Below are 228,229 nucleotides of genomic sequence, written 5' to 3'. Positions count from 1 at the left end.
GATATCGGGCGCGCGCAGCTCGATAAGCCGCTTGAGGCGGTTGTTCCGGTTAATCACCCGGCGATAGAGATCGTTGAGGTCCGACGTGGCAAAACGGCCCCCGTCCAGCGGCACCAGCGGGCGCAGTTCTGGCGGAATGACCGGGATCACCGTCATCACCATCCATTCCGGACGGTTGCCGGATTCGATGAAGGACTCAACCACCTTGAGGCGCTTGATGATTTTCTTGGGCTTCAATTCGCCTGTGGCTTCCTTGAGGTCGGCGCGCAGTTGCTCGGCCTCGGCCTCGAGGTCGATATTCTGGAGCATCTCGCGGATCGCCTCGGCGCCGATATTGGCGGTAAAGGCGTCCATGCCGTATGCGTCTTGCGCATCCATGAACTCTTCTTCGGTCAGCATCTGGCCATAGGTCAGATCGGTCAGACCGGGCTCGATCACCACGTAGTTTTCGAAATAGAGCACCCGCTCTAAATCACGCAGCGTCATATCCAACATAAGACCGATGCGCGACGGCAGCGATTTCAGGAACCAGATATGGGCGCAGGGGGCGGCCAGCTCGATATGGCCCATACGCTCGCGACGAACCTTTTGCAGCGTGACTTCAACGCCGCATTTCTCGCAGACAACGCCGCGATATTTCATGCGCTTGTATTTGCCGCAAAGGCATTCGTAATCCTTGATCGGGCCAAAGATCCGCGCGCAGAAGAGACCGTCACGCTCGGGCTTGAACGTGCGGTAGTTGATGGTCTCGGGCTTTTTGATCTCGCCGTAAGACCAGCTCAGGATACGCTCCGGGCTGGCAAGGCTGACCTTGATTTCGTCGAACACCTTGGCAGGGGCCACCGGGTTGAACGGGTTGTTTGTCAGTTCCTGGTTCATTTTCAAATCCTTGAATTCGGGCGAGAGGAGGATGTGTGGCGCAGCAAACGGTGCGTTTTACCCACCCTACGTCGTGCCGTAGGGTGGGTGACAACGCACCATGCGATCCGCTTACTCATCCTCCTCCGCATCCAGGAGTTCCATGTTGAGGCCAAGGCCCCGGACCTCTTTGACGAGAACGTTGAACGATTCCGGGATACCGGCCTCGAAATTGTCCTCGCCTTTGACGATGCTCTCATAGACCTTGGTCCGGCCTGCCACGTCATCCGACTTGACCGTCAGCATCTCTTGCAGGGTATAGGCGGCGCCATAGGCCTCAAGTGCCCAGACCTCCATTTCCCCGAACCGCTGGCCGCCGAACTGGGCTTTACCGCCCAGAGGCTGCTGCGTGACAAGGCTGTAGGGCCCGGTCGAGCGTGCGTGGATCTTGTCATCGACAAGGTGATGCAGCTTGAGCAGATACTTGATGCCCACGGTCACAGGGCGCGAAAACTGCTCGCCCGTGCGCCCGTCGAACAGCACCGACTGACCGCTTGTGTCAAAGCCTGCACGCCGCAGGGCGTCGTTGACATCCGCCTCTTTCGCCCCGTCAAAGACCGGGGTGGCAATCGGCACACCGCTGGTCACGGTGCCTGCAGACTCGATCAGCGTGGTCTCATCCATGCCCTCGATCCCTTCGGCATAGACATCATCGCCATAAGCAATGCGCATAGCCTCGCGCACAGGGGTTAGATCGCCGGAGCGGCGATAGTCCTGCAACGCCTCGTCGATCTTGAGACCGAGCGAGCGCGCGGCCCAGCCCATGTGGGTTTCCAGAATCTGACCCACGTTCATCCGGCTCGGCACGCCGAGCGGATTGAGACAGATATCAACCGGTGTCCCATCCGCAAGGAACGGCATGTCCTCGATCGGGATCACCTTGGAGACCACACCCTTGTTGCCGTGACGACCGGCCATCTTGTCACCAGGCTGCAGTTTGCGCTTCACCGCGATAAAGACTTTGACCATCTTCATGACACCCGGCGGCAGATCATCGCCGCGACGGACTTTTTCGACCTTGTCTTCGAACCGTGCATCCAGCGTGCGCTTTTGCGCCTCATACTGATCATGCAGCGCCTCGACGATTTTGGCGTCGGCCTCGTCCTTGAGGGCAAGCTGCCACCACTGGCCCTTGGTCAGCGTCGAGAGCAACTCTTCGGTGATGTCCGAATTCGCCTTGACGCCCTTGGGGCCTTTGACGGCAACTTTGCCCATGATCAGAGTGCGCAGACGGGCATAGATGTTGCGATCCAGGATCGCCAGCTCGTCGTCGCGGTCGCGCGCCAGACGCTCGACCTCTTCGCGCTCGATCTGAAGCGCGCGCTCGTCCTTTTCCACACCGTGGCGGTTGAACACCCGCACTTCGACGACTGTGCCGTAATCACCCGGCTTGACGCGCAAGGAGGTATCGCGCACGTCGCTGGCCTTTTCGCCAAAGATGGCGCGGAGGAGTTTTTCCTCCGGCGTCATCGGGCTTTCGCCCTTGGGGGTGATCTTGCCCACAAGGATATCGCCCGGCTCAACGTCAGCACCGATATAGACGATGCCCGCTTCGTCGAGGTTGCGCAGAGCTTCCTCGCCGACGTTCGGGATATCGCGCGTGATCTCTTCCGGCCCGAGTTTTGTATCGCGGGCGGCGACCTCGAATTCCTCGATATGGATCGAGGTAAAGACGTCATCGCGCACGATCCGCTCGGAAATCAGAATCGAGTCTTCGTAGTTATAGCCGTTCCACGGCATGAAGGCCGTGATCACGTTCTTGCCAAGCGCCAGTTCGCCCATATCGGTGCAAGGACCATCAGCGATGACCTCGCCCTTCTGGACAGTATCGCCCACCTTGACCAGCGGCTGCTGGTTGATGCAGCTGTTCTGGTTCGAGCGCTGGAACTTGCGCATGCGGTAGATGTCCACGCCCGGATCGCCGATTTCAAGATCAGCGGTGGCACGGATCACGATCCGCTGTGCATCGACCTGGTCGATTACCCCGGCCCGTTTCGCCATGATGGCAGCGCCGGAATCGCGGGCAACGACGCCCTCGATACCGGTGCCGACCAGCGGCGCCTCGGCGCGCAGTGTCGGAACCGCCTGACGCTGCATGTTAGAGCCCATCAATGCGCGGTTGGCGTCGTCATTCTCAAGGAAGGGAATGAGCGAAGCCGCGACCGAGACAAGCTGCTTGGGGCTCACGTCGATCAGGTCCACACTCTCGCGCGGGGCGAGCATGTATTCGCCCGACTGACGGGTCGAGACCAGATCGTTAACGAACCGCCCGCCCTCGTCGAGATTGGCGTTGGCCTGCGCCACAGTGTGGCGCATCTCTTCTGTGGCGGACATGTACTGCACTTCGTCCGTCACCTGACCGTCGATCACCTTGCGATACGGCGTTTCGATAAAGCCATATTTATTGACCCGCGCAAAGGTGGCGAGGCTGTTGATCAGACCGATGTTCGGCCCTTCCGGCGTCTCAATCGGGCACATCCGGCCATAGTGGGTCGGGTGCACGTCGCGTACCTCAAAGCCCGCGCGTTCGCGTGTCAAACCGCCCGGCCCGAGCGCCGAAAGACGGCGCTTGTGGGTGACTTCCGAAAGCGGGTTGGTCTGGTCCATGAACTGCGACAGCTGCGAAGAGCCAAAGAATTCACGTACCGCCGCCGCTGCCGGCTTGGCGTTGATCAGATCCTGCGGCATCACCGTGTCAATCTCGACCGATGACATACGCTCTTTGATCGCACGTTCCATCCGCAGAAGACCAACGCGATACTGGTTCTCCATCAATTCGCCGACCGACCGGACCCGGCGGTTGCCGAGGTGGTCGATATCGTCAATATCGCCCTTGCCGTCACGCAGTTCCACCAGCGCCTTGACGCAGGCGACGATATCATCGCGATCCAAAGTACGCTGAGTATCCGGCTTATCGAGATTCAGACGCATGTTCATCTTGACCCGGCCCACGGCAGACAGGTCATAGCGCTCCGCATCAAAGAACAACGTATCAAAGAGCGCCGCCGAGGCCTCTTCGGTGGGCGGCTCGCCGGGGCGCATGACGCGGTAGATGTCCATGAGCGCGCTCTCGCGGTTCATGTTCTTGTCCGCTGCCATGGTGTTGCGGATGTAAGCGCCGACGTTGATGCCGTCGATATCGAGAACCGGAATGTCCGTGATCCCGGCGTCAAGCAGGTCTTGCAACGTGCCACCCGAAATCTCGCCATCCTTGCCATACTCAAGCGTCAGCTCATCGCCCGCTTCGACATAGATTGCGCCGGTCTCTTCGTCGATGATGTCGCGCGCCACGAACTTGCCAACGATATGCTCGAACGGCACCAAAAGCTCGGTGACATTGCCCTCGTCGATCAGCTGCTTGACCGCGCGCGGCGTGATCTTTTTGCTCGCTTCAAAGATCACTTCGCCGGTATTGGCATCAATCAGGTCATAGGTCGGACGGGTGCCGCGCACGCGCTCGGGGAAGAACTTGGTGACCCAGCCCTTTTTCTTTTTCAGCTTGTAATCAACGGTGTCGTAATAGGCATTCATGATGCCTTCTTGATCGAGACCAAGCGAATACAGCAGCGTTGTCACCGGCAATTTGCGGCGACGGTCGATACGGGCGAACACGATGTCCTTGGCGTCAAACTCAAAGTCCAACCACGACCCGCGATAGGGGATGATCCGGCAGGTAAACAGCAGCTTGCCCGAAGAATGGGTCTTGCCCTTGTCATGGTCAAAGAACACGCCGGGGCTGCGGTGCATCTGGGATACGATCACGCGCTCGGTGCCGTTGACCACGAAGGTGCCATTGGGCGTCATCAGGGGCATATCGCCCATGAACACGTCTTGTTCCTTGATATCCTTGACCGATTTGGCGCCGGTATCTTCGTCGATATCGAACACGATGAGACGCAGCTTGACCTTGAGGGGTGCTGCATAGGTCATGTCGCGCTGCATGCACTCATCGACGTCATACTTGGGCTTTTCCAGCTCATAGCTGACGAATTCCAGCACGCTGGTTTCGTTGAAATCCTTGATCGGAAAGACCGACTGGAAGACGCCCTTGATGCCCTCGCCGTCCTGCGGCTGGGGCTGGTCGCCGGATTTCAGGAACAGGTCATACGAGGATTTCTGAACCTCGATCAGATTCGGCATCTCCAGCACTTCGCGGATTTTGCCGTAATATCTGCGCAAGCGTTTCTGGCCAAGGAAGCTTTGAGCCATGGTCGATGTCACCTTTCATTTCTCACCGGTCGCGCGTGCTGTTGGGGCTCAGCACCGCGTCCATCCGAGACGGCTGGGTTTGATCCATTCATGGCCATCGTCCCAATGACAGCCTCCCGATCATATAAACCTCGCCTTAGAAAAGCCCCGTCTTGTGCAGGGCCTCTCTGAGACAGGTTTGGCCGGAACCGGGAAACCCCGGTTCCAGCCTTAAAATCCTGTGCGGGTTGCCCCGACACGGATTACTTGATTTCGACCTCTGCGCCAGCTGCTTCCAGCTTGGCTTTGATGTCGTCGGCCTCGTCTTTCGAGACTTGCTCTTTGACAGCTTTGCCGCCTGCGTCGACCAGGTCTTTGGCTTCTTTCAGGCCCAGACCGGTGATTGCGCGCACTTCCTTGATCACGTTGATCTTGGAGGCACCAGCCGACTTCAGGATGACGTCGAACTCGGTCTGCTCTTCAGCATCCGACCCGCCAGCATCGCCCGCCGGGCCAGCCATCATGATCGCGCCGCCAGCAGCGGGCTCGATACCATATTCATCCTTGAGGATGGTTTTCAGTTCTTGTGCTTCGAGAAGCGTCAGACCAACGATCTCTTCTGCCAGTTTCTTCAGATCAGCCATTTTTGACTCTTTCCGTTTTCTAGATGTGTTCCAACGTCGGGAAGACAACCCCTACGCGGTGATTACAGTTTGCCTTACGCGGCCTCAGCCTTTTCGATGATCGTCGAAAGGATGCCCGCGATATTCGAAGCAGGCGCGCCAATCGCACCGGCGATGTTCGAAGCAGGTGCGCCGATACAGCCCACGATCGAAGCAATAAGCTCTTCACGCGAGGGCATTTTCGACACGGCTTCGACGCCGGCCCGGTTCAGAGCCGTGCCACCCATGGCCCCACCAAGGATTTCGAACTTTTTGTTCGCCTTGGCAAAGTCCTCGCACACCTTGGCGGCTGCCACGGGGTCCTCGGAGAAGGTAAGCACGGTCATGCCCGTGAGGTAGTTCGCAATGCTTGCGCACGGCTTGCCCTCAAGGGCGATCTTGGCGAGCTTGTTCTTGGCTACACGAACTGATGCCTCTGCCGCACGGGCGCGGGCACGCAGATCCTGCATTTCGGCAACTGTAAGACCCGCGTAGTGGGCGACCACTACAACGCCAGAGCTTTCAAAGATCTGGCCGAGTTCCTCGACCACTTTCTCTTTCTGGGCTCTATCCACAGTTTCACTCCAAATTTGGGGGTCTCCCCCCGGCTCAGTTTTTGCCGCTCCCGAAGGGTCGGCGTTCGGGTCCAAAACACGGGTCCCGAGGCCAAGATCACCCGAGGACGCAAGCCCCGGCTGGAAATCTCATCTCGTTCCCCATCTCAGGAAGGATTTATTCAGGCGGATGCCTGAACCCTCCGTCTCGGACAGGACAAGGCCAAACTCGGCCTTGCCGTTTATCCCCGGATCAGTGATCCGGGAACAAATTCTTACTCGACAACAGCGCTGTTGACGTCGACCGTCACGCCTGCGCCCATGGTGGACGAGAGCGAGATTTTCTTGACGTAAGTGCCCTTGGCACCGGTCGGCTTGGCACGCTGCACAGCAGACACAAAGGCGCGCACGTTCTCGGCCAGTTTGGCCGCATCGAACGACGCCTTGCCAATACCGGCATGCACAACACCGGCTTTTTCGGCCTTGAACTGTACCTGACCGCCCTTGGCATCCTTGACCGCCTGCGCGACATCCATCGTCACCGTGCCAATCTTGGGGTTCGGCATCAGGTTGCGCGGGCCCAGAACCTTGCCCAGACGACCCACGATGGGCATCATGTCGGGGGTGGCGATGCAGCGATCAAAATCGATCTTGCCGCTCTGGATGGTCTCCATCAGATCCTCTGCGCCGACGATATCGGCACCGGCCGCCTGAGCCTCATCAGCCTTGGTGCCGCGTGCAAAGACTGCAACGCGCACGGTCTTGCCGGTGCCATTGGGCAGGCCGACAACGCCGCGCACCATTTGGTCGGCATGGCGGGGATCAACCCCGAGGTTCATCGAGATTTCGACGGTTTCGTCGAATTTAGCGGTCGCATTACCTTTGATCAGGGCAATCGCGTCTTCGACGCTCATGTTGTCCTTGCCGTCAAAGGCTTCACGCAGGGCGCGGGTCCGTTTTCCAAGCTTTGCCATCTTACTTCACCTCGATGCCCATGGACCGCGCGCTGCCCAGAATGATCTGCATAGCGGCGTCGATGTCGTTCGCGTTCAGGTCTTTCCACTTGGCTTCCGCGATTTCGCGCACCTGCGCGATGGTCACGGTGCCAGCGGACGCACGACCCGGGGTCTTGGACCCGGATTGCAGCTTGGCCGCTTTCTTGAGGAAGTAGGACGCAGGCGGCGTCTTGATCGCCAACTCAAAGGACTTGTCCTGATAATAGGAAATCACGACAGGGCACGGTGCGCCCGGCTCGAGATCCGCAGTCTTGGCGTTGAACGCCTTGCAGAATTCCATGATATTGATGCCGCGCTGACCCAATGCAGGGCCTACGGGCGGGCTGGGGTTGGCTTGCCCGGCTTTCACCTGCAGCTTGAGCGTCCCGATAAGTTTCTTGGCCATATGGCCTCTCCTTTTGGTCCAACACCATCGGGGCGCGCCCCTCTGGCTCTCGTGTTGTGTGGTGCGGTTCGGTGGCCGCGGCCACCTTACCTCCCACGGCTATGATCCGGGCCACCGTTAGGTGGCACCGGACAACCCAAATCACATCTGTTTCGTGACCTGAGTGAATTCCAGTTCAACCGGCGTTTCCCGGCCAAAGATCGACACCGAGACCTTGAGGCGCTGGTTGTCCTCGTCCACTTCCTCGACCATGCCGTCGAAATCCTCGAACGGGCCGTCGTTAACCTTAACCTTCTCGCCGATCTCGAAGTGGATCAGGGTGCGCGGGCTTTCTTCACCCTCTTGCACTCGGTTCAGGATCGCGTTCACCTCGGCGTCCCGCATCGGCATCGGGCGGCCCTGCGGCCCCAGAAACCCGGTCACACGGTTAATCGAGCTGATCAGGTGATAGCCACGATCCGACATCTCCATATGCACCAGCACATAACCGGGCATGAAGCGACGCTCGGCGGTCACTTTTTTTCCACGACGGATCTCGATCACCTCTTCGGTGGGAACCAGAACTTCGTCGATTTCATCCTCAAGGCCGTTCTCGGTGACGGACTGTCTGATTTGCTCGGCGATCTTCTTCTCGAAATTCGAGAGAACACTGACCGAGTACCACCGCTTTGCCATCGTCGCCCTATGCCTTTGTTCTTACCGATACAGTGATCGGATTTCCGTATTCTTTCAGACCCTTGAGCCTGCACCACCTAAAACAAAAATCGGCGCGCAACACGAATCGCCGCGCGCCATGTTTCAGAGTGTGGGGTCAACTACCCCTGATTGCCTGCGAATTCAAGAGCCTGAACAAGATTTTCGCCGTCTCAGCCGAACAGGCTCAGCACCCCTTGCAAACCACTACGGATGCCCAAGTCGACCAAAGCAAAGAAGATCGCCGTAATCGTGGCCATGATAAACACCATGACCGTGGTCAGCATCACCTCACGGCGGTTAGGCCAAACGACCTTGGCCACTTCCGAGCGGACCTGCTGAATGAATTGAACCGGGTTCGTGCGTGCCATCTGCGCTGTCTTCTCTGAATTTGATGCTCAGCGCGACATACGCGGGCTGGCCCGCGAATTCAAGGGCAGAAGGCAGCGGCCCCCTGCCCTGCTGTCTCAGCGTGTCTTGGGCGCGATCCGCTCGAACGGATCCGGACGATCGGCAAAAACATCAGGCTCTGGTTCGCGGCGCAGACGCAGTTCGGGCAAAGCGCGACGCTGTTCCAGCAAACGCGCCATCCGCCGCGTCACCCGCGACCGAAGATGCGTCATGCGTTCGGGGCCAAAGAGAGCATATCCGAGAAAGACCATCCAGAACCCGATGAACAAGGCGATCAACACCGGCATGGGCTGCCACAGGACCAAAGCGAAAGCGGCCAGCCATCCAGCATGATGCGGCTTCAGTTTTAAGGCACGAGGGCGCAAATTCGTAAGGCGCGAAAGAACGGCGGCGCGCCGTTTGGGCGTCTGCGCCCGAACCGGCTCCAGATGTTCAACAGGCACATGCGGCGCGAGGTCTGGAAGAACGTGCCGGCGTGTCTTGCGCCGCTCTTCTGTCAGAATTTCGCGAATTGTGGACATCGCATTTTCCACTGCCTGTTCGGTCGAGACAGCATCAGCGGGCGAACGACCCGGCAATTCGGAATTGTGATGTGAAAAATACGTCTTTTGGTTCGGAACCCGCGGCAAATGCGTTTCCATGGCAGCTATCCCCTATTTCTTCCACGCCCCCACGCGGATCGGTCTCAGTCCCCCCGGACGTCGAAACCGATTAATGGTCGTGATGGGGCGCAATTGCGGCAAAAACATGGCAAACCGCCGGCGAAAATGCGGCATGTCCAAATAAAACCGTATTTGAGGCTGATTTTAAGCACTTTTGACGCGCCCTGATCCACCTCAGGTCACGACAAACGGTCAACGCGTGTTGAAAATTGGCAGGGGCAGCAGGGTTCGAACCCGCGACCTACGGTTTTGGAGACCGTCGCTCTACCAGCTGAGCTATACCCCTAAGGCCGAGCGCCGGATTACGCCAGCTTGGACCGGGAATCAAGCGCCCTGAGGCGGATTTCGTCATGAAATCCACAATTTCCTGTTCAGGCGGCCGGACGTGCCCCGAAGCGGGGGCTTTGTACGACGCCAGTATCGAAAAGCTGCGCAATCTCTGTGTCGCTGAGGCCAGCCACATCGCCCAAAACTTCTTCGGTATGCGCGCCAAGTTGCGGCGCGGGTTGGGGTGCTGCTCTTTCATGGGCCGAAAATGCCGCAGGATGTCCGGGCACCGGAAACCGGCCCAAACCCGGCTGCATCAAGAGTTTGAACATAGGATTATCTTCGCTCAGATCCGGATCTTCGGCCAAAGCCTCGCGCACGGTTCGAAAAACCGACCAGGTCAGGCCTGCCGCATCAAACGCCTCGGCAAAACTGCTCAATTCGCGCGTCGCGAACCATGGGCGCAGGATCGCCGTGATCTCGCGGCGCAGGTGCCAGCGATTGCCCTCATCATTCAGATCGCGACCGCTGCGCGCGGCCAAGGCTGCCATCGCGGCCTCGGTGCCCGTGGCCTTGACCAGCCCACGCCATTGGCGATGGGTCAGACCGATCACCATCACCCGCCGCCCGCAAGCACAGACGAAATCCTGGCCATACGCCCCGTATAGCGCATTGCCCGACTTGCCGCGCTCCTTGTCATTGAGGGCGGCATCACCAATCAGCCCCAGATGCCCGATGGTGGCCGCTGCCACATCCTTGAGCGACAGTTCAACCTCTTGCCCCCTGCCCCGGCGCAAACGCTCGCGCTCTGCCGCCAAAAGCGAGGACACCACCAAGTGCCCCGCTGCAATATCCCAAGCGGGCAAGGCATGGGCCACAGGTTCGGGCCAGCCTACAGGCCCCGTCATCTCGGGTATCCCAAGGGCGGGGTTGACAGTGTAATCCACAGCCGGGCGACCGTGACGATCCCCCATGAGCGTGACCATCACCAAATCCGCGCGGTATTGGCTGAGGGTTTCATAATCCATCCAGCCGCGCACCCGCAGGTTGGTCAGGAAAAGGCCGGCATCCTCGCCCGGCGCAGTGATGATCCGCGTCACCAGGTCCTGCCCCTCGGGGCGGGTCATATCCACGGCGATGGATTTCTTGCCCTTGTTCAGCCCCGCCCAAAAGAGGCTTTGCCCAGACGGGGCCAGCGGCCAACGACCCGCATCAAGCCCGCCCCCCATGCGGTCAAACCGGATGACCTCGGCCCCCATCTGTGCCAGCGTCATTCCCGCCAGCGGCACCGCAACAAAGGCTGATCCTTCGACCACGCGCATTCCTTTGAGTATCCCGCCCATGCCGTGCCCTCCCGCGTGCCGGTCCCTGCACCGCGGCAAAAGGGCCGCATGCCGATATCACTTCAGACTGACAGGGATTGAAATAAAGTCAATATTTCAATGTCTTATGTGAATACAACGGTATGCCGCGCGGCCTTTGCTCCTGCAGCAAATCGGGCTGCGCTTGATTTTGATCGAGAATTCAAGGACCGGGGCGCGATCCGGCCTGCTGGTGCTGCACCTGAAAACCGTTTTCCACAGGTTGCAAGAGGCGCGGCAGAATGACCCACCACGCCGCTTTCCCTCAATCCATCAGGAAGCCGCCCGATTGCCGCGCCCAGAGACGGGCATAAAGCCCGTCCTGCGCCAGCAGTTGCGCATGCGTGCCCTGCTCGACGATTCGGCCCTCGTCCATGACGATAAGCCGGTCCATTGCGGCAATCGTCGAGAGGCGATGCGCGATTGCGATCACGGTCTTGCCCTGCATCAGTCGGTAAAGCTGTGTCTGAATGGCGGCCTCTACCTCGGAATCAAGCGCTGACGTTGCCTCGTCCAACACCAACAGCGGCGCATCCTTAAGCGCCGCGCGCGCAATCGCAATCCGCTGACGTTGCCCACCCGAGAGCTTGACGCCGCGCTCGCCCACATGCGCCTCTAGGCCCCTGCGTCCGCGCGCATCCTCCAGCCCGGCTATAAACTCCGTCGCCTCGGCCAGATCGGTGGCGGCGCGAATTTCGGCGTCGGTCGCATCGGGGCGGCCATAGGCGATATTCTCGCGCACGGACCGGTGCAAAAGCGCGGTATCCTGCGTCACCACGCCGATGGCCGCGCGCAGACTGTCTTGGGTCACCTGCGAAACATCCTGACCGTCGATAAGGATGCGCCCGCCGCTCAGGTCATGAAACCGCAGCAAGAGGTTGATGAGCGTCGATTTTCCAGCGCCAGAGCGCCCGACCAGCCCCACCTTTTCCCCCGGTGCCAGCGTCAGATCAAGACCGTCGATCACCGGCACCTTGCGTGTGCTGCTGCTGTCGTAGACAAAGCGCACCGCTTCGCAGCGCACGGCCCCCTTATGCACCATCAACGGCGTCGCCGTCGGGCTATCTTGCACCGTGCGCGGCATGGCAAGCGTGGCCAACCCGTCGCGCGCGGTGCCGACATTTTCGAACAGCGCGGCGAATTCCCACATGATCCAATGCGACATGTTTCCAAGCCGCAAGGCAAGCGGAATGGCCACCGCGAGTGCGCCAAGATCAATCCGCCCCTGCACCCAAAGCCAAAGGCCAAGCCCCGTGACCGCCCCGGTCAGCAGGGCATTGAGCAGGTTGACCGACATATCCTGCACCGCCACAAGACGCATTTGCCGATGCACGGTCTGAAGGAACCCATCCAAACCGGCGCGGGCATACGCCTCTTCGCGTGCAGCATGGCTGAACAGCTTGACCGTGGCGATATTGGTGTAGCTGTCAACAATCCGTCCCGTCATATCAGCCCGGGCATGCGCCTGTTCCTGTGCAACCCGCCCCAGACGTGGCACGATGACGCCCAAAAGAGCACCATAGGCCAGCGCCCAGATGGCAAAGGGTGCGGCAAGGCGGATATCTTGCGTTCCCGCCAGAACGAGCGTTCCGATGAAATAGGCCAGAATATAGACCGCCACATCCATCAGTTTCATCACGGTTTCCCGCACGGCCAAGGATGTCTGCATCAGCCGGGTGGCAATGCGACCGGCAAACTCTTCTTGGAAATAGCCCATCGACTGCCCCAAGAGCCAGCGATGCCCCTGCCAGCGGATGCGCTGCGGGAAATTGCCCATCAGTGTCTGATACATGATCAGCGCGCCCATGACGCTGAGCAGCGGCAGCACGATCAAAAGCAGCACGCCCATGCCGCCAAGGCGCGCGGCCTCTTCGCCCAGAAACCGCTCTGGTCCAAGCTCCGACATGCGATTGACCAGCGTGCCGAGATAGCCGAGCAGAACAATTTCAACAGCCGCAAACACCGCCGAGATCACCGACATTGCGATGAGCCATGGCGCCACAGGGCGCGCGTAATGCCATAGAAACGGCCAAAACCGCGCCGGCGGCTGGCTGGGTTGCAACGCGGGATAGGCGTCGATACGCGCCTCGAAATACTGAAAAATACGCTTCATATCCGACTCCGAAATGCAAAGGGGGCGCGCAGTGACCCGCACGCCCCCTGTCAGTCAGAGCGGATCAGACGTTACTCGATGATCTTCGACACGACGCCGGCGCCGACGGTGCGGCCGCCTTCGCGGATGGCGAAGCGCAGGCCGTCTTCCATGGCGATGGGCGCGATCAGCTCAACCGTGAACTTCAGGTTGTCGCCNGGGCGGAACGTCTGGCGGATCTCTTGTCCGGGCTGCGCGCCTTGCCCGCCACGTTCAATACCGCGATGGAACGCAACGAACAGATCAGAGCCATCGCGCGCCAGCTTGCGACTGCACCTAGTGCGCTGTTTCTCGGGCGTGGATTGATGTATCCACTGGCGCTGGAGGGTGCGCTGAAGCTCAAGGAAATCAGTTATATTCATGCCGAGGCCTATGCCTCGGGCGAGCTGAAGCATGGACCGATTGCGCTGATCGACGAGACGATGCCGGTCGTTGTTATGGCACCGAGCGATGCGCTGTTCGACAAGACCGTTTCCAACATGCAAGAGGTTATGGCGCGCGGCGGTCGTATCCTGCTGGTGTCGGATGCGCGGGGTGTGACGCAGGCAGGCGATTGCGTGTGGCAGACCATTACCCTGCCCGATACCGATCCCATTCTGGCACCCATCCTCTATGCCCTGCCCGCGCAGTTGATCGCCTATCACACCGCCGTGGCCAAAGGGACCGATGTGGATCAGCCTAGAAACTTGGCGAAATCTGTCACAGTCGAGTAAGAGCTAATGCGCTTAATCACATGCTTGAAAGATATCCGAATGGCTTTTAACTGATAACCATTCAAAGTAGATATCCTAGAACATTGGCTCTGGAAACAAAGGCGAGTTACCAAGGGCACTAAACCTTATTGGTTCCTGTTAGGCCTTAACGGTTTGAATATGTTTATATTTGACCACGCTAAACGTCACTTTGTTAGACTTTCGGGACGTAGGCTAACTTATGAGACCCATTACTTAGAGGTATGACTTGTGCGGAATAAACTTTTTGGGACGGACGGGGTTCGGGGGCAGGCGAATAGCTGGCCGATGACGGCGGATGTTGCCCTGCGGCTAGGAGCGGCAGCGGGCAGGTATTTCCGCCGCGACAAGCAAGAGCACCGCGTGGTGATCGGCAAGGATACGCGGTTGTCGGGCTATATGATCGAATATGCGCTGACGGCGGGCTTCACCTCGACGGGTATGAACGTGTTTCTGCTGGGGCCGGTGCCGACGCCGGCGATTGGGTATCTGACGCATAGTTTGCGGGCCGATGTGGGGGTGATGATCTCGGCAAGTCATAATCCGGCTTCTGACAATGGAATTAAGCTGTTTGGGCCGGATGGCTACAAGCTGAGCGATGAGGCGGAAGCGGAGATCGCGCAACTGCTGGAAGGAGGAGCGCGGCTGGCGGCACCAGAAAATATTGGCCGGGCCAAGCGGATCGACGATGCGCGCGGGCGCTATGTGGAATATGCCAAGACCACTTTTCCGCATCGCCGGCGGCTGGAGGGGCTGCGGATCGTGCTTGATTGCGCGAATGGCGCAGCCTATCGCACAGCCCCTGAAGTGCTGTGGGAGTTGGGTGCGGAGGTGATCACGATGGGGGTTGAGCCAGACGGTTTCAACATCAACCTCGATTGCGGATCGACCAAGCCGCAGGCGGCTGCGCGCCGGGTTCTGGAGACGCGGGCCGATCTGGGCATCTGTCTGGATGGCGATGCCGACCGGGTTGTGTTGATTGATGAGCAGGGCCAGATCGCTGACGGGGATCAGTTCATGGGGCTGATTGCCACGCGCTGGGCACGTGAGGGGCGTTTGGCGGGCAATGCGCTGGTGGCGACGGTGATGTCCAATCTGGGGCTAGAACGGCATCTGGAGGCGCAGGGCATTGCCCTCAAGCGCACGGCGGTGGGGGATCGCTACGTGGTTGAAGAGATGCGTGCGGGTGGGCACAATCTGGGAGGAGAGCAATCGGGCCATGTCGTGATGACCGATTATGCCACCACTGGTGACGGTTTGATCGGCGCGCTGCAGTTTCTGGCGGCGATGGTCGAGACGGGCGAGCGCGCCAGCCGTCTGGCGCAGGTGTTCGAGCCCGTGCCACAGAAGCTGATCAATGTGCGCTTTGCCAAGGGCAAGGACCCGATGAAAACCGACGCGGTGCAATCCGCTATAGCGGCGGCTGAGAAGCTCTTGGGCGGCGATGGGCGGCTCTTGGTGCGTCCTTCGGGGACAGAGCCAATGATCCGGGTGATGGTGGAGGCGCTCAATCCGGCGGTGCTGCATCAGGTGATGGACGCGGTCGTGGGCGCGGTGCGGCAGGAGAGTTGAAAGGCAAAAAAACTGACTTCAACAGTCATAAAAATTTATATTTCAATTGGATAACTCGCTTACAAAATACTTACCAGTAACTGATCAACGCGCGTAGAAATCCTCATAGCGGATGATGTCATCCTCGCCCAAGTAAGATCCGGTCTGCACCTCGATCAGCACCATTGGCACCTTGCCGGGGTTCTCCATCCGGTGCACCGCGCCCAAGGGGATATAGACCGATTGGTTCTCGCTCACGAGCTTGACCACTTCATCCACGGTCACTTTGGCGGTGCCTTCCACCACGATCCAGTGTTCAGAGCGGTGGTGATGGCTTTGAAGGCTGAGGGCGGCACCGGGGTGAACATGAATGCGCTTGACCTGAAACCGCTCGCCGATCACCAAGCTCTCGAACCAGCCCCAAGGGCGGTGATCCTTGGGGAAACTCTCGGCCTGTTTGCGCCCCTTGGCCTTGAGCGCGGCGACGGCCTGTTTCACATCCTGCGCCCGGCTGACATGCGCCACCAGAACCGCATCGGACATCGCCACCGTGATGATATCGTCAAGCCCGATCCCCACCACCTCAAGCCCTGCGTCTTCGGACCGCAAAAGCGTGTTGTCGCAATCAATCGCCGTGGCATGGCCAGAGGTCGCAACGCCGCGTTCATCCGGCCCGGTTTCCCGCCAGACCGCATCCCATCCCCCCAGATCCGACCATCCGGCAGCAAAGGGAATGACCGTAAGGTTGCGCGCCTTTTCCATCACCGCATAGTCGATCGAGATATCCTCGGCCGCGCCCCAAGCCTCGGGATCAAGGCGATAAAAGCCCAGATCAGGGGTGGTCTTTTCAACCGCAGCCTCGACCGGTGCCAAGAGCTGCGGCGCATGGGCCCGGAATGCATCAAGGATGGTTGCCGCCTTGAAGAGAAAAATCCCCGCGTTCCACAGATATGTGCCCTCTGCCAGCATCGCCGCTGCTGCCTCGGCATTCGGCTTTTCAACGAACCGCTTGAGGCCGATGGGGCGCGGGGCCAGATCGCCGGGCACGCCGTCAAGTTCCAGATAGCCATAGCCGGTTTCGGCATGCGTGGGCTTGATCCCGAAGGTCACAAGCTGCCCCGCCTGCGCAGGCCCGACACCCGCCGCGACCGCCTGTCGAAACGCCTCGGGATCGGGCACGACATGGTCTGAGGGCGCGACAAGCATCAGCGCCTCCGGGTCTTGGCGTGCCTGCCAGAGCGCCGCTGCCAGAACCGCAGGCGCCGTATTGCGCCCCGAAGGCTCGATCAGAACCGCGCCCGGAGTGATCCCGATATCGTCCAGTTGCTCGCCCACGATAAAGCGGAAATCGGCATTGGTCAGCACCATGGGGGCCGCAAACTCTGGACCAGACAACCGCTGTGCCGAAGCCTGAAACAGCGTGACATCGCCCAAGAGCGCCACAAATTGTTTAGGATAGGATTTGCGAGACAAAGGCCACAGCCGTGTGCCAGAGCCGCCGCAAAGGAGAACCGGAGTAATCATCTGATATCCTTTTCAATCCCGACTTAAATCACCAGAGGTATCCCCAATCCGGCACGGTCTATCAAGGCGAAACTTGGCACTTGGCACGTTGAGCGGACCGAAAGCCGCCCCTGTTTCAGATGCGCCGCGCGCGCGACCTTTCAGGCTGGGATCTTGAAGGGTGAGAAAACACCGCCGGTCACGTGGCCGCTGGCGTCGCCACGCACGGCCCCGCCCCTGCCCCGCCCTTGTCGTTACAAAGCGCGAAAGCGCGCCTCTTGCCGCGCGGTCCAGCGCACGGTCAGATCAAAGCCGTCTTCGGTCTGTGTCTCGGCTTCGACCAGCTCTTTTTCAAAGAGCCATGCGCGTTTGCGCCCTTCGGCAAAGCGCAGATGCACCTCTGTCAGATGCGTTACATCAGACAGCTTGTCCCCAATGGCCGAAATCAGATCACTGAGCCCCTGCCCCGAGATCGCGGAAATCGCGATGACATCCTCTTGCCGGGCCGCTTGGGTCACGGCAGCGGCGCGTGCATCCTCCGGCAAGCGGTCGATCTTGTTCCAGATTTCGATCTGGGGTGTCTTGTCGCTGACCCCGAGACTCTCGAGAATTGTCGCCACGTCGCGCGACTGCGAGACAGTTTCGGGATGCGAAATATCGCGCACATGACAAATGAGATCCGCTGACAGAACCTCTTCCAATGTCGCGCGAAAGGCTGCGACCAATTCGGTGGGCAGATCGCTGATAAAGCCCACGGTATCGGACAGGATCACCTCTGGCCCGCCTTCGGGCAGGTTGACGCGGCGCATGGTCGGATCGAGCGTGGCAAAGAGCATATCCTTGGCCATCACATCCGCCCCCGTGAGGCGATTGAAAAGCGTGGATTTGCCTGCGTTGGTATAGCCGACAAGCGCCACCACCGGAAATGGCACCTTGGCACGCGCGGCGCGGTGCAGGGTGCGGGTCTTGGCCACCTTTTCCAACTGACGCCGCAGGCGCACAAGCTGATCATCAATCGCGCGGCGGTCCGCCTCGATCTGCGTCTCGCCGGGGCCGCCCACGAACCCAAGGCCACCGCGTTGCCGTTCAAGGTGGGTCCAAGCGCGCACAAGGCGCGTGCGCTGATAGCTCAGCGCTGCCATCTCGACTTGCAGCACGCCTTCGCGCGTTGCCGCGCGGTCGCTGAAAATTTCCAAAATCAGCCCGGTGCGATCCAGCAGCTTGACGCCCCAAGCCTTTTCCAGATTGCGCTGTTGCACCGGCGTCACGGGGCCGTCGACCAACACAAGCTCGACCTCAGCGGCCTCCATCGCCTGATGCAGCTCTTCCAACTTGCCCTTGCCAAAGAGACGCCCCGCATCCGGTTTGCGCAGGCGCACCGTATCGGCACCGACCACGTCGATATCCGGCAAAGCATGGGCAAGGGCCACAGCCTCTTCCAACGCCAAGGCGGGATCACGGGCGCGGTTGGCACCGTCAATTTCGGGGTGGATGACCCAAGCCCGGGTTATCGGGCGCGCGTGGTCCATCAATTGGCGTCGTCACCATCGTAGAGGTTGACAGGCTGCGACGGCATGATGGTTGACACCGCGTGCTTGTAAACAAGCTGCGATTGCCCATCCCGGCGCAGCAGGATGCAGAAATTGTCAAACCATGTGATCACGCCCTGCAACTTGACCCCGTTGATCAGAAAGACCGTCACAGGAATCTTGGTCTTGCGGACCTGATTGAGAAATGCGTCCTGTAAATTTTGTCGATCAGAAGCCATGCGTCTTCCTGCCTTTTTTTATTGCGCGCACCGCGAACCGGCGCGAGGGGTCTTGCGTACAATCAGAGTATGTCTTGCCCGTGCAAGAGTTTCCAGCCCAAAAATAAAATCGTTCCAAACTGCGGCGGAGAGTTGCACCCGCGTCAATCCCGCCAGATGGAGGGGTTAAGCAAGGCGATAAGGGCCAATGTTTCAAGCCGTCCAAGCACCATGGCCATAGCATAGATCATCTTGGCGGCATCGCTCAACTCGAGCAGGCGAATGGGCGTGTCGCTTGCGGTCAAGATCAGGGGGCCCGTAGTTGAAAGCCCGGAAATCGCCAGAATCAGCGCCGCGTCAAACCCCTGCCCGGCAAGCGCCAAAAGAGCTGTGACAAAGGTCAGTGACATGGCGAAGAGCATGAAAAAGATCCACGCGATATAGGCCCCCTGCCGGCGGATCCGCCGCCCGACACCGGTTGCCCGCCCGACCGACGAAGGATGCACCAGACGCTCGGTTTCGCGCCGGGCGTGCAAGTAGAGCGCGTAGACCCTGAGAAGTTTGACCCCGCCCGCCGTGGTGGCCACCCCGCCCCCCACCAGCGATAGGCCCAACAGGATCAGGCCGGGCGTGCCAAGACCCGACCAATCCCGCGCCTCCTGCCAATCGGCGCTTTCAAAGCCGGTGGTCGACAGGAAGGACAGCACGGTAAAGACCGCGCCCCACAAGGCCCGGAGCGCCAAGCGCCAATCAGACGTATCCTCGACCCCCAGAGTGGCGATCCAGTGGCGCAGAAACAGGATCAATGGCACCCCAATGAGCAAGACAACTCCCAGCCGAAACTCTGGATCGTTGACCACGCCCGGACGCATCGACGTAATCGTGTCCGAGGAAAACGTGAGCCGTGACAGGGAAAAGAAGAAAAACAGGAAGACCGCGAATTCCCCGGCAAAGCCCGAAGTGCCGTTCTGCAAGCCGCCAATCGAGGAAATTCCGCTTGTTGCCATGGTCGACATCGCGTGCACCGCCGCGACAAAGGCCCGCTCTCCGCCCACCAGAAGACAGATCCAGAGCGCCGCAGTCAGGCCGATATAGACCGGGGCAAGCACCCGTGTGGATTGCGCCAACCGTTTGGCGGGGCTCGCCCGCTCGAACCGGCCCAGAACAGTCTCATCCTGTCCCGGCTCGCCGCGGGCCGTCACCTCGAACCCGCCAAGATTGAGCGGGGCAAGCACCGCCGACGCCGAAATCCAGAGCAACAGCCCCCCACCCCAGCCCACCAGCGCGCGCCACAGATGCAGGCTATCCACCAAACGTCCCGGCGTGCCAAAGAGCGTGGCCCCGGTGGTGGTGAAGCTCGAGACCATCTCGAAATAGGCATTGAGAAAGGTTGTGTTCCGCACGCCGCTGTAAAACGGAATCGCCAGAAATACCGGCAAGAGCACATAGGCCAGCAAGAGCGACATCAGGTTTTGGGTGTCGCTCATCCGCTGATCGGACCGTCCCGACAGCGCCAGCCCTATGGTGATCACCAGTGCAAAGCCGATGGTGCCTGAAAAAGCAAAGGCCTTGCCGACCCCACTAAAGCCACGCATGCCCGCATCTATCGCAGGCAGATACATCATCAATGCGGCAATCCCGGCGAGGATCAGGATGAGCGGGAATGTCAGCAGCCGGGCAATCATCGGATCAGAAAAAGTCGATCGAGACCTGCAACAGCTGCTCGACCGCCGCCACATCCGCCGCCATTGCAAAGATCACGATCACATCGCCCGCCTCAACCCTCAGACCGCCTGCGGGTTTGTGTATTTTGCCGCCCTTGCGCACGGCCCCAACCAGCACACCCTCTGGAAAGTCGATATCACGAATCGCCGCCCCGGCGATGGAGGAGGTCGACATGACTTCGGCCTCGATCACCTCGCCTTCGGCATCCCCGATGGAATAGACGCCGCGCACCTTGCCGTGGCGAATGTGGCGCAGAATCGAGCTGACAGTGGTGGCGCGCGGGTTGATATAGGCGTCAATGCCCAACGACTCGAGCAGCGGCACCATGGTGGGATCGTTGATCAGCGCCACGGCAAAGGGGCAGCCTTCGGATTTGGCACGCACGGCGGCCAGCATATTGGTTTTGTCATCATCGGTCACAACCAGCACCGCATCGGCGCGGGCAATCCCTGCCTCGGCCAATAGCGCGGAATTCAGGCCATCCCCGTTCAGCACGATGGTCCGCTCCAGCGCATCCGCCGCGCGCTCGGCCTGAGGGCGGCTTTTCTCGATCACCTTGGCCCGGACACGCCCGCCGGGCCGCGTTTCCAGCGCTTGGGCCACGGCAAGGCCAATATTGCCGCCGCCGATGATGACCACCCGCTCTTGTTTCTTTTGCGACTTGCCGAACACTTCGAGCGTGCGCGGCACGTCTTCGATGGGGGCAAAAAGATAGCACTCGTCGCCCGCAAAAAGCTGATCCCCCGCTTCCGGCGCGAAAAGCCGCCCCTCGCGGCGCACGGCCAGAACCACCACCCTGAGGGTCGAGAAGAGATCGCTCAATTGCCGCAACGGCGTGTTGAGCACTGGGCAATCTTCTTCCAGCCGAATACCCATAAGCTGCGCCTGCCCGCCCATGAAAAGCTCGGTATCAAAGGAGGCGGGCGAGGCAAGCCGTTGCAGCGCCGCCTGCGCCACCTCGCGCTCGGGGCTGATCACCACGTCGATGGGCATGTGATCGCGGCGGTATAGGTCTGAATAAATCGCATCGAGATAGGATTGGCTGCGAAGGCGCGCGATCTTGCGGCTGATGCCAAAGACCGAATGCGCGACCTGACACGTGACCATATTGACCTCGTCCGAATAGGTCGCGGCAATGATCATGTCGGCGTCGCGAGCGCCTGCACGGTCGAGCACGTCGGGATAAGAGGCAAAGCCCGTTATCCCCTGCACATCGAGCGTATCGGTGGCCCGGCGCACCAGATCGGGATTGTTGTCCACGACCGTGACGTCGTTGCGCTCTCCCGACAGATGCCGCGCAATCTGCCAACCGACCTGACCGGCGCCGCAGATGATGACCTTCATCGTCCTTGCCTCATCGTGACTGAACCTGCTGCATGACAGATGCCCCCCGCCCGGTCAATTGCGTTCTAGGTCAGGCACAGGCCTCGCGTGCTGTCCTGTCGAACCAATCGAGAATATGCACAAGGTCGGGGCTGAGCGCCTCGGCGATCCCGTCGGAAAAGGCAACAAGATGCGGCGCGTTGAGCCGGTTCGCCCCGACCAGAACCGGCACGTTTAGGCTCAGCGCCTCGGCGATGAGCGTGCGAAACCCGCGCCCCTCGGCCTCGTGCTTGCCGAATTTGTTGACGATCAGCAAATCACAGCCCTCTGCCAGCCGCGCCTCGGCGGCAGCCACCGCCAATTCCAGCGCAGATGGATCAAGCCGACAACCCCGCGCGCCCGGCCCCAAACTTTGCGAAATGCGGATCACCGGCCCATCGGGCAGCACCTCGACATCCATGTCGCAGGGGCGATCCGCGCCGCAATTGGTGTTGACCTGCACCGTGCCACACAGGCGCAGGCCCCGCGCGCGGGCCGCACGCGCCACGTCATGCAGCAAGAGATCGGTTTCCCCGCGCCCCTCTGCTATGACATAGCCGATCCGCATCCGCGCGCCGTCCCGTTTACGCCGTGAGGCGGCTGATGACGACCGTCACCTCGGGCCGCTTGCCGATTTCGGTCTGCGTGCTCTGGCGCGCGGTCCGGCGCAGCCCCTCTTCCAGCTTGTCGTCATTGGTCAGCATCTTGGCCCCGGCCCGGCCCATGAACTGCGACAGGTCCTCTTCCAGCACATCGACCAGCGGCGCGTTGGAGCGCCCGGTTTCTGCCAGACCCATGATCTCGACCCAAGGATCACCCAAGGGTTCATCCTCTTCATCCAAGATGACATTGACCATGACATGACCGTTCAGCGCCATGCGAATACGGTCGCGCACCACGCCATCCATCGCGCCGACCTGCACCGAACCATCCAGATAGGTGCGCCCGGTCTCGATATATTCAGCCACCTTTGGCGCATTGCCGCTGAGGTCGATCATCATGCCGTTGACCGCCAGCACCCCCTTGAGCCGGTTGGCATTGGCCAGCTTCACATGCTCGCGCAGATGCCGGTGCTCGCCATGCATGGGGATCACCATCTGCGGCTTGATCAGCTTGTGCATCTCATCCAGATCGGGCCGGTTGGCATGGCCCGACACGTGATAGCGGTCGTCGCCCTCGATCACATCGACGCCCATCTCGGAAAACTGGTTGATGATCCGGATCACGCCGCGCTCATTGCCCGGAATGGTCTTGGAGGAGAACAGAAACGTATCGCCCTCTTTCAGGGTGATGCCGTTGTATTTGCCATTGGCCAGTTGCGCACTGGCGGCGCGCCGCTCGCCCTGAGAGCCGGTGACGATCAGCATCAGGCTGTCACGCGGGACATTCCCCGCCTCTTCCGGGCTGATGGTCTTGGGAAATCCGGTGAGCACGCCGGTTTCCTGCGCCGCCTCGATCATCCGCTGCATGGCGCGCCCCATCAGACAGACGGAGCGCCCCGCCCGCACGCCGGCCTCGGCCAGCGATTTCACGCGTGCGACGTTGCTGGCAAATGTGGTGCACACAAACAGCCCCTTGGAGGCCGCGACCAGATCGGTGATCGGGCCGCCCACGGTGCTCTCAGAGCGGCCTTCGTGATGGCTGAAGACATTGGTGGAATCGCAAACCAGCGCCTTGACCCCCGGCTCGGACAAGCTGGCCCAGAGATCACGATCAAAGGGTTCGCCGACCACCGGGTTGACATCAATCTTGAAGTCGCCGGTATGCACGATCCGCCCACCGGCGCTGTCGATCACCAGACCAGAGCTTTCGGGGATGGAATGCGAAATCGGCACGAAACCCACGGTAAAGGGACCGGCCTTGACGGTGGCAGGCCATGTCGAGGCGATATGGACCGCCTTTTCAGGGTTGCCATGTTCCTGCATCTTGCGGCGCGCGATATTGGCGGTAAAGGCGCGGGCATGGATCGGCGCGCCAAGGCGGGCATAGTAATGCGCGACAGCGCCCACGTGATCCTCATGGGCGTGAGTGATGAAAATCGCCTCTAGCTGCCCTTTGCGCGCCTCAAGCCAAGAGATGTCTGGCAGGATCAGATCGACGCCCGGCGTGCCGTCCATATCCGGAAAGGTCACGCCCAGATCGACAAGGATCAGCCGCTCCTTTCCCGGCTTGCCATAGCCGTAGACATAGGCGTTCATACCGATTTCGCCCGCCCCACCGAGGGGCAGGTAGATTAGTCGTTCACTGCTCATGGGGCGTCAGCCCTCCTTGTTATACGCATGGATGACGGTCAGACCGTGCATCGTCAAATTGTCCTCGAACATGTCGAACACGTCCGTGCCCTGCTGGAAGAGAGGTGCCAGCCCACCCGTTGCGATCACCGTCATGGTGCGGCCACGCTCGGCCTTTATCCGGTCACATAGCCCATTGATCAGCCCGACATAACCCCAGAATACACCCGACTGCATGCAATCCACCGTATTGGTGCCGATCACCCGTTCGGGCCGGGTCACGTCAATATGTGGCAGGGCCGCCGCCGCCTCATGTAGGGCTTGCAGCGAAAGATTCACGCCCGGCGCGATCACCCCGCCGATATAGGCCCCATCGCTGTCGACCACATCAAAGGTGGTCGCGGTGCCAAAATCGACCACGATGAGGTCACCGCCGTAAAGGTCAAACCCCGCCACCGTGTTGACCAGCCGGTCAGGCCCCACCTGCGTGCCCGTATCCACCCGCACATCGACCGGCAGGCGGCACTCGGGCTTGCCCACAACCAATGGGCGGCAATTGAAATAGCGGTCCGAAAAGACCCTCAGGTTGAACACGACCCTTGGCACGGTAGAGGAAATGATCACCCCGCTTATATCGGCTTTTATACCATAGTGATGCAGCAGAGTCTTGAACCAGACGAAATACTGATCAGCCGTGCGCTGATGATCCGTCGCGGTGCGCAGCGTGCACAAAAACGTCTGTCCGTCCCAGATGGAAAACACCGTGTTTGTATTGCCGCAATCAATCGCCAAGAGCATGTGGCCGGTCCCTTTCCGTCAAAAGAACACCTCGGCGGCGGCAATCGCCTGTCGCCCTTGCGCGGTCAATAGAACAAGATTGCCCGCTTCGTCCACCGTCTCGAACTGGCCCTCGTACACCTCGCGCGTGGTGCGGGCGGTGATGACCTCGCCCAAACGCGCTGCCCGTGCCAGCCATGCGGTGCGGATGGGGGCAAACCCATAGGTGACAAACTGCGCCTCGGCCCGCGCATAGGCGGGCGCCAACAGATCCAGAAACGCCTCTGGGTCGATCGCGATGCCGGTCTCGGACAGGAGGGAAACAGGGCGTAGCGCGCCCGGTTCGACCTCGGACACCTCGGGCGCGCTGTGCAGGTTCACCCCGATGCCGATGGCGAAATGGCTAAGGCTGCCGCCTGCCCCGGCGCTTTCAAGCAAAATCCCCGCCAGCTTGCCACCGTTCAAGAGCACATCATTGGGCCATTTGAGGGCAAAAACCTCGGCTTGGCCCGTTGCCGCCACCAACGCATCAAAAAGCGCGAGAGACGCCACGAAAGAGCGGAGCGCCACGCGGTCCGGGCTCTCGGTCGGGCGCATGACCAGCGTCGCCGCGAAATTGCCCGCCGGATTGGCCCAAACGCGGCCGCGCCGCCCGCGTGCGGCTGTTTGCTGATGCGCCAATATCCACTCTGGCCCCGCCAGATGCGGCGCAAGGCGCGCCGCCTCAGCATTGGTGCTGTCCACTGACGCCAGCACACGGCGGCCATAGCCCTGGGGCCAGTCCGATCCCTGATCCATCTTTGCTTGCTCCAATTATCAGAAAAAACCGGGTCGCCCTAATCCCACCAAGGGCCGTGATGCAGACCCGCGCGCCCGAGGCGCTCGAATCCGTGACGCCCGAACATATCGCGCTGCGCCTGAATGATATTGGCGCTGCCATGGCCGAGCCGCATGCTGTCATACCAAGCCAGCCCCGCCGAAAGTACCGGCACCGGGTGGCCACCATGGACCGCACTGCACACGACCTGCCGCAGCGCGGGAAGGCAGCGCGCCAAGGTCTGCGCAATCTCGGGGGCAAGGATCAATTCGCCCTGCGGCAAATCCCGGTCAAACGCATTTGCGATATCATCCAAAAGCGCGGAACGGATGATGCACCCAGCCCGCCAGATGCGGGCAATGGTTGCCAGATCAAGGCCCCAGCCATAGGCATCCGACGCCGCCGAGAGAATGCGAAACCCTTGGGCATAGGTCAGCAGGCGCGCGGCCAGAAACGCCTCGGCCAGAACCTCGGGCGTGTCATCAAACGCGCCAACAGCGCCACCAAGGATCGCCTCGGCCCGCTGCCGTGTGGGTTTTTCCGAGGACCAGCCCCGTGCCCCTACCGCCGCCTCGATCATGCTGGCCGATTGCCCCAGACGCAGCGCCTCGATCACTGTCCAGCGCCCGGTGCCTTTTTGCCCCGCCGCGTCCTTGATCACATCCACCATGGGATGCCCGGTCTCGGGATCGGTATAGGTCAAGAGCCGCGCCGTGATCTCGACCAGATAGGATTTGAGCGGTCCAAGGTCCCAGGCGGCAAAAAGCGCGCCGATCTCAGCAGGCGGCAGGGCCGCGCCATTGCGCAACAGGCTGTAGATTTCGGCAATGACCTGCATATCGGCATATTCGATGCCATTATGCACCGTCTTGACGAAATGCCCCGCCCCGTCCGGCCCCAAATGCGCGACGCAGGGGATACCATCATAGCGGGCAGCGATGGCCGTCAAAATCGGTTCCAGCTGCGCCCAGCTATGATCACTGCCGCCCAGCATCATCGAGGGGCCGTGCCGCGCGCCCGCCTCGCCGCCCGAAACACCCAAACCCACGAAATGCAGATCGCGTTCGGCCAATTGCGCAGCGCGGCGGCGGGTGTCGTGGAAATCGGCATTGCCGCCGTCGATCACGGTATCACCGGGGCTGAGCAGCGGGGTGATCTGCGCCAGCATGGCATCCATCGGCGCGCCCGACGGGATCATGAAGAGGATGACGCGGGGGGTGTTCAACGCCGCCACAAACGCCTCGAGCTGCTCATGCGGGTGCAACCGGACCGCAAGATCGCACGCCTCTGTCATGAAGGGCGCGATCCAGTCCACCTCGCGATTGGTCACGGCGACGTCAAACCCGTGCGCGGCGATGTTCAGCGCCAAGGCGCTGCCCATGGTGCCCAACCCATAGATGCCAATCTGCGCCATGCGTTCCCCTGCTATCGCTAACAGCCTCAAAACAGGCTAAGCGCTTTGGCGCGGCGATTGCAAGCGCGCAGCACTTGGGCGCGGCGCGCTTAGACCCCGAGACACCAGCGCATCACGGCCTTTTGCGCGTGCAGGCGGTTTTCGGCCTCGTCAAAGATCACCGATTGCGGCCCGTCCATCACCTCGGATGTCACCTCTTCGCCGCGATGCGCAGGCAGGCAATGCATGAAAAGCGCATCAGGTTTGGCCGCCGCCATCAGCTTGTCATTGACCTGATAGGGGCGCAGCATGTTGTGACGCCGCTCTTTGGTGGATTGGCTGTCGTGCATGCTGACCCAGGTATCGGTGACAACCAGATCGGCCCCGTCCACCGCCTTGAACGGATCGCGCTCGATGGTGATAGTGCTGCCGGCCTTGCGCGCAAGGCCGATAAACTCGGGCTCGGGATCCAGCTGCATTGGGCCGGTAAAGGTCAGGTCGAAGCCGAATTGCCCGGCGGCATGCAGCATGGAGGCGCAGACATTATTGCCATCCCCCGACCAGACCACCTTTTTGCCTTTGATCGGGCCACGATGTTCTTCATAGGTCAGAATATCGGCCATGATCTGACAGGGATGGGTGCGGTCGGTCAGGCCGTTGATCACCGGCACATCGGCATGTTCCGCCATTTCCAGCAGCACGGATTCGTCAAAGGTGCGGATCATGATCAGATCGACATAGCGGCTCATGACGCGGGCGGTGTCGGCAATGGTCTCGCCATGGCCCAATTGCATATCAGCCCCTGAGAGCACCATGCTCTGCCCGCCCATCTGCCGCACGCCCATGTCAAAGGAAACGCGGGTCCGCGTAGAGGGTTTTTCAAAGATAAGCGCCACCATGCGCCCCGCGAGCGGCTGATCATCATCCGGTGTGCCGCGCGGGCGACCCTGCCGCGCCTCTTTCATCCGGCGGGCTTGGTCAATCATCGCCCGCAGGTCGGTCTCGGTGGTTTTGTGAATATCAAGAAAATGGGTCATGGTCGGATCGCTTTTCGGTGGGAGGTTCGGTGGGGGTCAACCCCCACACCCCCGGAGTATTTCGGGAACGATGAAGTTACGCAGTCTCTAGCGCGGTTACCGCCGCATCAAGGCGCGTCACTGCCTCGGCAATTTCATCATCGGTGATGGTCAGGGGCGGCAGCAGGCGCAGCACATTGTCGGCGGCGGGAACGGTCGCCACAAGGGCCGCATAACCGGCCTGCACCACCTCTGTGTTGGGCACCCGGCACTTGAGACCGAGCATAAGGCCCATGCCGCGCACGGCCTCGAACACCGTCGGATGCGCCGCCACCAGACCTTCGAGCCGCTGGCGCAGGAACGCGGCCTTGCGGTTGACCTCGGCCAGAAATTCAGGCGTCGCAATCTCGGCCATCACGGCACAGCCCACCGCGCAGCCCAGAGGGTTGCCGCCATAGGTCGAGCCATGGGTGCCCGCCGTCATGCCCGATGCGGCATGCTCGGTGGCCAGAACAGCCCCGAGAGGAAAGCCGCCCCCGATGCCTTTGGCCACCATCATGATGTCTGGCGTCACCCCTGCCCATTCATGGGCAAAAAGCCGCCCCGTGCGCCCCACACCACATTGCACCTCGTCGAGGATAAGCAGGATGCCGCGTTCATCACAAAGGGCGCGCAGCCCCTTGAGACATTGGTCCGGCAGCGGGCGGATGCCGCCCTCGCCCTGCACCGGCTCGATCAGGATGGCGGCGGTATGATCGTCAATCGCCGCATGCAACCCGTCGTGATCGCCCCAAGCCACATGTTTAAACCCCGGCAAGAGCGGGCCAAAGCCCTTGGTCATTTTCTCTGACCCCGCCGCCGCAATTCCCGCCGAAGACCGGCCATGGAAGGACCCCTCGAAGGCGATGATATCCGTACGCTCCGGCTGGCCCGCCTCGTAAAAGTGCTTGCGCGCCATTTTGACCGCCAATTCGCACGCCTCGGTGCCGGAATTGGTGAAAAAAACCGTATCGGCAAAGGTGGCGGCGACAAGACGGTCGGCCAGCTCTTGCTGGGCGGGAATCTGGTAAAGGTTCGAAGTATGCCAGAGCGCCTCTGCCTGTTTGGTCAGGGCCGCCACCAGCTTGGGATGCGCATGCCCCAATGCATTGACCGCGATGCCCGCGCCCAGATCGAGAAAACGTCGCCCGTCCGCCTCGATGAGCCAAGCCCCCTCGCCCTTGACGAAAGAGAGCGGCGCACGGTTATAGGTTGGCAGGATCGAAGGGATCATGGCGGTTTCCTTGTCAAACAGGCCCTTTGAGTGCCGCATGGGCGGGGCCGAGTCAATCACTTGGAGATTTGGCATTTGGCAGGTTGGCGCAGCAAAGCGCCGGGATCACGACCGAAAGGGTCGTCAGACGCGGGCGCGTCGACGTCGCAAACAGGAATATGTGGTTTGCGTGATCATGGCCGCGCTCTAGCCGGTTTTGCGTGTCAGGGGAAGTGAAATGTCAAGCTTTGGTCCCGGCTCGATCGCCACACGTGCCGCGCCAAGGCGCGGGTGCAGTTGCCGCGCCAGATGCCAGCACCCCACAAGTGCCACACCCGTGACCGCAAAAATCCCCGGCAACGGCGCCACCAGCAGCACAAGCCACGCCGCCCCCGGCGTAAGAATGCCCGAAACATCGCGAAAACTGGCGTAGATCGCCGACATCTCGGTGCGCTCGGATGGCTTGACCGCCATCAGAAACGGCAATCCCGCAGAGACATCAAGCAACACCAGAAAGACCGAGGCCACGGCAAGGCTTGCCACTGTGACCCATGGCAGACCGCTGAGGATCGCCGCAAAAACAAACAGCAGCCCAGACACAAGAAAGCCCGCCCGCACGGCGTGGCGGATAGACCGCCGCTGCATCCAGCGCAGCATGAAGGGCGTGAGAAAGAGCATGCCGTTCGAGGCTGACAGCAACATGCCGCCCAGATCCTCGCCCAGGCCCTGCTGAACGGCAAAGATCGGCAGATAGACCACATAGGCCCACCACCCGCAGGAGCGGATGACCGCAAATATCCACCCTGCCACCAGCCGGGGCTGGGCAAAGAACCGGGGCATCCATGCCAACGGGTTGGGGGCCGGACGGCGCGCGCGCGTGATCAGTTTGCCATTTCCAAGCCGCAGGTAAAGAAAAAGCGCCATCATGCTCAGCGCCGCCAACGCCGCGATCATGAATGGCAATGGCCGCCAAATCCCCAAGAGTGTGACGCCAAGGAATGGCCCCACCGTCCAGCCCAGCGCGCTGTAAAACATGCGCGAGGTCTCGCAGCGGCCCAGATCGGACTTGGCAATGAAATCGAGCACATAGGCATTGAAGCAGACAAAGACCGTGACTGTGGCCGCCGTGATCATTGCCAGCGCCGCGATCATGCCCAGCGCCCCACCCTGCGCGCCCATCGCAGCCCCGCCCGCGAACATCGCGCAGCCGGTCACATAGATCCAGCGCCGTGGCATGAACCGCGACACAAAGGGCACCATCAGGCCCGTGGCCAGCGACAAAAGGCCGACCATGAAATAGATCTCAGAGACAAGCGCCGCATCGCGGAGCGCGCGATACATCTCAAGCGGCATGACCGAAATCAGGATGCCGCGCGCCATCGCCTCGGTGCCCGCCAAGGTGGCAAAGCCGCGCACAGAGGGCGTGGGGGCGTGGCGGAGCCATTCGGGAATGCGGCGCTGGTGCATGGAGTCGTTCCGATTTTTCGTAAGACTGATCACGGATGCGCAACGCGTGATTGGCAAACGACGACATCCTGTCGTTTTTGTCTCGCCGCTTGAAAACTTTCTTGAGGCGGCCCCCTGAAACGGTGACTTGCGGCCAGCGCAGCAAGCGGGCAATGCTGCGGCGATGTTCATACCCCGCGCCTCGAATCCGGGCCTCGCGGCCCTTCTGACCGTGTTGGCCGCTGCCTTGCTGGCGGGCACCACGCTTTTGGCCAAGGCGCTGGGCACCGACACGCTTGGCCCGCCGCTGCATCCGCTGCAGATCAGCCATGGGCGGTTTCTTTTTGCCTTGCTGGCGATTTCCGTCACGGTCGCGCTGGTGCGGCCACGCTTTACGCGCCCGGACCTGCGCACCCATGTCAAACGCTCGGGCCTGGGCTGGGGCGGTGTGACCCTGATGTTCGCGGCGGCCGCCTATATCCCGCTGTCCGACGCCACGGCGATCAGCTTTCTCAACCCGGTGCTTGGCATGATCCTCGCCATTCCGCTCTTGGGCGAGCGTGTCGGACCGGTGCGATGGGCGGCGGCGGTGATTGCCCTGACGGGGGCCGCAATCCTGATCCGTCCCGGCAGTGGCGTGGTTGAAACCGGCGCATTGCTTGCACTTGGCGCAGCGCTCTGTCTTGGGGCAGAGCTGATTTTCCTCAAGCGCCTCTCGGGGCGCGAAGGGCCTTGGCAGATCTTGCTTGTGAATAACGCGATTGGCCTCAGCATCGCGACGCTGGCGGTGATCTGGGTCTGGGCACCGCCAACCCCCGCCCAATGGGCAGCCCTTGCCGCGCTCGGCGGCCTGATGGCGCTGGCGCAGATGGCCTTCGTCAATGCCATGGCGCGGGGCGATGCCAGCTATGTCGCCCCGTTCTTTTATACTGCGCTGATCTTTGCCGGGCTTTATGACGGGCTGGTGTTCGGGGTTTGGCCCGACATCACCTCGATCACCGGTGCGGCGGTGATCCTCTGCGGGGCGGGGTTGCTGATCTGGCGCGAAGGGCGGCGGCGGCGCGTGCCGGTGACGTAACGCCGCCTTTGACAAATAACCCCCAGCTTGGCCTAGATACCGATCAAGGGAGAGGGCTCATGCCACTGATCATTCTGTTGCCGATGGTCATTTTGGGCATCGCGGGCGTCGCGGTGCTTTTGCATGTTCTGGGCTTGTCGCGTCGGGCTATCCTGGCGGATGATGCGGCGGCACGGGCGGCATGGCTGCGCGAATTTCCCGAAGACACACCCACGCGCATCCGACGGTGCCACACGCACAACGCCGCGCTGATCGAGACAGCCCGCGGCCTTGGCGTGGTCTGGCCAATGGGCGCAGACACCACCGCCCGCTATCTGAAGGGTGCGCGGGTTCGGCAGGGCAAATCCGGCCTTACGCTTGATTTGCCCGACTATACCGCCCCCCGAATTCACCTCAGACTGTCCCCCGATGAAGCCAAGACGTGGCACAGACTATTGGAGTCTTGCGCATGACCGATGCTCTGACCTATCCCGACGTGGTCACCTGGGCTGTGCCGTTCTTTATCGCGGCGATCCTTGCAGAGCTCTTGTGGATCGTGATCCGGGGGCGTGGCGGCCGCTATGAGACGCGCGATGCGCTGACCTCGCTCTTGATGGGGGCGGGCAATGTGGCCGAAGGCATCGTGCTGGGGTTTGTCGCCTATGGGTTTTTCATGGTGCTGTGGCAGATCACGCCGCTTGATCTGGGGCATTCGATCTGGGTGATCCTGCTCTGCTTTGTGCTTGATGATCTGCGGTACTACTGGGTGCATCGGTTCGGGCATCGCATCCGCTGGGTCTGGGCAAGCCACGTCAATCACCACTCGTCGCAGCATTACAACCTGACCACGGCGCTGCGGCAAACATGGACCGGCACCTTTACCTTTATGATGATCGTGCGCGCGCCCCTGATCCTGTTGGGCTTTCACCCGGCCATGGTGCTTTTCGTGGGCGGGCTCAATCTCATCTATCAATTCTGGATCCACACCGAGGCGATCGGCCGCCTGCCCCGCTGGGTCGAGGCGGTGATGAACACGCCCTCGCATCACCGGGTCCATCACGGGCGCAATCCGCGCTACCTTGATTGCAACTATGCCGGGGTGTTCATTATCTGGGACAAGATGTTTGGCACCTTCGTGCCGGAACTTGACCGGGAAAAAGTGGATTACGGCCTAGTCCACAACCTCGGCACGTTCAACCCGCTGCGGGTGGCCCTGCACGAGTGGATCGGCATCTGGCGCGATGCAACGCAGCCGGGGCTGACATGGCGCGAGCGGTTGAACTATTGCCTCATGCCCCCCGGCTGGAGCCATGACAACAGCCGGGGCACATCCCAGACCATCAAGGCGCGCTATCTGGCCACCCATCCCGAAGAGGCGGGCACGCCGGGGCTGCCATCACCGGGAACCCCCATTCGTTAGGCGTGTTCGCCGTCGCCCGGTGGTACGATTCTTGACCGAACGCTCGAAAATCGCGAGGGTACAGTCGCGATTGGCCCGCAAATGCGCCCGCTCTTGGCCTGATCCGCCTACCAGCGCCCCGACAGAGCGCGCACCATCAGGCTCAGGCGCGCGCGCGCCGGTGCCACCGCAAGCCGTCCTTCAGCCACTGCGCGCGGATCACGCGCCGCTTGTCGCAGCAGCGGCCCCGCCAGCCAAAGCGGCAAGAATGCCGCCCCCGCCATGTGGGACACCTGCCCGCGCGCCCTGCGCGCCCGGCGCAGGCGCACCAACCCATCCTTGGCCAAGGCTTGCACCGCCTCGGGGCGACCATCCACCAAAGGCTTGCGGCCTGCCGCCTCGAGCGCCGGAATGGCCCGGAACCAATTGGCAAGGCCCAGCGCATAGCCCGCATCCCGCGCCACCTCGGGCGCAGCAGGGCCAAGCGCCCGTACTGCGGCTTGCATGAGATTGCCCGAGGTGGTCTCGATATACTGCGTGAACTGGGCTGCATCCTCGAAGGGATCACGCGCGATATCCCATCGCCGCGCCTCGACCAGATCCGCCAGTAGCGCGGCACCGGGCGCGTCGAGCACATGCGCCAAGGGTGTCACCACCTCGTGCCGCCGCACCAGACCGCCCGCCGCGATCTCGTCCAAGGCATCGGCCCACCATTGCAGCCGCATCTCGGCGATCATCGGCTCTTGCGTGACCCAAGGCGCGCGCGCCACCTCGAGGTTGAACGCATAGACCGGGAACAGCACCGACCGCGCGGCGACCGGCGCGGCCATTGCGGCCATGAAGCGGTCAGGATCAGCGCGGCGCACCAGATCGGCGCAGGCGGTCAAATCCGCGTCAAACCGTTGGCTCACGCCGCGCCCTGCCCGTGCAAAAGCTTCCAGTTGATCGCATCGAGCAGCGCCTCGAAACTGGCGTCTACGATATTGGGGCTGACCCCCACCGTGGACCAGCGCCGCCCCTGCCCATCCTCGCTGTCGATGATGACGCGCGTTGCGGCCTCGGTGCCGCCTTGGGTGATCCGCACCTTGAAATCCACCAGCCGCATATCGTCGATCTGACCCTGATAGCGGCCCAGATCCTTGGCCAGCGCCTTGGCCAGCGCGTTGACCGGCCCCCGGTCGCAGCCGTGATCATCCATCGACTCGGATACCGACAGTTTCTTGTCGCCGTCCACCTTGACCACAACCACCGCCTCGGACAGGCTGACCATGCGGTCATATTTGTTCTTGCGGCGCTCTACCGTCACCTTGTAGCGCTTGACCTCGAAGAAAGCGGGCATCTGGCCCAGTTCCTTGCGCGCGAGGATCTCGAAACTCGCCTGCGCGCTGTCATAGGTATAGCCCTCTTCCTCGCGCGCCTTGATCGTCTCCAAGAGGCGTGCCAATGCCGGATCGCCCTGCTCCACCACAATCCCCGCCTCGCTCAGACGCTGGCGCAGGTTCGATTGCCCGGCCTGATTGGACATCGGGATGATGCGCTGATTGCCGACGCAGGCCGGATCTACATGCTCATAGGTCGAGGGATCCTTGAGGATGGCACTGGCATGCAGCCCCGCCTTGTGGGCAAAGGCCGAGGCCCCCACATAGGCCGCCTGCCGCAGAGGCACGCGGTTGAGGATTTCATCCAACTGTCGGCTGATCGCGGTGAGGCTGCGCAATCCCTCAAGGCTTACCCCGGTCTCATACCGGCTGGCATATGGCTCTTTGAGCAGCAACGTCGGGATCAGCGTGGTGAGGTTGGCATTGCCGCACCGCTCGCCCAGACCATTGAGCGTGCCTTGTATCTGCCGCACGCCCGCATCCACCGCCGCAAGGCTGCCCGCCACCGCATTGCCGGTGTCGTCATGGGTGTGAATGCCCAGACGGTCGCCGGGAATGCCCGCCGCGATCACCTCAGAGACAATCCGCCCAATCTGCGGCGGCAGCGTGCCACCATTGGTATCGCAGAGCACGATCCAGCGCGCCCCCGCCTCTAGCGCGGCGCGCAGACATTCAAGCGCATAGGCGGGATTGGCGGTATAGCCGTCAAAGAAATGCTCGGCATCAAAGAGCGCCTCGCGCCCCTCAGCGACCAGATGGGCGATGGATTTGGCGATGTTGTCGGTGTTATCCGCAAGGCCGATGCCAAGGGCGGCGGTGACGTGAAAATCATGCGTCTTGCCCACAAGGCAGACGGCAGAGGTGCCCGCGTTCAGCACAGCGGCCAGCACATCATCGTTTTCCGCCGACCGCCCCGCGCGTTTGGTCATGCCAAAGGCGGTCATCGTGGCGCGCGTTTTCGGGGCGTCGTCGAAAAACGCGCTGTCGGTGGGATTGGCCCCCGGCCAGCCGCCCTCGATATAATCCACGCCAAGGCGGTCAAGCGCTTGGGCGATCTGGATTTTCTCCTGCGTGGCAAAGCTCACGCCCTGCGTCTGCTGCCCGTCGCGCAGGGTGGTGTCGTAGAGATAGAGGCGGTCTTTAGTCATAGTGCGCATACCTCTCCACCAGCACCCCGCGCGGAATCAAGGCACCGCAGGTGCCGCCGCGCAGCGCCCGACCGCCCCCCCGGGCGGGCGCTTTTGCAACGTCGCACATTGCGCGACCGTTCAAGTATTTGGCACCATAAAGCGCCGACCACAGCCGTTGCAGCGCCCCCCCGGCGGTCGGGCACCGCGCGGCTTGTAGGTCGTCTGCGGAACGGCGCATCACTTCAACGCCTCCAGCTTGGCGGGGTCGAACCCTGCTACAGGCACGAGTTCTACGTCGTCTTTGCTGATGCGCACTTCGACACCAGCCTCAATCAACGCAGTCTTTAACCGATCCACATCGGAAAAATCTCTTTTCAGCAAAGCAAGCTGCCGAGCTTCGATGAAACGGCTTCTAACGCATTCAACTGTCTCTCGCTCACTCTCTTGAATGAGTGAAAGCACTTCATCGTTGATCGTCCTTATTCCCATCAGCTCCATGCCAGCAATCAGTCCCGGTATGTCACCAATATCCGCGAGCTTTCTAAGCTCGGTAATTGCAAGTGGTGTATTCAAATCATCACCAATTGCGTCCAATATCTGAGGTGGCACGGGTCCCGGCTTGTTATTTCCTTTCATACGATGCCACTTGCCCAGTTCCTTTTGTGCGATTTGCGCCTTCTCCGCCGTCCAATCCATCGGCTTGCGGTAGTGCGTGATCAGGAACACAAACCGGATCACCTCGCCCGGTATCCCCTGATCCAGCAAATCCCGCACGGTAAAGAAATTGCCCAGAGACTTGGACATCTTCTTGCCCTCGACCTGCAACATCTCGTTATGCAGCCAGACCTTCGCAAATTCTCCCTCGGGGTGGGCGCAGCAGCTTTGCGCGATCTCGTTTTCGTGGTGCGGGAACATCAAATCATTGCCGCCGCCGTGAATATCAAAACTCTCGCCCAAAAGCTCATGCGCCATGGCAGAGCATTCGATATGCCAGCCCGGTCGTCCGCGCCCCCAAGGGCTGTCCCATCCCGGCAAATCATCGCTCGACGGCTTCCAGAGAACGAAATCCATCGGGTTGCGCTTATAGGGTGCCACCTCAACCCGTGCGCCCGCGATCATGTCATCAACCGAGCGGCCCGACAGCTTGCCATACCCCTCGCGCCAGCTATCGACGGCGAAAAGAACATGGCCCTCCGCCTCATAGGCATGGCCCTTGGCGATCAACCCTTCGATCATCGCCACCATCTGCGGAATATACTGCGTGGCGCGCGGCATGTGGTCTGGCTCCAGCGCGCCCAAGGCCGCCATATCGTCGAGAAACCATTGCGTTGTTTCCGCCGTGATCTCGCCAATCGAGCGTCCGCTTTCAGCGGCCCGCGCGTTGATCTTGTCGTCCACATCGGTGAAATTGCGCACATAGGTCACATGCTCGGCCCCGTAGACATGGCGCAACAGGCGGTAGAGCACGTCGAACACCACCACGGGGCGCGCATTGCCCAGATGCGCCCGGTCATAGACCGTCGGACCACAGACATACATGCGCACGTTTTTTTCGTCGAGAGGAACGAAAACAGGTTTGTCCTCATCGCGTTTCAGGGTGTTGTGCAGCTTGATCGGTGTCATCTTGTCCTCGCGCGCGGTCCCGCGGCGGGCTTAGCAACTTCGTGATCGCTTGGAAACACAAGACCGGCCCGCCCGAGAAAACTCAGGTGTAAATGCAGCAGATAATACAGGGGGCGGTGCTCATACCCCCTCGTAGCCTCGGCCCTTGCCCCCGTCAAGCGCGACGATCGAGGTCGCATTTGCGACACGCGTCGGATTTGGAACAGACAGGCCAGCCAGAATCATATGCTCTTTGACTATCTGTTGGAGAACATCATGCACCCACGCAGCAAGATCGCGCTCGTTGTCCGCACCATCGGTGCGGAGCGGGGCCGTGCCGCGCGCGGTGGCCCTGTGGCGGCCTGAGCAGAGCAAAACCAGCCCGTTCTTTTCCAGCAGGATACCCAAGACATGACCGATACAATTACGCGCCGCGCCGGTGGCCGCGCTGCCCGCCGTGAGGCCCGTTCCAACCCGCTCGCTGCCAATCTGCGCCCGGTCCATCCGGGCCAAGAGGGCGGCACCTATCACCCGCTGAGCAAGGCGCAGATGGACCGCATCCACCACGCCGTGCTGGATGCGCTGGAACAGATCGGCCTTGCCGATGCGCCCCCCTCAGGCGTGGCCTATCTGACAGGGGCCGGCGCGATCCTTGGATCTGACGGGCGTATCCGGTTCCCACGGGCGCTGATTGAGGACACGATTGCCAAGGCCAACCGCGAGATCACGCTCTTTGGCCGCGATCCGCGCCACGATATGCTGTTGCAGGGCAACCGCGTGCATTACGGCACCGCCGGGGCGGCGGTGCATGTGGTCGAGGTCAACACCCGCACTTACCGCGAAAGCACCGTGCAAGACCTGCATGACGCCGCGCGCATCGCGGACCAACTCGACAATATCCATTTCGTGCAGCGCCCCATGGTTTGCCGCGATATCGTCGACAACCGCGAGATGGACCTCAACACGCTTTATGCCTGCTGTGCAGGCACCACGAAACATGTCGGCACCTCCTTTACCGAACCGGGATTTGTCGCCGATGCAATCGAGATGCTGCATCTGATCGCAGGCGGTGAGGATAAATGGCGCGAGCGGCCTTTTGTCAGCAACTCCAACTGCTTTGTCGTACCGCCGATGAAATTCGCCACAGAATCCTGTCTGGTGATGGAGGAGTGTATCCGCTTGGGCATGCCGGTGCTGCTTCTCTCGGCCGGCCAGGCCGGGGCCACCGCCCCTGCCCCGATTGCCGGGGCGATCGTGCAGGCAACGGCGGAATGTCTGGCGGGCCTCGTCTATGTGAATGCGGTCAAGCCGGGGTTTCCGGCGATTTTCGGTACCTGGCCCTTTGTCAGCGATCTGCGCACGGGTGCGATGTCCGGGGGATCGGGCGAACAGGCGCTGCTGACGGCAGGCTGCGCGCAGATGCACAAGTATTACGGCCTTCCCGGTGGCGCGGCGGCGGGCATCGCCGATGCGAAATTGCCCGACATGCAGGCAGGCTGGGAACAGGCAACCTCGAATGTCATGGCAGGCCTTTCGGGCCTTAACATGGTCTATGAGGCGGCGGGGATGCATGCCTCTTTGCTGGGGTTCTGCCTTGAATCGCTGATCCTTGGCGATGACCTTATTGGTCAGGCGCTGCGCTGCACGCGCGGCATCGAAGTGGATGAGGACACGCTCAGCCTTGAGGTGATCCGCGCCACCTGTATCGGTGGCCCCGGTCATTACCTTGGCGCGGAGCAAACGCTGGGGCGGATGCAGACGGATTATCTTTATCCCTGCATCGCCAACCGCTCGTCGCCCAAGGAGTGGGACGAGTTGGGCAAGCCCGACCTGATCGCCAAAGCCACGGAAAAGAAGCTGAAGATCCTGTCGGAACGGGCGGCTGCCCGGTTTGATCCGGTGACGGACGCGGCCATTCGTGAACGGTTCAAGATCCACCTTCCCGCTTGAGAAGTGCCCTGTAGGCCACTGAATAAACAGCAAAAACGCGCGCATCATCAGAGTGCGCGCGTTTTAACTTTGTGCTGAACCATGGGGGCTGGGCGCGGACATCGCATCAGGCAGCGCGCCGCCCATCACCCTCAAAAGAAGATATCCGCCAATTCGTCTCCGGGGGCTTGCACCGCGATTTCGGATGCGGAGGCAGGTGTTGCCTCACCTTCGAAAATGCGGTCGTGGATCTCGCGCTCGGCATCCATCGTGTAAATCGCGTAAAGCTGGCTTAACCGATCCTGTTCAGAGGGCTGCACGTCATACCGGCTTTGATCCGCATTTTCATTTGAAATCAAACCATTGAAGCCTGTAATGAAAGTGCCGAGCTCTGCCTTGGCCGCGACCAGCGACGACAGCGATGTCTCGCTCGCGTGAAGCGCGATCTTGAGCGCGTCGCCCTTGATGGCACAGCCCTGTTTGGTCGCAAGAACCGCCTGATCCGTGGCATTCAGCCGCTCGGAAATCTCCTGCGCAAACCCCACCGTGCGAGACATTTTGTCATCCGCCGACGACACATCGGGCATGGTCGTGGCAGCAAGCGCGCGCGTCGTTGTGGCGATCTGGTCAAAGATCTCGTTGGATATCTTGGTCAGCGACAAGACCTGACGCGAGAGTTCCTGAAGCGCGCCCGCCTCTGAACCCATGTTGCAACACACAATGAATGTATTGAGGCCAAGCATCCGAATATGATGATCGAGCAGCCCCATTTCAGCCGCGATGGTCTGGATCGACCCGATGTGGTCCTGTGTGGTTCGGCCAATCCGGTGCAGGACATCCAGATTTGACTGGCTGGATTGCAGCGCGCTCGACAGCCGGTTGGCACAGGTGATCATCGCCGAAACCCGCTTTCTCTGGGTGTCATTGGGATCAAGATAGACCTGTTCCGCCGCCCCGAGAACCTGATCGGATTTCCGACGTATGGCAGCAAGCCGCACCAGAACAGACGCGACATCGCGCGCCATTTCATCCCGACTTGCCTCGGCCTGACAAATCGCCAGATAGCCCAGCCCATCGCTTGCCTCTGGCCGCTCTTGGGCCAGAGCAGCCCCAAGAGAGGCGCGGGCGATCACCTCGACATGCTCCAGCCGCTGGCGAACAGAGTCACCTGTCTGAAGTTCACCGACGATGGCAGAGATTTCTGCAAAGATGTCCCGCATCCCGGCTTCGATTACAGCATTGCCAGTGGCCAATTCATGCCGGTCCAGTTGAATTTCGCTGATTTGCGCCTCGAGACCATCAAGCGCCGGCATGACCCTATCCTTCATATCCCGCGAGAGGTTCAAAGAGATCAGATCAAGATCCGCCATCTCGACCTCGATGATCTCGATATGGGCTTGCAGGGATTTGAGTTGCTCGTCAGCAGAGGCCGCGATGCGGGCCAGCTCGATCGAGAATTCGTCAATCTTGGATTCCTGCCTTGTCAGCGATTTCCCCAGTATCCGCGAAATCGGGGCCGAGGCAGACATCGTGCGGATAACCACGGACAGATGGCTGACATTGCTCTGGATTTTGCGGATACCCGCACGCAGGGTTTCGGCCATCTGGACAAAGGCCTGCACATCCCCGCTGATCTCTGCACTGTGCTCGACAGAGTTCAGGCAGAGCATCCGCAGCGTCTGGGTCTCTTCCGGTCCCAGAACCACGCTGAGCCGCGCGAGCACCTCGCGCAGTTGCATAAGGTCCTCCACGCTTGTCCCAAGCCCCTGCCCGGCCCTTAGAAAGATCGCCTCGATAGTGCCCGTCGCCTTGCGGAGACAGTCGATATAGGCGTTAGACAACAGGGTTCGCATGGCAGGATTCATCCGGTCTACCTCGCACGCAACTGGTGGGTATTGGCAAAGGCGGAAATTGCGCCCGGAACCTCGGAGAGAGCGACAACGCGCGTCGCGGCCCCCATGCGGATTGCCTCGCGCGGCATGCCAAAGACGACGCAGGTTTCTTCGTTCTGCGCCAGGGTCGTGGCCCCCGCCTCGCGCATTTCCCGCAACGAGCGCGCGCCGTCATCGCCCATGCCCGTAAGGATGATCCCGAGCGCGTTATGTCCTGCGGTCTGGGCGGCGGATCGAAACAGAATATCGACCGAAGGGCGGTGCCGGCAGATATACGGACCATCCACGATCTTGACACCATACCCGCGCCCCTGCCGGACCAGCATCATGTGGAAATTCCCCGGCGCGATCAGCACCTCGCCGGGATTGCACAGATCGCCATCGGCCGCCTCTTTGACGTTGACACGGCACAGCCCGTTCAGACGCCGCGAGAAGGCCGTCGTGAACCCGGCAGGCATATGCTGAACGATCACGACTGGGGGGCATGTCACCGGCAGGTCCACCAGAACCGAGCGGATGGCCTCTGTGCCCCCGGTAGAGGCCCCGATGCAAACGATGGGCGAGGTATGGGCGATGTTTTTGGGCCGCGCAGGCGGAATCAGAGCATCCGCCAAAAGCTTGGTGCCGGTCTCGCGGGGGGGCGTCACCCTGCGGGCCGCTTTGTGGCCGGATTCCGCAGCCGCGTGGATCGCGTCGCAGATGGCGATAGCGGATTCCTGAAAATCCGCATCCGTTTTTGGTGCCGGTTTCGAGACAACCTCGACCGCGCCACTGGCAAGCGCCGTCAGCGCAAGGTCTGACCCGGCTGCGGCATGGCTGGAACAGATCACCACCGGAATTGGCCGCTGCGCCATGATCTTGCGCAGAAATTCCAGACCGGACATGCGCGGCAATTCCATATCGAGCAGCATGACATCGGGCAGGCCCGATTGCATTTTTGAAACTGCGATGAACGCATCCGCCGCGGTGCCAAACAGTTTAAGGGTCGGATCAGTTTCCACAATCCGCATCAGCATGGCCCGCGCCGAGGCGGAATCGTCAACGATCAAGACCGAAATCTGAGGTTTGCAGGCTATGTCCAGCATCGCGGTCTACTCTTTTTGAAACACAGCCGTGGCAAGCTGCTTAAGATTGGGTTGTTTCACGGTCATGGATTCAGAATGTCCAACCACCAGATACCCTTGCGGTGTCAGGTGGCGGGCCAGCCGGGCGATCACCCTGGCTTGGTCCTCGGGCTCAAAGTAGATGAGCACGTTGCGCAGGAATATGATGTCCACGTCCTGATCCACGGGATATGTGTCATCCATCAAGTTGAGATGAGTAAAGTTAGCCTTGCTTCTCAAGGCTGGCACAATCCGTGCCATCCCGCGCATATCTTCGGAGTGACCTTGCATAACATACCGCTTGCGCAGGGCAGAGGGCACAGGCGCGAGGGCCTCTGTCGTGTAAATCGCGCGCTTGGCGGCCTCGACCATGCGGGTGGAAATATCCGTGCCGAGGATGGCGTATTGAAACCCGGCCCCGTTGCGCACGGCTTCTTCCAGCAGCATAGCCGTCGTATAGGCCTCGGACCCATCCGAACAGGCCGCACTCCAGAACTTGACATCGACAGGTTTGTTGAGCCGCTGCTTGCGCCGCAAAATCTCGGGCAGCATGTCATTCATGAGGCAACGGAAATGGGCCGGTTCCCGAAAGAAATCGGTCTTGTTGGTCGTGATGAGATCAATGACATCATCACGCTCCGCACCGAACCCGCCGTCCTCAAAAAGGTGGCGGTAATAGTCCTCTAGAGAGTTGAAACCAAGGCTCTGCACACGGCGGCGAAGGCGACTTTCGATCATCACCTTTTTACCAGACGGCAGTTTGATCCCGGTTTCGCGGGAAATCACCTCTGCAAAGTGGTCGTGATAGGATTTGGCACGGGACAGGCTCATGTCAGCGTAAACTCTTCTGAAGTCTCGATCGCGCGTTGAGACGCGAATTCTGGGGTCTTGCGCCGGACACCCTCGCTAAACAGCTTTTCGAGGTTGAGAATGCAGACAAAGGTGCCGTTGCGGCGCCCGATGCCCGTCAGCACATTTTCATCCCAAGTGGTGATGCCCGCATCGGCGGGGGATTTGATCCCGCCCGCGTCCAGCTCTGTTACTTCGATCACCCGCTCGGTTTTAAGACCGACGGTCGCGCCATGTTGGCCATTCACAAGGCTGAGGATAAGAATGCGCGTCTCGGATGTGTCCTCGGTCGGCCCTCGGGACAAGAGCTCTGAGAGGTCTGTGACGGCGATGCTCTCGCCGCGCACGTCAATCAGACCCAAAAGTTCTGCCGGGCTATTTGGCAGCGGAGCAATCGGTTGCGTGTCGAGGATCTGCCGCACCCGGTTTACAGGGACAGCAAAGAGCGATCCGCTCGATTGAAAAGTTACGACTTGAGTGTTCTCGTTCATTGCACCAGCCTCACGCTGCATCGCGCGATGCAAAGCCATGATCGAGATCATCCTTGTTCGCACCGTGATTGAAAGAAAAGCCGCCAGAGGTCCGCGAGGATTTGCTCGAGCTGGCTTGGACTGCTCGGGTGGCAGGACGGGCCGGGACAGGGTTTTCCTGCACAGCCGCAGCCTTTTCTGCCAAGACAAAGTAGGACACCGCAACCTGCAACTGTTCGGATTGGGTCGACAGTTCTTCGGCTGTGGCAGATAGCTCCTCAGCCGCCGAGGTGTTCTCTTGTGTCACCTTGTCGAGTTGCTGGATGGCCAGATTAACCTGCGTGGCACCGGCAGCCAGTTCCTGCGAGGCCGAAGAGATTTCACTGACAAGCACCGATGTGCGTTCGATATCGGGCACAAGACCTTGGAGCATTGACCCGGCATTCTCGGCTGACCGAACCGTGGTCGCCGACAGGGCAGAGATTTCAGCCGCTGCTGTCTGACTGCGTTCGGCCAGTTTGCGCACTTCAGCCGCGACAACCGCAAAGCCGCGCCCATGTTCGCCAGCACGCGCCGCCTCGACCGCCGCGTTGAGCGCCAGAAGGTCGGTTTGACGCGCAATCTCTTGCACAACAATGATCCGGTTGGCGATATCCTGCATCGCGGTGACAGCCTCGGCCACGGCCTTGCCACTCTCGCGGGCATCCTGCGCGGATTTGACGGCCATACGCTCGGTTTCAGCGGCGTTTTCCGCACTCTGTTTGATATTGGCCGACATCTGCTCGACCGAGGACGACGCCTCTTCGGTGGACGAGGCCTGCTCGGTGGCCCCTTGCGACAATTCTTCCGATGTGGCGGCCATTTGCTGACTGCCCGAGGCCACGTTGCGGATGGCGGATGTGACATCCCCCACAACATCGCGCAGCTTGGCAACCATCGTATTGACCGACTGAAGAAGATCGCTGACCTCGTCATTGCCGCGAATGGCCACGGTTCTGGTCAAGTCGCCTGCGGCGACCCGACCCGTGATGGCGATAGCGCTTTTAAGCCCCTTGGAGATCGAGAGCGTGACCCAAGCGCCCGCACCGACACCGATCACGATGGAGGCGGACATCAGCAACATCAGGATGTTGCGGGACGTGCTGAATTGCTCGTTGGTTTGCACCACGACCTCTGCCACGCCATCCGTGTTCATCTTGCTGATCTTGTCCAGAACGCCCTGCATCTCGCGCCCTCGTTGCACACCCTCGGATTGGAGGTAGCGGGCGGCCTCTGACTGCTGGTTCATGTCCTTCATGGACATGGCTTTGGCGTAGACACTCAAAAGCTGCGCCTCGACCTTGGTGTAATCGTCCAACAAGGTCCGACCTTCGGGGCTGGCAATCGCAAAGAGCTTGTCGAAAAGCACCACCTTCTTGTCTATGGCAGCCTTGATCGTTTTCTGAAGGTCACGTTTATCAAGGGCAGAGTCGGCCAAGAGATAGGAACGAATATCACGCTGCATTTGAACTTGCTCGGTGATCAGCGCCTCTGATGCCATCACACGAGCGACATTCTCGTTCATGATGTTATTCAGGCTGTGATTGAACTCTGCCATATCCTTCAATGCCAGGATCATGGCACATCCAGCCATGCCCAGAACCAATAGGAATGTCGCGGTCAGTTTTGCCTTTATTGTCAGTCTCATGATGTAACCTTTGAAAAACTAGAGAGCGTTGGCTGTCGCGATATGTGCGGCAAAGATGTTGTTGAGGTCAGGCAGGATGGTGATGCCTTCGGGGCCTTGGACGAGGCCCCGCACATAATCGGCAGGCCAGATCGTGCCCGTGGGTGGCAGGGGTTCGATGCGATCACAGTCGATCGTCACCACTTCGCGCACCTCGTCGGCGGAGACACCGACGGTGATCAGTTCGTTTTCAATCGGCATTTGCAGAACCAGAACGCGCGTGTTTTCATCGACAGGGGGCGTGGGAATGCTGAAGATCACGCGCAGATCGGCCAGAGGCACAACCCCGCCCCGCACATTGATGACCCCCTGCGCGAACGCCCCGCCATGGGGCACGCGGGTAACGGGAATTGGCGAGAGAATTTCCAGTACAGCACTGGTCTCAATCGCGAAAATTCGCTCTCCAAGGCGCAGGGCAACCACTGTCAGGGTCTTGGCCGATCTGTTGAGGTCTTTGGTCATGCTGCTTTCTCGATTTTTCTGAGGTCGGTCCGGGCAAGCTCCACAAGATTGCCAACTTCAAGCACCAGAGCGACCGAGCCATCCCCAAGTATCGTCGCCCCAGAGATGGATTTGACGCCCGCGTGCAAGCGCGACATCTGTTTGACGACGGTTTGATTGGTGCCAAGGATGCGGTCGACCGCCAGCCCGACCCGCAGGCTGGCCGCAGAGACCACGATCACATTCTGCAAGGTGTTGCGTTCCTCGGCACAGTCCAAAAGCGTTCGGAGCCGCAAGAAAGGCACCAGAGAATCGCGTATCTGCAAAAAGCTAGAGATGGTGTCCGCCCCAGCATCGCTTGCGGGAAGTTCCACGATCTCTTGCACCGCCGCCATCGGAATGATGTAGCGATCGCCACCCACCTCGACGAGAAGCCCGTCGATGATCGACAGCGTGAGCGGCAAGCGCAGGGTTAAGGTTGTGCCATGGCCCGGCTCGGACGAAATCACGATCCGGCCTCTCAGACCTTCGACCGTGCGTTTGACCACATCCATGCCAACCCCGCGCCCCGAAAGCTCTGTGACTTTGGCCGCTGTGGAAAATCCCGGCTCGAGGATAAGCGCGAACAGCTCGGCCTCGGACGGCGTGGCGTCCGGCGTGAGCAAGCCTTGATCAATGGCCCGTGCCCGCAGCTTGTTGCGATCCAGACCGCGCCCGTTGTCCTTGACCGAAATCACCACCTCGGCCCCCAGATGTTCGGCGCTAAGCTCGATAGTCCCGCAATCCGGTTTGCCGGCGGCGGCGCGCGCCTCATCGGTTTCTAGCCCATGATCAATCGCGTTGCGGATGATATGCACCAGCGGATCACCCAGCCGTTCGATCACGGTTTTATCAAGTTCGGTATCCGCCCCGGTGACAACAAAATTGACCGTTTTGCCCAAACCTTCGGAAAGGTCATGCACAAGGCGGCGGAACCGGCCGATGATCGAGCTGATGGGAACCATGCGGATGCTCATGGTGGTGTCGCGCATCCGGGCAGAGAGGCGCTGAATATCCTCGGCGGCAGCCATGATCGAAGGATCTTTGCTGCTGTTGGCCAGAGCGCTCAGGCGGGCCTCGGCGATGACCAACTCGCCCACCTGATCCATCAACTCGTCCAGACGCTCGGCGGGCACGCGCATCGTCGCACTTTGCTGGGCAGGTTGAGGGCCGGTTGGCGCAGCCTCGGTAGGTTGCGCAGCAACGGCGACATCCGCCACAGGCGCCGCAAGATTGACGAGGTTGAACTCCATGTTGCCCTCATGGAACATGAAAACGCTCTTGATGTCGTCCTCAGGGGCCGCAGCGGGCAGATCCATGGACCATCCCAATAGGCAGGCCTGCGCCTCGATCCGGTCCAGAGACGGAATGCGACGGATGTCCGCCACAAGGTTGGTGGCCCCCAGCCCGCGCAACTCGTCCAAGAGCACCTCAGGCCGCGCGCCAAGCGCCAGGGCATCCGAGGCCAGCCGAAAATCCAACCGCCATCCGGCGTCAGAAGATGTCTCCGCGAGGGGTTCGCCAAGCGCCTTGTCGGGGCTTACGGCCTGCTCAAGATCGTCCAGGATCGCCTGACGTGCGGGGGTCAAGGCGGCCTCTCCGGCCAAATAGCCCTTGATCTCATCCGCAGCGCGCAGCGCCACGCGGATCAGCGAGGCACTGACCTTGATCTCACCCGAGCGGATCTTTTCAAACGCGGTTTCGAATTTGTGGATGAAGGCGGCAAGGTCCGTAAACCCGAACATCGCACCAGACCCCTTGATCGTATGCAAATCCCGAAAGGCCGCGTTGATCAGGTCCATGTTGTTCGGGTCAGCTTGCAGCCTCAGCAGGCCCTGTTCAAGGCTTTCAATAAGCTCTCTGGCCTCTTCGAGAAAGACCGCAGAAATGTCATTGTCCATCATCCCAGAACCTTCTGAATGACGCTCAGCAGTTGCGCCTGTGAAAAGGGTTTGACCATCCAGCCAAGGGCACCGACCGAGCGCGCCTCTTGCTTCAGCGCATCGGCCGAGTCGGTGGACAAGAAGATGACAGGGATACCCTGACTGCTGGGATGGGCGCGAAAGGCGCGGATAAAGCCCAGACCATCCAAGTTCGGCATGTTCTGATCGGTCAGAACCGCGTCAATCTTGAGCGTGGTGGCCTTTTCCAAAGCGTCCTGCCCATCGACGGCCTCGATGACATTATAGCCAGCCCCGCGCAGGGTCAGGCCAACCATTTGCCGGATAGATGGGGAATCGTCGACTGCCAAAACCGTTTTCATGCCGCCACCTGCACAGTCTGAGCGTCCCTGATCCCGACAAGAACGCCATTCTCGACCACCAGCAAAGGCAAGAGCCCGAGCCGGTCAAACGCGGTTTCCAAAACGCTTTGCGCAGGCATGTCGACGGCAAACCGATGCGCAGCGCCCTGCGCTGTCACAAAGGCCGACACCAATACCTGAATGGTGGCGGCATCAATGCTGACGAGTTTCTTGGTGCATAGGGTGACATCGCCCGAGATCAGGGCGGTGCTCAATTGCTTTGCAAGATCGTCTGCCGCGGCGATCTTCAAATCCCCCGTCAGAGGCAGTTTCTTGGTCATGGGGTCTGTGGTCCGTTCTTGGGGACAGATCCGAAAGGGTCGTCAACGTGACCTTTTCAGAACTGTCGGGTTCAACAGGTGTCTTCGCGTTCAACGGTCGCGCCTTGGCATTGTTTACAAGCGCCAAAGACCGGCTGGGCCCATCGAAAGATCAGCGCTTGTCGCGAAAGTTTGCGGCGCTATCCTACGCGCGCACCAGCGCGGCTTTGCCACCGGTCGCGCGCAAAAATCGCCCGTATAAGGGCCTAGCCCTGAAATAACCCCGCCCCGTTGGCCCACAACATACCCATCAGGATAGCTAATAGCTGTGATGTTGCGGGTCGTTCAAAGCTGTGAGGAGAGCCTCACGCCAGCCCTGCGAAGGGTGATCATCACAGGCGGGACAGACTGAAACATATCTGGGGCCAAACACCCACGGCGCATCCAGCGCCGTCCGGTCCGGGCGCGCACCAGCGAGCCAAGCGTTTCGGTGTTTCGCCCTCTTAATTTCCTCCGCACCCGCAGTCTGTTGCGGCGCGGCCAGACCAAAGGACCGACCATGAGACTGAGTATCAAAGCCAAACTAGCCGCAACCTACATCTTTATCTTTGCCCTGTTTGGCGCCTCGGTCGTTATGGCCCTGAGGGACCTCAGAGCCGCCGATCAGGAACTTCAGGACATCATGCGCCTGGAAGTGGCAGAACTCGGCGTGATCAACGAGATGTTCGAAGCAAAATTGATGGTTCTGACTGGTGTAGCCTCTTACCTGATTGGCCTGCCCAATGCCCCCACGGGTCATCTCGATAAGATAAAGGCAGGCGTCGTGGCGCAGGCCTCTATCGTCGACGACAAGATCGTCGAACTGCGCGGAATGGCAAAAAGCCCCAAGCTGGTGGCCGAGTTGGAAGCCTTCGAAGATCTGCACAAACGCGCCTTTGCGATGAACACCCGCGTGATCTCGCTTGAGGCCGCAGGCAATGGCGATGCGGCCAACACGCTGTTTCACACTGACCTGATGGATATGGGTGTGGAAATTCGCGGCTCGCTGCAACAGATGCGCGAGACGCTCGTCAATAACTTGGGTGCGCGCGCCGTAGAAGCGAGCGGCGCCTATGAAACTGCCAAGTTCAATCTCATTCTGATGCTGATCCTGTCGCTGCTGGTCGGCCTCGCTGCAGCAACGGTGATCACGCTCTCCATCTCGCGGCGGGTGGCAAAGGCCGCAGATCTGGCCCATGGCATTTCCAAGGGCGATCTGCGCCATACGCTCGACGTTCGCGGTCGCGATGAGGTGTCGACCTTGCAGGCGTCGATCAACGACATGGTTCTGCGTCTGCGCGATATCGTGTCCGATGTCACAAACTCGGTACGCAACGTGTCATCTGGCGCGGCGCAACTGGCGGAAACCTCGGAAGAGCTGGCGCGCGGGGCCTCTGATCAGGCTGCGGCAACAGAAGAAGCCTCGTCTGCGGTGGAACAGATGACCGCGAATATCAAGCAAAGCGCCGAGAATTCGCAAACGACCGAAGGCATCGCAATCAAATCCGCCGCGGATGCGCGCACAAGTGGCCGCGCCGTGGCTGACGCGGTCAGTGCAATGCAGACGATTGCGGATCGCATCATGATCGTTCAGGAAATTGCGCGGCAAACCGATCTCTTGGCGCTCAACGCCGCCGTCGAGGCCGCCCGTGCCGGGGAACATGGCCGAGGCTTCGCCGTTGTCGCCGCAGAGGTACGCAAGCTGGCCGAGCGTAGCCAAACCGCCGCAGCCGAGATTTCGTCCCTCTCCGCCACCACCGTAAGCACGGCTGTTGGGGCCGGGACGATGTTGGCGGAATTGGTGCCCAATATCGAGCGCACCTCGGGCCTGGTCACGGAAATCAGCGATGCCTCGCGCGAACTTTCGAGCGGCTCGTCGCAAATTGCTCTGTCAATCCAGCAGCTTGACCTTGTGACCCAAACCAACAACGCAGCCTCAGAGGAACTGTCAAGCAGCGCAACCCAGCTTGCCAGCCTCGCTGATGAGCTGACGGTCGCCATGGGCTTCTTTAAGGTCGTGGAACAGCCCGTCAGCGAGATCAGACGCGAGACCCGCAGCACTGCGACCAACTCGGTCATCCCGCTCAAGCGTGGCAAGGCCACCTCTACGGCGAAACCCACCAAAGCCACGAAATCAGAGGGCGGTTTCGAATTCGATCTGGGTTCTATGGGCGATGATCTTGACGCGCGGTTTGCCCGCAAGGAAAGCGCCTGAGCACTGGCTTGGGGCAGGTTGGGAAACCCACCTGCCCCAAGGTTTCAGACTATTGGTTCCAAGCCTTGTCGACGCCGTTGATCTGCACCCGCGTCGGCAGGCCCAAACGATCCAGCACCGGGAAATAGGGCTTGGGGTCTAGCTCTTCGACATTGCGCATCGCGCCCACGTCCCAGTCCCCTTGCGCGATCAGGATTGCCGCCGCGACCGGCGGCACCCCGGCGGTATAGGAAATCCCTTGGCTGCCAACCTCTTCGAACGCGTCCTTGTGATCGGCCACGTTGTAGACAAAGACCTCAACCGGCGCGCCATCCTTGGTGCCCTTGACCAGATCCCCGATACAGGTCTTGCCGGTATAGTTCGGGGCCAATGAGGCCGGATCAGGCAACACGGCCTTGACCACCTTGAGCGGCACCACCTCTAGCCCTTCGGCGGTCTTTACCGGATGCTCCGACAGCAAGCCAAGGTTCTTCAACACGGTGAAGACATTGATGTAATGCTCGCCAAAGCCCATCCAGAACCGCACATCGGCCTCTGGATAATTGGCCGCCAGCGAATGCACCTCGTCATGGCCCGACAGATAGGCGCGGCAGGTGCCAACCACGGGCAAATCCCAATCGCGCCCAACCTCGAACATGCTGTTCTCTTGCCATGCGCCGTCTTGCCAAGAATAGACCGTGCCGGTGAACTCTCGGAAATTGATCTCGGGATCGAAATTGGTCGCGAAATAGCGCCCATGCGAGCCTGCGTTGATATCCACGATGTCGATGGACGTCACCTTGTCCATGTATTCGTCAGCGGCAAAACGGGCAAAGGCGTTGACGACACCGGGATCAAAGCCGATCCCCAGAATGGCGGTCACGCCGTTTTGCGCGCAAAGATCGCGCTTCTTCCACTCATAATTGCCATACCAAGGGGGCGTTTCGCAGATCTTGGCGGGGTCTTCGTGAATGGCCGTGTCGATATAGGCGGCCCCTGTTTCGAGACAGGCATCAAGCACCGACATATTCACAAAAGGCGAGCCGACGTTGATCACGATCTCTGCCCCGGTTTGACGGATCAGCGCGGCCACGGCGGCGCTGTCCATGGCATCAATCGCATGGCTGGCAAACGTGCCCGGCACCTTCATCGCCGATTTGTCGTGAACCGAGGCGATGATCGCGTCGCATTTGGCCTGCGTCCGCGAGGCGATGTGCAGATCGCCCAGAATATCGTTGTTCTGGGCGCATTTATGGGCGACGACCTGAGCCACGCCACCAGCACCGATGATGAGCACGTTACGTTTCACTTCTGCTGTCTCCTTTTCTTGCAGGACAGGGGAAGGAGGGCGTTCAGCCCCGGAAAAAAGAGCGAGTAGTCCTCATGAGAGCGAGGCGGCAAAGTCCTCGAAGGTAAAGCTGCGGATCACGTCGATGCGCCCATCGGCGCGCCGGATGGCAATGGCGGGCATATTCACGCCATTGAACCAGTTTTTCTTGACCATCGTGTAACCGGCGGCATCACCGATTGAAATCCGATCACCGATGCTCAGCGGCGCGGCAAAGCGCGCCTCGCCGAAAATATCCCCGGCAAGGCAGGATTTGCCGCAGATCTGATAGGTATGCGCGCCGTCTTGTGGCAGCTTTGCGCTTTCGCGGTAGATCAGAAGGTCCAGCATATGCGCCTCGGTGCTGGAATCGACGATGGCCAGATCCTTGCCATTGTCGAGCAGGTCAAGCACCGTCACCTCAAGCGTGGTCGTGCCGGTGATGGCCGCCTCGCCCGGCTCCAGATAGACCTGCACGTCGAACTTCTCGGCAAACTGCTTGAGCCGCGCGGCCAATTCCTCGAGCGGATAATCGTCGCCGGTAAAATGAATCCCGCCCCCAAGCGAGACCCATTGCAACCGCTCCAACACCGGCCCAAATTCGTCTTCAATGCGGGTTAGCTGCTGGTCGAAAAGATCAAAATCGCGGTTCTCGCAATTGTAATGGATCATGACGCCGGAAATCCGGTCGATCACCCCAAGGATCTTGTTCACTTCCCATTCGCCCAAGCGCGAAAAGGGCCGCGCAGGATCGGCGAGATCAAAACTCGATGTCGAAAAGCGGGGGTTGAGGCGCAGACCCCGTTCAATTCCCGCCGATTGGCTATCATAGCGTTGCAGCTGCCCGACGGTGTTGAAGATGATCTTATCCGCGTAGGATACCGCCTCTTCAATCTCGGCATCGGACCAGGCCACCGAATAGGCATGGGTTTCCTGACCGAATTTCTCACGCCCCAGACGCAATTCGAACAGCGACGATGACGTGGTGCCATCCATATAGGGCTTCATCGTTGGAAAGGCCGACCACGTGGCAAAACATTTCAGCGCCAAAAGCGCCTTGGCCCCCGAGAGCGCACGCAGGCGCTCGATCTTGCGCATGTTCTGCAACAGGCGCTCTTCGTCGATCAGGTAATAGGGTGTCGGAATCATCTGGCCCCCCTTTGCTGTCACAGGGTCATACGGTTTGGCGCAGCGCATATCCCCCCCGCACCCGCGATGCAATGGCGCAGGCACAGCATCCACCAAGATCCGCCACACTGATTGACACAAAACGGGAACATGTGTAGAACAAAACAAACTGACCCGTAAGAGGACGCGGCCCATGCTGACCAAGAAACAACTCGATTTGCTGGAGTTTATCCAAAAGCGTGTGCAGCGGGACGGGGTTCCGCCCAGCTTTGACGAAATGAAAGAAGCGCTTGATCTGCGCTCGAAATCCGGCATTCACCGCTTGATCACAGCGTTGGAGGAACGCGGGTTCATCCGGCGTCTGGCACATCGCGCGCGGGCCCTTGAAATTGTGCGCCTGCCTGAAAGCTTGGGCGGCGAAGCGCGGCACAGCTTTTCGCCCCGCGTCATTGACGGTGATCTGTCCGATGCCCCCCGCCCCGCCAATGCCCAACCGGTCGAGGTGGCGCATGCCTTTGAGGTGCCGCTGATGGGGCGCATCGCTGCCGGTGTCCCGATCGAGGCGATTGCCCATGTGCAGCACAATGTTTCCGTTCCCAGCAACATGATCCGGGGTGCCGCCAATCACTATGCGCTTGAGGTGCGTGGCGACTCGATGATCGAGGCCGGGATCAACGATGGCGATGTGGTGATCATCCGTGAAACATCGGTTGCGGATAATGGCGATATCGTTGTGGCCCTGATCGAGGATCAAGAGGCGACGCTCAAACGCTTTTATCGGCGCGGCAATGCTATCGCCCTTGAGGCGGCCAATCCCGCCTATGAAACGCGCCTTTTCCCAGAGGATCAGGTTCGGGTTCAGGGGCGGTTGGTCGGGCTGATCCGCAGCTACTGAGAATTCCAGAGGCGCACACCGTTGGTGTCGCGCGCACTGACAAGCCGCGGTCCCGCCTTATCGAGGTGAAGCGCGAGCGATCCCGTTCTGCGCAGCGTCTCGGGCGTGACAATCTGGCAATCACGGTGTTGCGCCGGGGGCGGATCTGGCGTGACGCTCATCACGACCAGCATGACCCCGGCGCAAAAATCCGGCATATCGGCAGCCGCCTTGCCTGCCATCACCCGCACACCATGGGCCAAGGCCAGATCCTCGGACCAGCGGGCAAAGGCCACCTCACGGCTGGCATCATCGCCGTCATTCTCAAGCCAGTTGTCAGCCACGAACCCACCCCCTGTAGGTTTATTGAGCGCGCGCCCCGCCTCTGTCATGATCCCGATCAGCCCCCCCGTATCCGACACGATCATCACAGGCCGGTCCGCCGCCCCCCAGAGCGCAACGGCGACCATCACCGGCAAGACCCCCAAAATCCGCCCCCGCCCCTGCCAGAGCACGATAAAGAGCGCCCCAAGCGCGAGGAGCGGCAGCACATAGGGGCCGGGGGCCACCACCGGCACACGCGCACCATCCAAGGCCGCAACCCAGTCTGCCACCGTTAAAATCCAGCGCAAGCCAAGCTCCATCACCCGCAGCGCGATCCAATCAAGCCCAACCGGCAACAAAAGCGTGGCCAGAACCGCCGCAGGCATGACCAACACCCCCATCAAGGGCACGCTCACCAGATTGGCCAAGAGGCCGAACTGTGCGTATTGGTTGAAATGCGCGGCGGCGACCGGTGCTGTCGCAGCCCCCGCGACGGCGGAAGAGATCACCACAGCCAACACCGAGCGCAACCAGCGGGGACCACGAGACCACCCCGCATCACGCAGCCAGCCGAACACCGCAACCAAACCCACCGTTGCCGCAAAAGACATCTGAAAGCCGGGACCAAGCAGCGCCTCGGGCTGCAACACCAACACGATGATCGCCGCCACCGCCACCGCGCGCAGGCTAAAGGCGCGCCGCTCGAGGATCACCGCGCCCAGCATCACCGCCACCATGACAAAGGCGCGCTCGGTTGCGACATTCCCGCCAGAAAGACCCAGATACCCGGCCCCCGCAACAAGCGCCAGAAAGGCAGAAAGTTTCTTGACGGGCAGGCGCAGGCCAAGGCGCGGCACAGCGGCAAAGCCAAGGCGAAAGGCGGCAAAGACGAACCCCGCCAATAGCCCCATATGCAACCCGGAAATCGCCAAGAGGTGTGCAAGGTTCGAAACCCGCATCGCCTCGAGCGTGACAAGGCTCAGTCCTGCGCGGTCGCCGGTCATGATCGCCGCGGCAAAGGCACCGGTTTGCCCCGGCAGGCGGCTTTGCACATGCTGCGACAGGGCCATGCGCGCGCGAAAAAGCGGCTGTCCGCCCTGCCCCGCCTCAAGCCGCAGAACCGGCGTGCGGGTATAGCCCACCGCCCCAATCCCCAGAAACCACGCATGGCGTTGGAAATCAAAGCCGCCCGGCTCGACCGGACCGCCCGCCGGGCCCAGATGCGCCGTCATCATCACCCGCTGCCCCGCCAGCGGCATGAAATGGCTCTGATCGCCATGCAGCGAGACCCGCACCCGGCCCGGCATGCGCGCGGGGTCTGTGCGTTCCAGAACCACGCGGTCAAGCGTGAGGCGCAGCGCATCCGAGGCCGAGCGGTCAATGCCCACGATCCGCCCCTCGACAGGCCCGTAATAGCGCCAACCCAGCACCGGCCCCGCCACCAGATGCGCGCGCAAACCCGCAAGAGCAAAGCCCGCCAGCACCAGCGCCACGGCCCAGAGCAGCGGGCCGGACCATTCCCGCCCCCGCGCAGCCAAAAGCGCAAAGAAAAGCGCCGCACCGCCACAGCCCCACAGCGCCGCAACCGACGGCTCGCGCAGCAGTGCGAAATAGGTCCCCACACCGCAGGCCAGACCAACCGGCACCCAAGGAAAAAGCGCGCCGCGTTGTGCGAGCCAGATAGCCTCAAACCGGTGCCAGATGCCCAAGGCTTGTTTCCCCCATGACGGGCCGATAGACAGACGACAACGCTAGCCCCATCATCGTTACCGAAAGGTTAATCTGCCCCATGTCGCAACAGGTCGTGACCCGCTTTGCCCCTTCGCCCACTGGCTATCTGCACATTGGGGGCGCGCGCACGGCGTTGTTCAACTGGCTGTTTGCGCGCGGGCGCGGCGGCAAGTTCCTGCTGCGGATCGAAGACACCGACCGGGCGCGCTCAACCCCCGAGGCGACGCAGGCGATTCTCGATGGGCTGGCCTGGCTTGGGCTGGACCACGATGACGAGGCGATCAGCCAATTTGAACGCGCCGACCGGCACGCCGAGGTGGCACGCAAATTGCTGGCCGAAGGGATGGCCTATAAATGCTTTGCCACACAGGACGAGATCGAAACCTTCCGCGAAACCGCGCGCGCAGAGGGCAGATCCACCCTGTATCAAAGCCCGTGGCGCGACGCGACACCCGATCAGCACCCCACTGACATGCCCCATGTGATCCGAATCAAGGCCCCCCGCGACGGCGTGACCGTGATCCGGGATGAGGTGCAGGGCGATGTGACCATTCGCAACGATCAGCTTGACGATATGGTCCTGCTGCGCGGCGATGGCACGCCGGTCTATATGCTGGCCGTGGCGGTCGATGATCACGACATGGGTGTCACCCATGTCATCCGGGGCGACGATCACCTGAACAATGCCGCGCGGCAGATGATGATCTATCAGGCGATGGGCTGGCCCCTACCGGTTTACGCCCATATCCCGCTCATTCACGGACCGGACGGCAAGAAGCTGAGCAAGCGGCATGGCGCGCTTGGCGTCGAGGAATATCAAAAGATGGGCTATCCCGCGGCAGGGATACGCAACTATCTCGCGCGTCTTGGCTGGAGCCATGGCGATGCGGAATTCTTTGACGACGCACAGGCGCAGGCGTGGTTCGACCTTAAGGGAATCGGCAAATCCCCGGCCCGGCTAGACTTCAAAAAGCTGGAGAATCTCTGCGGTCATCATATCGCCGCCGCTGACGATGCTGCGCTGCTGCATGAATTGCAGGGGTTTTTGGCCGCAACGGGGCAACCCGCGCTTGACGACACGAAATTGACGCTGTTCTCTCGCGGCATGTATTGCCTCAAGGAACGTGCCAAGACCTTTCCGGAACTTCTTGATAAGGCTGCGTTTATTCTTGCAACACGGCCAATTCAGCCCGAAGAGAAGGCGGCAGAGCAGCTTGATACAGTATCCCGTGGTATACTGAAAGAATTGACGCCGCAGTTGCAAACTGCTACGTGGACACGTGAGGATATCGAGGGTCTGGCGACCCAATTCGCCGAAGACCATGGAATGAAATTCGGCAAGCTGGCAGGCCCCCTCCGGGCGGCTCTGGCGGGCCGCAGTGCGACACCAAGCGTGTTCGACATGATGCTGGTCCTTGGGCGGGATGAAACCATCGCCCGGTTGACCGATGCGGCCTGCGGGGGGGATTAATCCCTTGGCAAGGCACTACGTTTATTCAGCTCGATACGCGCATGGCGTAATCGGGCGCTGAGAGGGAGGACCCCTGATGTCAGAAGTCAAGAGAGTGGCAAAGCTGGAAATCGACGGCAAGACCTATGAATTGCCGCTGCATTCCCCGACGGCGGGCCCGGATGTCATCGACATCCGCAAGCTCTATGCCGATGCGGGCGTATTCACCTATGACCCCGGCTATACCTCGACGGCAAGCTGTGACAGCACCATCACCTTTATCGACGGCGACAAGGGTGAACTGCTGCATCGCGGCTATCCGATCGACCAATTGGCCGAGAAATCGCATTACCTCGAAGTGTGCTATCTGCTGCTCTACGGCGAGCTGCCCAGCCCCGCACAGCTTGAGGATTTCGAAAGCCGTGTCACCAACCACACGATGATCCACGAACAGATGCATTTCCTCTTCCGCGGCTTTCGCCGGGATGCGCATCCGATGGCGATCATGGTGGGCGTGGTGGGCGCACTCAGCGCGTTCTATCACGACAGCACGGATATCACCGACCCCTGGCAGCGCGAAGTGGCCTCGATCCGCCTGATCGCCAAGATGCCGACCATCGCTGCGATGGCGTTCAAATACACCATCGGGCAGCCGTTCGAATATCCGCGCAACGAGCTCGATTATGCGTCGAACTTCCTGCGCATGTGTTTTGCCGTTCCGGCCGAGAATTACGTCGTGAACCCGATCCTGAGCCGCGCGATGGACCGGATTTTCACGCTGCATGCCGATCACGAACAGAACGCCTCGACCTCGACCGTGCGTCTGGCGTCGTCTTCCGGGGCCAACCCGTTTGCGTGCGTGGCTGCGGGCATCGCCTGCCTCTGGGGTCCGGCACATGGCGGCGCCAATCAGGCCTGTCTTGAAATGCTGCAGGAAATCGGCACGCCAGACCGCATCCCCGAATTCATCGCGCGCGCCAAGGACAAGGACGATCCGTTCCGCCTGATGGGCTTTGGCCACCGGGTGTACAAGAATTTCGATCCCCGCGCCAAGGTGATGAAACAATCCGCCGATGAGGTTCTGGAATTGCTGGGCGTCGAGAATAACCCGACGCTTCAGGTGGCCAAGGAATTGGAGCGGCAAGCGCTCGCCGATCCCTATTTCGCGGATAAAAAGCTCTTCCCGAATGTGGATTTCTACTCGGGCATCATCCTCGAGGCGATGGGCTTTCCGACATCGATGTTCACGCCGATTTTCGCGGTCAGCCGCACCATTGGCTGGATTTCGCAGTGGAAGGAAATGATCGCCGATCCGCAGCTCAAGATCGGGCGCCCGCGCCAGCTCTACAAAGGGGCGACGATGCGCGACTATGTTGACATCGAAAAGCGCTAAGCGCTGAAATCATCAAAGACGAACCCCGGCTCTAACGGCTGGGGTTTTTCTTGTTTAGAGTACCAATCAGAACAATTCCAATCCCCGTATCGCATTGTTTCCAGCCCCTGTCAGGAGCCCGGGATCAATCGACTTTATACTTGATTTTCAAAGTGTTTGGGGAATATCTGAACGGGTAAGTGCATTCACGGATGCGAATGTTTATTTGATTGGTCTGGGGGGACCCTGAGTAATGGGTGGTTTGCTTTTACTTGGCCTTTTGGCAAGCGTAGGACTTACGGCGTTTGTGATCGACGAAGTCAACGAGGACGACGACGACACCAACACTAACGACATCAACACTGATGATACCATATCCGGCACAACTGGCGATGATATCCTTGATGGAACCGCACGCGCCGACGAAATCACGGCGCGCGGCGGTGACGATATCGTATCGGCAGGCGACGGGGATGATCTTGTTCAGGGCGGCACGGGCGTTGATATCATCCTGGGCGGCAGCGGTGCCGACACGCTCTCTGGCGACGGCGGCGACGACGTTCTGATCGGGGGCCGGGGCGACGACCTGATCGAAGGCGGCGCGGGCGACGACGTGCTCATCGGCATTGACGGTGGCCTGAACAGCCAAACCGGCGATGAATTGAATAGTTTGATCCAAAGCAATCCGACCATTGACGCCTTGCGCCCAAGTATCGGCACGGATCAGCATGGCTCCGACACTCTGATCGGCGGCGACGGAGAAGATGCGCTATTCCTTAGTGGTGGCGATTTTGGCACTGGTGGGGCCGGTGAGGACCGTTTCCAGATCGGGGATTGGATCGAAGCGGGCACTGTGGCCACGATCACTGACTATGTCCCGGCCTCCGACTTCATAGACTATAGCTACGTGTCCAACGGCACCGCTCCGCAAGTCTCTGTTGCGCCGGATGACGATGGCAACGCCTTGCTCAGCGTTGATGGCGTGGTCATTGCGCGCGTTTTGGGGGCCGCCACAACTCTGACTCCTGCAAGTGTCATCCTCTCCGAGAGAGCAGATGACAGCAGCACCGAAAGCGGCCTGAACATCCTGAGGGGCACGAACGGGGCTGACCTCATCGACGGAAGCAACGTTGGCGATGAAATCACAGCCCGCGGCGGCAATGATCTCATCGCCTCTGGCGGAGGGCGTGACGAGGTGTTTGCGGGGGATGGCAATGACGTCGTGTTTGGCGGCAACGCCGCTGACATCCTCTGGGGCGGGGTCGGGAATGACGTGGTTATCGGGGGGGCCGGGGGCGACTCGCTTCAGGGCAATTCCGGCGATGACCTCATTCTAGGGCTCGATATTCCTCTTGGCTCTGGCAGTGCGGCGGCCATCTCGGCCTTCAATCTGAACTCCGCAACACCAGAGGCCCTGCTTGAAGGTCTCATTCGCACCCCGTCAGAGGATCTCAGCGGCGACGATACGCTCTTGGGCGGCAGCGGAAACGACGTGCTCGTGATCGGGGGCGATGATACGGCGACGGGTGGCCTTGGGGCTGATCGTTTCTGGCTGGGTGAATGGGTTGGGGGCACAGACGCGGCCACCATCACCGATTATGAGCCGGCTGTAGATCAGATCGTCTATTACCACAGCCCGGCTGCGCTTGGCGCGGCAACACCGGTCATTACCCTGTCCACCAATGCGGCGGGGGATGCGATCATACTTGCGGATGGCGTACCCGTGGCCGAGGTGACAGGCGCGGGCAGCACGCTGACGGCAGCAGAAATCGTGATCGTCGAACGTGAAACCCCGCTCAACCAGATTACTGGCAGCACCGGCAACGATTTGATCACCGGGCGCTCAATCGGCGATGAAATCACGGCCCTCGAAGGCAACGACGTGGTTGGTGCGCGCGGCGGCGATGATCAGGTGTTCGGCAGGGCTGGCAACGATATTCTGGACGGCGGCAGTGGCTCGGATAGCGTTTGGGGCGAAGCGGGCGATGACGTGTTGATCGGCGGCGCCCTGCGCGATGTCCTGTTCGGTAGCGCGGGCAACGACCTGATCATTGGCATTGATATCCAGCTTGGCTCTGGCAGCGCCGCCGACATTGCGGCACAGGGCCTTGATCCTGCGACCCCGCGTGCCCTGCTTGACGATTTTGCGCGCAGCGCAGCCGAAGAGACAAGCGGCGACGACAACCTGTCAGGGGGCAGCGAGAACGATGTGCTTATTATCGGCGGCGATGATACCGCCACGGGCGGCGTCGGCGAAGATCAGTTCTGGCTTGGCGAATGGGGTCGCGGGGCCGATATCGCGACGATCACCGATTTCGACCGGGCCGACGATCAGATCGCCTATGTCTACACGGCAGCCACCCCAGATGCAGCCCCGCCTGTTGTGACCCTGACCACCAACGCCGCAGGGGATGTTACCGTGCTCGCGGATGGGATCGCCGTGGCCCGAGTGCTGGGCGCAGGCAGCACGCTCACAGCCGCCGATGTCGCGCTCATTGCGCGCCCCCCGGCAGTCGCCGCGTAACCGGTTCAGCGCCCCTCGAACCTCGGGGGGCGTTTTTCCAGAAAAGCCACCACGCCTTCCTTAAAGTCGCGGGTCTGCCCGCAGGCGCCCTGCAATTTGGCCTCAAGGTCCAATTGCCCCTCAAGCGTGTTGTCCCACGTGCTGCGGATCGCCTGTTTGATCGCCCCATAGGTTTGCGTCGGCCCCATGGCCAGCTTTGCCGCCCGCGCCCGCCAGTGGGCGTCAAAACCTGCGTCGTCCACCGCCTCCCAGATCATGCCCCAGTCGCTGGCTTGTCGGGCCGTGATCGGTTCCGCAAAAAGCGCCGCCCCCATCGCCTTGGCCATGCCCATCTGGCGCGGCAGCGCATAGGTTCCGCCCGCGTCGGGAATAAGGCCGATCCGGGCAAAGGCCTGTAGGAAATAGGCACTCTCGGTTGCGATCACCACATCTGCCGACAGCGCCAAATTGGCCCCTGCCCCTGCCGCAGGCCCATTGACCGCACTGATCGTGGGCACCGGGCAATCGGTGATAGCGCGCAGCATCGGCACATATTCCTCGCGCAGCACCCGCTCCAGATCAAGCGTGGTGGCGTTGCCGCCATCGCTTAGATCCTGCCCCGAGCAGAACGCCTTGCCGTTGCCCGTCAGAACCACAACCCGTGCCTCTCGCCCGGCATGGATCACCGCATCGGTGATTTCGGCCCGCATCTGGGTGTTGAGCGCGTTCATCTTATCCGCGCGATTGAGGCTGAGAAGCGCCACGCCGTCGGCGATCTCCAGTGTGATGGTTTGATAGTCTTTCACGGATTCGCGCCTTTCAGTCTGGTTTGCGGCATCAAACCCCAGACCATCCCGCACGCCAAGCGAAACCGCGCGTCACTCCTTGAGGATTTCGCGCAGACGGTTTTCCTCGGCTTCGCTAAGCCGGGCAACCTCTGTCTCGGGCGTGCGCGCCCGGCCCCGCAGATAGGCCGCGCCAATAAGAAGGCCAGCCCCCAGCATCAGCGGCCCCGCCCACCACAAAAGCATGTTGGCCCCGCCCGACCGCGGCTTGAGCAGCACGTATTCGCCATAACGCGCAACGATGAAATCGACGGCCTCGTCGTTGCTGTCGCCCGCCACCAGACGCTCGCGCACCAAAAGACGCAGATCGCGCGCCAGTTCCGCGTTGGAATCGTCGATGCTCTCGTTACGACACACCAGACAGCGCAAGCCCGAGGAAATATCCCGCGCCCGCGCCTCAAGTGCAGGATCATCAAGGATTTCATCCGGCTGCACCGCAAACACCGGCGCGGCAATCACGCAGAGCGCAAGGATCAGGCGTTTCATTCCGCAGGCACCCCCTGCGGCACCTTGCGCGCGCCCGCAGCCACCCGGTAGCGTCGGTCGCTGAGCGACAGGAACCCGCCAAGCGCCATCAGGATAGAGCCACCCCAGATCCAGTTGGCCAGAGGCTTGTAATAGCTGCGCACCGCCCAGCCCCCGCCAATCTGCGGATCACCGATCACAACATAGATGTCTCGCAAAAAGCCACTGTCGAGCGCCGCTTCGGTGGTTGGCATCTGCGCGACAGGGTATTCGCGTTTTTCAGGCGTCATGGTCGCGATTTCAACCCCATCCTTGGACAGCGTAAACGTCGACATCGTGGACAGGTAATTCGGACCTTCCTCGTCGTGAACCTCGTCAAGGCGCAGCGTGTAGCCCGCAATGTCGAACTGATCACCGATCTTGAGAACGCGAATATCCTCTTGTTGCCAGGCCATCATTGCCGCGATACCGGCCATGGTCACGCCAAGGCCACCATGCGCCACCGCTTTGCCCCAGTCGGCCCGCGGCAACCGCGTAAGGCGCGACAAACGCCCGTCTCCGCGCCCGGTGCGCGACCAAAGATCAACCGCAGCGCCCCCAATCAGCCACGCCGCAAGAAACAGCCCCACCGGACCAAGCGCCGAACGCCCGGTCTGCATCGCCCAAGCAAGTGCGCCAATCGCCAAGGCGAGCGCAAACGCCGGGGCCAGTTGCCGAATGACCCGGCCCAACGTGGCCCGCTTCCACGGCAGCATCGCCCCCACCGGCAGAACCAGCCCAAGCGCCACCATGAAGGGGGTAAAGGCCGCGTTAAAGAACGGCTCACCCACCGACAGTTTGCGATCAAACAGCATCTCGGCGATCAACGGCCAGATGGTGCCGATAAAGACCACAAAACACGCCACCGCCAAAAGCAGGTTGTTGAGGACGAGCGCGGATTCGCGGCTGACAAGGCTGAACACGCCCTTGGCCTGCATCACCCCCGCCCGCGCCGCAAAGAGCGTGAGCGCGCCAGCCATGAACACCGCAAGAATCGCCAGCAAGAACACGCCACGCTCCGGGTCAGTGGCAAAGGCATGCACCGAGGTCAGAACGCCCGACCGGGTGATAAAGGCACCAACCATCGAGAACCCGAATGCAATGATCGCAAGCAGGATCGTCCAGCTTTTCAGGCTTTCGCGCTTTTCCACCACGATTGCGGAATGCAGCAGGGCTGCGGCAATAAGCCAAGGCATGAAACTGGCATTCTCAACCGGGTCCCAGAACCAGAACCCGCCCCAACCCAATTCGTAATAGGCCCACCAAGACCCAAGCCCGATACCGATTGTCAGGAAAATCCAGGCTGCCAGCGTATAGGGCCGCACCCACCGCCCCCAGGCCGCATCCACCCGCCCCTCGATCAACGCCGCCACGGCAAAGGAAAAGGTCATCGAAAGACCGACATAGCCAAGATACAGGAACGGCGGATGAAAGGCCAAGCCCGGATCTTGCAGGAGCGGATTCAAGTCCTGCCCGTTGAAGGGCGGCACCGCCATGCGCAAAAACGGGTTCGACGTCAGAAGGATAAAGAGGAAAAACGCCACACCCACCATGGCCTGCACGCTCAGCACCCGCGCACGCAACGACGGCGGCAGATTAGAGCCGAACCACGCCACCGCCGCGCCAAACAGCGTCACGATCAACACCCAAAGCAGCATCGACCCTTCGTGATTACCCCAGACACCGGTAATCTTGTAAAGCATCGGCTTATCCGTGTGGCTGTTGAGCACCACAAGACGCAGCGAGAAATCCGAGATCACAAAGGCCCATGTGAGCGCGGCAAAGGACACAGCCGTCAGCATGAACTGAAGTGTGGCTGCGGGTTCGGCAAGGGCCATCCAGCCCGGCCAGCGTTTATAGGCGCCAATCAAGGGGATGGTGGCCTGAACACAGGCCACCAGAAAGGCGAGGATGAGGGCGAAGTGACCGAGTTCTGTAATCATGTCCCGAATATAGGACAGGAGCACGCTCTGGCCAATCGCAATCGACGTCAATACCGGACCACATTGTCGCGGGCTCAGCCCCGCCGCCGCCATTCCGCCAGCGCCGGATTGTCGGCCGGCGTCAAAGCCGTCAGCGCCAGATCTGCGTCCCCGCCGTTGTCCGCCACACCGGGGCTGGAGGGGTTGAGCGCGCGCAGGGTCCGGATGCTCTCGGCCACATGCGGCGCGCGGGCGACGGTGCTGGCAATCGAGCGTTGAAAATCCTGCCCCTTGGCCTGATAGCGCGCGCCGAAATAGAAACTGACAATCGCCCCCAACAACCACCAAAGCGGCTCTGGCACCAGCGCAAGCCCCGCCATGCGTTCGCCAAACCACAGCGGATCAACCATCGCCGCCACAAAAAGACCAATCGTGCCAAGCGCCATCGCCGGGCGCGGAATGCGATTGAGACCGTCAATGATGCGGTCAAACAGCCCCCGGTTCTCCAGACGGAACTCGCCCGCCATCTGCTCGAGCGCCGCGCGCTGCGTTTCTATACTGCGCTGGTCGGCGGCCTCGGCGTTGACGCGAAACACTTCGGCGGTCTCGCGCACCACATTGGCCCCGCTGCCAAAGAGCGCGCGCAAGATATCCATCACCATGCGCTGATCCTCGCGTTGAATTGAGCCTGACTCAGATGAAAGCGCGGCGAGATGAACACTTCGGCCCGCTTGATCCAGCCGCCTTTGCCCCCCGTGCGACTGCGCGCGAATTTGCGACTTTCCGGGCGGGCATCGGCAAGGCGCAGGTAATAATTGCGCCGCGCAATGCCATAAGCATCGGCAATATGATCCGGGGCCGCCTTGGCTGCGGCCTCTGCCGCCGCCGCAGTTTGCGGCCCGATCACGCCGTCCACCTCGATCTCCTGCCCCATCTCACGCAAGAGCCGTTGCAGGATCTTGACCGCATTGGACCCGGCGTTGACATACATATCGAAGACACTCGGCCGCAGGCTCTGTGGAAGCCGCGCGATGCCCGGACGCTGATAATAGTGGTCGATGAACAGCGACACCGCCTGATCCCGCGTCAACGCCCGGACATCCAAGGCATCCACCACACCATCGCGCGTCAGGTCCAGCCCCAAGCGCCGCATCGTATGAATTGTCACGCCAAAATTCGTTGCACCGCCGGGGTCGTCAGGATCATCCACATAGCCGCCTTCACGCGCGACGATCTCTTGCGCTATCTGTTCAACAGTTTGCATCCGCTTGCCGCCTCCTTCCGAGGAATACGAGCCTCAGCATCGGAACCAAGCGTTAACGCCCCCCTTTTTCAGCGCGCGCACCGGCCTTGCATGACCGGCGGATGTCTTTGGAAATACTTTCAAATAGGCCGGTGGCAGCCTTAGCTGCCGTCCGGCTCCTGATAGACGCCCTGCGCCTTGAGCGCGTCAACCACTTCCTTGGGCATGTACGTCTCGTCATGTTTGGCGAGGATCTCGGTGGCGACAAAAATCCCGTCGCGGTAACTGCCAGTGCCGACCATGCCCTGATTTTCCTCAAAAAGATCAGGCAGAACGCCACGATAGGTCACAGCCACCACACCATTGCCATCGGTCACGTTAAACCGGATAGTCTCGCTCTCGCCACGCTTGAGACTGCCTTCTTCTACCAGCCCACCGATGCGGAACACTTCCGACGGGCTGGGCGGTTCGGCCAGCACCTGCGTGGGCGAACGAAAGAAGTTGATACCGTCCCGCATGCCATAGCCAATCAGGGCCGTGGCCATCACAAGCGCCACAGCAGCTATCGCGATGATTTGAACGCGGCGCTTTTTCTTGAGCGATTTCATCGGTGTCACCCTTACGGAAAGACCGGGGCAAGCATCAGCCCCGTGGTCTCAGGCTCAGATAACATCAGATTTGCGTTTTGCAACGCCTGCCCGCTGCTACCTTTTGTCAGATTATCCAGCGCGGCAATCACAATCGCCCGTCCCGCGCGCCGATCCGCCACCACGCCGATATGACAGAAATTGCTGCCGCGAATGTGGCGCGTGCTCGGGGTTTCGCCCATCGGCAGAACCACAACAAACGGCTCATTGGCATAGGCCGCCGCCAGCGTGGCATGAATCTGCGCCGCCTCCCCCCGGACATAGCCAGTGGCGAGAATCCCGCGATTGGCGGGGATTAGATGCGGGGTGAACTGTATTTCGACAGGGCGTCCGGCCAGAGCGGAAAACTCTTGATCGAACTCGCCCAGATGCCGATGCGTGCCGCCCACCGAATAGGCGTGATAGCCCTCAGACAATTCCGCATGCAGCAGATTTTCCTTAAGACTGCGCCCCGCGCCCGACACGCCGCATTTGAGGTCAAGGATGATCTCATCCAGATCAATTACCCCGGCAGAGATCAGCGGGCGCAGGATATACTGCCCCGTAGCCGCATTACACCCGGTGCCCGCCACCAACCGCGCGCTGCGGATATCCTCGCGGTAAAACTCGGTCAGACCATAGACCGCCTCTTGCTGCACCTCTGGCGCGGCATGCGGATTGCCATACCATTTCTCATAGGCAGCCGGATCACGCAGCCGGAAATCCGCCGAGAGATCGACAATCTTCAGATCGCGCGGCAGGTTTGCAATCACCTCTTGGCTGGTCTTATGCGGCAAGGCGCAGAAACACAGATCAATGCCCGAAAAATCAATCTCTTCGATGGTGACAAGATCGGGCAGGTCGAGATGCCGCAAATGTGGAAACACCTGCCCCATGCTTTGCCCCGCCTTGGAATTGGCGGCCAATGCGGTGATCCGCATATTGGGATGGGTGGCGATTAGCCGGACTAGCTCGGCCCCGGTGTAGCCAGAGGCACCCAGAATGGCGATGTTATGGGTCATTGTGACCTCACTTTCAGATAAGTTGAGAATATTTCAATTCAGGCCACGCCACAAGGCGGCGTCATGCCTGCGACAGCCGTAAGATCCGGCACGGCTCAGGCGGCAGAGAACTTGATTTCTCGTCGCAAGAACTGCGTCGCCCGGCTCGACACCCGCTTGGGATCACCGGTGGTCAAGAATGCGGCCTCAGCGCCCGCCCCGATCTTATCCGGATGCCGCCCGAGATAATCGGCAAGGCTCGACGCCACTAGATTGGGCTGCGAATAAACCGCCACATCGGGGCCAAGCGCGTCCTGAAACACCTCTTGCACCAGCGGATAATGCGTGCAGCCCAGAACCGCCGCTTCGGGATGCGGCATCTTGCGCTTGAGCGCGTCAACATGGCTGCGCACCAGCGCTTCGGCAAGGATCATGTCGCCGTCTTCTATGGCATCGACCACGCCGCCACAGGCCTGCGCCTCGACATCGACACCGATGGCACGAAACGCCAATTCGCGTTGAAACGCCCGGCTGCGCACCGTCGCAGGCGTGGCAAAGAGCGCCACGTTTTTCACAGCCACTTCGCGCGGCGGGGAATTGTCGCCCCATTGCCGCTCGGTCAGCGCCTCGATCAGCGGCACAAAGACCCCCAGAACCCGCTTGTCACGCGGCACCCAGGATTCTTGCATCCGCCGCAGCGCCGCCGCCGAGGCGGTGTTGCACGCAAGAATAACCAGATCGCAACCCGCCGCAAACAGCCGCTCTACCGATGAGGTGGTCAGATCATAGATGTCATCGGCATCGCGCACGCCATAAGGCGCATGGGCGTTATCGCCCAGATACACAAGAGGCACCTCCGGAAGGCGCTTGCTCACCGCATCCCACACCGTCAGGCCACCCAGCCCGCTGTCGAAAATTCCTACCGCCATGTCCCGCGTCCAGTGCCGTTATTCGAACTCGAACCCGATTTCAGAGGCAACAATCGGGCTTGGGGACAATTCATATGTCTTGGCGCGCAGGAATGCCATGAGGGATTTCGTATCGCCTGCATATTGCGCCAGCGTGCTGCGCGGAATGGGATCACCCACCACCACGCGCACCGGCGTATCCACCCGCTTGCGGAATTCCTTGATCAAAAGCCCCATGCGCAGCGTCACATGCAGATGGCTGGCCAGTTGAAAGAGGCGGCTGGTGTGACCGTCGAAATAAACCGGCACCACAGCGGCTTGGCTTTTGGCGATCATCTTGGCGGTAAATCCACGCCAGCCGGGGTCCATCGGGCGCGAAAACGGCTTGGCCGCCGTGCTGACGGTGCCGCCCGGAAAGATGCCGATAGCCCCCCCCTGCCCCAGATAATCAAGCGCCGTCTTGCGGGTGGCGAGATTAAGCGCGACCGCTTCCTTGGTCTCATCGAAACTGATCGGCAGGATGACCTTGTTCAGATCCTCGGCCTTGCGGAAAATCTGATGCGCCAGAATGCGGAAATCGCCGCGCGTCTGGCTCAGGATATGGCCCATCATCAACCCGTCAAGAATGCCGTAAGGGTGATTTGCAATCAGCACCAAAGGCCCCTCTTTCGGGATATTCGACAGACTGCCCCCAACCACATCCAGCGTGAGCCCATAGCGCTCGACGATCACCTCCCAGAAATCGCGACCCTGCAAAACCTCGGTCTCATAGCCTGCCGCGCGCTTGATCAGTTCGATCCGCCCGGTCAGGTTTTCCATCGTGCGGATCAGCGCCCGCCCGCTCTTGGTCTGCGCAGAATAGGAATAAGAAATGTCACGGGCGATTTGGCGGTCTTGGCGCATAGGCGATCCTCGGCTGAGTCGCGTTTCATAGAGTTATGCGACAGACGTGACCAGATCACGTGACATTATCGTGACACCTATTCTGCAGCCTGTGCCATTTCCGTTCCGCCCGATCGGATGACCGCCAATAGCTCTGTGCGCCGGGTTGCGGCCTTGGCGGCGTTACCCTCCTTGACCGGGCCAAACCCCCGGATCGACAAGGGCAAAAGCGCCAGCGCTATGATCGCGTCCCGGGTCTGCGCCGTCAGCTTGGGCAGAGCCTCGGCCATATCAAGCTCGTATTGCACAATCAAAGCCCGCTCCATCCGCCGCTCTGCGGTGCGGCCAAAAGGATCAAGCGGCGTGCCGCGCAGCCCCTTGAGCCGCGCCAATACGCCAAAGGCCCGCAGGATGCCGGAACCGAATTCGCGCTTCTTCGGTCGCCCGTCGCTGCCCATCTTGGACAACATCGGCGGGGCAAGGTGGAATTTCAGCGTGAAATCGCCACCAAATTCGGCGCGCGCCTTTTGCGCCGTCTCCAGATGCAGCCGCGCCACCTCGTATTCGTCCTTATAGGCCAAAAGCTTGTGATAGCCTTGCGCCACCGCGTCCTTGACCCCCTCATCGGTGATCCCATCAAGCAGGCGCAGATACCGCCGCGCCAAACGCTTGCTTTGATAGGCGGTCAGATGCGCCACGCGATAATCGATCCGCTCTGCCAGCGTTTTTGGCTTGGCGACCACCTTGGGCGTCAACAGCTTTTCCACCTCCGCCGGATAGAGCGCCGCCCAACGGCCCACCTCAAACGCCCGCAGATTTGCATCCACCGCCGCCCCATTCAGGCGAATGGCCTCGGTGATGGCTTCATGGCTGAGCGGGATCAAACCCCGCTGCCACGCCGCGCCAAAGATCATCATGTTGGAATAGATCGAATCCCCCATCACGGCCTTGGCCAGATCCGAGGCGTCGAACATCTGCACCGCGTCACGCAACCGCGCCTCTAGCGCCAGACGCAACCGGTCGGCAGGCAGGGTGAATTCCGTGTTGCGGGTAAAATCACCGGTGATGATCTCGTGGCTGTTCACCACTGCCCCGGTGCGGCCCGCCCGCGTCAACCCCAGCGTCTTGGCCCCGGCAGAGACCACCAGATCGCCACCAATCAGCGCATCGCATTCGCCCGTCGCCACGCGAATGGCGCTGATATCACCGGGATTTTCGGCCAGCCGACAATGGATATGCACCGCCCCGCCCTTTTGCGCGAGACCGGCCATTTCCATCATGCCCGCCCCCTTGCCATCAATCTGCGCCGCCTGCGCCATCACCGCGCCGATGGTCACAACCCCGGTGCCACCCACCCCGGTGATGACCACGTTATAGGTGCCGTCAATCGCGGGCAGCGCGGGGGCTGGCATCTTGGGCAGGGTCACTTCGGCGGTGCTGTCTTTGCGGATCTTCGCGCCTTCCACCGTTACGAACGACGGGCAAAACCCCTTGAGGCAGGAAAAATCCTTGTTGCAGCTCGATTGATCAATCGCCCGCTTGCGGCCCAGTTCGGTTTCCACCGGCACAATCGAAACGCAATTCGATTGCACCCCGCAATCACCGCAGCCCTCGCAGACATCGGTATTGATGAACACGCGACGATCCGGATCAGGAAACTTGCCCCGCTTGCGGCGGCGGCGTTTTTCAGCGGCGCAGGTCTGAATATAAAGGATGACACTCACCCCCTCGATGTCCGCCAATCGCTCCTGCACCGCCATAAGATCAGATCGCTCTGAAAATTCAACGCCTTGCGGGAAAGACTTAAGGTCAACATCCTCTTTTTCGTCATAGACGACAGCCAGATGTTGCACCCCCATGGCGCGCAGTTCGGCGGCAATACGCGGGGCGTTCAACCCGCCTTCATTAGGTTGCCCGCCGGTCATCGCCACGGCATCGTTGTAAAGGATCTTATAGGTGATCGTCGTGCCCGCGGCCAAAGCCGCGCGAATGGCCTGCACGCCCGAATGGTTATAGGTGCCGTCGCCAAGGTTCTGGAACACATGTTTGCGCGTCGAAAACGGCGCCTCGCCGATCCAATTTGCCCCCTCGCCGCCCATATGGGTAAAGCCGGTCGTCTCGCGGTCCATCCACTGCACCATGTAGTGACAGCCGATCCCGGCATAAGCGCGCGCGCCTTCGGGCAACCGGGTCGAGGTGTTATGCGGGCAGCCCGAACAGAAATAGGGCAGACGGGTTGCAATCTCGGCCGCGTTGTCATTGCGCCGCGCCTCGCTCAGCGCCTCCAGCCCGGCCTTGATCCGGTCCGTGCCGCGCCCCTCTTCGATCAGGATACCGCCCAGCTTTTCCGCGATCCAAATGGGATCAAGCGCGCCGCGCGTCGGGAACAGCTCTTCGCGGTGCATGCCACCTGCGCCACCCTTGTACCAGCCATAGACGCGCCGCCCGCGCCGGTCGTCAAAAATCGCCTCTTTGATCTGCACCTCGATCAGCTTGCGCTTTTCCTCGACCACCACGATCAGGTCGAGCCCCTCGGCCCAGTCATGAAACCCCTGCATGTCGAGCGGAAAGACCTGCCCCACCTTGTAGGTCGTGATCCCCAAGCGTTCCGCCTCTGCCGCATCAACCCCCAAAAGATCGAGCGCATGCACCAGATCAAGCCAGTTCTTGCCCGCCGCGACAAAACCGATCTTGGCCCCCGCTTTGCCCAACATGCGCTTGTCCATGCCATTGGCACGCGAAAACGCCTCGGCGGCAAAGCGTTTGAAATCAATCATCCGCGTTTCTTGCGCATGCGGCGTGTCGATCAGGCGAATGTTCAGCCCGCCCTCTGGCATCGGCAAATCGGGCGTCACAAGCTGCACCCGGTCCGGTCGGCCATCCACAACCGATGTCGCCTCGACCGTATCCTTCATCGTCTTGAGACCCACCCAGACCCCGGCAAAGCGGCTGAGCGCATAGCCGTAAATGCCATAATCCAGAATCTCCTGCACCCCCGCCGGGCTGACCACGGGCATATAGGCATCAACCAGCGCCCATTCGCTTTGATGCAGCACGGTCGAGGATTCGCCGGTATGGTCGTCGCCCATCGCCATCAGAACGCCGCCATGCTTTGAGGTGCCCGCCATATTGGCGTGCCGCATCACATCGCCAGAGCGGTCCACCCCCGGCCCCTTGCCATACCAAAGGCCAAAAACACCGTCATATTTGCCTTCGCCACGCAATTCCGCCTGCTGCGATCCCCAGAGCGCAGTCGCCGCCAGATCTTCGTTCAGCCCTTCCTCGAACCGCACCTCAGCCGCGCGCAGCACCTTTTCTGCCCGCAGCATCTGTTGATCCACAGCCCCAAGCGGCGAACCGCGATAGCCTGTCACATAGCCTGCGGTGTTCAATCCCGCAGCCCGGTCGCGCGCTGCCTGCATCAGCATCAGCCGCACCAGCGCCTGCGTTCCGTTCAAAAGAACCGGCGATTTTTCCAGATCGAAACGGTCGTTCAGCGTCACCTTTTGCGTGGTCATAGCGTGCCTCCCTTGGTTGAGGGCCATGCCTCAATATAGGGCAATATTAGGTCACAAATTATGACCTACCAAGTAGATTTTTGTGAAAATGTCGCAGCTGTCCTATAAGTGATGGATGATTATCTGCTATTACGTTATCGGTGCCAGTTTCCTAAGAAAGTGAAAGTTATGGATTGGGACAAGCTCAGAATCTTTCATGCCGTTGCAGACGCGGGCAGTCTCACCCATGCCGGAGAGCAGCTACACCTGTCGCAATCCGCCGTCAGTCGGCAGGTGCGCGCCCTTGAGGAATCGCTCAACGCTACGCTGTTTCACCGTCATGCACGCGGACTGATTCTCACGGAACAAGGCGAATTGCTGTTCGATGCGACCCGCGCGATGATGAAACGCTTGGACGCCGCCACCGCCCGCATTCGTGACAGCGAAGAAGAAGTGTTCGGTGATCTGCGCGTCACCACCACCACCGGTTTCGGCACGCTTTGGCTGGCCCCGCGCCTGCCCAAACTCTACGAAAAATATCCCGACCTCAAGATTGACCTCATGCTTGAAGAACGCGTGCTCGACCTGCCAATGCGTGAGGCCGATGTTGCCATTCGCATGAAAGAACCGTCTCAGGCCGACCTCATCCGCAAGCGGTTGATGAGCGTGCATATGTGCCTCTATGCAACGCAATCGTATCTTGACGCCCATGGTGAACCTTCCTCGCTAGAAGACATGAGCGCGCATCGCCTGATCTGCCAAAACCCACGTTCGGCGCAGGTGGGCGCGGGCGCGATGCTGGTCAACGAGCTGATGACCAACGACATCTCGTCTTTGCTGACGGTCAACAACTACTTTGGGGTGTTGCAGGGTGTGCTGAATGATCTCGGCATCGGCGTTTTGCCCGATTACCTGATCCGCGATTTTCCGCAGCTTGTCCGCGTCCTGCCAGAGGTCCAATCCGTCGAAGTGCCGGTATTTCTCGCCTATCCAGAAGAGCTGCGCCATTCCAAGCGGATCGCCGCCTTTCGGGATTTCGTGCAAGACGAAATCATCTCCTACCGCAAAACGGTTAAGGAACAGGCAGTTAGCTAAGGTTTCAAGCAGGCTTGGTTTAAGCCATGCGCAAACCGCATAGCGGGCATGCTGCACCTGCGGCAAATTTCATCTTGATTGGACAGAACTGCACCCTTATTTGCCAATCGTGACGGTGATAGCCGCAAGGCAGTCACCCTCATACCTCCCTGTTGGACTTCGGCCGAGCTTAGTGCTCGGCCTTTTTTTTCGCGCTGCCGGATTTTCGGGCAGACCGCTCAGATCCAGCCCGCTCAGATCACCGGCAGGTTGGGCGGTGCAAACCGGGAAAGCCGCTGCGCCCGTCCCTCGCGGATCACGATGTTTTCCTCATGCACCATGATCATCCCCGGCGCGACCTCTACCCCCGGCTCTAGCGTGATCACCATGCCGGGCCTCAGCACCGTGTGATCCTTGGCCGTAAGCGACAGGCCTTCGGTCAATTGCATCCCCAAACCATGGCCCAATCGCCCCGAGCGTTCATCCGCCCCGGTGATCCGCGCCATCGCCTGCCAGACGTCAAAGGCGGTCGCGCCTGCGCGCGCCGCCTCTTCCCCGGCCTCTGTCGCCTCGATCAACCGCGCATGCGCCGCACTTTGCTCTGCCGTGGCATGGCCAATGGCAAAGTTGCGATCATAGTCGCAAAAATAGCCATCCCAGACCGCGCCCGTATCCAGCATCAGCACATCGCCCGCCGCCAGATGTGTCTCTCCGGCGGGCGAAATCACATCCGCATAGCCCATCGGGCCCGCGCCTCCGGCAATATAGGGCACCCAATCTGCGCCTTTTTCCAGCAAGAGCCGCTGAAAATCGCGAAACACCGCGCTTAATGGCACGCCCGGTTGCGCAATCTCCCCCACCCGGTCAAAGGCCCGCCCCGCAATATCGCAAATATGCGCGATCTTGACGATTTCGGCCTCGGATTTGATGGCCCGCAGCCCCGCAACAATCCCGGCCTCGTCACGAAACACCAACCCGCTCGCGCGCTTGACCCGCTCAAACTCCGCCAAAGGCATGCGCAAGTGGCTCTCAGGGCCAGAGGGCACCCCCACCGGCCCGCCAATCTCGCGCAGCGTCTCGGCCAAGAGCGATACGCCATCATCTTCGGGGTCCGGGGCCGCCCATGTGCGAATATCGCGCACCCATGTCCGCCCCATCAGGGCCGCGCCAATCGTAGGGATAACCGCCACCGGATCACCCGACGCAGGCAGGATTAGAAACCAAGGGCGGCTTGGGCTTTCCCAGAACCGGGTCAGATAGCCGGTGAAATACCGGATTTCCGGCTCGGTTGTCAGCAAAAGCGCGCCCAGCCCTATCTCGGCCATGCCTGCTTGCGCCGCGCGCAGCCGCGCCTTGAACTCTGCCGGCGCGAACCCGCGCCTCACGCCTCTGGACCTTCGCTGAGAATACAAAGCACCCGCGCGCCCGCACCAAGCGCCAGCCCCGCAATCGCCGCCACTCCAGCCGCCCCCGAAGGCGTCGTCGCCAGCCCCTGTGCCGCCAACCCCTCAAGCACCCCCTCGGCCTCGTCATCCGTGATCGTCACGAACGCATCCGCATCCCGCGCCAATCCCTTGAGCGCGATCAGTGATGGCACCTTGCAATCAAGCCGCCCCATGTTGGACACCGGCCCGCTTGTCTCTAGGGCGCGTCCCGCGCGAATGCTCTCGTAAAGGGCTGGCGCGCGGTCAGGTTCCACCACGATGATCCGGGGCGCATCGCCCCAGACCTGCCGAAACCATGCCGCGCAAGCCCCCGCCAGCCCGCCTACCCCCGCCTGCAACAGAATATGCGTAGGCACTTCCGGCATCTGGCGCGCGGCCTCGTCAGCCATGGCCAGATATCCCTCCATCAACCGATGCGGCAAATCAAGATAGCCGGGCCAGGAACTGTCCGACAATAGCGTCCAGTCGTTGTCCATCGCCGCGCGCCCCGCCGCGACCATACTGGCCTCGTACTCTTGCCCCTCGCGCACCACCTCGGCGCCCTTGGCACGCAGTCGCGCGGCAAACCCCTCGGGCACGGTTTCCGCCAGATAGATCACCGCCCGCGCCCCGAATAGCCGCGCCCCTGCCGCAACCGACATGCCGTGATTGCCCGCACTCGCCGTCACATAGGTGCGCCCCGCCAGTGCGTGGCTCATATCCTCGGCCCCGGTTTCTGCCGCCTCATGGGCAATCACATAGGCCGCCCCCAGCGCCTTGAAACTGCCCAGCCCCATGCGCCCACGCTCATCCTTGGCCCAGACCTTTGGCGCAAATCCCGTTACAGGCACCAGCGGCGTTTCCGCCGCTGCCGGGCACCGCCCCAAAAGTGCTTGCCCCGCGCCCACATCCACGCTTGGCCATGGTGCGCCGGTCAGAACCGTCTCAGGCAATCCCTCACCGCGCCACGGATTGTCGATTTCTTGCATGTCGTCCCCTGTCCCTCATGAAAATGGCGGGTCCCGAGACCCGCCATTTCAAACCTCACCGCAGTCTAACAGCGCTCAGTGCGCCGCCGCAACCGCCCGCCGCGTCATCACACCAACCAGATGCGCGCGGTATGCCCCCGACCCATGCAGGTCCGAGATCATACCATCCCCCGACAGGGTCAGCCCCTCCAACGCCTCGGGCGAAAAATTGCCCGACAGCGCCGCCTCGGCCTCGGCCCAGCGGAACACACCTTCTTCCGACGCGCCCGTCACGGCGACACGCACACCCCCGGCGTATTTGGCAACAAACACCCCCACGAGCGCAAAGCGCGAGGCCGGTTGCTCGAACTTTTGATAGCTGGCCTTTTCCGGCACAGGAAAGCGCACTTCGGTGATGATCTCGCCATCCTCAAGGGCCGTGGTGAACATGCCTTGAAAATAGTCATCCGCCGCAATGGTCCGGTTGGAGGTGATCACCGTCGCCCCCGACCCGAGCACCGCCGCCGGATAACAGGCAGAGGGGTCGTTATTGGCAAGGCTCCCGCCGATGGTCCCGCGATTGCGCACCGCCGGATCACCGATATGCCCCGCCAGCCCCGCCAGCGCCGGATAGGCCCCGGCCCCGGCTGCCACTTCGGCATGGGTGGTGCCCCCACCGATGCAAAGCGCGCCATCATCAGCGGTGCAAATCCCCTGCATCTCTTTGATCGCCGACAGGCACACCAGCTTGGCAGGTGCCGCCAGCCGTTGCTTCAGCGTCGGGATCAGGGTTTGCCCCCCACCCAGCGCCTGTGCCTCTTCTGTGCCCAGCGCCGCAATGGCATCAGCGATGGTAGCGGGACGTTCGATATCGAATGCATACATGATCGCTCTCCTTACCCTTGCATCGCTTGCCAGACGCGCGACGGCGACAGCGGCATATCAATATGGGTGATGTTCCGCCCCGACCGTTGCAGCGCATCAATCACCGCATTGACCACCGCAGGCGGGCTGCCAATCGCCCCGGCCTCGCCACAGCCCTTCACACCCAAGGGGTTGTGCGTGCAGGGCGTCTGACAGGAATGATCCACCTGATAGAACGGCACATCATCGGCGCGCGGCATGGCATAATCCATGTAGCTGCCCGTCTGAAGTTGACCGTTCTCGTCATAGACGCAGGATTCCAGCAAGGCCTGACCAATCCCTTGACCAATGCCGCCATGCACCTGCCCCGACACGATCATCGGATTGATGATATTGCCAAAATCGTCCGCGGCGGCAAAGCGCTCGATCGTGACTTTCCCTGTGTCCGGGTCCACCTCAACCTCACAGGCATAGGCCCCCGAGGGATAGGTGAAATTCGACGGATCATAAAACGCCGTCTCTTCCAAACCTGGCTCGATATCCGCCAGCGGATAGTTATGCGGCACATAAGCGGCGAGGGTCACATCGCCCCAGGCCACCGATTTATCCGTGCCCGCAACACTGAACTTGCCATCTTTCAGCTCGATATCGGCCTCCGAGGCCTCCATCAGATGCGCCGCGATCTTCTTGGCCTTGTTGATGATCTTTTCGGTCGCACGCACCATCGCCGAGCCACCAACCGCGATGGACCGCGACCCGTAAGTGCCCATGCCCATCGGCGTATTGGCGGTGTCGCCATGCACGATCTCGACCATATTGGCGTCAATGCCGATCATCTCGGCCACCACCTGCGCGAAAGAGGTCTCGTGCCCCTGCCCGTGGCTATGGCTGCCGGTCATCACCACCAGACCGCCGGTGGCATTCACCCGCACCGTCGCACTCTCGTAAAGACCCGCACGCGCGCCCAATTGCCCGACAAGGTTCGAGGGCGCGATGCCGCAGGCCTCGATATAGCAATTGATGCCCAGACCGCGCAGCTTGCCCTTGGCGGCACTTGCCTCACGCCGCGCCTCGAAACCACCGAAATCCGCGATCTCTTCCAGCTTGTCCATCGTGGCATGGTAATCGCCGGTGTCATATTCCACCGCCACGGGCGTGGCATAGGGGAACTGGGTGATAAAGTTCTGACGACGCAGCGCGATGGGATCAACCCCCAATTCCCGCGCCGCCTTGTCGATCACCCGCTCCAATTGATAGGTCGCCTCGGGGCGGCCCGCGCCACGATAGGCATCCACCGGCACCGTGTTGGTGAACACCGCCTTGACGTTCACATAGATCAACGGCGTGCGGTAATTCCCCGCCATCAGCGTGCCATGCAGCCAGGTGGGCACCGAGGGCGCAAAGGTGCTCAGATACGCCCCCATATTCGCATAAGTATCGGTGCGAACAGCGGTAAAGTTGTTCTCGGCATCCAGCGCCAATTCGATCTTGGTCACGTGATCGCGCCCATGGGCATCGGTCATGAAGGCCTCGGACCGCGAACTGGTCCATTTCACCGGTCGGTTGAGCGCCTTGGCCGCAAAGGTGCAAAACGCCTCTTCCGCATAGTGAAAGATCTTGGATCCGAATCCACCACCCACATCAGGCGCCACCACGCGCAGCTTGTGCTCGGGGATGCCCAGCACAAAGGCCCCCATCAGCAAACGGATCACATGCGGATTCTGACTGGTGGTGTAAAGCGTCGAATCGCCCGTTGAGCGGTTGAAATCGCCCACCGCCACACGCGGTTCCATCGGATTGGCCACCAGCCGGTTGTTGATCAGTTCCAGCGTGGTCACATGCGCCGCCTTGGCAAAGGCCTCATCCACCGCGCCTTTGTTCTCTTCGACAAACCCCCAGTCATAGCAGAGGTTGTTCTTCAACTCGTCATGCACCAGCGGCGCGCCCGCCTCCAGCGCCTTCTTCATGTCCACAACCGCCGGCAATTCCTCGATGTCGAGTTCAATCGCCTCGGCGGCATCGCGCGCCTGCGCATAGGTCTCGGCCACCACGGCGGCAATCGGATCGCCGACATGGCGCACCTTGCCGCGCGCCAGCACCGGATGCCCCGGCTCTTGCATGACCTCGCCAAACCGGTCGGTGACCTGCCAGCCACAGGGCAGCCCGCCCACGCCTTCGAAATCCGCGCCGGTGAAAATCCGCAACACCCCCGGCATGCTCTCTGCCGTGCGCGTGTCGACCTTGTTCAGCCGCCCATGCGCCACATCCGAGCGCAGGAAATGCACATAGGCCTGACCCCGCAGATTGATGTCATCGGTGTAATTGCCATTCCCGGTCAGAAACCGGATATCCTCGCGCCGCTTGGTGCTGGCGCCAATGCCGCCGTCTTTTGGCATGACATTCTCCTCCCTGAATGATGCGGGGTTTCCCCCATCAAACCCGCAGCGCTTTCATCATTCCCCCAATACTCCGAGGGTGCGCCGCAGGCGCGGGGGCAGCGCCCCCTAATACGCCTTATTCCGCAGCGATCCGGCTCACGTCCTGACCACTGGCCGCCAAAATCGCCTTGACGATATTGTGATAGCCCGTGCAGCGGCAAAGATTGCCCTCGAGGTAATCGCGCACCTCAGACTCACTTGGTGTCGGGTTCTCTGCCAAGAGCGCCGCCGCCGACATCACCATACCGGGCGTGCAGAACCCGCATTGCAAGCCGTGATGATCCTGAAACGCCTGCTGAATCGGATGCAGCGTGCCATCCGGCTCGGCCATGCCTTCGATGGTCTTGATCTCGGCACCTTCGGCCTCGGCGGCAAACATCGTGCAGGATTTCACGGCTTTGCCATCCACATGCACCACGCAGGCGCCACATTGGCTGGTGTCACAGCCCACATGCGTGCCTGTCAGGCCAAGGGTCTCTCTCAGAAATTCGACAAGAAGCGTGCGGCCCTCGATCTGGCCCGACGCTGGCTTGCCATTCACGGTCATTTTGACCTCAGGCATTGGCTCCTCCCGGTTTGAATTGTCCGTCTCCTCATGAGACCTTAGTAGGAAAGGCCCCGCTGTCCAGTGCGACTAAAGCATGCCTCTTGCCCCTTGAGAACCCGGTTTCTTACCCCTCAGCCACGCCCGCCCCGGCGCGGCTGGGGCCGGGTGGGAATTTCCTTGAGCAAGCCGCCGACGCCCATCGCCGCAATCTCTGCCGCTCCGCAGGGCAGACCGCAGGCCACCCGCGCCAAAACCCAATCAGCGCCGTGCAGCACCGGGCTGCGCGCCGATCCGGGCAGGCCAATAACAGGCCGCGCCCCCAAGCGCCCCAGAAAAAGCAGATTGCCGGGGTCCACCGGCATGCCAAACCGCTCCACCTCTCCGCCCGCAGCGCGCAGCGCCTGCGGGGCGGTGTCAAACGGGTCCGACGTGGCCGAAGCGGTCAGAATCAGCACGATCTCGCCCTTGGCGCGGGTGATCGCCGCCGCCAGCGCCGCCTCGTCATGCGGGCAGATCAGCGTGTCCACCATCTCCATGCCCAGCCCGGTGACACGCGCCGCAATCGCATCGCGCCCCTTGTCCCCCGGCCCGCCGGGGACATCTGTAATGATCAGGCTTGCCGTGCGATACTGTGCCACCGCCAGCCGCACCGCGCCCCGCGCCGCCTCGGCCGCGCGTTCCAGCGCCGCCCTTGGCACGCCGTAGGCGATGATCTTGACCGTCGCGATCATACCGCCTTCGTGGATCTGATGATGCGGCACCACGGTGGCCACGGTGATCATCGGATCAACCGCATTGGCGGCATGGATCGCCGCCACATCAAGACAGACCACACCGGGCCGCCCCGCAATCAGATTGACCCGGCCTGTAAAGGGCGCGCTGCACGTCATCGCCTCGGCCCCCTCAGCCAAAGCCGCCGCCAATGCCGCCGCCGCGTCATTTTCATGCATGTCCTCGGGGTCCAGCATTGCTACTGTGACCGCCCGATACCCCGCCGCGCGCAACGCCGCGATCTGATCGGCGTCAAGCACAGCCCCTTTGCGCAACCGCCCCGTCCCCACCTGTTCGGAATGCGCAAGAATCGCCCCTTCGGCCCGGTCCAGCGGCACGGGGCCAAATTTCATGCGCCTTTCCTCAACACGCGCGTCATTTCGGCAAGGATGCTCACCGCGATTTCCGATGGGCCCGCCGCCCCGATATCCAGACCGATGGGGCCATGAATGCGCGCAATCTCCGCCTCTGAAAATCCCGCCTCCTGCAACCGCGCCACCCGCTTGGCATGGGTGCGGGTCGATCCCAGCGCGCCGATGTAAAACACCTCCGAACGCAGCGCCTCGACCAGCGCCGGATCATCCAGCTTGGGATCATGCGTCAACAGCACCAGCGCGCTGCGCGCATCCAGACCAAAGGCGCGCACCCCCTCATCGGGCCAGTCCTGCACCACCGTCTCGCCCGGAAACCGCGTCTGAGACCCAAAACTCTCGCGCGGATCAATCAGCAGCGGATCATAGCCCGCAATCCGCGCCATCGGCACCAGCGCTTGGGCAATATGCACCGCCCCGACGATGATCAGGCGCAGGGGCGGGTTGTGAATGGCCACGAAGGTTGCGCCATCCTCCTCAAAGCCAGAGCGGTCCATGCGAAACCGCGCGTCATGCCCCTCGCGCTCCAGCCGCCGCCCATCGGGCCCGGTGACATAGGCCACCGGCACGCGGGCATCCCGCGCCAGAACCAGATCGCTCAGCAGCGCCTCGGGCATCACCGATCCGATGGGCTCCACCAACACCCGGATGGTGCCGCCACAGGCCAGCCCCACGGCAAAGGCATCGCCATCCGATACGCCATAGTCCAAGAGCACCGGCTTGCCCGTCTCGATGGCCTCCACCGCCTCGAGCACAACCGCCCCCTCGACACAGCCCCCCGAAACCGACCCGGCAATCTCGCCCGCGCCAGAAATCGCCAATTGGCTGCCCACCCGGCGCGGCGCGCTGCCCCAGGCCTCGACCACCGTGGCCAAGGCCGCCCCCTTGCCCGCCCGATGCCAGGCAAGGGCTGTCTCCGGGATATCGTCAAAACGGTCCATCTTGCTCATCTCCCTTGCATCGCCGCCATCAGCCGTGCCTTTTCCCCACTGTCGTCGCGGCGCGAAATGGCCTCGGCCAGTTCCTCCAACGTGGCGATGGAATGGCCCGCCCGGAACGCATCGACATGCGGCAACATTGCCTTGATCCCTTGGGCCTTGGGCGCGAACCCCTCCCAGCGCAGCAGCGGATTGAGCCAGATAAGCCGCCGCGCCGAGAGATGCAGCCGCTCCATCTCGTGGCTCAGCGCCTCGGGCGCGTCGCGATCCAACCCATCGGTGATCAAAAGCACCACCGCGCCTTGCCCCATCACCCGCCGCGACCAATCGCGATTGAACGCATGCAGACAGGCCCCAATCCGGGTTCCGCCCTCCCAATCCTGCGCCTGTTTTCCAGCGGCAGCAAGGGCCGCATCCACATCCCGCGTTGCCAGTTGCCGGGTGATATTGGTCAACCGCGTGCCAAAGGTAAAGGCATGCACCCGCGCCCAGCCCGCCCCCTTGGTATTGGCGACAGCATGAAGAAAATGCAAAACCATCCGGCTGTATTGGCTCATGGAACCTGAAATATCGCAAAGCACCACAAGATTGGGCCAGCGCTCGCGCGGCTTTTGCCAATGCAAGCGGCGCAATTCTCCGCCATGGCGCAGCCCCGCACGCAGCGTGCGCCGCGCATCCAGCCGCGCGCCGCTCTGCGCCGCCATACCCCGCCGCGAGGCAAAGGGCTTCACCGGCAGTGTAAGCCGCGCCAACATGCGCTTGGCCTGCGCCATTTCCGCCGTGCTCATCTGTTCGAAATCAAGCCGCCGCAACCGTTCCTCGCCCGACATCGTGGCCGTGGCGTCGATCTCGATCTTGACCTCGTCGTCGTCGCGCTCGTCGATTTGGGGGGCATCCCGCATCACCCCATCCAACAGCGCCTCTGCCGCGCGCTTTTCGGCCGCCTGCGCGCTACGGTCCTCCTGCACGCCGCGAATGGCGGGCAGCATCATCGCCATCATATGTTCCACATAGCGCGGATCACGCCAGTAGAGGCGAAAAATCTGCGCAAAAACAAGCAGATGCTCGGGTCGCGTCACCAGACAGGCGCGCAGCGTGTAAAAGAAATCAATCCGGCTGGAAAAGCCCGCCATCGCCACCGCCCGGATTGCGTCAATCACCCGCCCGGGGCCAACCGGCACCCCCGCCGCCCGCAAGGCCCGCGCGAAATGCGTGATGTTATGCGTGAGTTTCGGGTCGTCCGGCAGGTCAAGCGGCGCATAGTCGGTCATGGCGCGACGTGGGGGCGCTGCCCCCACACCCCCGAGGTATTTTGAGCCAGCTGAAACATCACGTCGGCTCCAACCCCGCCCGCACTTCATCCAGCAGGCGCTTGGCCTCGGAGCCCTGCAATTTTGCGATATCGTCCTGATATTTCAAAATCGCGCCCAGCGTATCGGCGATCACCTCGGGGCTTAAGCTGATCACATCCAGCGCTAGCAGGCATTTGGCCCAGTCAATCGTTTCCGCCACACCCGGCTTCTTGAACAGGTCCTCGGTGCGCAACCGCTGCACAAAGGCCACGATCTCGCGGCTCAGAACCTCTGCGGCCTCGGGCGCGCGGGCCTGCAAAATCTCGATCTCGCGATCAAAGGTCGGATAGTCGACCCAGTGGTACAGACAGCGCCGCTTGAGCGCATCATGCACCTCGCGGGTCCGGTTGGACGTCAGGATAACAATCGGCGGCTCCGGCGCATGGATCGTGCCAAGCTCTGGAATCGTCACCTGAAAATCACTGAGCGCTTCCAGCAAAAATGCCTCGAACGGCTCATCTGTGCGGTCTATTTCATCAATCAGCAACACCGGCGCGCCACCCGGTTGTGGGCGCATCGCCTGCAAGAGCGGACGCTCGATCAGGAACTCTTGCGTGAAAAGCTCGTCCTTCAGATGGCTGCGGTCCACGCCCCCCGATGCCTCGGCGGCGCGGATGGCGATCATCTGCCCGGTGAAATTCCACTCATAAACCGCGCTTGCCGCGTCCAACCCCTCGTAGCATTGCAACCGGATCAATCGCCGCCCCAACGCCCGTGCCAGCGCCTTGGCGATCTCGGTCTTGCCGGTGCCGGCCTCCCCTTCCAGAAAGAGCGGGCGACCGAGCGTCAGCGCCAGATAGGTCACCGTGCCCAAGGCCCGGCCACAGACATAATCCTGCCCGGCCAAAAGACTTTGCACCGCGTCAATGGATGTGGGTTTTTGCACGTTGTCGCCTCCCGTCGCCCTCGCTTGCACCAGAACTGCATCGCAACCCCCGGCGGGTCAAGGGCGGCTATGGTAGGGCCTGGATGCCCCGCCCCCGGAATACCCATGGTTTCTCCAAAGTTTTGCCTGATTTCACCGGCATGATCCGTCTCAACAGGCCCGCATTCGAACGGTGCCGCTACGACCGAGGACAAGAGCGACCATGCAGGACAATGCCGACATCTTTGACGCCGACCTCTCCGGTCTGGATTGGGCCGCCTGGTGCGAGCGCGCCAACGAGCTTGCGGGTGAGGATGGCTATGCCGAACGTCTGGGCGAGAAACACGCCGCCGTGCTGATCGAACGCAAGCCCACGCTGCTTGTGTCTTTCGAGGCGTTTCATCGCCTGCCCACGCTCTCGCCGCAGGCGCAGCCGCTGGGCTGGGCCCTGACCAAGGCGTTGGGCTGGTCGCATCTCTGCCTCATCAGCGAGCGCGACACATGGTTTCGCGACAAGCGGGTCTATGGGTATTTCGACCGGCTGATCGACGATGGCTTCTTTGACGATTTCGAACAGGTAATCTTTTACGGTGCAGGCCCCTGCGGCTATGCGGCGGCGGCCTTTTCGGTCGCGGCCCCCGGCGCCAAGGTCGTCATGCTCAGCCCCCAAGCCACGCTCGATCCGCGCGTCGCCGAATGGGACGACCGATTCCTGCGCATGCGGCGGGTCTCGTTCTGCGACCGCTACGGCTATGCTCCTGACATGCTGGATGCCGCGGCCTCTGCCGTGTTGATCTACGATCCCGAGGTCGAGCTGGACGCCATGCATGCCGCCCTCTTCACCCGCTCCAATGTGATGAAATTCCGCACCCGTTATCTGGGGTATCAGATCGAACCGGCGCTGCTGCGCATGGGCGTGCTGTTCCGCCTGCTGGCCCAAGTCAGCGCCAACCGCCTGACGCGGCTCAGCCTTGCGCAGCTCTACCGCAAACGGCGCGAGGATACGCCCTATCTCGCCAATGTGCTGCAACGGCTCATGGCGGACGAACGCGATGCCCTGACCGTCCTGCATTGCCGCAACGCCATTGGCCGCGGCGTCGGCGGCCCGCGCTTCCGGCGCGCGCTCAAGCATGTGCAGACCAAAGGCCAGCAGACAGACCAATCAGACGACTAACACCCTCTGATCCGCCTCTGGTCTTGGCCCGCGCGATTGTGTATGCGCAAGCGCATGAGCCAGATCCTGACCCTCCGCCGCCCTGACGATTGGCACCTGCATCTGCGCGATGGCGCGATGCTGCGCGCCGTCCTGCCTGAAACCACGCGCCATTTCGCCCGCGCCATCGTGATGCCCAATCTGGTGCCGCCAGTGGTCACGGCGCAGGATGCCGCCGCCTACCGCGCGCGGATCATGGCCGCGATGCCCGAGGGCGCGGAGTTCACCCCGCTGATGACCCTTTACCTCACCGAAAACACCGACCCCGAGGATGTGGCCGCCGCCCATGCCAGCGGGCTTGTGACGGCGGTCAAACTTTACCCCGCCGGTGCCACCACCAATTCCGCAAGCGGTGTACGCGATTTTGACAAAGTGCGCGCCGTGCTCGAGAAAATGGCCGAAATCGGCCTGCCGCTCTGCGTGCATGGCGAGGTGACCGACCCCAGCGTTGACATCTTTGACCGTGAGGCGGTCTTTATCGACCGTGTGCTCGATCCTGTGCGCCGTGCCACCCCCGGTTTGCGCGTGGTGATGGAACATATCACCACCGCCAATGGCGTGGACTATGTGCGCGCCCATGACCGCGATCTTGGGGCCACGATCACCACCCATCACCTTGTGATCAACCGCAACCATATCCTCGTGGGCGGGATCAAGCCGCATTACTACTGCCTGCCCGTGGCCAAGCGCGAAGAGCACCGCCTAGCCCTGCGCGCCGCCGCGACCTCTGGCGATGCGCGCTTTTTCCTGGGCACCGACAGCGCGCCGCATATCGACCCGCTCAAGGAAAGCGCCTGTGGCTGCGCGGGCTGTTTCACCGCCACCAACACGATGTCCATCCTTGCGCATGTGTTCGAAGAAGAGGGCGCGCTTGCGCAGCTTGAGGCCTTCACATCGCTCAACGGCCCTGCCTTCTATGGCCTGCCCGCCAATGAGACCACGCTGACCCTGACCAAAGGCGATCCGGTCACATACCCCCAAAAGATCGATACCGCCGACGGGCCCGTCACCGTCTTTGACCCCGGATTCCCGCTCGACTGGCACGCCACTTAAGGGGCGGGGGGCTGAGGCTTGCTGGCGCGGCGCTCCGGGGCCTCGGCACCGCCCCCTCCCAAGGCCAGCAACGATTTCTTAACCCTGCCATGGTTCTCTGAAGCCATGTCCAATTACATCCGCCCCCAGATTGCCGGGGCCTGCGTCTTTTTCACCGTGACGCTCGCCAACCGACACTCACAGCTGCTCACCCGCGAAATCGCAGCTTTGCGCGCGGCGGTCCGGCGCACCAAAGCCGAACGGCCCTTCGCCATTGACGCTTGGGTTGTGCTGCCCGACCATATGCACTGTGTCTGGACCCTGCCGGACGGTGATAGGGATTTCTCGACCCGCTGGAGCGTGATCAAAGCCCGGTTCTCGCGCGCCATGCCCCCCACACCGCGCCGCCCCAGCCACGCAGCCCGGCGCGAACATGGCATCTGGCAGCGGCGGTTCTGGGAACATCATCTCCGCAGCGAAGCGGACAAAACCGCCGCAATCCGCTATTGCTGGATCAACCCGGTCAAACATGGCTTGGCCGCGCATCCCGAGGCTTGGCCCTATTCCTCGATCCACCGCGACGGCCCCGCCGATTGGCCATGACCCGCGCCTTTATGCGCTCCACCGCACTCGCCCCGTAGGGTGCGCATTCATTGCGCACCAATGGCACCGGCGCAAACCCCCGACCCCGCGCATGTGGTCCCTCTGGCGGAACGGTGCGCAATGAATATGGACCATTCCAAGCTACGGCTTGCTACGTGCTTTTGCAATTTCTCATCGAGTGTTGGGAATGACCTCTGGCAACTATTGCCAAGATACGCTGTGCGGATAATACGATCTCACCTATTTCAAAGCGTGTTCGCCGTTCACTAATATATCGGCTCATCACAAAATCTGGCAATTTGTCTAGTCTTTCTTTCATTTCCGGCACATTGAACCGACCATCGGATTCAAGGTACGGCAATGCTTTTTCAAGCCTATGACCAATCGAATTCTTTATAAATTCCCTGTTTTGTCCGAGCATTAATAGCGCTGACTTCATCGCTAACTCAGCGCATAAAAGTGCCGACTGAATTGCGCCCCTAAAATCATATGCTCCTATCGCGGTAGCCGCAGCGGCCTGATTGTGCAGAGCTGACAATTGGTAATACTCGCCAGCTTCGCCTTGAGGCTTGGAATACTTATCAAAAGGCATCAGACAACCTCCAATGTCGAAAACGTCCACGGCGGCATCTATAAATTTTTCCTCCTCTAATCTATTCTTACTCAAGCGTGCTCGTTGGTGTTCTGTGATGTCGGTTGCATCAAAAAGATCAAACCTAGCTGTTCCAAAAATTAACGGAACCTTTACACGAAAGAACATGTCCATGTGACATGTAAGACCGGAGTAAACACCATAGGAGATATCAGATTTCCGATATAACCCCTGATGTAGCGCTAAGATCCGTTTCATAAAAGGTGACTGACCTGGACCCAAGACAACCTGAACACCTAATTCACGACAAACTCGAATTGTTACTTGTAAGCCGCGAGAGTGAGGGGGCGTTCCTTTTAGGAAGCACTCACGATCAATGCGGTCAATTAAGAGCAACAATTCAGCATCTGAAATTGCCGGTGCATCACCCACCAATAACCCCCTCAAACTCCCGCCATTCCCCCTTGCTCATGCCCGAGGTCTCTTGCGTCACGACCTCGCCTTTCAGCATCCGCCGCACGCACTCCAGCGCGGGGGCAGACAAATTCGCGCCCCCCATGCGGTAATCCTCGAACGCCTTATAGGCATAGGGCACCCAATCTGCCACAAGGCGGCAAATCTCCTCGGCATAGACCCGGATTTCATATTGCGCATGGGCATCCGCCCGCAGGCGCAGGAAATGCAAAAGGTTGTGCAGATCCACCTTCCAATACCATTGCGTATAGATATTGGCGGGCAGGTTCATCCGCGCCAATTCCCGCGCCAGCCCCTGCTGGCCCTCCTGCGAAATCATGCCCTCGTAATGGTCATAGCAGCGCATCGCGTCCTCGGTCAGGATGCGCAACACGCGCTGCGCCTCCTCGCCCTCAAGCGCTGCCCCCCGCCCCTGATTGTTGGTGGTCGATTGCGCCGCCAGCATATCGGGCGCGGGGATGTAGAACTCGCGATCCAATATCGAATAGCGCGCGGAATACTCATTCACATTGGCGGTGCGATGCCGGATCCACTGCCGCGCCACGAATACCGGCAGTTTCACATGCAGCTTCAATTCGCACATCTCGAACGGCGTCGAATGCCAGTGCCGCATGAGATAGCGAATGAGCCCCTCATCATTCTGCACATGTTTGGTGCCCGCGCCATAACTCACGCGCGCCGCCTGCACGATGGCGGCATCATCACCCATATAGTCGATCACTCGGACAAAGCCGTGATCAAGCACCGGATAGGCGGTGTAGAGATGCTGTTCCATCCCCGCCGCCGTGGCGCGCAGGGTGCTATGGCTCTGAGCGCGCTGCGCGTCGATTTCGGCCTTTTGGTCAGGAGAGAGGGGCATGGCGAGGCCTTTCATCACAAGAACGAGTCGGAGATCACTATATCTTGGGGATACCCCCCACGCAAAGCCCATATCGGGTGTTTGCCCATGCGCCACAGCACAGCAGTTTTTGCAATCCGCAGATGTATCGGGAATTGACTTTTAAATGCAATGGCCTGAGGCTGACCGCAAAACAAACAATAAACATATATTGAGGGCAGTCTCATCATGAAATACATCGTGGCAGGCCTGATGGCCGCTGCCCTGTTGGGCGGCTGTGGGGGTGGCGGATCGTCCAACCCGTTCGACGGTCGAGGCGAAGACGACGACACCACCACACCGCCCCCTGCGGGCAGCAGCGTGCCGGCCGAAATCGCACAGGATGTAACCGGGGTCGCATTCGATCCCGTGACCCAGACACTGACCGTCGAAGGGCTTTCTTTTGACGGCACGACTGACCCGGTTACCTATAACCGCGCCGCAGCGCTCGACGTGCCGGGCTATCAAGCCTACACAATCCAGCAAGACGGCGCATCCCGCCACAGCACCGCCTTTGCCGCCCAAAGCCAGACCTCGGGTGCCGTGACTGCCGGGGTTGCCGCCACCGGCGGGCCGCGCAACCGCTTCTTTACTGGGGCCTTCTTTGAGAGAACCGGCAGTTACACCCAGCCGACAAGTGGCGAGGTGGTCTATACTGGCCGCTATGTTGGCATAACCAACCTTGACTCCCAAGGGGGCGACTTGCTGCCACCCCCCGCCGGACTTGCCCCGGAACTGATCCCCACCCAGGCCGCATCGACCCAAGGCGATGTGGTGCTGCGCGCGAATTTCGGGGATCGCCAGATCGAGGGCAATATCATCAACCGGCGCCTCTCCGAAACACCGGGTGGCGTCGTGATTGATTTGCCGTCGCTCGTTCTGATCAACGCAGAGATCACCGAGGGCGGCACGTTCAGTGGAACGGTTGAATACGATCAATCCGCCTTTCCCGCCGACCGTGTGACCGGCACCAGTATTGGTTCTTCCGCCGGCGTATTTGGCGGCACCGGCGCAACAGAAGTCGCTGGCGGGATCAAACTCAACGAATTCGACGGGCCGGGCAACCCGCTCGGACTGAACAACGAACTGGAAACCGGAATCTTCGTGCTTGATCGCTAGAGGCGGCGGGATGACCGCAACTCTGAACACCAAGGCGCAGACAGGCTTCGCACTCAGACCGCGTCATATCCGGCACATGCTGCGCGCGGGGGTCTTTCTCTCGACGCTCGGTCTGGCAGGGATTGGCGCGGCAACGCCGGCCAACCTCACCCTCGCCCAGGCCGACGCCTTGGCCGCTCAGGCGCTGGGCGCAGGCCAGCCTCGCTTGGCCTATGACCTCAGCAAAGGCCTCTTGCAGGCCGACCGCCGCAATCCCCGCGCGCATTATTATCAGGCTTTGGCACTCTCGCAGGCCAAGGCCTATGGCGCGGCGGAAAAGAAAGCGGCTCTTGCCTATTGGCACGCCAAAACGGATGAGCAGCGCTTTCAGGCCGCCAATCTCGCGGCCCAGCTCAGCTTTGCCGATGACAGATTCACCGGCTCGCAATTCTGGCTGCGCCGCGCGGTTGATCACGCCCCCGATGAGGTGGCCCGCGCCCAGACCGTCACCGCCTTTCAGAACGTGCGCGCGCGCAATCCGCTGCGGTTCGACTTTCGCTTTTCCACCACGCCCTCAGACAATGTGAACAACGGTGCCAACAGCCCGCTCAATGTGATCGACGGCGTGCCGGTGGTGGGCACACTCAGCCCCTCGGCACAGGCGCTCTCGGGCTTTGTCACCACCGCACAGGCCGCCCTCTCCTATCGCCTAAGCAAGAGCGAGACCCATGAGACGCGGCTTCGTGGCCGGGTCAACGCGCGGCGGGTCGATATCTCAGACCCGGTGCCGGGGCTCAACGGTGATGATCTGTCCTCAACCGTGCTTGAATTGGGCCTCAGCCAGTATCTGCGCGGCACATCCGAGGCCGTGACCTGGAAATTCGACCTCGACGGCGGGCGCGTCTGGTATGGGGGGGATCCGCTCTATGATTTTGCGCGGGTCGGGGCCACGCGGCATCAGCGCCTGGGCGCGCGCCTGCAGCTTAGTTTCGGGGCCAGCTTCGAGGATCAACTCTACGAGAGCCCGCGCGGGGCCGACAGCACCGTCGCCACCGGCTTTGCCGGTCTGGGCGTCAACCTGACGGGGGGCGGTCAGATCGGATTTCAGGTGCAGTATCGCGACACTGACAGCAATGGCGTCAACCGCGCCTCGGATCAATGGACCGGTATCGCAAGCTATCAGATGGGCCGCGCCCTTGGCCCGGCAAACCTCGAATTCTCGCTTGGCATCAGCCAGTTGGATTATTCCAGCTATCAGGTTGGGTTCATCGTCGTGCCGGGCGGGCGTGATGACACTTCGGTGTTCGGTGGGGTCACGGCCACGTTCAACGACTGGGGCTACATGGGCTTTGTGCCCACCCTCTCCGTGACCACCGAACGCAGCGAATCCAACATCAGCCGTTTCGATGTCGAGGAAACCTCGATCACGCTCGGGATCCGGTCCGAGTTTTAGCGCCCAGCCCATCCCAGATTGCCCTCGACACCGGCGCGCGGGCCACTATCCTCCAACCCATTGCAATCACGGAGGATGACCATGCGCATCAAATACCTGCACACGATGGTCCGGGTCAAAGACCTTGAGGCGACACAACAGTTCTTTGCCCTTCTCGGGCTCAAGGAAACCCGCCGTTGGGATAATGAGGGCGGGCGCTTTACGCTCGTGTTCATGGCCCCCGAAGGACAAGAGGACTGCCCGGTCGAACTGACCTATAATTGGGATGGCGACGAGGGCTTGCCCTCGGACAGCCGGCATTTCGGCCATCTTGCCTATGCAACCAGCAATATCTATGACCTCTGCCAGCACCTGATGGACAATGGCGTCACCATCAACCGCCCCCCGCGCGACGGGCGCATGGCCTTTGTGCGCAGCCCCGACAATATCTCGGTCGAGCTTTTGCAAGAGGGCGACGCCCTGCCCCCGGCAGAGCCATGGGCCAGCATGGAGAATATCGGCCATTGGTAAGGCTCGCGGCCTGTCTTCTGGCCGCAAGCCTTGCGGCCCCGGCGCAGGGTGCATGCCGCCTTGCGCTGGTGCTCGCGCTTGATGTGTCCTCTTCGGTCGATGACGCGGAATATGGGCTGCAGCGGGTCGGGCTTGCCTCGGCGCTGAACGCGCCCGACATCCGCGAGGCCATCCTGCGCGGCGGGTCGGGCGATGTGGCGCTGGCGGTCTACGAGTGGAGCGGCCGCTTTCAGGACAAGCTGCATCTCGATTGGACGTTCTTGCGCAACGATGCCGACATCACCGGCGCGGTGGCGGTGCTTGCGGGCATGCAGCGCTCGACCAGCGATTATCCCACCGGCCTTGGCTCGGCGTTGGGCTATGGGGCGGCGCTCATGGCGCGCGGCCCCCGCTGCGATCGTCAGGTGATCGACGTCTCGGGCGACGGGGTCAACAATCAGGGCTTCGGCCCGGATCTGGCCTACAAACATTTCCCCTTTGACAACATCACTGTGAATGGTCTGGTCATCGAAGGGCATGATCAGCAGGTCACGCAATACTACCGCCGCGAGGTGCTGCGTGGTCCGGGGGCCTTTCTCGAAATCGCCCAAGGGTTCGAGGATTTCGAGCGCGCCATGTCGCGCAAACTCTACCGTGAAATCAACGATCTCATGCTGGGTGCCCTGCCCCATCCCACGCCCCACGCCCCACCTCAATAAATATAGCGGATCTGATCGGTCCAATAGCGCTCGACCCGCCGCAACGAGGCGGTGATCTGATCAATCCCATCGGGGCCCAGCACGCCGCGCCCCTCCAGCCCCTCGGCATGCCGCGCAAAAAGATCGCCGACAAGATCGCGGATCGTGCGCCCCTTTTCGGTCAGACGCACCCGCACAGACCGGCGATCCGCCTCGCAACGCTGGTGGTGCATATAGCCCATATCCACCAGCTTCTTGAGGTTGTAACTGACATTGCTGCCCTGATAATAGCCGCGCGTCTTCAGCTCACCGGCTGTCACCTCGTGGTCACCGATATTGAACAGCAACAGCGCCTGCACCGCGTTGATTTCCAGCACGCCGACGCGCTCGAACTCGTCCTTGATGACATCCAGCAAAAGCCGGTGCAAACGCTCCACCAGCGATAGCGCGTCTAGGTAGCTGCTGATAAAGGCACTTTGGACAGCGCTCGTCGTCAGGGGGCTGTGATAGCTCATGTTGGTCTCCATGCGATACTGCTCGCTGGGGACCATCTGGCAAAAACCCGAACATTCGGTAAATCGCGGCCAAACCACCTAAAATGCGATCTACTTTCCCCCGCTGGCCTCTGCCGCGATTTCTGCCACCAAGGGGGCGAACTGCGCCGGTGGCGCGGCTTGGCCCGTGACCCATTGATAAAGATCCTGATCGTTTTCGCACAACAGCGCATCAAACCCGTCAAGTGCGGCCGCATCCATCGCCCCCAGCCGCGCCTCGGCATAGCGGCTCAGGATAATGTCCATTTCCTTGATCCCCCGGCGCATGGCCCGCATCCGCAGGCGCTTGATCCGGTGGGCGGGCGGCTCGTCGGCGGCGCCGGGCGCCTCTACAGGCGTGTCACTCACCGGCCTCCTCCCGCAATTTGGCGCGCAGCGTCTTTTCCAGCCGCCCCAGACGGTCGGTCGCGCGGGTCATCTGCGCACGGATGTCGCGGATCTCGGTCAGCATATCCATCACATCGCGCGACAGCTCGCCCATCTCGGGCGCGCCCGGCCCCTCGCCCTCACCCGACAACAGCCACAAAAGCGAGACATTGAGCATCCCCGCCATCATCGACAGCTTGTTGGCCCGTGGCTCCGACAGGTCATTCTCCCAGGCCTTCAGCGTCTTGAGCTTGACGCCCAGCCGCTTCGCCAGATCAGACTGGCTCATGCCAGAGCGCTCGCGCGCGCCGGTCACACGGTCGCCAAAGGTGGTGGCATCGGGATCGAACCAGCCGTCGGTGTTGTCTGCGGTCATCGTCTTCCTTTCCAGTGATCGTGCTTGATCATGCACTGAGCGCACCCTAAGACATTCCATGAGTGAATTCAAACCGGAGCCGGTCATGTCCCGCCTTTCCGCGACATTGTCGCGTGTCAAACCCTCGCCCACCATCGCCGTGACCACCAAGGCACAGGAACTCAAGGCAGCCGGGCGCGACGTGATCGGGCTTGGGGCTGGAGAGCCGGATTTCGCCACGCCCGCACATATCCGCGCCGCGGGCATCCGCGCCATCGAAGAGGGCAAGACCAAATACACCGCCGTTGACGGTATCCCGGAATTGAAGGCCGCAATCTGCGCCAAGTTCAAGCGCGACAACGGGCTCGACTATGTGCCAGCCCAGGTCAGCGTCGCATCAGGCGGCAAGCAAATCCTCTACAATGCCCTCGTGGCCACGCTCAATCCCGGCGACGAGGTGCTGATCCCCGCGCCCTATTGGGTCAGCTACCCCGACATGGTGCTCTTGGCAGGCGGCGAGCCGGTGATTGCCCCTGCGGGCATCGAAACCGGGTTCAAACTGACGCCAGAGGCGCTCGAGGCTGCGATCACACCGAAAACCCGTTGGTTCATCTTCAACTCGCCCAGCAACCCCACCGGGGCGGGCTATACCTGGGATGAATTGAAAGGGCTGACCGACGTTTTGATGCGTCATCCCCATGTCTGGATCATGACCGACGATATGTATGAGCATCTCGCCTATGACGGCTTTGAATTCTGCACCCCCGCTCAGGTGGAACCAGCGCTTTATGATCGAACGCTGACCTGCAATGGTGTCTCCAAGGCCTATTGCATGACCGGCTGGCGGATTGGCTATGCGGCAGGTCCGCAAGACCTGATTGGGGCCATGCGCAAGATCCAGTCGCAGAGCACGTCGAACCCCTGCACAATCAGCCAATGGGCGGCGGTCGAGGCGCTGAACGGCAGCCATGATTTCATCGCCGAAAACAACGCCGTCTTTGCCCGCCGCCGCGATCTGGTGGTGGCGATGCTCAATGAGATCGAGGGCATGGAATGCCCCACCCCCAACGGGGCCTTTTACGTCTATCCCTCCATTGCCGGGTTGATTGGCAAGACCAGCGCGGGCGGCGCGGTGATCGCGGATGATGAGGCCTTTGCTACGGCGCTTCTGGAAGAAACCGGCGTGGCGGTGGTGTTCGGCGCGGCCTTTGGCCTATCCCCGAATTTCCGGATCAGCTATGCAACCTCTGATGACGCGCTGAAAGAGGCATGCACGCGGATTCAGACGTTCTGTAAAGGGCTGACATGACCACAGGCAAGATAACCGCAAACCTGCCCAGCCGGGATTTCGATGCAACCGAGCGCTTTTACGCGATGCTCGGCTTTCAGACCGAATTCCGCAATGCAGGCTGGATGATCCTGAGCCGGGAGGGCATGACGGTCGAGTTTTTCCCGCATCCCGATCTGGACCCCGGCACCAGTTGCTTTTCCGCCTGCCTGCGTCTGCCCGAGATTGACAGCCTGCATGCCGAATGGCGCGGCGCCACGGATCTGCCCGACACGCGCAACGCCATCCCGCGATTGACCGATCCTTTCACCCTTGCGAATGCGCCCCGAATGTTTGCGCTGGTCGATCCCGACGGTTCGCTCTGGCGCGTTCTGGAAAGTGCCTGACCATGGCGGGTGATCTGCCGGAATATTACTTCAGGGTCCGTGAAAACGGTGCCTTCGTGTTCCGGGTGGATACCGAGAACCGACAGCGCCGGATCGAGATGGAACAGATCGCCACCGTTAATATCCGCAAATCCGAGATCAAGCCGCAGGGCGAACGCGCCCTGACCGACGCCGACACTGCCGCCATCACCGAATGGATGGAAGAGCGGCTGAAACTGGTCGAATATCGCGACATCGACGATATCCTGCGCGCGGTGGATTACCTCAACACCACGACCCATTGGGTGCAGTCCAAGGCGACCGATGACCAACTCGAACAGGTAACGGATGCGCTTCTCTTGGCGATGCACGACCTGCGCACGGTGCTGGTGCGCAAAAAGGCGGATCGGCTGCTCAAGGACGAGTGAGGCGGAGTGGCGGCGTGAGGGGCCTGGAGGGGACGTTTGCCCCGATTTCCAATGCGCAGAATCAAGGCGCGGCACGCGCCGCCGCGCTATCGCTGGGCCGTCCCGCGGCCTAGCGATTTTGAGAAGGTGCGCAATTCTGATACGTCATACGGGCTTTGCTGGCATAAAGTGGCAACCACTTGCGTTGCTTCGCTAGTCCCCGGCCTAGCGATAGCGCGGCGCGTTACCGATACCTCAAGCCCCCCTCACCGCGAGCAGCTTGCCCCGCCCAGCACGCAGAACTTGGCGCAATGCGGATGGTTCAGCGCCACGTCGCGCTCGGCCTCGGCCAGCGTCTCGCCCAACTCGAACTCGGGCGCATAGGGCAAAAGCGTGCAGGCCACCACCGCAGGCCGCGCCGCCCCCCGGCGCTTGACCACCATACGCGACGAGGCGCACATGGTATCCTCGGGCCGCTTGTCCAGAATATCCCAACAGGCCGTGGTGATTTCGGGCACTTCGGCCCCCTCGTCCATCTCGGGGAAAAGCACGGTGGCACCCGGATCATTGGCGTCAATCTCAAACCCGTGTTCCGCATAAAACGCCGCATACCCCGCACGAGACTGCGCCTCGCTCTCGCCCCAGACGGTGCGCCCGGCCACGGTCATGCGAATGCCATTGTCACGCAACCAGCACATGCCCTCCAGCGTCTTGGCAAAGGCCCCCGCGCCGCGCTCTTCGTCGTGCAAAGCCTCGGACCAGTGGTCGACCGAAATCCGCAAGGTCAGCTTCTCGCCCCAGGTCTTCCCCAGATCAAGCAGCCCTGCGCGCATCGTCTTGCGCATCATCGGGCGCATGGCATTCGTCAGGATCAACACCTCGAACCCTGCCTCCAGCGCCGCCCGCGCCATGCCGATCATCTCGGGATTCATAAAGGGCTCGCCGCCGGTAAAGGCGATCTCACGCAGCGGCCAGCCCCGCGCGCGCACCTGCCCCAGATAGTCGCGCACCTCCGATTCGGAGATATACACCAGCGCGTCATTGCTGGGCGAACTCAGGATATAACAGTTGCGGCACTCGATGTTGCAGAGCGTGCCGGTGTTGAACCACAAGGTCTCAGGATGGCTTAGTGCGACAGAGGCCCGCACATCACCCTTGGCGGTGCGCGCCGGGTCTTGAAACTTGCCCTGATTGGCTGGGCCGGTGACGGAATCTTTCATAAAGTCATCCACGAACTGATTTTCTTTTCCTATCTACCTCTCCCGCTCTGGCAAGAGAAGCGTTCTGACGCCATTGTGAAGACGCCCCAACATGTTAGAGTTGCCGCGGCGGATACTGCGCCCGAAAAACGGGCGAATGACGAGCAAAGGAGATGGGCCATGGCCTCTCGGGTGATCCCGGTCGATCCCTTCGATCTGGTGATTTTTGGCGGCACCGGCGATCTGGCACGGCGCAAGATATTGCCCGCCCTCTTCCGCCGCTTTGTCGCAGGCCAGATCGAAGGCGATGTGCGCCTGATCGGTGCCGCACGCGGCGACATGGACCGCGACGGCTATCGCGCCATGGCGCGCGCCGCGATCACCGAATTCGGCGGCGAGGAATCAGCCCGCAAAAAGGATCTCACCGCCTTTCTCGACCTGCTCGATTTTGTCACGCTCGATGCGCGCGGCACGGAAGGCTGGGAACCGCTGGCCGCCCTCATGCGCCCCGACCGCATCCGCGCTTTCTATTTTTCGGTGGCCCCGGCCCTCTTTGGCGATCTGGCCAAACGCCTGCACAAACACGGCATGGCCGATGAACGCAGCCGCATCGTGGTGGAAAAACCCTTTGGCCGTGATCTCGAGACCGCGCGCGACCTCAACCGCACGCTGGCGCGACATTTCAGCGAAGGTCAGATCTACCGAATCGATCATTACCTCGGCAAGGAAACCGTGCAGAACCTGATGGCGATCCGCTTTGGCAACGTGCTCTTTGAACCGCTCTGGAACAGCCAATATGTCGATCATATCCAGATCACAGTGGCGGAATCCGTCGGCGTCGGCGGGCGTGGTGATTACTATGACAAATCCGGTGCCATGCGCGACATGGTGCAAAACCACATGATGCAGCTCTTGTGCCTCATCGCGATGGAGCCGCCGGCGAAATTCGAACCCGACGCCGTGCGCGACGAGAAACTCAAGGTCATCCGCGCCCTTGATCCCGTGGCACGGCGCAATGTGGTGCGCGGCCAGTATGAGGGCGACGGCACGCAACCCGGCTACCGCAATCAGGTGGGCAACCGCGACAGCACAACCGAAAGCTTCGTGGCGTTAAAGGCGCATATTTCCAACTGGCGTTGGGCGGGCACACCGTTCTATCTGCGCACCGGCAAACGCCTGCGCGACCGCGCCAGCGAAATCGCCGTGGTGTTCAAGGATGCGCCGCATTCGATCTTTGGTGCTGATGCCGGGCGACACCGCAACATCCTCACGATCCGCCTGCAACCCAATGAGGGGATCGAGCTGGGCGTGACGATCAAGGAACCGGGGCCGGGCGGCATGCGCCTGATCGACGTGCCCCTCGACATGACCTTTGCCGAGGCGCTAGGGCCGGAAGAGGCGGATTTCCCCGATGCCTACGAGCGGCTGATCATGGATGTGATCCGCGGCAATCAAACCCTCTTCATGCGCGGCGACGAGGTCGAGGCAGCCTGGGCCTGGACCGATCCCATTATCGCCGATTGGGAGGAAGAAGGCGCGACGCCCCTCGACTATGCCACCGGCTCCTCAGGACCGGATGATGCGCTGATGCTCATGCACCGCGATGGACGCCGCTGGCGGGAGATACGACCATGACCTTCATAGACTATGCCGATGACGAAATGCTGGTCATGGGGCTGGTGGATGTGCTCTCGACCGACCTGCGCAACGCCCTGCGCACCCGCGACCGCGTGCTCTTTGTCGTGCCCGGCGGCACCACACCGGGGCCAATCTTTGACGGGCTTTGTGGCCTCGATCTCGACTGGGACCGGGTCGATATCCTGCTCTCAGACGAACGCTGGCGCCCCGAGGTACATCTGCGCTCCAACACCCGCCTTCTGCGTGAACGCCTCTTGCGCGACCGCGCCGCCGCGGCGCGCTACCTGCCGCTCTATGCCAAATCGCCAGAACCCGAGGAGGTGCTGGCCGAGTTGGAAACCAACATCGCCCCCGCCCTGCCGATTGATGTCTGCCTGCTGGGCATGGGCACAGATATGCACACCGCCTCGCTCTTTCCCGGTGCCGATCGCCTCGCCGATGCGCTGGCCGAGGATGCCCCCATCCTCGTGCCGATGCGCGCGCCCGGTCTGGAAGAGCCGCGCGTCACCCTGTCGGCGCATGTCCTGAATGGGGCCCTTTGCAAACACGTGGTCATCACCGGCACACAGAAACGTGCAGCGTTCGAGCGCGCACAGCATATGCGCCCCCTTGAGGCCCCGATTGCCGCCGTGCTAGCGGGAGCCAGAGTACATTGGTGCCCCTGAGAGGATTTCAAAATGTGGTCAGAGGTGGAAGAGGTCGCCAAAGCGGCGCGAGATATCGACATCACCGGGTTGTTCAGCGATCCCACCCGCGCCGAGACCTTTTCAACCCGCTTTGACGGGATGCTTTTTGACTACTCCAAAACCGCCCTCACCGTCCCTGCCCGCGCCGCCCTGCTGACGCTCGCCCAAGCCACAGGCGTTGCGGCCCGCCGCGCCGCGATGTTCGCGGGCGAGGCGATAAACGAAACCGAGGCGCGCCCCGTTCTGCATACCGCGCTCCGCAATCTCTCGGGCCAGCCGGTGATGGTCGAGGGCAGCGATATCATGGCCGAGATTACCGAAACGCGCGCCCGCATGGCCCGCTTTGCCGATACCGTCCGGCAGGGGCCGATCACGGATGTTGTCAATATCGGCATCGGCGGCTCGCACCTTGGCCCCGAGATGGCGGTGCGCGCGCTGCGCCCCTATCACGACGGGCCGCGCTGCCATTTCGTCTCGAATGTCGATGGGGCCGACATCGCCGATACATTGGCGGGGCTGAACCCGGCAACCACCCTTGTGATTGTCGCCTCCAAGACCTTTACCACCATCGAAACCATGACCAATGCGGCCACGGCGCAGGCGTGGATGACCCGCGCCGGGGTCAATCCGGGGCCACAATTCGCCGCCGTATCCTCTGCCGCCGCAAGGGCCGCGGACTGGGGCATCGACGCAAGCGCTGTGTTCGGCTTTGGCGATTATGTGGGCGGGCGCTATTCGGTTTGGGGGCCCATCGGCCTGCCGCTGATGATCGCCATCGGGCCAGACCGGTTCAAAGACTTTCTGCGCGGTGCCGAGGCGATGGACCAGCATTTCCAAACCGCCACCCCGCTCGAGAACATGCCCCTCCTGCTCGGTCTCATCGGCCTTTGGCATCATCAGGGCCTGGGCCACGGCACCCGCGCCGTATTGCCCTATGACCAACGCCTCGCACGCCTGCCCGCCTATCTGCAACAGCTTGAAATGGAATCGAACGGCAAGCGCGTGAGCATGTCCGGCGCAGCGCTCAGCCGCCCCTCCGGCCCCGTCGTCTGGGGAGAGCCGGGCACCAATGGCCAACATGCTTTTTATCAGCTGATCCATCAGGGCACCGCCGTGGTTCCTTGCGAATTTCTCGTGGCGGCCACCGGCCACGAGCCAGAGCTTGCGCATCACCACCGCCTGCTCGTGGCCAATTGCCTTGCGCAATCCAAGGCGCTCTTGCGCGGGCGCTCGCTTGACGAGGCGCGCGCGCTGATGCGCGACGCAGGCTACACCGGCCCCGAGCTTGAGCGGCAGGCCGCACACCGCGTCTTTCCCGGCAACCGCCCCTCGACCACGCTGATCTATGACCGGCTGACGCCGCGCCGTCTGGGCCAGATCATTGCGCTCTACGAACATCGCGTGTTCGTCGAAGGCGTGATCCTCGGGATCAATTCGTTTGATCAATGGGGGGTGGAACTGGGCAAGGTGCTCGCCGTCGATGTCGACGCCATGCTGACCGGCGACACCAACCCCACGCGCGACGGATCAACCGCAGCGCTCGTGGCCTTTGCCCGCGCAGCCGGGGTCTGAGACGCGGGCAAGCTCCAACTCTGCTCTGCCCGCAAAATTTGACTTGGCGCAAAGTGTGACACAAAAAATTCATATATCATTCCGGGATTAATCATTGATTCAAAACGGAGTGCCGCATGACCGAGTCGCCCCTGTCCTCCCTGCCTACGCCCGAACCTGCGGCCATTCCCACCTCCCTGCCCGAGCTTGCGGTTGAGCAACCAACCCCGGCACCTGCAGCGGCAAACCTCCTCGCCACCCCGGCTGAGAACGATCCCAATTCCCTGCGTGACGCCTTTGAAAGCGGGGCCTATCCCTATGAAACCCGCATGGGTCGCCGCAGCTACGAGACCCAAAAGGCGCATCTTCAGGCCGAATTGCTCAAGGTGCAGCTTTGGGCCCAAGAGACGGGGCAGAAATTTGTGCTGATCTTCGAGGGGCGCGATGCGGCGGGCAAGGGCGGCACAATCAAACGCTTCACCGAACATCTCAACCCCCGCGCCGCCCGTGTCGTGGCCCTCAACAAACCCACCGATCAAGAACGCGGCCAGTGGTATTTTCAGCGCTATGTCCAACACCTGCCCACCTCGGGCGAAATGGTCCTTTATGATCGCTCTTGGTACAACCGCGCCGGGGTCGAGCGGGTAATGGGCTTTTGCCAGCCGCATGAATACCTCGAATTCATGCGCGAGACCCCCGAATTAGAGCGGATGCTGGTGCGTTCGGGCATCCGGCTTTACAAATACTGGTTCTCGGTCACGCAGGGCGAACAACGCGCCCGCTTTGCCAGCCGCGAAACCGATCCGCTCAAACAATGGAAACTCAGCCCCATCGACAAGGCCAGCCTCGATAAATGGGACGACTACACCGAGGCGAAAGAGGCGATGTTCTTCTACACCGACACCGCCGACGCGCCCTGGACAGTGATCAAGTCGAACGACAAGAAACGCGCGCGCCTCAATTGCATGCGGCACTTCCTGAGCTCTCTCGACTACCCCGGCAAAGACCCCAAAATCGCTCAGGCCCCCGATCCGCTCATCGTCTCGAACGCACAGCATGTGCTGCACAAAAGCGATCACATCTTGGGCAAATCCCTGCACCCCGAGGACCGCAAGAGCCGATGAGACACGACGACGCGCCCCTTGACGCGGTGCCCCGGTCTGGGCCAAGAGACCGCTCAGGCGGTCAAAGGGCCCGCCTGAGGCGTCAGACAAGGGGCAATCCGTGATCATCAAGGCACTCGACTCGCTCGGCGGGCTTCTTTTCGGGCGGGAAAAATACCGCCGCGGCCATTACAAACTGGCCAAGCGTCTGGCCGCCCGGCAGCGCTTTGAGGTCTACAAACCGCATCTGATCTGGCTCACAGACCCCGAATTCATCGCCGCCCGCGACATGGCCGAGGCCCGCGGCATCGAAGGCAGCCCGCATGATCGCTGCTTCACGCTGATGACCTCTGCCCGCATGGTGCGCGGGATTGAGGGCAATTTCGCCGAATGCGGCGTGCGCTATGGCAAATCTTCGCTTTTCCTGCTGACCGGCGCGGGCGCACAAAGCACCAAACGCCTGCACATCTTTGACTCCTTCCAAGGCCTGTCGGAACCCAGCGACGCCGATGTGCAATCGGGTGGCAAATCGGAGTGGTCCAAGGGTGATCTGGCCGTGCCAGAGGATATCGTGCGCCAGAACCTCAGCGCCTTTGGCGACCGTGTGGAATTGCACAAAGGCTGGATTCCCGACCGCTTCAACGATGTCGCGGATCAGGAATTTTCGCTCGTCCATGTCGATGTGGACCTTTACGAGCCGACACTCGCCTCGGTCGAATTCTTCTATCCTCGGGTCAAGCCGGGCGGCGTCATCCTCTGCGACGATTATGGCTCTGGTGATTGCCCCGGCGCGAAAAAGGCGATTGACGAATTTTTCGCCGACAAGCCGGAAAACGTGCTGTCCCTGACCAGCGGCCAATCCTTTGTGATCAAGGCCTAGGCGAGCTTTCGCGCGGGGCATTCCGCCCCCGCAAACGCGCCTTGCAGCAGGCGCGCCACGCGCCTAAATCTGACGGTATGAAACCGCTCATCCCGATGGCCCTTGCGGCAACACTCTGCCTGCCCACCGCCCCCTTGGGCGCGCATCCGCATGTGTTTGTCGACGTTGCCCTGCACTTTACTGCGGATACCCAAGGGCGCCTGTCAGAGGTCGAGGTGACCTGGAGCTATGATGATTTCTTTTCCCTCCTGATCCTCACCGACATGGGCCTAGACCCCGATGGCGACGGCACCCTGACCGAGGCGGAATTGGCCCAGCTCAAAGGGTTTGATCTGATCGAATGGCCGGATGGCTTTGAGGGCGATCTTTACATGTATCAGGGCGAGACCAAGATTGCCCTTGATCACCCGATCCCCACCGGCATTGCCCTCACCAATGGCCGCATCATTGCCACCCATACTCGCACCTTCGGCCCAGTCAAAGCCGACGCTCTGCGCATCGAGGCTTATGATCCCACCTATTACGTAGCCCATAGCCTTGCCGGTCCCATCACCCTGCCCAAGGGCTGCGTCTATACGATCACCGAACCCGACCTTGACGAAAGCCAGGAACAATTCCGCCAGATGCTGAGCGAACTCAGCGCCGAGGAACAATATTCCGGGGTCGAGATCGGCAATCTCTTTTCCGAGAGCCTTTCGGTCACATGCGCCGCCCCGTCCTAAGCCTTGCGGCCCTTGCGCTCGCAGTTCTTGTGATCTGGCTCTGGGGCTTTGGCGGGGCCGCGCAAGTCTCAACTTGGGCCCGCGCCGGACAGGCCGAGACGCAACAGGCCATGGCCCGCCTTCTGCGCGCATTGCGTGCGGGCGAACCGGGGGCGCTGGCAGGGTTGCTGGGCCTCTGCTTTGCCTATGGCTTCTTTCACGCGGCGGGGCCAGGCCATGGCAAGATCCTGATCGGTGGCTACGGCATGGCCGCACGCGTCAGCGCATTTCGCCTGTCGCTCTTGGCGCTGGCCTCCAGCTTTGCACAGGCCGCAGCGGCGGTGCTGCTGGTCTACTCCGGCGTGTTCCTCTTTGACCTCACGCGCCAGCATATGACCGATCTGGCCGAGGACATCATGGCCCCCGCCAGTTTCGCCGCGATTGCCCTCGTCGGCCTCTGGCTGGCCTTTCGCGGCCTGCGCCGCTGGCGGGCATCCCGCCCCGCCCGGCACCATGACCACCATCACCACGCTGACCATAACCACCATAATCACTATGACAACGACGCGCCTTGTTCCTCCTGTGGGCACAAACACGGGCCAACTCTGGCCGAGGCCGAGGCCGTCACCGGCTGGCGCGACGCCGCCGCCCTGATTGGCGCCGTGGCGATCCGCCCCTGCACCGGCGCGCTCTTCCTCCTCATCCTCACCTGGCGCATGGACCTTGACCTCGCGGGCATCCTTGGCGCTTTCGCCATGGGACTTGGCACCGCCAGCGTCACACTCGCCGTGGCGCTCGCCTCTGTCACCTTGCGCGAAGGCGCGCTGGCGCGTCTCGCCGCTGGCGATACCGCCCGTGCCCTGCCCCTCTTTGAAATCGCGGCAGGCGTGATCATTGCGGCACTCTCGACGCATCTCATGCTGGGCACGCTCTGACGAGGGTTGCACCCCGCCCCGCACCCGTCTAACGCCAAGACCATGCAACCCCGGCTCACATATCGCCAACATGCCCGCGCCGTGCTGGGCCTTGGCCTGCCGCTGATCGGCAGCCATGTGGCGCAGTTCGCCATCACCTTCACCGATGCAATCATGCTGGGCTGGTACTCGGTCGAGGCCTTGGCCGCCGAGGTTCTGGGCGGCACCATGTTCTTTGTCCTCTTCATCATGGGCTCAGGCTTTGCTTGGGCCGTGATGCCGATGGTGGCCTCTGCACAGGCCACAGGGGCCATCCCCCAGGTGCGCCGCGTGACGCGCATGGGCCTCTGGGCCTCGATCCTCTTCAGCCTTGCCACGCTGCCGCTGATGCTGGGCTCTGGCGCTCTGTTTGACCGTATGGGCCAAGAGCCCGCCACCGCCGCCCTCGCCGCCGACTACCTCGAAATCGCAGGGCTGGGCATTCTACCCGCGCTCATGGTGATGGTGCTCAAATCCTATCTCGCGGCGCTCGAACGCACCGCCGTCGTGCTCTGGGTGACGCTGGGGGCGGTGGCGCTCAACGCCGCCATCAACTATCTGCTCATTTTCGGGCATTTCGGCTTTCCCGAACTTGGCGTGCAGGGCGCGGCCATCGCCTCGCTCGGGGTCAATATCGCGTCCTTCGTGGTGCTTGGCGTCTATGTCCATCGCTCCGCCCCTGAACACGCCATCTTTCAACGCTTCTGGCGCCCCGACCCCGAGGCACTGGGCCGCGTCTTTCGGCTAGGCTGGCCCATTGGCCTGACCAATCTGGCCGAAGTTGGCCTTTTCGCGTCCGCATCGGTGATGATGGGGTGGCTCGGCACCCTGCCCTTGGCCGCCCATGGCATCGCCATGCAGATCACGTCGGTCATCTTCATGATCCACCTTGGCCTCTCCAACGTCGCGACCGTGCGCGCAGGTCAGGCGCATGGCCGCGGCGATGGCACGGCCCTGCGCGACGGCGCGCGCGTGGTGCTTGGCCTCTCCGCCGCCGTGGCGCTCGCGACCATGGCGCTTCTTCTGCTGCTGCCCGATCTGCTGGTGGGCCTCTTTCTGGCCCCCGACGATCCAGACCGGGCCGAAGTCATCGCCATTGGCCGTCAGCTTCTTGCCGCCGCCGCCCTCTTTCAACTGGTGGACGCCGCCCAAGTGCAGGCGCTTGGCCTCTTGCGCGGGGTGCAAGATACCCGCGTGCCCATGGTGATCGCCGCCCTCAGCTATTGGGCGGTCGGCGTGCCCGTTAGCTACCTTCTGGGCTTCACCTTTGGCTTGGGTGGCCCCGGCATCTGGCTTGGCCTGGCCTCGGGGCTGGCGCTGGCAGGGGTGTTCATGTTGGTGCGGTTCTGGCGCTGGTCCGTGCGCCAAATTCCATCACAGCCCAGCAGTCTGCGGCAACAGGGGTGATTGCGCGGCCCCGCTTGCGTTGGTAAAGGAAACTAACCAATTTCGGAGGACGCCATGCCCGTCATCACCAATATCGCCGATCTCAAACAGATCTACCGCCGCCGCGTCCCCAAGATGTTCTACGATTACGCCGAATCCGGCAGCTGGACAGAACAGACCTTCCGCGAGAATACCACCGACTTTGACAAGATTTACCTGCGCCAGCGGGTTGCCATCGACATGACCGGGCGCAGCACCGCCAGCCAGATGATCGGACAGGATGTGGCCATGCCCGTGGGCCTTGCCCCGGTCGGCCTTACCGGCATGCAACACGCGGATGGCGAGATCAAGGCCGCCCGCGCCGCCGAGAAATTCGGCGTGCCCTTCACCCTCTCCACCATGTCGATCTGCTCGATCGAGGATGTGGCCGAAAACACCACCAAACCCTTTTGGATGCAGGTCTATACCCTCAAGGACGATGATTTCATGCAGCGCCTCTTTGACCGGGCGCGCGATGCCAAATGTTCGGCGGCGATGATCACCGTCGATCTGCAAATGCTGGGACAACGCCACAAAGACCTGAAAAACGGCCTCTCCGCCCCGCCCAAGCTGACCCCCAAAAGCGTCGCCAACATGATGACCAAGGTCCATTGGGGCCTGGGCATGCTGGGCACAAAGCGGCGGTTCTTCGGCAATATCGTGGGCCATGCCAAGGGCGTGACCGATCCCTCCTCGCTCAGCACCTGGACCTCCGAGGCCTTTGATCAGGCCCTCGATTGGGACCGCATCCGCCAATTCCGCAAGATGTGGGACGGCCCGCTGATCATCAAGGGCATCATGGACCCGGTCGATGCGCGCGAGGCGCTCAACGTGGGGGCCGATGCCATCATCGTGTCAAACCACGGCGGGCGGCAGCTTGACGGCGCGCTCTCGGCCATTCGCGCCCTGCCCGCCATCGTCGACGCCGTAGGCGACAAGATCGAGGTGCATCTTGATAGCGGCATCCGCTCGGGTCAGGACGTGCTCAAGGCGCTCAGCCTCGGGGCCAAGGGCACCTATATTGGCCGCGCCTTCGTCTATGGTCTGGGCGCAATGGGCGAGGCGGGCGTGACGCGCGCGCTCGAAGTCATCCACAAGGAATTGGACAGCACCATGGGCCTCTGCGGTCGCCGTGACGTGAAAACGCTCGATCGCGATATCCTGCTGGTGCCCGAGGATTTCACCGGCCGCTGGACGGTGTAAGGCGCGTCACTTCCCCAACAGCCGCCGCAATAGCCCGCGCCGCGCCTGCACCTGAGGTGCGGGCGCCGGGCCCCTAGCGGCGGTCCACGCCGCCAGAACGGCGCGCGCCTCTTCGTCCAACGGCACCTCCGACGCAGGGTCTTCTGCGACATCCGCGTCAAACGCCCCGCGATGCCCCGCCCGCCGAACAAGATCGTGATTGCTCCCCTTCCAACGGTCCACCACCGCCTGCCGCTGGGCATGCGGCATCAAGAACCGCCGCTTTGGCACCGCGATAACGCCCGGCGCTTCGGCAAAAAACCGATCCAGCGCCACATCCACCTGCCCCGCCGAGGCCCCCGCCGCCCGCATCTCTTGCTTAAGCAGCCGCGCAGGCTCGATCAGGCCCGTGGGCGGGCTGACATTCGCCAGTGGCACATCGGCATCTTCGCCATAGCACAGGCTCCCCGCGCCAATCTGCTCCAGCACGAAATTCACCGGATCGCGCCGCGCGCTCCCCGGCTGGATCACGGCAGTGAACACCCGATCCCGACCAACATATTTCCCCCAATACAGGGTAAAAAGCGCATAGTTCAGTACATCTTGCTGCGTGCGCTTTTCCAGCAGTTCCGCGATGGTGCCATCCCAGGTATGGGCACCTTTGACATGCTGCTTGAAATCAGACTCAAGCCAGTGATCCTGCCTGCGAAACAGCGCAATCACCGAAACCTCGAACCCCCGCGCGCGCAACGCCTCAATGAACTGGATGACCGCCGCCGATTTATAAAGCGCCGAAAACGCTTCTGAACTCAGCACCACATCGCCCGTCCCGCTGGAAAAGAAATCCAGCGCCGCCGCGATCGCCTCTTCTCTCTGTCGCAAAATGGAAATCGCCAGACGCGCGGCATTGCCCTGTCCCTCTGCCTCTGGCCCTTCGGGCATCTCATAGGCAATCCCCAGCCCCCGCAGCACCTCTTGCCGTTGCACCAACGCCGCCTGTATCGTCGTCGTTGCACATTTGGGCATGCCGACATGCAGGAAAGCGCGGCGTGGCATTTGGGTCAGGCTCCTCTTGCGTCACGGGACCGACGGATAGGTCAGGCATCCCCCCCAAGCAACAAGATTCCGCTTTTCAAATCCGCAAAACCCGGCTATTGGCGCAGCTTCATGCGGGGACTACAGCCTTGGAGGAGCCCCGCCCTAACTTATGGAGAGATTAAATGGCTGGAGAAATTCCTGATCTTCAAGCCCAGGAACGCGCGGGGACAGGCAAGGGCGCCGCTCGCGCAGCCCGTCGTGCGGGTATGGTTCCGGGTGTCGTGTTTGGTGGCGATAAAGAGCCGCTGGCGATCAACATTCCGTTCAACGCACTGCTCAAGCGCCTGAAAAAGGGCCGCTTCAAGTCGACGCTGTTCAACCTTCAGGTTGAAGGCCATGACGATGTGCGCGTGATCTGCCGCGACGTTCAGCGCGATGTGGTCAAGGATCTGCCGACCCACGTCGACCTGATGCGCCTGCGCCGCACCACCCGGATCAACCTGTTCATTCACGTTGATTTCATCAACGCCGAACAGTGCAAGGCCCTGCGCAAGGGCGGCGTGCTGACCGTTGTGCGCCCCGAGGTGGAACTCAACGTGCTCGCCGGCGATATCCCCGATCACGTCACCGTGGACCTCTCAAAGGTCGAGAAAATCGGCGATGTCGTCACGATCTCGATGGTCGATCTGCCCGCAGGCTCCGAGCCGGTCATCAAGGACCGCGATTTCGTGATCTGCAACATCTCCGCGCCGTCGGCACTGCGCTCGCAGGGCGATGACGAAGAAGAAGAAGATGGCGAAGAGGACTGATCCTGCCGGACCAGACCTTATTCTACACCGCGCGGCCCCATCGGGGCCGCGTTTTCTTTTGCCCCCACCGCAGCCTGTTGATTCCCGCCGCCCAAACCCCTAGACCGTGGCCCATTCAGGATCGGGGGCACCACCCATGCAGCTCTTCGTAGGTCTCGGCAATCCGGGCGCGAAATACGAACGAAACCGCCACAATATCGGCTTCATGGCGCTTGACCGCATCGCCGAGGATCACGGCTTTGGCCCATGGCGGTCCAAGTTTCAGGGCATGGTCTCTGAGGGCACGTTGGACGGCGCGCGCACCGTCCTGCTCAAGCCGATGACCTTCATGAACCTCAGCGGTCAATCCGTGGGCGAAGCGGTGCGGTTCTACAAACTCACCCCCGCCGATGTCACCGTCTTTCACGATGAATTGGATCTCGCCCCCGGCAAGCTGCGCTGCAAGACGGGCGGCGGGCACGCAGGCCACAACGGGCTGCGCTCGATCCATCAGCATATTGGCGAGGCCTATGCCCGCGTGCGCCTTGGCATCGGCCATCCCGGCCACAAAGACCGCGTGGCGCAGTACGTCCTGCAAGATTTCGCCAAATCCGAGGCCGACTGGCTCGACGATCTTTTGCGCGGCATCGGCAAAGGCGCGCCATGGCTCGCCCAAGGCAAACCCGACCGCTTTCAGAACGCCGTGGCGCAGGCCATGACACCCCCCAAACCCGCGCGCCCTGCCCCAGTGCAGACCGACCGCGCCCCACCCCCAGAGCCTGAGGCCACACCAGACCCTCGCTCGCCCATGCAAAAGCTGATGGACAAATTCCGTTAGGCCATTGATCCCAAGGTAAGGCTTGATCAAGCGCGGCGTCACTGCTCAACTGCCGACAAAACCGAAGAGGATGGGAATGCGCAACGCTCTCAAATGGCTGGGACGGATCCTGCTGCTGTCGGTCCTTGCCGCGGCAGCGGTTGGCCTCTGGAAACGCGACCAGATCACCCGCCTCTGGGCGGTCAACAGCCTCTTTGACGCAGACCGCATCGTCCAGAACTTCTCGCATATGGACCGCGCCTTTTTATCCGTGCCCGTGCCGCGCGGCACCGGCCCCGTCTCGCCCCTGCCCGCAGGCCCGGCCATGACCCTGCCCGCCGTGGCCACTGATTGGATCACCGCCCGCAACGTGACCTCGCTCATGGTCCTGCACCGGGGCGCTGTGGTGCATGAAAGCTATCACTTTGGCACCGCCCCCGAGGATCGCCGCATAAGCTGGTCCGTCGCCAAAAGCTTTCTGTCGGCCCTCTTCGGGGTGGTCATAGCCGAGGGTCAGATTGCCTCGCTCGATGATCCGGTCACGCGCTACGCCCCCAGCCTCGCAGGCAGCGCCTATGACGGCGCGAGCATCCGCCACGTGCTTCTGATGATGAGCGGCGTTGCCTTTGACGAGGATTATCTGGATTACGCATCAGACATCAACCGCATGGGCCGGGTTCTGGCCCTTGGCGGTACGATGGACGGCTTTGCCGCCGGTCTCACGGCGCGCGATGTCGCCCCCGGCACGCGCTGGCAATATGTCTCGATTGACACGCATATTCTCGCCATGGTGCTGCGCGGGGCCACCGGGCGCAGCCTGCCAGACCTCTTGTCGGAAAAGATCATCCAACCTCTAGGCTTCGACTCCGAACCCTATTACCTCACCGATGGCGAGGGCGTGGCCTTTGCGCTTGGTGGCCTCAACGTCACCACCCGCGACTATGCCCGCTTTGGCCTGATGGCCGCCAATCTGGGGCGCTACAACGGGCAACAGGTGGTGCCCGAGGATTGGATGCGCGCGGCCACAACGCCCACCGCCCCCACAGAACCGGGCGATCTGCAATATGGCTTTCAATGGTGGATGCCCGCCGATGCCCAACCCGGCGAATTCTTCGGCCACGGCATTTACGGCCAATATATCTATATCGACCGCGCCCGCGAGGTGGTGATCATCGCCACCTCCGCCGACCGCGCCTTTCGCGAACCGGGCGTCAAACACGGCAATATCGCCGTGCTGCGCCAGATCGCCGGGGCGCTCTGATCCCCAAACCCCACCCCGGGCTTGACCCGGGACGGGTAATAGACGCCTAGCTTACCCCAACGCCGCGTCACAGCGCCCGCAGGTGCCGGGATGCTTGTGCTGCCCCACATCCGGCAGGATTTTCCAACAACGCTGGCATTTCTCGCCTTCCGCGCGCTCAAAAACCACGCCGACCGTGTCCACCTCGGGCAAACGAAATGCCTCATCGGGGCGCGGATCGCCGGTCAGCATCAAATCCGACGTGATACAGATATCCGCGAAATCCACCGATTTCAGCGCCGTCAGCATCTCGGCATCGCGGATATGCACCACCGGTGCCGCCTCTAGGCTGGCCCCAATCACCTTGTCTGTCCGTTGCACCTCTAGCGCCGCCGTCACCACCCGCCGCGCCTGCCGCACCATCGCCCATTTCGCTGCTAAGGGCTCATTAAGCCACTCGGCGGGCGTATCGGGAATATCCGTGAGGTGAATGGAACTGTCCTCACCGGGGAAGCGCGACAGCCACACCTCCTCCATGGTGAACACCAGCACTGGCGCGAGCCATGTGGTCAGCCGGTGAAATAAGAGATCAAGCACCGTGCGCGCCGCCCGCCGCCGCGCCGTGTCGCCATCGCAATAAAGCGCATCCTTGCGAATATCGAAATAGAACGCACTCAGGTCGAGCGTGCAGAAGTTAAAGATTTGCTGGAAAACCCCTTGGAAATCATAGGTTTCATAGCCTTTCTTCACCTTGTGATCCAGCTCCGCCAGACGGTGCAGCACCCAGCGTTCCAGCTCCGGCATCTCTGCCGGGTCCACGCGATCCGCCTCAGTGAACGGGGCCAAAGCCCCCAGCATGAACCGCAGCGTATTGCGCAAACGGCGATAGCCATCGGCCACGCCCTTGAGGATTTCCGGCCCGATCCGCAAATCGGCAGTATAATCCGCCTGCGCCACCCAAAGCCGCAGAATATCCGCGCCATATTGCTTGACCACTTCCTCGGGCGCGACCGTATTGCCCAAGGATTTCGACATCTTGTTGCCCTTCTCATCAAGGGTAAAGCCATGCGTCAGCACCCCCCGATAGGGCGCGCGCCCGCGTGTCCCGCAAGCCTGCAACATCGACGAATGGAACCAGCCGCGATGCTGATCCGTGCCCTCTAGGTATAGATCGGCCAAACCATCCTCAGACCCGTCCTCGCGGTCGCGCAGCACAAAGGCATGCGTCGAGCCGGAATCGAACCACACATCGAGAATGTCATCGACCTTGCGCCAGTCGTCCGGGTTCACGATGCCCGACAGGAACCGCTCTTTCGCGCCCTCTTTATACCACGCATCCGCACCCTCTTCCTCAAAGGCCGCAAGGATACGCGCATTCACCTCTTCATTCCGCAAAAGGTAATCAGAATCCGTGGGTTGTGCGCCGTTCTTCACAAAACAGGTGAGCGGCACACCCCAAGCGCGCTGACGGCTCAGCACCCAATCGGGCCGCGCCTCGATCATGGAATAGAGCCGGTTGCGCCCGGTCTTGGGCGTCCATGTCACCAACTCATCAATCGAGCGCAGGGCGCGTTCGCGAATGGTCGTGCCATAGTCGTCCTGCCCATCGCCCACCGCCCGGTCAATCGCCGCGAACCACTGCGGCGTGTTGCGATAGATCACAGGGGCCTTGGAGCGCCACGAATGCGGATAGGAATGCTTGATCTTGCCCCGCGCGAGCAGCCCGCCCACCTCGGCCAGCTTGTCAATCACCGCCTTGTTGGCATTGCCCTCCTTGCCCTTGCGATCAAGGATGAACTTGCCGCCAAAGAACGGCAGATCAGGCCGGAAAGAGCCATCTTCCAGCACGTTATAGGTAATCACCTGCTCCAGCATGCCCAAGTCGCGGTAAAGCTCGAACTCCTCCATCCCGTGCGAGGGCGCGCAATGAACAAACCCGGTGCCTTCTTCGTCACTCACGAAATCAGCCGCCCGGAAATCGCGCAGGTCATCCCATTCGCCATTCCCGCCTTCGGCCCCTTTCAGCGGATGCTCAAGCTGCATCCCCGCCAATTCCTGCGTCGGCACATCGCGCAAACGCCGATACATCGACGGCTCCAGCCGCGCGCGGGTCATCACATCCTCGGCGCGGGTATCGGCGAGGATGAATTTCTCACCCACCGCCGCCCAACACTCGCCCGGCGTCGCGATCACCTCATAGAGGCCATAGGAAATCCCCTCGCCATACACCACGGCTTTGTTTGAGGGCATGGTCCAAGGCGTCGTGGTCCAGATGACGACAGAAGTATTCTCAAGACCGGGGTTGCCGTGCCCCTTGGTCACGGCAAACTTCACCCAAACCGTAAAGCTCTCCTTGTCGTGATACTCCACCTCCGCCTCGGCCAGCGCGGTTTTCTCGACCGGCGACCACATCACGGGCTTTGACCCCTGATAAAGCACGCCGTTCATCAGGAATTTCTGGAACTCCTCCGCGATGATCCGTTCGGCGCGGAAATCCATGGTAAGGTAAGGGCGATCCCAACAGCCAGTGATCCCCAGCCGCTTGAATTCCTCCCGCTGAATGTCGATCCAGCCCTCGGCGAACTTGCGGCATTCCTGACGGAAATCGACCACATCCACCTTGTCCTTATCCAGCCCCTTGGCGCGGTATTGCTCTTCGATCTTCCACTCGATCGGCAGCCCGTGACAATCCCAGCCGGGGATATAGCGCGCATCGCGGCCCATCATCTGCTGGCTGCGCACGACCATATCCTTGAGGATTTTGTTCAGCGCATGCCCGATGTGCAGATGCCCGTTGGCGTAGGGCGGGCCATCGTGCAGCGTAAAGGGAACACGCCCTGCGGCCTGCTCGCGCAGCTTCTCATAGACCCCGATCCGCGCCCAACGTGCCAGCCACTCAGGCTCGCGCGCGGGCAATCCGGCGCGCATCGGGAAATCGGTCTCGGGCAGGTTCAGCGTGTCTTTGTAATCCGGCGTCTGGCCCGGTGTCTGTGTCGTGTCGGCGCACATGGTTTGCGTCCTTGTCACTGGTCTGGAATTTGGGGGGTGAAAGGTGGCGCGGGTGCCCATACGCCTTGTCCCGGCAGCTCGATTGTCTCAGAGCGCCGGGCATGTAATTCGAATAATGATCGCTTTGCGTCTCATCATGCGACGCCTTATAGGCGCGCTCCGGCCAAGCGTCCAGAGGGCGCAGCCCCCGCCTGTCTGAAAAGAAAGCGGCCCGAATTCTTTTCAGGAATTCGCCCCCACCAGACCAAATCAGGGGATTGCCTCTGCCCGCACCCCGCGCCACATAAGACGCATGACCACCACCCTGCCCCCGCGTTTCCCCATCACCCGCCCCGAGATCGAGCGGGTCGTAACCGCGTTCTACGCGGCGGTGCGCGCGCATCCCGGTCTTGGGCCGATCTTCGCGGTCCATGTCACCGACTGGCCCGCACACGAGGCCAAAGTGGCCGATTTCTGGGCCAATTCGATTTTGCACGAACGTGTCTATGACGGCAGCCCGATGGCCGCCCATGTCAACGCCCGCAACGTGCAACCGGGCATGTTCTCGACTTGGCTCGCGCTCTTTGATGCGGTGCTCTTGCGCGAACTCTCTCCCGATCAGGCCGCGGCATGGTCAGCGCTGGCGCATCGCATCGGGCGGTCCTTGCGCGCGGGCGTGGTGGATCGCAGCACCCATGCCGGTGGCATCCCGAAACTACGCTGAACCCGGCCAATCCTTGCCAAACCGCAGACATGCCAGCGGCCAGTTTCGGCCTACAGCGGGAATCTGCCTTTTGACACCCCCCAAATTGGCAGCAAAACGCCGGAAATCCCCACAGGCCTTGGGCAGGCTCGGTGATCACCCCACCTCTGGTCTATGGTGATCCCAGTCAGAAAGGAGCCTCTCATGCATATCCCCCAAGATGACATCCAACGCCAAGCCAATCGCGACCTCAACCGCTATGGCCCACCCGGCCATGATCCGGCGGCGGGCACGCGCGGCGGGCTGACGGGCCTGCTGGTTGTCGTGATCCTGATGGGCGCGCTGATCGCCTTCAGCATGCTCAGCCCGTCGAATACCGGCGACACCACCGCCCCACCCAGCGTGATCGACGGCGCAACATCGCAACAAACCCCTGCCGCCCCGGTCGACTAACGGCCACACTCACGGCGCAGACGGCCCGGCCATTCTCCACCATGGCCGGGTCGCGCGATGCCCGCCTGCCTCAATCAAGCGATGTCACCCACAATACCGTGGCATCCTCGACACTGACCGAAATCACGTTATGCCCCATCGTGGCATCGTAATAGGCGCTGTCGCCCCGGCGCATCTCAATGGGCTCGTAAAACTCGGTAAAGAGCCGCACCACCCCAGTCAGCACATACAGAAATTCCTCGCCGTCATGGCGCACCCAGCCGCCGAACTCCTCAACCGAGCGGGCACGGATCCGCGCGCGGTAAGGCATCATACGTTTCTGGCTCAGCGCATCGGCCAGCAAATCATGCTCATAGGTGGCGGTCGCCTTGGGCGTGCCCTCGCCCACGCGCGTCACCGCCATGCGCCCGTTGATCCGGTCGCGCGACGGCGGGGTAAAAAGCTGCGGGACAGAGATTTCCAACCCCTGCGCCAGCTTTTTCAAGGCGTCATAGGTGGGCGACATCTGGCCATTCTCGATCTTCGACAGGGTCGAGCGTGCCAGCCCCGCCTGCTTCGCCGCCTGTTCCAGCGTCCAACCGCGCGCCTTGCGCAGGCTGCGCACCCGCGCGCCCAGATCAAGCGGCTCAGGTGCGGCGGCACCGCCGGTCTCGCGCGTCACGCGCAGCAGAGGGGGTAAAGCTTGATCGGTCATAGCCCCATGCTATAGGCCAAGCGCAGACACCCTTGCAACCGCCGCCAGAGCCTCCTAAGCCAACGCAATGACCGCGATATTCGATCAAGGGCCAAGCGCCCCCTGTCCCACGCCCTTCAACCTCGCCGCGCATGTTCTGGGCCGGGCCGAGGCGCAGCCGGACAAGATCGCGCTGGCGGTCCTCAGCCTCGCCAAGGCCGACCGCTGGAGCTATGGCCGCCTTTTGGCCGCTGTGCGCGGCACCGGCACCGGCCTTTTGCGCGCGGGTCTCACCCCCGGCGACCGGGTTTTGATGCGGCTGGGCAATACGGTGGAATTTCCGATTGCCTATCTCGGGGCCATCGCCGTTGGCCTCATCCCCATTCCCACCTCCAGCCAACTGACCGCGCCCGAGGTGGCGGGCATGATCGAAACCACCCAACCGGCGCTGATCCTGCACGCCGCAGGCGTGGCCTGTCCTGAAACCGATATCCCCACGCTCGATGAACCCACCCTTGAGGCGATGCGCGATCTGCCCCCCGCCGATTGGCACATGGGCGATCCCGACCGCCCCGCCTATATCATCTATACCTCCGGCACCTCCGGCATTCCGCGGGCCGTGGTCCATGCCCATCGCGCCATCTGGGCGCGGCAGATGATGTCTGACGGCTGGTACGGGCTGCGCGCAGATGACCGGCTCTGCCATGCGGGTGCCTTCAACTGGACCTTTACCCTTGGCACCGGCCTGATGGACCCATGGACCATGGGCGCGACCGCCCTCATCCCCGCGCCCGGTATCACGCCCGAACAATTGCCGCTCCTCCTCAAACGCCATGACGCCACGATCTTCGCTGCCGCCCCCGGCGTCTATCGCAAACTCTTTCAGCCCGGTGCTTCCCTCTCTCTGCCGCATCTGCGGCACGGGCTGGCGGCCGGCGAAAAACTCTCGGACACCATCCGCCAGCATTGGCAAAACGCCACCGGCACGCCAATCTACGAGGCCTACGGCATGTCCGAATGCTCAACCTTCATTTCCGGCAGCCCCGATCATCCCGCCGCCCCCGGCACGCTTGGCCGCCCCCAGACAGGCCGCCGGGTCGCAATCCTTGCCAACGGCACGCCCGTGCCCCTTGGCACCGAAGGCACCATCGCGATCCACCGCTCAGACCCCGGCCTGATGCTGGGCTATCTCGGCGCACCCGAGGCCACGGCCGAGAAATTCACCGGCGATTGGTTCCTCACGGGCGATCAGGGGATGATGGATGCTGCGGGTCACATCACCTATCTGGGCCGCGCCGACGATATGATGAACGCCGGTGGCTACCGCGTCTCCCCGATGGAGGTCGAGTCCGCACTCAGCGCCCATCCCGGCATCACCGCCGTCGCCGTGACCGATATTGCGGTGAAAGAGGATGCGCGCGTCATCATGGCCTTCTATACTGGTCCCCAAACCCTCGACCCCGCCACGCTCGACGCCTTCGCGCGGACGCGGCTCGCGGGATACAAGGCCCCGCGCGCCTATCACCACGTCGCGGCCCTGCCCACCGGGGCCAATGGCAAAATCCTGCGCCGCGCCCTGCGGCCGATCTATGAGGGCCTCCATGGTCAAGCTTGATATCATCTCCGATCCGATCTGCCCCTGGTGCTATATCGGCAAGACCCTGCTCGATCAGGCCCTGGCTCAGCGCCCCGATCACCCGTTCGAGATTGAATGGCACCCGTTCCAGCTCAACCCCGACATGCCCGCCGAAGGCATGGACCGCCGCGACTATCTAGAGACCAAGTTTGGCGGCAAAGACGGGGCCATCCGCGCCTATGCCCCCGTGCTGGAACGCGCCGAGGCGGCGGGGCTCACGATTGATTTCGCCGCCATCAAACGCACGCCCAACACGCTTGACGCCCATCGCCTGCTGCATTGGGCCGGCATCGAAGGCTGTCAGGACCGCATGGCCATGGCCCTCTTTCAGGCCTATTTCAACGAAGGCCGCGACATCGGCGACCCCGAGGTTCTGGCCGATCTCGCCGACAGCCTCAGCCTTGACGGCGCGATGATCCAGCGCCTTTTGGCCACCGAAGCCGACCGCGAAGACATCCGCACCCGCGATGCGCAATTTCGCCAGATGGGCATCACCGGCGTGCCCACCTTCATCGTCGGCGGTCAACATGCCGTGCCCGGCTGCCAACCCACCGACCTCTGGGTCAAGGTGATCGACGACCTGACCGCCGCCGCAAGCTGAACCTCACGCCAAGGCCATCCGCCGCGCCAATCGCCGCTCGCGCCAAAAGGTATAGATGCCCGAGGCGATGATGATCCCCGCCCCCGCCAGCGTCCAGACATCGGGCCGCTCGTCAAAGAGCGTGACCCCGATGATCAGCGCAAACACCAGCCGCGAATAGCGAAACGGCGTGATCACCGCCACATCACCGAGCCGCATCGCCGCCACGATGGCATAATAGGCCGACACCCCGCACAAAAGCGCCAGCGCCAGATCGCGCCAGTTCACCGCCGTGGGCATCGCAGGCGTGCCGTGAAACGCCAGCAAAATTACCCCCGTCGGCACCAACGTGGCAAAGGCATAGGTCGACAGCTGCATGGAGGAGATCGATCTTGGCACGCGGCGCGTCGCCAGATCGCGCGCCGCCAACCCAAAGACCGCCAAAACCGCAAAAAGCGACGCTGGCTCAAACCCCGCCATGCCGGGCCGGATCACCATCAGCACGCCGCAAAACCCCACAAGGATCGCCGCCCACCGCCGCCAGCCCACCGCTTCCCCCAAAAAGAGCGCAGCCCCCAAAGTGACCGCAAGCGGCGTGGCCTGCAAAATCGCCGAGGCCGACGACAGCGGCGTCAGCGCAATCGCCATGACAAATCCCAGCGTGCCCACCAACTCGCCGCAGTTGCGCAGGATCACCGACCGAGACACCAGATCCCGCGACCAAAGCCGCCCCCCCTGCGCCCGCGTCATCGCGCCAAAAATCAGCGCCCCGCCCAGGCCCAACAGAATGATGATCTGACCCACCGGCAGAGTATCCGCCAGCCGCTTGATGAACATATCCTCCAGCGCGAAACCGCCCATCGAGAGAACCATCAGAATACTGCCGCGCAGGTTTTCCATCTCAGACTTTCTTGGCCGGGTTGCAAATCGGTGGAACGCCCGTGATAGCCCGGATCACCTGCCCAAAAAAGCGGCAGAGCTATGACAGCACAACATGACCGCTATGCTTGGCCTTATGCTCGGGCTCGACATGGATCGTCACCCGCGCCCCCGGCAGTGCCGCCATCAGCGCCGCCTCGATGCGGTCGCAAAGATCATGCGCCGCCTCAACCGTGGTTGCCCCCGGCATCACCAGATGGAATTCGATGAACGTAACCGGCCCGGCATGGCGCGTGCGCAGATCATGCGCCTGCAAGGCGGCATCGTCGCTGGCCGCCGTTTCGATCACCCGCCGAATGGTGGCCAGTTCCGCCTCGGAGACCGCCTCATCCATCAACCCGCTCAGCGACGCCTTGATCACCATACTGCCCGACCACAGGATATTGACCGCCACCAACACCGCCATCGCCGGATCAAGCCAGAGCCACCCCGTCGCCAGCGCCAGCCCCACCCCAAAGAGCACGCCCACAGAAGATACCACATCCGTCATCAGATGCTTGCCATCCGCCACCAACGCCGGCGAGCGATAGCGCCGCCCGTTGCGGATGAGCGCCAGCGCCCAGATTGCGTTGATCGCCCCCGCCGCCATATTGATCGCCATGCCCAGCAGGGGCGCATCCATCGCGCGCGGGGCCTGAAACCCGTCATAGGCCTCCCGCAGGATAAAGAGCGCCGCAATGACGATCAAAACCCCCTCCAGCACCGCCGAGAAAAACTCTGCCTTGTGATGCCCGAACGGGTGATTGTCATCCGCAGGCCGCCGCGCCACCCTCAGCGCGACAATCACCGCAAGGGCCGTGGCCAGATTGACAAGACTCTCCAGCGCATCCGACATCAGCGCCAGTGACCCGGTAAGCGCCCAAGCCAGCGCCTTGAGCGCCAGCACGATCAACCCCACGATGAGGCTGCCAATCGCCAGCCGCATCACCCGCGCGTTGACGGTGCCCGCGTCACTCACCGGATTTGATCGGCACGCCGTAGAGTTCGAGCCGATGCCCGATCAGGCGATACCCCAGCTTTTCAGCGATCTTGTCTTGCAACGCCTCAATCTCAGGATCGACAAATTCGATCACCTCACCCGAATTCATATCAATCAGATGATCGTGATGGTCGCGCTCGGCATCCTCATAGCGCGCGCGCCCATCGCCGAATTCCAGCTTGTCGAGAATGCCCGCCTCTTCAAACAGCTTGACGGTCCGATAGACCGTCGCAATCGAGATCCGAGGGTCACGCCCCGAGGCGCGGGCATAGAGCTCCTCGACATCCGGATGATCATCCGACCCTTCCAGCACGGACGCAATCGTGCGGCGCTGCTCCGTCATGCGCAGCCCTTTGGCTTCGCAACGCTCGGTGATGGTCTCAGTCATGGGCGGCCTCATCTTCTCTTGCGGCGGTGCCTTACCCGCAAGGGGCGGTTCTGACCAGCCCCTTTGCCGCCCAGTCTGGACACTCAATGTGTCGTTGTGCGCGAGAATAACTGAATGACCACGATCCCCGCAAGGATCATGCCGGTCCCGATGATCGCGGGCAGATCCAGCTTTTGACCAAAGACCACATAGCCAATACAGGCAATAAACACGATCCCCAGCCCCGACCAGACCGCATAGACCACCCCCACGGGCATCACCTTAAGCGTTTGCGCAAGAAGGTAAAAGCTGATCGCATAGGCCACCACCACCAGAACCGACGGCCAGAACCGGGTGAATTGCTGGCTTGCCTGCAATGCCGTGGTGCCCGCTGTTTCAGCGAGAATGGCAAGGAAGAGGATCAGATAGACCTGTGGGATCATGGCACGCGCTCCGGTCTTGGGCAGTCGCGCCCAGACTTATGCGAGGGCGCGCGCGGCGTCCACCGGGAAAGGGACGGGGTTTCGCCTGCGCCTTGCTCGGAAACCCCGCGCGGAACAAGGCGCGTCGCGCCGCCGCGCGGATCGCCGGGCCGCGCGGCTCATCTCTTGATGCAAACCTCAGCGAACCCCAATCCCGTTAAACCCTTCTTGCCAGCCACCTCCCCCCACCCCATATTCCCCTCATGTTGAAATTCACCCCGATCCTTCTCGCCATCCTTTACGCGCTCGCCATGTACCGCTTCTCGGTCTGGCGCACCTCGCGGGAATTGGATGCGCAATCGACCGAATTGGCCGACCCCAAGCTCAAGGCGATGACAGACCGCCTCGCCCGTGCGCTCGACCTGCCCCGCGTGCGGGTGCATATCTACGAGATTGACCCGGTAAATGGTCTGGCAGCCCCTGACGGGCGGATTTTCATCACCCGTGGTTTCTATCGCAAGTTTCAGACCGGCGAGGTTTCAGCCGAAGAAATGGCCTCGGTCATCGCGCATGAGCTGGGCCATGTCGCCTTGGGGCATTCGCGCCGCCGGATGATCGACTTTTCCGGGCAGAACGCCCTGCGCACCGCCCTTGCCATGATCCTGTCGCGTTTCATCCCCGGTCTGGGCGTCTGGATCGCCAATGGTCTGACCACGCTGCTCGCTGCCCGCCTCTCGCGCGGCGACGAGTATGAGGCCGATGCCTATGCCGCCGCCCTCCTGACCAAGGCGGGCATCGGCACCGCCCCGCAAAAATCTCTGTTCGAAAAACTCGAAGCGTTAACAAACGGTGCGGGCGGTGCCATGCCCGCATGGTTGCTCAGCCACCCCAAGACCGCCGAACGGATCGCCGCCATCGAAAAGCTCGAAAACCGCTGGCACCAAAGCCTGCCCTGATCCCCGTCATCCTCGGGCTTGACCCGAGGACCTCTCACCCCCAACCACCTTACAAAACCCCCGTACCAACCTTACAAACCTTACCATTCGTCACCCTTCAAATTTTTTGATCAAATTATCTTGGCAAGCTCCCCATTGCCGGGCTAGGCTGTTACAAAATCATCATCAGGACTTTCTTCCAATGGATCTTACACAGTTCCAGACCTTCCGCGTGGCTGCCTGTGACCTCAATGGCCGGATGCGCGGCAAACGCCTTCCCGCCGCCCATGCCGACAAACTCAGCACAGGTAGCGTGCGTATGCCGCTCTCATCGCTAAATCTTGATATCTTTGGGGCAGACATTGAAAACTCGCCCCTCGTTTTTGATACGGGCGACATCGACGGCGTGCTCCTGCCCACCGACCGTGGCCCGGTGCCCCTGCCCTGGCTCGAAGTGCCACAAGGCCTTGTGCCCATGGTCATGCACCACGAAGACGGCACCCCCTTTGCCGGCGATCCCCGCCACGCACTGGTCGCCGTGCTGGATCGCTACGCCGCTTACGGCTGGCATGTCGCCGCCGCGACCGAGCTAGAGTTCACCTTGGTGGACGGAAAAGGCAATACTCTCAAGAACATACGCGACCCCCGCAATGGCCGCCGCATGAAGTCTCCGGGCATTCTTTCGCTCGGCCAGATGGATGCCTTCGACGGATTTCTCAGCGCCTTGTACGACGCCGGTCTGGAAATGGGCCTTCCGGTCGAGACCGCCGTCAGCGAGGCGGGGATTGGCCAGTTCGAATTGACCCTGCATCACCAAAACGCCCTGCGCGCCGCTGATGATACTTGGCTTTTCAAGACACTTATCAAGGGCTTGGCCCGCCAGCACGGCTATGTCGCCACCTTTATGGCCAAACCCTTCGAGGATGACACCGGCAACGGGATGCATATGCATTTCTCGGTGATGGACAAGGCCGGCAATAATGTTTTCAACGATGGCACAGCGGCTGGCACCGACGTCCTGCGCGCCGCCGTCGCCGGGTGTCTTGCAGCAATGCCGCCATCCACGCTGATTTTTGCGCCACATGCCAACAGTTATGCAAGACTGGTGCCCGGCGCGCATGCGCCAACCGGTGCGGGCTGGGGCTATGAGAACCGCACCACAGCGGTCCGCATTCCCGGCGGCCCGCCCGCTGCGCGCCGCATCGAGCACCGCGTTGCGGGCGGCGATATCAATCCATATCTCAGCTTTGCTGCTATTCTAGGCGCCGCGATCACCGGGATCGAAGAGGGGCTTACCCCGCCCCCGCCCATCAGCGGCAATGCCTACGAGGTCGAGATGCCGCAACTGGCCGCAGATTGGGCCACGGCAATTGACTGGTTTGAACAGGATGCCATGATGGCGCGCATCTTTCACCCCGATCTGATCCGCAACCTCGTGATGACCAAGCGTCAGGAATTGGCCTATATGTCGCCGATTCCCAAAGAAGACCACTGGAAGACCTATCTCGAAACGGTGTAGCCTGAAGGGGCAACCCCGCCTTAATTTGATCAAATCAAGAGACCGCCATGAAAATCGGCATCCTGAAAACCGGCCACGCCCCCGACATCGTCCAAGACGAGTTGGGTGACTACGAGGTGATGTTCGCCCAGCTGCTTGATGGGCACGGCTTTGAGTTCGATCATTACAACGTGGTGGATGAAGAATTCCCTACCGGACCGGACGCCGCAGACGGCTGGCTCATCACCGGCTCCAAACATGGGGCCTATGAGGACCATCCTTGGATCGCGCCGCTGGAACAGCTGATCCGCGACATCCACGCGAGCGGGCGTCCCTTGGTGGGTGTCTGCTTTGGCCATCAGATCATCGCGCAGGCCATGGGCGGCAAGGTCGAGAAATTCGGCGGCGGCTGGCAGGTGGGCGTCACCGACTATGACATCGAAGGCCAGCGCCTGCCCCTCAACGCTTGGCATCAAGATCAAGTTACAGAACTGCCCAAAGGGGCCGAAGTGGTTGGCTCAAGCGCATTTTGCGAGAATGCGGCCCTGCTATACGGCGATCGGATTTACACGATCCAGCCGCATCCCGAGTTTACCGCCACCATGATCGACCGCCTTATTCACCACCGCGCACCCGGCGTGGTGCCCCCAGACCTGATTGCAGCGGCCAAGTCAAAACTTGACCATCCCACCGCAAATGCAACGATAGCCGCCCGCATGGCGGAGTTTTTCAAACGAGGTGCCAGCCATGGCCGATCTAAGTGAACTTACAAATTCCCTGCCCAAAACAGCCCAGACCTATCTGGAGAACCGCCGCCTAGACGAGGTGGAATGCATCATCTCGGATCTGCCCGGCATCGCACGCGGCAAGGCGGTGCCCGCCACAAAATTCGCCAGGCAGAAATACTTTCACCTGCCGGATTCCATCTTTTTCCAAACCATTACAGGCGATTGGGGCGAAGCAGCCGGCGAAGGCGGCTTTATCGAGCGCGACATGATCCTGCGCCCTGACATGTCCACCGCCACCGCCGCCCCCTGGACGGCCGACTGGACGCTGCAGGTGATCCACGACGCCTTTGACCGCGAAGGCGCGCCCATCCCCTTTTCCCCGCGCAACGTGCTGCGCCGGGTGGTCGATATGTATCACGCCCATGGCATGAACCCCGTGGTCGCCCCGGAAATGGAATTCTTCCTCGTGGCCCGCAATCTCGACCCGGCGCATGAGATCAAGCCGATGATGGGCCGCTCCGGTCGCCCCGCCGCCGCCCGTCAGGCCTATTCCATGACAGCGGTCGATGAATTCGGCCCCGTGATCGACGACATCTATGATTTCGCCGAAGCACAAGGGTTCGAGATCGACGGCATCACCCAAGAAGGCGGGGCCGGGCAGCTGGAAATCAACCTGCGCCATGGCGATCCGATCAAGCTGGCGGATGAAGTGTTTTATTTCAAACGGTTGATCCGCGAAGCCGCCCTGCGCCATGACTGTTTTGCCACCTTCATGGCCAAACCCATCGCCGACGAGCCGGGCAGTGCCATGCATATCCACCACTCGATCCTCGACATGGAAACAGGCCGCAACATTTTTGCCGGGCCACAGGGCGGTGAAACCGACGCGTTTTTCCACTTTATCGGCGGCTTGCAGAAACACCTGCCCTCGGCCATCGCGGTGCTGGCGCCCTACGTCAATTCCTACCGTCGCTACGTCAAGGATCACGCCGCGCCGATCAACCTTGCATGGGGCCGCGACAACCGCACCACGGGCATTCGCGTGCCGCTCTCGGGCCCCGAGGCGCGGCGGGTGGAAAACCGCATGGCAGGCATGGATTGCAACCCCTATCTGGGCATCGCGGCCAGCCTTGCCTGCGGTCTCTTGGGTATCCTCAACGAGGATTGGCCCGACAAACAGTTCAAAGGCGACGCCTATTCCGGTGAGCCGGATATCCCCAACGTCATGGGCGACGCGCTTGATATGTTCGAAGAGGCCAAGGCGCTGCACGAGATCCTCGGGCCGGAATTTGCCCGTGTCTACGCCATCGTGAAACGCACCGAATACGAGGAATTCCTCCAGGTCATCAGCCCATGGGAGCGTGAGCATCTCCTTCTCAACGTCTGAGCCGCGCGGCAGGGGCGTGCTAATGAGTATTTGCACCAAGAAGAAGCCATGAACCTGCTCTATTCCAACGACCGGCGCGGCTGCTATCCGCCAAGCTGGTATGCGGCCACGGCCACACCCCTGCCAGAGTTCGCGCCGTTGCGCGGCACAGAGCGGGCCGATGTCTGCGTGGTGGGCGCGGGCTATACTGGCCTTTCGGCGGCGCTACACCTTGCAGAGGCGGGATTTGATGTCGTCCTGCTCGAGGCGCAGCGCGTGGGCTTTGGCGCATCGGGGCGCAATGGCGGGCAATTGGGCAGCGGTCAGCGGATGGAACAAACCGCGCTGGAACGTCTGGTGGGCGCAGAGGATGCCCTGCACCTCTGGCAGTTGGCCGAAGAGGCCAAGGATCTGGTAAAATCCCTCGTCGCGCGACATGGAATAGACTGTCATCTAAAACCCGGTGTGGCACATGCCTGTTTCTCGGCGCGCGAAATGGCGGCGGAACACGACTATGCCGATCATCTGGCCGCGCGATACGGATATGAGCAGATCGAAAAGCTGGATGCAGCAGGCTTTGCAGCACTCTGTCCCTCGCCGGCCTATCACGGCGGCACTCTGGATATGGGGGCCGCACATTTGCACCCGCTTGGCCTTGCGCTCGGCCTTGCACGCGCCGCTCTTACGGCAGGCGTGCGTATCCACGAAGGCTCTGCCGTGCATCAGATCACCCGCGGTGCCAAGCTGCGCGTTGCCACCGATGCGGGATCAATCGAGGCGGATCACCTTATTTTGGCCTGCAACGGCTATCTTGGCGGGCTCGAGCGCAAGGTCGCCGCGCGGGTCATGCCGATCAACAATTTCATCGTGGCAACAGAACCTTTGGGGGACGCAGCAGCCCGCGTGCTGGCGCGCGACGTGGCGGTGGCGGATACAAAGTTCGTGGTCAATTACTTTCGCCTCAGCCATGACAAGCGCCTGCTGTTCGGTGGCGGCGAGAGTTATGGCTATCGCTTTCCCAAGGATATCCGTGCCACCGTGCGCAAACCGATGCTCGAGATTTTTCCGCATCTGCAAGATGTTGCGCTTGAGTATGCATGGGGCGGCACGCTGGCCATCACGATGCGGCGGATGCCCTATCTGGCACGGCTTGCGCCTAATATTCTGACCGCTTCGGGCTATTCTGGGCATGGCGTGGGCACAGCCACCCATGCGGGCCGCCTGATGGCCGAGGCCGTACGCGGCGAGGCATCCGGGTTTGACTGCATGGCGCGCGTCCCGGCCCCGGCGTTTCCGGGGGGCACCGCCCTGCGCAGCCCACTTTTGGTGCTGGCGATGACATGGTTTTCGCTGCGCGACCGCCTCGGTCTCTGATCCAATCATCAGCGTGATATTGCCCTTTGCCCCATCGCCAGTGGGGTTTTCTTTGACAAACTGTCACAATTAACGCCTATATGTTCCGGAAACCCGAAACCTAGCTTCAGGAAATCCGAAAACATGGCCCTTGCCCCTAATGTCTATGACGCAGAACCCATCCCGGAAGCCGCCCGCGCGGAAATCGACCGGATGCTGCAATCGGGCGATCTCTTCCGGTATACCGCTCCGGAAAATGCCCCCGTGACGCTGCTGGAGCGGGAGTTTGCTGCACTTCTGGGCTCGAAATACGCGCTGGCCGTGTCCTCTTGCTCGGCCGCGCTGTTTCTCTCACTCAAGGCGCTTGGCCTGCCGCGCGATGCGCGGGTATTGATCCCCGGCTTTACCTTTGCCGCCGTCCCGTCTTCGGTGTTGCATGCCGATTGTGTGCCCGTGCTCTGTGAAGTGGGCGAGAATTATCGCATCGACATCGCCGATTTCACGGCACGTCTAGACACGGTGCAGGCGGTGATCATCAGCCATATGCGCGGCCATACCTCGGATATGGATGCGATCATGGCGCTCTGCGCAGCGCGGAACATTCCAGTGATCGAGGACGCGGCACATTCGCTTGGCACCACATGGGGCGGGCACAACATCGGCACCATCGGGCAAATCGGCTGTTTCAGCTTTCAATCCTACAAGCTGGTCAATGCTGGCGAAGGCGGGATCATGGTCAGCGACGATGCCGATCTGATCGCCCGTGCCGTCATCATGTCGGGTGCCTATGAGCACAACTGGGCCAAGCATCTGACAACACCGGATGCAGCCCTTGAGGCGGCGTTTGCCCGCGCTCAGAACCAATTGCCGCTCTACAATCTGCGGCTCAACAACCTGTCTGCGGCAATCATCCGCCCTCAACTGGCCGAAGTGGCGCGGCGGGTGCGCGATGGGCGGGCCAACCATGACTATGTCGCGGCGCGGATCAATACCTCGCCTTGGATGCAGGTGCCCGAAAAATTACCCCTTGAAGAGCGCGCGCCAGACTCCATCCAATTCAATCTGGTGGGGATGACCGAAGACGACACCCGCGCCTTTGCCCAAGCGGCGGCGGACCGCGGCATCAAGGTGCAGGTGTTTGGCCTGAGTGCCGATAATGCCCGCGCCTTTTGGAACTGGCAGTTTCTGCCGGGTGCGGCCCCGGTGCTGCCAAAAACCCGCGCGATGTTGATGCGCGCCTGCGACACCCGCCTGCCCGCGCGCCTGACCCGCCCCGATCTTGATCTGATCGCCGATGCGCTGGTACTGGCGGCAGAGGATGTGATGGGCCGCAGCCGCGCCTACGGCACCTGACCCGAAATAAAAAAGGGCCGCCCCTACTCCACGGACGGCCCGACGGGACTCTGCTTGCGCCTTACTCGGCTTTGCCGGCTTCGACGGAAATCTGCACCGCAACCTCGTCGCTGACGAAGGGCGTGAATTTATCCACGCCGAAGTCCGAACGCAGCAGCGTTGTGGTGGCGTCAAACCCGACCCAAGGCTTGCTATTCATCGGATGTGCATCGGCCTTTTGATTGAGGCGCGCATCCAGCACGACCGACTTGGTCACGCCGTTCATGGTCAGATCGCCTGTGATGAGGGCAGTGGTATCGCCCGTAACCTCGATCCCGGTCGAGGTGAAGGTGACCATATCGCCCTCGGTCGCGCCAAAGAAATCCTCGGACATGAAATGCTCGTCGCGCTTTTCCCAGCCGGTGAACATCGACATGACCGGCATCGACACATTGACCGACGAGGCGGCCGGGTCTTCGGCGTCGAACATGATCTCACCCGCAAAGCCAGAGAACATGCCGTAGGTCGTGGAAAAGCCCAAGTGGTTGTAAGAGAACACAACCTGGCTGTGGCTCGGGTCTAGCTCATATTTTTCAGGGGCAGCAACCGCGCCAGTCGCGGTCAAAGCAAGCGCTGTGGCGAGCAGGATATTCTTCATCGGAAACCTCCAGAGGGTGAAATGTGACTTACCTGTTCACATTTGGCGCTCTGGGACCAAATCACAATCCCGTAGTTTCAAACAACCTCTGTGGATTGGCGAACACCTGCCAACATCAGGTCCCCGCTTGGTTCAGGCTGGAAAGCCCAAAGCACGACGCAGGGCCTTGGCCGTTGCACGATCCTCGATCTTCATCGCAACGATCTGGCGACCGGCGGCATCGCGCGCTGTCAGCACGCGGTCCCGCATCGACAGTTCCGAAAGGCTGTCAAGATCATGGACCGCAACCCGCGCGGCCCGACCGCCCGCAACCGGGGCGATCACATGGAGGCGGCGGTTCATCACATCAACCTGAATTTCAGGCCCTGCCTGCACCGCACGCGCGCGGCTCAGACACATCAGGCCCGCGAAGAGCAGAGTTACAAAGAAAAGAAGCTTGATCATCATCATGGCAGAGTCCTGCGCCCCCGCAGAAACCAGCCAGAGACCGAAGGCCGAAAAGATCAGCGCACTGCCGCACAAGGTCTGCGTGGCTCGACCAAGATCGAGTGCCGGGGCCTCTGCCTGAGCATGGCCAGCGGTCTCGTGGTAATCGAATGGTGCGTGCGTGAACTCGCGCTCAAAATCCGGAAGGGCAACCATGGTCATACTCCTTTTCACCTCGAACAACACAACCGTGCCCACCAAATTCGTCCGTATTGCGGCAGGTCAGCGGCATTCTGCGGGCCGGATCAATGCGCCTTGCGCCGCCCTGCGGGGCGATGTATACGCGCCCAATCTTTCGCAATCGTTATGAACCGCGCAGTCTCTCGTGGATGGGGCGCGAAAGAGCCAAAGCCCGTCCTATGAAATGCGCCTTGATAGAAATGGAGTGAACATGCCGCTTTATGAGCATGTGATGATCGCGCGTCAGGACCTGTCCAGCGCGCAAGCCGAAGGCCTGATCGAGCATTTTGGTGCCGTGCTGACCGAAAATGGTGGCACACTCGTCGAGCACGAGTATTGGGGCGTCAAAACGATGGCCTACAAGATCAACAAGAACCGCAAAGGCCACTATGCCTTTCTCAAGAGCGATGCGCCCTCGAGCGCTGTGCAAGAGATGGAACGCCTGATGCGTCTGCATGACGACGTCATGCGCGTGCTGACCGTCAAGGTCGATGCGCATGAAGAGGGCCCCTCTGTTCAGATGCAGAAGCGTGACGAGCGGGGCGACCGTCCCGACCGCGGCGACCGCCCTGATCGTGGCGACCGCCCCGACCGTGGGGACCGTCCCGACCGTGGCGAACGCCGCGAACGTCGCTGATCCATCCCCTGAGACAAGGAGCATAAACCATGGCTACAAAACCGTTTTTCCGTCGCCGCAAGGTCTGTCCGTTCTCGGGCGATAGCGCGCCCAAGATCGACTACAAAGACACGCGCCTGCTGCAACGCTACATTTCCGAGCGTGGCAAAATCGTGCCCTCGCGCATCACTGCCGTTTCGGCCAAGAAGCAGCGTGAACTCGCGCGCGCCATCAAGCGTGCCCGTTTCCTCGCCCTTCTGCCCTATGCCGTGAAATAAGGAGACCTCAGATGCAAGTGATCCTTCTTGAACGCGTTGCCAAGCTTGGCCAGATGGGCGATGTCGTCGACGTCAAGCCCGGCTTTGCCCGCAACTACCTGCTGCCGCAGGGCAAGGCGCTGTCGGCTTCGGAAAAGAACATTTCCGATTTCGCAAACCGCAAGGCGCAACTTGAGGCTCAGAACCTCGAGACCCGCAAAGAAGCCGAGGCGATGGCCGACAAGCTGAACGGTCAGCAGTTCATTGTCATCCGTCAGGCCTCTGACAGCGGCGCACTCTACGGTTCGGTCAGCACCCGCGATGCGGCTGATGCCGCCACCGAGAATGGCTTTACCGTCGAGCGCAAGCAGGTTGCCCTGACCCGCCCGATCAAAGACCTTGGCCTGCATGACGTTCTCGTCACGCTGCACCCCGAGGTGGTTGCCACGATCCAGTTGAACGTTGCGCGTTCGGTCGAAGAAGCAGCCCTGCAAGCCTCTGGCAAGAGCATCCAAGATGCCGCCGCCGAGGCCGATCAGGCCGCAGATTTTGAGATTGCCGAACTGTTTGACGACATCGGTGGTGCCGCCGGCGACGACGACGATTATTCAGATCGTCGCGACAATAACGCCTGAATTCGGCAATTGTTCTGAATAAAGTGCCGCGCAGCCCCCTGCGCGGCACAGCTATGTGACGTGGTAGTCGACAAGATGAGCCATGTAATGCTACGCTTCACGATGAGTTCACTTTTGTTTGATCGTAGTGTTTGGTGTTTTTTTGGTTCTCGCGCTGTAACCCCATCGTCATGGTCTTTGCTGACGAATGTTTCGGGGCCAACCAGTTCCCCTGTCACCACAACTCTTGGGTCCGCCCGACATGGAACATCCACACAGACTGAATAGGGCGGTGCCCCCCCACAGGCAGCACCTGTGTGTTGAAAAAATGTCCCTTGGGAAAAGCCATGAGAGTACTTGCCCCAAGTGTAGAACGGGCATGTTGTTCATCTCCATTCCCCTACCGAACAGTCCGCCCAACCTGACGAAGAGGGCACCGTAAATGATCCAGGTCGACCCCTTCAGGCAGTTTCTTGACGATCTGCGCAACAGGTTCGAGCTTGATCATGTGGCCTATGCCGGAATGAATCCGATCAGCGGGCAATCACATGGGCATATGACCTATGGCGCGGATTGGACCTCTCACTATCTCCAGCACAAGTACTACGAGATTGACCCCACCCTGCTCAAGGCGCGCCACAGTATCGCGCCGGTTGACTGGAACAGGCTGGAACGGGGGGCCGAGTTTCAAACCATTTTTCAGGCGGCTCGTGATTTCGGGATATCGGATAGAGGGCTAACGATTCCTATTCATGGCCCCTATGGTGATGTCGGCGGCCTCAGCATCAATCGCGATTGTTCTGAACGCGAATGGCAACTGTTGATCTCGGGGATCATCGGTAACCTTCAGGCAGCGGCTGTGCATATGCATGACATGGTGATTCAGTCCGATCCCCTAACCCGGATGCTGAACACCCCTTCTCTCTCGACCCGCGAGATTGAAATCCTGCAATGGACAGCAGCGGGCAAATCCCAACAGGACATCGGCGATATCCTGTCGATCTCGCACCGCACAGTCGAAGTGCACCTGCGGTCTGCGCGTCAAAAGCTCAATGCGCTGACAACTCCGCAGGCAATTGGGCGTGCGATCAACCTCGGTTTGATCTATCCGCGTTGAACGCGGTCCCGCCTTTCATCAAAGGCGTAGCATTACCTTCATTTCCAAACATTTTTTCACACTTTGGTGCGTGTTCGTGCGCACCGCTACGGGATTTCCCCAATGGTATACTTCGTGGAATTTACTAACCTCAACATTGCCGAATACACCACTCACACGGGACACGCCACTTTTGGGGAGACGCAACGATGATTTTGGTAATTGATGCCATCAATAAGGACAGGTTCAGCCATGTGCTGGATGAGATGTTCAAACTGCGCGCACGAGTCTTTGGGGATCGACTCGGTTGGCAGGTTGAAGTGAAGGATGGTCGCGAGCGCGATCTGTTCGATGACCTGAACCCGGCCTACGCCGTGGGTCTCGACGATGAAGGAAATGTCGTGTCTTGCGTGCGCGCGCTTCAGACCACTGGTCCGCACATGCTGGCCGATGTCTTTGCCGATATCCTCGATGGCGAGCCGCCATTGCGCAGCGCAACCCTTTGGGAATCCACTCGCTTCTGCGTCGACACACGTCGCCTCGGACGCGGACGTGATCGCAACTCGGTCTCTTACGCGACCTGCGAACTGATGATCGCCTCACTCGAAGCGGCAAAACGTGCGGGTGTTTCGGACATTGTGACCGTGATTGATCCGGTGATGGACCGGGTCCTGAAACGCTCAGGCAACGCGCCCTATGACTATGTCGGCAAGACTGCCGATATGGGCAAGGTTCCCGCCCTCGCGGCATTGCTGGATTGCACGGACGAGCGAATCGACCGCATCCGCGCCTTTGGCGGAGTTGAGGGAGACGTTTTTATCAGCGATGACGCGGCGCTCGCACTGCCAGCGATTGCAGGCCACGTCACACCGAAAACACCACTCGAGCAATATTGCGATGAGCAAATTGCCTCGGCAACCTCGGAAAAAGAGCGGATTGCCGCTCTGCGGCTCAAGGCCGCTCTTGAGGACAAGATTCGTTCGCGCATGGATCAACGTGCCTGACCCCCAGGGGCGCGCGATCCTGACTGACGACCGGCACTGTCGTCTACGTCACTTGCGCTAGAACGAAGAGGGCCGCCCCACTTCTCCCCGGGGCGGCCCTTCATTTTTTTCCAGAACGTGTCTGGCGATTACTCGTCGTTCATCGCTTCGATGGCTTTCTCAAGCTCTTCCTTGGACAGCTCTTTATCCGTCACCTCAGCCAGTTCGACCACATAGTCGATGACCTTGTCTTCGAAGATGGGCGCGCGCAGCTGCTGGCGCATTTGCGGGTTCTTCTGCACGAATTCAAAGAACTCCCGCTCGTGGCCCGGATATTGGCGCGCCTGGTTCATAACCGCTTGCGTCATTTCCGCATCCGAGACCTGCACTTCAGCCTTCTGCCCCAACTCTGCGAGCAAGAGACCAAGGCGGACACGCCGCTCTGCAAGCTTGGTATGCTCTTCGGTCACGTCGATCTCGGGGTGATCATGGCCCTGCACGTCAGGGTTTTCCTCATGCCAAAGCTGATGCGCGATCTGCTTGGCTTCGGCGTCCACCATGCTTGGCGGCAAGTCAAAGCTGACCTTCTCGTCCAATTGATCCAGAACATGACGCTTGAGGATCGCACGTGCCGCCCCAGCATATTCCATCTCAAGACGCTCGGAGATCTGAGTTTTGAGCGCGGCCAAGTCTTCGGCACCGTATTTTTGCGCCAACTCGTCGTTGATCTCAGCGGCGACAGGCTCTTTCACTGCTTTGACAGTGCAATCGAACACGGCCTCTTTACCCGCCAAATGCGCGGCCTGATAGGCCTCGGGGAAGGTCACGGTCACAGCCTTGACCTCTTCAACCTTGACGCCCACCAGCTGCTCTTCAAAGCCGGGGATAAAGCTGCCCGAGCCAATGACCAGCGGATAATCTTCGGCGCTGCCGCCGTCAAAGGCTTCGCCATCGACCTTGCCAACAAAGTCGATCACGACCTGATCGCCGTCTTTGGATTTGGAGCCTTTTTTGCGATCCTTGAAATCCTGCGCATTCTCCGCAAGGTTCTTGAGCGCCTCATCAACGGCGGCATCATCGGCTTTGGCGACCAGACGCTCCAGCTTCAGTGACTTGAGGTCGACATCGGGAATCGCGGGCAGAGCCTCGTAGCTCAGGACGATTTCAACATCGTCGCCCTCTTTCCAGTCTTGATTGGCCATTTTGACATCAGGTTCGAACGCCGGGCGCTCGCCCTTGGCTTCGAAATGCGCCTTCATCGCGTCATCGACGCTTTCTTGCATAGCTTCGCCCAGCACGCGCTGGCCAAACTGCTTTTTCAAGAGCGGCAGCGGCACCTTGCCCTTGCGGAACCCCTTGATCTCGATATCCGGCTGGGCCTCCTTGAGCTTGGCGTTTACCTTCTCGTCCAGATCCTTGGCTGACAAGATCATCTTGTAGCCGCGCTTCAGCCCTTCGTTCAGGGTCTCGGTGACCTGCATTTTCGTCCTCTCATATGCATCGGGCCGCGGAGGCGTCCGCGGCGGTCAAAATCACGCGTGTTCTATTGAGGCCCCCGCCAACGTGCAAGGGGAATCCGGCCTGATTTCGCCGGTCTGTTGGTGCGGGTGGAGGGACTTGAACCCCCACGCCTTGCGGCGCCAGAACCTAAATCTGGTGCGTCTACCAATTTCGCCACACCCGCATCCGTCGCGCGCCCTTTCAGGCCGCTGGCGCGGTGTCTAGCAAAGCGTCTCGCCGGATGCGAGAGGAAAATTAAGCTTCGCTTGACAGGATCATGACGAAAAAAAGCAGGACATAAACCCAATCTTGCCATATTCTGGATGTAATCTGAGGCAGAAAACAAGCGAGACACGCCATGAAACCGAAAACGGTCGGGCGGTCAGATGGCGGATTGGCCGTCTTTCCACCTGTGGACACATGCGGCCTGTTGGCCGACAGCATCATTCTCACCCTCGATGGCGAGCGGCGCGTTGCCGATTTGAATGTCGGGGATCGTGTGATCACCCGCGATAGCGGCACGGCGGTCTTGCGTGGCATCGCTCGGCACAGGCTGCGCACGGCGGCGGTGCGGATCATGGCGGGCACGCTCGGGCATACGCGGCCCGAACGGGATGTGACCCTGCCTGCTGGCCAGCTTTTGCTTGTGCGCGACTGGCGCGCCAAGGCGCTTTTTGGCGACACTCAGGCGCTCGTATCCGCGACACGGCTGGTGGATGGCGAGTTTGTGACGCTTGAGGCGGCGCAGGAAATGACGCTCTTCAGCCTCGATTTCGCAGCCCCTCACATCCTTTATGTCGACGGGTTGGAATTGGCCAGCAACGCCGACATGCGGCTTGACGCCCGCGCGGCCTGATCCGGCAACGCGCGCAGCACTTTGGGCAGGACCTCGGGTAGGTCCTCGGCAATCAGGCCGGGGCCAAAGCAGCGCGCACATTCGCCATGTAGCCACGCCGCTGTTTCGGCGGCCTGCATCGGGGGAAACCCACGGGCCAGCAACCCGGCGATAAACCCCGCCAGCACATCGCCCGCGCCGGCCGTGGCCAGCCATGGCGCTGCACGCCCATAGGCCGCCGCATGAATGGCGCAGGCGCCGTCTGGCGCAGCAATCACGGTATCGGCCCCTTTCAAAAGGACGACACAGCCAGCCCGCTTGGCGGCCTCTCGGGTGGCCTCAACCTTGGAATAGGCAGGGCCTTGTGTGGCAGGCTCGGCCAAACGCGCGGCAATATCGGGAAAGAGCCGTGCGAATTCGCCACCATGCGGCGTCAAAACACAGCCCTCGTGCAGCAAGCCAAAGAGAGTCTCAGGGGCATCGGCAAAAGCGGTCAGCGCATCGGCATCTAGAACCACGCGCGGGGCGCTTTCATGGCGCAGCACCACCGGCACCAAGTCGCGCGCCCGCGCTGTGCCCATTCCCGGCCCCGAGCAGAGCGCAGTAATGCGCTTGTCCGTCAGCGCGGCGTGCAAGGTTTGGCCATCTTCAATCCGGCGCAACATCAGCGCGGTGATTTGGGCAGCCACTTCCATCTGTGCCGAGGGCGGCACGCCAAGGGTCACCACCCCTGCCCCAATCCGAAGCGCGGCGCGCGCAGCCAACCGCGCCGCGCCGGTCGTGCCCGCACCACCCGTCAGGATCAGCGCATGACCATGGCCAAATTTATGTGCTGTTTCCGCCTTGGTAAGGCTTTGCGCATCCGGGGGCGCGACCAGCCTAACCGCGTCCTCGGCCTGCGCCGCAAGACCAATGTCCGCCACCATGACCCGACCACAGACCGCAGGCCCATCCGCCAGCACATGACCCAGCTTGGGCGCGTGAAACGTAACCGTAAGCGCCGCCTGGACCGCGTTTGAAACCGTGCCCAACACCCGCCCACTGTCGCTGCAAAGCCCAGAGGGCAGATCCACGGCCACAACACGTGCCGCCACTTGGTTCAAGCCTTGCTGCGCCACGCCCTCTAGCGGTCGTCGCAGACCGGTGCCGAACAGCGCATCGACCATCAACGCGACCTTGAGCCCCTCGACAGAGGCCTGCGCAAGATCATGCACAAATCCCATGTCGCACCACCGATTATGGTTTATCCGCGCATCCGGTGGCAGCCGCGACGGATCACCATAAAGGTAGACACCCACCTCCCAGCCCCACGCCTTCAAAAGCCGCGCGATGACAAAACCGTCGCCGCCATTGTTGCCCGGCCCGCACAGAACCGCCGCAGATTGTGGCGTTTGCGCAAGTTCCGGCCATTCAGCGAACACCGCGTCGACCACGGCACGTCCCGCGCGCTCCATTAGATCAAGCCCCGTTACTCCGCCCGACTCGATGGCCACCTGTTCCCGTGCGCGCATTTCAGTGGCTGTCAGAATTTCTAGCATACCGGGCCCCTCTGCGTTTTATTTTCGATGCTTTTTTCGGCATTTTGCCTAAAAGTTAGGCAATTACTTCTTTGAACCCGTCCGGGGCGCTGCAAAATCCAGCTTAACCGATTGAGCCTCCTGCTGAGAAGTGGTCTGCACGTTCCGAACGTAACCGCGAGAGGCCGAGCCGATGAAAAAGATCGAAGCGATTATCAAACCCTTCAAACTCGACGAGGTGAAAGAGGCGCTTCAGGAAGCTGGCATTCAGGGCCTCTCGGTGATCGAGGTCAAGGGTTTTGGTCGTCAAAAGGGCCATACCGAGCTGTATCGTGGTGCCGAATACGTGGTCGATTTTCTTCCCAAGGTGAAAATCGACGTCGTGCTCGATGACGATCAGGTGGACGCGGCCATTGCAGCGATCATCGACGCGGCCAAAACCGACAAAATTGGCGACGGCAAAATTTTCGTCAGCCCCGTCGAGCAAGCCATTCGCATCCGCACCGGTGAGTCCGGTTCGGACGCGCTCTGAAATCTACCCTAACAAGAAAAGGACAAGAGAATGAGCAAAGACGCAGTTCTCAAGCTGATCAAGGATGAGGATGTTGACTACGTCGATATCCGGTTCACCGACGTGCGCGGTAAACTTCAGCATGTGACCGTGGTCGCGGACCTGGTCGATGAGGATTTCCTCGAAGAAGGCTTTATGTTCGACGGATCGTCGATCTCTGGCTGGAAGTCGATCGAGGCTTCCGACATGAAGCTGATGCCCGACACCGAGAGTGCATATGTCGATCCGTTCTACGCGGAAAAGACACTTTGCATCCATTGCTCGGTTGTTGAACCCGACACCGGCGAATCCTACGATCGCGATCCGCGCGGCACGGCAGAAAAAGCCGAGGCATATCTCAAGTCGTCCGGTATCGGCGATGTGGCCTATTTTGGCCCCGAAGCTGAATTCTTCATCTTTGACGATGTGCGCTTCTCGAACACCATCAACAAAGTCTCGTATCAGGTAGACGCTGTTGACGCGTCTTGGAACAGTGACACCGAATACGAGATGGGCAACACCGGCCATCGTCCGGGCCTCAAGGGCGGGTATTTCCCGGTAAACCCGATCGACGACGCCCAAGACCTGCGCGCCGAAATGCTCTCGACCATGAAGCGGATCGGCATGAAGGTGGATAAACACCACCATGAAGTCGCAAGCTGCCAGCACGAACTGGGTCTGATTTTCGGCACGCTGACCAAGCAGGCCGACGAGATTCAGAAATACAAATACATCATTCACAACGTGGCGCATGCCTATGGCAAATCCGCCACCTTCATGCCCAAGCCGATCTATGGCGACAACGGGTCGGGCATGCATGTGAACATGTCGATCTGGAAAGACGGCAAGCCGCTTTTTGCCGGTGACAAATATGCCGACCTCAGCCAAGAGGCGCTTTATTTCATCGGTGGCATTCTCAAGCATGCCAAGACGCTGAACGCCTTCACCAACCCCGGCACCAACAGCTACAAGCGGTTGATCCCCGGTTTCGAGGCCCCCGTTCTGCGCGCCTATTCGGCCCGCAACCGTTCGGGTTGCGTCCGTATTCCGTGGACCGAAAGCCCCAAGGCCAAGCGCGTAGAGGCCCGTTTCCCGGATCCGAGCGCAAACCCCTATCTGGCGTTTTCCGCTCTGCTCATGGCTGGCCTCGACGGTATCAAATCCAAGATTGATCCCGGCGAAGCCATGGACAAGAACCTCTATGACCTGCCCGCCGAAGAGCTGAAAGACATCCCGACCGTCTGTGGCTCTCTGCGCGAAGCATTGGATTGTCTGGCCGCTGATCACGATTTCCTGCTGGCAGGCGACGTGTTCACCAAAGACCAGATCGAGGCCTACATCGCGCTCAAGATGGACGAAGTCCACAAATACGAGCACACACCGCACCCTGTCGAATTCGGCATGTATTACAGCTGCTGATTGCACAGCTTGTGATTGTAAATTCTGGGCATCCCATTCGGGGTGCCCTTTTTTTATGCCCTTCACCGTTGCGTGTTTGGCATCAATCTCAGCATTTTTGACGAATTGCCCAAATTAATCCTCATTTGAAACAAATCGGCTCCACCTTCGGTTGTCATAGATAGATCACTCACAACGCAGATAATGGAACCTCCCATGGCCAATTCCACTCAAAGGGTAACGGCAGGGCTAGTATTTCTCGGTACGAGAAACTTCGACATCGTCAGGATCGGCAACCGGATCAGCATGGTCCTTGACTGGCTAGATGAGCAGACAACAGGCTTGCGTATTCTTTCTGATTGCGAGGCAAACCTGAATTCTGATCATTTTGTTCTGCGGATTGAAATCCAGCAGGACCACAAGCTTAGCGCTTTGTCTCAGCCCGCTGAGCACTTTCTCGCGCTGAGCCTCTTGCAAACCGATCCAGAGGCACCGCCCCAAACCCAATTGGCGCTGTCGGTCATGGCACATGTTCTGCGGGCGCTGCACAGCACACTCGCCCCGGACTTTGTGCAATGGATTCACCCGCTGGCCCTGCTCAGTCATGCCGAGTTTCTCGAGGCTGTCACTTTTCAGGATGAGTATGAGCCAGCCGCACCACAAGCTGAAATCGTGCCGCACCCCAAAGCTGCCGCAGCGCGTTGTCGCTTGCCAGACATCGAACTTACCCATCAAGCGCTGCATGCACGCTATGTCTCAGAGAGCGACGCCGCTCCGGAGGATCATGTAACTGGCGCGTTGCGTGCGGTTTTTCGCGATAGTCTTGAAACAACGCCCGCCGCCACAATACAAACTGACAGCATCCGCGAGAGCACAGCCCCCCTGCGCCTGAGCGTCTGGATATTGACGATCACGCTGGGGCTCTTTGCTCTTCCGGTTGCTGCCGCGCTCGCCATTGTCAACCTCATGCGCGGCGAGAACTTGCGTCTCGCCTCTCAGACGGCGGCGATGACCGGCTTGTTCCTCACCCTGCAGGTCAATGGCGCGACAGCCCAAGCTCTGCAGGCCATGCAGGACCTATTGGGATGACCTCGACCGGAAAATTCCCCGCAGAGGCGCACTTGTGGCGCGCGCGTGGCGCGTTACACTCCAATCGAAAGCTATTTCACGGGAGATTGTAATGTTCACGACCATGATGCGCCCCCTTCAGCCACTCACCATGGCTCTTGGTTTCAGCCTGCTGGCCACGAGCGCCCTCGCCGCGCCCTGTGGCAACAGTGCGGACGGCTTCTCAAATTGGAAGGCCGCCTTTGCCAAGGAGGCTGCCGCCGAGGGCGTTGGCCCAAGAGGGCTCGAGGCCTTGGCCGGGGCGCAATATGCCAGCAGCACCATTGCGGCGGACCGCAACCAAAGAAGCTTCAAGTACAGTCTTGAGAAATTCATGCAGGTTCGCGGGGCCCCCACCATTGTGGCCCAAGGTCGCAAGCGGCGCGCACAGGATGCCGCGTTTTACGACGCGTTAGAGCGTCAATATGGCGTCCCAGCCGGGGTGCTCCTTGCTATTCACGGCATGGAAACCGGCTTTGGTGGGTTCATGGGGGATAGTGCCGTTGTTTCGGCCATCGTCACACTGACCTATGATTGCCGCCGCTCTGATTTCTTTCGGCCCCATGCCGTTGGCGCGCTGAAGTTGGTGGATCGTGGCGCAATCACCGCCCAGACAAAAGGGGCAAAACACGGCGAGTTGGGGCATACCCAGTTCTTGCCGGGCAATGCCCTAAACTACGGGGTTGATGCCAATGGCGACGGGCGGGTGGATTTCTACAATCTGACCGACGCGCTTGCGTCAACCGCGAACTTCCTGCGCCAAAAAGGCTGGCAACCCGGACAGGGCTATCAGGAAGGCCAATCGAATTTCGCCGTGATCCAGCAATGGAACGCCGCCGGGGTCTATCAAAAAGCGATTGCCCTGATGGCCGCGCAAATCGACGGGGGCTGACGCGCAATCGTCCGCCCTCTCCTACAGTAAACGTGCCAAGTATGTCCGGTTTCATCTGAACCCTCTCAAGAACGGGGCATGAAATGAGCAGACAGAATTACGGTCAGATCGCCGCGCTGGAGTTTTTCGATCCTCCAGAAATGGACTTTCCCGACATTGTCGAGGAGTTTGACATCGCGTCTCAGCGTCTTGCGCCGCAGTTGCGCCGCCTGACATGGGATGGCGAAGATATCGCGCTGATTGATCGGGACGCAGTGCGCATAGCACTTGGCTGGCTTCCAGCCCAAGGCTTTGACCAGCCCAGTTATCTGGTGCTGGCCGTGGGGCCGCGCAACGCCAAGCGCAACATCACGCTTGATCCAGAAGCCTATGAGATGCTCACCCGGCGTCTTGTCGAACGGGTGCGCGGCTATCTGCCGTTTGACGCGGTCCTGCACGGTGCCGCGAACCGCCCCATCAGCAGCGCGCTGCTCGACATGACATTCGAGCTGCTGTCCGGTTGCGCCAATGAGGCCACGCAGCATCGCCGCCCAACCCCGGCCCCGCGACAATCCAAACCCCGCCGTCAAGAGCATAGAGGCCAGAGCAGCGCGCGGCCCAAACATCCCATCCCCGAGGATGCAGTGGACGCGCGATTGGCAGTGCCAGAGGCCTCTTTGCCAATGCGGCTGACGATTGTCACCTTTGGCCTTACGCTTTTTTTGCATGTGCCGCCGCTTGGCGCAGCACTTTTGGCCTATACCACCCTACGGGAGGCACAGCCGCTCTTGAGCTGATCTGGCATCCCAAAGACCGGCTCAGCAGACGTCCTTGCGCGCCAAAACGTAGGTATGGATCGAAAACACGCAAGCTCGCGTTTGCGGCAGGCGCAAGACGCATTGGCGTTCGCTGCGCAAATAAGGATACGCAGCCTCTGCGCTCGGTTGCACCCTTGATCGGGGCTGATGCAACGTTGGATCCGCATAGCGCAAGGCATTGAACCGCCAAAGCGGTCGCCCCTCCTGCACCCCATCAAAGAGCCGCTGCACCCGGCGCGCAAGAGCCTCATCATAGGTCTTGACCGGCACGTGAATGGTCGTCAGGGGCCGACCAATCTTGTCCGCAAGGTGCCAGCTTGCCGGAAAGCACAGAACTGCGGCGGTCAAAACATGCTCGTCGCCCCGCCGTTCCATGAGGCAAAGATCCTCTTGCACCAGATGCCCCAAAGTCCCCATGGGATCGGTACGATCAATCGGCACAATGACACCATCGGGGCGCTGTACCTGCTTTGCAGAAACACCATAGCCTTGGCCGTATTCCTGCAACCAATCCAGCACAAATTGCAAAAGCTCGTCCGCCGCAGGACCCGCCCCGTCTGTGACCGCCAGAACCTCGGCGCGCTGCTCGGACAAAAGACGGGCACGCTCGGTCATCTGACCGGCAAAGGCCTCATCGACCTGCAACCAGTCGGCCATCAAGAGCGGGGAAACACCCGGCAGGGCATGCGCGGCCTCGGGATCATAGGGCAATCGGGTCTGAAGAATCTCTGTCATACGGCAAACTTAGCCAAGCGCCTGCGCCGCCGCATCCGCAAAATCGTCTGAACGATGATAGCGCGTCTCCATCCGGTAATCCTTGCGCGGGCCGCGCACATGCCACGTGACCGTAAAGGCGGGCCAATCCGCAAAATCGTAATGCCCGTCATACTGATCTGGATCACACCAATGCGCGGTCGGCCCGCCCTGAGCCGGCACAGTGTGAAAAAACCGCCCATCCTCGAACCAGACGGACATATCCACGGACCACAGATAGCGCCGCTCAGCCAGAAACCGTGCGCCTGTCTCCAGCACCATCTCGCCGGTCTCATGATAGGCCAAACCTTTGGGGTCCGGTTTCCAGACGGCGCGCCCGCTGAACCGAGCCGAAGCGCCATCCTCATGTTGAATGACCCGCTCAAGCGTCCAGACGCCTGTAAAATCATCAAGGGTTACGGTGTGTGACATGGTCTATCCCCTGCGGCAGTCCGCGGCGATTCGCAAGCCAACTGGCCAAGGGGCCGCTCACGACAATGGACGCCACCATTCGAGTGGCATAAGATCGCGAAGCATCTGCAGGAGAGGCCATGAACAAGACGCGGCATACAGACCCCAACCCGCAGGCAACACCGGGCGAGCAAATCCTGTTGGCACAGTTGCATCAGGTGCAACGCGCGCTGGAGCATGCCTATGCCGAACGGCAACAGCAAGAGGCAGAAACCGCCGCCTGCGCGCAGAGGGTCCAAACACTTGAGGCCGAATTGAACCAAGCGCAGGCGCATCTAAACGCTGTTCTGGCCTCGCGCAGTTGGCGCATTACAGCCCCCTTACGGCGCCTGCTCACACGCGGAAAATGATGCCGGATCAGATCAGCGCAGCAAGGTTGCGCGTCAACGCCTGCGCCAACCGCTCGAATTCCGCACAAAGTAGGGATGGCGTGTTGAACAGCGCCGCCATCCGCGCCTGCGCCTCGCAATAGGCGGACAAGGTCTGTGGATCGGCGGTAAACCCGGCTATCCGCTCTGCCGCCACCTCTGGTGTCAGACCGTGGAGGTTGACAAATGCCCCCTGCGGCAGCAGGTCATGAACCCGGTGATCCGCCCCCGCGACATAGAGCGGCACAGCGCCAATCGCGAGGCTGTCGAACAGCTTTTCCGTGATATAGGACCGGTGATAGGTGTTCTCGACCGCCGAAAGCACAGCGCAGCGACCGCGCAGATCAAGGTATTTCTCAAGATGCCAATCCGGCAGGGTCTGCCTGCGCGGCAGCACATTCCACCCGGCCCCCATCCGCAACAGCCGCTCGCCGGTGCAGGCCAATGCCAGCCGTGTCCGCCAACGCCCCAGGCCGTAAAACCCGGCCTCAGGAAAGGCCGCATCAAAGCGCGGCTCGTCCCGGTATTCGGCGACAAAGGCCATATCCCATTTTACTGCAGCGAACCGAGCCGTCCAATCCTCTTGTGACAGACGCGCGTTTTCCGCGAACCAACACCCATAGCGCGTAGGATAGGCGTAATCCGTCAAAAGGAAGTAGGGAATCCGCTCAAACTCATAGATATCGGATGTCACATGGTTGAGGAAAACATAGGGCAAAGGCCCCGCTTCAGTCTCAACGACCTGCGCAGGGGTGAGCGGATCTTTGGCCCAGACACAATCCCAAAGTGGTTCTTCTGACAAGAGCACAAGGCGCTGATGCGCCGCCAGTCGTGGCGCTAACGCCTCGGCATGGCGATCGAGGTCCTTGGTATGGGCAAGCAGAATGATATCCGCCGCATCAAACGTATCCGTGACCGTAATCGCGGGCGCGCAGGCCCGGCGAATGGGATCGTAGGCCAAGGGCTGACGGTGCGCATAATCGCCAAAGGGATGCACCTTGATTGTCAATACCCGCCCTTTGGTTCCGGTAAACTGGCCCCTAAGATACCCATCGAACCACAAAGGCGCAACGCCGATCCGGGCCTGTGCTGCATGTCAGGATCTGTGCGATCAACAAGCCCGAAACAAGGCTTGACCATGTGACCAACAGACCCTGACCGCCCGCAACAGCCGCCTCAGCGGATCATTTCGATGCGTGCGCCCGGAAATTGCGCCACGACCGCAAGGGTCTCTTCGCGCGGGATGAGCGCAAGCGCGGTCGACAGGCCATCCGCAACAGCAGCTCTGGGTGCTGAGACTGTGACGATGGAGTGAAAAGGCGTATGCCCGTCGGGGCAGACAACGTGATCCCCCCCACCGGGGCGAAGCCCGCCAAACGGTCGCGTTGTAGACACAGCCCGGTTGCGCAGAACGATATGATCCTCATAGGCCCCGTCCGTGGCAAAGATCCGCGCCTGCCAAGGCCTATGCAAGGGACACTGGCCAATACCCTGCAATTCCCCAATATCCAGCATCACATCCGTCAAGCCACGGGCACGCATGAGGTCGGCGATCTTGTCGTTGATATAGCCCTGAGCGATACCATTCAGCGTCAGCGCCATGCCTGTCTTGGCAAAACAGATTTCGCGCGGGTCAATGTAAACCTTGTCCCAGCCAATCAACCCAAAAACCTTGGCGCGCGCGTGTCCAAATGTGCCGACCTCAAGCAGAGGCAGAACCGTGGGATCAAACACACCGCCCGATGCGTGGTGCAGTCGATCCGCCAATAGCAGCACGTCGAGCAATTCGGGCGGGGGCGCGACCAAACGACCAGAGCGGTTGAGCCAGCTCAAGGAACTGTCGGGGCGAAAGAGGCTGAATATCTGTTCAAGACGCTCCAACTCGGCCTCAATGGCCGCAAAGACTGGGCGCGCCGCGTCAGGGGAAAGACCCGCAATGGCAAGGCGAGCCGGTGCGCCCATGGCGCGACCCTGCCAATGCGCAGTTTGCGCAGCCATGGCGGCAGAGGGGGCCGCAAGAGCGGCAGCAGTAATACTGAGGAAACGGCGGCGGGTCGTGATCATGGCGTTCTCTTTATAAAAATCATTTTCAGGGCAAGACCCTCGTTCGCGATACCCACACCCGAACCACTCATGACACTTGCAAAACGAACACCACACATTGGGCCTGTGTCGACCCTAGGCGGCTTCCAGATGGTGAAACTTGATCGAGGTCAACTTTTGCAGAGCGCAGGAAAAAAAGATGACTTAAAAGGGTTCTTTTTGCACGTACTGCAAGAGTACTACTGCCGAAAGGCGGGTAAACGTCGACGCAGTATAAGCGCCAAGGCGATTCCCATCGCGGCACCCAGCCCGTCCGCCACGAAATCCGCCCATTCCGCTCCGCGTCCGAAATGCGGCTGAACAATCTCGATCAGGCCGCCATAAGACAAAGCCACAAGCCAAATCAGCGCCCAACTCCGCGGGTGCGCCATCGTGATCGGAATAACCAAAGCGGCAAACGCCACAAGATGCGCCAACTTATCCAGCCCAAGAAGCGGTGAGTGCCCCCCAGTGGAGGGCATCAGAGTTGTAACGCCGATTGCAAGCGTCATCAGGGCCGTCAGGATTTTTACCATTCTTGCGCATAGCCCCAACATCTTGGCGCTTCAAGGGCGCGCGTCAGAAGTCGAAGAGATCCTCAAGAAAGCCGCCACGCTTTTTGCGGGGGCGTTGTCCGCGATCGTCTTGGTCGCGCGACTCGTACGCTGGTGCCGCAGTCGCAGGCGCCGAGGCGGAGCGATCAATGATCTTGTCCAACTCGCCCCGGTCCAACCAGACACCCCGGCACTGTGGACAATAGTCGATCTCGACCCCGGCGCGTTCCGCCAGAACCAGTTGCGTGCCGTCGATTGGACATTGCATGGGCGCTCTCCTTTTGTTGCCTTGTGTGGCATGTGGGGTCGCACCGCTGACGGTGCAACCCAGAGCGCAAACATCCCGCCACTCAGCGGATTACATGCACCGCACAGGCCGCATGGCGCACCACCTTGGCGGCAGTAGAACCCAGCAAGAGATCCTGCATACCGGGCCGATGGCTGGCAATCACGATACAGTCGGGAGTGTGGGCCTCGGCCCAGTCAAGGATAGTGCGCCCCGAATGCCCCTCGACCACATGGGCAGAGGCATTGGGCAAAGAGGCGGCGATTTCGGCCAGTTCAACCTCGATTGCCTTGCGCGCCTCGTTCACATAGCCTTGGGGCAGATAAGAAATTGCATAGCCCGGTACCTGCTCGATCACATGCAAGAGGCTGATGCGTCCCGTCTCTCCCGCCAAAAGCCGCGCGGCACGTAGCGCTGCATTCGAATCGCGGTCCTGATCAAAGGATACGGGAATCAGAATATGTGCATACATGGGCTGTCCTTTTCTATTGGATAGGCCCATCATCCCCTAGGGGACAGCGCTCTGCCATGATCCAGATCAGGCCCGGTTCAGTTCTGCATGTCGCGCACCTGCGCCGCAATTTGTGCCGCCCAATCGCCAATGATCGGCAAAAACTCGATCTGGCTGAGGGCCCAGATCATCACCGACAAAAGCACCGTTGCCCCCAGCACCGTGCCAAGCCCGGCGGCAAGCCCCCGCACCAAGCTGAAGGCCAACATGCGCGGCACGGAATTGTGGACACGGATAAAGCGATGCGCATTCAGCGTCTGCAATTCGCGGCGCAAGGCTGCCACCTCGCGTGTCAACTCGTCGGTCGGCCTGTTGTCTTGCGTCATCCGAAGGTTGCCACCACGTCATACATGACCGGCTCGAACCCTTTGCAGAGTGCACTGATTTCGCGATTGCGGGCGCGCATCTCATCACTGCGTAGCATCGCCTGAAAATCAGAGCGCGCGCGCCATTGCGAGTAATTGGCGATACGGGTTTGGGCATCGTTGACATGCAGACCCGCAGCAATGAATCCCGGTTGTTTCGAGATAAAGTCACGATAGGCGGCGGTCAGCAAATCCATCAGATCCTGGCAGGTGCCCGGCGTCACCTCAAAGGTGGTGAGCACGGTCTGATGGTCGGTGTCGGTGGTGATATGGGGCATGGGAAACCTCCTTTTGGGAGCAAGCCTAGCACGCGCCCCCTGCCCGGTAAATTCCCGGCCCATCTTAACCTGCGCTTTACCCTTTTTAATGAAGGTTAATGCAGAGGTGACGATGCAATTACGCCCGCTCTTTGCAGTGCTGATACTGCCATGGCTCGTTGGCATGGCAGAGGCGGGCGCGTGGCCGCGCGCCAAGGGGCAAACCTTTCTGGCGGCAACGGGACAGCTTGATGCGCCCGACGAAACCGGCCTCGCACGGCAGAGCTTTACACTCTATGCTGAATATGGCGCGACAGAGCGGTTGACGCTAGGCGTTGATCTGGGCGGCGACGCGCTGCAAATGTCCAAGACCATCGTCTTTGCCCGCTGGCCCGTCGGACGCCCGGCGCGAAAGGTCAAGATCGCGGTCGAATTGGGCTTGGGCGAAGTAGCTGAGCAACGCGCACTGCGTCCCGGATTGTCGCTTGGGCGGGGGCTGACACTCTGGGGGCGGCACGGTTGGGCGGCGTTTGACGGGCGGGCCGTGCTGTTTAGCGGGGGGCAGATGACGCTCGAAAGCGATATCACCCTTGGTCTTGATATCACTGCGCGCGGCAAGGTGATCGCGCAGATCCAAACCGGACAGCCCGCGAAGGGCCAGACCTATGTGCGTTTCGCACCCTCCTATGTGCATGCGACCAAGCCCGGCGCGCACCTGGAATTCGGGCTAATCCTGCCTTTGTCGGGTGGTGGCGAACGGGGGGTCAAGCTGGGCCTCTGGCGGTCATTCTAACAGCCCATCAGAGGCCCAAAGAACCTGTCAGAGCGGATCGTCGATCCGGATACGCAGCACCACCGATCCCGAAACCGGGCTGGGCCAACGCAGGTTGATCCGATCCCGGTTCGGCCCTTGCTGCGCCTCGAAATAGGGGGCCGCGTACACCAACGCATTCGCTGCATTACGCAGAGGACCGGCAGGAATGACCGCCTCAACCGTCTGCGCCCAAGCACCGAACGGCAAGCGTGGCGCAGGCTCGACCTCCCAAGTGGCAGTGGCACTTTCCTCGGTGTGCTGCATCACCAGCGGACTGGCGACCGGGATATTGATGTTGTGAAAGCTGTTGTTGGCAAAGGTGACATTGCGCACCCGATCATAGTTGAGATCGGCAAAACTCGTGTCGACCATCTCGACCCGGGTAATGGTGCCGATAGTGCGGAACGTGTTGCCAGTGACGGTCACCCCGTCAAGAAAATGCCCCGCGCCGTGCGGCTTGACCACGATATAGGTGAACCAAGGGGCCATGTTGCCGGCCAGAAAAACATTGTCGGTGATGCTGAGCGCGCTGAACGAAAATTCGCTTGCGAATTCGGGCTCGGCATCATGCTCGTTCACCCATTCGATAAAGCAGTTGTCGATGTAATTGCCGCTGACACTGCCGCGATTGTTGATCCGCGTCAGCACAAAACCCGCGACGCGCGCGCCGCCTTGCGAAGTATCCCCCTGAAACACGTGATTGCCGGAGATCAGGGAACTGCTACCCGCAAGCACGGCGAAATGTCGAAACAGAACGCTGCGATTATCGCGGATCTTGAGGTCATTGGCATTGGCATTGAACGCGATGCTGCGCCGCTCGGTCGACAACAGAGGCCCTTCGTCCGAAATGAACTGACAGCGGTCGATCATCATCCCTTGATCGCCCTCGCCATGGCTGGTGATGCCTCGATCCTTGGGGCGGGTAAAGAAACAGTCACGGAAATGATTGGCAGAGCCCTGCGGCGGCAAGAGCACGCCACTGCAATCCCCCGTGCACTGGAAATCCACTTCTGAGAACACCATGCGCGAGACATCGTCAAAACCGCTGAAATCCAGCAGGTATTTGAACCGCCGGAAGGTAAAGACCTGCGTGCCCGCCGCGTCAAAAAGCGGCTGACTGATGTCGAGCCGCTGTGCCGCCACGTTCTTGGCGCTGACGTAAACCTCGCGGCCCACACCATTGCCCTCAATAAGCGCGCCCACGGGGATATTGGCCACGTCAATCACATTGGTCAGCCGGAGGGGGTTCGCAATGTCATAGCTGGCCTGCGAAGTCACAACATCGGTCGCCCAAGCCGGGCCGCCCCGGATCGTGAACTGGCCATTCTGGATGACGTGGCGCTGGTTATAGGTGGAGCGGTTGTTCACCGCCGCAGCCATATCAACCGGCCCGCGCAGAACCACCTTGCGCCCAGCCAGATCAAGCGTGACGTGATCGGGATTGTTCAAAAGCGCCTGATAGGCCTTTTTAAAGGCCAGTTCGCTATCGCCAAACGCATCAATATAAGCGGGCAGATCATAGTTTTTGGTCAACGCAAGAATGGCCGCATCCGGCATCACGAGCGTGCCCTCGAACCGGATGCGGTTCTGGATCGTGGTGCTTTGCCCAAGGAAATATTGGCCTGCGGGCACGATGATCTCGCGGCCCTGCGCCGCAGTGTCAGCGGCCTCGAAAGCGGCATGATCATCCGTCACCCCATCGCCAATCGCGCCGTAATCACGCACATCGACCGTGCTGAGGATATCGCGCAGGAAAAAGCGGCTGACATCCTCAATGATGATGTCGTCAATGCGTACCACGCCACCGCTCGGCCCGCTCAGATCAAGACCGAAATGGCCGAAAATAGCAGCGCGCCCCCAAGGCATATCCACGCCGGTGCGCGTGCCCGTGCCTACAATGGCCGTCACCTCGACAACCGCGCCATAGGTGGTCAACGCGACCTGCGGTCCGGTCACCGTCACCCCGGGCAGGGCGGCACCCCCTGCCCCACCGGCAAAGGCCGCGATGCGCACACTCGGCAGATTGCCGGCAATCGCCTTGATCCGCGCTCGGATTTGCAGGTAGCAGCCGGGTAAGATCGGCGTTTCGCCCATCGAGCGCAAACGCTGCACAGCCTCGGTCTTTTGCAATTCCAGCGCCCCACCAAAATCCTGATCGGCGGGGACAAAGGCTGCGTCGACGGCGTTCGCATAGGTGTCAGACCCCGGTCGCCCATCCCCGCGCGACCACTGGTCCAGACCGTTTGCAAAGGGGGTCGGCATGAAAACGATGCCGTCGGTGATTGCCTTGTTCATGGATATCCCTTTCCTGTTGCGCGCCGCATGCGGATGCTCGTGGCCAAAGCGATGGGCCAAAGCGGTCGGAAGGGGATGTATCAACGACGTGTTAATCAGGTCTCATGGCACCGTCACGGTGCCTGTAAGACACCAGATTGCGCGTCAGGCACACCCAATTGTGATATGCCTCGCCTGAAACGCAAAAAGCCCTGCCGGATGGCAGGGCTTTCGCCTGTCGCGCGGGGGCGATATCAGGACGCTTCGGTGATGAACTTGACCGCGTCGCCAAAGGTCTGGATTGTATCCGCCGCATCGTCGGGGATCTCAATGCCAAATTCTTCTTCGAATGCCATGACCAGTTCGACCGTGTCGAGACTGTCCGCGCCGAGATCGTCGATGAAAGAGGCTTTGTCGACGACCTTGTCCTCTTCGACACCCAGGTGTTCCACAACGATCTTCTTAACGCGGTCTGCGATATCGCTCATGTCTTGTTCCTCGTTTTGTCTTGGGCTGGTTTGCCCGTTGTCTGCCCCCGCCCAGCCCGGGAAGTGGCGATGATTTTGCCCCAGTGGGCGGTTCTCGACTGCCTTAATACCAAGGCCACCGGGAGAATCCGCATATCCCTCCGGCTAATCTCGGTGGCCTATAGCATATGCGCGGGCAATGGCAAATGCTTTCACTCAGCCCAAAACCGCCACAGCGATCAAGCCGCGGCTCAGTACATCGACATGCCCCCATTCACATGCAATGTAGCCCCCGTGACATAGCCGGCCTCGGGGCTGGCAAGATAGAGAACGGCGGCGGCGATTTCCTCGGCTGTGCCCATGCGGGCCATCGGGATTTGGGCGTTTAGCCCCGCCTTCTGATCGTCGCTCAGCTTATCTGTCATCGGCGTGGCGATAAATCCAGGGGCCACGACATTCGCAGTAATACCCCGGCTGGCCACCTCTGCGGCGATGGATTTGGTCATCCCCACAAGCCCCGCTTTGGCGGCGGAATAATTGGCCTGACCGAGGTTCCCGCTCGCCCCTACGATCGAGCCGATGTTGATGATCCGGCCCCAACGCGCCTTCATCATTGGCCGCACAGCCCCCCGGCAGAGGCGCATCGCAGACGTCAGATTTACATCCAGCACATCGTGCCAGTCCTTGTCAGACATCCGCATGAAGAGTTGATCACGGGTGATGCCAGCATTGTTCACAAGAATGTCGAGCCCGCCCAATGCACCAACGGCCTCTTTTGCAAGCGCCTCAACTGCCTCTGCATCCCCAAGGTTGCAAGGGAGGACATGCGCGCGGCTGCCCAGTTCCGCAGCCAGAGCCTCCAGCGGTTCTACCCGCGTGCCACTCAGCCCGACGGTCGCGCCCGCGCCATGCAGAGCACGGGCAATCGCCGCGCCAATGCCACCTGAAGCGCCCGTGACAAGCGCAGATTTCCCTGTCAGATCAAACATGTTCTGTCCTTCCTTGGTAAACGATACGCGGCTCACTTCTCGGTCAGGCTGGCCGCTGCCGCTGTGACTTCATCCGGCGTTCCGATGGTGCGGCAGCTGAGGTCACGCGCGATGCGGCGCACCATACCCGAGAGCGCTTTGCCCGCGCCGATTTCCCAAATTTCGGTGACGCCCTGCGCCTCCATATATTGCACCGACTCGCGCCAACGGACAGAGCCCGTAACTTGCTCGACCAAGAGCGCGCGGATCTCCGCCGGATCTGTCACTGCTTGCGCGCGCACGTTGGCCACGAGCGGCACAGCCGGCGCATGAATAGCGACCTCGGAAAGGGCTTTTGCCATCACTTCGGCAGCCGGTGCCATCAACGCGCAATGAAAGGGCGCACTTACCGGCAAGAGCATGGCCCGTTTGGCCCCGCGCGCCTTGGCCAGTTCCACCGCGCGCTCTACCGCGCTCTTATGGCCTGAGACCACCACCTGTGCCGGATCGTTGTCATTCGCGGCTTGGCAAACCTCGCCTTGCGCCGCCTCTTGCGCCACGGCGCGGACAGTTTCAAAATCAAGCCCCAACAAGGCCGCCATTGCGCCGACGCCAACAGGCACCGCCTGTTGCATCGCCTGCCCTCTGATGCGCAGAAGGCGCGCTGTATCCGCCACGCTGATCGCCCCCGCCGCCGCTAGGGCGGAATATTCCCCCAAGGAATGCCCCGCCACATGGGATGCCGCCTTAGCAAGGTTCACACCTTCTGCCTCAAGCGCCCGCAGCGCGGCAATAGAGGTGGCCATCAGCGCCGGTTGCGCATTTTCGGTCAGGGTCAGCTCGTCTTGCGCGCCCTCCCAGATCAACGCCGAAAGCTTTTGCCCAAGCGCCTCGTCCACCTCATCGAACACCGCGCGCGCCGCCGGATAGCTGGCGGCCAAATCCGCGCCCATGCCGATCACCTGCGCGCCCTGCCCCGGAAATACGAATGCTCGGCTCATGGCCTGCCCCTCCCTTGAAAAGTGCCTCCCGATACATCGGCACGCAGGCCAAGGCAACGTATTTGCCCAATTTCACCTGAGTTTGCTCAGGTTTTAAACGGGGCTAGATAGACACGCAAAGACGCAGAGGCCCTGTGCGTGGGCGGCGATTGCGCCCGTGACATATGCCGCTAGAGTGACGCCACAACCATGAGGACATTCGCGATGCAACGCACCAATTCCGCCACCAGCTACGGCAGTATCGCCAAGGGCTTTCACTGGCTCACGGCGCTCTTGATCCTGTCAAACCTGCCGCTGGGCTGGTATGCGACCAAGGTCGCCGAGGCGGTGGCAGCGTCCCCAACTGAACCGTTGATCGCGCAGGCTACTTTCCTGTTTTCACTTCACAAAACACTCGGGGTCGCAATTTTCTTTGTGGCGCTGGCCCGTATTCTTTGGGCCATGTCGCAGCCCAAACCCGGATTGCTCAACGGGGATCGCGGACTCGAGGCCTGGGCAGCGGAAACCGCGCATTGGTTGCTCTATGGCTCGCTGGTGCTGGTGCCGCTTTCAGGCTGGGTGCATCACGCTGCAACCTCAGGTTTTGCACCGATCTGGTGGCCATTGGGGCAAAACCTGCCATTGGTGCCCAAGTCTGAGGCCCTGTCCGACCTGGCCTCAACCTTGCATTTTGTGTTTGTGCTGGTCTTGGTGGGTACGATTGCGGCGCATGTGGGCGGCGCTCTCAAACATCACCTGCTGGATGGTGATGCGACACTGCGCCGGATGTTGCCGGGGCGTATGGATGCGATTCCCACCGCGCGGCAACCCAACCCTGTGCTGCCCATGGTTGCCGCCGTGGCGGTTTGGCTTGGTACACTTGGGGGCGCGACAGCGCTTGGCTGGTTCGACACAACACAAACCGGCCCGACCACACTTGCGGCGGTCGAGAGTGACTGGCAGGTCGAAAGCGGCCAATTGCAAGTGACAGTGCAACAAATGGGCTCAGCCGTGACCGGCAGCTTTGAGGAATGGACGGCCGAAATCGCCTATTCCGAAACCCCGGACGCAGATGGCAAACACGGCGATGTTACGGTGACTGTCAGCATCGCCTCTCTCTCGCTTGGCTCGGTCACACAACAGGCGATGGGAGCAGATTTCTTCAACACCGCAGAATTCCCGACTGCGATTTTTGCCGCTGATTTGATGTCTGGTGAAACAGGCCCTGTGGCGCGCGGCACGCTGACCATCCGGGACCAATCTGTGCCCGTCGAGATGCCCTTTGACCTGACCATCACCGGCGATAGCGCCACGGCTATCGGCACGCTTGCCCTCGATCGCCGAAATTTCAACATCGGCAACGGGGTGACGGACGAAAAGTCCTTGGGTTTTGGGGTCGATATGCGCTTTGAGTTGACCGCCACGCGGGGAAGTTAATCCAGCCTGCGTGCCTCGTCGATCAGCATGACCGGAATGCCGTTGCGGATCGGAAAGGCCAGACTTGCGCGGCGGCTGATCAATTCCTGCGCCGCCGCGTCATACTCGAGCGTAACATGGGTCTGTGGGCAGATCAGCGCCTCAAGCATGCGCCGGTCAAAGGCCGGGGGGGGCGGTGTGTCTTCGGTCACTGCATGATGTCCTCGTTATCGCCGCCGCGCAGCACATATTCGATAAGCGTGATCAGCGTCTCGCGCCGCGTGCTGAGCGATGGCGCCTCAAGCAAGGCTTGCTTGTCCTCCGGCTCAAAGCCCAACAGCATCGAGAGTGAATTGACCAACAACTCATCCTCGGCCTCTTTCAGCGAATCCCAGTCTGTTTGAAGCTCGCGGGCCTCGAAATACCGCGCCAAAAGCCTAAGGAATGCGCGGCGGTCAAAGCCGGGATCACTGTCGACCGGCCCCAAATCACGCTCAAAGCCGGTCCACGACACGCGCGCCCGACGATAGGGTGTAAAGCCCTCTACCTCTTCGAGGACGCGAAACCGCGACAGGCCCGTCAGAGTGATCATATAGCGCCCATCCTCGGTTTCCGAGAATTGCGTCACACGTCCAACGCAGCCGATTGCATGCAGACCGGTGCCGCCCGCGCGACCCGGGACCCGGTTCGGCTGGATCATTCCGATCAGCCGACCCGGAGTTTTCAACGCATCCTCAAGCATCGCCAGATAGCGAGGCTCGAATAGATGCAACGGTAGACGCGAGCGCGGCAGCAAGAGCGCACCGGGCAGCGGAAAGACGGGGATGATCTCTGGAAGATCGAGCTTGTGTGTCATGCCGCTAACCTAGTCCGTGCATAGGTTCAGGCAAATATCATCGAACTCAATTTGCGCCGCCCACTCAGCAAGACCGGATCATTCGGTTTGAGCGCCTCGAAGATGGTGAAAAGCTGGGTCTTGGCCGCGCCATCATTCCACTCACGATCCCGCCGAAATAGATCAAGCAATTCATCCACCGCCTCTTGCGCCTGCCCGTTGGCATAAAGCGCCTGCGCGAGATCAAATCGTGCCTGAAGGTTCGCGGGGTCTGCCTCAACGGCGGCGCGCAGCTCGTTGACAGGTCCGGCATCTTGCGCCTGACGTGCCAGTGCCAGTTGCGCATGGGCGGCGTCAATTTCAGGGGCGTGGCTGATTTCTGCCGGGGCACCGTTTAGGATCGCTTCGGCCTGATCCAACTCGCCTAGCGCCATATGGGCACGGGCAAGGCCCGCGTAGCCCCGCGCATTCAGCGGGTCCTCTTGCAGAATTGCGGCATAGGTCTGGGCCGCATCGGCCACAGCGCCGGTTTCAAGCATCTCGTCGGCGGCATCAAGCGCCTCGTCCAAACCATCCTCAGGCTCGCCCCCGGCGGCTGCAATAACACGCGCGACGAACGCCTCGATCTCTGACGGAGGCACGGCACCCTGAAAACCGTCGATCGGCTGGCCCTGCCAAAAGGCATAGACGGTTGGAATCGATTGAACCCGCATCTGGCCTGCAATCATCTGGTTCTGATCGACATTGATCTTGGCCATTTTGACCGCACCGTTGGCGCGGGTCACCGCCGCCTCAAGCGCCGGACCAAGCGTTTTGCAAGGACCGCACCACGGGGCCCAGAAATCGACGATCACCGGCACGGTTTGCGATGCGTCCACGACATCCGCCATGAAGCTGGCCTCGGACACATCCTTGATCAGGTCGCCCGCCGCGGGGGCACTTTTGGTTTTACCCAGTTCCAGCATGTTCAGCCTCCTTAAGAGATTTGCCCCCTATATGAGGGCGTGGCGGGCGGAGTCAAAGATCAAATGTTGCGAACACCGGCGCGTGATCCGAAGGTTGCTCCCAGCCCCGCGCGCCACGCAGGATGCGGCTGGAATGCGCCGAAGTGGCGATGTCGCCTGTGGCCCAGACATGATCAAGCCGGCGCCCTTTATCCGCGGCGTCCCAATCGGCTGCGCGATAGGACCACCAGCTATAAAGCTGCCCCTCGGGAATGTCGGCGCGCGTAACATCCTGCCAACCGCCCGCCGCCATCACTGCGCTCAGATGATCCACTTCAACAGGGGTGTGGCTTACGATTTTGAGCAGTTGCTTATGATTCCAAACATCATCCTCGCGCGGGGCGATGTTGAGATCCCCCACAAGGATCGCCTTTTCGGGACGGCTGTCGTGGAACCAATCGCGCATGCCCGTCAGATAATCGAGCTTCTGGCCGAATTTGTCATTCACCGCCCGGTCAGGCACATCGCCCCCTGCAGGCACGTAGAAATTGTGGATCACAACACCATTTTCCAGTCGGCCCGCAATATGCCTTGCATGGCCGAGATCCGCAAAGTCCATCGCCCCGACCTCTTCGATTGGCAATTTGGACAGGATCGCCACTCCGTTGTAGCCCTTTTGCCCACGGGCGACGACATGGGCATAGCCAAGGGCGGCAAAGCCCTCGAGCGGCATCTTATCAACCGGGCTTTTGCATTCCTGAAGGCAGAGGATATCAGGCCCCTCTTCCTGCATCAGGCGCGCCACCAGTCCTTCACGCAGACGCACTGAATTGATGTTCCATGTGGCGAGGGTAAAGGACATCTGGCATCTCCCGTGCGGATTCGCCGGGACACTAAAGCGATGCGTCCAAGGATTCCAGCCGCGATTGCCCCAGACAGAGCCGAGCGCCAAAACAAAAAGAAACCCCGGCACAGGGGCCGGGGCAGTCCAACAGGGAGGTTCATGTGTGTAACCGCACACATAACGGATAATAGCAGATTAAAGCTCAACCGCAGATACGACTTTGATCTTGGTCAAAGAACCGTGCCTTTTAGACAACAAGCCGATAGCCGCCCGATTCCGTCACCAAAAGCCGCGCATTTCCGGGATCGGGTTCGATCTTTTGACGCAGCCGGTAGATATGCGTCTCAAGAGTATGGGTCGTAACCCCCGCGTTATAGCCCCAAACCTCGTGCAACAGGATATCGCGCGGAACCACGCCTTCCGTCGCACGATACAGAAACTTAAGGATATTTGTTTCCTTTTCCGTCAACCTTACCTTGCGATCATCTTCGGTGATCAGCATCTTCATCGCCGGTTTGAACGTATAGGGTCCAAGCTGGAACACAGCGTCTTCAGACTGCTCATGCTGACGCAATTGCGCACGGATACGGGCCAGCAGTACCGGGAACTTGAAAGGTTTGGTGATATAGTCATTGGCCCCGGCATCAAGCCCAAGGATCGTGTCCGCGTCACCGTCATGCCCGGTGAGCATCAGAATCGGTGCCTTGATTCCCTGCTTGCGCATCAGGCGACACAGTTCGCGCCCATCAGTATCCGGAAGCCCCACATCCAAGATCACAAGGTCATAGATCATGTCCTTGACCTTGCTCAGCGCAGAGGTACCGCTTGACGCCTCGAAGACGTCGAAATCCTCGGTCATGACCAACTGTTCGCCAAGCGCCTCGCGCAGGTCGTCGTCATCATCCACGAGAAGAATTTTTTTGACTTGTCCCATCTCGGTTTCCTCTTGTTTCGTCGAACATGCGGTACAAGCAGCGTCGCGGCAAGACGTGCAACATTCCACTCACGCCCTAGTGTTGCGGCGCGAGCGTTTCTTTCCATTCATTACAAAAGACTATATCACGGTTGGACTGATAAACAGGAGCCCCGCATGAGCCTTGCACCGGATCTCACTGAAATTGCCGCGCGCGCACGCAGCGATCTGCGCATGGGCGTGCCCGTGGTGCTAAGCGGGCGCGGAGGTGCGGCACTCATCATGGCTGCCGAAACGCTTGAGGCGCAGCGGCTTGCGGATCTGCGGGCATTGGGCGGCACTCCGGTTCTGGCGATTACTGCGCGCCGGGCCACCACGCTCAAGGCGCGGGCCTATGATGATGATCTCGCGCGCGTTATCCTTCCGCCCGATGTCTCTCTGGGATGGATCTTGTCGGTTGCGGACCCGGCGGATGATCTCAAAAGCCCGATGAAAGGCCCGCTGACCTCCGAGCGCGGGGGCGCGGTCGATCTACACCGGCTGGCGCTGAGCCTTGTGAAATCGTCGCGGCTTTTGCCCGCCGCCTTGGTGCTGCCACTAACGGAAGGCGTGGAATTCGCGCGCCGTCATGGGCTGACCCTGCTTGATACAGCCGCGGCACCGCAACTCGAACTGACAAGCCCGCTGCATCCGGTGGTCAGCGCGCGCCTGCCGCTTGCCGTGTCAGAGGCGGGGCGTCTGCATATCTTTCGCCCCGAGGATGGTGGCGAGGAACATTACGCCATCGAAATCGGTCAACCTGACCGCGCCGTGCCCGTGCTGGCACGGCTGCATTCCGCCTGTTTCACCGGCGACCTGATGGGAAGCCTGAAATGCGATTGCGGACCTCAGCTGCGCGGCGCTCTGGCGCAGATGGGGGCCGAAGGTGCCGGCGTGCTGCTGTATCTCAACCAAGAGGGGCGCGGCATTGGCCTTGCCAACAAGATGCGTGCCTACAGCTTGCAAGATCAGGGGTTCGACACGGTCGAAGCCAATCATCGCCTTGGATTTGAAGATGACGAACGCGATTTCCGCATCGGTGCGCGCATCCTGTCGCTGATGGGCTTTTCCTCGGTGCGGCTTCTTACCAACAATCCCGCCAAGATCGCGATGATGGAGCAGAACGACATCAAGGTGATCGAGCGTGTGCCGCTGAAACTGGGCGAGAACACGCATAATCATCACTATCTCGCGACCAAGGCCGCAAAATCGGGGCATATGCTCTAGGCCAAGGCGACCTTTAGACCATCATCTCTTTGGTCGCGGTCAGCGTGACATCTGGATAGTCGCGCGCGACCCGATCAATGTCCCACTGCAGGCGCGTAAGATAGACGATGTCGCCATCATTATCATGGGCGATATGCTGTTTGTTGGCGGCAGTGAATTTCTCGACCGCCAGCTTGTCGCCAGATACCCAACGGGCCGAGGTGAACTGAGAGCCCTCAAACCGCACCGGGAGCCCATATTCCAGCTCGATCCGGCTGGCCAGCACCTCGAATTGCAGCGCCCCCACCACGCCCACAATAAAGCCAGAGCCAAACGCAGGCTTGAACACCTTGGCGGCACCTTCTTCGGCGAATTGCATCAGCGCCTTTTCCAGATGCTTGGCTTTCATCGGATCACCTGCCCGCGCCTGTTGCAAAAGCTCTGGCGCAAAGGATGGGATGCCGGTCACGCGCAGCGCTTCCCCTTCGGTCAGCGTATCCCCGATACGCAACTGGCCATGGTTGGGGATACCGATGATGTCCCCAGCCCAAGCCTCTTCGGCCAATTCACGGTCCGCTGCCAGAAAGAGCACCGGTGCCGAGACGGTGATAGGTTTCTTCGAGCGCACATGCGTCAGCTTCATGCCGCGTTTGAAATGCCCCGAGGCGAGGCGGACAAAGGCCACACGGTCGCGATGCTTGGGGTCCATATTGGCCTGCACCTTAAAGACGAAGCCGGTCACGGCAGTTTCTTCGGGGGCAATCGCACGCGGAGTGGCCTTTTGCACCTGCGGCTCGGGGCCATAGGTGCCAATGCCATCCATCAATTCCTTGACGCCAAACGAGTTGATCGCTGAACCAAACCAAATGGGCGTCATATGGCCCTCTAACACCGACTGCGGATCGAGCGCGGGCAAAAGTTCGCGCGCCATTTCGATTTCCTCGCGCAGCTTGGCGATAAGGTTTGCGGGCACATGCTGCGCCAGTTTCGGATCATCAAGCCCGTCGATCTTGATCGACTCTGCCACTTTGTTGCGGTCGGCGCGGTCCATCAATTCCAGACGGTTGTTCAGCATGTCATAACAGCCGACAAAATCGCGCCCCATACCGATGGGCCAACTTGCCGGGGTTACGTCAATGGCAAGGTTCTGCTGGATTTCATCAATGATCTCGAACGTATCGCGCGCTTCACGGTCCATCTTGTTACAAAAGGTCAGGATCGGCAAATCGCGCAACCGGCAGACCTCGAACAGCTTCTGCGTTTGACTTTCAACGCCCTTGGCCCCGTCGATCACCATGACGGCCGCATCGACGGCGGTCAGGGTGCGATAGGTATCTTCGGAAAAGTCCGAGTGGCCGGGCGTGTCTACGAGGTTGAACCGGAACCGACCAAAATCAAACGACATGGCCGAGGCCGACACAGAAATGCCCCGGTCCTTCTCCATCTGCATGAAGTCAGAGCGCGTGCGCCGCGCCTCTCCCTTGGCGCGCACCTGCCCGGCCATCTGAATGGCGCCCCCGTACAAGAGGAACTTCTCGGTCAGCGTCGTCTTGCCCGCATCTGGATGCGAAATGATCGCAAACGTGCGGCGGCGGGCAATCTCAGCCGGAAGATCGGGGCGGTTTGAAAGAGTATCCAACATGGCGCCGGATATAGAGGCGCGGCGGGGGCGGCGCAATACGGGGTGTTGAGGGTATCGAACGCCGATAAACCCCAGATGATTCTCTGAATGCTGGCGTCGGGCACCAAGCGCGGCGGCAAAAATGTCTCACCCGTGCATCTGGCGGCTCAATCAGCGTTCAATTTGGCACCCAACCGGTCGGCCACATTCATTGACCTGTTTTTGATACATTTTTTAGCATGACGGCACCCAGCATGCCGTTCGGTCATCCGTGCCGAGGGGCAGGAAAATGCAACATTCGGACCAAGCTCGCAAATATGGTTAACACCCTATCCGGAAGCATCGCCTATCCGGCGGAGTAGTATCATAAATCCCTGTTTTCTTTAGAAATTCCGAGGACTGCGAGAGTTTTCGCCGCCTTGGTACGGACCATCCAAACCGAAGAACGGCACGCTCTGGCGGCAAATATCGATGCCGGGGGTTTGAATGCCATTTACGATTTCAGCGGGTTACTTGTCCGATACGACCTTTACACAGGCGCATTTCGGCGGCAACGCGCTTGCCCTGAGGGACCGCGTTGGGGACGAGGGCACCTATGATGACGTTGCCCGCACACTTGGCGTGGAACATATCCGCTACCCCGGCGGCAGCCTTACCGAGTATTACTTCGACATCCGCAACCCGGATAACGATGTCGTGGTCAACTCCGAGACCGGCGAAGCAACATCATTTCTGCCGATCAGTGATGCTCTGGGCTTTGCCGAGGAAGAGGGGATCGCAGTCACGATCGTTCTGCCCACGCGGCACTTTCTCAGCACCGAGGTAGACGCAGAGGGCAATCGCTTGCCCGATATCGACGAACCCGCGCTGCGCAGCTTCCTGCAGGATGTGTTCGACGGACGCTACGGAGCCGCAGATATTCAGGCCATCGAAATTGGCAATGAATATTGGGGCAGCGGTGGCATGAACACCTTTGAATATGGCCGCCTCGCCTCGGAAATGGCCGTCATCGTCAAGGACGAAATCCGCAGCCACCCCGACGCGGAGCATCTCTCGGAAACCGATATTCTGGTCCAGATGGGCACGAATTATGGCCGGTTCGCTCTTTCAAACCTGTTTTCAGGAACGGGAGAAGATCAACTTGCCGAGCTCAATGAAACATATGACCTGAACCTTTCGGAGAACGAATACATCTATTCCTCTGGCGATGTGGCTTGGGCCAAGGTCGCCAATGCCATCATCCTCAACGAGTTCGACACCGTCGCAGAGCAAAGCGCCATCGACGGCGTTGTTGCCCATATCTACTCCAAGGGGGCCGACACCCCCAACAGCCGTTATTTCGAACTGTCGCAGATTGCCGACACCTGGCTCAAGGAAATGCCGGGGCTGGATATTTATGCAACTGAATGGAACCTGAAACGCTCGGTGTCCGAGGACCCACAAGAAGAGTTCGGCCTGAAACAAGCGCATGAGATGCTCAATGTGCTTGAGGCGTTTTCTTGGGGCGGTGTCGATGCGGCACATGTATGGCCCCTCCAAATGAATAGCCGCACGGGTCTGGCTGATGGCGAGGGCGATGCAGATATCCGTGTACCCGGCGAAATGTTCCGCCTGTTGAACGAAACCTTGCCTGGCACCCGCCCTCTCGGCCTTGCAGGAAGCGAAGGGCGCGAGACGGAACTGTCGGGCGAAACAGCGGATGTGCATGTGTTCTATGCCCCGGATCGCCTGGTCACGTTCCTTGCCTCGACCAGCGACCAACCCAGCGAAGAGGTCGTGGACTTTATGAGCATCCTGCGCGATTTGGGCGACGTTACAATTACGCGCCTAGGCGTGGCTGAGGGCGAAAACCCAAGCGAGTCCACTGCCGAACCCGTTGTGACCAACGAAAATCCACAAGACCTGATCGAGGACGGCATCCTGATCGCAGACCTTGCGCCCTACGAGATCCTGATGATCGAGATGCTCAACCCCGTCTTTACCGCCGAACTGGCCCGTATGGTCGCCGACACCCCCGAGGAGACAGACGAAATCGACGTCGAGGAAAGCGACAATCAGGTCGTCGACAATGTCCTCAACTTCGCAGATTTCTTCCAATCCGGCAGTTCAGGGTCCGGCAGCAGCGAGAGCTTGATCCCGACAACGCCCCCCGCCGAAGAGCCAGAGGATGCCCCAGACTCCGCAGCCGCAGCCGGCGATGCCGATGACAGCGGTGGCGGTGGCGGCGATTTCGGTTTTGGGGCCTTGGCGCTCGCGTTTCTGCCGATCCTGCTTTTGGCGGCCTGATCCAAGGGGCCGCAGCGCGGCTTGCCGCGCCCCCCTCTTGCGACTACAAGCGCGGCAAATCCCCTTAGTCTGCTCAAGGATCGCCGCATGATACCTCGTTATTCCCGTCCCGACATGGTCGCCATCTGGGAACCTGCCACCAAATTCCGCATCTGGTTCGAGATCGAGGCCCATGCCTGTGATGCCATGGCCGATCTGGGCGTCATCCCGCGTGAGAATGCCCAAGCGGTCTGGAAAGCCAAGGACGTGGAGTTCAACGTCGCCCGCATCGACGAGATCGAGGCCGAGACCAAGCATGACGTCATCGCCTTTCTCACCCATCTGGCAGAGCATGTAGGCAGCGATGAGGCGCGTTTTGTGCATCAGGGCATGACCTCCTCGGACGTGCTTGATACCTGTTTCAACATCCAGCTGACCCGTGCCGCCGACATCCTGATTGCGGATATGGAGGGGCTTTTGGCCGCCCTCAAGCGTCGCGCATTCGAACATAAGGATACCCTGCGCATCGGCCGCAGCCATGGGATCCACGCAGAGCCCACCACCATGGGGCTGACCTTTGCCCGTTTCTACGCCGAGATGCAGCGCAACCTGCGCCGCCTACACACCGCCCGCGAAGAGATCGCGACAGGGGCGATTTCCGGTGCCGTCGGCACATTTGCCAATGTTGATCCGCGCGTCGAAGAGCATGTCTGCGCCCAACTTGGCCTGACGCCAGAGCCAATCAGCACCCAAGTGATCCCGCGCGATCGCCACGCGGCGTTTTTTGCCGCTCTTGGTGTCGTGGCCAGCAGCATCGAAAATGTCGCCATCGAAATCCGTCACATGCAGCGCACCGAAGTTCTGGAAGCGGCCGAGTTTTTCTCGATGGGGCAAAAGGGCTCTTCCGCCATGCCACACAAGAAGAACCCGGTGCTGACTGAAAACCTCACCGGCCTCGCCCGTCTCGTCCGCATGGCTGTGGTGCCCGCGATGGAAAACGTGGCCCTCTGGCATGAACGCGACATCTCGCACAGCTCGGTCGAGCGCATGATTGGCCCGGATGCCACCATCACCCTCGATTTCGCCCTCGCACGTCTGACCAATGTCATCGACAAGCTCTTGGTCTACCCTGACAACATGATGGCCAATATGAACAAGTTTCCCGGCCTTGTGATGTCGCAGCGCGTTCTATTGGCCCTGACCCAAGCCGGCGTCAGCCGCGAGGATGCCTATCGCCTTGTGCAGCGCAACGCGCTCAAGGTCTGGGAAACCGGCTGTGACTTCAAAACCGAGTTGCTGAATGATGCAGAGGTTACTGCCGCCCTCAGCCCGGCGGAAATTGATGAAAAATTCGACTTGGGCTATCATACAAAGCATGTGAACACGATTTTCGCGCGGGTTTTCGGGGAATCGTGATAGCCTGAACCCCTGTCCAACAGGGAGACATATGATGAAGTTGAAATTCGGATTGGCCGCCCTCGCGCTTGTCGTGACACCCAGCCTTGCCTTGGCAACGGGGGGCTGTAACTACAGCAAACAGAAACAGGCGATTTCCTGCGTTACAGGCACCGCATGGGATGCGGCGACCAGTAGCTGCGTGCCACAAACCTCAAGCTGATTTTTACGGGGCGGGATCACTCCCCGCCCCTGCTTTACCGTTCTACAAATACGCAAACACACACTGGGCATCTCAGAGATGACGAGTTGCAAATGTACCGGCTCCGAAACTCGCTGAGAGCTGAGCAACTTCGATCCGTTTGCCCGCATCTGCCCCATCGGCCACGCGTGCCGCTTGCTGATAAACCCAATCCGAGCTTTCCAGAGTGACCTCGCGCAAGACCTGCGCCCCTCGCATCACCCGCAAGAGATAGCGCTCGCTCTCCTCGCCAAGCGGCACCTCGGGCGTATCCCAACGATCCCCGCCAATCCGCGTGCGCCTGATCCACGTCACGGTCAAATCTCCTTGCGCCTCCATGAACCTCAGATGCACCGGCGCATAGGGTCGCAGGCCCACCCCATCAAAGGCCAAAATGGCATGGGCAAAGCTCGGGTCATCCACGGGTCGCCCCCCCGGCCCGATCCGGTAATGCAGCGCTTGCCCGCGCTGTGCCTCGGTCAACTCGATTTGCTGCGGCACGCCATTCAGGCGTACGACAAGCGATCCCGCAGGCCAGACACCACCGCCAGCCCTTTCAGTCCCCAACTGTCCCCGCAGCCGATGGCGCAGAATATACGTGTCCGGTGCCACCAATTCTGCATCGCGGAACTGGAACAATTCCCACCCCCCCGGGGTGCCATCGCCAATGGCACAAAGATTGCCGCCATTCAAAAGCGCCGTATCTCCCACGCTTTCCAGCGTCCCGAACCGCATCCGCACGAATAGCCCATCCCCCCGGTCGATCCGTCCCATCGGCGCAGGCAAAAGCGGCGTTTGCGTCACCCCCACCGTGCTGCGTGCCGCAATCAGGGTGTTAAGCCGGTAATCGGCATCCTCGGCGGACGAGTAAACCGCCGCCGTACCGGGCCAGGGATTGGCCAGCACCGCGATATGCGGCGCATGCGGCACCTCATCACCGGTCAAGAGCGGCAGATCAAGAAAGAGCGGCGTCACCGGTCCCGGTGCCACAAAGGGGCGCAGCCGCGCCGGGTTCTCTTCAATCAGGATCGGCCGATAGCTCTCGGGGTCGATCCGCACCGCATCGACACGCTGCGCATTGCCCATCTGCTCGATCCGGTCGATGCGGAACCGCGCGCCATCCCCCCCCTTGGGCAGGGCAATGACATCTCCTGCCCCAACGTCCAGCCGCGACGGCGGCAAGGTCAGGCGCAGCGTGTCCACCGACACCCGCGCCTCCGAGAGCCACCGCTCCACCACTTGCCGCCCCTCAGAACGCGTCAACGCAAGTGGCATTTCCGAGGCTGCCACCGCATGGGTCGCCTCGTCGGGCAGAATGGCCTCTTCTGAAATCGCGTCATAGTCAGCATCCGCCTCCAGAAACCGCAGCCGCACCCGGCCCGCCAGCTCTAGATCGCTACTGCGCAATTCCTCGATGACGCCGCCCAATTCCGGATCGCGCACCACCAGATCAAGATCAACCACATGATCCGCCCGGCCATCGCGTGCACGAAATTGCAGCACGCCTTGCCGCTCGATCGCATCCAGACCATAGGCCAGCATCAAGGGTTGCAAGGTCGCGCGCGCTGCACCCACCTGATCCACCAGAAACCCGCGCAAAAAGCCCTCAGTTCGGCTTGTGTCAAGATCACGCAGACCCGCCCGCGCCGCCACTTCTACCATGACATCCGCCAGCCGACGCCCGCTGACCCGACCATTGATCCAATGCCCGCGCGCATAGTTCGCACCATCTGACCAAAGCTCGAGATTTCCCGGAAAATAGGGATAGGGCCGCGCATCCCAGGCCCAGACATAGGCGTGATCCATGTCGAGCATTCGCCCCGCGTATTCTTCGGACTGCGGATTGCGCGCCGGATCATTCCAATAGGCGGCCATGGCGCGCAGATATTGCATCTGAATCAGCTCATCCCGCTGCCCTGTTGAATGGCGGGGCAAACTTGATTCAGAAGATTTGGGGTCAAGAAACTTGTTGGGTTCATTGCTGCCCTTGTCCACCGCCGCACAGCCATATTCGGTGAACCGGATCGGTTTCGATTGCGGCACCCAGGCGGTCGGCTCTGACGCGCGCAGCCCCCCCACCCGCTCGAAATGCCGGTGTTCCCACCAGTTGCGCACGTCCTTGAACCGCCAGATCCAAGGCTCACCGAACGCGTCATCGGTGATCGGCACCCGGCGTTGCGCCGCGCGCGCCTCTGACGTGGGGTAAAACCAGTCATAGCCCTCGCCGCCCTCGATATTGGCTTGCAGATAATCCAGATCATAGATCGACGGCCAATCGCGCGCATCAAGGTGCTCATCCCCCTCGCGCCAATCGCTGAGCGGCATGTAATTGTCGATCCCGACAAAATTGATATTGGCATCCGCCCACAGCGGATCGAGGTGAAAGAACCGATCGCCATTCCCCGGCTGATAGCCGAAATATTCAGACCAATCCGCAGCATAGCTGATCTTGACCTCCGGTCCCAGCAGCGCGCGCACCTCAGCCGCCAAGGCGATCAACTGCACCACCGCCGGAAAGCTGTTATTCGCGCCCCGGATCTGCGTCAGGCCGCGCATTTCCGACCCGATACAGAAACTCTCGACCCCGCCCACAGCCGCACAAAGCGCCGCCTGATGCAGAATGAAGCGACGATAAGACCATTCATCCGGCCCGTGATAGGCCACCGGGCTGCGCTTGAGCGCACCACCAAAACTCAGAATGTCCACCGCGCCGGTTCCGGCGCCCTCCTCCACCTGCGCCGCACTCGGTGTCACCGTAAAATCCGCCGCGCGCGCGGTGCCAAAAAACGCCGCCACCTCTGCCTCTGCCGCCGCCGTCTGATCCGGGCTGCCAACCTGCCCCGGCGCCTTGGATGTGGTGATCCGCCCGCGCCATGGCAGAATGGGCTGATCCTCGGCACCGCTCCACGGATCGGGCAGGCCGTTGCCCGGCATCTGCTCCATCAGGATGAACGGGTAGTAAAGCACGTCCTGCCCCGCTTGTTGCAGCGCCAGAATGGCCTCGATCACCGCCTGATCGGTCGGCGTGCCGCCATAAACCTCGCGGCCCTGCGCATCCTTGGGCACCTCACCTGCCCCTGAACGACCTAGGCTAGCGACCTGCCACGGCATGTTCGACGCCTCGAATTGCTTTTGCTCTACTCGTGGCCTGATCTGGCAAACTCCACAGCGCAGATCGTCGCCAAACCAGCTCACGATCAATGAGGTGGCCCGGCAGGCTGGCAATTCCTCAACCAGCGCCTCCAGCGCCGTCGCCATATCCGAGCGCCCTGAGGGGCTGTTGATATTGGCAATTCCGTTTGCGCCCAGACCGAAATTCATTGTGACCGGCGTTGTAGCCAGCGCATATTCGCCCGTGCCCGGCAGCATCGCCACGCCCCGCACCGACCGCACCGGATCAAGCGCGGCACCCGGCGTCTCGGCCTGAGACGGGCGACACACCTCAAAACTGAACTGCGGCACACGATTGCCAAACTGCGAAATATCGAGATCCTCGATCACCACATAGGCCGTGCCACGATAGGCGGGCACATTGCCCGCCCCCTCGACCGCCTCGATCCGGGGATCGGGCAATTGATCGCGCGCGCCCTTGTAGACCTGCATATTTAGGCTTGTAGGGGCGACCTCTGTTCCATCCGCCCAGATCCGTGCGACGCGGGTAATCTCCCCCTCACAGAGCGCCAGCGCCAAGCTCACCGAATAGCTGATCGCGCGCGTGTCTGGCGTGGCGGGACGCGGATTGCCCTTGCCGCCCCCCCGGCTGCCCTGTGTTACGGTCACGTTCTCGCGAAACTCGGTGGCCCAGATCACCTGCCCGCCAACGCGCATGCGCCCGTAAACCTGCGGGATGGCATCCCCCTCGCCCGCGCCAGTCAGGCGCAGACGGCTCACGCGCCCCGTCTCGACCACCTCCGATCCCTGGCCCAACAGACGTTGGTCAATCGAACGGCCAATGACCGCCCCGGCAAAGCGCCCAATCGCCACGGACGACAGGCCAAGCGCGGTGCCGCCCACCGCCCCGCCAATCGCGGCCCCTGCCGCAGATAACAGAATGGTTGCCATGTCTCAGCCCTCCTCGGGAAATGCAAATCGCGCCACAATGCGCCGCCGCCAAGGCGCGCTCAGCGCGGTCTCCACCACGCCATGCCCCGAATAGGCGTGAATGAAACTTGCGCGCGCGCCCAGTTCCGCGACCACGCCCAGATGTTTGGCAACCGCCCCCTCACGCATGCGAAAGAGGATCACGTCACCTGCCGCCTCTTCGGTCAAATCTTTCACCAGCAAATGCCGCGCCGCCGCCTGCCACAGCACCTCTTGCCGCGCCGGTTCTGACCAATCCATCGAATAGGCGGGGGGGCGTTCCGGCTCCGCACCGCACATCTCGCGCCACAGCCCTCGCACCAGCCCCAGACAATCGCAGCCCGCCCCGCGACAGGCCGCCTGATGCCGATACGGCGTGCCGATCCAGCCCCGCGCCGTCGCCACAATCCGCGCCCCCTGCCCGCTCACCTGCGGCTCCCGCCATCCAGACGCGGCGCCTTGCTGGGATCGGTAATCGTCCAGTCATCTCCGGGGATGTCCGGAAACCCTTGAAAGTTCACAAGATTGTCAAACTTGAACTGACAAGTTCCGCGACGCTTGTCGCACCCAGCCTCAATCCGCAGCGCATCACCGGGCATAACCTTAGCCCCTACAGGATGCCAAAGCTCGATCACCCGCCCCGTGCCTTCGGTCCGGTCTCGCTTGATCAACCCGATCAAGCCCGCCGCCGCGCCGCTCAAAACCCGGATCACGCCATGGCGAAACCAGTCTTCGGCAAACCCGCCCATCTCAGCAAAGCGAAACACGCGGTTCTCCTCCACCTCCTCGGCGGGCCGCTCTAAAACATACCCCGGCGTATCCAGATCAAAGCGACAATCGCGATCCCCCAGAACGGCGCTGCACGCCTTTTGATAGACCCGCCCCAAGGGAACGTTGAGCGCGTCGGTCAGCCCGCGCAGCTCGGCCTCAAACGCCCCGCCCGCACGCCGCAACTCGCCAATGCTGCCGCGAAAGAGCAGGCGCCGCGCCGCCACATCCTGCCAGTTCACAAGCCACGCGCGCAGTTCCGCGCCGTCGTAGCGCCCCGCCTCGATATCCGCCTCACGGATGGCGGCATCGTTCAGCGCGCCCAAGGCTTCGGTATTGTCCACCGACAACCCCGTCGTCTGCTGCAAGGCCAAGGCGCTCAACCCGGTGTCGGGGCGAAACGCAATTCCCTCAAAGGCCAACAGCCGGTCGTGATCGGTGAACCCCATCACCACCCCGTCACGCCGCGTCAGCGCCCAAGCGCGGCAGGTGGTGGTCACACCTGTGCCAAGATGCTCCAACAGACCCGTCATACTCGGATCTCCACCACCGGCACATTGGGCACCTCGCCCGCCTGAAAACTGGCAAGGCTGGTTTGAATGCGGTCTGTATCAAACCGCACAGGCACATCAAATTCATATCCCGCCGTGATCGGCACGCCGCGATTGGGCGGCTCGGAAAAGGTGACAATCCCGGTGGCGGTATCAACTGTGTAATGCACGCCGTCCTGCATCTCGACATTATCAAGACCCAGGCGCACCGTGCCCGTGACTGGCTTCACAATTGGCCGCAGCACGATCTGATCCCCTGACCGATAGGACTTGACCAGCGGAAAGGCGACAGTCGCATCATCGCCAACGCCAATTTCCTGATCCCGGTAATCCGGCGCAGCCTTGGCCCGGCCCGATTTGAAATCAGTCCAATCCTTCCAGCGAAAGCCAAAAAGCTGCCCGCGCCGCGCCTCGAAAAACGCGATCAACGCCTCGATATCGTCCAGAGACCGAAGCGCCACACCCGCATCATAGCGTCTGCGCGCCTGCGCCCAAGGCGTGTTGCGCTCCTCGAACCCGTTGGCGAGCGTGACGATATCCGTCAACCGCTCCGGCCCGCCAAGCGAGCCGAAACTCAGGCTTGCCGGAAATCTGACCTCGTGAAATCCCATGTCCTACTCCCTTTCAGCGATTGCGCCCGCCGCGCCCGATCACGCGGCCCAATTGCGCCGCGATCTGCCCTTGCGAGCGGCGAAACCCCTCGGCATCGGGGGTCTGGATATTCATCACCACGCTTACCGACCCGCCGCCCTGCGCGCGCACGCCCAAACGCCCATCCGGGCCACGACTGAGCGGCATGATCGCCTCTGGTCCAGCCTCGCCCATCAATCCGGTGCCACCCCGCATCGGAAACATGACCGGACCATTCACGACGCCACCATTGGCAAAGGGCTGCACCCGCCCCTGCGAAAACGACGCCCCGTTGGCAAAGGGGAATAGCCCCCCCACCAAGCTGCCGATCCCCTGCGAAATCAGGCCACCAATTTGATCCGTCACCGGACGTGCAGCGTCGTTGAATGCGGTATTGACCATGATCGTGGCCAACCGCCGCAAACTGTCCGACAGGCCGTCGCCATCAACCACAGCCCCCCGGATGGCCCCACGCAGGCCCCGGCTCAACCCCCGCTCCAGCGATTGCACATCCTGTTCGGCGCCGGCAAAGCCGCCCCGCACCCGCGCCAGTTCTGCGCCAAAGGCCGCCGCCATACTGGTCGTCTGCCCCATTGCATCATCAAGGGCGGCAATCTGCGCCTCCAACTCATCCATCGCTCATCTCTCCTTTTCCATCGGGAAAGGCGCGCAAGAGCGCCTCCAATCCAGCGCGCGCCATCGGGGTCACGCCCTGCCGCTCCCCCAGCATCAGGCGCAATTCGACCGGCGTCAGCGCCCAGAACTCGGCTGGTTTAAGGCCCAATCCCTGAAGCCCCGCGCGCATCAACGCAGGCCAGTCAAACCGCCCGCTCATGCGGCCCCCTCTGGCAAGGCAAAGGCCCGCGCCAAAAGCTCTGCCGCCGCCCGCGCCGCCGCCAACGGCCCGCCTTCGATGTCGGCACTCAGCAAATCCGCCGCCGATCCGCGCCAGCCACCGCCACGCAGCCCCGCCACGATCAGTGCAAGCACATCGCGGGTGGAAAACGCGCCCCCTTCGAACCGCGCCACCAGATCGACAAGCGAACCGCTCGCCAACCCCGCCTCCAACTCGGCCAGCGCGCCCAGCGTAAGGCGCATCACCTGCCGCTCTCCGCCGATCACCAACGCCACCTCGCCTGCCCAAGGGTTGGCCATCGGATCACAGCACCGTAAAGGTCAGTTGCCCCGCCGAGGCGAGCGCCAACTCATATGTCGCCTCACCATCATGGGTGCCGCCATATTCGATCGCCGTCACTTGGAAGGGCCCCTCGATGGTGCCAAAATCCGGGATCACCACCTGAAAATCCGGCATTTCCCCATCAAAGAAGATCTGCCGCGCCCGCGCATCGCTTGTCGCATCGCGGAAAATACCCGATCCGCTGATGCTTGCAGATTTAACACCCGCCCCCGCCAGCAATTCGCGCCACCCGCCCGCCGACTCAAGGCTGGTCACATCCACGCTCTCGGCGTTGAAACTCACGCGCGTGGCCCGTAGCCCCGCCACCGTCTGAAAGTTGCCGCTGCCATTGAGGTCAATCTTGACCAGCAGATCCTTGCCATTCTGTACAGCCATTGTCGTCACTCCAGAGTTTAAAGGTTAAGCGCCATCATCCACGCGCGCCTGAAAGGTCAGCTCGATCCGCCGCGCCTGCCCAGCCGTTTCGCGCCGGGCGCGGGCACGCAGGAAATTAAGGCCGCTCACCCGCCCGCGGGTCAGCGTTAAGTCAGCATCCAGCAGCGCATCGCTGACAGCACCCGCCACGGCCTTGGCCTCTTGAAACCCGCCACTCTCGCTGACAACGGTGACGGTGAAGCGGTGCCAAGCCCCGCCAGCGCTGCCATCGCCACGTGCGCGAACCTCCTCAGGGCCAAGCATCACATAGAGCGGCGGCACCCGGCCCGGCGGCAGCGCATCATGAATCGCACCGCCCACCAGCGCGCTTAATGCCACATCCTGCACCAGCCTGTGATACACCGCCGCCTGTAATCCTGCCGCCATCGCATAGCTCATGGCACCACCTCCTCTTGCGCCCAGAGAGACAGGTATCGCCCGCCCATATCCGCCTCTGTGACCGACAGGATTGCGAATTCGCGCGCACCATCGCGCAATCGGTTTCCGGCCTCTGGTCGCGACGCTGCCCCCTGCGGTGCAGCGCGCACCGTGATCCGATAGGCGGCGCGCGCCACAGCCGCGCCGCCCCCCTCCGCCTCTCGGGCCGTGCGCGCGGCAACCTCAGCCCAAAGCGTGCCGCGCACCTCCCAGACTTCCGTGACACCCCCCGCCCCGTCGGACAGACGCACCGCCGCCTCCAGCACGAGGGGCCGGTTCAGCCTCGGGCGCGCCATCACCGGGCACCCCCGCCCAACAGCCGCACCGTGCGATAGCGCTCGATCAGGCTGGCCACACCAAAGGGCATGCACCCGCTGCTCAGGCTCAGGTCATGCCGGTACTCGTAATAATGCGCCGCCAGCATCAACACGGCTTGCGCCAGATCTGCGGGCAAATCCCCCCAACCCACGCCAAAGCCCGCGCGAAACCGAACCTCTGCAACACCTCCGCGCACAATCACGGGCAGGAACGTGCCCACAGGCCGCAGCACAGGCCGATGCACATCCTGCTCCAGCCGGTAATGCGCGGGGTCAATCACCTCGACCTCATCCGCCCGGTTGCGCAACCCAAGGCTCAGCAGCGCCCGCACGGGTGCCACCGGCAAGGCCTGGCCTGTCGCATCCCTCCAGTGATGCACCGCCCAAGAAAATTCGCGCTCCAGCAAGACCTTACCGGTGCGCCCCTCGATGGCCGCCAGCGACGCACGCAGAAAACTTTCCAGAACCGGGTCCTGGATATCGTCATCGGCAAAGCCCGTGCCCAACCGCAGATGCGCCTTGAACTCCGCCAGCGGCAGCGCGGCCAGGGGCACCGCAGTTTCTTCGATTAACATCATGGACCTACTCCATTTATCCCGGACCCCTCCGGTGGTTCAGGCGCGCGCCATTCCGCGTTGCACGGACGGAGGGGACAGTTGGACAACGCCTCGCCCGAACAGCACGCGCCCCGGGGCGAGGGGATCACCCCCGCCCCGTCGCCGCGTCCTCAGGAAACGGCAAACTTCAAAAGCTTGATCGCCTTGAAATCGGACACATCGCCGCCCACTCGCTTGGTCGCGTAGAACAGGACATGCGGCTTGGCGCTGTAGGGATCACGCAACACCCGCAAATCCGGGCGCTCGGCCACCGTGTAACCGGCATGGAAATCCCCAAAGGCGATAGCATTGGCCCCGGTCGCGATATCGGGCATATCCTCGGCGATCAGCACCGGGTAACCCATCAGCCGCGCAGGTTCTCCGGCGGCCAGACCGTCCGACCACAGAAACCGCCCATCGGCATCCTTCATCTTGCGAATGGTGCCTGCGGTTTTGGAATTCATCACGAAGGTGCCGTTCGCCCGGTACTGCGCGCCCAAGGCATAGACCAGATCAACAATCGGATCAGGCCCCGAAATCGCGCCCGCAACACCGGTGGGCACATAGCCAAGATTGCCCCAGACCCAGACATCATTGTCCACATTCGGATGCGTCAGGAACCCGCGCGGCTTGTCCACCCCATCGCCCGCAACGAACGCCGCCGCCTCGGCGCGCGCGAACTTGTCGGCGATGCGCCCTGCCAGCCAGCCCTCGACGTCAAAGGCGCTGTCATCCAGCAACCGCTGGCTGGCCTTGGGCAACGCGCTCAACTCATGTAGCGGGATACTGATGCGGTCGATCACCGGCGTATCGCTCTCGGACACTGTGCCGCTTTCCGTGGCCCAGCCATGGCCCACATCGGTGTGATCCACCAGCACATCAAAGCTGGTGGCCTCGACCGCCACCACATTGGCAACCGCCCGGATCGACGCGGTGGACCTCAGAACCGAGCGGATCGTCTCGGCGGTTTGCGGGTCGACCAGATAGCCGCCCTCCCCCGCGATGGCGGTGTTCAGCGCCTTGCCCTCCAATTCGAGGCCGCGCAGCCCGTCATCGTCGCCACCGCGCAGATAGGCGTCAAACGCCTTGCGATGCGGCGCAGAGCCGTCAGAACTGGCCGCCAGATGCGGACGCGCAAGCGCGATGGATTTGCGTTCAAACATGGTCATTTTCTCTTCTTGCTGTTGCAGTCGGTTGTGAATTTCGGCTCGAAAGCCGCTGAATTCGCTCAGAAACCCCGCCACTGCGGATTTCACCTCGGCCACCGGAGACAGATCTTCCCCGGCCCGAGCCTTTGCTTGGGTCATCATCATTCCATCCTTCAGGTTTGGGTCCTCGCTCGGGCGCTACACCTGCGCCATCTCCCGGCGGGCCGCGTCGAACGCCGCCGCCATCTCGCGCAGGGCTTGGGCCTCGGGGGCATCGCCCTTGGCCGTCACCCGCGCACTGGGCAGCATCGGGAAGGTCACCAGCGACACTTCCCACAGCTCCAGTTCCGTCAAGAGCCGCTGGCCCTTGTCATTCTTCACCGCGCGCAGCGTCCGGTATCCAATGCTGAGGCCATCAATCGCCCCCGCCGCGATCAGCGCTGCCGCCTCACGCGCACGCGCGACACTCTCCAAAAGCCGCCCCTTGACCCACAGACCCCGCGCATCCTCGCGCACCTCATCCCAGATGCCGATCGGTTGCGCCGGATCATGCTGCCACAGCATCTTGACGCGCCGCCCCTCCTTGGCCAGCCGCCCGAGAGAGGCCGCATAGGCCCCCCGCTCGACAATATCGCCCCCTTGGTCGGGCGCGCCGAACAGGCTGGCGTAGCCCTCGATCTGCCCGGCCTCGCTCACGCTCAGCACCGCCCCATCCAGACGCGCGAATTTGCGTTCCAGCCCTGTATCCATGTCCATCCGTCTCATCCTTTCGCTCTGCCTTATCCCGGCAATACCGCCAAAAGCGGCTGAAACGCCTGCGCGAGGATCGCTGCCACCACACCGTAAACCGCCAGCCACAATCGCCGCTCCAGCCGCTCCAAGGCCGCCTCGGTGCGCTCCAACCGCTCGGTCATCGCGCGGGTCTGAAACTCTGAAACCCGCTCATGCGCCTCCATTCGCAGCCCCGGCGCACAGTCGAACGCCTCGAACCCATAGCGCGGCGGCGGCACTCCCCGCTCAGCCATTGACCTCCTCCACCGCCAGTGCAGGCAGGCCCAAAAGGCTGCGCTTTTCTCCATCGCTCAGAAAGTCTGCCCCACTCACCCGTGCCCATTGCGCATCACGCTCCGCTGCCAGCGCCGGCACCTGATCCAGATCGGGGACAAGATCCAACGCCTCACCGCTCATCCGCCCCAGCCAGGCCGATACCGTCGCAGCCACCCGCATGGCCAAAGGCAACACCGTCAGCCGATAAAACGCACGGTTGGCCTCCTGATAATTCGCGAATGTCGCATCGCCGGGAATACCGAGCAGCATCGGCGGCACGCCAAAGGCCAGCGCAATCTCGCGCGCCGCGCTCTCCTTGGTCTTCTGGAATTCCATGTCCGATGGGCTGAACCCCATCGGCTTCCAATCCAGCCCGCCCTCTAACAGCATCGGCCGCCCGGCATTGCGCGCGCCCTGATGATGCGCCTCCATCTCGCTGACCAGCCGGTCATATTGATCGCCAGACATCGCCCCCTGTCCCTCCGGCCCCTTATAGACAATCGCACCCGAGGGGCGCGCCGCATTGTCCAAAAGCGCCTTCGACCAGCGGCTTGCCGAATTATGCACATCCACCGCCTGCGCCGCCGCCTGCAATGGCGACAGCCCATAATGGTCGTCCTGAGGGTGAAAGGTCTTGATATGACAGACGCAAGGAACGCCCTCGCGCACATCGAACCGATGCTTGCGGCCCGCCACGGCATATTCATAGGCCACGGGCCAGCCATCCGCCCCCGGCACCACGCTCATCCGGTCAGAGCGCAGCACATGCAGTTCCAACGGCATGCCCCCCGCGCCCACCGCCTCGATATAGGCATTGCCTGTCAACAAAAGCTGGCCAAAAAGCGCCTCAAAAAGCTCCGCCCGCCCCTGCGCCGGATTGGGGCATTTGATCAGGCTCAGCACCGGATGGACGGCAAAGCGCTGCTCAGAATTCTGCAACACCAGCGGCAGCGCCGCCGCCGCCTCAGCAATCATCTTCACACAACGAAACCCCACCGGATTTCCCGAAAACCCGGTGCGCGTCAGGCTGACGGTATCGCGCGGGCTCCAGGCCACACGCCCCGCGCCATGCCACGCCATCACACGGCCAGCCGCGCTTGCCTTTTGTTCGGGTGCCGCGTCGGGGGCACCGCCCCCTTGCCGGAAAAAATCCAGTATCATCGCGTTACTCTCCTTGATCCCGCTGACGCCGGGCCTCTTGCCCGCTTGAGAGGCATCAGACCGTCAAAGGTTTAAGGAAAGTAAACCAGACCGAGCGGGCCAGCGCTCAGACCCCCAAAGCCTCGCGCAACTCCGCCAGACGCGAACGGCTGACAGGGGTGGTAACGTCTTGCCCGCCAAGGCGAAAATAGCACAGCCCATTGTCCTTACGCCGCTCGAAATGCGAGACATGCGCCGGATTGACCAGATAGCTACGATGCACCTTAAGGAACGGACCGGGGCTCAACCGCCGCTCGGCCTCGGTGATTGACCACGTGCAAAAATGCTTGTTGGCCCCGGTATAGAGCAGCGTGTAATGCCCCTCGGCCCGCAAAAACGCCACATCACGCGCATCGATGAAATGGGTCTGCCCGTGGTGCTCATAGGGAATGCGCTGCAAGACTTGGACGGGTTTGACCTCTGCCTCAACAGGCAAAGCCCCCTCCACTTTGGCCCCCTGCGCCAGAAACGTGACCCCCGTCAGCAAGAACGCCCCGCACAGAACAAACGAACTGACCAGCACCCCCAGCGCCAAAACCTCATTGCCCATCAACGGGCCAATCTCCTGCGCCGTTGGCACTGCCACAAACCGTGTGCCGAACACCGCCGCGAAATGCACAAGGAACACGGCAAAGCCAAACGCCAATGTGCCCAGCAGAATATTGCGTGGCCGCCGCTGACCATAGGCCACCCAAATCGCCGCCACGCTCAGCCCACAGGCCGCCAGCACCGCAAACACCACCCCCGGCAGCGTGTAAACCGCCCGGCAAAGCTGTAGCCCAGACATTCCCAGATAATGCATCGCCACAATACCAAGACCGATGACACAGCCCGCCGCCGTCAGGCTCGCCCGCGTGCGCGGGTAGAAATGCAAGAGCAGCAGCGCCGCCCCTACCATCAGGATTGCAATCAGCGCCGATCCCAGCGTGATCATCGCATCGTAATAAATCGGGATCGGCAGTTGCAGCCCCAGCATCGCCACGAAATGCATCGACCAGATGCCACCGCCCAGCGCAATCGCCGCCAAGGTCACGGAAAGTTTACGCATCGCTACGGGTTGCGCCGCAATGCCACGGGTCAGCGAAAACCCGGTAAAGGCTGCCACAAGCGACACGCTCAGTGACGCAACGACCAACCAGAGATTATGCGAATACTCCAGAAATTCCATGTCGACCCAACGGCTTGAGCATACCGCAAGAGCACCGGCAACCGCCGCCGCGCTCTTCCTCCCTTTTGCTCGGATCGTATGTCGCGGCCGCTCTCCTTACAAGGCTCTTGACCTCACAGGCTAAGCGCCAGTTTGCGCCCATCGTGAAACGCCTGCGCCGCCAGCCGTGGGGCATGGGCATCGCCAATCAGCGCCGCCGAAATGCCCAGATCAGCCAGTCCTTGACGCAAGCTCACATCCGCCCGATTGGTCGTCGCCAACACCAGACTATCCGCCGCCACATGAGACCGCGCGCCGGTCAAAAGGTCCACCACCTCGGCCCCGCCGTTCTGCCAGCCAGTGATGGCGCTCTCGGTCAAAAACCGCACGCCCAGCGCCGCCAGACGCCGCCTGAGCGGCACATCGGCGGCAGACCGCTCCAATTCGCGCCCGACAATAGCCTGTGGCGTCACGATCACCACCTGATGCCCCGCCTCGGCCAGATGCCAGGCGGTGCCACCCCCCCGCCAATTGCCGCCCTCATCCAGCACGATCACCCGGGGCCCCAGCCGCGCCGCGCGCCGCATCACATCCTCGACCGGCCAGACATTCCCATCAAGGCCGGGCAATTCCGCGACCTGCGGTATCGCCTTTTGAAACCCGGTGCCCGCTGGCAAAGACCCGGTGGCGAGGATCACCTGATCCGCCCCCATCGCAGCAATCTCGCCCGCGTCCAGATAGCTGTTAAAGTGCATCTCGACGCCCAAGCGCTCCAACTGCCGCGCATACCAGCCCAGCAGGTCCAAGATCTGCGCCCGCCTTGGCTGCAGCCCCGCCAACCGGAACTGCCCGCCCAACTCCGGCCCGGCCTCATGCAGACACACCCGGTGCCCGCGCTCTGCCGCCACCCGCGCGGCCTCCAGCCCCGCAGGCCCAGCGCCCACAACCAGCACAGTACGGACCTGCTCCGCCGGGCGGAACCGATCACCGCCCCATTGATGCTCCCATCCCACCGACGGGTTGATCAGGCAGGAAATCCAGTAGTCCCGGCTACGCCGCCCCCAGCATTGCTGATTGCACGAAATGCAGCCCCGCACATCTTCGGGGCGCCCCGCTTCGGCCTTGGCCACCAGATGTGGATCGGCAATCTGCCCGCGCACGATCGAGACCATGTCGGCCTCGCGTGCGCCCAGCACCGTATTGGCATTCTCGGGCGTGCGAATATGGCTTTCCGCCGTCACCAAGGCATGTCGCACCACGCCCTTTAGCCGCGCCGCCAGATCAACCCCCAGCTTTTCAGGATATAGAAATGTCGGCATCAAGGGATGATAATCCAGATAGCTGCCTGACCCGCAGGTCACATAATCCATCAACCCTTCGGCATCATGCAACGCCACAACCTCCGCCATGGCCTCATGCCCCAGCGTCGCCTCGACGGTCGAACCATCACTCACCGACAGTCCGACAATAAACCCCGGCCCACAGGCCGCCCGCACCCTGCGCAGGATTTCGCGCGAAAACCGCGTGCGGTTCTCAAGGCTGCCGCCCCACTCATCGTCCCGCGTGTTCGACATCGGCGTCCAGAACTGATCCAGCAGACAATGATAGGCGGCCCAGACCTCGACCCCGTCAAACCCGGCTTTCTGACAGCGCAGCGCCGCCGCTACAAAGCTCTCAATGATTTCCTCGATTTCCGCGCCGCTCATCTCGTGACTGCCGTCACTGTCATGCCAGCTTGGCCCGCCCGAGGGCGACCATGCCGCGTGCCAGCTATTGTCCTGATCGCCATGCGCGCCCACGTGATAAAGCTGCTGCACCACCACCGCGCCATGCCGTTTGACAGCCTGCGTCAGCTTGGCAAAGGCCGGGATCACCTCATCCGAGGAATGCCGGAAATTGCCCCGCGTCAACACGGCGGTGCGATGCACCGGCATCGGCTCAACGACAATCATCGCAGCCCCGCCAATGGCCCGCTCTTCGTAATAGGCAATATGCCGCGCGCCCGGCAGACCGTCCTCGGCCATATTCGTCGTATGCGCCCCAAACACCACCCGGTTGCGCAGGGTATGCCCCGCCAGCACAGCAGGGCGAAACACATGCGAAAACGCACTCATCCCTTGTCCGCCAAACGGTCCAGACCCTCGCTCAACGCCGCACGCATCCCCGCCCCCTCCATATGCTGCCTGAGGCGCTGATTATATCCGCCCTCCGTGTTGAGCGCGTCCAGCATCGGCTGACACGCCCCGCTCATCAGGCTGCTTCCCACCAGATGCCGCAGAAACGCCTCGCCCCCGCCCAGCCACTCCGCCGCGCCGCGGACCATCTGCACCGCGGGCGACAACACCGCTTGCGCACATAGATACGCCTCCAACTCCGCCCGGTCGCGCAAGCTGTAAACCGTGTTGGCAGGCGCAAAAAGCGCCTCGATCACCGCAACCTTACCCAGCGCCAGAATGGGTGATCCACCCTGCGCAATCCCCGGATAGGGCAGCATCACCGCCTCGGCCCGCGCCGGGGCCACCAACGCCGCCACCTCTTCCAGCGGCATCCCCGCCATAAAGGACACCACCCGCTGATCTGCCCGGAACCGCAGCGTTCCCAAAACCTCTGCCGCAAGCTCCGCCATAAGCCCAAGAAACACGACCTCGCTCGCGTCCACCACAGGCTGATTGGACGCGACGGTCACATTGGCAAAATCCCCCGCCAGCCGCGCCGCTCGCCCAGCATTGCGCTCTGATACCGCGATCTCATGCCCCTCAGGGGCCAGCGCCCGCACCACCGCCTCGGAAATGGTGCCGGTACCCAGAAACCCCAGCCGCATGTCAGATGTCCTTCATCAGCCGCAGCGCATCGTAAATCGCTGCATGGGTATTGCGCGACGACACCGCATCGCCAATCCGAAACAACTGGAACGCGCCCTCGGGATTGCTGTCAACCGCCTGCGCATCTCCGGCAATCAGCGCATCCTGATCCACCTCACCCAGATTGCGCGACAGGGGCTTCAACTCGAAGTAAAGATCATCGAGCGGCAGCGTACCATAATTCACCACCACCTGATCATAGGTCTTCTCAGAGGTGAACTTACTATAATCCGTGCCGATCTTGGCCTTCAGCCGGTTGCCATCCCGCGTCACATCCAAAAGCCGCCGCGTCACGGTAAAGGTCACATCCTTGTCCTGAAGGCTGCGCATGTACGGCACCAGATTCATCGCCATGATATCGGGCGCAAAAACCCGGTCCGGTGTCATCACCTCAACGCTCGCCCCGGCATTGGCCGCAACCTCTGCCGCCATCAACCCCGGATGATCGCCACTCTCGTCATAGATAAGGACAGTCTGCCCCGGCTTCACATCGCCCGAAATCAAATCCCAGGCCGTGACAACCAACTCTTGCTCTTTGCCACTTTCAAAAAGCTCGCGATTGGGCAGGCCCCCTGTCGCCACAATCACCACATCGGGGTTAAGGGCGGTCACATCCTCGGCCTCGGCGACTGTGTTGAAGTGAAAGACCACATCGCGCGCCGCGCATTGCGCCATACGCCAGTCGATGATGCTGATCATCTCGCGCCGACGAGGATTAAGCGCGGTCAGCCGGATTTGCCCCCCCGGATCGGGCTGCGCCTCGAACACGGTCACATCATGGCCGCGCTCTGCAGCCACGCGCGCCGCCTCCAGCCCCGCAGGCCCCGCGCCGACAATCACAACCTTTTTGCGTGTCTCAGCCGGGCTAATCTCATGCGGCATGGTCAATTCACGGCCCGTGGCGGCGTTGTGAATGCACAGCGCCTCACCTGCGGCATAAATCCGGTCCAGACAGAAGGTCGCGCCGACACAGGGCCGAATATCCGCTTCGCGCCCCTCGATGATTTTGCGCACGATATGCGGGTCCGCCATATGCGCCCGCGTCATGCCAACCATATCCAAAAGCCCCGCTTGGATCGCGTGCCGCGCAGTTGCCACATCGGGGATCTTGGCGGCGTGGAACGTGGGCATGCCTGTCGCCGCCCTGACCGCCCCCGCGAAATCCAAATGCGGCGCAGATCGCATCCCCTGCACCGGGATCACATCGGTCATCGCCGGATCGGTATGAATACGCCCCCGGATCACATTAAGGAAATCGATCATGCCGGTGGCCGCCAGCCGCTTGGAAATCTCCAACCCCTCCTCGGGCGTGATCCCCCCCGCCTCGGCCTCATCCGCCGTATAGCGAAGACCTACGATAAACTCAGTGCCTACCCGCTTGCGAATGGCGGCCAGCACATCCAAAAGCAGCTTCATCCGGCTCTCAAGGCTCTGTCCACCATAGGGCCCGTCCAGATCATTGGTCAGCGGCGACCAGAACTGATCAAGAAGATGGCCATACACCTGCAACTCGATCCCATCCATGCCCCCCTCTTTCATCCGCTCCGTGGCATCGACGAAATCCGTAATGATGCGCGCAATATCCCAATCCTCCGCCAGCTTGGGAAAGGCCCGGTGCGCCGGTTCGCGATGCTTGGTCGAGGACACAGACGGCAACCAATCGCCCTTGGACCAGCCGGTGCGCCGCCCCAGATGCGTAAGCTGGATCATCACCGCGCACCCATGCTCGTGACAGGCATCGGTCAACTGCCGGATATAGGGCACCACCTCGTCTTTATAGGCCAACACGTTGTTGAACACGGGCGGGCTGTCCTTGGACACCGCCGCCGAGCCTGCGGTCATCGCCAGCGCCACGCCTGCGCGGGCGCGCTCGGCGTGATAGGCGGTATAGCGCGCCTTGGGCATGCCATCCTCAGGATAGGCCGGCTCATGGCTCGTGGTCATGATCCGGTTTTTCAGGGTCAGATGCTTGAGTTGATAGGGTTGCAGCAGCGGGTCACGCGACATGGGCGTTGCCTTTCGTCAATTCGTTTCAATACCAGGCGTCGGCCATCTCGGATTTGCGCTGCGCGATGAAATCGCAGAGCGCCCCATCAATGCCCGCGTCTAGCGGTGGCGCCTCATACGTCGCCAACACCGCTTTCCATGCGCCATTGGCGCGCGTCATCGCATCGACGCCCCCCGCCTCCGACCATGTCTCATAGGTGGTGTTGTCGTCCAGCCCGCTATCCCAATAGGCGGTCTCGTAATGGCGCAGGGTATGGGCACAGCCAAACATATGCTCTCCCGGCCCCTTCTCGGCCAAGGCCTCGAAGGCCAGCGTGTCCTCGTTGACCTCCAACCCCTTAAGCCACGCATGCAGCGCGCCGCACATATCCATATCCAACATCAGCTTTTCATAGGACATCGACAGCAACCCATCGAGGAACCCTGCCGAATGCAGGATGAAATTGGCCCCGCCATTCACTGCCGACATCATCGACATCATGGCCTGCGTCATCGCCTGCCCGTCCGGCAATTTTGAGGTGCTGAAATTGCCCGCGCAACGCAGGGGCATGTTCAGCCGCCGCGCGATCTGACCCATCACCAGCGATCCCAGCGCAGGCTCGGGCGTGCCAAAGGTGGGCGATCCGGTGCGCAGCGACATCGACGACAGGAAACTGCCCAGAATTGCCGGTGCCCCGGGCCGCACCAATTGCGTCAGCGCACATCCCACCATGCTTTCGGCCAGACATTGCGCAATCGCCCCCGGCATGGTCAGCGGCGATACAGCGCCCCCCAACAGAAACGGCAGATGGATGGATCCCTGACCGGCAGCTGCATAGGCGCGAATACCCCGCGTGCTCACCCCATCCCAGACCAAGGGCGAGGTCGAATTGAAATTGCCCATGATCACGCAATGGCTGTCGACATACTCCGCCCCAAACAGGATGCGGCACATCTCGATACTATCCTCAGCCCGCTCCGGCGCGGTGATCGAGCCCAGAAAGGCCCGGTCCGAATAGCGCATGTGCGCGTAAACCATATCCAGATGCCGCTTGTTCACCGGAATATCCGTCGGCTCACAGATCGTGCCGCCCGAATGATGCAGCCAGGGCGAGGATTGCGCCAGCTTGATCAGGTTCTGGAAATCCTCAATCGTGCCATAGCGCCGCCCCTTGTCCAGATCCATCACGAAGGGCGACCCATAGGCGGGTGCAAACACCATCGACTTGCCGCCGATCCGCACCGATTTGGCCGGATTGCGCGCATGCTGTGTGAATTCCGCCGGAGCAGTGGCCAAAAGACCCCGGATCAACCCCGGCTCAAACGTGACATTCCACGCCTCTGGCCCCACCTCGCGCGCCTTGCCCCCGGCCTGCTGAAACAGTCGCACTGTCTCTGGATCTTCGCGAAATTCGATCCCGATTTCGGCCAGAATTCGATCTGCGGTGGCGATAATCGCCTCTAACGATTCCTCTGACGCGATGTCATGGGTGGGAATACCCCGCGTGATATAGGGAACATGCAGCGGATTCACCCCGGCCCCCGCCCCGGTGCCCCGGCGCACCTGCATGGCGGCGCGCCCGCCGCGCGCCCGACGCGCAAGTGGAACAGGCGTATCACAGGAAATTTCAGTAGGTATCGCGTGCGGCATGTGCCTGATCCTGGGCTGGCCGGAACTACGCCGGCGGCGGCATCAAAACTTTATCGACACTACTGTCGAGAAAATCAACTAACATGTCAAGATATTTGCCAGCCCCCGAAAAAGCGTCTAGTCTTGGGCAATGAACCGCACCCAAACCAACCACCGCGCCAAACCCGCCCCCGATCCCGCCACCCGCGGGTCCGAGGATCTGTGGCTGGGTGCCGCCTATGAGGTGCTCGTCACCGCCGGGGTGGATGCGGTCAAGGTGATGCCTCTGGCGCACATGCTTGGCCTGTCGCGCACCAGTTTTTATTGGCACTTCAAGGATCGAGAGGCGCTGCTTTCCGCCCTTCTCGACCGCTGGGAGGCGCAGAACACCGGCAATCTTGTCGCCCGGACCGAAGCCTATGCAGACTCGATCAACGAGGCGCTCTACAATCTCTTCGACTGCTGGCTTACCCGCGAGCTGTTTGATTCCCGCCTTGATTTCGCGATCCGCAACTGGGCGCTTGGGGATCCGGTGGTCAAGGCCAAGCTGCAACGCACCGATGAAACCCGCATCACCGCCATCCGTGCCATGTTCGCGCGATTCGGCTACGCCCCCGATCACGCCGACACCCGCGCCCATACCGTCTATTACACCCAGATCGGCTATATCTCGATGATGGTGGCCGAACCCCGCGATATCCGCATCGCCCGCATGCCCGCCTATGTCGAGAATTTCTCGGGCCACGCCCCGGCCCCCGCCGAAACCGCCCGCTTCATGGCCCGCCATACCTCAACCTGATCCAATCCGCTGCCATCTGGACCTTTTGCCAAAGCTGTGGAAAGGATTGAGCACCGCCTTCTGGGGGACCAAGGGCAATCCGGGACGGACCAAACCGCCCGACATCAGGGAGAGATGACATATGACATTCAAGACACTGGCCATCGCAGGAGCGCTCAGCCTTGCCGCCGCCACCGCGCAGGCTGATATCAAGGTCGGCATGATCACCACGCTATCAGGCGGCGGCGCAGGGCTCGGCATTGACGTGCGCGATGGCTTCATGCTGGCGCTAGAGCAATCGGGACGCAGCGATATCGAGGTGATCATCGAGGACGATCAGCAAAAACCCGACATCGCCGTGCAACTCTCGGACAAGATGATTCAATCCGACAAGGTCGATGTGATGACGGGCATCATCTGGTCCAACCTCGCCATGGCGGTGGTGCCCGGTGCCGTGGCCCAAGGCAAATTCTACCTCTCGCCCAATGCTGGCCCCTCGGCGCTGGCGGGGCAAGGCTGCCTGCCCAACTATTTCAACGTCGCCTGGCAGAACGACAACCTGCACGAGGCTGCAGGGGCCTATGCCAATGACGCAGGCTATAAAAACAGCTTCATCCTCGCGCCCAACTACCCGGCAGGTCAGGACGCGCTGACCGGCTACAAACGGTTCTACAAGGGCGAATTGGCGGGTGAAATCTACACCCAACTCGGCCAGACCGATTACGCCGCCGAAATCGCCCAAATCCGCGCGAGCGGCGCTGACTCTGTGTTCTTCTTCCTGCCCGGCGGAATGGGCATCTCCTTCCTCAAGCAATATGCCGACAGCGGTGTCGGCCTGCCCGTGGTCGGCCCCGCCTTCAGCTTTGACCAAGGCATCCTTCAGGCCGTGGGCGACGCAGCCCTTGGCGTGGTCAACACATCGCAATGGTCCAAGGACATCGACAACGCAACCAACGCCGCTTTTGTCGCCAGCTTTCAGGAAAAATATGGCCGCCTGCCCTCGCTCTACGCAAGCCAAGGCTTTGACACCGCCAATCTCCTGATTTCCGCATTGGACACGGCGCAACCCTCGGATGCTGACGCCTTCCGCGCCGCCCTCAAAGCGGCCGATTTCGCCAGCACGCGCGGCGATTTCGCCTTTGGCAACAACCATCACCCGATCCAGGACATCTATGTTCGCGAGGTGATCAAAGAGGGCGACGTCTACACCAACAAGATCATTGGCGTGGCGCTAGAGGATCACGTCGACGCCTACGCCGCAGAGTGCAAGATGTAACACGCCTTTGGCCGGGCCGCCCATGGCCCGGCCACCCCCTGCATGTCGCTCTGACCCCGGTGCATGGTCGTTTGCCACCTTTCCCCCACATCAAACTCGCGGCATAGAAAGATATGACCGACTCGCACCACCCCACTCTCCCCTCGCTGCCCGGCACCGACTGGCCCCGGATGGAACCCGGCTGGGTTTGGCTCTGTGGCGCGGGCCCCGGCGATCCCGGCCTTCTGACACTGCACGCGCTCAATGCCCTGCAACAGGCCGATGTGGTGATTTATGACGCGCTGGTGCAGGACTGCATCCTCGACTGGGCACCGCAGGCCCGCCATATCTATGCGGGCAAACGCGGCGGAAAACCTTCGGCGAAGCAGCGCGATATTTCCCTGCAACTCGTCGATCTCGCCCGCGAAGGGCTGCGCGTGCTGCGCCTCAAGGGGGGCGACCCCTTTGTCTTTGGGCGCGGCGGCGAAGAGGCGCAAACGCTGGTGCAGCATGGCGTGCCCATCCGCATCATTCCGGGCATCAGCGCCGGTATCGGCGGGTTGGCCTATGCGGGCATTCCCGTGACACACCGCGATGTGAACCAATCCGTGACCTTCGTGACAGGCCACGACCAGTCCGGTCACACCCCTTCCTCGCTGAATTGGCAGGCGATTGCGCAGGGCAGTCAGGTTATCGTGATCTACATGGGCATGAAGCACGCAGGCCAGATCAGCGCGGCGCTTCTGGATGCAGGCCGCCCGGTGGATGAGCCCTGCGCCGTCGTGTCCTCCGCCACCACCCCGGATCAGCGCGTGCTGGAAACCACCCTTGGACAGCTTGCCGCCGATATCGAGACAAGCGGGTTCGAGCCGCCTGCGATCCTTTGCATCGGACGCTCCGTGCTCATGCGCCAAGTGCTTGACTGGCAGGGGATGCTGGCCGGTGCCGCCCCGCGTGATCTTGATCCGCTCGGGCGCGGCCTGCCCGCCGAGACCGCATGCGGGGGCTGATCCTCGCTGCACCCTCGTCGGGCGCGGGGAAAACCACGCTTACCCTCGCCCTTCTGCGCCTCTTGTCTCGCGAGGGGCTGCCCGTGCGCGGTGCGAAATCCGGCCCCGATTACATCGACCCCCGCTTTCACGAGGCCGCCTGCGGCGCGCCTTGCCCCAATCTCGACGCTTGGGCCATGACGCCCGACCGCCTGCGCAGCCTTGCAGCGGGCCAAGGTCTGCTGATCATCGAGGGGGCCATGGGCCTCTTTGATGGCGCACCGCCCGATGGGCGTGGCGCTGTGGCAGATCTCGCGCGGCATCTCAGCCTGCCCGTGGTGCTGGTGGTCGATGCAGGCCGCATGGCGGGCTCTATCGCGCCGCTTGTAGCAGGCTTTGCAGGCTTTGACGCCCGCGTGCGCGTGTCAGGCGTGATGCTCAACAACGTGGGCTCTGACCGGCACGAAGCGATGCTGCGCCGCGCCCTCGCCCCCCTTGGCCTGCCCGTTTTGGCCGCCCTCCGTCGCAACCCGGCGCTGGCGCAACCCTCGCGCCATCTGGGTCTGGTCCAAGCCAGCGAGCGCCCTGATTTGCACCAGTTCCTCGACACCGCCGCCGACGCGCTCGCCATGACACTCGACCGCGAAACGCTGCTCGCACTCGCCGCCCCCTTGCCCGACGCCCAAGCGGCCCCACGCCTCACCCCTCCGGCTCAGGTGATCGCCGTGGCCCAAGACCCCGCCTTTGGCTTTGCCTATCCGCATATGCTGGCCGATTGGCAGGCAGCAGGGGCGGAAATCCGTCCCTTTTCCCCACTGGCCAACGAACCCGTGCCACAAGCAGAGTTCATCTTTCTTCCCGGCGGCTACCCGGAACTGCACGCAGGCCAGATCGCCGCCAATGAAATCTTCATGCAAAGCCTCAAGAATGCCGCACAAACCTCAGATATATATGGAGAATGTGGTGGATATATGGTTCTGGGCGACAGCCTGACCGATGCCAGCGGCACCCGGCACACCATGGCTGGCTTGTTGCCGCTAGACACGAGCTTTGCCACCCGCCGCCTCCATCTCGGCTACCGCCATCTTGCGGCGCACACCGGCCCATTTCCGGGCACATGGGCCGCGCATGAATTCCACTATGCCACCACCCTGCGCGCGGATGGCCCAACGCTGTTCACCGCAACAGACGCCGAAGGCACAGAGCTGCCCCCGATGGGCCTCCACTCGGGCCGGGTGAGCGGCTCTTTCGCGCATCTCATCGACCGCGCCTGAATTACGCTTGCAGCCTGCCCGCGACGGGTCTAGCACTTCGGCCATGACCGATATCGCCCTTCATCCCGACGACAGCCGCGCCAAACGCAATGTGGCCGTTCTCGTCGCAGCCCAAGCCATTTTGGGCGCGCAAATGCCGATGATCTTTGTCGTGGGTGGGCTGGCCGGGCAATCGCTCGCCTCCAACATCTGCTTCGCGACCTTGCCGATTTCCTTGATCGTGCTCGGCTCAATGCTCTCGGCCACACCGATTTCGCATCTGATGCAGCGCTATGGCCGCCGCACCGGGTTTTTCATCGGCGCAGGCGCAGGCGCGCTTGGCGGGGCCATCGGCGCCTATGGGCTTTATACCGCCTCTTTCCCGATCTTCCTTTTGGGCAGCCTCATCACCGGCACCTATATGTCAGCCCAAGGCTTTTACCGCTTTGCCGCAGCCGATACCGCCAGCGACGCCTTCCGCGCCAAGGCCATTTCCTACGTCATGGCAGGGGGCCTGCTCAGCGCCGTGATCGGGCCGCAGCTGGTCAAGGCCACCTCTCAGGCCATGGTGATTCCGTTTCTGGGCACCTATCTCGCGGTCATCGCTCTCAATATCGCAGGCGCGTTCCTGTTTCTCTTGCTCGATATCCCCAAACCGCCCCAACCCGCCGTCGACGCCCCGCATGGCCGCACGCGGATGGAACTTCTGAAAACGCCGCGCATCGCCGTGGCGGTGATCTGTGCCACCGTATCCTACGCGCTGATGAATTTGGTGATGACCTCAACGCCGCTCGCCGTAGTTGGCTGCGGCTTTGACGCGGGCAATGCAGCGGATGTGGTCACGGCGCATGTGCTGGCGATGTATATCCCCTCGTTCTTCACCGGCCATCTGATCGCCCGCTTTGGCGTGGAAAAAATCGTGGCCATTGGCCTTGTCATCCTCGCAGGCGCAGGCGCGGTGGCCTTGAACGGCGTGCATCTGGAAAACTTCTTCGTCGCCCTCATCCTCTTGGGCATCGGCTGGAATTTCGGCTTTATCGGGGCCACCACCATGCTTGCAGGGGCCCATGAGCCTCAGGAACGTGGCCGCATGCAGGGGCTCAACGATCTTATCGTCTTTGGCGGTGTGACCTTTGCCTCCCTGTCCTCCGGTGGCCTGATGAACTGCTCCGGCGGCACGCCCGAGGCGGGCTGGACTGCGGTTAACCTCGCCATGGCCCCCTTCCTGATGCTGGCAGGTGGGGCGCTCATATGGCTTACCCTGCGCCCAAAAGAGGCCTGAGCAGGGGCGCACATGATAAGGCAAATCTGGCAGAGTTACCGCCGCCTGCCCCTCTGGGTGCAGCTTTGGGTCGCCCTCATCCTCGTGCCGGTCAATGCTGCGTCGCTCTTCTTTGTCACACAGCCTGCCGGCGCGTGGCTGGCACTCATGGCGGTCGGCGCGATGCTCTGCAATGGCGTACTGATGCTGATCGAGCGCGGCTTTTCCAAGGTTATGGCACTGCCGCATATCCTCATCTGGACACCGATGCTGGGCCTGATCCTGTGGCTTTTGACCCAAGACATTACCCCGACCTACCGCAACTATCTGGTGATCCTGCTGGCGGTCGATGTCTTTTCGCTGATCCTTGATGTCATCGACAGCCGCAAATGGCTGTCAGGCGACCGCAAGATCGCCTGACACCGCGCTATGTCACCCAAGCTTGCGCAGCCGCGCAAACAGGCTCGACGTATCCCAGCGACCGCCGCCCATCTTCTGCACATCTTTGTAGAACTGATCCACCAGCGCCGTCACCGGCAGGCTGGCGCCGGTCTCATCAGCGGTGCTGAGGCAAATGCCCAAATCCTTGCGCATCCAGTCGACGGCAAAGCCGTGGTTCCATTTGTCGTCAATCATCGTCTCATACCGGTTCGACATCTGCCAAGATCCCGCCGCCCCCTGAGAGATGACCTCGACCACCGCGCGCCCATCCAGCCCTGCCTTTTCCGCAAAGTGCAGCGCCTCGGCCAGACCCTGAACCAGACCGGCAATCGCGATCTGATTGCACATCTTGGTCATCTGCCCGGCCCCGCTCTCGCCAATCCGACGGCAAAGCTTGGCATAGACCTGCATCACCGGCTCAGCCGCCGCATAGGCCGGCTCATCGCCGCCACACATGATCGAAAGCTGGCCTTTTTCGGCCCCCGCCTGTCCACCCGACACGGGCGCATCAACGAAATTCAGCCCCGCTGCCTTGGCCTCGGCATAAAGCTCGGCTGTAACCTTGGACGACACCGTGGTGTGATCCACAAAAATCGCGCCTGCCGCCATACCGGCAAAGGCCCCATCGGCCCCAAGACAGACCGACCGCAGATCATCGTCATTGCCCACGCAGGCCATCACGAAATCGGCCCCTTCGGCGGCCTCGCGCGGGGTGGCGGCATGACGCCCACCATGCTCTTTTGCCCAGGCTTCGGCCTTGGCCGCCGTGCGGTTATAGACACAGACCTCGTGCCCGGCTGCTGCCAGATGCCCCGCCATCGGATAGCCCATAACCCCGAGCCCCAGAAACGCCAGTTTTGCCATTGTCCTGTCCTCTCCCATACTGTGTGCCATTGTCTTGCCGGGGTTTTCTGACTATCCCCGGCAGGTGATGCAAGCGGAAAATAGGGCGGTGCCGGGGCATGTCAGGGCTGGTGAAATGGTTATTGCGGCTGGCAGGCGGCGCGATCCTCTTGGCCGTTCTGGCGCTGTTGGGGGCCTATTTCCTGCTGTCGCGCTCTCTGCCCGACTATGACAAGACGCTGAGCGTGCCGGGCATCACCGCCCCGGTCGAAATCGTGCGCGACAATGCGAATGTGCCCCATATTCTGGGCCAGACGGATGCCGACAGCTTCTTTGGATTGGGCTATGCCCATGCACAGGATCGGCTGTGGCAGATGATGACGATGCGCCGCACCGTGCAAGGGCGGCTCTCAGAGGTGTTCGGCACCCGCACCGTCAAGATCGACAGCACCATGCGCCGCTTTGACCTCTACACGCTCGCGCGCCAATCTGTCACCGTGCAGGACGCCGAAACCCTGGCCGCGCTCAAGGCCTATTCCGATGGCGTCAACGCCCGCCTGAACGAAATCAACCGCGAGGCTCTGGGGCGCGGCGCACCCGAACAATTCATCTTCAACGCCCCGATTGCGCCTTGGCAACCGGCTGATTCCATTGCGCTGATCAAGCTGATGGCCGTGCAGCTGTCTTCGCATCTGGAAAACGAAGTGCTCTTTGCCCGAGCGGCGCTTGCGCTGGAAAACCCTAATCGCTTGGCCGATATCATGCCACTGGCACCGGGCAGCGGCATCGCGGCCTTGCCGGAATATGCCGCCCTCTTTCCCGGTGCCAACTGGTCGCGCATCGCGCAAACGAGCCCTGAAAGAGGTGATCCGCTCTCGCCCTTCAAACGCCGCGCCTTTGCCGGGGCCTCGAATGCCTTTGCCGCTGCGCCCTCGCGCTCGGCCTCGGGCGGCACGCTTCTGGCCAATGACCCGCATCTGGGCTTTTCCGCACCGAATATCTGGTATCTCGCCCGCCTGAACCTGACATCCGGTGGCGTGATCGGTGGCACCATTCCCGGCATACCGGCCATCCTGACCGGGCGCAGCGCGCGGTTGGGTTGGGCGGTCACCTCGTCCTATCTCGACGATCAGGACCTTTATATCGAAGAGCTGAACCCCGATGATCCCAATCAATACCGCACGCCCGACGGATGGAAACCGTTTCGCACCACGCGGTCTATCGTCGAGATCAAGGATGCCGATCCCGTCACACTGACCCTGCGCTGGACAGAGAACGGCCCCGTCCTGCCCGGCAGCCATTACAATCTGGCCGAAGTGACACCCGCAGGCCATGTGGCCGCGCTGAATTGGACCGCGCTCAGCCCAGAGGATACAACCATGTCCTCGGCCATCGGCCTGATGCGCGCGCAATCGGTGCAGGACGCGATTGACCTCAGCCGTCTTTATATTGCGCCCTCCCAGAACCTTACCTTGGTGGACCAAAGCACGATCGCCATGCGTACCATCGGGGCAATGCCTCGCCGTGACGCCCGCCATGAGAGCGAGGGGCGGATGCCCGCGCGCGGCTGGCTGCCGGAAAACCGCTGGCAGGGCACGCTGCCCTTTGCCGCCAATCCCGAATTCGTGGCCCCCTCTGGCGGCATCCTTGGCAATACCAACAACAAGGTCGTTGATCGCCCCTTTCCCATGCATGTGAGCCACCTCTGGGGTGATACCCAGCGGGTCCATCGCTGGCGCAGGCTCATGCAGGGGCGAGAGGTGCATACCCGAGAAAGCTTTATCGAGGCACAACTCGACACCGTCAGCTTTACCGCCCGCTCGCTTTTGCCCCTGATTGGTGCCGATCTGTGGTTTACCGGCGAATCCGCCCCCGAAGGCACGCCCGAACGCCTGCGCCAACGCGCGCTCACCATGCTTGCCGACTGGAACGGCGAAATGAACGAACATCTGCCCGAGCCGCTGCTTTACGCCGCGTGGATGCGCGCGCTGATGGACCGGCTCATTCGCGATGACTTGGGCCCCCTCTCGCGAGAGTTTGACCACCCTGATCCGATCTTCATTGAACGGGTATTCCGCAATGTCGATGGCGCCGCCGACTGGTGCGATGTCAAGCAATCAGCGGCGATTGAGACCTGCACGGATACCGCCCGCATGGCGCTCGACGATGCGCTGATCTGGATTTCCGAGCGCTATGGACAATCCCTCGAAAGCCTGCGCTGGGGCGACGCGCATCAGGCCACCCATGACCATCAAGTGCTGGGAGACGTGCCGCTCCTGCGCCATTTCGTCAACATCCGCCAATCCACCTCGGGCGGCGACAATACGCTCCTGCGCGGGCGCACGCGTGGCGGCAACGGGCCGGACCCGTTTCACAACGTGCATGGGGCAGGGTATCGCGGGGTCTATGACTTTGCCGATCCCGATAGCAGCGTCTTTATCATCGCCACCGGCCAATCAGGGCATTTCCTCAGCCGCTATTACGACAACCTGTCGCAACTCTGGCGGCGCGGCGAGTATATCCCGATGTCGCTCGATCCTGATCTGGCGCGCGCGGCCTCAGTGGGTATCACCACCCTGCTCCCCACAGATCAATAATCGCGACATGAGCACAACTGCGCAGGGCTCATCGCTTGCGCAGCATTTCACCCAGATATTTTTTCCATCCGTTCGGAACCACAGCACACCTCCTGCGTTGATCTCTCAAGCGCGTATTTGGCGCGTTGATGCAAACCGCAGGATGGACCCTGCAGAAACGGAGGACGATATGATGTTCCGCAAACTGGCTCTCGCAACGGCCCTCACAAGCGTCACAGCCCTCGCCGCGCATGCCGCAGATGAAGGCGGCACCGAACGGCAGGCCCAAGACAACAGCGGCGTCGACGCCATCTACGAAGAAAGCCAAGGCACGGTAGAAAGCGCAGCATCGGGCAATTGGTCCGCAGCCACTGTCGCCGACAATGGCGACTTGCACGCGCCCACAGACCTTGATCTGGCCGCCAAGGACCAGCGCAAGGCCAGCGACACTCTTGTCGAAAACATTCTGGCCGAGGCCGAAACAGGGGCCACGCTCAGCTCTGTGGATGACAAGGTGATTGGCGAAGTCGTCTCGCACGCAGGCGATGAAAGCGCAGAACACTATATCTACGTCGATGTGCATGCGGATGCCGAAATTCCGGCGGAGCGTATCGGCTTTCAGGCTGGGACACTCAGCGTTGCCGAAAACGGTGGCTTGGAATACGCGATGACCCTCGAGCAGTTGCGCACCGCCGTGGCCGAGAAAGTCGCGACGATGACGCAGTAACCATTTGCCTTTCCACCGCGCGCTCCTCCCTCCCGGCGCGCCTGCGGCCCGGCCCTGTAAAGGCCGGGCCGTTTTGCTGTCCGATACCAAAATCGCCCCCCCAGATCACGCGCCCCTTCCCCCCGCCGCACCTGTGGTTTAAAGACCCGCACATGCATATCCCCGAAGGAGCCCGCCCGATGCAGGAACCGTCCATCACCCCCGATCTCGTCGCGGCCCATGGCCTCAAGCCCGAGGAATACGACCGTATCCTCGAGATCATCGGGCGAGAGCCGACCTTTACCGAATTGGGCATCTTTTCGGCCATGTGGAACGAGCATTGTTCCTACAAATCCTCCAAGAAATGGCTGCGCACCCTGCCCACCACCGGCCCGCAGGTGATCTGTGGCCCGGGTGAGAACGCGGGCGTGGTCGATATCGGCGACGGTCAGGCGGTTGTGTTCAAAATGGAAAGCCACAATCACCCCTCCTATATCGAACCCTATCAGGGTGCGGCGACCGGCGTGGGCGGTATCCTGCGCGATGTCTTCACCATGGGCGCGCGCCCCATCGCTTCGATGAATTCACTCAGCTTTGGCATGCCGTCACACCCCAAGACCCGCCAGCTTGTGCATGGCGTGGTTGCGGGCGTAGGCGGCTATGGCAATTGCTTTGGCGTGCCCTGCGCGGGCGGCGAGGTGCGGTTTGATCCGGCCTATAACGGCAACTGCCTTGTGAATGCCTTTGCCGCAGGTCTGGCGGACGCAGACAAGATTTTCTACTCAGCCGCTTCGGGCGTCGGTATGCCCGTGGTCTATCTCGGGGCCAAGACGGGCCGAGACGGTGTCGGTGGCGCGACAATGGCCTCTGCGGAATTCGACGACAGCATCGAGGAAAAACGCCCCACCGTTCAGGTGGGCGACCCGTTCACCGAAAAACGCCTGATGGAGGCCTGTCTCGAACTGATGGCCACCGGCGCGGTCATCTCGATCCAGGATATGGGCGCCGCGGGCCTCACCTGCTCTGCGGTGGAAATGGGCGACAAGGGCGGGCTTGGCGTCAAACTGCACCTCGACGCCGTACCACAGCGCGAGGCGAACATGACCGCCTATGAGATGATGCTGTCCGAATCTCAGGAACGCATGCTCATGGTCCTGCGCCCCGAGCTTGAGGCCGAGGCCCGCGCCGTGTTCGAGAAATGGGATCTCGACTTTGCTATCGTCGGCGAAACCATCGCCGAAGACCGGTTCCTGATCCTGCACGGCAATGAGATCAAGGCCGACCTGCCATTGGCCACTCTCTCTGGCTCAGCCCCCGAGTATGACCGGCCATGGGTGGAAACAACACCCGCCACGCCGCTTGACCCCGCGACCGTGCCCGGCGTCGATCCGATTGACGGCCTCAAGGCGCTGATCGGCTCGATCAACTACTGCGCCCGGCAATGGGTTTACGAGCAATATGACACCATGGTCATGGCCGACACCGCCCGCACCCCCGGTCAGGGCGCAGGTCTCATCCGCGTGCATGGCACCGACAAGCTTTTGGCCTTCACCTCCGACGTAACCCCACGCTACGTCAAGGCCAACCCGGTTGAGGGCGGCAAACAGGCGGTGGCCGAGGCCTATCGCAACCTCTCCGCCTTGGGCGCGGTCCCGCTTGCCACCACCGACAACCTCAATTTCGGTAACCCCGAAAAGCCCGAGATCATGGGCCAATTCGTCGGGGCGATCAAAGGCATCGGCGAGGCGGTGGCCGCCCTCGACATGCCCATCGTGTCGGGCAATGTCTCGCTCTACAACGAAACTGACGGCACCGCGATCCTGCCCACCCCCACCATCGGCGCAGTGGGCATCATCCGCGATCCGGAAACGGCAATCACCGGACAGGTGCGTGACGGGCATGTGGCCCTTCTCTTGGGCGAAACCCACGGGCATCTGGGGCAATCCGCGCTGCTGGCCGAGGTGTTTCACCGGGTCGAAGGCGATGCACCGCCCGTAGACCTTGCCGCCGAAAAGCGGCATGGCGATTTCATCCGCGCCAACCACGCGCTGATCAAGGCCTGCACCGACCTCAGCGATGGCGGTCTGGCCTTGGCCGCCTTCGAATTGGCCGAGGCGGCGGGTGTCGGCGTCCACCTCGACAGCGATGACACAGCCACCCTCTTTGCCGAGGATCAGGCGCGCTATCTCATCGCCTGCAACTTCGATCAGGCCGAGGCGCTGATGATCGCCGCAGGCCGTGCGGGCGTGCCCCTCACCGCCGTGGGCCGCTTTACTGGTGACACCGTGCGCTTGGGCAAATCCGAAGCGGCGCTGAGCGAGCTATCGGATATCTTCCGGGGCACATTCGGGGCGACCTTCGGCTAAGGGGCCAAGGGCGGCGCGATAGCCATGATGGGCCTGATCCCATCATGGCCCAAAACTTTGGTACGCATTAACTGACGCCCCGCTCAAGAAGGACCACAGATCACGCGCAAGCCGGGCGCAGCACTGCACCCTCCCTTGCACTCGCCCCGGCGGCGCTCTACATCTTGGGCAAGACCTGACAAGGAGACCCCCGATGGCCATGCTCGCCTCTGATCTAGAAGCCCTGATCCGTCAGGCGCTCCCCAATGCCAAGATCACCGTCGAAGGCGATGACGGCGTGCATTTTGCCGCCGAAGTCATCGACGAGAGCTTTCGCGGCATGAACCGCGTGCAACAGCAACGCGCCGTTTACGCCGCCCTTAAGGGCAAAATGGATGGGCCCAACGGTGCCGTGCATGCGCTGGCGCTGACCACCAAGGCCCCTGCCTGACGCAATGGAACCTCGCCTGCTCGTTGCTCTGCTGCTTTTGCCCTTCGCTGGCATCTTTGCCTATACGATGTGGCACGAAATTCTGCGCTATCGTCGCGATGGGCGCGCAGCTTATGGCTTGGGGTATTGCGAAGAAACCGACAGCACCCATGTCACCCTTTTGGGCGACACCGAAACCAGCTATGACCCTGAAGAGACCGACTCCACCGGCCAAGGCCACCTAAGAGACCGATAGGATATATCATGACTGACGCCAAAACCCGCATTGAAGAGACCGTGAAATCCGCCGATGTCGTGCTCTACATGAAGGGCACCAAGGACATGCCGCAATGCGGCTTCTCCTCCCGCGTGGCGGGCGTGCTGAATTACATGGGCGTTGATTTCAAGGATGTGAACGTACTCGACGATGCGGACATCCGCCAAGGGATCAAGGACTATTCCGACTGGCCCACCATCCCGCAGCTTTACGTCAAAGGCGAATTCGTGGGCGGCTGCGACATCATCACCGAGATGACACTCTCGGGCGAACTCGACGACCTTTTCGAGAAATCCGGCGTGTCCTATGACAAGGACGCCGCCGAGAAAATCCGCGAAGCCAACGCCTGAGCGACCAAGGCGGCCGGACGGACCGGCCGCCTGTCTTCTCAATCGCGCCGGGTCCAGCCCCAGAGGCACAGCATTTCCATCAGCACATGCGCCCCCGCAATCGCGGTGGCCCCCGTTGTGTCATAGGGTGGCGAAACCTCGACCATATCGCCGCCCACCAGATTGATCCCCGCCAGATCGCGCAAAATTATCGCCGCCTGCCCCGAGGTCAGCCCCCCCCAAACCGGCGTGCCGGTGCCGGGTGCATAGGCCGGGTCAAGCGCGTCAATGTCAAAGGTCATATAAACCTGCGCATCGCCCACGCTCTCCTTGATCTTGCGCGCGATTTCCACCGGCCCCTCCAGATGCACCTGCCGCGCATCAAGCGTGGTAAAGCCCATTGTGTCGGGATTAGTGGTGCGAATGCCCACCTGCACCGAGCGCGCCACATCCACAAACCCTTGCTTCACCGCCTTGTACATCATCGTGCCATGGTCAATGCGCGTCAGATCGTCATCCGCCCATGTGTCGGAATGGGCATCGAAATGCACCACCGCCAGCGGCCCATATTTTTCCGCATGCGCCTGCAACAGCGGCAGTGTGATATAGTGATCGCCCCCGATGGCAAAACAGGCGGCCCCAGCCTCCAAGATACCCTTGGCATGCTCATGTAATGCCTTAGGAAAGGCCGATACATGCGCGTAATCAAAGGCTAAATCCCCGTAATCCACAATGCTGAGATGGGACAGCGGATCATAGCCATCCCAGCCATAGGGCGGATCATAGACCTGCAATGCGCTCGCCTCACGCACCGCACGCGGCCCCATGCGGGTGCCGGTCCGGTTGGTCACGGATTGATCAAACGGCACCCCGGTGATCGCCACATCCACGCCGCTCAAGTCCTTGCTATAGCGCCTCCGCGCAAAGGACAGCGCCCCACCAAAGGTGTTCTCATAGCTTGCCCCCCGCAACTCCGCGCGGGTGAACGCCTGATCCACCTGCTTCTTCGCATCTTCCAGTGCCATGGCTTTCCCTCAGCTCACAGGTTGCGCGCGCTCGACCAGCCGCGCGAAAAACGAGGCCCCAACCGGCGCCACCGCATCATTGAAATTGAACCCCGGATGATGCAAGCCCGGCCCCTCGCCCTGCCCAAGAAACAGATACGACCCGGGGCGCTCTTGCAGCATATAGGAAAAATCCTCGGCCCCCATCTCGCGCGGGCGGTCCGCGATGACAGCATCCGCGCCCACCACCTCGCGCGCCACCTCTGCGGCAAAGGCGGTCTTGTCGGCATCATTATAGGTCGCGGGGTATCCCAGCTCGATCCGCACCTCGGCCCGCACCCCATGCGCCGCCGCCGTCCCCAACGCCACTTCGCGCAGCCGTCGATGCACCATTTCCTGCACTTCGGGCGTGAAGGTTCGGATCGTGGCGTTGATATAGGCGGTCTCGGGGATCACGTTATCAACCGTGCCGGTATGAATCTGCGTCACCGAGATTACCAGATCATCCAGCGGGTTGCGGTTGCGGCTGACAATGGTCTGGATCGCCTGAACGATGGCCACCGCCGCCACCACCGGGTCAAGGCATTCATGCGGCATCGCCCCATGCCCACCCCGCCCGATCACGTCGATATGCAGCGTATCCACCGCCGCCATGATCGGCCCCGGCGTGGTCTCGAACGTGCCAGCCGGCGCGCCGGGCAGCGTGTGCAGCGCATAGACCTGCTCCACCCCGTAGCGGCTCAATGCGCCCTCTTCGACCATGATGCGCCCGCCGCCCGGCCCCTCTTCTGCCGGTTGAAACAGCAGCACCACACGCCCTGCAAAATTCCGCGTCTCCGCCAGATATTTGGCGGCCCCCAGCAACATCGTCGTATGCCCGTCATGGCCGCAGGCATGCATTTTGCCGGGGGTCTGGCTGGCATACTCTAGCCCGGTAATCTCGGTCATCGGCAGCGCGTCCATATCAGCCCGCAACCCAATCGTGGGGCCATTACCCCGCCCGTCGATCACCGCGACCACACCACTGGTCGCCACCCCGGTTTCGATCTGGGTTATGCCAAACTCGCGCAACCGCTCGACCACAAAACCCGCTGTTTCATGGCAATCAAAGCCCAACTCGGGATGCGCATGCAAATGCCGCCGCCACGCCGTCATTTCCTCGGAAAACCCGGCAATTCGATTGATCACGGCCATCTCTGGACATCCCTTCTTTCTCGCGTCAGGGTCCACTCAACCCCAAAGACGAGGCCGCCGCAATGCCTGACGATATGCTCATCCACGATCCCGACGGGGGCTTGCCCCGCCTCATCGCCATCATGGCGCGGCTGCGCGATCCCGATACCGGCTGTCCTTGGGACATCGAACAGGATTTCGCCAGCATCGCCCCCTACACGATTGAAGAGGCCTATGAGGTGGCCGACGCCATCGAGCAGCAGAACTGGCAAGAGCTGCGCGGCGAATTGGGCGACTTGCTCTTGCAGGTCGTGTTTCATTCCCAAATTGCCCAGGACCAAGGCCTGTTTGATGTGCAGGACGTGGCCAACGCCATCTCTGACAAGATGGTCGCACGCCATCCGCATGTGTTCGGCGCCGAAAGCCGCGACAAGACCGCCGAGCAACAGACCCGCGATTGGGAGGTGGTCAAGGCCGCCGAACGCGCCGCCGAGGCCAAGACCGGCACGCTTGACGGTGTGGCCCTTGGCCTGCCTGCGCTCCTGCGCGCGGTCAAACTGCAAAAACGCGCCGCGCGGGTGGGCTTTGATTGGCCCGACTCCTCTCATGTTCTCAACAAGATACGCGAAGAAGTTGAAGAGTTGCACGAAGCCGCAACCGAACTGACCCAAGACGCGGTCGAAGAGGAGTTCGGCGATCTTCTGTTTGTCATGGCCAATCTCGCCCGGCACATGAAGGTTTGCCCCGAAACTGCCCTGCGCCGCGCCAATGCCAAATTCACCCGGCGATTCGAGCGGATCGAGGCGCTCTTGGCCGAACGCGGCAAACGCCCGATCGAGTCGGATCTGGCAGAAATGGACACGCTCTGGGATCAGGCCAAGGCCGAAGAACGCCAGTGAACGCACGCTGACAACCGCTTGTAAACACGCGCAAAACCCGCCACTCTCAGACCAACAGCGAAAGGACCAAAGCAATGTCGATCATGGATGAGGCCCGCAATGTTCTGGGCGAGGCGCTGGAACCCTGTTCAACCAAGCCGCTCACCGGCTTTTTCCGGGATGGTCATTGCAACACCTGCGCCGAGGATCATGGCAGCCACACGGTCTGCGCCCTGATGACCGCAGAGTTTCTGGCCTTTTCCAAATATGTCGGCAATGATCTGAGCACGCCACACCCCGAATTTCAGTTTCCCGGCCTGAAACCGGGCGATCACTGGTGTCTCTGCGCCGCGCGCTTTCTTCAGGCCCATGACGAGGGGTGCGCGCCTTTGGTGCGGCTTGATGCCACCCATGTGCGCGCCCTCGAAATCGTTCCGCTCGAGGTTCTGCAACAACATGCCGCCCCCGAGAGGTAAGACATGGCCACAGTGACCCTCATCAGCGATGCCGAAGCCACACCAGAGGTGCGCGCCGTCTTCGACGACATCCGCGCCACGCGCGGCAGCGATTTCATCAACAATTTCTGGCGCGCGCTGGCGCATGACCCGGCGCTCCTCAGCGCCACATGGCAGCGGCTCAAATCCGTGATGGGCCCCGGCACCCTTGATCCCCTGACCAAGGAGCTGATCTATATCGCCGTGTCTGTCGCCAACAGCTGCGAATACTGCGCCCATTCCCACACCGCAGCGGCCCGCGCCAAGGGCATGACCCCCGAACAACACGGCGAGTTGCTCTCCGTCATCGGCATGGCATCGCAAACCAACGCCCTCGCCACCGCTCTTCAGGTGCCGGTGGATGAGGTGTTCAAGGTCTGACGCGCAACGCCTCAGATCTTCATGTCAAATCCCAGATGCTTGGCGACGGTAAAGATATCCTTGTCGCCGCGCCCGCACATATTCATCACCAACAGATGATCCTTGGGCAGGGTCGGCGCGATTTTCATCACATGGGCCAAGGCATGGCTTGGTTCCAGCGCGGGAATAATCCCCTCCTGCGCACAGCAAAGCTGGAACGCCTCCAGCGCCTCGACATCCGTGATCGAGACATATTTGGCGCGCCCCGTTTCATGCAGCCAGCTATGCTCGGGTCCAATCCCCGGATAATCAAGACCGGCTGAGATGGAATGCCCCTCAAGGATCTGCCCATCGGCATCCTGCAAAAGATAGGTGCGGTTGCCATGCAACACGCCGGGCCGCCCGCCCGTCAGCGACGCGCAATGCTCCATCCGGTCATCAACGCCATGGCCCCCGGCCTCGACCCCGATGATATTTACCGTTGGATCGTCAAGGAAGGGGTAAAACAGCCCCATCGCATTTGACCCGCCGCCAATCGCCGCCACCAGCGTATCCGGCAGACGCCCTTCGGCGGCCTGCATCTGCTCTTTGGTTTCCTTGCCGATGATCGATTGGAAATCGCGCACCATCGCCGGATAGGGATGCGGCCCAGCCACGGTGCCGATGCAATAGAACGTGTCACGCACATTCGTGACCCAATCGCGCAGCGCGTCGTTCATCGCGTCCTTGAGCGTGCCGCGACCAGACGTGACCGGCACCACCTCCGCGCCAAGCAAACGCATCCGGAACACATTGGGCGCCTGACGCTCGACATCATGCGCGCCCATATAGACCACGCATTGCAGCCCGAACTTGGCGCAGACGGTCGCCGTGGCAACCCCATGCTGACCGGCCCCCGTTTCCGCGATGATCCGCTTTTTGCCCATACGGCGGGCAAGGATGATCTGCCCCAGCACATTGTTGATCTTATGCGCGCCCGTGTGGTTCAACTCATCCCGCTTGAGATAAATCTTGGCCCCGCCAAAATGCTGCGTCAGACGGTCCGCATAATAGAGCGGCGACGGGCGGCCCACGTAATGCGTCCACAGATCGTGCATCTCGTCCCAGAACGATGGATCGGTCTTGGCGTGCTCATACTGCTCTTCCAGTTCCAGAATGAGCGGCATCAGGGTTTCCGACACAAACCGCCCGCCGAAATCGCCAAACCGGCCCTTTTCGTCGGGACCAGTCATAAAGCTGTTGAAGAGATCGTTCATTGTCTCGGGCCTTTGTCATTCGGGGAAGTCTGGGGTTGAATATGGGACGCGCGGGGGATTTTCCAGCGAAAAGCAGAATTTCAAAGGCGGCGGATCACATAGAGCCGCGACCAAAGGTCCGGCTCGGCCAAAAGAAAGGGCAAGAATGGCTCTGACCGCTGCGCGATATGGATCTGGCCACTGTCCACAAGCGATTCCAGCACCGATTGAAAGCCTTGCGCCTTCCATGTGGCCTCCAGCAGGTTGAACACCCCAATACCGCCGGGGCGCGTCACGCGGGCCAGATGAATAAGGCTCTCCGCCGGGGCATGACCGGGGCCAAACGCCCCGACACAGATAAAGCCTGCAAACCTGTCATCGGCAAAGGGCAGACCACTGCCCATCTCCGCCTCGACCAGATTGGCGTAATGCCCCGTTGCCTGCGCCGCCGCCAACATACCGGGCGAAAGATCACAGCCGGTGATCGGGCCATAGCCCAGGATCCGCAGGCTCTCGCCCACCAGCCCGGTGCCACAGGCGGCATCCAAAACAGGCCCCTCAGCCGTCCCCATGAACCGCGCAAACATCGCCGCCCCCAGCGACGGAAGCCGAAACCCCCGCGCCAGATTATCGGCGTCATAACTCAGCGCCCAATCGTTATAGATCGCGCGGGATTGCTCGGGCGTCTTCGCCCCATACACATCGCTCAGATCCTCGGGATCACGGGTCATCGCAGCCTCTTGTCGCTCTTTATAAAAGCATCTGTCGCGGGTTCGGGCCTGTCAACCGGAACACCTAATCCAAGGCCCGCTTAAAGCCGACATGCGACGCCCTGTAGCCAAGGCTCTCGTAAAACCGGCGGCTCTCGGTGCGGGTCGCATTCATGGTCAATTGGATCAACCGGCATCCGGCGGCACGCGCGCGCGCCTCGACATCCGCAAACATGAGATGCCCCAATCCCTGCCCCCGAAGATGCCTTGCAATCCGCACGCTTTCCACCTGCGCCCGCCGCGCCGCCAAAAGCGACAGCCCGCTGATCATCGTGATTTGATAGGTGGCCAGCACCGCGCCCTGTGCGTCAACGCCCACAATGAGGTGATTGTTGCCCTCGGCCTGCATGGCGTCAAAGGCGGTCAGATACTCGGCCATATCCCCCAGTTCCCGCCCCTGCCCCAGCACATCGTCGCGCAAAAGCGCAACCACCTGCGCAACCTCATCACGACGCGCCTCGCGGAATTCAAGCACCTTGGGCATTGCGGATAAACGCGCGGATCAGGCCTGCGTCCTTGATCCCCGGCGCGGCTTCGACCCCGCTTGAGACATCAAGTTGCCGCGCGCCCGTGCGCGCCACCGCGAGGGCCACATTGTCCGGGTTCAGCCCCCCCGCCAAAAGCCATGGCAACGTCCAGTCGCGCTCCGCGATCAAACCCCAGTCAAAGGCCAGCGCATTGCCGCCCGGTCGTGTCGCCCCCGGTGGGGGCTTGGCGTCGATCAAAAGCTGATCGGCCACACCGCTATACGCGTCAATCTGCGCCAGATCCACAGCTTCGGCGATCCCAATCGCCTTGATCACCGGCAGGCCATAGCGTGCTTTGATCTGCGATGCCCGCGCGGGGCTCTCCTCCCCATGCAATTGCAGGAAATCGAGCGGCACCTGATCCGTCAGCGCATCAAGCGTGGCGTCATCGGCATCGACCGTCAGCGCCACCTTGGCCACTCCCGGCGGCACGCCCAAGGCAAGCGCCCGCGCCTGCATCAGCCCCACATTCCGCGGTGATTTCTCGAAGAATACGAAACCGACATAGGCCGCACCCGCCTCGACCGCCGCCGACACGTCAGAAGCGGCGGTCAGACCGCAAATCTTGACACGAATATCTCTCGCCATGCGCTCAGGTTAACTCGCCTGATCCAACAGCGCCAGAACCTCATCCTTGCCCTGATGCCGCTCACCCTTAAGCCGCTTGATCTCGGCCCGCAGGCTTGCCAGTTCGCGCGCCTGCCGTGCCGCCGCCGCCCGTTCGCCCGCCTCACGAATCCATTCCCAGATGAACCCGACAATCAAACCCATCAGAATGCCACCAAAGATCACGATGAAAAGCGGCAGATCATAGGTCGGATTGAGCGCGGCAAACCCCGCCAATTCATCGGGCAACACCCGCAGGGTTACGACCCCGCGATTGGCCAGCGCAATGAGTACCAGCGCAAGGGCGAAAATGGCAATCGAAGCATAGCGGATATAGCGCATGGATTACTTTCCGTTGAGCCGGTCACGCAAGAGCTTGCCGGTCTTGAAGAAGGGCACGTTTTTCTCTTCAACATGCACGCTTTCACCGGTGCGTGGATTGCGACCCGTGCGCGCATCCCGCTTTTTCACCGAGAACGCACCAAAGCCGCGCAACTCGACGCGGTTGCCCTCGGCCAGCGCATCGGTGATCTCGTTGAAGATGGTGTTGACGATACGCTCGACGTCGCGCTGATAAAGATGCGGGTTCTCGTCAGCGATTTTTTGAATCAGTTCCGATCGGATCATCGGTGGTCTCTCCCCCGGCCTTATTGTTTGTAACTTTGTGGCAGTTGCAGGGGACTATAGCCAGAATGCCGCGAAACCCAAACAGAAAGCCGGGGCAAGAGACGGAAATCTATGCGGTTTTTTGCTGAGCATGGGCGATTTTTGTGCCCAACACCCATTGGGCGGCAACACATCCTTAGCCCCGCGCAGATGCTGCGCCGCGGCATCCGGATCACGCAGCCCTTGATTCGGATCGGCAACCTTAAGCGTTCGCACGACACCACTGGTGGACATTTCGCCACATCCGCCCCATGGTGCGCCGGGCACCGCGAGGACAGGTATGACGGCACGACAGATCATCATCGACACCGATCCCGGTCAGGATGACGCGGTGGCGATCCTCTTTGCCTTGGCCTGTCCCGAGGCGTTTGACCTGCTTGGCCTGACCTGCGTGGCAGGCAACGTGCCGCTGGATCTGACCACGCGCAACGCGCGCAAAATCTGCGAACTGGCGGGCCGCCCCGATCTTGCGGTCTTTGCCGGATGCGACCGGCCCCTTGGCCGCGCTCTGGTGACCGCAGAGCATGTGCATGGCCGCTCTGGCCTGGATGGCCCCGACCTGCCCGAACCGACCATGCCGCTTCAGGACCAGCACGCCGTCGATTTCCTTATCGACACCCTGCGCGCGCGCCCCGCCGGCACGGTCACGCTGGTGCCTATCGGCCCGCTCACCAATATCGCCACAGCCTTTCAGCGCGCGCCCGACATCGTCGCGCGCGTACAAGAGATTATCCTTATGGGCGGGGCCCATGCCGCGCATGGCAATGTGACCCCGGCGGCAGAATTCAACATCCATGTCGACCCCGAGGCTGCCGCCTGCGTGCTCGCCTCTGGCGTGCCACTGACCCTGCTGCCCCTCGATGTCACGCATCAGGCATTGGTCACCCCCGCCCGCAACGCCGCCTTTCGCGCCCTCGGAACCCCGGTGGGCGAGGCTGTCGGCGCACTGACCGGGTTTTACGAACGCTACCGCCCCGAACGCCACGGCGCGGATGGCGCACCGCTGCATGATCCCTGCACGATTGGCTGGCTCTTGCGCCCCGATCTTTTTACCGCCCGCCACGTCAATGTGGAAATCGAGACGCACTCGGAATTGACCATGGGCATGACCGTGGTGGATTGGTGGGCTGTAACCGGTCGCCCCGCCAATGCCACCTTTGTTCACGATATCAACGCGCAGGCCTTCTTTGACCTGCTCACTGAAAGGCTCGCGCGCCTATGACCGCCCTCACCCTCGCCCGGCCCGATGATCTGGACCGGCTCTTGTCTCTGGTCGCCGCCTTTCACCAAGAGACCGGCATTGCCCAGTCCGAGGCCATCCGCCGCGCCGCACTTTTGCCCATGCTCGAAGGCAGCCCGCATGGCGTGACCTACCTCATCGGACCGGGGCGTGCGCCAATCGGCTATATCGTCATCAGCTTTGGCTGGTCGGTCGAATTCGGCGGACTCGATGGATATGTCGATGAATTCTACATCCGGCCCAGCGTGCGCGGGCGCGGCATCGGCTCGGAAGTGATGATCAGCCTGCCCAAGGCCCTGGCCGGTGCCGGATTAAAGGCGCTGCACCTTGAAGTGCGGCGCGACAATGACAAGGCGCGCGCGCTCTATCGCAAGCTGCGTTTCGAACCACGCGACGCCTACAGCCTCATGACCTGTGCGCTCTAGACTTTCGCCTGCTTGACCCTAGGTAAACCTCATGACTCTCGCGATCCCGTTTCAAAACAGCTATGCTGATCTTCCTGCGCGGTTTTACACCCGTCAGACAGCCCTGCATGTGCGCGCCCCCCGCCTCATCCGGTTCAACCGGGATTTGGCCGCCGAACTGGGCATCGCAGAGGTCCCAGACCCCGAACTTGCCGACGTGTTTTCCGGCAATCAGGTGCCCGAGGGTGCCACCCCTTTGGCGCAGGTCTATGCCGGGCATCAGTTTGGCGGCTTCTCGCCGCAACTGGGTGACGGGCGCGCGCTGCTCTTGGGTGAGGTGATCGACCGCAACGGTCAGCGCCGCGACATTCAGCTCAAAGGCTCTGGCCCCACCCCCTATAGCCGGATGGGGGACGGGCGCGCGTGGCTTGGCCCGGTGCTGCGCGAATATGTGGTGTCCGAGGCGATGCACGCCCTTGGCCTGCCCACCACCCGCGCCCTCGCCGCCGTTGAAACCGGCGAACAAGTCTACCGCGAGGCGGGCGGCCTACCCGGCGCGGTGCTCACGCGCGTGGCCTCCAGCCATCTGCGCGTTGGCACATTCCAGTTTTTCGCCGCCCGGCGCGATCTTGACGGGCTGCGCACGCTTTATGACTACACGGTGGCCCGCCACTACCCCCATGTCGAAAGCCCCGCGCATCTCTTGGCCGAGGTGATCCGCGCGCAGGCGCGCCTTGTGGCGGGCTGGCTCTCGATCGGGTTCATCCACGGGGTGATGAACACCGACAACACGGCAATTTCCGGCGAGACGATCGACTATGGCCCCTGCGCCTTTATGGATACCTATCATCCGCAGACCGTGTTCAGCTCGATTGATGCGCGCGGGCGCTATGCCTATGACAATCAGGCGCATGTGATCGTCTGGAACATGGCGCAACTGGCCACCGCTCTGGTGCCGCTCATGCCCGATCAGGACGAGGCGATCGAGGATTTCACCGCCCTTGTGCATGCCATGCCCGACCAGATCGAGGTCGAATGGCGCCGCGCCTTTGGTCGCAAGATCGGCCTTGCCGAGGCGACAGCACAGGATGCCCCGCTCATCGCTGACCTGCTGGCGCGCATGGCCGAGGGGCGGGCGGATTTCACCAATACCTTCCGGGGTCTCATCGACGGCACCGCACGCGATCAGTTTCTCGACCGCGCCACCTTTGACACATGGGAGCCGCTCTGGCGCGCCCGTATCGCGCAAGAGGCCAATCCAGAGGCGGTGATGCGCGCCGCCAACCCGGCCTACATCCCCCGCAATCACCGGGTTGAACAAATGATCGAGGCCGCCGTTGCCGGCGATTACGCCCCCTTCGAGCGGCTGCTCGACGTTTTGGCGCGCCCCTACATAGATCAGCCTGATGCCGCCGATCTCAAACGCCCGCCTACCCCGTCAGAGGTGGTGGAAAATACCTTCTGCGGCACATGAAAAACGCCGGGGCATGCCCCGGCGTTCTTGTCTTGATCAGGCTGCGTTCGACCGCGCGCCACCACCGCCGCCACCGGGCTTGCGCCGACGACCACCGCCCGCGCCCGGCTTGCCTTGCTGGCCACCGCCGGAAAATCCGCCACCGCCGCCTGTGCGACGCCGCGGACCACCCCGCCCCGTGGCGGGCTTGGGCGACTTCGGATCAGGCAGCACTTCCCACGGACGGCCCGAGGCAACGGGGATCGTCGTGCCCAGAACCTTTTGAATATCCTTCAACTCGCCCATCTCGTCGGGCGCGCAGAATGCAATCGCCGCCCCGTCCCGGCCCGCCCGCGCGGTCCGTCCGATCCGGTGAACATAGTTGTCAGGCACATTCGGCAATTCGTAATTATAGACGTGTTTGACATCCGGAATATCCAGACCCCGCGCCGCCACATCGGTCGCCACAAGGATTTTGACATGCCCGTCACGGAACGACTTGAGCGCGCGCTCGCGCTGGCCTTGGCTCTTGTTACCATGGATTGCCGCCACGCTGTAACCGGCCTGCTCCAACCGCTTGGCCAACTTGTCCGAGCCGTGCTTGGTACGACCAAAGACCAACGCCAATTCGCTTTTGTGCTTGGCCAAAAGCTCGATCAGCAGATCGGGCTTGGCGGCCTTGGCAACAAAATGCACCTCTTGCGTGACCTTGTCAGCGGCCTTGCCCGGCGGGCTGACCTGCACCCGCTTGGGATGCTTGAGATAGCTACCGGCCAACTCTTCCATCTGCTTGGGCATGGTGGCCGAAAACAGCATCGTCTGCCGCTCCGCCGCCAAAAGCCCCGCAATCCGGCGCAGCGCATGGATAAAGCCCAGATCAAGCATCTGATCGGCCTCATCGAGCACAAGGAAATGCGCCGCATCCAGACGCACCGCGCGCCGGTCAATAAGGTCAAGCAACCGCCCCGGCGTCGCCACCAGAATATCAGTGCCCTGCTCCAACCGCTTGATCTGCGGATTGATCGAGGCACCCCCCACCACAAGATTGATCTTGATCGGGCTGTCCTTGACCAGCGGCAACAGCGCGTCACGGATCTGGCTGGCCAATTCCCGCGTCGGTGCAAGGATCAGGCTGCGGATGGTCTTGGGCGCGGGCTTGCCCGGTGCCTGCATCAACGCCGTAATCAGAGGCAGGCCAAAGGCCATGGTCTTGCCGGTGCCGGTCTGCGCAAGGCCCAGAACATCAAACCCGTTCAGCGCATGCGGGATCGCATGGGTCTGGATCGGGGTCGGTTCGGTGATGCCTTCGTTGGCCAGCTTGCGCACCAATGCAGCAGGCAGGCCCATTTCGTCAAATAGGTTCAAGTCGTATCCTTTCAGGGGCGCGAGGACATCCCGCAGCCCGTCACAGGCAGTGGTTCACACCGCCCGGTCGTCGTGGTTGCACCCGCCCGCAGCCAAGGGGCCGCATGCCCCCTGCACTCTGACAGGTGTTTGGCCCCACGCGTGATTTTGGGATCATCCGCGACATTTCATAAGATACGCCTGTTTCAGGCAGTGCTGCTCACGCGGCAGGAAATGTCGGTTGAGGTGCATATGGCGGTGCAGCACGCAGAAGTCAAGCACAGCGTCGCCTTTTGCCTGCCGCACCGCCACGACCAAGGATCGGCATGGGCCAGAGAGGCGATCAGCAGGAGGGTTGTCAGCAAACCAGGAAAGCGGGGCAAGCGCCGCCTGTCATAGCATCGGTCACAACCCAAGATGCGCACATCTCAGGTGTCAAACCAGCCCACCCCACGCGCCTGAAACCGGGTCTCAGCCCCGCCGTGCCTCGCTCAGCGCGCGGTCCCACAACCGGTCGCGCATCAACCGGCGAAACGCGCGCTTGATTTCTCCGCTGGCATCCCGCGTGTAGCATCGCCCATGTGTCAGGATCAGCCGCTCTGGCCCCCAATCCAGCATCTGCTCCACCAGATCCCCAACCGCCTTGCGCCCGCCCAAACGCTGCGCAAGCCCCATAGGCGGTTTGCCATCACTGTCGTCAATCCCGGCCAGCCAGATCAGCGGGCGCATCCACACCGGCAACGGCGCGGTCTCTACCGCCATGATCAGCCGTGACAGGATCGCAGAGCGGCTGGCCTGATGTAAAAACGCCACCTCGGTTTGCGCGCCTTCCAGCACAAGCGGCTTGATCTCACGCGCCCAAGTGGCGGTTGCCACCTCGGCCCCGCGCCAGATCCGCGCTGACGGATAGGCCGCCTGCCACGCGGGCAGATGCGCCAAAACGGGCGCCTGTGGCACAACGATATGCGCCACACGGCCCCGCTCTGCCAGCCACGCCCGCAAGTCATCCGACAGCGGCACCGGCGCATGGACCCATAAGTCGCCCGAGGGCAATTCAATCACAACTGTTCGCAGCGGCATCGAAACGCCGCCGCGCCACGGCACTGCGGCCCCCACAATACCCCAGACCCCCTTGGCAAGAGACTCCGAAGTGAACGTGGGGGCAGCCGTCATGCCTAGTCGGTCACTGTGACGCGTGTCATCACATCCGGTTGCCCGACCACGGCCCCATTGGGCCCGGTGCCGCGCTTGATCGCATCCACAATCTCAAGGCCCTCAGTGACTTGACCAACCACGGTATATTGCCCGTTCAGGAACTCACCCGCATCAAACATGATGAAGAACTGGCTATTGCCGCTGTTGGGGTCTTGGCTGCGCGCCATGCCCACCACCCCGCGCAAGAATCGCTCGTTCGAGAATTCAGCCTTGAGGTCGGGGCGCTCACTGCCCCCCATCCCCGCGCGGCCCATATCACCACCCTCGAGCTTGCCAAACTGCACGTCGCCAGTCTGCGCCATGAATCCTTCGATCACCCGGTGAAACACGACCCCATCATAGGCCCCCTCAGAGGCGAGCGCCGTGATCTGTTCCACATGCCCCGGCGCGATATCCTCATAGAGGTCGATCTTGACAGTGCCATTGGCCTCGCCCGCAATCTCGATTTCCAGCCCCGTCGCCAGCGCCGGACCCGCCAGCAGGCTAAGTGCGACAACAATCTTATACATCTGCGGCCACCTTGACGCTGATCATCCGGTCCGGGCTCGCCGGCGGCTCGCCGCGCGTGATGGCATCGACATGCTCCATGCCCGCGATCACCCGGCCATAGACCGTGTATTGACCATTCAGGAAATGGTTGTCGCTGAAATTGATGAAGAACTGGCTGTTCGCCGAATTCGGGTTCTGGCTGCGCGCCGCCCCCAGCGTGCCGCGATCATGCGGGATCTTGGAAAACTCGGCCTTGAGATCGGGCAGCGTGCTGCCCCCGGTGCCCGCCCGACGCGGCTGATAGTCCTTTTCCATATTGCCATGTTCCACGTCGCCAGTCTGCGCCATGAACCCGTCGATCACGCGGTGAAAGGCCACGTTGTCATAATGCCCGGCACGGGCCAGTTCTTTCATCCGCTCGCAATGGCCCGGTGCGATAGCGGGCAAAAGCTCGATGGTGACAGTGCCACCCTTCAGCTCCATCAGAATGGTGTTTTCGGGGTCCTTGATCTCGGCCATGGGGCTCTCCTTGGTAAATATGCCATGATACCTAGGCGGTTCCCACACGATTGCCAAGCACAGAGGTTGACGCTGGCAAAGACCCGCGCCAATAGAAGCGCGACCAGATTTCGGGAGGCCTGAGGCATGAGCTGGAAAACCCTTGACGACATCGATCTGACCGGCAAGCGCGTGCTGGTGCGCGTTGATATCAATGTCCCGGTCGAGAATGGCCTTGTGACAGACGCGACCCGCATCGACCGTATCGCGCCCACCGTCACCGACATTCTCGCCAAGGGCGGACGCCCGATCCTTCTCGCGCATTTCGGACGGCCCAAGGGCAAGGTCGTGCTCGACATGTCGCTGCGCGTGACCGTGCCCGCGCTCGAGGCCGCCTTGGGCCGCAAGGTGCGGCTGATCGAAACGCTGGAAGGGGCCGAGAACCTGACCGACGAGGCGCTCGCCTCTGATGTGCTGCTTCTCGAAAACATCCGCTTTCACCCCGGCGAAGAAGCGAATGATCCCGCCTTTGCCGCGCGTCTGGCACAACTGGGCGACATCTACTGCAACGATGCCTTTTCCGCCGCCCACCGCGCCCATGCCTCAACCGAAGGCTTGGCGCGGCATCTTCCGTCTTGCGCAGGCCGCCTGATGCAGGCCGAATTGCAGGCGCTCGAGGCGGCTCTTGGCACGCCCAAACGCCCTGTCGTGGCCGTCGTCGGCGGGGCCAAGGTCTCGACCAAGCTCGACCTCTTGGGCAATCTCGTGGCAAAGGTGGACAGCCTCATCATCGGCGGCGGCATGGCCAATACCTTTCTCGCCGCCATGGGCCTCGATGTGGGCAAATCGCTCTGCGAACATGACATGACCGCCACCGCCCGCGAGATCATGCTCAAGGCAGGGGATGCAGGCTGCAAGATCGTTCTGCCCGCCGATGTGGTCGTCGCACGCGACTTTGCCGCCGGTGCCCCGCATGAGGTGGTCGGCGCGCATGCCTGCCCGCCCGATGCCATGATCCTTGACGCAGGCCCTCAGGCCGTGGCGCGCATCATCGCCACGCTCGATGCCGCCAAAACGCTGATCTGGAACGGCCCGCTGGGTGCCTTTGAAATCGCCCCCTTCGATACCGCCACCAACGCCGCCGCCTCCCATGCCGCCCAACTCAGCCGGGCGGGCAAGCTCATCTCCGTTGCAGGCGGTGGCGATACCGTGGCCGCCCTCAACAAATCCGGTGCCGCCGAGGATTTCACCTATATCTCGACCGCAGGTGGTGCCTTTCTGGAATGGATGGAAGGCAAGGATCTGCCTGGCGTTGCAGCACTCAAGGCCTGAGTGCCACCCGCCCACCACCTGTTAGCGCCACCACGATTGCACAGCCCGCGCCCCTCGCCTATGAGGGCGCGAAACCGTGTAGTCCTTCAGGGGTGTCCCATATGACCAAGACCGAACAGGCCAACAAACTCCGCGCAGGTCAGGGCTTTATCGCCGCTCTCGACCAATCCGGCGGCTCCACCCCCAAGGCCCTGCGCCTCTACGGCATCGAGGAAGGCGCCTATACCTCCGAGGCGGAAATGTTCGATCTGGTGCACGCCATGCGCGCACGCATCGCTCAGGCCCCAGAGTTTACCGGCGACAAAGTTCTGGGCGCGATCCTGTTCGAAATGACCATGGACCGCGACATCGGCGGCAAACCCTCGCCCGCCTTCCTCTGGCAAGAGCGCGGCGTGGTCCCCTTTCTCAAGGTCGACAAGGGGTTGGCCGGTGACACCGATGGCGTCAAGCTGATGAAACCCATGCCCGATCTCGATCCGCTCTTGGAGCGCGCGGTCAAGGCGGGGATTTTCGGCACCAAAATGCGCTCGGTGATCGACGCGGCCAATCCCACCGGCATTGCAGCGGCGGTCGCCCAGCAATTCGAGGTCGGACAGCAAATTCTGGGCCACGGCCTCGTGCCGATCATCGAACCCGAAGTGACCATCTCAATTGCCGACAAGGCCGAGGCCGAAACCCTCCTGCGCGCCGCCATCCTCGCGCAGCTTGACGCGCTGCCCGCCGATCAAGAGGTGATGCTCAAACTCACCCTGCCCGAAACCGCAAACCTTTACGAAAGCCTCGTCAACCACCCCCGCGTGCTGCGCGTCGTGGCGCTCTCGGGCGGCTATAGCCGGGAAGAGGCCAACGCGCGTCTGGCCCAAAATCGCGGCGTCATCGCCAGCTTCAGCCGCGCCCTGACCGAAGGTCTCTCGGCCCAGCAATCAGACGCCGAATTCAACGCCACCATCGCGAAATCCATCGACGACATCTACCGGGCCTCCATCGCGGGCTGATCACCCGCGCCGTTCATCTGGCCCAAAATACCTCGGGGGAGTCCCGGATAAAATCCGGGACGGGGGCAGCGCCCCCACCCCGCCCTCAGGCCTTGGCGCGCTTGGCCTCGGCCACGACCTTCTCCGCCAAATCGCGCGCAATGCCAAAGGCCCCCTTGATCCGGTCGCTCTCGCCTTTCCAGTCGCGGCGCACCACGATCTTGTTGTCGCGCACCTTGGCCAAACCCCGCTCGTCATTGATGAATTCAACCAAGCCCTGCGGCGAGGCGAACTTGTCGTTGTGAAACTGGATCGTGGCCCCTTTCGGCCCGCCATCAAGCTTGGCAATGCCAGCGCGTTTGCACATCGCCTTGATCCGCACCACCAGCATCAGCATGTTCACTTCGCGCGGCAGCTTGCCAAAACGGTCGATCAACTCGGCGGCAAAGCCTTCCAACTCCACCTTGGTCTCCAACCCGCTCAGGCGACGGTAGAGCCCCAGACGCACGTCGAGATCGGGCACATACTCCTCGGGGATCAGCACCGGCACGCCCAGATTGATCTGCGGTGCCCATTGCTCATCAGCCTCCGACAGGCCCTCCATCTGGCCGGATTTGATCTTGGCAATCGCCTCTTCCAGCATGGATTGATAGAGTTCATAGCCGACATCGCGCATCTGCCCGGATTGTTCCTCGCCCAGCAGATTGCCCGCCCCGCGAATATCGAGATCCTGTGAGGCGAGCGTAAACCCGGCCCCCAATGTGTCGAGACTGCCCAGAACCCGCAGCCGCTTTTCCGCCCCCGGCGTCAGCGGCAGGCGCGGCTTGGTTGTCAGATAGGCATAGGCGCGCGTCTTGGAGCGCCCCACCCGACCCCGGATCTGATAGAGCTGGCTCAGGCCAAACATATCGGCGCGGTGGATGATCATCGTATTGGCCGTGGGAATATCGAGGCCAGATTCAACAATCGTCGTCGCCAGCAGCACATCGTATTTGCCGTCGTAAAACGCGTTCATCCGCTCGTCGAGTTCCCCCGCCGCCATCTGCCCATGGGCGATGACATAGCTCACCTCGGGCACCTGCGTTTTCAGGAAATCCTCGATCTCGGGCAGATCGCTGATGCGTGGCACCACATAGAACGACTGCCCGCCGCGATAATGCTCGCGCAACAGCGCCTCGCGCACAGTCACACTATCGAACTCGCTCACATAGGTGCGGATCGACAAACGGTCCACGGGCGGCGTGCTGATGATCGACAGGTCGCGCACCCCCGACAGCGACAGTTGCAGCGTGCGCGGAATCGGCGTCGCGGTCAGCGTCAGCACATGCACATCCGAACGCAACTGCTTCAACCGCTCCTTATGCGCCACGCCAAAGCGCTGTTCCTCGTCGATGATCAAGAGCCCAAGGTTCTTGAACCGTATCCCCTTGGCCAAGAGGGCATGGGTGCCCACGACAATATCCGCCTCGCCGCGCGCCATGGCATCGCGGGTCTTGGCCGCCTCTCCCGCCGACACAAACCGCGACAAGGGCCGCACATTGACCGGAAATCCCCGGAACCGTGACGCAAATTCCTGATAATGCTGCCGCGCAAGCAGGGTTGTTGGCGCAATCACCGCCACCTGTAGCCCCGACATCGCGGCCACAAAGGCCGCGCGCATCGCCACCTCGGTCTTGCCAAAACCCACATCGCCACAGATCAACCGATCCATCGGCGCGCCCGATCCCAGATCGTTCAACACATCCTCGATCGCATGCAACTGATCGTCGGTCTCTTGATAGGGGAACCGCGCGGCAAAAGCCTCCCAGGCGTGATGTTCCGGCTCGATCACCGGCGCGCTGCGCAGCGCCCGTTCGGCCGCCACCCGGATCAGACGATCCGCCATCTCGCGGATACGCTCTTTAAGCCGCGCCTTCTTGGCCTGCCACGCGCCGCCGCCCAGACGGTCAAGCAGGCCCTCTTCATGGCCGTATTTCGACAAGAGCTCGATATTCTCGACCGGCAGATACAGCTTGGAGCTTTGGGCATATTCCAGCACGAGGCATTCATGCGCGGCCCCGGCGGCGGTGACCACCTCAAGCCCCAGATACCGCCCGATACCGTGGTCCACATGCACCACCAGATCGCCAACACTCAGGCTCTGCGCCTCGGTCAGGAAATTCTCGGCCCGTCGCCGGCGCGGCGCGCGGATCAACCGCTCGCCCAGCACATCCTGTTCGGAAATCACCGTCAGGCCCGGCGCCTCAAACCCGCTCTCAAGCGGCCAAACCGCCAGATGCAGCCCATGCTTGCCAATGCCCTTGGCGCTGCTCACCCCGACCGCGCCAATCAACCCCTCGTCTTCCAAGAGGCCCTCAAGCCGCTCGCGCGCGCCTGCGGAATAGGAGGCCACCAACACCGGCGCACGGTCGAGTTTCGCGCGAATATGATCCTTCAATGCGCTGAAGAGATTGATATTTTCCTGCTGCCTCTCCGGCGCGAAATTGCGCCCGATCCGCCCGCCTGCGTCAATCACCCCCGGCCCTGTCGCCTGTGGCAATGCTGCGAATTGCAGCACCCGCCGCTCGGCCACCGCCGCCGTCCACGCGGCATCGTCGAAATAGAGCAGCCCCGGCTGCACCGGCTTATACACCGTGTCACCGCGCGATTTCTGGCTCAGCGCCAGATGCCGGGTCTCATACTGATCCGCGATACTCTCCCAACGCGCCAACCGCTGCGGCGTCACCTGCTCATCCAGCGTGATCGTCGCCTGCGGCAGATAGTCAAAAAGCCCCTCCAGCCGCTCGTGAAAGAATGGCAACCAATGCTCGACCCCGGCATGTTTGCGCCCGGCACTCACCGCCTCATAGAGCGGATCATCGGTGCCCGCAGCGCCAAATTCGATCCGGTAATTCTGACGAAAGCGGCGGATCGCTTCCTCGTCGAGAATAACCTCAGAGACCGGGGCCAGCTCTACTCGGTCCAATTTTTCGGTCGTGCGCTGCGTGCCCGGATCAAACCCGCGCACCCCGTCCAACACATCACCAAAAAGATCAAGCCGCACCGGCCCGCCCTCACCCGGCGGATAGATATCTATGATGCCACCACGCAGCGCATAATCCCCCGGCTCCGTGACGGTGGGTGCCTGCGTGAACCCCATCCGCACCAGAAAATCCCGCAATGCCTTTTCATCAATGCGCTCGCCCACTGCGGCCACAAAGGCCGCACCGCGCAACACCTCGCGCGCAGGCACCCGCTGTGTCGCGGCATTGAGCGTGGTCAATAGAACGAACTGCGACGGCCCCCCATGCGCCAGCCCCGCCAGCGTCGCCATCCGCGTGGCGCTGATTTCGGCATTGGGCGACACGCGATCATAGGGCAGGCAATCCCACCCCGGAAAGGTAATCACCGGCATATCTGGTGCGAAAAAGCGCAACGCAGCCTGCATCGCCGCCATCCGCTTGTCATCGCGTGCCACATGCAGCACCGGCGCGCCGGTCTTGGCAACCTCAGCCAGAATGAGCGTCGCGTCAAAGCCTTCGGGCGCGCCGCCCACGGTGATATGTTGCGCCTTGGTCATGATCTTCCTGCATCTTGCGCGCCGTCAACCGCGCATGTCATCCCAGAATATTGGCGTTCATGTTCTGGTACATGCCCCACATCGCAGTCACGAAAATCGACAGCATACCGATCACCTGAATCACCAGACGATGCGTCTGCACCCGCTTGATCAAGGCAACACCCGTCCACCCGCGCGATGCGATGCGCTGCGCCAGCCGGATCGACAACCCCCAAACCAGCAACAGCGGAAAGCCCAGCAAAAACAGCGCCTGAGCGAATTCGCTGTCATAGACAAATCCCAGCAACACCAGCGTGGTCATCAAGAACGCCGTAATCCCCGCCATCAACAGGCCGGATTCCTGCACCAGATACAGCAAGCGGTTGATATTGATCCGCACCATGTCCTCGAAATCGGTCATCGCCTGCGCATTTTGGCCCTTGCGCGCGCGAATGGCCATGTCCCATGGCACCCCCAGAACCCAGTGGCTGGCCGAAGACCATGTCACCGCCAGCGCAATCCAGAACCACAGGTTGCTGAAAGACCGCATGTCGATCAACTCGAAAACCGTATCGTACCAGTCCAAGCCCGCGCCCCTCTTGCCGCATCATCGCCTCTCTTAGCGCCGGAGCGCGGCAATTCCTACCCTTGAGATGCGCGAATTTCCATGCCACTCAGTCAAGGTTGATCCAGCCAGAAAGACCGCCCATGCGCCCGACCCAAGCCGCCTTTCCCGCCACCCGCCTGCGCCGCACCCGCGCCACGCCCAGCATCCGCGCCCTCGTGGCCGAAAACACGCTGACAGCGGGCGATCTGATCTGGCCGCTTTTCGTGCGCGACGGCGACGGGATAGAAGAGCCAGTGCCCTCCATGCCCGGTGTCATGCGCCGGTCCATCGACCGCGTGGTCGAAGCCGCACAAGAGGCCGCTGACCTTGGCATTCCCGCCGTCTGCCTCTTTCCCTATACCTCGACCGAAAACCGCACCGCCGATTGCGCAGAGGCCTGGAACCCAGAGAACCTCAGCAACCGCGCCACCCGCGCGATCAAAGCGGCAGTGCCGGGCATCACCGTGATGACCGACGTGGCGCTTGATCCCTATTCGGACACCGGCCATGACGGCTTTGTCGTGGATGGCGAGATCGTCAACGATTCCACCGTGGCCGCGCTCGTCAAACAGGCGCTCAGTCAGGCCGAGGCGGGCGTCGATATCATCGGACCGTCCGACATGATGGACGGGCGCGTGGGCGCGATCCGCACGGCGCTCGAGGCGCATGGCTATCCCAATGTGATGATCATGTCCTATGCCGCCAAATACGCCTCTGCCTTTTATGGCCCGTTCCGCGATGCGGTGGGCGCGGCGAACGCGCTCAAGGGCGACAAGAAAACCTATCAGATGAACCCCGCCAACACCGACGAGGCCCTGCGCCTGATCGAGCGTGACCTCAGCGAAGGGGCTGATATGGTGATGGTCAAGCCCGGCATGCCCTATCTCGACATTTGTCGACGGGCCAAGGAAACCTTTGGCGCACCCACCTTTGCCTATCAGGTGTCCGGCGAATACGCGATGATCATGGCCGCCGCGCAGAACGGCTGGATCGACCGCGAGCGCGCCATGCTGGAAAGCCTCATGTGCTTTAAACGCGCCGGTTGTGACGGGGTGCTGACCTATTTCGCCCCCGAAGTGGCCCGGATATTGGCAAAAGGATAGCGCCCGCGCGCAGCATCCCGCCCATGACCGCAATCCATGGTGACATCAGCCCGCCTTGCCCCTATACTGAGTAGCAGACCGGTATGAGACAAAAGACCGGCCCGAAACGAGGCAACAGACAGGCAATCCCATGAGCATTATGACAAGACGCAATTTTACCCTTGGCCTGATGGCTGGCACGCCGCTTCTTGCGGCCTGTGGCAATGGCGTGGGCAGTTCCGGCGCGGCCACCATCGACGCGCGTGTCGATGCCACGCTAAGCCAGATGTATTCGCGCTACCCCAACACCCGGGACCTTGCAGACAAGGCCAACGGCATGCTCGTCATGCCAGTCGTGACCGAGGCGGGTTTTCTCGTCGGCGGCGGCTTTGGTCGGGGCGCGCTGCGCATCAACAATGTCACGGTCGATTACTATTCCGCGACCAAAGGCAGCGTTGGGCTTCAGATCGGGGCACAGCAATTCGCCCATGTGCTCTTTTTCATGACCCCCGATGCGCTCGAGAAATTCCGCCGCTCGTCCGGATGGGCGGCAGGTGCCGATGTGGAATATGTCTTCAACGACCGGGGCGAGAACCTGCGCGCCGAGACAACCACCTCTTCCAGCCCGGTGATTGCCGTGATCTTTGGTCAGGCCGGGGCCTTGGCGGGCGTGTCGCTGGAAGGCATGAAATACACCCGCATCATTCCCTGATATCGTTGCCCCTGACGCCGCGCGCCCTTGGGCGTGCCGGCGTCAGAGCGGCCAGAAGATCAGCAAGAGCGGCAGGCTAACCGCCACCACCAAAGCCTCTAGCGGCAACCCAAGCCGCCAGTAATCCCCAAACCGAAACCCGCCTGGACCAAGGATCAGCGTATTGTTCTGATGCCCAATAGGCGTGAGAAAGGCGCAAGAGGCCCCGATCGCCACAGCCATCAGGAAACTGTCCGGGCTCACCCCCAATGTTCCCGCAATGCCCAGCGCGATGGGGCACATCACGGCGGCGGTCGCGGCATTGTTCATCACATCCGACAGGAACATCGTGGTGATCAGGATCACGGCCAGCGCCGCAACCGCCTGCCCGCGCGCCACCTCTGCCACCAGAAATTCCGCCAGAACCCCCGCCGCCCCGGTTTCCTGCATCGCCCTTCCTGCATCGCCCCCGCCACCGGGATAAGCGCGGCCAAAAGCACGATCACCGGCCAATCAATCGCCGTGTAGACCTCTCTTGGGGGCACCGTGCGAAACAGCATCGAGGCCAGCACGCCCAACGCAAAACTCGCCGCCGCTGGCAGCACACCAAACGTCACCAACAGGATCGCCATACCCATGATCGCCGTCGCCGTGATTGCCATCCGACGGCTTGGCAGGCGCAAATCGCGCGCCCCAAGCGGCACACAGCCGGTGTCATGGATGAATTCCGACAGCGATTCCGCCGGTCCCTGCATCAAAAGCAAATCACCCGAGCGCAGCTTGACCGACCGCAATCGCGCACGCGGGGCCTGCCCCGCCCGTGCCACCGCCAACAGGTTCAGCCCATAGCGCGTGCGCAAATGCAGGTCGCTGGCCGACAGACCAACAATCGACGATGCGGGCAGAACCGCCACTTCACGCAGCACCGTGTCACGCTCATCGTTGGATTTGGCCTCCTCACTCGCCTCCTCCTCTGCGTCCTCCGGTGTCGCGTCCTTGGCCTGTTTGACGTCTTCCTCCAGCGTCAGATCAAACACCGATAGCGTTTCCGCCAACGCCTCGACATCTGCCTCAAGCACCAGCACATCATGCCCCCGGATGCGCCGCCCGCCATGCGGTGCCAGCAGTCGCACATCATTGCGCACCAGCGCGACCACCTGCGCATCAGAGCTTTCGACCTCCCGCTCAAAGGCACGCAGTGTCAGGCCAATGGCCTTGCTCTTCTCGCCGACCCGCACCTCGGTCATATAGGCCCCGGCGTCAAACTCTGATGCGCCCGCCGCCTTGCGCGCAGGCACAATCCGCCAACCAATAAACGTGATCGCCAGCACGCCCACAACCGCCACCGCCACGCCAATCGGCGCGAAATCGAACATGGCAAAGGCACCGCGCCCTGCGTCCTCGCGAAAGCCCGAGACGATAAGATTGGGCGGCGTGCCGACCAGCGTCGTCATCCCCCCCAAAATGGTGCCAAACGCCAAAGGCATCAGCACCTGCCCCGCTGGCATCTCAAGCCGCTTGGCCAGTTGCACCGCCACAGGCATCAAAAGCGCCATCGCCCCCACATTGTTCATGAACCCCGACAGCGCCGCGCCCAGCGCCAAGATCGCCCCGATGCTCACCAACCGCCCCGCGTCGCGCGGCAACACCGTCCGCGCCAAAGCATCGACCGCCCCGGTATTCTGCAACCCTTGGCTCAGCACCAGCACACAGGCCACGGTGATCACCGCCGGATGCCCAAACCCGGCAAAGGCCTCTGCCCCCGGCACCAACCCCGTCACGACACAGGCCATAAGGGCGGATAACGCCACCACGTCATGCCGCAACCGCCCCCAGAGAAACAGCGCCATGGTCAGCGCCAGAATGCCAAGGATCATCATCTGTGCTGCGGTCATGCGCCTCTCCTGCGGGCGCACCCGGCCCTGCCAGAAAAAGACCACGCCAGCTTCGGGGCTTCAACCCGTCAAAGCCCCGCCCCGCCCTAGTGCAGCGTGAATTCACCTACGACGTTACGCCACTCCCCCGGCGCGATCAGCTTGCGATGGGTAAAGCGCACCGAATGCAGCGGCCCCTCAATCTCGCGTTGCCAGAACTCGATAAAGCCAAAGAGCTTGGGATGGTCCGGCGCCAGATCAAAATCCTGCCACAGATAACTGTTCAGCACGTTGCGATAATCGGGCATTCGATAGAAAAATTCCGCCGTCGTCAGCCCATATCCCCTGAGCATCATTTCCGTCTCAGACATCTGCATGTGTCTCTCCTGTCACTGCCTGACAGACTCATCGTGCCAGAAATAAATTACTTTTCAATTAAAACAGCATGTTAGCACTCATGAATGCTGGCTGACAAAGGCAATTCCCCAGCCCCATTGCACCCTATATCCTGCCTCTGATATAGTCCTTTCAACAAGATATAGAGAATGATCACAGGACGGTCCCAAACGTGAGCGATACGCCTCAACCCCCTGAAAACATGGATGAAACTCCGCCAGAGCGGCCCGCCTACAGCGGCCCCACCGTCTCGATCACCCATGAGATGAAAACCTCCTATCTCGATTACGCCATGAGCGTGATCGTCAGCCGCGCGATTCCCGATCTGCGCGATGGCCTCAAACCCGTGCATCGCCGCATCCTTTATGCCATGCACGAAAGCGGCAATACCCACGATAAACCCTACCGCAAATCCGCCCGCGCCGTGGGCGATGTCATGGGCAAATACCACCCCCATGGCGACAGCGCGATCTATGACGCGCTTGTGCGCATGGCGCAGGATTTTTCGATGTCCCTGCCCCTGCTCGATGGTCAGGGCAATTTCGGCTCGATGGATGGCGATAACGCCGCCGCCATGCGCTATACCGAAGTGCGGATGGACAAACCGGCCGCCTATCTCTTGGCCGATATCGAAAAAGAGACCGTCAATTTTCAGGACAATTACGACGGCAAAGACCGAGAGCCCACCGTCCTGCCCGCCCGCTTTCCCAATATGCTGGTCAATGGCGCGGGCGGTATCGCCGTCGGCATGGCCACCAATATCCCGCCGCATAACTTGGGCGAGGTGGTCGATGCCACGCTGGCGCTGATCGACAACCCTGATCTCGAGAGCGAGGATTTGATCCAATATATCCCCGGCCCCGATTTCCCCACCGGCGGCCTGATGCTGGGCCGCTCCGGCGCGCGCAAGGCCTATCTCGAAGGGCGCGGCTCGGTCATCATCCGCGCCAAAACCCGCACCGAGGAAATCCGCAAAGACCGCTACGCCATCATCATCGACGAAATCCCCTATCAGGTGAACAAGGCCACGATGATCGAGCGGATCGCCGAGGCCGCCCGTGACAAGCGGATCGAAGGCATCGCGCATGTGCAGGACGAATCCGACCGCAACGGCGTGCGCGTGGTGATCGAACTGAAACGTGACGCCACCGCCGAGGTGGTGCTCAATCAACTCTACCGCTTTACCCCGATGCAGACCTATTTCGGCTGCAACATGCTGGCATTGAACGGCGGCAAACCCGAGCAATTGACGCTGCACCGATTCCTGTCGCTCTTCATCACCTTCCGCGAAGAGGTGGTCGCGCGCCGTACAGCCTATGACCTGCGCAAGGCGCGCGAGCGCGCGCATGTGCTCTGCGGTCTGGCCGTTGCTGTGTCCAACGTGGATGAGGTGGTGGCCACGATCCGTGGCTCCATGGATGCCGCCGAGGCGCGCCAGAAACTGATGGAACGTCGCTGGCCCGCGGGCGACATCCTGCCCTATATCGCGCTGATCGACGATCCCAGCCACCCGGCCAATGCCGATGGCACCTATAACCTGAGCGAAGTACAGGCGCGCGCCATTCTCGATCTGCGCCTGCAACGCCTCACGCAACTGGGCGTCAAAGAAGTCACCGACGAACTCCAAGACCTCGCAGGCAAGATCAAGGAATACCTCGCTATTCTGGCCAGCCGCGAGCGGATCATGCAGATCATTTCCGACGAGCTGCGCGAAGTGCGTGAACTCTTCGCCGTCCCCCGCCGCACCGAGATCGTGGACTGGTCCGGCGATATGGAAGACGAAGACCTCATCGAGCGCGAGGATATGGTCGTGACCGTCACCAGTGGCGGCTATATCAAACGCACCGCCCTTGCCGATTTCCGCGCACAAAAGCGCGGTGGCAAGGGTCTGTCGGGCATGGCCACCAAGGATGAAGACGTGGTCACCACGCTCTTTGTCGCCAACACCCACACACAGCTCTTGTTCTTCACCACCGGCGGTATGGTCTACAAGCTCAAGACATGGCGCTTGCCACTCGGCGGGCGCACCTCCAAGGGCAAGGCCATCGTCAACATCCTGCCCATTCCGACTGGCGTTTCCATCGCCGCGATCATGCCCGTGGACCGCCCCGAAGAAGATTGGGAAGACTTGCAAATCGTCTTTGCCACCTCGGCAGGCGATGTGCGGCGCAACGCGCTCTCGGATTTCACCAATGTCATGCGCAATGGCAAGATCGCGATGGACCTGCCCGAGGGCGTTGAACTGGTCAACGCGCGCATCTGCGGCCCCGAGGATGACGTGATGCTGGTCACCGATTCAGGCCGCGCCATCCGCTTCCCCACGACCGAGGTGCGCGTCTTCAAGGGCCGCAAATCCACCGGCGTGCGCGGCATCCGCCTGCTGGGCGATGACCGCGTGGTGTCGATGTCCGTGATCCGCCATTTCGACGCCTCCGCCGATGACCGCGCCGCCTATCTCAAGATGCGCCGCCAATTGGCCGGGGCCGAGGACGACGGCTCAAGCGATGACGAAGGCAATGCCGACGCCGCGCTCAGCGCGGAACAATTCGCGGAAATGCAGGCGGCCGAGAATCTGATCCTGACCATCACCGCGCGCGGCACCGGCAAACTCAGCTCCAGCCACGATTACCCCGTGCGCGGGCGCGGCGGGATGGGCGTGCAGGCGATGGACAAGGGCATGCGCGGCGGCACGGTCGTGGCCTCCTTCCCGGTCACGCTCGAAGACCAGATCATGCTCGCCACCTCCAAGGGCCAGTCGATCCGCGTGCCCGTCATGGGCATCTCCTTCCGCTCCCGCAGCGCAGGCGGGGTCAAGGTGTTCAACACCGGCGCCGGAGAAGAGGTGGTCTCGGTCGCCTGGATCGCCGAACAGGCCGAAGAAGACGAGACGGCAGAAGGCTGATCCCAGACGCGCGTCAGGGTATCATCACGCTCCGGCCCCATTTTCGCCGGATTTACAGTGATGATACCCTAGTCGCCTCGCGGCATGGTTGTATTTGTCTCACTTGGTTTCCGACCCCCTCACAGCGGATTCTCACATGACAACGCCCCTGCGCCCAAGCATGGACCAGACCGGCCTCAACCTGATCCGGATCGTGATCGGCTCGTATTTCCTTGCGCTCTCGCTCGATCTTGTCTCAGGGCTCGACGCCGCAACACTCTTTGCCGCCCTGCTGCCGCACGCGACGGCAGACCTGATCGGCTCGACCCTGCTCTTTTGCCTCAGCGCGGCGCTCATGGCCGGGCTGCAGCTCCGCCTCTGCGCGCTAAGCCTCGCCCTCTTGGTGTTCTGCTCCAGCCTCGTGCAAAACCTCATTATCGTCACCCCCGATAGCCTCTCGGCCTTTTGGCGCGATCTGACCTTGGCCACGGCGGTGCTGCTGACCTATCTCACCCTCGGCCCCGGTGCCCTGCGCCGCGCCTCGGTCCTCGCTCACCGCGCACGCCTACGCCGCGCCATGGCGCAACGGGCCATCAACCCCCGCCGCATCACGCCTCAGACTGTGCAAAAACGTCCCGTTCAACAGGAAATACGCTCCGCCCTCTCCGCCTCCACCCTGTCGCGTCGCCCCGCCTCCCACGAGGACGACGCCGAAAACATCTTTGCGAATATCTGACGGGACCGGGGCCGCTTAACTCTGTCTCAACCATTGCGCTCCAGACTGGGCACGCCGCTGCTTGCACAGGATGCTTGGGAATGAACCTTTATTGCTGCATGATCGACCTCAAGCAGGATGCCAAGGCGCTGGCCTTTGCCGCAGCACTGGACGCGTGGCTTACGCATCTCCACAGCCACGGCACCATCGGGCGCTGGCGCCTTTGCCGCCGCAAACTCAATCTTGCCGCCGATGCCTATGGTGATTTCCTGCTTGAAATCGAGGTTGAGGATCTGGCCCAGCTTGACCGCGCCTTTCGCCTCACCGGGGCGCAGGATGAAACAACGACCGTGCTGCATGACCGCGTGCATGCCCAGATCGCACAGTCCCGGTTTGCGCTCTACCGCCCTTTCCCCGATGCGGAAGGGGCCGAACGCATGTCCCTTATCTGACGCAGGCGATCATCTGGCTTGAAATACCTCAGGTGGTCCGGGGGACAGCGTCCCCCGCCTGCGCACCGGTGTTAGGCGCGCGCCTTAATTCGCGACGTTATTCGCGGTCGAGGCAAAGCCAACCACCGTCCCAAAGAGACCAAGAATGGTCTGGACGCGCGTGACCGGCGATTCGGTGGCCAGCAGCGTATCGCCCGGATTGATATGGAACTGGCGCGCCGCAAACAGACCATCCGCATTGGTGAAATCCAGCGAGAAAATCACCTGACGCAGCTCAGGGCCGGGCTTGTCGGGGTTGATGTGCTGCGGCTCATACTCGCGCAGCACCAAAAGACCCTTGGGATCGGCCCGCGCAGCGCTCAAGCCACCCATGGCTGATACCGCCTCCATCGCCGTAATCCGCTCCTCCTCAAAGGGAATCACCTTCTGGCTGCCAGCGGCCCCCAGCACGTTGAAGGTGCGGTCATCCTCGGTCACAACGATCTGATCACCGCCCTGGACCAGCGCGTTGCGCGCCGGCTCGGCATAGAGCGTCTCAGCCCGCGTCTCAAACACCTGACCGCCGCGTTGCAGGATCACCAGCGGGTTATTCATCGTCGGCGCGATACCGCCCGCACTGGCCAAGACACTCAGAATACGGGTGTTGCGTGACAAAAGCGGATAGTTCCCCGGTGCCGCCACGCCCCCCACAACATCCACAGCATTGTTGCGGCCCGGCTCTACGGTCAACTGCACCTGCGCTGATGGCGCGATTTCCAGCAACCGCGTTTGCAACGTGGCGCGCGCCTCCGACTCGGTCATGCCACGCAGCGCAACTTCGCCAATATAGGGCATGAACACAGTGCCCGAAGACGAGACCGTCAATCCCTCAATCGGCGTCGAGCGCGATGCTTCGCTCGCCAGCAAGGAGTTTTCCTGATTGTCCCAGATCACCACAGCCAGCCTGTCACCCGTCTGGATGATCGACGAATCCGGCCCGCGGCTGGCGGACAGCCAGTTATAGCTGCCCTTCCATCCCGACGCCGGCCAGAGCGCCAACGCCGGAGTCGACCGGCGTGTAACCTCAACCACCTGAAATGTCGGCA

General features: G+C 61.5%; 220 protein-coding genes, 2 tRNA genes and 1 pseudogene (2 of these 223 cut by a window edge). 87 read left to right on the top strand and 136 right to left on the bottom strand.

The features are described 5' to 3' along the window. The 13 genes and pseudogenes from rpoC to tuf form a co-directional block, all read right to left on the bottom strand. Positions 1 to 879, bottom strand: partial view of a DNA-directed RNA polymerase subunit beta' gene (rpoC, locus tag GC127_RS17300; RefSeq protein ID WP_008282026.1) — the beginning only. It extends 3,369 nt beyond the left edge of the window; 879 of the gene's 4,248 nt are visible here — the first part of the coding sequence; it begins with the start codon at positions 877 to 879; its stop codon lies off the left edge, out of view. Positions 880 to 990: 111 nt separating this feature from the next. Beyond that, complete coding sequence (gene rpoB, locus GC127_RS17295; protein WP_081508336.1) at positions 991 to 5,127, bottom strand: DNA-directed RNA polymerase subunit beta; 4,137 nt, start codon at positions 5,125 to 5,127, stop codon at positions 991 to 993. Positions 5,128 to 5,369: 242 nt separating this feature from the next. Further along, positions 5,370 to 5,750 carry a 50S ribosomal protein L7/L12 gene (gene rplL, locus GC127_RS17290; protein WP_008282024.1) on the bottom strand — a complete coding sequence of 127 codons (381 nt, stop codon included), beginning with the start codon at positions 5,748 to 5,750 and terminating at the stop codon, positions 5,370 to 5,372. A 74-nt stretch (positions 5,751 to 5,824) separates the two neighbouring features. After that, complete coding sequence (gene rplJ, locus GC127_RS17285; RefSeq protein ID WP_037298274.1) at positions 5,825 to 6,343, bottom strand: 50S ribosomal protein L10; 519 nt, start codon at positions 6,341 to 6,343, stop codon at positions 5,825 to 5,827. Positions 6,344 to 6,597: 254 nt separating this feature from the next. After that, positions 6,598 to 7,296 (bottom strand): 50S ribosomal protein L1, encoded by a 699-nt coding sequence (gene rplA / locus GC127_RS17280; protein ID WP_008282022.1) that lies wholly within the window; start codon positions 7,294 to 7,296, stop codon positions 6,598 to 6,600. Position 7,297: 1 nt separating this feature from the next. Continuing rightward, positions 7,298 to 7,723: a 50S ribosomal protein L11 gene (gene rplK, locus GC127_RS17275; RefSeq protein WP_008282021.1), complete on the bottom strand. Its 426-nt coding sequence runs from the start codon at positions 7,721 to 7,723 to the stop codon at positions 7,298 to 7,300. 141 nt (positions 7,724 to 7,864) lie between these two features. Further along, entirely contained in the window at positions 7,865 to 8,398 is a 534-nt protein-coding gene (gene nusG, locus GC127_RS17270; RefSeq protein ID WP_008282019.1) for a transcription termination/antitermination protein NusG, read from the bottom strand. Between the two features lie 191 nt (positions 8,399 to 8,589). Then, complete coding sequence (gene secE / locus GC127_RS17265) at positions 8,590 to 8,787, bottom strand: preprotein translocase subunit SecE (RefSeq protein WP_008282018.1); 198 nt, start codon at positions 8,785 to 8,787, stop codon at positions 8,590 to 8,592. A gap of 96 nt (positions 8,788 to 8,883) precedes the next feature. Beyond that, the gene (locus GC127_RS17260; protein ID WP_151979112.1) at positions 8,884 to 9,468 is read right to left on the bottom strand and encodes a hypothetical protein; all 585 of its coding nucleotides are present in this window, start codon (positions 9,466 to 9,468) and stop codon (positions 8,884 to 8,886) included. A 231-nt stretch (positions 9,469 to 9,699) separates the two neighbouring features. Next, positions 9,700 to 9,775, bottom strand: a tRNA-Trp gene (locus tag GC127_RS17255). Between the two features lie 85 nt (positions 9,776 to 9,860). After that, positions 9,861 to 11,099, bottom strand: a complete 1,239-nt coding sequence (locus tag GC127_RS17250; protein WP_008282016.1) for a CoA transferase — start codon at positions 11,097 to 11,099, stop codon at positions 9,861 to 9,863. Between the two features lie 283 nt (positions 11,100 to 11,382). Then, on the bottom strand, positions 11,383 to 13,230 hold the full coding sequence (locus GC127_RS17245) for an ABC transporter ATP-binding protein (protein WP_008282015.1): 1,848 nt from the start codon (positions 13,228 to 13,230) through the stop codon (positions 11,383 to 11,385). 71 nt (positions 13,231 to 13,301) lie between these two features. Then, positions 13,302 to 13,427: pseudogene (gene tuf, locus GC127_RS17240) on the bottom strand (elongation factor Tu); the annotation flags it as partial. A gap of 1 nt (position 13,428) precedes the next feature. Here tuf and GC127_RS17235 point away from each other — a divergent pair. Together GC127_RS17235 and glmM are read left to right on the top strand one after the other, a co-directional pair. Then, a partial coding sequence (locus GC127_RS17235; RefSeq protein WP_151992580.1) for an SIS domain-containing protein occupies positions 13,429 to 13,982 on the top strand: 554 nt, incomplete at its 5' end. A gap of 249 nt (positions 13,983 to 14,231) precedes the next feature. Beyond that, positions 14,232 to 15,572, top strand: a complete 1,341-nt coding sequence (gene glmM / locus GC127_RS17230) for a phosphoglucosamine mutase (RefSeq protein ID WP_151979471.1) — start codon at positions 14,232 to 14,234, stop codon at positions 15,570 to 15,572. An 84-nt stretch (positions 15,573 to 15,656) separates the two neighbouring features. Here the strand turns inward: glmM and GC127_RS17225 are convergent, their stop codons facing one another. From GC127_RS17225 to GC127_RS17165, 13 genes are all read right to left on the bottom strand, one after another. After that, on the bottom strand, positions 15,657 to 17,075 hold the full coding sequence (locus tag GC127_RS17225; protein ID WP_151979472.1) for a mannose-1-phosphate guanylyltransferase/mannose-6-phosphate isomerase: 1,419 nt from the start codon (positions 17,073 to 17,075) through the stop codon (positions 15,657 to 15,659). A 233-nt stretch (positions 17,076 to 17,308) separates the two neighbouring features. Next, positions 17,309 to 18,583, bottom strand: a complete 1,275-nt coding sequence (gene hflX / locus GC127_RS17220) for a GTPase HflX (protein ID WP_008283144.1) — start codon at positions 18,581 to 18,583, stop codon at positions 17,309 to 17,311. Further along, complete coding sequence (gene hfq / locus GC127_RS17215; RefSeq protein ID WP_008283145.1) at positions 18,583 to 18,822, bottom strand: RNA chaperone Hfq; 240 nt, start codon at positions 18,820 to 18,822, stop codon at positions 18,583 to 18,585. The genes hflX and hfq overlap by 1 nt, the downstream gene beginning before the upstream one ends. 143 nt (positions 18,823 to 18,965) lie before the next feature. Then, a complete protein-coding gene (locus tag GC127_RS17210; RefSeq protein WP_081506342.1) occupies positions 18,966 to 20,486 on the bottom strand; it encodes a TrkH family potassium uptake protein in 1,521 nt (506 codons plus the stop codon). A 4-nt stretch (positions 20,487 to 20,490) separates the two neighbouring features. Beyond that, positions 20,491 to 21,870 (bottom strand): Trk system potassium transporter TrkA, encoded by a 1,380-nt coding sequence (gene trkA, locus GC127_RS17205; protein WP_008283147.1) that lies wholly within the window; start codon positions 21,868 to 21,870, stop codon positions 20,491 to 20,493. A gap of 70 nt (positions 21,871 to 21,940) precedes the next feature. Next, positions 21,941 to 22,456, bottom strand: a complete 516-nt coding sequence (locus tag GC127_RS17200; RefSeq protein WP_151979111.1) for a DUF2478 domain-containing protein — start codon at positions 22,454 to 22,456, stop codon at positions 21,941 to 21,943. Positions 22,457 to 22,472: 16 nt separating this feature from the next. Further along, positions 22,473 to 24,140, bottom strand: a complete 1,668-nt coding sequence (locus GC127_RS17195; RefSeq protein WP_037298960.1) for a ribonuclease J — start codon at positions 24,138 to 24,140, stop codon at positions 22,473 to 22,475. A gap of 6 nt (positions 24,141 to 24,146) precedes the next feature. Continuing rightward, positions 24,147 to 24,917 (bottom strand): type III pantothenate kinase, encoded by a 771-nt coding sequence (locus tag GC127_RS17190; RefSeq protein WP_008283150.1) that lies wholly within the window; start codon positions 24,915 to 24,917, stop codon positions 24,147 to 24,149. 18 nt (positions 24,918 to 24,935) lie between these two features. Continuing rightward, positions 24,936 to 25,694 (bottom strand): biotin--[acetyl-CoA-carboxylase] ligase, encoded by a 759-nt coding sequence (locus GC127_RS17185; protein WP_151979110.1) that lies wholly within the window; start codon positions 25,692 to 25,694, stop codon positions 24,936 to 24,938. A gap of 38 nt (positions 25,695 to 25,732) precedes the next feature. Further along, positions 25,733 to 27,127, bottom strand: a complete 1,395-nt coding sequence (gene gndA, locus GC127_RS17180) for an NADP-dependent phosphogluconate dehydrogenase (protein WP_151979109.1) — start codon at positions 27,125 to 27,127, stop codon at positions 25,733 to 25,735. A gap of 89 nt (positions 27,128 to 27,216) precedes the next feature. Next, the gene (gene argF, locus GC127_RS17175) at positions 27,217 to 28,143 is read right to left on the bottom strand and encodes an ornithine carbamoyltransferase (RefSeq protein WP_008283153.1); all 927 of its coding nucleotides are present in this window, start codon (positions 28,141 to 28,143) and stop codon (positions 27,217 to 27,219) included. A gap of 76 nt (positions 28,144 to 28,219) precedes the next feature. Beyond that, positions 28,220 to 29,395 (bottom strand): aspartate aminotransferase family protein, encoded by a 1,176-nt coding sequence (locus tag GC127_RS17170; RefSeq protein WP_151979108.1) that lies wholly within the window; start codon positions 29,393 to 29,395, stop codon positions 28,220 to 28,222. A 186-nt stretch (positions 29,396 to 29,581) separates the two neighbouring features. Continuing rightward, positions 29,582 to 30,841 carry an MFS transporter gene (locus tag GC127_RS17165; protein WP_008283155.1) on the bottom strand — a complete coding sequence of 420 codons (1,260 nt, stop codon included), beginning with the start codon at positions 30,839 to 30,841 and terminating at the stop codon, positions 29,582 to 29,584. Positions 30,842 to 31,004: 163 nt separating this feature from the next. Here GC127_RS17165 and GC127_RS17160 point away from each other — a divergent pair, with 163 nt between their 5' ends. From GC127_RS17160 to GC127_RS17150, 3 genes are read left to right on the top strand one after another with little or no spacing between them, the layout of a single operon-like run. After that, positions 31,005 to 31,898 carry a DMT family transporter gene (locus tag GC127_RS17160; RefSeq protein WP_151979107.1) on the top strand — a complete coding sequence of 298 codons (894 nt, stop codon included), beginning with the start codon at positions 31,005 to 31,007 and terminating at the stop codon, positions 31,896 to 31,898. 59 nt (positions 31,899 to 31,957) lie between these two features. Next, the gene (locus GC127_RS17155) at positions 31,958 to 32,350 is read left to right on the top strand and encodes a hypothetical protein (protein WP_151979106.1); all 393 of its coding nucleotides are present in this window, start codon (positions 31,958 to 31,960) and stop codon (positions 32,348 to 32,350) included. Next, on the top strand, positions 32,347 to 33,297 hold the full coding sequence (locus GC127_RS17150; RefSeq protein ID WP_008283158.1) for a sterol desaturase family protein: 951 nt from the start codon (positions 32,347 to 32,349) through the stop codon (positions 33,295 to 33,297). Before GC127_RS17155 ends, GC127_RS17150 begins: the two co-directional genes overlap by 4 nt. A 107-nt stretch (positions 33,298 to 33,404) precedes the next feature. On the opposite strand, the gene GC127_RS17145 is transcribed toward GC127_RS17150, so the two are convergent. From GC127_RS17145 to cysS, 3 genes are all read right to left on the bottom strand, one after another. Continuing rightward, on the bottom strand, positions 33,405 to 34,187 hold the full coding sequence (locus GC127_RS17145; RefSeq protein WP_151979105.1) for a squalene/phytoene synthase family protein: 783 nt from the start codon (positions 34,185 to 34,187) through the stop codon (positions 33,405 to 33,407). Further along, positions 34,184 to 35,803: a citramalate synthase gene (gene cimA, locus GC127_RS17140; protein WP_151979104.1), complete on the bottom strand. Its 1,620-nt coding sequence runs from the start codon at positions 35,801 to 35,803 to the stop codon at positions 34,184 to 34,186. Before cimA ends, GC127_RS17145 begins: the two co-directional genes overlap by 4 nt. A gap of 219 nt (positions 35,804 to 36,022) precedes the next feature. After that, the gene (cysS, locus tag GC127_RS17135; protein ID WP_151979103.1) at positions 36,023 to 37,408 is read right to left on the bottom strand and encodes a cysteine--tRNA ligase; all 1,386 of its coding nucleotides are present in this window, start codon (positions 37,406 to 37,408) and stop codon (positions 36,023 to 36,025) included. Between the two features lie 390 nt (positions 37,409 to 37,798). Here cysS and GC127_RS17130 point away from each other — a divergent pair, with 390 nt between their 5' ends. Continuing rightward, on the top strand, positions 37,799 to 39,337 hold the full coding sequence (locus tag GC127_RS17130; protein WP_081506353.1) for a trimethylamine methyltransferase family protein: 1,539 nt from the start codon (positions 37,799 to 37,801) through the stop codon (positions 39,335 to 39,337). A 131-nt stretch (positions 39,338 to 39,468) separates the two neighbouring features. Here the strand turns inward: GC127_RS17130 and GC127_RS17125 are convergent, their stop codons facing one another. From GC127_RS17125 to GC127_RS17085, 9 genes are read right to left on the bottom strand one after another with little or no spacing between them, the layout of a single operon-like run. Further along, positions 39,469 to 41,169 (bottom strand): transducer-like protein, TlpC, encoded by a 1,701-nt coding sequence (locus tag GC127_RS17125; protein ID WP_254700152.1) that lies wholly within the window; start codon positions 41,167 to 41,169, stop codon positions 39,469 to 39,471. Between the two features lie 17 nt (positions 41,170 to 41,186). Then, complete coding sequence (locus GC127_RS17120; protein WP_008283165.1) at positions 41,187 to 42,293, bottom strand: chemotaxis response regulator protein-glutamate methylesterase; 1,107 nt, start codon at positions 42,291 to 42,293, stop codon at positions 41,187 to 41,189. Positions 42,294 to 42,299: 6 nt separating this feature from the next. Continuing rightward, positions 42,300 to 43,142, bottom strand: a complete 843-nt coding sequence (locus GC127_RS17115; RefSeq protein ID WP_008283166.1) for a protein-glutamate O-methyltransferase CheR — start codon at positions 43,140 to 43,142, stop codon at positions 42,300 to 42,302. Next, on the bottom strand, positions 43,139 to 43,690 hold the full coding sequence (locus tag GC127_RS17110; RefSeq protein WP_050775796.1) for a chemotaxis protein CheW: 552 nt from the start codon (positions 43,688 to 43,690) through the stop codon (positions 43,139 to 43,141). The genes GC127_RS17115 and GC127_RS17110 overlap by 4 nt, the downstream gene beginning before the upstream one ends. Next, positions 43,662 to 45,317: a methyl-accepting chemotaxis protein gene (locus GC127_RS17105; RefSeq protein ID WP_151979101.1), complete on the bottom strand. Its 1,656-nt coding sequence runs from the start codon at positions 45,315 to 45,317 to the stop codon at positions 43,662 to 43,664. Before GC127_RS17105 ends, GC127_RS17110 begins: the two co-directional genes overlap by 29 nt. Before the next feature lie 18 nt (positions 45,318 to 45,335). Further along, positions 45,336 to 45,818 (bottom strand): chemotaxis protein CheW, encoded by a 483-nt coding sequence (locus GC127_RS17100; RefSeq protein WP_008283169.1) that lies wholly within the window; start codon positions 45,816 to 45,818, stop codon positions 45,336 to 45,338. Further along, positions 45,815 to 47,740, bottom strand: coding sequence for a chemotaxis protein CheA (locus GC127_RS17095; protein WP_199861275.1), 1,926 nt, complete (start codon positions 47,738 to 47,740; stop codon positions 45,815 to 45,817). Before GC127_RS17095 ends, GC127_RS17100 begins: the two co-directional genes overlap by 4 nt. Continuing rightward, positions 47,737 to 48,099 (bottom strand): response regulator, encoded by a 363-nt coding sequence (locus GC127_RS17090; RefSeq protein WP_008283171.1) that lies wholly within the window; start codon positions 48,097 to 48,099, stop codon positions 47,737 to 47,739. Before GC127_RS17090 ends, GC127_RS17095 begins: the two co-directional genes overlap by 4 nt. Next, entirely contained in the window at positions 48,096 to 48,419 is a 324-nt protein-coding gene (locus tag GC127_RS17085; RefSeq protein ID WP_081506357.1) for an STAS domain-containing protein, read from the bottom strand. The genes GC127_RS17090 and GC127_RS17085 overlap by 4 nt, the downstream gene beginning before the upstream one ends. Before the next feature lie 538 nt (positions 48,420 to 48,957). On the opposite strand from GC127_RS17085, the gene GC127_RS17080 reads away from it, so the two are divergent. Further along, on the top strand, positions 48,958 to 50,652 hold the full coding sequence (locus GC127_RS17080) for a methyl-accepting chemotaxis protein (RefSeq protein WP_151979100.1): 1,695 nt from the start codon (positions 48,958 to 48,960) through the stop codon (positions 50,650 to 50,652). A 49-nt stretch (positions 50,653 to 50,701) separates the two neighbouring features. On the opposite strand, the gene GC127_RS17075 is transcribed toward GC127_RS17080, so the two are convergent. Continuing rightward, a complete protein-coding gene (locus GC127_RS17075; RefSeq protein WP_151979099.1) occupies positions 50,702 to 51,940 on the bottom strand; it encodes a saccharopine dehydrogenase family protein in 1,239 nt (412 codons plus the stop codon). A gap of 72 nt (positions 51,941 to 52,012) precedes the next feature. After that, positions 52,013 to 53,107: a carboxynorspermidine decarboxylase gene (locus GC127_RS17070; RefSeq protein WP_151979098.1), complete on the bottom strand. Its 1,095-nt coding sequence runs from the start codon at positions 53,105 to 53,107 to the stop codon at positions 52,013 to 52,015. Positions 53,108 to 53,279: 172 nt separating this feature from the next. On the opposite strand from GC127_RS17070, the gene lexA reads away from it, so the two are divergent. Beyond that, positions 53,280 to 53,981 (top strand): transcriptional repressor LexA, encoded by a 702-nt coding sequence (gene lexA / locus GC127_RS17065; protein ID WP_081506361.1) that lies wholly within the window; start codon positions 53,280 to 53,282, stop codon positions 53,979 to 53,981. Here lexA and GC127_RS17060 read toward each other — a convergent pair. Continuing rightward, on the bottom strand, positions 53,975 to 55,993 hold the full coding sequence (locus tag GC127_RS17060; protein WP_151979097.1) for a ComEC/Rec2 family competence protein: 2,019 nt from the start codon (positions 55,991 to 55,993) through the stop codon (positions 53,975 to 53,977). The genes lexA and GC127_RS17060 overlap by 7 nt on opposite strands. 80 nt (positions 55,994 to 56,073) lie before the next feature. On the opposite strand from GC127_RS17060, the gene gltX reads away from it, so the two are divergent. The 3 genes from gltX to GC127_RS17045 all read left to right on the top strand — a co-directional run bounded on the left by gltX (position 56,074) and on the right by GC127_RS17045 (position 61,361). Beyond that, on the top strand, positions 56,074 to 57,486 hold the full coding sequence (gene gltX, locus GC127_RS17055) for a glutamate--tRNA ligase (protein WP_151979096.1): 1,413 nt from the start codon (positions 56,074 to 56,076) through the stop codon (positions 57,484 to 57,486). Positions 57,487 to 57,562: 76 nt separating this feature from the next. Beyond that, positions 57,563 to 58,858 carry a citrate synthase gene (gene gltA / locus GC127_RS17050; protein ID WP_008283179.1) on the top strand — a complete coding sequence of 432 codons (1,296 nt, stop codon included), beginning with the start codon at positions 57,563 to 57,565 and terminating at the stop codon, positions 58,856 to 58,858. 232 nt (positions 58,859 to 59,090) lie between these two features. Continuing rightward, complete coding sequence (locus tag GC127_RS17045; RefSeq protein WP_151979095.1) at positions 59,091 to 61,361, top strand: calcium-binding protein; 2,271 nt, start codon at positions 59,091 to 59,093, stop codon at positions 61,359 to 61,361. A 5-nt stretch (positions 61,362 to 61,366) separates the two neighbouring features. Here the strand turns inward: GC127_RS17045 and GC127_RS17040 are convergent, their stop codons facing one another. The 10 genes from GC127_RS17040 to GC127_RS16995 all read right to left on the bottom strand — a co-directional run bounded on the left by GC127_RS17040 (position 61,367) and on the right by GC127_RS16995 (position 72,789). Further along, positions 61,367 to 62,146 carry an enoyl-CoA hydratase-related protein gene (locus tag GC127_RS17040; RefSeq protein WP_008283181.1) on the bottom strand — a complete coding sequence of 260 codons (780 nt, stop codon included), beginning with the start codon at positions 62,144 to 62,146 and terminating at the stop codon, positions 61,367 to 61,369. Between the two features lie 72 nt (positions 62,147 to 62,218). Next, positions 62,219 to 62,671: a cytochrome c-type biogenesis protein gene (locus GC127_RS17035; RefSeq protein WP_008283182.1), complete on the bottom strand. Its 453-nt coding sequence runs from the start codon at positions 62,669 to 62,671 to the stop codon at positions 62,219 to 62,221. Then, complete coding sequence (locus GC127_RS17030) at positions 62,668 to 64,632, bottom strand: heme lyase CcmF/NrfE family subunit (RefSeq protein WP_081508529.1); 1,965 nt, start codon at positions 64,630 to 64,632, stop codon at positions 62,668 to 62,670. The genes GC127_RS17035 and GC127_RS17030 overlap by 4 nt, the downstream gene beginning before the upstream one ends. 74 nt (positions 64,633 to 64,706) lie before the next feature. Continuing rightward, the gene (locus GC127_RS17025) at positions 64,707 to 65,273 is read right to left on the bottom strand and encodes a holin family protein (protein WP_008283185.1); all 567 of its coding nucleotides are present in this window, start codon (positions 65,271 to 65,273) and stop codon (positions 64,707 to 64,709) included. Then, complete coding sequence (locus GC127_RS17020; protein ID WP_008283186.1) at positions 65,267 to 65,875, bottom strand: holin-associated N-acetylmuramidase; 609 nt, start codon at positions 65,873 to 65,875, stop codon at positions 65,267 to 65,269. The genes GC127_RS17025 and GC127_RS17020 overlap by 7 nt, the downstream gene beginning before the upstream one ends. A gap of 140 nt (positions 65,876 to 66,015) precedes the next feature. After that, complete coding sequence (ccmE, locus tag GC127_RS17015; RefSeq protein ID WP_008283187.1) at positions 66,016 to 66,462, bottom strand: cytochrome c maturation protein CcmE; 447 nt, start codon at positions 66,460 to 66,462, stop codon at positions 66,016 to 66,018. Positions 66,463 to 66,473: 11 nt separating this feature from the next. Next, positions 66,474 to 67,502 (bottom strand): N-acetyl-gamma-glutamyl-phosphate reductase, encoded by a 1,029-nt coding sequence (gene argC, locus GC127_RS17010; RefSeq protein ID WP_081506367.1) that lies wholly within the window; start codon positions 67,500 to 67,502, stop codon positions 66,474 to 66,476. A 95-nt stretch (positions 67,503 to 67,597) separates the two neighbouring features. Further along, positions 67,598 to 68,410, bottom strand: a complete 813-nt coding sequence (locus GC127_RS17005; RefSeq protein ID WP_008283189.1) for a glutamate racemase — start codon at positions 68,408 to 68,410, stop codon at positions 67,598 to 67,600. Positions 68,411 to 68,428: 18 nt separating this feature from the next. Beyond that, on the bottom strand, positions 68,429 to 69,292 hold the full coding sequence (locus GC127_RS17000) for a lysophospholipid acyltransferase family protein (RefSeq protein WP_008283190.1): 864 nt from the start codon (positions 69,290 to 69,292) through the stop codon (positions 68,429 to 68,431). A gap of 77 nt (positions 69,293 to 69,369) precedes the next feature. Further along, complete coding sequence (locus GC127_RS16995; protein ID WP_151979094.1) at positions 69,370 to 72,789, bottom strand: indolepyruvate ferredoxin oxidoreductase family protein; 3,420 nt, start codon at positions 72,787 to 72,789, stop codon at positions 69,370 to 69,372. A gap of 168 nt (positions 72,790 to 72,957) precedes the next feature. Between GC127_RS16995 and GC127_RS16990 the strand changes: the two genes are divergently transcribed. Continuing rightward, entirely contained in the window at positions 72,958 to 73,863 is a 906-nt protein-coding gene (locus tag GC127_RS16990; RefSeq protein ID WP_008283192.1) for a LysR family transcriptional regulator, read from the top strand. A 233-nt stretch (positions 73,864 to 74,096) separates the two neighbouring features. Here the strand turns inward: GC127_RS16990 and GC127_RS16985 are convergent, their stop codons facing one another. From GC127_RS16985 to GC127_RS16945, 9 genes are all read right to left on the bottom strand, one after another. After that, the gene (locus GC127_RS16985) at positions 74,097 to 75,227 is read right to left on the bottom strand and encodes a Xaa-Pro peptidase family protein (protein WP_151979093.1); all 1,131 of its coding nucleotides are present in this window, start codon (positions 75,225 to 75,227) and stop codon (positions 74,097 to 74,099) included. Further along, on the bottom strand, positions 75,224 to 76,255 hold the full coding sequence (locus GC127_RS16980; RefSeq protein ID WP_151979092.1) for a pyridoxal-phosphate dependent enzyme: 1,032 nt from the start codon (positions 76,253 to 76,255) through the stop codon (positions 75,224 to 75,226). The genes GC127_RS16985 and GC127_RS16980 overlap by 4 nt, the downstream gene beginning before the upstream one ends. Before the next feature lie 75 nt (positions 76,256 to 76,330). Further along, a complete protein-coding gene (locus tag GC127_RS16975; protein ID WP_151979091.1) occupies positions 76,331 to 77,119 on the bottom strand; it encodes a xanthine dehydrogenase family protein subunit M in 789 nt (262 codons plus the stop codon). A gap of 11 nt (positions 77,120 to 77,130) precedes the next feature. Beyond that, complete coding sequence (locus GC127_RS16970) at positions 77,131 to 79,494, bottom strand: xanthine dehydrogenase family protein molybdopterin-binding subunit (RefSeq protein WP_008283197.1); 2,364 nt, start codon at positions 79,492 to 79,494, stop codon at positions 77,131 to 77,133. A 118-nt stretch (positions 79,495 to 79,612) separates the two neighbouring features. Then, positions 79,613 to 80,098: a (2Fe-2S)-binding protein gene (locus GC127_RS16965; protein WP_008283199.1), complete on the bottom strand. Its 486-nt coding sequence runs from the start codon at positions 80,096 to 80,098 to the stop codon at positions 79,613 to 79,615. A 116-nt stretch (positions 80,099 to 80,214) separates the two neighbouring features. Next, on the bottom strand, positions 80,215 to 81,207 hold the full coding sequence (locus tag GC127_RS16960; protein WP_151979090.1) for a molybdopterin-binding protein: 993 nt from the start codon (positions 81,205 to 81,207) through the stop codon (positions 80,215 to 80,217). Continuing rightward, positions 81,204 to 82,166: an XdhC family protein gene (locus GC127_RS16955; protein WP_254700824.1), complete on the bottom strand. Its 963-nt coding sequence runs from the start codon at positions 82,164 to 82,166 to the stop codon at positions 81,204 to 81,206. Before GC127_RS16955 ends, GC127_RS16960 begins: the two co-directional genes overlap by 4 nt. A gap of 5 nt (positions 82,167 to 82,171) precedes the next feature. Next, positions 82,172 to 83,434, bottom strand: coding sequence for a VWA domain-containing protein (locus GC127_RS16950; protein WP_151979088.1), 1,263 nt, complete (start codon positions 83,432 to 83,434; stop codon positions 82,172 to 82,174). 58 nt (positions 83,435 to 83,492) lie between these two features. After that, complete coding sequence (locus GC127_RS16945) at positions 83,493 to 84,401, bottom strand: MoxR family ATPase (RefSeq protein WP_151979087.1); 909 nt, start codon at positions 84,399 to 84,401, stop codon at positions 83,493 to 83,495. Between the two features lie 202 nt (positions 84,402 to 84,603). Between GC127_RS16945 and GC127_RS16940 the strand changes: the two genes are divergently transcribed. Genes GC127_RS16940 through GC127_RS16930 form a run of 3 tightly spaced genes read left to right on the top strand, consistent with a single transcriptional unit; the run spans position 84,604 to position 87,228 of the window. Next, the gene (locus tag GC127_RS16940; RefSeq protein ID WP_151979086.1) at positions 84,604 to 85,554 is read left to right on the top strand and encodes a phosphoadenosine phosphosulfate reductase; all 951 of its coding nucleotides are present in this window, start codon (positions 84,604 to 84,606) and stop codon (positions 85,552 to 85,554) included. Positions 85,555 to 85,608: 54 nt separating this feature from the next. Beyond that, positions 85,609 to 86,646, top strand: a complete 1,038-nt coding sequence (pyrC, locus tag GC127_RS16935; protein WP_081508530.1) for a dihydroorotase — start codon at positions 85,609 to 85,611, stop codon at positions 86,644 to 86,646. Positions 86,647 to 86,664: 18 nt separating this feature from the next. Next, positions 86,665 to 87,228 (top strand): transposase, encoded by a 564-nt coding sequence (locus tag GC127_RS16930; protein WP_254700151.1) that lies wholly within the window; start codon positions 86,665 to 86,667, stop codon positions 87,226 to 87,228. 151 nt (positions 87,229 to 87,379) lie between these two features. Here the strand turns inward: GC127_RS16930 and GC127_RS16925 are convergent, their stop codons facing one another. Together GC127_RS16925 and thyX are read right to left on the bottom strand one after the other, a co-directional pair. Next, positions 87,380 to 88,252 (bottom strand): hypothetical protein, encoded by an 873-nt coding sequence (locus tag GC127_RS16925; protein WP_151979085.1) that lies wholly within the window; start codon positions 88,250 to 88,252, stop codon positions 87,380 to 87,382. Then, positions 88,245 to 89,153 carry an FAD-dependent thymidylate synthase gene (gene thyX / locus GC127_RS16920; RefSeq protein ID WP_151979084.1) on the bottom strand — a complete coding sequence of 303 codons (909 nt, stop codon included), beginning with the start codon at positions 89,151 to 89,153 and terminating at the stop codon, positions 88,245 to 88,247. The genes GC127_RS16925 and thyX overlap by 8 nt, the downstream gene beginning before the upstream one ends. A 207-nt stretch (positions 89,154 to 89,360) precedes the next feature. Between thyX and GC127_RS16915 the strand changes: the two genes are divergently transcribed. The 4 genes from GC127_RS16915 to GC127_RS16900 all read left to right on the top strand — a co-directional run bounded on the left by GC127_RS16915 (position 89,361) and on the right by GC127_RS16900 (position 92,930). Continuing rightward, positions 89,361 to 90,290 carry a transferrin-binding protein-like solute binding protein gene (locus tag GC127_RS16915; RefSeq protein WP_151979083.1) on the top strand — a complete coding sequence of 310 codons (930 nt, stop codon included), beginning with the start codon at positions 89,361 to 89,363 and terminating at the stop codon, positions 90,288 to 90,290. Between the two features lie 10 nt (positions 90,291 to 90,300). After that, entirely contained in the window at positions 90,301 to 91,722 is a 1,422-nt protein-coding gene (locus tag GC127_RS16910; protein WP_151979082.1) for a hypothetical protein, read from the top strand. Positions 91,723 to 91,803: 81 nt separating this feature from the next. Further along, positions 91,804 to 92,232 carry a VOC family protein gene (locus tag GC127_RS16905; protein WP_008282253.1) on the top strand — a complete coding sequence of 143 codons (429 nt, stop codon included), beginning with the start codon at positions 91,804 to 91,806 and terminating at the stop codon, positions 92,230 to 92,232. Beyond that, positions 92,199 to 92,930, top strand: a complete 732-nt coding sequence (locus tag GC127_RS16900; RefSeq protein ID WP_151979081.1) for a DUF1194 domain-containing protein — start codon at positions 92,199 to 92,201, stop codon at positions 92,928 to 92,930. The genes GC127_RS16905 and GC127_RS16900 overlap by 34 nt, the downstream gene beginning before the upstream one ends. Here the strand turns inward: GC127_RS16900 and GC127_RS16895 are convergent. From GC127_RS16895 to GC127_RS16885, 3 genes are all read right to left on the bottom strand, one after another. Beyond that, a complete protein-coding gene (locus GC127_RS16895) occupies positions 92,924 to 93,436 on the bottom strand; it encodes a MarR family winged helix-turn-helix transcriptional regulator (protein ID WP_151979080.1) in 513 nt (170 codons plus the stop codon). The two genes, GC127_RS16900 and GC127_RS16895, sit on opposite strands and share 7 nt — an antisense overlap. A gap of 78 nt (positions 93,437 to 93,514) precedes the next feature. After that, the gene (locus tag GC127_RS16890) at positions 93,515 to 93,739 is read right to left on the bottom strand and encodes a succinate dehydrogenase assembly factor 2 (protein ID WP_050775782.1); all 225 of its coding nucleotides are present in this window, start codon (positions 93,737 to 93,739) and stop codon (positions 93,515 to 93,517) included. Positions 93,740 to 93,803: 64 nt separating this feature from the next. Then, a complete protein-coding gene (locus tag GC127_RS16885) occupies positions 93,804 to 94,205 on the bottom strand; it encodes a helix-turn-helix domain-containing protein (RefSeq protein ID WP_008282257.1) in 402 nt (133 codons plus the stop codon). A gap of 85 nt (positions 94,206 to 94,290) precedes the next feature. Between GC127_RS16885 and GC127_RS16880 the strand changes: the two genes are divergently transcribed. The 3 genes from GC127_RS16880 to GC127_RS16870 are packed head-to-tail and all read left to right on the top strand — an operon-like array spanning position 94,291 to position 96,265. Beyond that, on the top strand, positions 94,291 to 95,493 hold the full coding sequence (locus GC127_RS16880; RefSeq protein WP_151979079.1) for a pyridoxal phosphate-dependent aminotransferase: 1,203 nt from the start codon (positions 94,291 to 94,293) through the stop codon (positions 95,491 to 95,493). After that, entirely contained in the window at positions 95,490 to 95,858 is a 369-nt protein-coding gene (locus tag GC127_RS16875; protein ID WP_009818506.1) for a bleomycin resistance protein, read from the top strand. The genes GC127_RS16880 and GC127_RS16875 overlap by 4 nt, the downstream gene beginning before the upstream one ends. A gap of 2 nt (positions 95,859 to 95,860) precedes the next feature. Continuing rightward, entirely contained in the window at positions 95,861 to 96,265 is a 405-nt protein-coding gene (locus GC127_RS16870) for a hypothetical protein (protein WP_151979078.1), read from the top strand. Positions 96,266 to 96,510: 245 nt separating this feature from the next. Here GC127_RS16870 and GC127_RS16865 read toward each other — a convergent pair whose 3' ends face one another. Beyond that, positions 96,511 to 97,464, bottom strand: coding sequence for a radical SAM protein (locus GC127_RS16865; RefSeq protein ID WP_151979077.1), 954 nt, complete (start codon positions 97,462 to 97,464; stop codon positions 96,511 to 96,513). Positions 97,465 to 97,623: 159 nt separating this feature from the next. Between GC127_RS16865 and zwf the strand changes: the two genes are divergently transcribed. The 9 genes from zwf to GC127_RS16820 all read left to right on the top strand — a co-directional run bounded on the left by zwf (position 97,624) and on the right by GC127_RS16820 (position 107,583). After that, complete coding sequence (zwf, locus tag GC127_RS16860; protein WP_008282261.1) at positions 97,624 to 99,078, top strand: glucose-6-phosphate dehydrogenase; 1,455 nt, start codon at positions 97,624 to 97,626, stop codon at positions 99,076 to 99,078. Further along, positions 99,075 to 99,746, top strand: coding sequence for a 6-phosphogluconolactonase (gene pgl / locus GC127_RS16855; RefSeq protein ID WP_151979076.1), 672 nt, complete (start codon positions 99,075 to 99,077; stop codon positions 99,744 to 99,746). The genes zwf and pgl overlap by 4 nt, the downstream gene beginning before the upstream one ends. A gap of 12 nt (positions 99,747 to 99,758) precedes the next feature. Continuing rightward, entirely contained in the window at positions 99,759 to 101,339 is a 1,581-nt protein-coding gene (pgi, locus tag GC127_RS16850) for a glucose-6-phosphate isomerase (RefSeq protein ID WP_151979075.1), read from the top strand. A 116-nt stretch (positions 101,340 to 101,455) separates the two neighbouring features. Further along, positions 101,456 to 102,442 (top strand): polyphosphate kinase 2, encoded by a 987-nt coding sequence (gene ppk2, locus GC127_RS16845; RefSeq protein WP_151979074.1) that lies wholly within the window; start codon positions 101,456 to 101,458, stop codon positions 102,440 to 102,442. 100 nt (positions 102,443 to 102,542) lie between these two features. Then, positions 102,543 to 103,301, top strand: a complete 759-nt coding sequence (locus tag GC127_RS16840) for a TylF/MycF/NovP-related O-methyltransferase (protein ID WP_081506388.1) — start codon at positions 102,543 to 102,545, stop codon at positions 103,299 to 103,301. A 77-nt stretch (positions 103,302 to 103,378) separates the two neighbouring features. Next, on the top strand, positions 103,379 to 104,023 hold the full coding sequence (locus GC127_RS16835) for a DUF1007 family protein (RefSeq protein ID WP_151979073.1): 645 nt from the start codon (positions 103,379 to 103,381) through the stop codon (positions 104,021 to 104,023). Then, a complete protein-coding gene (locus GC127_RS16830; RefSeq protein ID WP_151979072.1) occupies positions 104,005 to 104,937 on the top strand; it encodes a nickel/cobalt transporter in 933 nt (310 codons plus the stop codon). Before GC127_RS16835 ends, GC127_RS16830 begins: the two co-directional genes overlap by 19 nt. Before the next feature lie 42 nt (positions 104,938 to 104,979). Then, complete coding sequence (locus GC127_RS16825; protein ID WP_081506390.1) at positions 104,980 to 106,362, top strand: MATE family efflux transporter; 1,383 nt, start codon at positions 104,980 to 104,982, stop codon at positions 106,360 to 106,362. Positions 106,363 to 106,416: 54 nt separating this feature from the next. Then, on the top strand, positions 106,417 to 107,583 hold the full coding sequence (locus tag GC127_RS16820) for an alpha-hydroxy acid oxidase (RefSeq protein ID WP_151979071.1): 1,167 nt from the start codon (positions 106,417 to 106,419) through the stop codon (positions 107,581 to 107,583). A 6-nt stretch (positions 107,584 to 107,589) separates the two neighbouring features. Here the strand turns inward: GC127_RS16820 and GC127_RS16815 are convergent, their stop codons facing one another. Beyond that, entirely contained in the window at positions 107,590 to 108,618 is a 1,029-nt protein-coding gene (locus GC127_RS16815) for a hypothetical protein (RefSeq protein ID WP_151979070.1), read from the bottom strand. A gap of 164 nt (positions 108,619 to 108,782) precedes the next feature. Between GC127_RS16815 and GC127_RS16810 the strand changes: the two genes are divergently transcribed. The 3 genes from GC127_RS16810 to GC127_RS16800 all read left to right on the top strand — a co-directional run bounded on the left by GC127_RS16810 (position 108,783) and on the right by GC127_RS16800 (position 111,466). Further along, positions 108,783 to 109,409 carry a 50S ribosomal protein L25/general stress protein Ctc gene (locus GC127_RS16810; protein WP_008282271.1) on the top strand — a complete coding sequence of 209 codons (627 nt, stop codon included), beginning with the start codon at positions 108,783 to 108,785 and terminating at the stop codon, positions 109,407 to 109,409. Positions 109,410 to 109,545: 136 nt separating this feature from the next. After that, a complete protein-coding gene (gene pth / locus GC127_RS16805; RefSeq protein ID WP_081506392.1) occupies positions 109,546 to 110,226 on the top strand; it encodes an aminoacyl-tRNA hydrolase in 681 nt (226 codons plus the stop codon). 76 nt (positions 110,227 to 110,302) lie between these two features. Continuing rightward, positions 110,303 to 111,466 carry a serine hydrolase gene (locus GC127_RS16800; protein ID WP_151979069.1) on the top strand — a complete coding sequence of 388 codons (1,164 nt, stop codon included), beginning with the start codon at positions 110,303 to 110,305 and terminating at the stop codon, positions 111,464 to 111,466. 51 nt (positions 111,467 to 111,517) lie between these two features. On the opposite strand, the gene ileS is transcribed toward GC127_RS16800, so the two are convergent. Next, positions 111,518 to 114,454: an isoleucine--tRNA ligase gene (gene ileS / locus GC127_RS16795; protein ID WP_151979068.1), complete on the bottom strand. Its 2,937-nt coding sequence runs from the start codon at positions 114,452 to 114,454 to the stop codon at positions 111,518 to 111,520. 292 nt (positions 114,455 to 114,746) lie between these two features. On the opposite strand from ileS, the gene GC127_RS16790 reads away from it, so the two are divergent. Together GC127_RS16790 and GC127_RS16785 are read left to right on the top strand one after the other, a co-directional pair. Beyond that, on the top strand, positions 114,747 to 115,157 hold the full coding sequence (locus GC127_RS16790) for a group III truncated hemoglobin (RefSeq protein WP_151979067.1): 411 nt from the start codon (positions 114,747 to 114,749) through the stop codon (positions 115,155 to 115,157). A 183-nt stretch (positions 115,158 to 115,340) separates the two neighbouring features. Next, a complete protein-coding gene (locus GC127_RS16785; protein ID WP_008282276.1) occupies positions 115,341 to 115,589 on the top strand; it encodes a hypothetical protein in 249 nt (82 codons plus the stop codon). 70 nt (positions 115,590 to 115,659) lie between these two features. Here the strand turns inward: GC127_RS16785 and GC127_RS16780 are convergent, their stop codons facing one another. Continuing rightward, complete coding sequence (locus GC127_RS16780) at positions 115,660 to 116,283, bottom strand: helix-turn-helix domain-containing protein (protein WP_008282277.1); 624 nt, start codon at positions 116,281 to 116,283, stop codon at positions 115,660 to 115,662. Between the two features lie 67 nt (positions 116,284 to 116,350). On the opposite strand from GC127_RS16780, the gene GC127_RS16775 reads away from it, so the two are divergent. Further along, entirely contained in the window at positions 116,351 to 117,877 is a 1,527-nt protein-coding gene (locus tag GC127_RS16775; protein WP_151979066.1) for a class I adenylate-forming enzyme family protein, read from the top strand. Further along, entirely contained in the window at positions 117,864 to 118,499 is a 636-nt protein-coding gene (locus tag GC127_RS16770; RefSeq protein WP_008282279.1) for a DsbA family protein, read from the top strand. Before GC127_RS16775 ends, GC127_RS16770 begins: the two co-directional genes overlap by 14 nt. Before the next feature lie 3 nt (positions 118,500 to 118,502). On the opposite strand, the gene GC127_RS16765 is transcribed toward GC127_RS16770, so the two are convergent. The 4 genes from GC127_RS16765 to GC127_RS16750 form a co-directional block, all read right to left on the bottom strand. Then, positions 118,503 to 119,378 carry a DMT family transporter gene (locus GC127_RS16765; RefSeq protein WP_008282280.1) on the bottom strand — a complete coding sequence of 292 codons (876 nt, stop codon included), beginning with the start codon at positions 119,376 to 119,378 and terminating at the stop codon, positions 118,503 to 118,505. 79 nt (positions 119,379 to 119,457) lie between these two features. Next, positions 119,458 to 120,375, bottom strand: a complete 918-nt coding sequence (locus tag GC127_RS16760) for a cation diffusion facilitator family transporter (protein WP_199861274.1) — start codon at positions 120,373 to 120,375, stop codon at positions 119,458 to 119,460. Further along, positions 120,368 to 120,784 carry a Fur family transcriptional regulator gene (locus GC127_RS16755; protein ID WP_008282282.1) on the bottom strand — a complete coding sequence of 139 codons (417 nt, stop codon included), beginning with the start codon at positions 120,782 to 120,784 and terminating at the stop codon, positions 120,368 to 120,370. Before GC127_RS16755 ends, GC127_RS16760 begins: the two co-directional genes overlap by 8 nt. Before the next feature lie 83 nt (positions 120,785 to 120,867). Then, entirely contained in the window at positions 120,868 to 121,203 is a 336-nt protein-coding gene (locus GC127_RS16750; RefSeq protein ID WP_037298571.1) for a multidrug efflux SMR transporter, read from the bottom strand. Between the two features lie 245 nt (positions 121,204 to 121,448). Between GC127_RS16750 and GC127_RS16745 the strand changes: the two genes are divergently transcribed. The 6 genes from GC127_RS16745 (at position 121,449) to GC127_RS16720 (ending at position 128,418) form a co-directional block, all read left to right on the top strand. Continuing rightward, positions 121,449 to 122,141 (top strand): M48 family metallopeptidase, encoded by a 693-nt coding sequence (locus GC127_RS16745; RefSeq protein ID WP_008282284.1) that lies wholly within the window; start codon positions 121,449 to 121,451, stop codon positions 122,139 to 122,141. Positions 122,142 to 122,322: 181 nt separating this feature from the next. Next, positions 122,323 to 123,639 (top strand): glutamine synthetase family protein, encoded by a 1,317-nt coding sequence (locus GC127_RS16740; protein ID WP_081506400.1) that lies wholly within the window; start codon positions 122,323 to 122,325, stop codon positions 123,637 to 123,639. 47 nt (positions 123,640 to 123,686) lie between these two features. Continuing rightward, on the top strand, positions 123,687 to 124,382 hold the full coding sequence (locus tag GC127_RS16735) for a type 1 glutamine amidotransferase (RefSeq protein ID WP_008282286.1): 696 nt from the start codon (positions 123,687 to 123,689) through the stop codon (positions 124,380 to 124,382). Further along, complete coding sequence (locus GC127_RS16730; protein ID WP_008282287.1) at positions 124,366 to 125,733, top strand: glutamine synthetase family protein; 1,368 nt, start codon at positions 124,366 to 124,368, stop codon at positions 125,731 to 125,733. Before GC127_RS16735 ends, GC127_RS16730 begins: the two co-directional genes overlap by 17 nt. Positions 125,734 to 125,781: 48 nt before the next feature. Continuing rightward, complete coding sequence (locus GC127_RS16725) at positions 125,782 to 127,086, top strand: FAD-binding oxidoreductase (protein WP_151979065.1); 1,305 nt, start codon at positions 125,782 to 125,784, stop codon at positions 127,084 to 127,086. A 123-nt stretch (positions 127,087 to 127,209) separates the two neighbouring features. Next, positions 127,210 to 128,418: a DegT/DnrJ/EryC1/StrS aminotransferase family protein gene (locus GC127_RS16720; RefSeq protein WP_151979064.1), complete on the top strand. Its 1,209-nt coding sequence runs from the start codon at positions 127,210 to 127,212 to the stop codon at positions 128,416 to 128,418. A gap of 61 nt (positions 128,419 to 128,479) precedes the next feature. Here GC127_RS16720 and GC127_RS16715 read toward each other — a convergent pair whose 3' ends face one another. After that, entirely contained in the window at positions 128,480 to 129,055 is a 576-nt protein-coding gene (locus GC127_RS16715) for a YceI family protein (protein WP_008282290.1), read from the bottom strand. Between the two features lie 132 nt (positions 129,056 to 129,187). Beyond that, positions 129,188 to 129,697: a hypothetical protein gene (locus GC127_RS16710; RefSeq protein WP_237183528.1), complete on the bottom strand. Its 510-nt coding sequence runs from the start codon at positions 129,695 to 129,697 to the stop codon at positions 129,188 to 129,190. Positions 129,698 to 129,932: 235 nt separating this feature from the next. Here GC127_RS16710 and rpsF point away from each other — a divergent pair, with 235 nt between their 5' ends. The 5 genes from rpsF to GC127_RS16685 all read left to right on the top strand — a co-directional run bounded on the left by rpsF (position 129,933) and on the right by GC127_RS16685 (position 133,308). Next, entirely contained in the window at positions 129,933 to 130,358 is a 426-nt protein-coding gene (gene rpsF / locus GC127_RS16705) for a 30S ribosomal protein S6 (protein WP_008282292.1), read from the top strand. A gap of 29 nt (positions 130,359 to 130,387) precedes the next feature. After that, entirely contained in the window at positions 130,388 to 130,615 is a 228-nt protein-coding gene (gene rpsR / locus GC127_RS16700) for a 30S ribosomal protein S18 (RefSeq protein ID WP_008282293.1), read from the top strand. An 11-nt stretch (positions 130,616 to 130,626) separates the two neighbouring features. Next, positions 130,627 to 131,229, top strand: a complete 603-nt coding sequence (rplI, locus tag GC127_RS16695) for a 50S ribosomal protein L9 (RefSeq protein ID WP_151979063.1) — start codon at positions 130,627 to 130,629, stop codon at positions 131,227 to 131,229. A 421-nt stretch (positions 131,230 to 131,650) separates the two neighbouring features. Then, positions 131,651 to 132,325: a LuxR family transcriptional regulator gene (locus tag GC127_RS16690; protein ID WP_008282295.1), complete on the top strand. Its 675-nt coding sequence runs from the start codon at positions 131,651 to 131,653 to the stop codon at positions 132,323 to 132,325. Between the two features lie 188 nt (positions 132,326 to 132,513). Beyond that, entirely contained in the window at positions 132,514 to 133,308 is a 795-nt protein-coding gene (locus tag GC127_RS16685; RefSeq protein ID WP_081506405.1) for an acyl-homoserine-lactone synthase, read from the top strand. A gap of 128 nt (positions 133,309 to 133,436) precedes the next feature. Here GC127_RS16685 and tig read toward each other — a convergent pair whose 3' ends face one another. Further along, on the bottom strand, positions 133,437 to 134,768 hold the full coding sequence (gene tig / locus GC127_RS16680) for a trigger factor (RefSeq protein ID WP_081506406.1): 1,332 nt from the start codon (positions 134,766 to 134,768) through the stop codon (positions 133,437 to 133,439). A gap of 118 nt (positions 134,769 to 134,886) precedes the next feature. Next, positions 134,887 to 134,971: transfer RNA gene (locus GC127_RS16675), tRNA-Leu, on the bottom strand. Positions 134,972 to 135,145: 174 nt separating this feature from the next. Here GC127_RS16675 and GC127_RS16670 point away from each other — a divergent pair. Continuing rightward, positions 135,146 to 135,643, top strand: coding sequence for a Hint domain-containing protein (locus GC127_RS16670; protein ID WP_037298476.1), 498 nt, complete (start codon positions 135,146 to 135,148; stop codon positions 135,641 to 135,643). Here GC127_RS16670 and GC127_RS16665 read toward each other — a convergent pair. Next, positions 135,580 to 137,160 (bottom strand): NAD(P)H-hydrate dehydratase, encoded by a 1,581-nt coding sequence (locus GC127_RS16665; protein ID WP_151979062.1) that lies wholly within the window; start codon positions 137,158 to 137,160, stop codon positions 135,580 to 135,582. The two genes, GC127_RS16670 and GC127_RS16665, sit on opposite strands and share 64 nt — an antisense overlap. A 172-nt stretch (positions 137,161 to 137,332) precedes the next feature. On the opposite strand from GC127_RS16665, the gene GC127_RS16660 reads away from it, so the two are divergent. The 5 genes from GC127_RS16660 (at position 137,333) to GC127_RS16640 (ending at position 141,862) form a co-directional block, all read left to right on the top strand. Further along, complete coding sequence (locus GC127_RS16660; protein ID WP_008282302.1) at positions 137,333 to 137,671, top strand: P-II family nitrogen regulator; 339 nt, start codon at positions 137,333 to 137,335, stop codon at positions 137,669 to 137,671. A 30-nt stretch (positions 137,672 to 137,701) separates the two neighbouring features. After that, positions 137,702 to 139,108: a type I glutamate--ammonia ligase gene (glnA, locus tag GC127_RS16655; protein WP_008282304.1), complete on the top strand. Its 1,407-nt coding sequence runs from the start codon at positions 137,702 to 137,704 to the stop codon at positions 139,106 to 139,108. A 195-nt stretch (positions 139,109 to 139,303) separates the two neighbouring features. Beyond that, on the top strand, positions 139,304 to 140,176 hold the full coding sequence (locus GC127_RS16650; RefSeq protein ID WP_254700150.1) for a hypothetical protein: 873 nt from the start codon (positions 139,304 to 139,306) through the stop codon (positions 140,174 to 140,176). A 106-nt stretch (positions 140,177 to 140,282) separates the two neighbouring features. Continuing rightward, positions 140,283 to 141,086, top strand: coding sequence for a lytic transglycosylase domain-containing protein (locus tag GC127_RS16645; protein WP_151979824.1), 804 nt, complete (start codon positions 140,283 to 140,285; stop codon positions 141,084 to 141,086). Between the two features lie 83 nt (positions 141,087 to 141,169). After that, on the top strand, positions 141,170 to 141,862 hold the full coding sequence (locus tag GC127_RS16640) for a hypothetical protein (RefSeq protein WP_081506411.1): 693 nt from the start codon (positions 141,170 to 141,172) through the stop codon (positions 141,860 to 141,862). A 21-nt stretch (positions 141,863 to 141,883) separates the two neighbouring features. Here GC127_RS16640 and GC127_RS16635 read toward each other — a convergent pair whose 3' ends face one another. Continuing rightward, positions 141,884 to 142,618 (bottom strand): DUF3445 domain-containing protein, encoded by a 735-nt coding sequence (locus GC127_RS16635; RefSeq protein ID WP_151979061.1) that lies wholly within the window; start codon positions 142,616 to 142,618, stop codon positions 141,884 to 141,886. Positions 142,619 to 142,627: 9 nt separating this feature from the next. Next, positions 142,628 to 143,068 carry a DUF6314 family protein gene (locus GC127_RS16630; RefSeq protein ID WP_151979060.1) on the bottom strand — a complete coding sequence of 147 codons (441 nt, stop codon included), beginning with the start codon at positions 143,066 to 143,068 and terminating at the stop codon, positions 142,628 to 142,630. A 119-nt stretch (positions 143,069 to 143,187) separates the two neighbouring features. On the opposite strand from GC127_RS16630, the gene GC127_RS16625 reads away from it, so the two are divergent. Then, positions 143,188 to 143,457, top strand: coding sequence for a hypothetical protein (locus tag GC127_RS16625; protein WP_151979059.1), 270 nt, complete (start codon positions 143,188 to 143,190; stop codon positions 143,455 to 143,457). Positions 143,458 to 143,464: 7 nt separating this feature from the next. Here GC127_RS16625 and GC127_RS16620 read toward each other — a convergent pair whose 3' ends face one another. From GC127_RS16620 to GC127_RS16590, 7 genes are all read right to left on the bottom strand, one after another. Continuing rightward, positions 143,465 to 144,484 (bottom strand): glycosyltransferase family 10, encoded by a 1,020-nt coding sequence (locus GC127_RS16620; protein WP_151979058.1) that lies wholly within the window; start codon positions 144,482 to 144,484, stop codon positions 143,465 to 143,467. Positions 144,485 to 144,651: 167 nt separating this feature from the next. After that, positions 144,652 to 145,539 (bottom strand): FAD:protein FMN transferase, encoded by an 888-nt coding sequence (locus GC127_RS16615; protein ID WP_151979057.1) that lies wholly within the window; start codon positions 145,537 to 145,539, stop codon positions 144,652 to 144,654. 218 nt (positions 145,540 to 145,757) lie between these two features. Next, positions 145,758 to 146,069 carry a VanZ family protein gene (locus GC127_RS16610; protein WP_254700149.1) on the bottom strand — a complete coding sequence of 104 codons (312 nt, stop codon included), beginning with the start codon at positions 146,067 to 146,069 and terminating at the stop codon, positions 145,758 to 145,760. A gap of 67 nt (positions 146,070 to 146,136) precedes the next feature. Beyond that, complete coding sequence (locus GC127_RS16605; protein WP_008282315.1) at positions 146,137 to 146,379, bottom strand: zf-TFIIB domain-containing protein; 243 nt, start codon at positions 146,377 to 146,379, stop codon at positions 146,137 to 146,139. Positions 146,380 to 146,461: 82 nt separating this feature from the next. Next, complete coding sequence (locus tag GC127_RS16600) at positions 146,462 to 146,869, bottom strand: universal stress protein (protein WP_151979055.1); 408 nt, start codon at positions 146,867 to 146,869, stop codon at positions 146,462 to 146,464. 77 nt (positions 146,870 to 146,946) lie between these two features. Next, positions 146,947 to 147,234: a DUF5665 domain-containing protein gene (locus GC127_RS16595; protein WP_008282317.1), complete on the bottom strand. Its 288-nt coding sequence runs from the start codon at positions 147,232 to 147,234 to the stop codon at positions 146,947 to 146,949. Next, on the bottom strand, positions 147,231 to 147,551 hold the full coding sequence (locus GC127_RS16590; protein WP_151979054.1) for an antibiotic biosynthesis monooxygenase: 321 nt from the start codon (positions 147,549 to 147,551) through the stop codon (positions 147,231 to 147,233). The genes GC127_RS16595 and GC127_RS16590 overlap by 4 nt, the downstream gene beginning before the upstream one ends. 112 nt (positions 147,552 to 147,663) lie before the next feature. Between GC127_RS16590 and GC127_RS16585 the strand changes: the two genes are divergently transcribed. After that, positions 147,664 to 148,323: a hypothetical protein gene (locus tag GC127_RS16585; protein WP_254700148.1), complete on the top strand. Its 660-nt coding sequence runs from the start codon at positions 147,664 to 147,666 to the stop codon at positions 148,321 to 148,323. A 27-nt stretch (positions 148,324 to 148,350) separates the two neighbouring features. Here the strand turns inward: GC127_RS16585 and GC127_RS16580 are convergent, their stop codons facing one another. From GC127_RS16580 to fabD, 4 genes are all read right to left on the bottom strand, one after another. After that, positions 148,351 to 150,639, bottom strand: coding sequence for a glycosyl hydrolase family 28-related protein (locus GC127_RS16580; protein ID WP_151979052.1), 2,289 nt, complete (start codon positions 150,637 to 150,639; stop codon positions 148,351 to 148,353). A gap of 233 nt (positions 150,640 to 150,872) precedes the next feature. Continuing rightward, on the bottom strand, positions 150,873 to 151,106 hold the full coding sequence (locus GC127_RS16575) for an acyl carrier protein (protein ID WP_008282321.1): 234 nt from the start codon (positions 151,104 to 151,106) through the stop codon (positions 150,873 to 150,875). Between the two features lie 230 nt (positions 151,107 to 151,336). After that, on the bottom strand, positions 151,337 to 152,074 hold the full coding sequence (gene fabG / locus GC127_RS16570; protein WP_008282322.1) for a 3-oxoacyl-[acyl-carrier-protein] reductase: 738 nt from the start codon (positions 152,072 to 152,074) through the stop codon (positions 151,337 to 151,339). Positions 152,075 to 152,106: 32 nt separating this feature from the next. After that, positions 152,107 to 153,054: an ACP S-malonyltransferase gene (gene fabD, locus GC127_RS16565; RefSeq protein ID WP_151979051.1), complete on the bottom strand. Its 948-nt coding sequence runs from the start codon at positions 153,052 to 153,054 to the stop codon at positions 152,107 to 152,109. Positions 153,055 to 153,258: 204 nt separating this feature from the next. On the opposite strand from fabD, the gene GC127_RS16560 reads away from it, so the two are divergent. Next, positions 153,259 to 154,470, top strand: coding sequence for a cytochrome b/b6 domain-containing protein (locus GC127_RS16560; RefSeq protein ID WP_151979050.1), 1,212 nt, complete (start codon positions 153,259 to 153,261; stop codon positions 154,468 to 154,470). Here the strand turns inward: GC127_RS16560 and GC127_RS16555 are convergent. The 5 genes from GC127_RS16555 to GC127_RS16535 all read right to left on the bottom strand — a co-directional run bounded on the left by GC127_RS16555 (position 154,467) and on the right by GC127_RS16535 (position 158,006). Beyond that, a complete protein-coding gene (locus GC127_RS16555) occupies positions 154,467 to 154,661 on the bottom strand; it encodes a Trm112 family protein (RefSeq protein WP_008282325.1) in 195 nt (64 codons plus the stop codon). The two genes, GC127_RS16560 and GC127_RS16555, sit on opposite strands and share 4 nt — an antisense overlap. Beyond that, positions 154,658 to 155,305, bottom strand: a complete 648-nt coding sequence (locus GC127_RS16550) for an LON peptidase substrate-binding domain-containing protein (RefSeq protein ID WP_081506425.1) — start codon at positions 155,303 to 155,305, stop codon at positions 154,658 to 154,660. The genes GC127_RS16555 and GC127_RS16550 overlap by 4 nt, the downstream gene beginning before the upstream one ends. Positions 155,306 to 155,331: 26 nt before the next feature. Then, on the bottom strand, positions 155,332 to 156,249 hold the full coding sequence (locus GC127_RS16545) for a co-chaperone YbbN (RefSeq protein WP_151979049.1): 918 nt from the start codon (positions 156,247 to 156,249) through the stop codon (positions 155,332 to 155,334). Between the two features lie 52 nt (positions 156,250 to 156,301). After that, a complete protein-coding gene (locus GC127_RS16540) occupies positions 156,302 to 157,090 on the bottom strand; it encodes an exodeoxyribonuclease III (protein WP_008282328.1) in 789 nt (262 codons plus the stop codon). 229 nt (positions 157,091 to 157,319) lie between these two features. Next, positions 157,320 to 158,006, bottom strand: a complete 687-nt coding sequence (locus tag GC127_RS16535) for a response regulator transcription factor (RefSeq protein WP_081506428.1) — start codon at positions 158,004 to 158,006, stop codon at positions 157,320 to 157,322. A gap of 156 nt (positions 158,007 to 158,162) precedes the next feature. On the opposite strand from GC127_RS16535, the gene ribA reads away from it, so the two are divergent. Beyond that, on the top strand, positions 158,163 to 159,251 hold the full coding sequence (ribA, locus tag GC127_RS16530) for a GTP cyclohydrolase II (protein ID WP_151979048.1): 1,089 nt from the start codon (positions 158,163 to 158,165) through the stop codon (positions 159,249 to 159,251). 13 nt (positions 159,252 to 159,264) lie between these two features. Here the strand turns inward: ribA and GC127_RS16525 are convergent, their stop codons facing one another. Beyond that, a complete protein-coding gene (locus GC127_RS16525; protein WP_008282331.1) occupies positions 159,265 to 160,872 on the bottom strand; it encodes a peptide chain release factor 3 in 1,608 nt (535 codons plus the stop codon). 465 nt (positions 160,873 to 161,337) lie between these two features. Here GC127_RS16525 and GC127_RS16520 point away from each other — a divergent pair, with 465 nt between their 5' ends. From GC127_RS16520 to GC127_RS22875, 3 genes are all read left to right on the top strand, one after another. After that, positions 161,338 to 163,137 (top strand): type I secretion protein, encoded by a 1,800-nt coding sequence (locus GC127_RS16520; RefSeq protein WP_199861273.1) that lies wholly within the window; start codon positions 161,338 to 161,340, stop codon positions 163,135 to 163,137. Between the two features lie 87 nt (positions 163,138 to 163,224). After that, the gene (gene purB / locus GC127_RS16515; RefSeq protein WP_151979047.1) at positions 163,225 to 164,532 is read left to right on the top strand and encodes an adenylosuccinate lyase; all 1,308 of its coding nucleotides are present in this window, start codon (positions 163,225 to 163,227) and stop codon (positions 164,530 to 164,532) included. Between the two features lie 34 nt (positions 164,533 to 164,566). Continuing rightward, positions 164,567 to 164,734: a hypothetical protein gene (locus GC127_RS22875; RefSeq protein WP_157132423.1), complete on the top strand. Its 168-nt coding sequence runs from the start codon at positions 164,567 to 164,569 to the stop codon at positions 164,732 to 164,734. 72 nt (positions 164,735 to 164,806) lie between these two features. Here the strand turns inward: GC127_RS22875 and GC127_RS16510 are convergent, their stop codons facing one another. The 20 genes from GC127_RS16510 to GC127_RS16415 form a co-directional block, all read right to left on the bottom strand. Beyond that, complete coding sequence (locus GC127_RS16510) at positions 164,807 to 168,814, bottom strand: glycoside hydrolase/phage tail family protein (protein WP_151979046.1); 4,008 nt, start codon at positions 168,812 to 168,814, stop codon at positions 164,807 to 164,809. Between the two features lie 3 nt (positions 168,815 to 168,817). After that, the gene (locus GC127_RS16505) at positions 168,818 to 169,261 is read right to left on the bottom strand and encodes an NlpC/P60 family protein (RefSeq protein ID WP_151979045.1); all 444 of its coding nucleotides are present in this window, start codon (positions 169,259 to 169,261) and stop codon (positions 168,818 to 168,820) included. Next, on the bottom strand, positions 169,258 to 170,133 hold the full coding sequence (locus GC127_RS16500) for a DUF2163 domain-containing protein (protein ID WP_151979044.1): 876 nt from the start codon (positions 170,131 to 170,133) through the stop codon (positions 169,258 to 169,260). The genes GC127_RS16505 and GC127_RS16500 overlap by 4 nt, the downstream gene beginning before the upstream one ends. Further along, on the bottom strand, positions 170,130 to 170,762 hold the full coding sequence (locus tag GC127_RS16495) for a DUF2460 domain-containing protein (RefSeq protein WP_151979043.1): 633 nt from the start codon (positions 170,760 to 170,762) through the stop codon (positions 170,130 to 170,132). The genes GC127_RS16500 and GC127_RS16495 overlap by 4 nt, the downstream gene beginning before the upstream one ends. A gap of 13 nt (positions 170,763 to 170,775) precedes the next feature. After that, entirely contained in the window at positions 170,776 to 171,417 is a 642-nt protein-coding gene (locus GC127_RS16490; protein ID WP_151979042.1) for a phage tail tape measure protein, read from the bottom strand. Then, positions 171,410 to 171,616 (bottom strand): rcc01693 family protein, encoded by a 207-nt coding sequence (locus GC127_RS16485; protein WP_008282340.1) that lies wholly within the window; start codon positions 171,614 to 171,616, stop codon positions 171,410 to 171,412. Before GC127_RS16485 ends, GC127_RS16490 begins: the two co-directional genes overlap by 8 nt. Beyond that, positions 171,613 to 171,936, bottom strand: coding sequence for a gene transfer agent family protein (locus tag GC127_RS16480; RefSeq protein WP_008282341.1), 324 nt, complete (start codon positions 171,934 to 171,936; stop codon positions 171,613 to 171,615). Before GC127_RS16480 ends, GC127_RS16485 begins: the two co-directional genes overlap by 4 nt. Positions 171,937 to 171,940: 4 nt before the next feature. Next, positions 171,941 to 172,354, bottom strand: coding sequence for a phage major tail protein, TP901-1 family (locus GC127_RS16475; protein WP_008282342.1), 414 nt, complete (start codon positions 172,352 to 172,354; stop codon positions 171,941 to 171,943). 24 nt (positions 172,355 to 172,378) lie between these two features. After that, positions 172,379 to 172,792, bottom strand: a complete 414-nt coding sequence (locus tag GC127_RS16470) for a DUF3168 domain-containing protein (protein WP_151979041.1) — start codon at positions 172,790 to 172,792, stop codon at positions 172,379 to 172,381. After that, positions 172,789 to 173,127 (bottom strand): head-tail adaptor protein, encoded by a 339-nt coding sequence (locus tag GC127_RS16465; RefSeq protein WP_151979040.1) that lies wholly within the window; start codon positions 173,125 to 173,127, stop codon positions 172,789 to 172,791. Before GC127_RS16465 ends, GC127_RS16470 begins: the two co-directional genes overlap by 4 nt. Beyond that, complete coding sequence (locus GC127_RS16460) at positions 173,127 to 173,726, bottom strand: phage head-tail connector protein (RefSeq protein WP_081506437.1); 600 nt, start codon at positions 173,724 to 173,726, stop codon at positions 173,127 to 173,129. Before GC127_RS16460 ends, GC127_RS16465 begins: the two co-directional genes overlap by 1 nt. Positions 173,727 to 173,875: 149 nt before the next feature. Further along, positions 173,876 to 175,057 carry a phage major capsid protein gene (locus tag GC127_RS16455; RefSeq protein ID WP_008282346.1) on the bottom strand — a complete coding sequence of 394 codons (1,182 nt, stop codon included), beginning with the start codon at positions 175,055 to 175,057 and terminating at the stop codon, positions 173,876 to 173,878. Between the two features lie 33 nt (positions 175,058 to 175,090). Further along, the gene (locus GC127_RS16450; RefSeq protein ID WP_008282347.1) at positions 175,091 to 175,648 is read right to left on the bottom strand and encodes an HK97 family phage prohead protease; all 558 of its coding nucleotides are present in this window, start codon (positions 175,646 to 175,648) and stop codon (positions 175,091 to 175,093) included. A gap of 23 nt (positions 175,649 to 175,671) precedes the next feature. Continuing rightward, complete coding sequence (locus tag GC127_RS16445; RefSeq protein WP_008282348.1) at positions 175,672 to 175,917, bottom strand: hypothetical protein; 246 nt, start codon at positions 175,915 to 175,917, stop codon at positions 175,672 to 175,674. Next, positions 175,910 to 177,100, bottom strand: a complete 1,191-nt coding sequence (locus GC127_RS16440) for a phage portal protein (RefSeq protein ID WP_151979039.1) — start codon at positions 177,098 to 177,100, stop codon at positions 175,910 to 175,912. The genes GC127_RS16445 and GC127_RS16440 overlap by 8 nt, the downstream gene beginning before the upstream one ends. Before the next feature lie 106 nt (positions 177,101 to 177,206). After that, positions 177,207 to 178,307 (bottom strand): MHYT domain-containing protein, encoded by a 1,101-nt coding sequence (locus GC127_RS16435; RefSeq protein WP_151979038.1) that lies wholly within the window; start codon positions 178,305 to 178,307, stop codon positions 177,207 to 177,209. A gap of 113 nt (positions 178,308 to 178,420) precedes the next feature. Continuing rightward, positions 178,421 to 180,400 carry an FAD-dependent oxidoreductase gene (locus tag GC127_RS16430; protein WP_151979037.1) on the bottom strand — a complete coding sequence of 660 codons (1,980 nt, stop codon included), beginning with the start codon at positions 180,398 to 180,400 and terminating at the stop codon, positions 178,421 to 178,423. Further along, the gene (locus GC127_RS16425) at positions 180,397 to 181,107 is read right to left on the bottom strand and encodes an NAD(P)-binding domain-containing protein (protein WP_151979036.1); all 711 of its coding nucleotides are present in this window, start codon (positions 181,105 to 181,107) and stop codon (positions 180,397 to 180,399) included. The genes GC127_RS16430 and GC127_RS16425 overlap by 4 nt, the downstream gene beginning before the upstream one ends. 1 nt (position 181,108) lies before the next feature. Further along, the gene (locus GC127_RS16420) at positions 181,109 to 183,154 is read right to left on the bottom strand and encodes an NADH:flavin oxidoreductase (RefSeq protein ID WP_151979035.1); all 2,046 of its coding nucleotides are present in this window, start codon (positions 183,152 to 183,154) and stop codon (positions 181,109 to 181,111) included. Positions 183,155 to 183,179: 25 nt separating this feature from the next. Next, positions 183,180 to 184,784: a trimethylamine methyltransferase family protein gene (locus GC127_RS16415; RefSeq protein WP_302848605.1), complete on the bottom strand. Its 1,605-nt coding sequence runs from the start codon at positions 184,782 to 184,784 to the stop codon at positions 183,180 to 183,182. Positions 184,785 to 184,914: 130 nt separating this feature from the next. Here GC127_RS16415 and GC127_RS16410 point away from each other — a divergent pair, with 130 nt between their 5' ends. The 6 genes from GC127_RS16410 to GC127_RS16385 all read left to right on the top strand — a co-directional run bounded on the left by GC127_RS16410 (position 184,915) and on the right by GC127_RS16385 (position 190,719). Continuing rightward, positions 184,915 to 185,562 carry a TetR/AcrR family transcriptional regulator gene (locus GC127_RS16410; RefSeq protein WP_151979034.1) on the top strand — a complete coding sequence of 216 codons (648 nt, stop codon included), beginning with the start codon at positions 184,915 to 184,917 and terminating at the stop codon, positions 185,560 to 185,562. A 121-nt stretch (positions 185,563 to 185,683) separates the two neighbouring features. Next, the gene (locus GC127_RS16405; protein ID WP_008282356.1) at positions 185,684 to 186,817 is read left to right on the top strand and encodes an ABC transporter substrate-binding protein; all 1,134 of its coding nucleotides are present in this window, start codon (positions 185,684 to 185,686) and stop codon (positions 186,815 to 186,817) included. A gap of 113 nt (positions 186,818 to 186,930) precedes the next feature. Next, complete coding sequence (cobA, locus tag GC127_RS16400; protein WP_151979033.1) at positions 186,931 to 187,806, top strand: uroporphyrinogen-III C-methyltransferase; 876 nt, start codon at positions 186,931 to 186,933, stop codon at positions 187,804 to 187,806. Beyond that, positions 187,794 to 189,059, top strand: coding sequence for a cobyrinate a,c-diamide synthase (locus GC127_RS16395; protein ID WP_151979032.1), 1,266 nt, complete (start codon positions 187,794 to 187,796; stop codon positions 189,057 to 189,059). Before cobA ends, GC127_RS16395 begins: the two co-directional genes overlap by 13 nt. Before the next feature lie 43 nt (positions 189,060 to 189,102). Further along, positions 189,103 to 190,320, top strand: coding sequence for an MFS transporter (locus tag GC127_RS16390; protein ID WP_008282359.1), 1,218 nt, complete (start codon positions 189,103 to 189,105; stop codon positions 190,318 to 190,320). Positions 190,321 to 190,332: 12 nt separating this feature from the next. Further along, positions 190,333 to 190,719, top strand: coding sequence for a hypothetical protein (locus tag GC127_RS16385; RefSeq protein ID WP_151979031.1), 387 nt, complete (start codon positions 190,333 to 190,335; stop codon positions 190,717 to 190,719). 12 nt (positions 190,720 to 190,731) lie between these two features. Here the strand turns inward: GC127_RS16385 and GC127_RS16380 are convergent, their stop codons facing one another. After that, positions 190,732 to 191,622 carry an NAD(P)-dependent oxidoreductase gene (locus tag GC127_RS16380; RefSeq protein WP_151979817.1) on the bottom strand — a complete coding sequence of 297 codons (891 nt, stop codon included), beginning with the start codon at positions 191,620 to 191,622 and terminating at the stop codon, positions 190,732 to 190,734. An 80-nt stretch (positions 191,623 to 191,702) separates the two neighbouring features. On the opposite strand from GC127_RS16380, the gene GC127_RS16375 reads away from it, so the two are divergent. The 6 genes from GC127_RS16375 (at position 191,703) to grxD (ending at position 198,267) form a co-directional block, all read left to right on the top strand. Next, on the top strand, positions 191,703 to 194,180 hold the full coding sequence (locus GC127_RS16375; protein ID WP_008282362.1) for a penicillin acylase family protein: 2,478 nt from the start codon (positions 191,703 to 191,705) through the stop codon (positions 194,178 to 194,180). 169 nt (positions 194,181 to 194,349) lie between these two features. After that, entirely contained in the window at positions 194,350 to 194,886 is a 537-nt protein-coding gene (locus tag GC127_RS16370; RefSeq protein ID WP_254700143.1) for a phosphoribosylglycinamide synthetase, read from the top strand. A 179-nt stretch (positions 194,887 to 195,065) separates the two neighbouring features. After that, entirely contained in the window at positions 195,066 to 197,231 is a 2,166-nt protein-coding gene (purL, locus tag GC127_RS16365; protein WP_151979030.1) for a phosphoribosylformylglycinamidine synthase subunit PurL, read from the top strand. A 193-nt stretch (positions 197,232 to 197,424) separates the two neighbouring features. After that, the gene (locus GC127_RS16360) at positions 197,425 to 197,661 is read left to right on the top strand and encodes a BolA/IbaG family iron-sulfur metabolism protein (protein WP_008282366.1); all 237 of its coding nucleotides are present in this window, start codon (positions 197,425 to 197,427) and stop codon (positions 197,659 to 197,661) included. Between the two features lie 4 nt (positions 197,662 to 197,665). Beyond that, a complete protein-coding gene (locus tag GC127_RS16355; protein ID WP_008282367.1) occupies positions 197,666 to 197,896 on the top strand; it encodes a hypothetical protein in 231 nt (76 codons plus the stop codon). Between the two features lie 8 nt (positions 197,897 to 197,904). After that, positions 197,905 to 198,267 (top strand): Grx4 family monothiol glutaredoxin, encoded by a 363-nt coding sequence (gene grxD / locus GC127_RS16350; protein WP_008282368.1) that lies wholly within the window; start codon positions 197,905 to 197,907, stop codon positions 198,265 to 198,267. A gap of 38 nt (positions 198,268 to 198,305) precedes the next feature. On the opposite strand, the gene speB is transcribed toward grxD, so the two are convergent. Together speB and GC127_RS16340 are read right to left on the bottom strand one after the other, a co-directional pair. Next, positions 198,306 to 199,271, bottom strand: a complete 966-nt coding sequence (gene speB, locus GC127_RS16345; protein ID WP_151979029.1) for an agmatinase — start codon at positions 199,269 to 199,271, stop codon at positions 198,306 to 198,308. A gap of 9 nt (positions 199,272 to 199,280) precedes the next feature. Then, entirely contained in the window at positions 199,281 to 200,444 is a 1,164-nt protein-coding gene (locus GC127_RS16340) for a M20 aminoacylase family protein (protein WP_151979028.1), read from the bottom strand. Between the two features lie 62 nt (positions 200,445 to 200,506). Here GC127_RS16340 and mazG point away from each other — a divergent pair, with 62 nt between their 5' ends. From mazG to GC127_RS16325, 3 genes are all read left to right on the top strand, one after another. Further along, entirely contained in the window at positions 200,507 to 201,322 is an 816-nt protein-coding gene (gene mazG / locus GC127_RS16335; RefSeq protein ID WP_151979027.1) for a nucleoside triphosphate pyrophosphohydrolase, read from the top strand. A gap of 74 nt (positions 201,323 to 201,396) precedes the next feature. After that, on the top strand, positions 201,397 to 201,777 hold the full coding sequence (locus GC127_RS16330; RefSeq protein ID WP_151979026.1) for a DUF2237 family protein: 381 nt from the start codon (positions 201,397 to 201,399) through the stop codon (positions 201,775 to 201,777). 3 nt (positions 201,778 to 201,780) lie between these two features. Continuing rightward, a complete protein-coding gene (locus tag GC127_RS16325) occupies positions 201,781 to 202,176 on the top strand; it encodes a carboxymuconolactone decarboxylase family protein (protein ID WP_151979025.1) in 396 nt (131 codons plus the stop codon). Positions 202,177 to 202,187: 11 nt separating this feature from the next. On the opposite strand, the gene trpB is transcribed toward GC127_RS16325, so the two are convergent. The 6 genes from trpB to ihfB all read right to left on the bottom strand — a co-directional run bounded on the left by trpB (position 202,188) and on the right by ihfB (position 205,920). Further along, positions 202,188 to 203,411 carry a tryptophan synthase subunit beta gene (trpB, locus tag GC127_RS16320; protein WP_008282375.1) on the bottom strand — a complete coding sequence of 408 codons (1,224 nt, stop codon included), beginning with the start codon at positions 203,409 to 203,411 and terminating at the stop codon, positions 202,188 to 202,190. Positions 203,412 to 203,491: 80 nt separating this feature from the next. Further along, positions 203,492 to 204,121, bottom strand: a complete 630-nt coding sequence (locus tag GC127_RS16315) for a class I SAM-dependent methyltransferase (RefSeq protein ID WP_151979024.1) — start codon at positions 204,119 to 204,121, stop codon at positions 203,492 to 203,494. Positions 204,122 to 204,185: 64 nt separating this feature from the next. Then, a complete protein-coding gene (locus GC127_RS16310) occupies positions 204,186 to 204,644 on the bottom strand; it encodes a GNAT family N-acetyltransferase (RefSeq protein WP_151979023.1) in 459 nt (152 codons plus the stop codon). Next, on the bottom strand, positions 204,628 to 205,275 hold the full coding sequence (locus GC127_RS16305) for a phosphoribosylanthranilate isomerase (RefSeq protein WP_151979022.1): 648 nt from the start codon (positions 205,273 to 205,275) through the stop codon (positions 204,628 to 204,630). Before GC127_RS16305 ends, GC127_RS16310 begins: the two co-directional genes overlap by 17 nt. A 9-nt stretch (positions 205,276 to 205,284) precedes the next feature. Next, entirely contained in the window at positions 205,285 to 205,635 is a 351-nt protein-coding gene (locus GC127_RS16300) for a lipopolysaccharide assembly protein LapA domain-containing protein (RefSeq protein ID WP_037269371.1), read from the bottom strand. 3 nt (positions 205,636 to 205,638) lie between these two features. Continuing rightward, complete coding sequence (gene ihfB / locus GC127_RS16295) at positions 205,639 to 205,920, bottom strand: integration host factor subunit beta (protein WP_008282380.1); 282 nt, start codon at positions 205,918 to 205,920, stop codon at positions 205,639 to 205,641. 319 nt (positions 205,921 to 206,239) lie between these two features. Here ihfB and GC127_RS16290 point away from each other — a divergent pair, with 319 nt between their 5' ends. Genes GC127_RS16290 through GC127_RS16280 form a run of 3 tightly spaced genes read left to right on the top strand, consistent with a single transcriptional unit; the run spans position 206,240 to position 209,077 of the window. Continuing rightward, positions 206,240 to 207,181 carry a nucleoside hydrolase gene (locus GC127_RS16290; protein WP_151979021.1) on the top strand — a complete coding sequence of 314 codons (942 nt, stop codon included), beginning with the start codon at positions 206,240 to 206,242 and terminating at the stop codon, positions 207,179 to 207,181. Further along, entirely contained in the window at positions 207,178 to 207,624 is a 447-nt protein-coding gene (locus GC127_RS16285; RefSeq protein WP_151979020.1) for a GNAT family N-acetyltransferase, read from the top strand. Before GC127_RS16290 ends, GC127_RS16285 begins: the two co-directional genes overlap by 4 nt. 31 nt (positions 207,625 to 207,655) lie before the next feature. Further along, on the top strand, positions 207,656 to 209,077 hold the full coding sequence (locus GC127_RS16280; RefSeq protein ID WP_151979019.1) for a YdiU family protein: 1,422 nt from the start codon (positions 207,656 to 207,658) through the stop codon (positions 209,075 to 209,077). 36 nt (positions 209,078 to 209,113) lie between these two features. On the opposite strand, the gene GC127_RS16275 is transcribed toward GC127_RS16280, so the two are convergent. From GC127_RS16275 to GC127_RS16260, 4 genes are all read right to left on the bottom strand, one after another. After that, a complete protein-coding gene (locus GC127_RS16275) occupies positions 209,114 to 210,421 on the bottom strand; it encodes a DEAD/DEAH box helicase (protein ID WP_037298493.1) in 1,308 nt (435 codons plus the stop codon). A 450-nt stretch (positions 210,422 to 210,871) separates the two neighbouring features. Continuing rightward, the gene (locus GC127_RS16270) at positions 210,872 to 211,573 is read right to left on the bottom strand and encodes a DUF4336 domain-containing protein (protein ID WP_151979018.1); all 702 of its coding nucleotides are present in this window, start codon (positions 211,571 to 211,573) and stop codon (positions 210,872 to 210,874) included. A gap of 2 nt (positions 211,574 to 211,575) precedes the next feature. Then, the gene (locus GC127_RS16265; protein ID WP_081506463.1) at positions 211,576 to 212,124 is read right to left on the bottom strand and encodes a peptidylprolyl isomerase; all 549 of its coding nucleotides are present in this window, start codon (positions 212,122 to 212,124) and stop codon (positions 211,576 to 211,578) included. Beyond that, entirely contained in the window at positions 212,117 to 212,623 is a 507-nt protein-coding gene (locus GC127_RS16260) for a peptidylprolyl isomerase (RefSeq protein ID WP_008282387.1), read from the bottom strand. Before GC127_RS16260 ends, GC127_RS16265 begins: the two co-directional genes overlap by 8 nt. Before the next feature lie 126 nt (positions 212,624 to 212,749). Here GC127_RS16260 and pgk point away from each other — a divergent pair, with 126 nt between their 5' ends. Together pgk and GC127_RS16250 are read left to right on the top strand one after the other, a co-directional pair. Beyond that, complete coding sequence (gene pgk, locus GC127_RS16255; protein ID WP_008282388.1) at positions 212,750 to 213,934, top strand: phosphoglycerate kinase; 1,185 nt, start codon at positions 212,750 to 212,752, stop codon at positions 213,932 to 213,934. A gap of 101 nt (positions 213,935 to 214,035) precedes the next feature. Further along, on the top strand, positions 214,036 to 214,929 hold the full coding sequence (locus GC127_RS16250; protein WP_151979017.1) for a fructose bisphosphate aldolase: 894 nt from the start codon (positions 214,036 to 214,038) through the stop codon (positions 214,927 to 214,929). A gap of 85 nt (positions 214,930 to 215,014) precedes the next feature. Here GC127_RS16250 and mfd read toward each other — a convergent pair whose 3' ends face one another. Then, positions 215,015 to 218,467 (bottom strand): transcription-repair coupling factor, encoded by a 3,453-nt coding sequence (gene mfd, locus GC127_RS16245; RefSeq protein WP_151979016.1) that lies wholly within the window; start codon positions 218,465 to 218,467, stop codon positions 215,015 to 215,017. 37 nt (positions 218,468 to 218,504) lie between these two features. Further along, a complete protein-coding gene (locus tag GC127_RS16240; protein ID WP_087148859.1) occupies positions 218,505 to 219,032 on the bottom strand; it encodes a component of SufBCD complex in 528 nt (175 codons plus the stop codon). 122 nt (positions 219,033 to 219,154) lie between these two features. On the opposite strand from GC127_RS16240, the gene hemB reads away from it, so the two are divergent. Further along, the gene (hemB, locus tag GC127_RS16235) at positions 219,155 to 220,156 is read left to right on the top strand and encodes a porphobilinogen synthase (protein WP_151979015.1); all 1,002 of its coding nucleotides are present in this window, start codon (positions 219,155 to 219,157) and stop codon (positions 220,154 to 220,156) included. Between the two features lie 130 nt (positions 220,157 to 220,286). Continuing rightward, entirely contained in the window at positions 220,287 to 220,847 is a 561-nt protein-coding gene (locus GC127_RS16230) for a YSC84-related protein (RefSeq protein ID WP_151979014.1), read from the top strand. Positions 220,848 to 220,889: 42 nt separating this feature from the next. Here the strand turns inward: GC127_RS16230 and GC127_RS23150 are convergent, their stop codons facing one another. The 3 genes from GC127_RS23150 to GC127_RS16220 form a co-directional block, all read right to left on the bottom strand. Then, positions 220,890 to 221,276: an SLC13 family permease gene (locus GC127_RS23150; protein WP_254700141.1), complete on the bottom strand. Its 387-nt coding sequence runs from the start codon at positions 221,274 to 221,276 to the stop codon at positions 220,890 to 220,892. Continuing rightward, the gene (locus GC127_RS16225; protein ID WP_254700823.1) at positions 221,189 to 222,721 is read right to left on the bottom strand and encodes an SLC13 family permease; all 1,533 of its coding nucleotides are present in this window, start codon (positions 222,719 to 222,721) and stop codon (positions 221,189 to 221,191) included. The genes GC127_RS23150 and GC127_RS16225 overlap by 88 nt, the downstream gene beginning before the upstream one ends. Before the next feature lie 86 nt (positions 222,722 to 222,807). Further along, positions 222,808 to 223,077 carry an usg protein gene (locus GC127_RS16220; RefSeq protein WP_008282397.1) on the bottom strand — a complete coding sequence of 90 codons (270 nt, stop codon included), beginning with the start codon at positions 223,075 to 223,077 and terminating at the stop codon, positions 222,808 to 222,810. A 221-nt stretch (positions 223,078 to 223,298) separates the two neighbouring features. Between GC127_RS16220 and gyrA the strand changes: the two genes are divergently transcribed. From gyrA to GC127_RS16205, 3 genes are all read left to right on the top strand, one after another. Beyond that, the gene (gyrA, locus tag GC127_RS16215) at positions 223,299 to 225,998 is read left to right on the top strand and encodes a DNA gyrase subunit A (RefSeq protein WP_151979813.1); all 2,700 of its coding nucleotides are present in this window, start codon (positions 223,299 to 223,301) and stop codon (positions 225,996 to 225,998) included. A 136-nt stretch (positions 225,999 to 226,134) separates the two neighbouring features. After that, on the top strand, positions 226,135 to 226,713 hold the full coding sequence (locus GC127_RS16210; RefSeq protein WP_151979013.1) for a hypothetical protein: 579 nt from the start codon (positions 226,135 to 226,137) through the stop codon (positions 226,711 to 226,713). An 80-nt stretch (positions 226,714 to 226,793) separates the two neighbouring features. Next, positions 226,794 to 227,144: a DUF6614 family protein gene (locus GC127_RS16205; protein WP_008282400.1), complete on the top strand. Its 351-nt coding sequence runs from the start codon at positions 226,794 to 226,796 to the stop codon at positions 227,142 to 227,144. Positions 227,145 to 227,228: 84 nt separating this feature from the next. On the opposite strand, the gene GC127_RS16200 is transcribed toward GC127_RS16205, so the two are convergent. After that, positions 227,229 to 228,229 carry the 3' portion of a polysaccharide biosynthesis/export family protein gene (locus GC127_RS16200; RefSeq protein WP_232279239.1) on the bottom strand. 37 nt of this gene lie beyond the right edge of the window, so only the last 1,001 of its 1,038 coding nucleotides appear in the window; its start codon lies off the right edge, out of view; its stop codon occupies positions 227,229 to 227,231.

The sequence above is a fragment of the Roseovarius sp. EC-HK134 genome (assembly GCF_902498815.1).
GTDB classification, from domain to species: Bacteria; Pseudomonadota; Alphaproteobacteria; order Rhodobacterales; family Rhodobacteraceae; genus Roseovarius; species Roseovarius mucosus_A.
The sequence above is the reverse complement of the archived record's forward strand: the minus strand, read 5'-3'. Positions and strand labels throughout refer to the sequence as shown.

Excerpts from the sequence above, each read along its gene's own strand:
- rpoB (WP_081508336.1), bottom strand. The coding sequence starts at position 5,127 with ATGGCTCAAAGCTTCCTTGGCCAGAAACGCTTGCGCAGATATTACGGC.
- rplL (WP_008282024.1), bottom strand. The coding sequence starts at position 5,750 with ATGGCTGATCTGAAGAAACTGGCAGAAGAGATCGTTGGTCTGACGCTT.
- rplA (WP_008282022.1), bottom strand. The coding sequence starts at position 7,296 with ATGGCAAAGCTTGGAAAACGGACCCGCGCCCTGCGTGAAGCCTTTGAC.
- rplK (WP_008282021.1), bottom strand. The coding sequence starts at position 7,723 with ATGGCCAAGAAACTTATCGGGACGCTCAAGCTGCAGGTGAAAGCCGGG.
- nusG (WP_008282019.1), bottom strand. The coding sequence starts at position 8,398 with ATGGCAAAGCGGTGGTACTCGGTCAGTGTTCTCTCGAATTTCGAGAAG.
- secE (WP_008282018.1), bottom strand. The coding sequence starts at position 8,787 with ATGGCACGCACGAACCCGGTTCAATTCATTCAGCAGGTCCGCTCGGAA.
- GC127_RS17260 (WP_151979112.1), bottom strand. The coding sequence starts at position 9,468 with ATGGAAACGCATTTGCCGCGGGTTCCGAACCAAAAGACGTATTTTTCA.
- GC127_RS17250 (WP_008282016.1), bottom strand. The coding sequence starts at position 11,099 with ATGGGCGGGATACTCAAAGGAATGCGCGTGGTCGAAGGATCAGCCTTT.
- GC127_RS17245 (WP_008282015.1), bottom strand. The coding sequence starts at position 13,230 with ATGAAGCGTATTTTTCAGTATTTCGAGGCGCGTATCGACGCCTATCCC.
- GC127_RS17225 (WP_151979472.1), bottom strand. The coding sequence starts at position 17,075 with ATGATTACTCCGGTTCTCCTTTGCGGCGGCTCTGGCACACGGCTGTGG.
- hflX (WP_008283144.1), bottom strand. The coding sequence starts at position 18,583 with ATGGACCACGCGCGCCCGATAACCCGGGCTTGGGTCATCCACCCCGAA.
- hfq (WP_008283145.1), bottom strand. The coding sequence starts at position 18,822 with ATGGCTTCTGATCGACAAAATTTACAGGACGCATTTCTCAATCAGGTC.
- GC127_RS17210 (WP_081506342.1), bottom strand. The coding sequence starts at position 20,486 with ATGATTGCCCGGCTGCTGACATTCCCGCTCATCCTGATCCTCGCCGGG.
- trkA (WP_008283147.1), bottom strand. The coding sequence starts at position 21,870 with ATGAAGGTCATCATCTGCGGCGCCGGTCAGGTCGGTTGGCAGATTGCG.
- GC127_RS17200 (WP_151979111.1), bottom strand. The coding sequence starts at position 22,456 with ATGCGGATCGGCTATGTCATAGCAGAGGGGCGCGGGGAAACCGATCTC.
- GC127_RS17195 (WP_037298960.1), bottom strand. The coding sequence starts at position 24,140 with ATGAGCAGTGAACGACTAATCTACCTGCCCCTCGGTGGGGCGGGCGAA.
- GC127_RS17190 (WP_008283150.1), bottom strand. The coding sequence starts at position 24,917 with ATGCTCTTGGCGATTGATTGCGGCAATACAAACACGGTGTTTTCCATC.
- GC127_RS17185 (WP_151979110.1), bottom strand. The coding sequence starts at position 25,694 with ATGGATCAGGGATCGGACTGGCCCCAGGGCTATGGCCGCCGTGTGCTG.
- gndA (WP_151979109.1), bottom strand. The coding sequence starts at position 27,127 with ATGGCGCAGATTGGCATCTATGGGTTGGGCACCATGGGCAGCGCCTTG.
- argF (WP_008283153.1), bottom strand. The coding sequence starts at position 28,143 with ATGACCCATTTTCTTGATATTCACAAAACCACCGAGACCGACCTGCGG.
- GC127_RS17170 (WP_151979108.1), bottom strand. The coding sequence starts at position 29,395 with ATGATCCCTTCGATCCTGCCAACCTATAACCGTGCGCCGCTCTCTTTC.
- GC127_RS17165 (WP_008283155.1), bottom strand. The coding sequence starts at position 30,841 with ATGCACCAGCGCCGCATTCCCGAATGGCTCCGCCACGCCCCCACGCCC.
- GC127_RS17160 (WP_151979107.1), top strand. The coding sequence starts at position 31,005 with ATGTTCATACCCCGCGCCTCGAATCCGGGCCTCGCGGCCCTTCTGACC.
- GC127_RS17155 (WP_151979106.1), top strand. The coding sequence starts at position 31,958 with ATGCCACTGATCATTCTGTTGCCGATGGTCATTTTGGGCATCGCGGGC.
- GC127_RS17150 (WP_008283158.1), top strand. The coding sequence starts at position 32,347 with ATGACCGATGCTCTGACCTATCCCGACGTGGTCACCTGGGCTGTGCCG.
- cimA (WP_151979104.1), bottom strand. The coding sequence starts at position 35,803 with ATGACTAAAGACCGCCTCTATCTCTACGACACCACCCTGCGCGACGGG.
- cysS (WP_151979103.1), bottom strand. The coding sequence starts at position 37,408 with ATGACACCGATCAAGCTGCACAACACCCTGAAACGCGATGAGGACAAA.
- GC127_RS17130 (WP_081506353.1), top strand. The coding sequence starts at position 37,799 with ATGACCGATACAATTACGCGCCGCGCCGGTGGCCGCGCTGCCCGCCGT.
- GC127_RS17125 (WP_254700152.1), bottom strand. The coding sequence starts at position 41,169 with ATGCGAACCCTGTTGTCTAACGCCTATATCGACTGTCTCCGCAAGGCG.
- GC127_RS17120 (WP_008283165.1), bottom strand. The coding sequence starts at position 42,293 with ATGCTGGACATAGCCTGCAAACCTCAGATTTCGGTCTTGATCGTTGAC.
- GC127_RS17115 (WP_008283166.1), bottom strand. The coding sequence starts at position 43,142 with ATGAGCCTGTCCCGTGCCAAATCCTATCACGACCACTTTGCAGAGGTG.
- GC127_RS17110 (WP_050775796.1), bottom strand. The coding sequence starts at position 43,690 with ATGGCTTTGCATCGCGCGATGCAGCGTGAGGCTGGTGCAATGAACGAG.
- GC127_RS17105 (WP_151979101.1), bottom strand. The coding sequence starts at position 45,317 with ATGAGACTGACAATAAAGGCAAAACTGACCGCGACATTCCTATTGGTT.
- GC127_RS17100 (WP_008283169.1), bottom strand. The coding sequence starts at position 45,818 with ATGACCAAAGACCTCAACAGATCGGCCAAGACCCTGACAGTGGTTGCC.
- GC127_RS17095 (WP_199861275.1), bottom strand. The coding sequence starts at position 47,740 with ATGATGGACAATGACATTTCTGCGGTCTTTCTCGAAGAGGCCAGAGAG.
- GC127_RS17090 (WP_008283171.1), bottom strand. The coding sequence starts at position 48,099 with ATGAAAACGGTTTTGGCAGTCGACGATTCCCCATCTATCCGGCAAATG.
- GC127_RS17085 (WP_081506357.1), bottom strand. The coding sequence starts at position 48,419 with ATGACCAAGAAACTGCCTCTGACGGGGGATTTGAAGATCGCCGCGGCA.
- GC127_RS17080 (WP_151979100.1), top strand. The coding sequence starts at position 48,958 with ATGAGACTGAGTATCAAAGCCAAACTAGCCGCAACCTACATCTTTATC.
- GC127_RS17070 (WP_151979098.1), bottom strand. The coding sequence starts at position 53,107 with ATGATTCCGACACCCTATTACCTGATCGACGAAGAGCGCCTGTTGCAG.
- lexA (WP_081506361.1), top strand. The coding sequence starts at position 53,280 with ATGCTGACCAAGAAACAACTCGATTTGCTGGAGTTTATCCAAAAGCGT.
- gltX (WP_151979096.1), top strand. The coding sequence starts at position 56,074 with ATGTCGCAACAGGTCGTGACCCGCTTTGCCCCTTCGCCCACTGGCTAT.
- gltA (WP_008283179.1), top strand. The coding sequence starts at position 57,563 with ATGTCAGAAGTCAAGAGAGTGGCAAAGCTGGAAATCGACGGCAAGACC.
- GC127_RS17045 (WP_151979095.1), top strand. The coding sequence starts at position 59,091 with ATGGGTGGTTTGCTTTTACTTGGCCTTTTGGCAAGCGTAGGACTTACG.
- GC127_RS17035 (WP_008283182.1), bottom strand. The coding sequence starts at position 62,671 with ATGAAACGCCTGATCCTTGCGCTCTGCGTGATTGCCGCGCCGGTGTTT.
- GC127_RS17030 (WP_081508529.1), bottom strand. The coding sequence starts at position 64,632 with ATGATTACAGAACTCGGTCACTTCGCCCTCATCCTCGCCTTTCTGGTG.
- GC127_RS17025 (WP_008283185.1), bottom strand. The coding sequence starts at position 65,273 with ATGGTGATGGATATCTTGCGCGCGCTCTTTGGCAGCGGGGCCAATGTG.
- GC127_RS17020 (WP_008283186.1), bottom strand. The coding sequence starts at position 65,875 with ATGCAAACTGTTGAACAGATAGCGCAAGAGATCGTCGCGCGTGAAGGC.
- ccmE (WP_008283187.1), bottom strand. The coding sequence starts at position 66,462 with ATGAAATCGCTCAAGAAAAAGCGCCGCGTTCAAATCATCGCGATAGCT.
- argC (WP_081506367.1), bottom strand. The coding sequence starts at position 67,502 with ATGACCCATAACATCGCCATTCTGGGTGCCTCTGGCTACACCGGGGCC.
- GC127_RS17005 (WP_008283189.1), bottom strand. The coding sequence starts at position 68,410 with ATGGCGGTAGGAATTTTCGACAGCGGGCTGGGTGGCCTGACGGTGTGG.
- GC127_RS17000 (WP_008283190.1), bottom strand. The coding sequence starts at position 69,292 with ATGCGCCAAGACCGCCAAATCGCCCGTGACATTTCTTATTCCTATTCT.
- GC127_RS16995 (WP_151979094.1), bottom strand. The coding sequence starts at position 72,789 with ATGACCACGCAAAAGGTGACGCTGAACGACCGTTTCGATCTGGAAAAA.
- GC127_RS16990 (WP_008283192.1), top strand. The coding sequence starts at position 72,958 with ATGGATTGGGACAAGCTCAGAATCTTTCATGCCGTTGCAGACGCGGGC.
- GC127_RS16980 (WP_151979092.1), bottom strand. The coding sequence starts at position 76,255 with ATGCAAGAAATCGACAATCCGTGGCGCGGTGAGGGATTGCCTGAGACG.
- GC127_RS16975 (WP_151979091.1), bottom strand. The coding sequence starts at position 77,119 with ATGTATGCATTCGATATCGAACGTCCCGCTACCATCGCTGATGCCATT.
- GC127_RS16970 (WP_008283197.1), bottom strand. The coding sequence starts at position 79,494 with ATGCCAAAAGACGGCGGCATTGGCGCCAGCACCAAGCGGCGCGAGGAT.
- GC127_RS16965 (WP_008283199.1), bottom strand. The coding sequence starts at position 80,098 with ATGCCTGAGGTCAAAATGACCGTGAATGGCAAGCCAGCGTCGGGCCAG.
- GC127_RS16960 (WP_151979090.1), bottom strand. The coding sequence starts at position 81,207 with ATGAAATTTGGCCCCGTGCCGCTGGACCGGGCCGAAGGGGCGATTCTT.
- GC127_RS16955 (WP_254700824.1), bottom strand. The coding sequence starts at position 82,166 with ATGGACCGTTTTGACGATATCCCGGAGACAGCCCTTGCCTGGCATCGG.
- GC127_RS16950 (WP_151979088.1), bottom strand. The coding sequence starts at position 83,434 with ATGACCGACTATGCGCCGCTTGACCTGCCGGACGACCCGAAACTCACG.
- GC127_RS16940 (WP_151979086.1), top strand. The coding sequence starts at position 84,604 with ATGCAGGACAATGCCGACATCTTTGACGCCGACCTCTCCGGTCTGGAT.
- pyrC (WP_081508530.1), top strand. The coding sequence starts at position 85,609 with ATGAGCCAGATCCTGACCCTCCGCCGCCCTGACGATTGGCACCTGCAT.
- thyX (WP_151979084.1), bottom strand. The coding sequence starts at position 89,153 with ATGCCCCTCTCTCCTGACCAAAAGGCCGAAATCGACGCGCAGCGCGCT.
- GC127_RS16915 (WP_151979083.1), top strand. The coding sequence starts at position 89,361 with ATGAAATACATCGTGGCAGGCCTGATGGCCGCTGCCCTGTTGGGCGGC.
- GC127_RS16910 (WP_151979082.1), top strand. The coding sequence starts at position 90,301 with ATGACCGCAACTCTGAACACCAAGGCGCAGACAGGCTTCGCACTCAGA.
- GC127_RS16905 (WP_008282253.1), top strand. The coding sequence starts at position 91,804 with ATGCGCATCAAATACCTGCACACGATGGTCCGGGTCAAAGACCTTGAG.
- GC127_RS16900 (WP_151979081.1), top strand. The coding sequence starts at position 92,199 with ATGGGCCAGCATGGAGAATATCGGCCATTGGTAAGGCTCGCGGCCTGT.
- GC127_RS16895 (WP_151979080.1), bottom strand. The coding sequence starts at position 93,436 with ATGGAGACCAACATGAGCTATCACAGCCCCCTGACGACGAGCGCTGTC.
- GC127_RS16890 (WP_050775782.1), bottom strand. The coding sequence starts at position 93,739 with ATGCGGGCCATGCGCCGGGGGATCAAGGAAATGGACATTATCCTGAGC.
- GC127_RS16885 (WP_008282257.1), bottom strand. The coding sequence starts at position 94,205 with ATGACCGCAGACAACACCGACGGCTGGTTCGATCCCGATGCCACCACC.
- GC127_RS16880 (WP_151979079.1), top strand. The coding sequence starts at position 94,291 with ATGTCCCGCCTTTCCGCGACATTGTCGCGTGTCAAACCCTCGCCCACC.
- GC127_RS16875 (WP_009818506.1), top strand. The coding sequence starts at position 95,490 with ATGACCACAGGCAAGATAACCGCAAACCTGCCCAGCCGGGATTTCGAT.
- GC127_RS16870 (WP_151979078.1), top strand. The coding sequence starts at position 95,861 with ATGGCGGGTGATCTGCCGGAATATTACTTCAGGGTCCGTGAAAACGGT.
- GC127_RS16865 (WP_151979077.1), bottom strand. The coding sequence starts at position 97,464 with ATGAAAGATTCCGTCACCGGCCCAGCCAATCAGGGCAAGTTTCAAGAC.
- zwf (WP_008282261.1), top strand. The coding sequence starts at position 97,624 with ATGGCCTCTCGGGTGATCCCGGTCGATCCCTTCGATCTGGTGATTTTT.
- pgl (WP_151979076.1), top strand. The coding sequence starts at position 99,075 with ATGACCTTCATAGACTATGCCGATGACGAAATGCTGGTCATGGGGCTG.
- pgi (WP_151979075.1), top strand. The coding sequence starts at position 99,759 with ATGTGGTCAGAGGTGGAAGAGGTCGCCAAAGCGGCGCGAGATATCGAC.
- ppk2 (WP_151979074.1), top strand. The coding sequence starts at position 101,456 with ATGACCGAGTCGCCCCTGTCCTCCCTGCCTACGCCCGAACCTGCGGCC.
- GC127_RS16835 (WP_151979073.1), top strand. The coding sequence starts at position 103,379 with ATGAAACCGCTCATCCCGATGGCCCTTGCGGCAACACTCTGCCTGCCC.
- GC127_RS16830 (WP_151979072.1), top strand. The coding sequence starts at position 104,005 with ATGCGCCGCCCCGTCCTAAGCCTTGCGGCCCTTGCGCTCGCAGTTCTT.
- GC127_RS16825 (WP_081506390.1), top strand. The coding sequence starts at position 104,980 with ATGCAACCCCGGCTCACATATCGCCAACATGCCCGCGCCGTGCTGGGC.
- GC127_RS16820 (WP_151979071.1), top strand. The coding sequence starts at position 106,417 with ATGCCCGTCATCACCAATATCGCCGATCTCAAACAGATCTACCGCCGC.
- GC127_RS16815 (WP_151979070.1), bottom strand. The coding sequence starts at position 108,618 with ATGCCACGCCGCGCTTTCCTGCATGTCGGCATGCCCAAATGTGCAACG.
- GC127_RS16810 (WP_008282271.1), top strand. The coding sequence starts at position 108,783 with ATGGCTGGAGAAATTCCTGATCTTCAAGCCCAGGAACGCGCGGGGACA.
- pth (WP_081506392.1), top strand. The coding sequence starts at position 109,546 with ATGCAGCTCTTCGTAGGTCTCGGCAATCCGGGCGCGAAATACGAACGA.
- GC127_RS16800 (WP_151979069.1), top strand. The coding sequence starts at position 110,303 with ATGCGCAACGCTCTCAAATGGCTGGGACGGATCCTGCTGCTGTCGGTC.
- ileS (WP_151979068.1), bottom strand. The coding sequence starts at position 114,454 with ATGTGCGCCGACACGACACAGACACCGGGCCAGACGCCGGATTACAAA.
- GC127_RS16790 (WP_151979067.1), top strand. The coding sequence starts at position 114,747 with ATGACCACCACCCTGCCCCCGCGTTTCCCCATCACCCGCCCCGAGATC.
- GC127_RS16785 (WP_008282276.1), top strand. The coding sequence starts at position 115,341 with ATGCATATCCCCCAAGATGACATCCAACGCCAAGCCAATCGCGACCTC.
- GC127_RS16780 (WP_008282277.1), bottom strand. The coding sequence starts at position 116,283 with ATGACCGATCAAGCTTTACCCCCTCTGCTGCGCGTGACGCGCGAGACC.
- GC127_RS16775 (WP_151979066.1), top strand. The coding sequence starts at position 116,351 with ATGACCGCGATATTCGATCAAGGGCCAAGCGCCCCCTGTCCCACGCCC.
- GC127_RS16770 (WP_008282279.1), top strand. The coding sequence starts at position 117,864 with ATGGTCAAGCTTGATATCATCTCCGATCCGATCTGCCCCTGGTGCTAT.
- GC127_RS16765 (WP_008282280.1), bottom strand. The coding sequence starts at position 119,378 with ATGGAAAACCTGCGCGGCAGTATTCTGATGGTTCTCTCGATGGGCGGT.
- GC127_RS16755 (WP_008282282.1), bottom strand. The coding sequence starts at position 120,784 with ATGACTGAGACCATCACCGAGCGTTGCGAAGCCAAAGGGCTGCGCATG.
- GC127_RS16745 (WP_008282284.1), top strand. The coding sequence starts at position 121,449 with ATGTTGAAATTCACCCCGATCCTTCTCGCCATCCTTTACGCGCTCGCC.
- GC127_RS16740 (WP_081506400.1), top strand. The coding sequence starts at position 122,323 with ATGGATCTTACACAGTTCCAGACCTTCCGCGTGGCTGCCTGTGACCTC.
- GC127_RS16735 (WP_008282286.1), top strand. The coding sequence starts at position 123,687 with ATGAAAATCGGCATCCTGAAAACCGGCCACGCCCCCGACATCGTCCAA.
- GC127_RS16730 (WP_008282287.1), top strand. The coding sequence starts at position 124,366 with ATGGCCGATCTAAGTGAACTTACAAATTCCCTGCCCAAAACAGCCCAG.
- GC127_RS16725 (WP_151979065.1), top strand. The coding sequence starts at position 125,782 with ATGAACCTGCTCTATTCCAACGACCGGCGCGGCTGCTATCCGCCAAGC.
- GC127_RS16720 (WP_151979064.1), top strand. The coding sequence starts at position 127,210 with ATGGCCCTTGCCCCTAATGTCTATGACGCAGAACCCATCCCGGAAGCC.
- GC127_RS16715 (WP_008282290.1), bottom strand. The coding sequence starts at position 129,055 with ATGAAGAATATCCTGCTCGCCACAGCGCTTGCTTTGACCGCGACTGGC.
- GC127_RS16710 (WP_237183528.1), bottom strand. The coding sequence starts at position 129,697 with ATGGTTGCCCTTCCGGATTTTGAGCGCGAGTTCACGCACGCACCATTC.
- rpsF (WP_008282292.1), top strand. The coding sequence starts at position 129,933 with ATGCCGCTTTATGAGCATGTGATGATCGCGCGTCAGGACCTGTCCAGC.
- rpsR (WP_008282293.1), top strand. The coding sequence starts at position 130,388 with ATGGCTACAAAACCGTTTTTCCGTCGCCGCAAGGTCTGTCCGTTCTCG.
- rplI (WP_151979063.1), top strand. The coding sequence starts at position 130,627 with ATGCAAGTGATCCTTCTTGAACGCGTTGCCAAGCTTGGCCAGATGGGC.
- GC127_RS16690 (WP_008282295.1), top strand. The coding sequence starts at position 131,651 with ATGATCCAGGTCGACCCCTTCAGGCAGTTTCTTGACGATCTGCGCAAC.
- GC127_RS16685 (WP_081506405.1), top strand. The coding sequence starts at position 132,514 with ATGATTTTGGTAATTGATGCCATCAATAAGGACAGGTTCAGCCATGTG.
- tig (WP_081506406.1), bottom strand. The coding sequence starts at position 134,768 with ATGCAGGTCACCGAGACCCTGAACGAAGGGCTGAAGCGCGGCTACAAG.
- GC127_RS16670 (WP_037298476.1), top strand. The coding sequence starts at position 135,146 with ATGAAACCGAAAACGGTCGGGCGGTCAGATGGCGGATTGGCCGTCTTT.
- GC127_RS16665 (WP_151979062.1), bottom strand. The coding sequence starts at position 137,160 with ATGCTAGAAATTCTGACAGCCACTGAAATGCGCGCACGGGAACAGGTG.
- GC127_RS16660 (WP_008282302.1), top strand. The coding sequence starts at position 137,333 with ATGAAAAAGATCGAAGCGATTATCAAACCCTTCAAACTCGACGAGGTG.
- glnA (WP_008282304.1), top strand. The coding sequence starts at position 137,702 with ATGAGCAAAGACGCAGTTCTCAAGCTGATCAAGGATGAGGATGTTGAC.
- GC127_RS16650 (WP_254700150.1), top strand. The coding sequence starts at position 139,304 with ATGGCCAATTCCACTCAAAGGGTAACGGCAGGGCTAGTATTTCTCGGT.
- GC127_RS16645 (WP_151979824.1), top strand. The coding sequence starts at position 140,283 with ATGCGCCCCCTTCAGCCACTCACCATGGCTCTTGGTTTCAGCCTGCTG.
- GC127_RS16640 (WP_081506411.1), top strand. The coding sequence starts at position 141,170 with ATGAGCAGACAGAATTACGGTCAGATCGCCGCGCTGGAGTTTTTCGAT.
- GC127_RS16635 (WP_151979061.1), bottom strand. The coding sequence starts at position 142,618 with ATGACAGAGATTCTTCAGACCCGATTGCCCTATGATCCCGAGGCCGCG.
- GC127_RS16630 (WP_151979060.1), bottom strand. The coding sequence starts at position 143,068 with ATGTCACACACCGTAACCCTTGATGATTTTACAGGCGTCTGGACGCTT.
- GC127_RS16625 (WP_151979059.1), top strand. The coding sequence starts at position 143,188 with ATGAACAAGACGCGGCATACAGACCCCAACCCGCAGGCAACACCGGGC.
- GC127_RS16615 (WP_151979057.1), bottom strand. The coding sequence starts at position 145,539 with ATGATCACGACCCGCCGCCGTTTCCTCAGTATTACTGCTGCCGCTCTT.
- GC127_RS16610 (WP_254700149.1), bottom strand. The coding sequence starts at position 146,069 with ATGACGCTTGCAATCGGCGTTACAACTCTGATGCCCTCCACTGGGGGG.
- GC127_RS16605 (WP_008282315.1), bottom strand. The coding sequence starts at position 146,379 with ATGCAATGTCCAATCGACGGCACGCAACTGGTTCTGGCGGAACGCGCC.
- GC127_RS16600 (WP_151979055.1), bottom strand. The coding sequence starts at position 146,869 with ATGTATGCACATATTCTGATTCCCGTATCCTTTGATCAGGACCGCGAT.
- GC127_RS16595 (WP_008282317.1), bottom strand. The coding sequence starts at position 147,234 with ATGACGCAAGACAACAGGCCGACCGACGAGTTGACACGCGAGGTGGCA.
- GC127_RS16590 (WP_151979054.1), bottom strand. The coding sequence starts at position 147,551 with ATGCCCCATATCACCACCGACACCGACCATCAGACCGTGCTCACCACC.
- GC127_RS16585 (WP_254700148.1), top strand. The coding sequence starts at position 147,664 with ATGCAATTACGCCCGCTCTTTGCAGTGCTGATACTGCCATGGCTCGTT.
- GC127_RS16580 (WP_151979052.1), bottom strand. The coding sequence starts at position 150,639 with ATGAACAAGGCAATCACCGACGGCATCGTTTTCATGCCGACCCCCTTT.
- GC127_RS16575 (WP_008282321.1), bottom strand. The coding sequence starts at position 151,106 with ATGAGCGATATCGCAGACCGCGTTAAGAAGATCGTTGTGGAACACCTG.
- fabG (WP_008282322.1), bottom strand. The coding sequence starts at position 152,074 with ATGTTTGATCTGACAGGGAAATCTGCGCTTGTCACGGGCGCTTCAGGT.
- fabD (WP_151979051.1), bottom strand. The coding sequence starts at position 153,054 with ATGAGCCGAGCATTCGTATTTCCGGGGCAGGGCGCGCAGGTGATCGGC.
- GC127_RS16560 (WP_151979050.1), top strand. The coding sequence starts at position 153,259 with ATGCAACGCACCAATTCCGCCACCAGCTACGGCAGTATCGCCAAGGGC.
- GC127_RS16550 (WP_081506425.1), bottom strand. The coding sequence starts at position 155,305 with ATGACACACAAGCTCGATCTTCCAGAGATCATCCCCGTCTTTCCGCTG.
- GC127_RS16545 (WP_151979049.1), bottom strand. The coding sequence starts at position 156,249 with ATGCTGGAACTGGGTAAAACCAAAAGTGCCCCCGCGGCGGGCGACCTG.
- GC127_RS16540 (WP_008282328.1), bottom strand. The coding sequence starts at position 157,090 with ATGTCCTTTACCCTCGCCACATGGAACATCAATTCAGTGCGTCTGCGT.
- GC127_RS16535 (WP_081506428.1), bottom strand. The coding sequence starts at position 158,006 with ATGGGACAAGTCAAAAAAATTCTTCTCGTGGATGATGACGACGACCTG.
- ribA (WP_151979048.1), top strand. The coding sequence starts at position 158,163 with ATGAGCCTTGCACCGGATCTCACTGAAATTGCCGCGCGCGCACGCAGC.
- GC127_RS16525 (WP_008282331.1), bottom strand. The coding sequence starts at position 160,872 with ATGTTGGATACTCTTTCAAACCGCCCCGATCTTCCGGCTGAGATTGCC.
- GC127_RS16520 (WP_199861273.1), top strand. The coding sequence starts at position 161,338 with ATGCCATTTACGATTTCAGCGGGTTACTTGTCCGATACGACCTTTACA.
- purB (WP_151979047.1), top strand. The coding sequence starts at position 163,225 with ATGATACCTCGTTATTCCCGTCCCGACATGGTCGCCATCTGGGAACCT.
- GC127_RS22875 (WP_157132423.1), top strand. The coding sequence starts at position 164,567 with ATGAAGTTGAAATTCGGATTGGCCGCCCTCGCGCTTGTCGTGACACCC.
- GC127_RS16510 (WP_151979046.1), bottom strand. The coding sequence starts at position 168,814 with ATGGCAACCATTCTGTTATCTGCGGCAGGGGCCGCGATTGGCGGGGCG.
- GC127_RS16500 (WP_151979044.1), bottom strand. The coding sequence starts at position 170,133 with ATGACGGGTCTGTTGGAGCATCTTGGCACAGGTGTGACCACCACCTGC.
- GC127_RS16495 (WP_151979043.1), bottom strand. The coding sequence starts at position 170,762 with ATGGGATTTCACGAGGTCAGATTTCCGGCAAGCCTGAGTTTCGGCTCG.
- GC127_RS16490 (WP_151979042.1), bottom strand. The coding sequence starts at position 171,417 with ATGGATGAGTTGGAGGCGCAGATTGCCGCCCTTGATGATGCAATGGGG.
- GC127_RS16485 (WP_008282340.1), bottom strand. The coding sequence starts at position 171,616 with ATGAGCGGGCGGTTTGACTGGCCTGCGTTGATGCGCGCGGGGCTTCAG.
- GC127_RS16480 (WP_008282341.1), bottom strand. The coding sequence starts at position 171,936 with ATGGCCAACCCTTGGGCAGGCGAGGTGGCGTTGGTGATCGGCGGAGAG.
- GC127_RS16475 (WP_008282342.1), bottom strand. The coding sequence starts at position 172,354 with ATGGCTGTACAGAATGGCAAGGATCTGCTGGTCAAGATTGACCTCAAT.
- GC127_RS16470 (WP_151979041.1), bottom strand. The coding sequence starts at position 172,792 with ATGAGCTATGCGATGGCGGCAGGATTACAGGCGGCGGTGTATCACAGG.
- GC127_RS16465 (WP_151979040.1), bottom strand. The coding sequence starts at position 173,127 with ATGGCGCGCCCGAGGCTGAACCGGCCCCTCGTGCTGGAGGCGGCGGTG.
- GC127_RS16460 (WP_081506437.1), bottom strand. The coding sequence starts at position 173,726 with ATGATGTTAATCGAAGAAACTGCGGTGCCCCTGGCCGCGCTGCCGCTG.
- GC127_RS16455 (WP_008282346.1), bottom strand. The coding sequence starts at position 175,057 with ATGATGATGACCCAAGCAAAGGCTCGGGCCGGGGAAGATCTGTCTCCG.
- GC127_RS16450 (WP_008282347.1), bottom strand. The coding sequence starts at position 175,648 with ATGGACATGGATACAGGGCTGGAACGCAAATTCGCGCGTCTGGATGGG.
- GC127_RS16445 (WP_008282348.1), bottom strand. The coding sequence starts at position 175,917 with ATGGCTGAGCGGGGAGTGCCGCCGCCGCGCTATGGGTTCGAGGCGTTC.
- GC127_RS16440 (WP_151979039.1), bottom strand. The coding sequence starts at position 177,100 with ATGATACTGGATTTTTTCCGGCAAGGGGGCGGTGCCCCCGACGCGGCA.
- GC127_RS16435 (WP_151979038.1), bottom strand. The coding sequence starts at position 178,307 with ATGGAATTTCTGGAGTATTCGCATAATCTCTGGTTGGTCGTTGCGTCA.
- GC127_RS16430 (WP_151979037.1), bottom strand. The coding sequence starts at position 180,400 with ATGAGTGCGTTTTCGCATGTGTTTCGCCCTGCTGTGCTGGCGGGGCAT.
- GC127_RS16425 (WP_151979036.1), bottom strand. The coding sequence starts at position 181,107 with ATGCGGCTGGGGTTTCTGGGTACCGGCACCATTTCCGAGGCGGTGGTG.
- GC127_RS16420 (WP_151979035.1), bottom strand. The coding sequence starts at position 183,154 with ATGTCGCGTGACCCGCTGCTGCAACCCTATCAACTCAAGCATCTGACC.
- GC127_RS16415 (WP_302848605.1), bottom strand. The coding sequence starts at position 184,784 with ATGCCGCACGCGATACCTACTGAAATTTCCTGTGATACGCCTGTTCCA.
- GC127_RS16410 (WP_151979034.1), top strand. The coding sequence starts at position 184,915 with ATGAACCGCACCCAAACCAACCACCGCGCCAAACCCGCCCCCGATCCC.
- GC127_RS16405 (WP_008282356.1), top strand. The coding sequence starts at position 185,684 with ATGACATTCAAGACACTGGCCATCGCAGGAGCGCTCAGCCTTGCCGCC.
- cobA (WP_151979033.1), top strand. The coding sequence starts at position 186,931 with ATGACCGACTCGCACCACCCCACTCTCCCCTCGCTGCCCGGCACCGAC.
- GC127_RS16395 (WP_151979032.1), top strand. The coding sequence starts at position 187,794 with ATGCGGGGGCTGATCCTCGCTGCACCCTCGTCGGGCGCGGGGAAAACC.
- GC127_RS16390 (WP_008282359.1), top strand. The coding sequence starts at position 189,103 with ATGACCGATATCGCCCTTCATCCCGACGACAGCCGCGCCAAACGCAAT.
- GC127_RS16385 (WP_151979031.1), top strand. The coding sequence starts at position 190,333 with ATGATAAGGCAAATCTGGCAGAGTTACCGCCGCCTGCCCCTCTGGGTG.
- GC127_RS16380 (WP_151979817.1), bottom strand. The coding sequence starts at position 191,622 with ATGGGAGAGGACAGGACAATGGCAAAACTGGCGTTTCTGGGGCTCGGG.
- GC127_RS16375 (WP_008282362.1), top strand. The coding sequence starts at position 191,703 with ATGTCAGGGCTGGTGAAATGGTTATTGCGGCTGGCAGGCGGCGCGATC.
- GC127_RS16370 (WP_254700143.1), top strand. The coding sequence starts at position 194,350 with ATGATGTTCCGCAAACTGGCTCTCGCAACGGCCCTCACAAGCGTCACA.
- purL (WP_151979030.1), top strand. The coding sequence starts at position 195,066 with ATGCAGGAACCGTCCATCACCCCCGATCTCGTCGCGGCCCATGGCCTC.
- GC127_RS16360 (WP_008282366.1), top strand. The coding sequence starts at position 197,425 with ATGGCCATGCTCGCCTCTGATCTAGAAGCCCTGATCCGTCAGGCGCTC.
- GC127_RS16355 (WP_008282367.1), top strand. The coding sequence starts at position 197,666 with ATGGAACCTCGCCTGCTCGTTGCTCTGCTGCTTTTGCCCTTCGCTGGC.
- grxD (WP_008282368.1), top strand. The coding sequence starts at position 197,905 with ATGACTGACGCCAAAACCCGCATTGAAGAGACCGTGAAATCCGCCGAT.
- speB (WP_151979029.1), bottom strand. The coding sequence starts at position 199,271 with ATGGCACTGGAAGATGCGAAGAAGCAGGTGGATCAGGCGTTCACCCGC.
- GC127_RS16340 (WP_151979028.1), bottom strand. The coding sequence starts at position 200,444 with ATGGCCGTGATCAATCGAATTGCCGGGTTTTCCGAGGAAATGACGGCG.
- mazG (WP_151979027.1), top strand. The coding sequence starts at position 200,507 with ATGCCTGACGATATGCTCATCCACGATCCCGACGGGGGCTTGCCCCGC.
- GC127_RS16330 (WP_151979026.1), top strand. The coding sequence starts at position 201,397 with ATGTCGATCATGGATGAGGCCCGCAATGTTCTGGGCGAGGCGCTGGAA.
- GC127_RS16325 (WP_151979025.1), top strand. The coding sequence starts at position 201,781 with ATGGCCACAGTGACCCTCATCAGCGATGCCGAAGCCACACCAGAGGTG.
- trpB (WP_008282375.1), bottom strand. The coding sequence starts at position 203,411 with ATGAACGATCTCTTCAACAGCTTTATGACTGGTCCCGACGAAAAGGGC.
- GC127_RS16315 (WP_151979024.1), bottom strand. The coding sequence starts at position 204,121 with ATGACCCGTGATCCCGAGGATCTGAGCGATGTGTATGGGGCGAAGACG.
- GC127_RS16310 (WP_151979023.1), bottom strand. The coding sequence starts at position 204,644 with ATGCCCAAGGTGCTTGAATTCCGCGAGGCGCGTCGTGATGAGGTTGCG.
- GC127_RS16305 (WP_151979022.1), bottom strand. The coding sequence starts at position 205,275 with ATGGCGAGAGATATTCGTGTCAAGATTTGCGGTCTGACCGCCGCTTCT.
- GC127_RS16300 (WP_037269371.1), bottom strand. The coding sequence starts at position 205,635 with ATGCGCTATATCCGCTATGCTTCGATTGCCATTTTCGCCCTTGCGCTG.
- ihfB (WP_008282380.1), bottom strand. The coding sequence starts at position 205,920 with ATGATCCGATCGGAACTGATTCAAAAAATCGCTGACGAGAACCCGCAT.
- GC127_RS16290 (WP_151979021.1), top strand. The coding sequence starts at position 206,240 with ATGACGGCACGACAGATCATCATCGACACCGATCCCGGTCAGGATGAC.
- GC127_RS16285 (WP_151979020.1), top strand. The coding sequence starts at position 207,178 with ATGACCGCCCTCACCCTCGCCCGGCCCGATGATCTGGACCGGCTCTTG.
- GC127_RS16280 (WP_151979019.1), top strand. The coding sequence starts at position 207,656 with ATGACTCTCGCGATCCCGTTTCAAAACAGCTATGCTGATCTTCCTGCG.
- GC127_RS16270 (WP_151979018.1), bottom strand. The coding sequence starts at position 211,573 with ATGACGGCTGCCCCCACGTTCACTTCGGAGTCTCTTGCCAAGGGGGTC.
- GC127_RS16265 (WP_081506463.1), bottom strand. The coding sequence starts at position 212,124 with ATGTATAAGATTGTTGTCGCACTTAGCCTGCTGGCGGGTCCGGCGCTG.
- GC127_RS16260 (WP_008282387.1), bottom strand. The coding sequence starts at position 212,623 with ATGGCCGAGATCAAGGACCCCGAAAACACCATTCTGATGGAGCTGAAG.
- pgk (WP_008282388.1), top strand. The coding sequence starts at position 212,750 with ATGAGCTGGAAAACCCTTGACGACATCGATCTGACCGGCAAGCGCGTG.
- GC127_RS16250 (WP_151979017.1), top strand. The coding sequence starts at position 214,036 with ATGACCAAGACCGAACAGGCCAACAAACTCCGCGCAGGTCAGGGCTTT.
- mfd (WP_151979016.1), bottom strand. The coding sequence starts at position 218,467 with ATGACCAAGGCGCAACATATCACCGTGGGCGGCGCGCCCGAAGGCTTT.
- hemB (WP_151979015.1), top strand. The coding sequence starts at position 219,155 with ATGCGCCCGACCCAAGCCGCCTTTCCCGCCACCCGCCTGCGCCGCACC.
- GC127_RS16230 (WP_151979014.1), top strand. The coding sequence starts at position 220,287 with ATGAGCATTATGACAAGACGCAATTTTACCCTTGGCCTGATGGCTGGC.
- GC127_RS23150 (WP_254700141.1), bottom strand. The coding sequence starts at position 221,276 with ATGCAGGAAACCGGGGCGGCGGGGGTTCTGGCGGAATTTCTGGTGGCA.
- GC127_RS16225 (WP_254700823.1), bottom strand. The coding sequence starts at position 222,721 with ATGACCGCAGCACAGATGATGATCCTTGGCATTCTGGCGCTGACCATG.
- GC127_RS16220 (WP_008282397.1), bottom strand. The coding sequence starts at position 223,077 with ATGCAGATGTCTGAGACGGAAATGATGCTCAGGGGATATGGGCTGACG.
- gyrA (WP_151979813.1), top strand. The coding sequence starts at position 223,299 with ATGGATGAAACTCCGCCAGAGCGGCCCGCCTACAGCGGCCCCACCGTC.
- GC127_RS16210 (WP_151979013.1), top strand. The coding sequence starts at position 226,135 with ATGACAACGCCCCTGCGCCCAAGCATGGACCAGACCGGCCTCAACCTG.
- GC127_RS16205 (WP_008282400.1), top strand. The coding sequence starts at position 226,794 with ATGAACCTTTATTGCTGCATGATCGACCTCAAGCAGGATGCCAAGGCG.